At 60.4% G+C, this 230686-nt stretch carries 202 protein-coding genes, 1 tRNA gene and 1 pseudogene (1 of these 204 running past the window's edge); 87 read left to right on the forward strand and 117 right to left on the reverse strand.

All coding sequences use genetic code 11. The annotated features are described in order from the left end of the window. Window positions 1–38 precede the first annotated feature (38 nt). Entirely contained in the window at window positions 39–1283 is a 1245-nt protein-coding gene (locus BM399_RS12005; protein WP_092867918.1) for an alpha/beta fold hydrolase, read from the reverse strand. 707 nt (window positions 1284–1990) lie between these two features. After that, on the reverse strand, window positions 1991–2455 hold the full coding sequence (locus tag BM399_RS12010; RefSeq protein ID WP_092867919.1) for a cupin domain-containing protein: 465 nt from the start codon (window positions 2453–2455) through the stop codon (window positions 1991–1993). A gap of 347 nt (window positions 2456–2802) precedes the next feature. On the opposite strand from BM399_RS12010, the gene BM399_RS12015 reads away from it, so the two are divergent. The 4 genes from BM399_RS12015 to BM399_RS12030 are packed head-to-tail and all read left to right on the forward strand — an operon-like array spanning window position 2803 to window position 4994. Continuing rightward, window positions 2803–3153, forward strand: a complete 351-nt coding sequence (locus BM399_RS12015) for an ArsR/SmtB family transcription factor (protein ID WP_092868204.1) — start codon at window positions 2803–2805, stop codon at window positions 3151–3153. Next, window positions 3150–3635 carry an SRPBCC family protein gene (locus tag BM399_RS12020; protein ID WP_092867920.1) on the forward strand — a complete coding sequence of 162 codons (486 nt, stop codon included), beginning with the start codon at window positions 3150–3152 and terminating at the stop codon, window positions 3633–3635. Before BM399_RS12015 ends, BM399_RS12020 begins: the two co-directional genes overlap by 4 nt. Window positions 3636–3683: 48 nt before the next feature. Next, window positions 3684–4346, forward strand: a complete 663-nt coding sequence (locus BM399_RS12025) for a DUF998 domain-containing protein (protein WP_092867921.1) — start codon at window positions 3684–3686, stop codon at window positions 4344–4346. A 30-nt stretch (window positions 4347–4376) separates the two neighbouring features. Beyond that, window positions 4377–4994, forward strand: coding sequence for a DNA-3-methyladenine glycosylase (locus tag BM399_RS12030; protein ID WP_177228141.1), 618 nt, complete (start codon window positions 4377–4379; stop codon window positions 4992–4994). Window positions 4995–5018: 24 nt separating this feature from the next. Here the strand turns inward: BM399_RS12030 and guaA are convergent, their stop codons facing one another. From guaA to BM399_RS12045, 3 genes are all read right to left on the reverse strand, one after another. After that, window positions 5019–6566: a glutamine-hydrolyzing GMP synthase gene (guaA, locus tag BM399_RS12035; RefSeq protein ID WP_092867922.1), complete on the reverse strand. Its 1548-nt coding sequence runs from the start codon at window positions 6564–6566 to the stop codon at window positions 5019–5021. Window positions 6567–6698: 132 nt separating this feature from the next. Continuing rightward, window positions 6699–7148: a TspO/MBR family protein gene (locus tag BM399_RS12040; RefSeq protein WP_092868206.1), complete on the reverse strand. Its 450-nt coding sequence runs from the start codon at window positions 7146–7148 to the stop codon at window positions 6699–6701. Window positions 7149–7255: 107 nt separating this feature from the next. Then, on the reverse strand, window positions 7256–9283 hold the full coding sequence (locus tag BM399_RS12045) for an acyltransferase family protein (RefSeq protein ID WP_092867923.1): 2028 nt from the start codon (window positions 9281–9283) through the stop codon (window positions 7256–7258). Between the two features lie 144 nt (window positions 9284–9427). Between BM399_RS12045 and BM399_RS12050 the strand changes: the two genes are divergently transcribed. Beyond that, the gene (locus tag BM399_RS12050) at window positions 9428–9823 is read left to right on the forward strand and encodes an SET domain-containing protein (RefSeq protein WP_092867924.1); all 396 of its coding nucleotides are present in this window, start codon (window positions 9428–9430) and stop codon (window positions 9821–9823) included. A gap of 15 nt (window positions 9824–9838) precedes the next feature. Here BM399_RS12050 and BM399_RS12055 read toward each other — a convergent pair whose 3' ends face one another. From BM399_RS12055 to BM399_RS12085, 6 genes are all read right to left on the reverse strand, one after another. Then, window positions 9839–10423, reverse strand: coding sequence for an SET domain-containing protein (locus BM399_RS12055; RefSeq protein ID WP_092867925.1), 585 nt, complete (start codon window positions 10421–10423; stop codon window positions 9839–9841). A 300-nt stretch (window positions 10424–10723) separates the two neighbouring features. After that, complete coding sequence (locus tag BM399_RS12065) at window positions 10724–12013, reverse strand: RsmB/NOP family class I SAM-dependent RNA methyltransferase (protein ID WP_092867927.1); 1290 nt, start codon at window positions 12011–12013, stop codon at window positions 10724–10726. 38 nt (window positions 12014–12051) lie between these two features. Continuing rightward, on the reverse strand, window positions 12052–12474 hold the full coding sequence (locus BM399_RS12070; protein ID WP_092867928.1) for an MAPEG family protein: 423 nt from the start codon (window positions 12472–12474) through the stop codon (window positions 12052–12054). 45 nt (window positions 12475–12519) lie between these two features. Next, on the reverse strand, window positions 12520–14034 hold the full coding sequence (gene guaB / locus BM399_RS12075; protein WP_092867929.1) for an IMP dehydrogenase: 1515 nt from the start codon (window positions 14032–14034) through the stop codon (window positions 12520–12522). Between the two features lie 301 nt (window positions 14035–14335). Further along, entirely contained in the window at window positions 14336–15010 is a 675-nt protein-coding gene (locus tag BM399_RS12080; protein ID WP_244531237.1) for an RlmE family RNA methyltransferase, read from the reverse strand. A 74-nt stretch (window positions 15011–15084) separates the two neighbouring features. Then, the gene (locus tag BM399_RS12085) at window positions 15085–16407 is read right to left on the reverse strand and encodes a Ppx/GppA phosphatase family protein (protein WP_244531203.1); all 1323 of its coding nucleotides are present in this window, start codon (window positions 16405–16407) and stop codon (window positions 15085–15087) included. A 262-nt stretch (window positions 16408–16669) separates the two neighbouring features. Between BM399_RS12085 and BM399_RS12090 the strand changes: the two genes are divergently transcribed. The 3 genes from BM399_RS12090 (at window position 16670) to BM399_RS20950 (ending at window position 18084) form a co-directional block, all read left to right on the forward strand. Beyond that, window positions 16670–17392 (forward strand): M15 family metallopeptidase, encoded by a 723-nt coding sequence (locus BM399_RS12090; RefSeq protein ID WP_244531204.1) that lies wholly within the window; start codon window positions 16670–16672, stop codon window positions 17390–17392. A 242-nt stretch (window positions 17393–17634) separates the two neighbouring features. After that, window positions 17635–17708, forward strand: a tRNA-Gln gene (locus BM399_RS12095). Between the two features lie 61 nt (window positions 17709–17769). Next, a complete protein-coding gene (locus BM399_RS20950; protein WP_143117817.1) occupies window positions 17770–18084 on the forward strand; it encodes a c-type cytochrome in 315 nt (104 codons plus the stop codon). Between the two features lie 55 nt (window positions 18085–18139). Here BM399_RS20950 and BM399_RS12105 read toward each other — a convergent pair whose 3' ends face one another. The 4 genes from BM399_RS12105 to BM399_RS12120 all read right to left on the reverse strand — a co-directional run bounded on the left by BM399_RS12105 (window position 18140) and on the right by BM399_RS12120 (window position 23634). After that, a complete protein-coding gene (locus BM399_RS12105) occupies window positions 18140–21301 on the reverse strand; it encodes an efflux RND transporter permease subunit (RefSeq protein ID WP_092867933.1) in 3162 nt (1053 codons plus the stop codon). After that, a complete protein-coding gene (locus BM399_RS12110) occupies window positions 21298–22758 on the reverse strand; it encodes an efflux RND transporter periplasmic adaptor subunit (RefSeq protein ID WP_092867934.1) in 1461 nt (486 codons plus the stop codon). Before BM399_RS12110 ends, BM399_RS12105 begins: the two co-directional genes overlap by 4 nt. Beyond that, window positions 22755–23150 (reverse strand): FixH family protein, encoded by a 396-nt coding sequence (locus BM399_RS12115; protein ID WP_092867935.1) that lies wholly within the window; start codon window positions 23148–23150, stop codon window positions 22755–22757. The genes BM399_RS12110 and BM399_RS12115 overlap by 4 nt, the downstream gene beginning before the upstream one ends. 106 nt (window positions 23151–23256) lie before the next feature. Continuing rightward, the gene (locus tag BM399_RS12120) at window positions 23257–23634 is read right to left on the reverse strand and encodes a hypothetical protein (RefSeq protein ID WP_092867936.1); all 378 of its coding nucleotides are present in this window, start codon (window positions 23632–23634) and stop codon (window positions 23257–23259) included. A gap of 298 nt (window positions 23635–23932) precedes the next feature. On the opposite strand from BM399_RS12120, the gene BM399_RS12125 reads away from it, so the two are divergent. The 4 genes from BM399_RS12125 to BM399_RS12140 all read left to right on the forward strand — a co-directional run bounded on the left by BM399_RS12125 (window position 23933) and on the right by BM399_RS12140 (window position 29985). Beyond that, window positions 23933–24259, forward strand: coding sequence for a hypothetical protein (locus BM399_RS12125; protein ID WP_143117818.1), 327 nt, complete (start codon window positions 23933–23935; stop codon window positions 24257–24259). A gap of 155 nt (window positions 24260–24414) precedes the next feature. Further along, entirely contained in the window at window positions 24415–25692 is a 1278-nt protein-coding gene (locus BM399_RS12130) for an alpha/beta hydrolase family protein (protein ID WP_092867938.1), read from the forward strand. A gap of 772 nt (window positions 25693–26464) precedes the next feature. Next, the gene (locus tag BM399_RS12135; RefSeq protein WP_092867939.1) at window positions 26465–27148 is read left to right on the forward strand and encodes a hypothetical protein; all 684 of its coding nucleotides are present in this window, start codon (window positions 26465–26467) and stop codon (window positions 27146–27148) included. A 257-nt stretch (window positions 27149–27405) separates the two neighbouring features. Continuing rightward, window positions 27406–29985, forward strand: coding sequence for a TonB-dependent receptor domain-containing protein (locus BM399_RS12140; protein WP_177228142.1), 2580 nt, complete (start codon window positions 27406–27408; stop codon window positions 29983–29985). Between the two features lie 656 nt (window positions 29986–30641). Here the strand turns inward: BM399_RS12140 and BM399_RS12145 are convergent. From BM399_RS12145 to tkt, 8 genes are all read right to left on the reverse strand, one after another. Continuing rightward, window positions 30642–31451 carry a helix-turn-helix transcriptional regulator gene (locus tag BM399_RS12145; protein ID WP_092867941.1) on the reverse strand — a complete coding sequence of 270 codons (810 nt, stop codon included), beginning with the start codon at window positions 31449–31451 and terminating at the stop codon, window positions 30642–30644. 262 nt (window positions 31452–31713) lie between these two features. Beyond that, window positions 31714–32481 (reverse strand): ROK family protein, encoded by a 768-nt coding sequence (locus tag BM399_RS12150; RefSeq protein ID WP_092867942.1) that lies wholly within the window; start codon window positions 32479–32481, stop codon window positions 31714–31716. Next, entirely contained in the window at window positions 32462–33217 is a 756-nt protein-coding gene (pgl, locus tag BM399_RS12155) for a 6-phosphogluconolactonase (RefSeq protein ID WP_092867943.1), read from the reverse strand. The genes BM399_RS12150 and pgl overlap by 20 nt, the downstream gene beginning before the upstream one ends. Further along, window positions 33189–34046, reverse strand: coding sequence for a Cof-type HAD-IIB family hydrolase (locus BM399_RS12160; RefSeq protein WP_092868208.1), 858 nt, complete (start codon window positions 34044–34046; stop codon window positions 33189–33191). Before BM399_RS12160 ends, pgl begins: the two co-directional genes overlap by 29 nt. Then, entirely contained in the window at window positions 34043–35659 is a 1617-nt protein-coding gene (zwf, locus tag BM399_RS12165) for a glucose-6-phosphate dehydrogenase (RefSeq protein WP_092867944.1), read from the reverse strand. Before zwf ends, BM399_RS12160 begins: the two co-directional genes overlap by 4 nt. Before the next feature lie 15 nt (window positions 35660–35674). Next, window positions 35675–36703 carry a phosphogluconate dehydrogenase (NAD(+)-dependent, decarboxylating) gene (gnd, locus tag BM399_RS12170; RefSeq protein WP_092868209.1) on the reverse strand — a complete coding sequence of 343 codons (1029 nt, stop codon included), beginning with the start codon at window positions 36701–36703 and terminating at the stop codon, window positions 35675–35677. A gap of 28 nt (window positions 36704–36731) precedes the next feature. Continuing rightward, window positions 36732–39560, reverse strand: coding sequence for a bifunctional transaldolase/phosoglucose isomerase (locus BM399_RS12175; RefSeq protein WP_092867945.1), 2829 nt, complete (start codon window positions 39558–39560; stop codon window positions 36732–36734). Then, entirely contained in the window at window positions 39557–41659 is a 2103-nt protein-coding gene (tkt, locus tag BM399_RS12180; protein WP_092867946.1) for a transketolase, read from the reverse strand. The genes BM399_RS12175 and tkt overlap by 4 nt, the downstream gene beginning before the upstream one ends. Before the next feature lie 192 nt (window positions 41660–41851). Here tkt and BM399_RS12185 point away from each other — a divergent pair, with 192 nt between their 5' ends. From BM399_RS12185 to BM399_RS12195, 3 genes are all read left to right on the forward strand, one after another. Then, window positions 41852–44032, forward strand: a complete 2181-nt coding sequence (locus BM399_RS12185) for an amylo-alpha-1,6-glucosidase (protein WP_092867947.1) — start codon at window positions 41852–41854, stop codon at window positions 44030–44032. Next, entirely contained in the window at window positions 44019–45869 is a 1851-nt protein-coding gene (locus BM399_RS12190; protein ID WP_092867948.1) for a glycoside hydrolase family 15 protein, read from the forward strand. Before BM399_RS12185 ends, BM399_RS12190 begins: the two co-directional genes overlap by 14 nt. Window positions 45870–46041: 172 nt before the next feature. Further along, window positions 46042–46944 (forward strand): polysaccharide deacetylase family protein, encoded by a 903-nt coding sequence (locus tag BM399_RS12195; RefSeq protein WP_092867949.1) that lies wholly within the window; start codon window positions 46042–46044, stop codon window positions 46942–46944. A 74-nt stretch (window positions 46945–47018) separates the two neighbouring features. Here BM399_RS12195 and BM399_RS12200 read toward each other — a convergent pair whose 3' ends face one another. The 7 genes from BM399_RS12200 to BM399_RS12230 form a co-directional block, all read right to left on the reverse strand. After that, window positions 47019–47798 (reverse strand): glucose 1-dehydrogenase, encoded by a 780-nt coding sequence (locus BM399_RS12200; RefSeq protein ID WP_092867950.1) that lies wholly within the window; start codon window positions 47796–47798, stop codon window positions 47019–47021. Between the two features lie 15 nt (window positions 47799–47813). Next, window positions 47814–48590: an SDR family NAD(P)-dependent oxidoreductase gene (locus tag BM399_RS12205; protein WP_092867951.1), complete on the reverse strand. Its 777-nt coding sequence runs from the start codon at window positions 48588–48590 to the stop codon at window positions 47814–47816. 3 nt (window positions 48591–48593) lie between these two features. After that, entirely contained in the window at window positions 48594–49367 is a 774-nt protein-coding gene (locus BM399_RS12210) for an ABC transporter permease (RefSeq protein WP_092867952.1), read from the reverse strand. After that, on the reverse strand, window positions 49364–50215 hold the full coding sequence (locus BM399_RS12215; RefSeq protein ID WP_177228143.1) for an ABC transporter permease: 852 nt from the start codon (window positions 50213–50215) through the stop codon (window positions 49364–49366). The genes BM399_RS12210 and BM399_RS12215 overlap by 4 nt, the downstream gene beginning before the upstream one ends. Next, window positions 50212–51279, reverse strand: coding sequence for an ABC transporter ATP-binding protein (locus BM399_RS12220; protein WP_177228144.1), 1068 nt, complete (start codon window positions 51277–51279; stop codon window positions 50212–50214). Before BM399_RS12220 ends, BM399_RS12215 begins: the two co-directional genes overlap by 4 nt. Then, window positions 51279–52424 carry an ABC transporter substrate-binding protein gene (locus BM399_RS12225; protein WP_092867955.1) on the reverse strand — a complete coding sequence of 382 codons (1146 nt, stop codon included), beginning with the start codon at window positions 52422–52424 and terminating at the stop codon, window positions 51279–51281. The genes BM399_RS12220 and BM399_RS12225 overlap by 1 nt, the downstream gene beginning before the upstream one ends. 68 nt (window positions 52425–52492) lie before the next feature. Beyond that, window positions 52493–53434, reverse strand: coding sequence for a dimethylarginine dimethylaminohydrolase family protein (locus BM399_RS12230; protein WP_244531205.1), 942 nt, complete (start codon window positions 53432–53434; stop codon window positions 52493–52495). Between the two features lie 157 nt (window positions 53435–53591). On the opposite strand from BM399_RS12230, the gene BM399_RS12235 reads away from it, so the two are divergent. Further along, complete coding sequence (locus BM399_RS12235) at window positions 53592–54494, forward strand: LysR substrate-binding domain-containing protein (RefSeq protein WP_177228145.1); 903 nt, start codon at window positions 53592–53594, stop codon at window positions 54492–54494. A gap of 32 nt (window positions 54495–54526) precedes the next feature. On the opposite strand, the gene BM399_RS12240 is transcribed toward BM399_RS12235, so the two are convergent. The 6 genes from BM399_RS12240 to BM399_RS12260 all read right to left on the reverse strand — a co-directional run bounded on the left by BM399_RS12240 (window position 54527) and on the right by BM399_RS12260 (window position 60545). Then, entirely contained in the window at window positions 54527–56827 is a 2301-nt protein-coding gene (locus BM399_RS12240) for a Tex family protein (protein ID WP_092867957.1), read from the reverse strand. 189 nt (window positions 56828–57016) lie between these two features. Next, entirely contained in the window at window positions 57017–58108 is a 1092-nt protein-coding gene (locus BM399_RS12245) for a glycosyltransferase (RefSeq protein WP_092867958.1), read from the reverse strand. Window positions 58109–58284: 176 nt separating this feature from the next. Further along, window positions 58285–58449 (reverse strand): hypothetical protein, encoded by a 165-nt coding sequence (locus BM399_RS21200; RefSeq protein WP_177228146.1) that lies wholly within the window; start codon window positions 58447–58449, stop codon window positions 58285–58287. A gap of 103 nt (window positions 58450–58552) precedes the next feature. Beyond that, window positions 58553–59599, reverse strand: coding sequence for a cupin domain-containing protein (locus BM399_RS12250; RefSeq protein ID WP_092868211.1), 1047 nt, complete (start codon window positions 59597–59599; stop codon window positions 58553–58555). 130 nt (window positions 59600–59729) lie between these two features. Further along, window positions 59730–60143: a response regulator gene (locus BM399_RS12255; protein ID WP_244531206.1), complete on the reverse strand. Its 414-nt coding sequence runs from the start codon at window positions 60141–60143 to the stop codon at window positions 59730–59732. A gap of 6 nt (window positions 60144–60149) precedes the next feature. Continuing rightward, the gene (locus BM399_RS12260; protein ID WP_092867959.1) at window positions 60150–60545 is read right to left on the reverse strand and encodes a response regulator; all 396 of its coding nucleotides are present in this window, start codon (window positions 60543–60545) and stop codon (window positions 60150–60152) included. A gap of 724 nt (window positions 60546–61269) precedes the next feature. Between BM399_RS12260 and BM399_RS12265 the strand changes: the two genes are divergently transcribed. Both BM399_RS12265 and BM399_RS12270 read left to right on the forward strand, forming a co-directional pair. Then, the gene (locus BM399_RS12265; protein WP_244531207.1) at window positions 61270–63603 is read left to right on the forward strand and encodes a hybrid sensor histidine kinase/response regulator; all 2334 of its coding nucleotides are present in this window, start codon (window positions 61270–61272) and stop codon (window positions 63601–63603) included. Window positions 63604–63668: 65 nt separating this feature from the next. Next, window positions 63669–64013, forward strand: a complete 345-nt coding sequence (locus BM399_RS12270; RefSeq protein WP_210186966.1) for a response regulator — start codon at window positions 63669–63671, stop codon at window positions 64011–64013. Window positions 64014–64035: 22 nt separating this feature from the next. Here BM399_RS12270 and BM399_RS12275 read toward each other — a convergent pair whose 3' ends face one another. The 3 genes from BM399_RS12275 to BM399_RS12285 are packed head-to-tail and all read right to left on the reverse strand — an operon-like array spanning window position 64036 to window position 66918. After that, window positions 64036–65061: a response regulator gene (locus tag BM399_RS12275; protein ID WP_092867962.1), complete on the reverse strand. Its 1026-nt coding sequence runs from the start codon at window positions 65059–65061 to the stop codon at window positions 64036–64038. Between the two features lie 2 nt (window positions 65062–65063). Continuing rightward, entirely contained in the window at window positions 65064–65510 is a 447-nt protein-coding gene (locus BM399_RS12280) for a response regulator (RefSeq protein ID WP_177228147.1), read from the reverse strand. Between the two features lie 7 nt (window positions 65511–65517). Then, window positions 65518–66918 carry a sensor histidine kinase gene (locus BM399_RS12285; RefSeq protein WP_177228148.1) on the reverse strand — a complete coding sequence of 467 codons (1401 nt, stop codon included), beginning with the start codon at window positions 66916–66918 and terminating at the stop codon, window positions 65518–65520. Window positions 66919–67540: 622 nt separating this feature from the next. Here BM399_RS12285 and BM399_RS12295 point away from each other — a divergent pair. Beyond that, window positions 67541–67807, forward strand: coding sequence for a hypothetical protein (locus BM399_RS12295; RefSeq protein WP_092867965.1), 267 nt, complete (start codon window positions 67541–67543; stop codon window positions 67805–67807). 240 nt (window positions 67808–68047) lie between these two features. Here BM399_RS12295 and BM399_RS12300 read toward each other — a convergent pair whose 3' ends face one another. From BM399_RS12300 to BM399_RS12340, 9 genes are all read right to left on the reverse strand, one after another. Beyond that, the gene (locus BM399_RS12300) at window positions 68048–68302 is read right to left on the reverse strand and encodes a GlsB/YeaQ/YmgE family stress response membrane protein (protein ID WP_092867966.1); all 255 of its coding nucleotides are present in this window, start codon (window positions 68300–68302) and stop codon (window positions 68048–68050) included. A gap of 198 nt (window positions 68303–68500) precedes the next feature. After that, window positions 68501–69466 carry an L-histidine N(alpha)-methyltransferase gene (gene egtD, locus BM399_RS12305; protein ID WP_092867967.1) on the reverse strand — a complete coding sequence of 322 codons (966 nt, stop codon included), beginning with the start codon at window positions 69464–69466 and terminating at the stop codon, window positions 68501–68503. Further along, window positions 69466–70800: an ergothioneine biosynthesis protein EgtB gene (egtB, locus tag BM399_RS12310; RefSeq protein ID WP_092867968.1), complete on the reverse strand. Its 1335-nt coding sequence runs from the start codon at window positions 70798–70800 to the stop codon at window positions 69466–69468. The genes egtD and egtB overlap by 1 nt, the downstream gene beginning before the upstream one ends. A gap of 123 nt (window positions 70801–70923) precedes the next feature. After that, window positions 70924–71370: a VOC family protein gene (locus BM399_RS12315; RefSeq protein WP_092867969.1), complete on the reverse strand. Its 447-nt coding sequence runs from the start codon at window positions 71368–71370 to the stop codon at window positions 70924–70926. Window positions 71371–71498: 128 nt separating this feature from the next. Further along, window positions 71499–72869, reverse strand: a complete 1371-nt coding sequence (locus BM399_RS12320; protein ID WP_143117819.1) for a glycosyltransferase — start codon at window positions 72867–72869, stop codon at window positions 71499–71501. Between the two features lie 22 nt (window positions 72870–72891). Beyond that, window positions 72892–73926: a glycosyltransferase gene (locus tag BM399_RS12325; RefSeq protein WP_092867971.1), complete on the reverse strand. Its 1035-nt coding sequence runs from the start codon at window positions 73924–73926 to the stop codon at window positions 72892–72894. Between the two features lie 35 nt (window positions 73927–73961). Continuing rightward, window positions 73962–74711: a class I SAM-dependent methyltransferase gene (locus BM399_RS12330; RefSeq protein WP_092867972.1), complete on the reverse strand. Its 750-nt coding sequence runs from the start codon at window positions 74709–74711 to the stop codon at window positions 73962–73964. Between the two features lie 98 nt (window positions 74712–74809). Further along, window positions 74810–76075, reverse strand: a complete 1266-nt coding sequence (locus BM399_RS12335; RefSeq protein WP_092867973.1) for an ABC transporter ATP-binding protein — start codon at window positions 76073–76075, stop codon at window positions 74810–74812. A 15-nt stretch (window positions 76076–76090) separates the two neighbouring features. Further along, the gene (locus BM399_RS12340; RefSeq protein ID WP_092867974.1) at window positions 76091–76942 is read right to left on the reverse strand and encodes an ABC transporter permease; all 852 of its coding nucleotides are present in this window, start codon (window positions 76940–76942) and stop codon (window positions 76091–76093) included. A gap of 507 nt (window positions 76943–77449) precedes the next feature. Between BM399_RS12340 and BM399_RS12345 the strand changes: the two genes are divergently transcribed. Beyond that, entirely contained in the window at window positions 77450–78526 is a 1077-nt protein-coding gene (locus BM399_RS12345; protein ID WP_092867975.1) for a hypothetical protein, read from the forward strand. Here BM399_RS12345 and BM399_RS12350 read toward each other — a convergent pair. Further along, window positions 78507–79550 (reverse strand): LLM class flavin-dependent oxidoreductase, encoded by a 1044-nt coding sequence (locus BM399_RS12350; RefSeq protein ID WP_092867976.1) that lies wholly within the window; start codon window positions 79548–79550, stop codon window positions 78507–78509. The genes BM399_RS12345 and BM399_RS12350 overlap by 20 nt on opposite strands. A 15-nt stretch (window positions 79551–79565) precedes the next feature. Further along, complete coding sequence (locus BM399_RS12355) at window positions 79566–80237, reverse strand: TetR/AcrR family transcriptional regulator (protein ID WP_092867977.1); 672 nt, start codon at window positions 80235–80237, stop codon at window positions 79566–79568. A 209-nt stretch (window positions 80238–80446) separates the two neighbouring features. Between BM399_RS12355 and BM399_RS12360 the strand changes: the two genes are divergently transcribed. The 5 genes from BM399_RS12360 (at window position 80447) to BM399_RS20955 (ending at window position 85098) form a co-directional block, all read left to right on the forward strand. Further along, the gene (locus BM399_RS12360; RefSeq protein ID WP_092867978.1) at window positions 80447–82480 is read left to right on the forward strand and encodes an FUSC family protein; all 2034 of its coding nucleotides are present in this window, start codon (window positions 80447–80449) and stop codon (window positions 82478–82480) included. Further along, entirely contained in the window at window positions 82477–82683 is a 207-nt protein-coding gene (locus BM399_RS12365) for a DUF1656 domain-containing protein (protein ID WP_092867979.1), read from the forward strand. The genes BM399_RS12360 and BM399_RS12365 overlap by 4 nt, the downstream gene beginning before the upstream one ends. Next, on the forward strand, window positions 82683–83549 hold the full coding sequence (locus BM399_RS12370; protein WP_092867980.1) for an efflux RND transporter periplasmic adaptor subunit: 867 nt from the start codon (window positions 82683–82685) through the stop codon (window positions 83547–83549). Before BM399_RS12365 ends, BM399_RS12370 begins: the two co-directional genes overlap by 1 nt. A 174-nt stretch (window positions 83550–83723) precedes the next feature. Further along, entirely contained in the window at window positions 83724–84614 is an 891-nt protein-coding gene (locus BM399_RS12375; protein WP_092867981.1) for a dienelactone hydrolase family protein, read from the forward strand. Window positions 84615–84846: 232 nt separating this feature from the next. Beyond that, on the forward strand, window positions 84847–85098 hold the full coding sequence (locus BM399_RS20955) for a hypothetical protein (RefSeq protein ID WP_143117820.1): 252 nt from the start codon (window positions 84847–84849) through the stop codon (window positions 85096–85098). A gap of 153 nt (window positions 85099–85251) precedes the next feature. On the opposite strand, the gene BM399_RS12385 is transcribed toward BM399_RS20955, so the two are convergent. Continuing rightward, window positions 85252–86343 carry a TonB family protein gene (locus tag BM399_RS12385; RefSeq protein WP_092867983.1) on the reverse strand — a complete coding sequence of 364 codons (1092 nt, stop codon included), beginning with the start codon at window positions 86341–86343 and terminating at the stop codon, window positions 85252–85254. Window positions 86344–86438: 95 nt separating this feature from the next. After that, on the reverse strand, window positions 86439–88727 hold the full coding sequence (locus BM399_RS12390) for a TonB-dependent receptor domain-containing protein (RefSeq protein WP_177228149.1): 2289 nt from the start codon (window positions 88725–88727) through the stop codon (window positions 86439–86441). A gap of 470 nt (window positions 88728–89197) precedes the next feature. Between BM399_RS12390 and BM399_RS12395 the strand changes: the two genes are divergently transcribed. The 9 genes from BM399_RS12395 to BM399_RS12435 all read left to right on the forward strand — a co-directional run bounded on the left by BM399_RS12395 (window position 89198) and on the right by BM399_RS12435 (window position 97265). Further along, the gene (locus BM399_RS12395) at window positions 89198–90664 is read left to right on the forward strand and encodes an HlyD family secretion protein (protein ID WP_092867985.1); all 1467 of its coding nucleotides are present in this window, start codon (window positions 89198–89200) and stop codon (window positions 90662–90664) included. Between the two features lie 12 nt (window positions 90665–90676). Further along, window positions 90677–92647 (forward strand): glycosyltransferase, encoded by a 1971-nt coding sequence (locus tag BM399_RS12400; RefSeq protein WP_092867986.1) that lies wholly within the window; start codon window positions 90677–90679, stop codon window positions 92645–92647. 360 nt (window positions 92648–93007) lie between these two features. Next, a complete protein-coding gene (locus BM399_RS12405) occupies window positions 93008–93298 on the forward strand; it encodes a hypothetical protein (RefSeq protein ID WP_092867987.1) in 291 nt (96 codons plus the stop codon). 16 nt (window positions 93299–93314) lie between these two features. Continuing rightward, window positions 93315–93701 carry a hypothetical protein gene (locus BM399_RS12410; RefSeq protein WP_092867988.1) on the forward strand — a complete coding sequence of 129 codons (387 nt, stop codon included), beginning with the start codon at window positions 93315–93317 and terminating at the stop codon, window positions 93699–93701. 9 nt (window positions 93702–93710) lie between these two features. Then, window positions 93711–93896, forward strand: a complete 186-nt coding sequence (locus tag BM399_RS12415; RefSeq protein ID WP_092867989.1) for a hypothetical protein — start codon at window positions 93711–93713, stop codon at window positions 93894–93896. After that, entirely contained in the window at window positions 93893–95278 is a 1386-nt protein-coding gene (locus BM399_RS12420) for an APC family permease (protein WP_092867990.1), read from the forward strand. The genes BM399_RS12415 and BM399_RS12420 overlap by 4 nt, the downstream gene beginning before the upstream one ends. Before the next feature lie 66 nt (window positions 95279–95344). Next, window positions 95345–96019 (forward strand): hypothetical protein, encoded by a 675-nt coding sequence (locus BM399_RS12425; RefSeq protein WP_092867991.1) that lies wholly within the window; start codon window positions 95345–95347, stop codon window positions 96017–96019. Next, window positions 96016–96306, forward strand: coding sequence for a hypothetical protein (locus tag BM399_RS12430; RefSeq protein WP_092867992.1), 291 nt, complete (start codon window positions 96016–96018; stop codon window positions 96304–96306). Before BM399_RS12425 ends, BM399_RS12430 begins: the two co-directional genes overlap by 4 nt. Window positions 96307–96335: 29 nt before the next feature. Next, the gene (locus BM399_RS12435; RefSeq protein ID WP_177228150.1) at window positions 96336–97265 is read left to right on the forward strand and encodes an ankyrin repeat domain-containing protein; all 930 of its coding nucleotides are present in this window, start codon (window positions 96336–96338) and stop codon (window positions 97263–97265) included. Between the two features lie 12 nt (window positions 97266–97277). Here BM399_RS12435 and BM399_RS12440 read toward each other — a convergent pair whose 3' ends face one another. The 3 genes from BM399_RS12440 to BM399_RS12450 form a co-directional block, all read right to left on the reverse strand. Then, complete coding sequence (locus tag BM399_RS12440) at window positions 97278–97886, reverse strand: c-type cytochrome (protein WP_244531208.1); 609 nt, start codon at window positions 97884–97886, stop codon at window positions 97278–97280. A 90-nt stretch (window positions 97887–97976) separates the two neighbouring features. Next, entirely contained in the window at window positions 97977–99689 is a 1713-nt protein-coding gene (locus BM399_RS12445; RefSeq protein WP_244531209.1) for a pyrroloquinoline quinone-dependent dehydrogenase, read from the reverse strand. Between the two features lie 287 nt (window positions 99690–99976). After that, on the reverse strand, window positions 99977–100537 hold the full coding sequence (locus BM399_RS12450) for a histidine phosphatase family protein (RefSeq protein WP_092867994.1): 561 nt from the start codon (window positions 100535–100537) through the stop codon (window positions 99977–99979). A gap of 203 nt (window positions 100538–100740) precedes the next feature. Between BM399_RS12450 and BM399_RS12455 the strand changes: the two genes are divergently transcribed. The 6 genes from BM399_RS12455 (at window position 100741) to BM399_RS12480 (ending at window position 104069) form a co-directional block, all read left to right on the forward strand. Beyond that, complete coding sequence (locus tag BM399_RS12455) at window positions 100741–100950, forward strand: CbtB domain-containing protein (RefSeq protein ID WP_092867995.1); 210 nt, start codon at window positions 100741–100743, stop codon at window positions 100948–100950. Window positions 100951–100971: 21 nt separating this feature from the next. Then, window positions 100972–101736, forward strand: a complete 765-nt coding sequence (locus BM399_RS12460; protein ID WP_092867996.1) for a CbtA family protein — start codon at window positions 100972–100974, stop codon at window positions 101734–101736. A gap of 107 nt (window positions 101737–101843) precedes the next feature. After that, the gene (locus tag BM399_RS12465; protein WP_244531210.1) at window positions 101844–102716 is read left to right on the forward strand and encodes a DUF1289 domain-containing protein; all 873 of its coding nucleotides are present in this window, start codon (window positions 101844–101846) and stop codon (window positions 102714–102716) included. A 141-nt stretch (window positions 102717–102857) separates the two neighbouring features. Next, window positions 102858–103322: a hypothetical protein gene (locus BM399_RS12470; RefSeq protein WP_092867998.1), complete on the forward strand. Its 465-nt coding sequence runs from the start codon at window positions 102858–102860 to the stop codon at window positions 103320–103322. Window positions 103323–103459: 137 nt separating this feature from the next. Continuing rightward, on the forward strand, window positions 103460–103738 hold the full coding sequence (locus BM399_RS12475; protein ID WP_244531211.1) for a hypothetical protein: 279 nt from the start codon (window positions 103460–103462) through the stop codon (window positions 103736–103738). Between the two features lie 43 nt (window positions 103739–103781). Next, the gene (locus tag BM399_RS12480) at window positions 103782–104069 is read left to right on the forward strand and encodes a hypothetical protein (protein ID WP_244531212.1); all 288 of its coding nucleotides are present in this window, start codon (window positions 103782–103784) and stop codon (window positions 104067–104069) included. Between the two features lie 59 nt (window positions 104070–104128). Here the strand turns inward: BM399_RS12480 and dxs are convergent, their stop codons facing one another. Beyond that, entirely contained in the window at window positions 104129–106063 is a 1935-nt protein-coding gene (gene dxs, locus BM399_RS12485) for a 1-deoxy-D-xylulose-5-phosphate synthase (RefSeq protein ID WP_092867999.1), read from the reverse strand. 253 nt (window positions 106064–106316) lie between these two features. Here dxs and BM399_RS12490 point away from each other — a divergent pair, with 253 nt between their 5' ends. Further along, entirely contained in the window at window positions 106317–106952 is a 636-nt protein-coding gene (locus BM399_RS12490; protein ID WP_092868000.1) for an ABC transporter substrate-binding protein, read from the forward strand. 226 nt (window positions 106953–107178) lie between these two features. On the opposite strand, the gene BM399_RS12495 is transcribed toward BM399_RS12490, so the two are convergent. After that, window positions 107179–108129 (reverse strand): MlaA family lipoprotein, encoded by a 951-nt coding sequence (locus BM399_RS12495; RefSeq protein ID WP_092868218.1) that lies wholly within the window; start codon window positions 108127–108129, stop codon window positions 107179–107181. 132 nt (window positions 108130–108261) lie between these two features. Here BM399_RS12495 and hpnI point away from each other — a divergent pair, with 132 nt between their 5' ends. Next, on the forward strand, window positions 108262–109395 hold the full coding sequence (gene hpnI, locus BM399_RS12500; RefSeq protein WP_092868001.1) for a bacteriohopanetetrol glucosamine biosynthesis glycosyltransferase HpnI: 1134 nt from the start codon (window positions 108262–108264) through the stop codon (window positions 109393–109395). A gap of 12 nt (window positions 109396–109407) precedes the next feature. Beyond that, window positions 109408–110832: a hopanoid biosynthesis associated radical SAM protein HpnJ gene (hpnJ, locus tag BM399_RS12505; protein WP_092868002.1), complete on the forward strand. Its 1425-nt coding sequence runs from the start codon at window positions 109408–109410 to the stop codon at window positions 110830–110832. Window positions 110833–110999: 167 nt separating this feature from the next. Here hpnJ and hpnN read toward each other — a convergent pair whose 3' ends face one another. Next, window positions 111000–113621, reverse strand: coding sequence for a hopanoid transporter HpnN (hpnN, locus tag BM399_RS12510; RefSeq protein WP_092868003.1), 2622 nt, complete (start codon window positions 113619–113621; stop codon window positions 111000–111002). Window positions 113622–113972: 351 nt separating this feature from the next. Here hpnN and ispH point away from each other — a divergent pair, with 351 nt between their 5' ends. Continuing rightward, on the forward strand, window positions 113973–114902 hold the full coding sequence (ispH, locus tag BM399_RS12515) for a 4-hydroxy-3-methylbut-2-enyl diphosphate reductase (protein WP_092868004.1): 930 nt from the start codon (window positions 113973–113975) through the stop codon (window positions 114900–114902). A 46-nt stretch (window positions 114903–114948) separates the two neighbouring features. Further along, on the forward strand, window positions 114949–116097 hold the full coding sequence (gene hpnH / locus BM399_RS12520) for an adenosyl-hopene transferase HpnH (RefSeq protein WP_092868005.1): 1149 nt from the start codon (window positions 114949–114951) through the stop codon (window positions 116095–116097). Here hpnH and BM399_RS12525 read toward each other — a convergent pair. The 9 genes from BM399_RS12525 to BM399_RS12565 all read right to left on the reverse strand — a co-directional run bounded on the left by BM399_RS12525 (window position 116041) and on the right by BM399_RS12565 (window position 126025). Next, a complete protein-coding gene (locus BM399_RS12525) occupies window positions 116041–116721 on the reverse strand; it encodes a phosphorylase family protein (RefSeq protein ID WP_092868006.1) in 681 nt (226 codons plus the stop codon). The two genes, hpnH and BM399_RS12525, sit on opposite strands and share 57 nt — an antisense overlap. Window positions 116722–116769: 48 nt before the next feature. Further along, window positions 116770–118719 (reverse strand): squalene--hopene cyclase, encoded by a 1950-nt coding sequence (shc, locus tag BM399_RS12530; RefSeq protein WP_425284077.1) that lies wholly within the window; start codon window positions 118717–118719, stop codon window positions 116770–116772. A gap of 81 nt (window positions 118720–118800) precedes the next feature. Next, window positions 118801–120054 (reverse strand): hydroxysqualene dehydroxylase HpnE, encoded by a 1254-nt coding sequence (gene hpnE / locus BM399_RS12535; RefSeq protein ID WP_092868008.1) that lies wholly within the window; start codon window positions 120052–120054, stop codon window positions 118801–118803. Continuing rightward, window positions 120055–120897 (reverse strand): presqualene diphosphate synthase HpnD, encoded by an 843-nt coding sequence (gene hpnD, locus BM399_RS12540; protein ID WP_092868009.1) that lies wholly within the window; start codon window positions 120895–120897, stop codon window positions 120055–120057. It abuts the gene before it with no gap. Continuing rightward, on the reverse strand, window positions 120887–121777 hold the full coding sequence (hpnC, locus tag BM399_RS12545) for a squalene synthase HpnC (RefSeq protein ID WP_092868010.1): 891 nt from the start codon (window positions 121775–121777) through the stop codon (window positions 120887–120889). Before hpnC ends, hpnD begins: the two co-directional genes overlap by 11 nt. After that, the gene (locus tag BM399_RS12550) at window positions 121774–122934 is read right to left on the reverse strand and encodes a glycosyltransferase (RefSeq protein ID WP_092868011.1); all 1161 of its coding nucleotides are present in this window, start codon (window positions 122932–122934) and stop codon (window positions 121774–121776) included. Before BM399_RS12550 ends, hpnC begins: the two co-directional genes overlap by 4 nt. Continuing rightward, window positions 122931–123932 (reverse strand): hopanoid-associated sugar epimerase, encoded by a 1002-nt coding sequence (hpnA, locus tag BM399_RS12555; RefSeq protein WP_092868012.1) that lies wholly within the window; start codon window positions 123930–123932, stop codon window positions 122931–122933. The genes BM399_RS12550 and hpnA overlap by 4 nt, the downstream gene beginning before the upstream one ends. 33 nt (window positions 123933–123965) lie before the next feature. After that, window positions 123966–125291, reverse strand: a complete 1326-nt coding sequence (locus tag BM399_RS12560) for a PQQ-dependent sugar dehydrogenase (protein WP_244531213.1) — start codon at window positions 125289–125291, stop codon at window positions 123966–123968. Window positions 125292–125425: 134 nt separating this feature from the next. Continuing rightward, window positions 125426–126025, reverse strand: coding sequence for a TetR/AcrR family transcriptional regulator (locus tag BM399_RS12565; protein WP_092868220.1), 600 nt, complete (start codon window positions 126023–126025; stop codon window positions 125426–125428). Window positions 126026–126588: 563 nt separating this feature from the next. Here BM399_RS12565 and BM399_RS12570 point away from each other — a divergent pair. From BM399_RS12570 to BM399_RS12590, 5 genes are all read left to right on the forward strand, one after another. Beyond that, window positions 126589–127728 (forward strand): efflux RND transporter periplasmic adaptor subunit, encoded by a 1140-nt coding sequence (locus BM399_RS12570; RefSeq protein ID WP_092868221.1) that lies wholly within the window; start codon window positions 126589–126591, stop codon window positions 127726–127728. A gap of 36 nt (window positions 127729–127764) precedes the next feature. Next, on the forward strand, window positions 127765–130980 hold the full coding sequence (locus BM399_RS12575) for an efflux RND transporter permease subunit (RefSeq protein WP_092868013.1): 3216 nt from the start codon (window positions 127765–127767) through the stop codon (window positions 130978–130980). 51 nt (window positions 130981–131031) lie between these two features. After that, window positions 131032–131781, forward strand: a complete 750-nt coding sequence (locus BM399_RS12580) for an SDR family NAD(P)-dependent oxidoreductase (protein ID WP_092868014.1) — start codon at window positions 131032–131034, stop codon at window positions 131779–131781. A 63-nt stretch (window positions 131782–131844) separates the two neighbouring features. Further along, window positions 131845–132771, forward strand: coding sequence for an ABC transporter ATP-binding protein (locus BM399_RS12585; protein WP_092868015.1), 927 nt, complete (start codon window positions 131845–131847; stop codon window positions 132769–132771). Beyond that, window positions 132768–133529 (forward strand): ABC transporter permease, encoded by a 762-nt coding sequence (locus BM399_RS12590; RefSeq protein ID WP_092868016.1) that lies wholly within the window; start codon window positions 132768–132770, stop codon window positions 133527–133529. The genes BM399_RS12585 and BM399_RS12590 overlap by 4 nt, the downstream gene beginning before the upstream one ends. 9 nt (window positions 133530–133538) lie before the next feature. On the opposite strand, the gene BM399_RS12595 is transcribed toward BM399_RS12590, so the two are convergent. Continuing rightward, a complete protein-coding gene (locus tag BM399_RS12595; RefSeq protein ID WP_092868222.1) occupies window positions 133539–135017 on the reverse strand; it encodes an aldehyde dehydrogenase family protein in 1479 nt (492 codons plus the stop codon). A 34-nt stretch (window positions 135018–135051) separates the two neighbouring features. Beyond that, window positions 135052–136389: an aspartate aminotransferase family protein gene (locus tag BM399_RS12600; RefSeq protein WP_092868017.1), complete on the reverse strand. Its 1338-nt coding sequence runs from the start codon at window positions 136387–136389 to the stop codon at window positions 135052–135054. A 239-nt stretch (window positions 136390–136628) separates the two neighbouring features. Between BM399_RS12600 and BM399_RS12605 the strand changes: the two genes are divergently transcribed. The 8 genes from BM399_RS12605 to fabG all read left to right on the forward strand — a co-directional run bounded on the left by BM399_RS12605 (window position 136629) and on the right by fabG (window position 145145). Beyond that, complete coding sequence (locus BM399_RS12605; RefSeq protein WP_092868018.1) at window positions 136629–138911, forward strand: propanediol/glycerol family dehydratase large subunit; 2283 nt, start codon at window positions 136629–136631, stop codon at window positions 138909–138911. Beyond that, on the forward strand, window positions 138908–139336 hold the full coding sequence (locus BM399_RS12610; RefSeq protein WP_092868019.1) for a diol dehydratase small subunit: 429 nt from the start codon (window positions 138908–138910) through the stop codon (window positions 139334–139336). Before BM399_RS12605 ends, BM399_RS12610 begins: the two co-directional genes overlap by 4 nt. Before the next feature lie 10 nt (window positions 139337–139346). Continuing rightward, window positions 139347–140042, forward strand: coding sequence for a cysteine hydrolase family protein (locus tag BM399_RS12615; RefSeq protein WP_092868020.1), 696 nt, complete (start codon window positions 139347–139349; stop codon window positions 140040–140042). A gap of 239 nt (window positions 140043–140281) precedes the next feature. Then, window positions 140282–141436, forward strand: a complete 1155-nt coding sequence (locus BM399_RS12620) for an ABC transporter substrate-binding protein (protein WP_092868021.1) — start codon at window positions 140282–140284, stop codon at window positions 141434–141436. Window positions 141437–141557: 121 nt separating this feature from the next. Then, window positions 141558–142631 (forward strand): ABC transporter ATP-binding protein, encoded by a 1074-nt coding sequence (locus tag BM399_RS12625; RefSeq protein WP_092868022.1) that lies wholly within the window; start codon window positions 141558–141560, stop codon window positions 142629–142631. Further along, complete coding sequence (locus BM399_RS12630) at window positions 142628–143488, forward strand: ABC transporter permease (protein WP_092868023.1); 861 nt, start codon at window positions 142628–142630, stop codon at window positions 143486–143488. Before BM399_RS12625 ends, BM399_RS12630 begins: the two co-directional genes overlap by 4 nt. Window positions 143489–143492: 4 nt before the next feature. Further along, entirely contained in the window at window positions 143493–144302 is an 810-nt protein-coding gene (locus BM399_RS12635) for an ABC transporter permease (RefSeq protein ID WP_092868024.1), read from the forward strand. Window positions 144303–144365: 63 nt separating this feature from the next. Beyond that, the gene (fabG, locus tag BM399_RS12640) at window positions 144366–145145 is read left to right on the forward strand and encodes a 3-oxoacyl-ACP reductase FabG (RefSeq protein ID WP_092868223.1); all 780 of its coding nucleotides are present in this window, start codon (window positions 144366–144368) and stop codon (window positions 145143–145145) included. A 27-nt stretch (window positions 145146–145172) separates the two neighbouring features. On the opposite strand, the gene qhpR is transcribed toward fabG, so the two are convergent. The 7 genes from qhpR to BM399_RS12675 form a co-directional block, all read right to left on the reverse strand. Then, complete coding sequence (gene qhpR, locus BM399_RS12645) at window positions 145173–146252, reverse strand: AraC-like transcriptional regulator QhpR (protein ID WP_092868025.1); 1080 nt, start codon at window positions 146250–146252, stop codon at window positions 145173–145175. A gap of 130 nt (window positions 146253–146382) precedes the next feature. Continuing rightward, window positions 146383–147447 carry a phosphotransferase enzyme family protein gene (locus BM399_RS12650; protein ID WP_092868224.1) on the reverse strand — a complete coding sequence of 355 codons (1065 nt, stop codon included), beginning with the start codon at window positions 147445–147447 and terminating at the stop codon, window positions 146383–146385. Between the two features lie 162 nt (window positions 147448–147609). Continuing rightward, a complete protein-coding gene (locus BM399_RS12655; RefSeq protein WP_092868225.1) occupies window positions 147610–149037 on the reverse strand; it encodes a gamma-aminobutyraldehyde dehydrogenase in 1428 nt (475 codons plus the stop codon). Between the two features lie 24 nt (window positions 149038–149061). Beyond that, window positions 149062–149880 carry an ABC transporter permease gene (locus BM399_RS12660; RefSeq protein ID WP_092868026.1) on the reverse strand — a complete coding sequence of 273 codons (819 nt, stop codon included), beginning with the start codon at window positions 149878–149880 and terminating at the stop codon, window positions 149062–149064. Then, window positions 149870–150808 carry an ABC transporter permease gene (locus BM399_RS12665; protein WP_092868027.1) on the reverse strand — a complete coding sequence of 313 codons (939 nt, stop codon included), beginning with the start codon at window positions 150806–150808 and terminating at the stop codon, window positions 149870–149872. Before BM399_RS12665 ends, BM399_RS12660 begins: the two co-directional genes overlap by 11 nt. Next, window positions 150805–151815 carry an ABC transporter ATP-binding protein gene (locus BM399_RS12670; RefSeq protein WP_092868226.1) on the reverse strand — a complete coding sequence of 337 codons (1011 nt, stop codon included), beginning with the start codon at window positions 151813–151815 and terminating at the stop codon, window positions 150805–150807. Before BM399_RS12670 ends, BM399_RS12665 begins: the two co-directional genes overlap by 4 nt. A gap of 56 nt (window positions 151816–151871) precedes the next feature. Beyond that, entirely contained in the window at window positions 151872–152978 is a 1107-nt protein-coding gene (locus BM399_RS12675; RefSeq protein WP_244531240.1) for an ABC transporter substrate-binding protein, read from the reverse strand. A 423-nt stretch (window positions 152979–153401) separates the two neighbouring features. Here BM399_RS12675 and BM399_RS12680 point away from each other — a divergent pair, with 423 nt between their 5' ends. Then, window positions 153402–153794, forward strand: coding sequence for a winged helix-turn-helix domain-containing protein (locus tag BM399_RS12680; RefSeq protein ID WP_092868029.1), 393 nt, complete (start codon window positions 153402–153404; stop codon window positions 153792–153794). 18 nt (window positions 153795–153812) lie between these two features. Here BM399_RS12680 and modC read toward each other — a convergent pair whose 3' ends face one another. The 4 genes from modC to BM399_RS12700 form a co-directional block, all read right to left on the reverse strand. Then, window positions 153813–154499 carry a molybdenum ABC transporter ATP-binding protein gene (gene modC, locus BM399_RS12685; protein WP_092868030.1) on the reverse strand — a complete coding sequence of 229 codons (687 nt, stop codon included), beginning with the start codon at window positions 154497–154499 and terminating at the stop codon, window positions 153813–153815. Continuing rightward, window positions 154496–155194, reverse strand: coding sequence for a molybdate ABC transporter permease subunit (modB, locus tag BM399_RS12690; RefSeq protein ID WP_092868031.1), 699 nt, complete (start codon window positions 155192–155194; stop codon window positions 154496–154498). Before modB ends, modC begins: the two co-directional genes overlap by 4 nt. A 43-nt stretch (window positions 155195–155237) precedes the next feature. After that, window positions 155238–156044 carry a molybdate ABC transporter substrate-binding protein gene (gene modA / locus BM399_RS12695; protein ID WP_092868032.1) on the reverse strand — a complete coding sequence of 269 codons (807 nt, stop codon included), beginning with the start codon at window positions 156042–156044 and terminating at the stop codon, window positions 155238–155240. A 207-nt stretch (window positions 156045–156251) separates the two neighbouring features. Further along, entirely contained in the window at window positions 156252–157640 is a 1389-nt protein-coding gene (locus BM399_RS12700) for an aminotransferase-like domain-containing protein (RefSeq protein ID WP_092868033.1), read from the reverse strand. 231 nt (window positions 157641–157871) lie between these two features. Between BM399_RS12700 and BM399_RS12705 the strand changes: the two genes are divergently transcribed. From BM399_RS12705 to recQ, 4 genes are all read left to right on the forward strand, one after another. Continuing rightward, window positions 157872–158288 (forward strand): DUF983 domain-containing protein, encoded by a 417-nt coding sequence (locus BM399_RS12705; protein WP_092868034.1) that lies wholly within the window; start codon window positions 157872–157874, stop codon window positions 158286–158288. A gap of 68 nt (window positions 158289–158356) precedes the next feature. Continuing rightward, window positions 158357–158989 carry a pyroglutamyl-peptidase I gene (locus BM399_RS12710; RefSeq protein WP_244531214.1) on the forward strand — a complete coding sequence of 211 codons (633 nt, stop codon included), beginning with the start codon at window positions 158357–158359 and terminating at the stop codon, window positions 158987–158989. Window positions 158990–159054: 65 nt separating this feature from the next. Next, entirely contained in the window at window positions 159055–160422 is a 1368-nt protein-coding gene (locus BM399_RS12715) for a TIGR03808 family TAT-translocated repetitive protein (RefSeq protein ID WP_092868227.1), read from the forward strand. A 352-nt stretch (window positions 160423–160774) separates the two neighbouring features. Further along, on the forward strand, window positions 160775–162961 hold the full coding sequence (gene recQ, locus BM399_RS12720) for a DNA helicase RecQ (RefSeq protein WP_092868036.1): 2187 nt from the start codon (window positions 160775–160777) through the stop codon (window positions 162959–162961). A gap of 222 nt (window positions 162962–163183) precedes the next feature. On the opposite strand, the pseudogene hisG reads toward recQ, so the two are convergent. The 11 genes and pseudogenes from hisG to BM399_RS12780 form a co-directional block, all read right to left on the reverse strand. Continuing rightward, a pseudogene (hisG, locus tag BM399_RS12725) lies at window positions 163184–163834 on the reverse strand (ATP phosphoribosyltransferase); the annotation flags it as partial. Further along, window positions 163831–165009 carry an ATP phosphoribosyltransferase regulatory subunit gene (locus BM399_RS12730; protein ID WP_092868038.1) on the reverse strand — a complete coding sequence of 393 codons (1179 nt, stop codon included), beginning with the start codon at window positions 165007–165009 and terminating at the stop codon, window positions 163831–163833. The gene BM399_RS12730 and the pseudogene hisG, both read right to left, overlap by 4 nt. 3 nt (window positions 165010–165012) lie before the next feature. Further along, complete coding sequence (gene hisS, locus BM399_RS12735) at window positions 165013–166467, reverse strand: histidine--tRNA ligase (protein WP_092868039.1); 1455 nt, start codon at window positions 166465–166467, stop codon at window positions 165013–165015. A 123-nt stretch (window positions 166468–166590) separates the two neighbouring features. Then, window positions 166591–167784: a GNAT family N-acetyltransferase gene (locus BM399_RS12740; RefSeq protein WP_092868040.1), complete on the reverse strand. Its 1194-nt coding sequence runs from the start codon at window positions 167782–167784 to the stop codon at window positions 166591–166593. Between the two features lie 41 nt (window positions 167785–167825). After that, the gene (cobS, locus tag BM399_RS12745; RefSeq protein ID WP_092868041.1) at window positions 167826–168593 is read right to left on the reverse strand and encodes an adenosylcobinamide-GDP ribazoletransferase; all 768 of its coding nucleotides are present in this window, start codon (window positions 168591–168593) and stop codon (window positions 167826–167828) included. Then, window positions 168590–169636, reverse strand: coding sequence for a nicotinate-nucleotide--dimethylbenzimidazole phosphoribosyltransferase (gene cobT, locus BM399_RS12750; protein WP_092868042.1), 1047 nt, complete (start codon window positions 169634–169636; stop codon window positions 168590–168592). Before cobT ends, cobS begins: the two co-directional genes overlap by 4 nt. Next, window positions 169633–170997: a glycolate oxidase subunit GlcF gene (gene glcF / locus BM399_RS12755; RefSeq protein ID WP_092868043.1), complete on the reverse strand. Its 1365-nt coding sequence runs from the start codon at window positions 170995–170997 to the stop codon at window positions 169633–169635. The genes cobT and glcF overlap by 4 nt, the downstream gene beginning before the upstream one ends. A gap of 25 nt (window positions 170998–171022) precedes the next feature. Further along, the gene (locus BM399_RS12760) at window positions 171023–172246 is read right to left on the reverse strand and encodes an FAD-binding protein (RefSeq protein ID WP_092868228.1); all 1224 of its coding nucleotides are present in this window, start codon (window positions 172244–172246) and stop codon (window positions 171023–171025) included. 14 nt (window positions 172247–172260) lie between these two features. Beyond that, complete coding sequence (locus tag BM399_RS12765; RefSeq protein WP_092868044.1) at window positions 172261–173733, reverse strand: FAD-binding oxidoreductase; 1473 nt, start codon at window positions 173731–173733, stop codon at window positions 172261–172263. A 746-nt stretch (window positions 173734–174479) separates the two neighbouring features. Next, the gene (locus BM399_RS12775) at window positions 174480–175862 is read right to left on the reverse strand and encodes a glutamate--cysteine ligase (protein ID WP_092868046.1); all 1383 of its coding nucleotides are present in this window, start codon (window positions 175860–175862) and stop codon (window positions 174480–174482) included. Window positions 175863–175965: 103 nt separating this feature from the next. Continuing rightward, window positions 175966–176712, reverse strand: coding sequence for a 16S rRNA (uracil(1498)-N(3))-methyltransferase (locus BM399_RS12780; RefSeq protein WP_092868047.1), 747 nt, complete (start codon window positions 176710–176712; stop codon window positions 175966–175968). A 132-nt stretch (window positions 176713–176844) separates the two neighbouring features. Between BM399_RS12780 and ubiA the strand changes: the two genes are divergently transcribed. From ubiA to BM399_RS12795, 3 genes are all read left to right on the forward strand, one after another. After that, on the forward strand, window positions 176845–177813 hold the full coding sequence (gene ubiA / locus BM399_RS12785) for a 4-hydroxybenzoate octaprenyltransferase (RefSeq protein WP_244531215.1): 969 nt from the start codon (window positions 176845–176847) through the stop codon (window positions 177811–177813). Window positions 177814–178087: 274 nt separating this feature from the next. Then, window positions 178088–178366 (forward strand): DUF4170 domain-containing protein, encoded by a 279-nt coding sequence (locus tag BM399_RS12790; RefSeq protein ID WP_092868048.1) that lies wholly within the window; start codon window positions 178088–178090, stop codon window positions 178364–178366. After that, entirely contained in the window at window positions 178363–180174 is a 1812-nt protein-coding gene (locus BM399_RS12795; protein ID WP_092868049.1) for an ABC transporter ATP-binding protein, read from the forward strand. Before BM399_RS12790 ends, BM399_RS12795 begins: the two co-directional genes overlap by 4 nt. Window positions 180175–180215: 41 nt before the next feature. On the opposite strand, the gene BM399_RS12800 is transcribed toward BM399_RS12795, so the two are convergent. Beyond that, on the reverse strand, window positions 180216–180953 hold the full coding sequence (locus BM399_RS12800) for a fused DSP-PTPase phosphatase/NAD kinase-like protein (RefSeq protein ID WP_092868050.1): 738 nt from the start codon (window positions 180951–180953) through the stop codon (window positions 180216–180218). A 205-nt stretch (window positions 180954–181158) separates the two neighbouring features. Between BM399_RS12800 and BM399_RS12805 the strand changes: the two genes are divergently transcribed. Next, window positions 181159–183162, forward strand: a complete 2004-nt coding sequence (locus tag BM399_RS12805; protein ID WP_092868051.1) for a glycosyltransferase N-terminal domain-containing protein — start codon at window positions 181159–181161, stop codon at window positions 183160–183162. A gap of 3 nt (window positions 183163–183165) precedes the next feature. Beyond that, window positions 183166–184197 carry a tetraacyldisaccharide 4'-kinase gene (gene lpxK, locus BM399_RS12810; protein ID WP_092868052.1) on the forward strand — a complete coding sequence of 344 codons (1032 nt, stop codon included), beginning with the start codon at window positions 183166–183168 and terminating at the stop codon, window positions 184195–184197. A 15-nt stretch (window positions 184198–184212) separates the two neighbouring features. On the opposite strand, the gene BM399_RS12815 is transcribed toward lpxK, so the two are convergent. Beyond that, window positions 184213–184458, reverse strand: a complete 246-nt coding sequence (locus BM399_RS12815) for a DUF2093 domain-containing protein (RefSeq protein WP_092868053.1) — start codon at window positions 184456–184458, stop codon at window positions 184213–184215. A gap of 108 nt (window positions 184459–184566) precedes the next feature. Continuing rightward, a complete protein-coding gene (gene xseA, locus BM399_RS12820; RefSeq protein ID WP_092868054.1) occupies window positions 184567–186033 on the reverse strand; it encodes an exodeoxyribonuclease VII large subunit in 1467 nt (488 codons plus the stop codon). 93 nt (window positions 186034–186126) lie between these two features. On the opposite strand from xseA, the gene purD reads away from it, so the two are divergent. Next, entirely contained in the window at window positions 186127–187404 is a 1278-nt protein-coding gene (gene purD, locus BM399_RS12825) for a phosphoribosylamine--glycine ligase (protein WP_092868055.1), read from the forward strand. A gap of 41 nt (window positions 187405–187445) precedes the next feature. After that, entirely contained in the window at window positions 187446–188438 is a 993-nt protein-coding gene (locus BM399_RS12830; RefSeq protein WP_092868056.1) for a patatin-like phospholipase family protein, read from the forward strand. A gap of 49 nt (window positions 188439–188487) precedes the next feature. Here the strand turns inward: BM399_RS12830 and BM399_RS12835 are convergent, their stop codons facing one another. After that, complete coding sequence (locus BM399_RS12835) at window positions 188488–188949, reverse strand: nucleoside deaminase (RefSeq protein ID WP_244531216.1); 462 nt, start codon at window positions 188947–188949, stop codon at window positions 188488–188490. Between the two features lie 116 nt (window positions 188950–189065). Between BM399_RS12835 and BM399_RS12840 the strand changes: the two genes are divergently transcribed. Together BM399_RS12840 and rsmD are read left to right on the forward strand one after the other, a co-directional pair. After that, complete coding sequence (locus BM399_RS12840; RefSeq protein WP_244531217.1) at window positions 189066–189860, forward strand: pseudouridine synthase; 795 nt, start codon at window positions 189066–189068, stop codon at window positions 189858–189860. Then, window positions 189860–190423: a 16S rRNA (guanine(966)-N(2))-methyltransferase RsmD gene (gene rsmD / locus BM399_RS12845; RefSeq protein WP_092868058.1), complete on the forward strand. Its 564-nt coding sequence runs from the start codon at window positions 189860–189862 to the stop codon at window positions 190421–190423. The genes BM399_RS12840 and rsmD overlap by 1 nt, the downstream gene beginning before the upstream one ends. On the opposite strand, the gene BM399_RS12850 is transcribed toward rsmD, so the two are convergent. Beyond that, the gene (locus tag BM399_RS12850; protein WP_092868059.1) at window positions 190420–191697 is read right to left on the reverse strand and encodes a sugar MFS transporter; all 1278 of its coding nucleotides are present in this window, start codon (window positions 191695–191697) and stop codon (window positions 190420–190422) included. The two genes, rsmD and BM399_RS12850, sit on opposite strands and share 4 nt — an antisense overlap. A 299-nt stretch (window positions 191698–191996) precedes the next feature. Between BM399_RS12850 and BM399_RS12855 the strand changes: the two genes are divergently transcribed. Together BM399_RS12855 and bfr are read left to right on the forward strand one after the other, a co-directional pair. Then, on the forward strand, window positions 191997–192332 hold the full coding sequence (locus BM399_RS12855) for a (2Fe-2S)-binding protein (RefSeq protein ID WP_092868231.1): 336 nt from the start codon (window positions 191997–191999) through the stop codon (window positions 192330–192332). A 145-nt stretch (window positions 192333–192477) separates the two neighbouring features. Continuing rightward, the gene (gene bfr / locus BM399_RS12860) at window positions 192478–192963 is read left to right on the forward strand and encodes a bacterioferritin (protein ID WP_092868060.1); all 486 of its coding nucleotides are present in this window, start codon (window positions 192478–192480) and stop codon (window positions 192961–192963) included. Window positions 192964–193114: 151 nt separating this feature from the next. Here bfr and mutL read toward each other — a convergent pair whose 3' ends face one another. The 9 genes from mutL to BM399_RS12905 form a co-directional block, all read right to left on the reverse strand. Further along, window positions 193115–194947 carry a DNA mismatch repair endonuclease MutL gene (gene mutL / locus BM399_RS12865; RefSeq protein WP_092868061.1) on the reverse strand — a complete coding sequence of 611 codons (1833 nt, stop codon included), beginning with the start codon at window positions 194945–194947 and terminating at the stop codon, window positions 193115–193117. 23 nt (window positions 194948–194970) lie between these two features. Beyond that, a complete protein-coding gene (locus BM399_RS12870) occupies window positions 194971–196326 on the reverse strand; it encodes a glucose-6-phosphate isomerase (RefSeq protein ID WP_092868062.1) in 1356 nt (451 codons plus the stop codon). 342 nt (window positions 196327–196668) lie between these two features. Beyond that, window positions 196669–198087 (reverse strand): M16 family metallopeptidase, encoded by a 1419-nt coding sequence (locus tag BM399_RS12875; protein ID WP_092868232.1) that lies wholly within the window; start codon window positions 198085–198087, stop codon window positions 196669–196671. A gap of 5 nt (window positions 198088–198092) precedes the next feature. After that, on the reverse strand, window positions 198093–199454 hold the full coding sequence (locus BM399_RS12880; RefSeq protein ID WP_244531218.1) for a M16 family metallopeptidase: 1362 nt from the start codon (window positions 199452–199454) through the stop codon (window positions 198093–198095). 305 nt (window positions 199455–199759) lie between these two features. Continuing rightward, window positions 199760–200236, reverse strand: coding sequence for a hypothetical protein (locus BM399_RS12885; RefSeq protein ID WP_092868064.1), 477 nt, complete (start codon window positions 200234–200236; stop codon window positions 199760–199762). Window positions 200237–200298: 62 nt separating this feature from the next. Continuing rightward, the gene (gene lspA / locus BM399_RS12890) at window positions 200299–200808 is read right to left on the reverse strand and encodes a signal peptidase II (RefSeq protein WP_092868065.1); all 510 of its coding nucleotides are present in this window, start codon (window positions 200806–200808) and stop codon (window positions 200299–200301) included. Next, the gene (gene ileS, locus BM399_RS12895; RefSeq protein WP_092868066.1) at window positions 200805–203951 is read right to left on the reverse strand and encodes an isoleucine--tRNA ligase; all 3147 of its coding nucleotides are present in this window, start codon (window positions 203949–203951) and stop codon (window positions 200805–200807) included. Before ileS ends, lspA begins: the two co-directional genes overlap by 4 nt. Window positions 203952–204120: 169 nt before the next feature. Next, window positions 204121–205047: a bifunctional riboflavin kinase/FAD synthetase gene (locus BM399_RS12900; protein ID WP_092868067.1), complete on the reverse strand. Its 927-nt coding sequence runs from the start codon at window positions 205045–205047 to the stop codon at window positions 204121–204123. Window positions 205048–205095: 48 nt separating this feature from the next. Further along, window positions 205096–205533, reverse strand: a complete 438-nt coding sequence (locus tag BM399_RS12905) for a MaoC family dehydratase (RefSeq protein ID WP_092868068.1) — start codon at window positions 205531–205533, stop codon at window positions 205096–205098. 239 nt (window positions 205534–205772) lie between these two features. On the opposite strand from BM399_RS12905, the gene BM399_RS12910 reads away from it, so the two are divergent. After that, window positions 205773–206507: a DUF1013 domain-containing protein gene (locus BM399_RS12910; protein ID WP_092868069.1), complete on the forward strand. Its 735-nt coding sequence runs from the start codon at window positions 205773–205775 to the stop codon at window positions 206505–206507. On the opposite strand, the gene BM399_RS12915 is transcribed toward BM399_RS12910, so the two are convergent. Beyond that, on the reverse strand, window positions 206492–208234 hold the full coding sequence (locus BM399_RS12915) for a SulP family inorganic anion transporter (protein ID WP_092868070.1): 1743 nt from the start codon (window positions 208232–208234) through the stop codon (window positions 206492–206494). The genes BM399_RS12910 and BM399_RS12915 overlap by 16 nt on opposite strands. A gap of 73 nt (window positions 208235–208307) precedes the next feature. Then, window positions 208308–208625, reverse strand: coding sequence for a helix-turn-helix domain-containing protein (locus tag BM399_RS12920; protein WP_092868071.1), 318 nt, complete (start codon window positions 208623–208625; stop codon window positions 208308–208310). Window positions 208626–208942: 317 nt separating this feature from the next. On the opposite strand from BM399_RS12920, the gene BM399_RS12925 reads away from it, so the two are divergent. Then, the gene (locus BM399_RS12925; protein WP_092868072.1) at window positions 208943–210568 is read left to right on the forward strand and encodes an acyl-CoA synthetase; all 1626 of its coding nucleotides are present in this window, start codon (window positions 208943–208945) and stop codon (window positions 210566–210568) included. A gap of 12 nt (window positions 210569–210580) precedes the next feature. On the opposite strand, the gene BM399_RS12930 is transcribed toward BM399_RS12925, so the two are convergent. Together BM399_RS12930 and BM399_RS12935 are read right to left on the reverse strand one after the other, a co-directional pair. After that, on the reverse strand, window positions 210581–212521 hold the full coding sequence (locus BM399_RS12930; RefSeq protein WP_092868073.1) for an acyltransferase family protein: 1941 nt from the start codon (window positions 212519–212521) through the stop codon (window positions 210581–210583). A gap of 180 nt (window positions 212522–212701) precedes the next feature. Continuing rightward, window positions 212702–213361: a glutathione S-transferase family protein gene (locus BM399_RS12935; RefSeq protein WP_092868233.1), complete on the reverse strand. Its 660-nt coding sequence runs from the start codon at window positions 213359–213361 to the stop codon at window positions 212702–212704. Window positions 213362–213487: 126 nt separating this feature from the next. On the opposite strand from BM399_RS12935, the gene BM399_RS12940 reads away from it, so the two are divergent. Next, window positions 213488–214702 carry a polyhydroxyalkanoate depolymerase gene (locus tag BM399_RS12940; RefSeq protein ID WP_092868074.1) on the forward strand — a complete coding sequence of 405 codons (1215 nt, stop codon included), beginning with the start codon at window positions 213488–213490 and terminating at the stop codon, window positions 214700–214702. 50 nt (window positions 214703–214752) lie between these two features. Here BM399_RS12940 and BM399_RS12945 read toward each other — a convergent pair whose 3' ends face one another. Next, a complete protein-coding gene (locus BM399_RS12945) occupies window positions 214753–215052 on the reverse strand; it encodes a hypothetical protein (protein WP_092868234.1) in 300 nt (99 codons plus the stop codon). A gap of 308 nt (window positions 215053–215360) precedes the next feature. Here BM399_RS12945 and BM399_RS12950 point away from each other — a divergent pair, with 308 nt between their 5' ends. Together BM399_RS12950 and BM399_RS12955 are read left to right on the forward strand one after the other, a co-directional pair. Beyond that, window positions 215361–216125, forward strand: a complete 765-nt coding sequence (locus tag BM399_RS12950) for a DUF1236 domain-containing protein (protein WP_092868235.1) — start codon at window positions 215361–215363, stop codon at window positions 216123–216125. A gap of 292 nt (window positions 216126–216417) precedes the next feature. Further along, window positions 216418–217404, forward strand: coding sequence for a catalase family peroxidase (locus tag BM399_RS12955; RefSeq protein WP_092868075.1), 987 nt, complete (start codon window positions 216418–216420; stop codon window positions 217402–217404). 66 nt (window positions 217405–217470) lie between these two features. Here the strand turns inward: BM399_RS12955 and BM399_RS12960 are convergent, their stop codons facing one another. The 5 genes from BM399_RS12960 to BM399_RS12980 form a co-directional block, all read right to left on the reverse strand. Beyond that, window positions 217471–217995, reverse strand: a complete 525-nt coding sequence (locus tag BM399_RS12960; RefSeq protein ID WP_092868076.1) for an SRPBCC family protein — start codon at window positions 217993–217995, stop codon at window positions 217471–217473. Between the two features lie 112 nt (window positions 217996–218107). Next, on the reverse strand, window positions 218108–218644 hold the full coding sequence (locus BM399_RS12965; RefSeq protein ID WP_092868077.1) for an SRPBCC family protein: 537 nt from the start codon (window positions 218642–218644) through the stop codon (window positions 218108–218110). Further along, entirely contained in the window at window positions 218641–219135 is a 495-nt protein-coding gene (locus BM399_RS12970; RefSeq protein ID WP_092868078.1) for an SRPBCC family protein, read from the reverse strand. The genes BM399_RS12965 and BM399_RS12970 overlap by 4 nt, the downstream gene beginning before the upstream one ends. After that, complete coding sequence (locus BM399_RS12975; protein WP_092868079.1) at window positions 219113–219469, reverse strand: ArsR/SmtB family transcription factor; 357 nt, start codon at window positions 219467–219469, stop codon at window positions 219113–219115. Before BM399_RS12975 ends, BM399_RS12970 begins: the two co-directional genes overlap by 23 nt. Window positions 219470–219804: 335 nt before the next feature. After that, complete coding sequence (locus tag BM399_RS12980) at window positions 219805–219981, reverse strand: YdcH family protein (RefSeq protein WP_092868236.1); 177 nt, start codon at window positions 219979–219981, stop codon at window positions 219805–219807. Window positions 219982–220230: 249 nt separating this feature from the next. On the opposite strand from BM399_RS12980, the gene BM399_RS12985 reads away from it, so the two are divergent. The 3 genes from BM399_RS12985 to BM399_RS12995 are packed head-to-tail and all read left to right on the forward strand — an operon-like array spanning window position 220231 to window position 223500. Then, window positions 220231–220437, forward strand: coding sequence for a DUF465 domain-containing protein (locus tag BM399_RS12985; RefSeq protein WP_092868080.1), 207 nt, complete (start codon window positions 220231–220233; stop codon window positions 220435–220437). A gap of 49 nt (window positions 220438–220486) precedes the next feature. After that, window positions 220487–221506: a ligase-associated DNA damage response exonuclease gene (locus BM399_RS12990; RefSeq protein ID WP_092868081.1), complete on the forward strand. Its 1020-nt coding sequence runs from the start codon at window positions 220487–220489 to the stop codon at window positions 221504–221506. Between the two features lie 2 nt (window positions 221507–221508). Further along, on the forward strand, window positions 221509–223500 hold the full coding sequence (locus BM399_RS12995) for a cisplatin damage response ATP-dependent DNA ligase (RefSeq protein WP_092868082.1): 1992 nt from the start codon (window positions 221509–221511) through the stop codon (window positions 223498–223500). A gap of 10 nt (window positions 223501–223510) precedes the next feature. Here BM399_RS12995 and BM399_RS13000 read toward each other — a convergent pair whose 3' ends face one another. Next, window positions 223511–224713: a pyridoxal-phosphate-dependent aminotransferase family protein gene (locus BM399_RS13000; RefSeq protein ID WP_092868083.1), complete on the reverse strand. Its 1203-nt coding sequence runs from the start codon at window positions 224711–224713 to the stop codon at window positions 223511–223513. Window positions 224714–224947: 234 nt separating this feature from the next. Here BM399_RS13000 and BM399_RS13005 point away from each other — a divergent pair, with 234 nt between their 5' ends. Continuing rightward, window positions 224948–226288, forward strand: a complete 1341-nt coding sequence (locus BM399_RS13005) for an amidase (RefSeq protein WP_244531219.1) — start codon at window positions 224948–224950, stop codon at window positions 226286–226288. A gap of 203 nt (window positions 226289–226491) precedes the next feature. Here BM399_RS13005 and BM399_RS13010 read toward each other — a convergent pair whose 3' ends face one another. Further along, on the reverse strand, window positions 226492–227460 hold the full coding sequence (locus tag BM399_RS13010; RefSeq protein WP_092868085.1) for a 2-hydroxyacid dehydrogenase: 969 nt from the start codon (window positions 227458–227460) through the stop codon (window positions 226492–226494). A gap of 210 nt (window positions 227461–227670) precedes the next feature. Between BM399_RS13010 and BM399_RS13015 the strand changes: the two genes are divergently transcribed. From BM399_RS13015 to BM399_RS13030, 4 genes are all read left to right on the forward strand, one after another. Continuing rightward, on the forward strand, window positions 227671–228048 hold the full coding sequence (locus BM399_RS13015) for a hypothetical protein (RefSeq protein ID WP_092868237.1): 378 nt from the start codon (window positions 227671–227673) through the stop codon (window positions 228046–228048). Window positions 228049–228219: 171 nt separating this feature from the next. Further along, complete coding sequence (locus BM399_RS13020) at window positions 228220–229845, forward strand: tyrosine-protein kinase domain-containing protein (RefSeq protein WP_092868086.1); 1626 nt, start codon at window positions 228220–228222, stop codon at window positions 229843–229845. Window positions 229846–230203: 358 nt separating this feature from the next. Further along, window positions 230204–230662, forward strand: coding sequence for a hypothetical protein (locus tag BM399_RS13025; protein WP_092868238.1), 459 nt, complete (start codon window positions 230204–230206; stop codon window positions 230660–230662). 15 nt (window positions 230663–230677) lie between these two features. Further along, window positions 230678–230686, forward strand: partial view of a MotA/TolQ/ExbB proton channel family protein gene (locus tag BM399_RS13030; protein ID WP_092868087.1) — the 5' portion only. It continues 657 nt past the right edge of the window; only the first 9 of its 666 coding nucleotides appear in the window; its start codon is at window positions 230678–230680; its stop codon lies off the right edge, out of view.

Consider the following 230686-nt stretch of genomic DNA (forward strand, 5'->3'; position numbering starts at 1 on the left):
CGCCCTTTCGAGCCGAGGCTTTAGGTGAGAACAGCGGCTTATTCGGCGGCTGACTTGATCAAGGTCGCGCAGTCGTTGCCGGCGGGCTTACCTGCGAAGCGAGCCTTGATCCATTCTTCGGCCGTCGCGCCACCCATTACCATCGATCCGTTGTGATCGGCTCCGGCGAAGATTTTGTATTCGACGACATTACCCCCAGCGCACATCTGACGAACCAGTGCGTTCGTCGTCTCAGGGAACACCGTCACGTCGTCCGTCCCCTGGATCACGAGAGTGGGCGCGGAAATTTCCAAGGCGCCGGGTTCATTCTTGGCACCGAATTTCAGGAGCGGTTCGAGATCGGGGTTCGCGACGAACTGGTCCTTCGCGATTGCCGTCGACCAGTAGCCGGTTGTCAACGCGTGGCTCATGCATTGCTCTTGCAGGTCGGGCAAATGCGCGATCGCCTCCGGGCTGAGAATGCGTTTCAGATCGATCGCCGGATCGGTCGTCGCGTAGGACTGCAGGGTATAGAGCACATAAGGCAGCGACAGCTCGGTCTTTGCCGATTTCATAACGGCAGCGAGGCGTTCGGCGATCTGCGATCCGGGCGCGAAGGCGACATTGCCCTGAAGTTCCAGCCCGGGGACATAAGAGGGTCCTTCGGCGGCCGCGAAGAGATCGACCTGTCCGCCCTGAGAGTGGCCCATCACAACGTAGCGCTTGCCGATGTCCGGCTCCAGGATGCGTCCGGCACGCAGCATGTCGAGCGCGTTACGGCCCGTGGGTACGCCCTGCAAGAATGGATGGAAGCCCGCAATGCCCAAACCTTGATAGTCGGTCGCGACGACCGCAAATCCGTTTTTCACGAAGCCGTCGAGAAGGTGCGAGATCGTCTCGATGTAGGAATGCTCGGGGCCTTGGGCGTTATCGCGAGAGGGCGCACAGATCGCGTTGAGGCCCGTCGTGCCGTGGGTCCACGTGATCACCGGCCAGCCGCCTTCGGGTGGTTCGCCCTTCGGGATCGAGACCGTTCCGGAAACGGCCGTGCTCTTTCCATTCTGGTCGAGCGAGCGATAGAGCACCAAGCTGTTCCGCGCCGCACTGGGAAGCGCCATCGTACCATCGAGCGCACGCGCATAGATCAGCGAGCCGCGCTCGCCGTCCGGCAAATTCGACGGCGGTGTGTAGAACGCGTCGCCTGCGGGGCCTTGAGGAATTTCGCCGGCCGTTACAGCGAGTGCGGCGATCGCCGAGGCGAGTGCACATGCGCTCGCCATCACAAAGTTCCGCACGATGGTCATGGCTCTAGCCCCCCGATATCAGCAGGGCGGTCTTAGGAGGGGCGGCCTAATAGCGCGTAAACTTTTTGATTTGTAGCTGACGACTCCGCTGCGCGGAGCCGGCCGCTAGGCACGTAGGACTTCAACTGTCAGCGCGCATCGCGCAGCAGACCGGTCGCCAACTGCCGGAATGCGCAGACAGCCTTGTCCAATACGCTTGAGGGATCATCGGCTGCAGCGACCCAGAGTGCGGAAACAGCTCGACCATGCAATCGAGGCGGTGTTGACATCGCTGATCGCGTAGTTTCAATCGACATCGATGGCAAGTGTTGGGCGTCAAGCCGAAAACTTGCCAACGTCAGGAGAATGGGCTGGACCGTCGGCAGGTGCGCTTTGCGTATCAACGTGTCCAGCGCAACCAGAATCCTGACTGGAACCTGTAGAAGGAACGATCCTGCCCTCGCTGCGTCGTGCTCGCCCTGCAGGTTCCAATTTGTCGGTAGATGGGGCTGCGACTGCACCGGGCTCGTTCACAGCCGTGGCGTGACCATCTATCGAAAGAGCGGCGGCAGAATGGGCGTCCCCGGTGGAAGTCAACGGCTACACCCCGCCGCCGCTCGCTCTCACTAGGCTCACTCCCACTGGTCTCGCTCGACACGACGGGCGTGTTCGCTCGCAGCGTCGAGGATTGCCCTCTCGTGGATCACAGGCGGTGACCGGTGAACAGGTCAGGAATACGGGTTCGAGGCAGGAGCCCCGGTGCTGTTGGTCCATATGTCGTCGGGAAGAGAGCGGTCCCGATGACAGACTCGATCGTGGTCGGGATAGGTGATCGTATCGACAGGCGCGCGCGTGCCGACGATAAGACACCGAGTGGGGCGCGTACTGCGATTGTGCAGGTGATGGCCCACCGCCACACCCGCTTTGAAGGCGGCGGCATCGCCAGCCCGTAGTATCCTTTCGCTTTCGCCCTCGATCAGCGTTACTTCACCTTCCAACACATAGACCAGCTCATCCTCTGCGCTGTGCCAATGCGTGAGGGAAGACCGAGAACCTGGTTCGAGAACCTCTATGAGTGCGCCGAACTGCGTCAGTCCCGCGGCTTCGCTGATCCAGAATGTGCGCGCCGGGCCGCAAACATTATCCGGCTCGCGATCCTCATGGACAAACTCCTTAGGCGTCATTGCGGGCATCGGCAGTCTCCTGGACATTCCAATATGACATCGAAGGTATCTAACGGCATGACGTCTCGGAAGTAGAACTCCTCTGCTTCGTGCCGCTGTCGTTCCCAAGGATCGATTGCCCCCTCGCGCGCCAGCAGGCTTCGATGATTGCTGCGCCCAGCTGGCCCGCGCCAGAGTCGATTTGCCCGCGCCGCTTCGGCCTCCCCTCTCTCTTGCGACAATGCCCGACGCCCCAGGAGGGCAACACAAGACGCGGGCTTGCCAAGCGCGGCGGCCGCCTGTATTGCTATACTTAGGATTCTACCTAAGTATAGGAATTGATGTGGGGCGGGTCTCGCTCCGCTCGGATCGAAGACATGATGCATTCCGCCAGTACCCAACCGGAAATCGACCAGATCTTCCGCGCGCTGTCCGATCCCACGCGCCGTGACGTCGTCGAGCGACTGAGCGCCGGGCAGGCCTCGGTCAGCGAGCTGGCCGCGCCCTATGCGATGGCGCTGCCCTCGTTCGTCGAACACCTGCGCGTGCTCGAGGGCTGCGGGCTGGTCACGTCACGCAAGAAGGGTCGGGTGCGCACCTACAGCCTGGCCCCGCAGCAACTGAAATTCGCCGAAGACTGGCTTGGCCGGCAGCGCAGGCTCTGGGAAGGCCGCCTCGATCGTCTCGACGCCTACTTGCTCAAATTGAAAAAGGAGAAGCCCCAGTGAGCGTGATCAAGATCAATCCCAAGCTCGACCTCGTGCTCGAGCGCGAGATCGACGTCCCAGTCGAGTTGGTCTGGATCGCCTGGACGACACCTCGCCACCTCAAGGAATGGTTCGTACCGAAGCCCTGGACGATCAGCCGCTGCGAGATCGACCTGCGCCCCGGCGGCGCCTTCAACACGACGATGCGCTCGCCCGAGGGCGAGGAGTTCCCCAACGACGGCTGCTTTCTGGAAATCGTCGAGCACCGGCGCCTCGTCTTCACCGACGCGCTGCTGCCGGGATTCCGTCCGTCCGAAAAGCCGTTCTTCACCGGTGCCCTGCTGCTCGAGCCGCACGGCCAGGGCACCAAGTACACCGCCATCGCCCTCCACGGCACCGAGGAAGTCCGCAAAAATCACGAGGGGATGGGCTTCCACGATGGCTGGGGCACGGTCGCCGGCCAGATGGTCGACTATATCAAGGGCGGGAAGATCTCGCACTGATCGGGCCTGCTGGGGTCAGCATTTTCAGCATTTCATGGAAGGACTGTCATGCCTGTGGACCTGACCATCGATCGCCTTCTTCTCGCCGGCGTGGCTGCCGCGCTCCTGTTTTTCGCCGTTCCGACGGTCGCGATTTTCCGGCGTCCGGGATTCGACATCGAGCGCCATGCGATCAGCATGCTGAGCCTTGGTGAGGGCGGCTGGGTGATGAAGGCGGTCTTCCTGGTGTCCGGCCTGCTCACGTTCCTCTGCGCGCTCGGCCTCTACCGCGTTTTGGCGCAGGGATGGCCCGGCTTCACCGCTGCGATCCTGATCGGCCTCTTTGGCGTGGGTCTCGTCCTCGCGGGGCTGTTCGATGCACCTGCGGGATTGGGTTTTCCCCCAGCAGCCGGTGATGACCCCCGGCGCCGTCGTTCACAGCATGGCATTCATGATCGCGTTCGGCGGTCTGATCGCATCGTGTTTCGCCTTCGCGCTGCACTTCTTCCTGGCGGAGCAGTGGCTGCCGGCCTCGATCAGCGCCGCCGTCGGCATCGCCCTGCCGGCACTGATCGCCCTAAGCATCTCGCTCACGATATCGCCGGGCATCGCCTTCTACTGGGCGTCGATGCTGGGCTGGGCGTGGCTCGCCGCGATCGTGCTTACGCTCACTCGGGCCGCCTGAGCCGCCAAGGCCCGAACGGGCTAGCTGCGCAAGCCGCTCAAGCTTAAGCCGACAGCGTATATGACCGAGCGACTGCCTTGAAATCTAACCGACACACAGATGGCCACCCGCTGCTCGCACGCGCGGATCTGCCGAGCGATACGGCATCTCTCGCCCGCTATCTCATCGGTAAGATCGTGGTGCGCGAGCTTTCTGATGGCGTCGTCAGCGGCCGTATTGTCGAGACCGAGGCTTATATCGTCGGCGACGCCGCGGGGCATGCCTACCGGGGAATGACCGCGCGTAATGCTTCGCTGTTTCTCGAGCGTGGGCACGCCTATATTTATTTCGCGTACGGCAGCTCATACATGCTGAATGTCTCGAGCGAGACGCGCGGGATCGGAGCCGGCGTTCTGATCAGGGCGCTCGAACCGCTCGAAGGAATCCCGATCATGCGAGTCAATCGCGGTATCGAGCGCCTACGCGACTTGGCGCGCGGACCTGGAAGGCTGGCTGCAGCTCTGCGCATTGACCGTCGGCTCGACGGCCTCGATCTTTGCCGAAAGGGTGCTTTATGGCTCGGACGTGGTGACCCCGAGCCCGGCGAAATCGGGCAGAGCATTCGGATCGGCATTACGCGGGATGCGGACCGCCCCCTGCGATTTTATCTTCGCGACAGTCCGTTTGTCAGCGGTTCAAGGTCTCTCAATAAATAAGAGCCCCACGGGCGCTCCAACCCTCTATTCCCACTCAATCGTGCCGGGGGGCTTTGAGGTTACGTCGTAGACGACGCGATTGACGCCGCGGACTTCGTTGATGATCCGCGTTGCGACGCGGCCGAGGAACGCCATGTCGAAGTGGTAGAAGTCCGCCGTCATGCCGTCGACGGAGGTGACGGCGCGAAGTCCCAGCACGTGATCGTAGGTTCTGCCGTCGCCCATGACGCCGACGGTGCGCACGGGCAGAAGAACGGCGAAGGCCTGCCAGATGGCATCGTAAAGACCGGCGCGGCGGATCTCGTCGAGATAGACGGCATCGGCCTTGCGCAAGATCTCGAGCTTCTCGCGCGTGATCTCTCCGGGGATGCGGATCGCGAGGCCCGGTCCTGGGAACGGGTGGCGGCCGACGAAGGCTTCTGGCAATCCCAGTTCACGGCCGAGCGCGCGGACCTCGTCCTTGAAGAGTTCGCGCAGCGGCTCGACGAGCTTCATGTTCATGCGCTCGGGCAAGCCGCCGACGTTATGGTGCGACTTGATCGTGACGGAGGGGCCGCCCGTGAAAGAGACGCTTTCGATGACGTCGGGGTATAGCGTTCCTTGAGCCAAGAATTCGGCGCCGCCGATCTTCTTCGCTTCCGCTTCGAAGACGTCGATGAAGTGCTTGCCGATTGTCTTGCGCTTCGTCTCCGGATCAGAAACGCCCTCGAGTGCTTTCAGGAACTGCTCGGAAGCGTCCACGTGGACGAGCGGAATGTTGTAGTGATCGCGGAATAGGCCGACGACCTCGTCCGCCTCGCCGAGCCGCATCAAGCCATGATCGACGAACACGCACGTCAATTGCTCGCCGATCGCCTCGTGGATGAGGACGGCCGCGACGGCGCTATCGACGCCGCCCGACAAACCGCAGATGACACGGCCTTTGCCGACCTGGCGGCGGATCTTGGCGATCATCTCGCGGCGGTAGGCCGACATCGTCCAGTCGGACTTCAGGCCCGCGATCTTGTGCACGAAGTTGGCGATGAGCTTGGCGCCATCGGGCGTGTGCACGACTTCCGGGTGAAACTGCACGGCGTAGAAGTGCCGCTTCTCATCGGCGACGGCCGCGAACGGAGCGTTTTGGCTGGTCGCGATGACTTTGAAGCCTTCGGGCAAGCGCGTGACGCGGTCGCCATGGCTCATCCAAACCTGATGGCGTTCGCCAGGCGCCCACGCGCCGTCGAACAGCGGGCTTGAAGTCTCGATTGAAAGGAAGGCGCGACCGAATTCCCGGTCGTGGCCGGTCTCGACCTTGCCGCCGAGTTGCTCGGCCATCGTCTGCTGGCCGTAACAGATGCCGAAGACCGGGACGCCCGAGGCGAAAACGGCGTCGGGTGCGCGCGGGGAATTTTCCTCGGTTACGGACGCGGGTCCGCCCGACAGGATCACAGCCTTGGGCTTCAGCTTCGCGAACGCCTCAGCGGCGTTCTGAAACGGGTGGATTTCGGAATAGACACCGGCCTCGCGCACGCGTCGCGCGATGAGCTGGGTCACCTGGCTTCCAAAATCGATGATGAGAACGGCGTCGGTCAAAGTCGGGGCGAGCCTCTGTTCAGGGCCATCCCCTACGCGAAGACGGCGGCTGCCGCAACGCCTGCCTCACGCCTCACGCTGCGACAGTGAGGCCCGCGGGTGCGGACGGTGCCATCAACGCCGAAAGCCGTTTCAATTCAATTGCCAAACAGCGAAGTTAAGATATGCGGCGAACGAGACCCAGGCGAGATACGGCAGGAAGAGGTAGCTCGCCCGGCGATCGATCGGCCACGCCAGGGCTATGAAGGCCGCGATCGCGAGCCAGAGCGCGGCGATATCGACGAGTGCCAGCAAAATGTCGTGGCGGCCGAACATCACGTACGACCAGAGCGCGTTGAGGATCAGGCCGGAGCCCCAAACGACGAGAGCCGGGGTGATGCCGGCGGCTCTCCACGTCAGCCATCCCGCGAGGGCTATCGCGATGTAGAGGATGGTCCATGCCACCGGGAAAGCCCAGTTGGGCGGGGTCAACGCTGGCTTCGCGAGCGCCGCATACCATTCGCCCGGCATGAATGACGCGCCGGACGATGCCGCGACCATCACGATCAGCGCAAAAATTACCAGTGACCCAATGTCCCGCAACAGCTCGGCTCCCAATTTCTTCTGATCTCTCGTGACGGCAGGCGGCGAAATTCTTTCGCCTCAGCGATTGAACGCATAACTCCACTGTCTGGATGCGCTGAGAAACATCAAGACGGAGGGACTGGCGGCGCCTCTTCGAGTTCAGGGAATTTGATGAACCGCCCCAAAAGCTCGGCGCCGAACTTATTGACGTGGGCGCCATTCTTATAGAGCAGGACGCCGTCCATCACTGGGGAGCATCGTTGCTCCTGACACATAAAATCGGATGGCACGGAAACGCTTACGAGAGGGTTGGCGGCTGCGACCCGGAGCAATGCTGCGTTGGATCTCTTCAGTTCTTTGAGTGCCTCCGCCTTCGGCTTGCCGCATGTTGCAGCGTCCCGGCGATCTTCAATCGCTCCAACGATGCAGCGAACGGGCAGCGGATCGTATATCGGGATTTGACCGATCATCACAACCTTGATGCCGCGATCGGTGAATGTCCGCACGGTCCTCTCCAATGCGGTATCGAAATTGAGTTTGGAGCTTCCGGCGGGATCGGCCGAATTCGCATCCCGGGCAGCCGCGGCGTTCACGAGCCGCAGCCACTTTTCCCAGTAGCCCGAGATGACCACGATCTTCAGCTTTGGATTCAGCTCGACGAATTTTTTGGCCTCGGTCTGATAGGAGGCGCATTCGGCGGTCTTGTCCTCGGTTTCGGCAGGGATTGGAACGTCGAACAGCAACGCGCAGCCGCCGTTCGTTACTTGCCGTCCGGCGAGATTGCGATCTTCGGCGTACTTGGTGACGAGCGGCGCCCAATGATCTCCCATGGAGTCGCCGAAAAGGGCGAGTTCATAGGAGCCGCCGGGGTCGCGCTTTTTTCCAAAATTGCAGACGTCGTCATTGGCGAACACGTTCTCGAAGCCATCGCATTGCATTCGAACCGGGTTGCCGGCAACGAGCTGGCTCAATACGTGCCGGGAGTCCGCCGTGTATCGATTGGGGAAACCCTTCATGCCTTTGATGGCGCCGGCGAGCGTCGCCATGATCGCGACGCACGACAGCGCCGCGACGACGAACTTCCCGTCGGACAAGCTCCATGTTGCCACGTTTTTTGAAGTCGCATCCGCGGGCCGGCGCGATTTGCGAAACGGCTGCTCGACCCAACGCCACGAAAAAACGGCCATGGCCACGCTGATTGCGACGATGAGAGAGGCCTCGCCAGCATCCAGCGGCCGCTCGAGCCGATAGCTCGCGAGTGCGATGAGCGGCCAATGCCACAAATAAAGCGAGTAGGAAATCAGTCCCACTAACACCAAGGGCCGGTAGCTGAGCAGGCGCGTCAACAGCACATTCTGCGACATGCAGCCGGCGATGATGGCAACGGTGCCGAAGCAGGCCGGTGCGGCGGACAGCCCCGGGAAATTCGAATGCGGACTGAGCAGGAGAAAGCTCGCAAGAACGGCGACGATGCCGGCGATGCTCAAGGCTTCGCTTGCGGCTCGTCCAAGCTTCATTTCAGAGGCGACGAGTGCCAGAGCCGCGCCGGTGAGCAGCTCCCAGGCGCGGGAGGGCAGCATGAAGAATGCGAATTCCCGGTCGACCGAAACCTTCGCTTCAGCGAACCACAGCGATGCGCCAAGCGACAACAGCACTAAGCCGAGGATGGTGCGTTTCGACAGAAACGGCGAAGCCAGCATCAAGATGAGCGGCCACGTCAGATAGAACTGGTCTTCGACGGCGAGCGACCAGGTGTGCAGGAGCGGCTTCTCAAGTGCGGGGGCCGAGAAATATCCGCCTGTCAGGTAGAAAAAGACATTCGAGAAAAGACCAACAAACGCCAGAAGACTGCGCCCGTAGTACCAGAACGCATCCGGCAGCAGAATGAATGCCGAGAGCAATGTCACGACGACGATGCAGGCAAATGCCGCTGGCAGTAGCCGCCGGGCGCGCCGGACGAAAAAGCGATAAAGGGAAAATGTGCCGTCCGATATTTCGGTGACGACGAGCGATGTGATCAGGAATCCCGAGATAACGAAAAAAACATCGACGCCGGCGAAGCCGCCCGTGATGACACCCGGAAAAGCGTGGTACGCGACGACGGCGATTATCGCCAGGGCCCGCAACCCATCGACAAACGGCAGATAGATCATCCCCCGGTCCCGCTCCGATGGCTGCCTCTCGGGCTTTTCGGGCGATAAGAATGGGCGGGCCGGCGGCAGTCAACTGGTTCCCACGAGAAACGGGACACTGGTGATGTTTTTGCGAGGGGCGATGCGAGTTGGAGACGCTTGTGCATGCTAATGGTGAAAACACGGCTGGGCGTCAGCGCTATTGCAGGGATTGGCTTATTCGCGGATCAAGATATCCCCAAGGGGACTGAAACGTGGCGGTTCATGCGCCATTTCGACAGGCTGCTGACGGAGCGCGAGATCGACAGCCTGCCGGAGCCTGCGCGCTCGAGCATTCTCGATCATACCTACCTTGATGCGGCGAGCGGCTTATTCGTGCTCTGTGCCGACAATGCGCGCTTCATGAACCATGCGGACGAGCCCAACACGGCGGGCGTCCACGAGAAGGGTGCGATCGAGGGGTACGACATCGCCATTCGCGATATTCGCGCGGGTGAAGAGATGACCTGTGACTACCGCACGTTTGATGCGCACGTGGGAGTGAAGCTCGGCGGCAAATAGCGGGTTCTAGCCCGCTTACTCGCCCGGGATGACGGCGGGCTCGATGGATTTCCGCGCGGAACGCCGGCGCTTGGCGGCGAGAGCCCGCATCGCTTCGGCAGCCAAAATGCGACGCTGCAGGTAAGGCGAGAAATAGCCCGCGTAGCGGCGCCAAAGATCCGACCGCATCCAGTCGTCTCCCGACACGTTGCCGCGGCAGTGGGGCGAGCCGCAGGAGCACGCGAACTCGTCGTAGGGAGATCCGTCGCTCGTCGCGTAGTCGTAGGTGATTTCCTCGCCTGGCCCGATATCGCGCATGGCGACGAGCGTAATCTGGCCGGAGAGACCGGAATTCGGATCACAGCTGTGATTGACGTAATCCGGCGGCTCACAGTCAGAAAGCGAGACGAGGTACTGGTTTTCCTCGACTTGCAGTGAATAGCGCCGAACCGTCTGAGGCATCTCGTTCAATTCCTCGCCGGTGACGAGCGTGCCGCTCCAGACGACGATCAGTTCGCCCTTGGCGATGGCGTCCCGCGCGACGACGGTGTGGCCGCCGCGATCGGGTGTCGGATGAACTTCGCATTTGGGAGTGAGGAAAGAGTGGGGCCTGCCGCTCATTCAATGACCTCAATTGGCCTCACGAGCGTGGGCACGGCGTGATCGCGGAAAGCGAACCATGACACCTGTCCCTCGATTTGCTGGTAGCCGTCAGCAAACGTCGCATCAGATAGTTTCGTCGCGCGCGATGTCAACGGCGAAAAGTAGGCATTTGCATGATGAAAGCGCGCCGACAATTATGTCTTGGTCGCGCGGGCGGAAAAAATGTTCCGAGAAGAGCTGAATACTGACGATATTCGGCATTCGCCGGCGGGAGGGCGCGGCAGCGTCCCTCCACTGATCAATCCACAGAAACTTCGCTCACGCCTTGCGCGAGAGGACGGCGATGAAGAAGCCGTCGGTCCCGTGCCGGCCCGGCGTCAGCAGAATCGAATCGGACCGGCCATCGGCCGACGGCGGAAGTTCGCCAGAGGCCGCGTCCCAAAGTCCGGCGGCGGGGACGGGTGTCAAAGCGGGATTCTCCTCGAGAAAACGCGCGATTTGCTCGGTGTTCTCCTCGGGAAGCAGTGTGCACGTGACATAAACCAGCCGGCCGCCGGGCTTCACCAGTGCTGCCGCGCGCTTCAGAACAGTCCGCTGTTCATCCGTTCGCGCCTTCAGCGCTTCAGGCTTCACGCGCCACTTGGCGTCCGGACGCCGCCGCCACGTGCCCGTTCCCGTGCACGGCGCATCCGCGAGGACGACGTCGAAGCGGGGACCGAGGCCATCGACCGCGGCTTCGTCTCCGGCTCTCAGCACCTGCAGATTGCGAACGCCCGCGCGCTTTACCCGTTCGAAGATGGGCTTCAGCTGGTTGCGATCGTGGTCGTAGGCATAGAGCTGACCGGTATTCTGCATCAGCGCCGCAAGCGCCATCGTCTTGCCGCCGGCACCGGCGCAAAGATCGAGCACCTGCTTCCTCGGTCCGGCGCCGGAGAGGAGAGCAGCGATCTGCGAACCCTCGTCCTGAATTTCGAACCAGCCCGCCTGGAACGCCGCTTCGGCTTGCAGGTTTGGCGTGCGCTGCGCGCCGACGGGCGGCGGCACTCGGACGCCGATCGGAGAAATGGGGCACGGCTCGGCGCCGAAGCTTGCGAGCGCTTTCAGGACCTTTTCGCGCGTGGACTTCAGGGTGTTCACTCGCAGGTCGGCCGGCGCGCGGCGAGCCATCGCCTGGCCTTCGGCGACGGCGCGATCTCCGAACTGGGCGGAAAATGCCGGCCACAGCCATTCGGGAATGTCGGCTTTGACGTAGTCGGGCGCCTCGTCCAGCGGACGTGTCAGGCCGAGCCGCTCGGCCTCGGTCAAGGGCTCGGGCGAATGATCCGAGCCGTCGCAAGCGGCGATGACAGCCTCCGGCGTCAGATCCAACGCCGAGGAGGCAGCGCCGATGGCGAGCGCGCGCGGCGTGTCTGATCCCAGCGCCCAGGCGATCGACGCGCGGCGGCGCAGGGCGTCATAGACCATCCCGCCGATGGCGTTGCGGTCGCCGGAACCGGCGAAGCGGTGCGCCTTACCCCAATCGGTCAAGGCCATGGAAACGGGTTGATAGCGATTGAGGATCTGTTCGAGAACCTCGATCGCGGCCGCGATACGTGCGCCGGGCTTCATGCAGTGATCATTTCAAGTGCCAGTTTCGGATGCCGGTCTCAGGTACCGGTCAGGATTTTTATCGCGAAGACGATCCACATCGCGATCAGCGCCGCCGCTCCGAGGCCGTAAATGCCTCCGCGATGGCTGACGTTGTTGTACGTCACGTGGATGTAGGCGTGGACGATGCGCATGATGACGAAAAGCCACGCCAGCGTGAGCAGCAGCACGTCGCCGGTCTTGGTGATCAAGATGAAGGCGACGACTGCGTAAAAGAGGACCGGGAGCTCGAACTGGTTTCTGAAGGCGTTGGCATACTGCGTCACCTTCTTCGGCCACCCCGGCTCACCGAGCGCGATGTCGCCGGATCGGACTTCGCCGCTGCTGAGGCATCTGGTACGCGTGACCGCCATCATGATGAGGACCACGAAAGTCAGCCCCACTTGGACGAATACCGGCAGCAGGAAATCAGTGACTGTCATCCTTGTCCCCCTCGCCGGCTTTGCGCGAACGTCCTTCTCATTACCTCAGCTGCCGACGCCCGGATAGTTCGGACTTTCGCGGGTGATCATGACGCCATGGGCATGGCTTTCACGAATTGCGGCTGGAGAAATGCGAACGAACTTCGCGCGCTTCTGCAGCTCGGGGATCGTCTTGGCGCCGAGGTAGCCCATGCCGGCGCGCAGTCCGCCGACGAGCTGGTGAACGACGGCCTCCATCGGCCCCTTGTAAGGAACCTGACCCTCGATGCCTTCCGGGACGAGCTTCAGCGTGTCGCGCACTTCGGCCTGGAAGTAGCGGTCTGCCGAGCCGCGCGCCATCGCGCCGACCGAGCCCATGCCCCGGTAGGATTTGTAGGTTCGTCCTTGATAAAGGTACGTCTCGCCCGGCGCCTCGTCGGTGCCGCCGAGAAGCGATCCGATCATGACGCAGGACGCGCCCGCTGCGATCGCCTTCGCGATATCGCCGGAAAAGCGAATGCCGCCGTCCGCGATGACGGGAACGCCCGAGCGCGAGGCTTCCTTCGCGCAATCCATAACGGCCGTGAGCTGCGGAACGCCGACACCCGCCACGATGCGCGTCGTGCAGATCGAGCCCGGGCCAATACCGACCTTGATTGCGTCGGCTCCCGCGGCGATCAAGGCTTTGGTTGCATCGGCGGTTGCGACGTTGCCGGCGATGACCTGGACGCTGTTCGACTGGTGCTTGATGCGCGCGACGGCCTCGATGACCTTCGCGGAGTGGCCGTGCGCGGTATCGACGACGATCACGTCGCAACCGGCGGCGATAAGGCGCTCGGTCCGCTCGAAGCCATCTTCGCCGACCGTCGTTGCGGCAGCGACGCGCAAGCGTCCCTGAGCATCCTTCGACGCGTTCGGGTGCTTTGCCGCCTTCTCAATGTCCTTGACGGTGATGAGGCCGATGCAATTGCCGGCGTCATCGACGACGATCAGCTTTTCAATGCGGTTCTGATGGAGCAGGCGCTTCGCTTCTTCCTGGGAAACGCTGCGCTTGACGGTGACCAGATTTTGCTGGGTCATCAACTCGGAGACCGGCTGATCCAGTCTCGTTGCAAATCGGACGTCGCGGTTCGTCAGGATACCGACGAGCTTGCCCTTTCCGGCGCTGCCGTCGGCTGCTTCGGTTCCGCCAGAAACGACCGGAACACCCGTGACACCCTTATCGGCCATCAGCTTCAGGGCTTGGCGCAACGTTTTTTGGGGTGCGATCGTCACCGGGTCGAGGACGATGCCGCTTTCGTAGCGCTTCACCAGACCGACGTGGCGCGCCTGCTCTTCGATGGTGAGGTTGCGGTGGATGACGCCGATGCCACCCTCCTGGGCCATCGCGATCGCCAGCCTCGCCTCGGTAACGGTGTCCATCGCCGACGACAGAAGGGGAATGTTCAGGCGGATGGACTTGGTCAATTGCGTCGAGACGTCCGCCTGTCCCGGCATCACGTCGGACGGCCCGGGGACGAGCAGCACGTCATCAAAAGTAAGCGCGATCCCCGAATCGAGCGCCGATAGGCTCGAAGTCATGCGGACTTCTCCAAATTTGGGGGGGCGACACGTTCGGGCCCCCTGGGGCGGAACATTGTCGCGGGGTCTATAGCACCAAGGTTCCGCGCTTGGAAGCGTCCCTAGCCGCGTCAAATGGGGATTGCGCTAACCAATTAACAGAGAGCGTAAACGCCAACCGTCATTGCGGTGTCGCAGGACGCTGCCAGATTGCTCCCACGGGGTTCAAAGCCCCCATGAGATTCGCTTCGAATTCGGGCTGTTGGCGGCGCTCAAAGCGTAATCCCCTCCGGCCTGAGGTAAGCAAGCCAGCGTGAAGCCGTCAGCCGGCCTCTGGCTCCGTCCGTCCTCGAAAGCCCGTTGCCAGCACGTAAAGTTCCGAGCTTTCAGCGCGGCTTGCCGGTGGCTTGACGTGGCGCACCGTCTTGAAGTCGCGCTTCAAGGCGTCGAGCAGGTCGCGCTCAGTGCCTCCTTGAAAAACCTTGCAGAGGAAGACGCCGCCGGGCTCCAGCACGTCGGCCGCAAAGGCGGCGGCGGCTTCAGCGAGCCCCATGATGCGCATGTGATCGGTCTTGGCGTGGCCGACGGTCGGCGCGGCCATATCCGACAGGACGACATCGGCCCGCCCACCCCGCAGGTGCGATTTCAGAAGGTCTTCGGCGTTCGGATCGGTGAAATCCATTTCGATGATCTCGACGCCGGTGATGGGCTCGAAATTCAAGTAGTCGATGGCGACGACCTGGCCTTTGCCCTCCGCAGCCTTGACGCGCTCGGCTGCCTCCTGCGACCAGCCGCCGGGTGCCGCCCCAAGGTCGATGATCCGCTGACCGGATTTCAGGAAATGATATCGCGCATCGATCTCACGCAACTTGTAGGCCGCACGCGAGCGCAGCCCTTCCCGCTTCGACGCCGACACGTAGGGATCGTTCAACTGGCGTTCGAGCCAGCGCGCAGACGAAACGGAGCGCTTGCGCGCCGTCTTGACGGTCGTGCGCATCTGGCGCTGACCGCCGCTCAGGCTGCTCGCGCGATTGCCGCTGCCGCCCTTTTTGTTGCCCTTGTCTGCCACGATTATTTAACGCCGTTTGACTGCTTCGAACGTCCACGCCGGCGACGTCCGGCACGCCAGACACCGTCTTCCATCATCAATCGCATCAAAATGCCTTCTCTAAGTCCGCGGTCGGCTACCCTCAGGCGCTCCGCGGGCCACTGCTTCAGTATCGCGTCGAGGATCGCGCATCCGGCAAGAACGAGATCGGCCCGTTCCCGTCCGATGCAGGGCTGCATAACGCGCTCTTCGTAGGTTTGTCCGAGAAGCGTCGACGTTACGTCGTCGATGTCGGAGTTGTCCAACCAGATTCCATCGACGCGCTTGCGATCGTAGCGTTCGAGCCCGAGCTTCACGCCTGCTATCGTCGTAACCGTTCCGGATGTGCCGAGGAAGTGGACGGACTTGCCAGCCATCTGCTCGGAAAATCGATGCTTCGCTTCGAACGGCACGAGCAGTTCGGTCACTGCACGCGACATTGACTTGAACGTTGCCGGGGTGACGTCACGGCCGCCGTAGTGCTCCGCCAATGTCACGACACCCACGGGCAAAGATTCCCATGCGACGATCGCATCGTTGACGTCGGAGCGTCCGGTTAGCACATCGCGGCGGGTACCGAGCCGCGTCATATCAAGCCAAATGATCTCCGACGAGCCGCCGCCGATGTCGAACACCAGAACGTAATCCGCGGCGGCATCGATCAGCGTCGCGCAACCCGCCACAGCCAAGTGCGCTTCGAGTTCCGGCGTCAGTATCTCGATGTCGAGATCGAAGATGTTTTTGACCTTATTGACGAAGGCGGGTCCGTTGTCGGCGACCCGGCAGGCTTGCGTCGCGACGAGACGTGTCCGCGCAACATGATGACGTTGCAATTTGCCGGCACAGATCTTCAGAGCATCCAGCGTGCGGTTCATCGCCAGCTCGGAAAGACGGCCCGTCTGGCTGACACCTTCACCGAGGCGAATAATGCGTGAGAATGCGTCCACGACGCGAAAGCCGCGCCGCGACGGGCGCGCCACAAGCAGGCGGCAATTATTGGTGCCGAGGTCGAGCGCGCCGTAGATCTGTTCGCCGGGATGATCCGGTCCGACGGCGAAAGCCCGCTCATCGAAGCTCTGGCGCTGCCACTCGTTCGGGCTGTCGCGCCACGGCGACGACGCCAACCGGTTCGACAACACGCCGGGCGCCGCACGGTTTCTTTGGCGAAACTGGCGCTCGCCGCCGTTGATGCCGCTAGTCACCGGCGCTAATTTTTCTCGCCCCGGGGCAATGCCGACGTCGTCGTCAGAGCTGTCTGGGGGTCCTGCGCCGTCAGACCGGTCAGGACCTGAGTGTTCAGGCTTCAACGTCGTTCTCCAGGACCTGGTATAGCATCAGCTTGCCGCGGTGCAGCCGAGCTCGTCAGGCCGTTTAATCTGGACCTCTGTTGGGTCGAGTGTAGCAGGTCGCGTCCCGCCGTAAAGCTCTGGCGGGGCATCGCTTAACGATGCGAAGCAAGCGGAGCGTTATTTTGTCTGAACCGGCCGCGTTTTATCGATGCTGAGGCGAAATAGAATTTTACTCGCTCTATTTGCCGCGACGGGACTTTTCCGAGTTGCCTCGCCGACCTTGGCGGACAGCCTCGGCAATGGTGAAATCGCGTCTCGTCTGCAATCGGCGTATCCCGCATTCGTCTCGGGCGTCGAAGGGAACGAGGTCGTCTTTAAAGACGGCTCGAGACTTCCACTTTCTGACGGCCGGGACAAACCGTTCGACGCGTGGCTTGCCGATCCCGATATCAGAGACATGTTTCGATTTAAGTATCCGCGCGGCGCACCAGCTCTTCCTCCAGCCCGCGACTTCGATCCCGGCCGCGCGCGCAACGCCCAGTTCTTTTCGAAGATCTATGGCGACTGCCGAAAGCCCGGATTCGGTTCGTCGCTGACGACGATCACCTGGCTCCCTTCGAAGGCCGCACAACATATCCAGATTTCGCGGTTGAACGGCGTTGCGGAACATCTCAGCGCGGTTAGCCGCGAGCTCGATGCGCTTCCGGCGAAATTCGATGTGTTTCTCGTTCCCGCCGCCGGAGGTTATGTGTGCCGACCGATCGCGGGGACCGCCCAGCGCTCGGGTCACGGCTATGGCATCGCGATCGATGTCGCGACGAGACGCTCTCACTACTGGCGGTGGGCAAGTGGCGGTCCGGGCGGTGGCCACTACCGGAACGACATTCCGATGGAGATCGTCGACATCTTCGAGAAGCACGGGTTCATCTGGGGCGGGCGGTGGTACCATTACGATACGATGCACTTCGAATACCGGCCTGAACTGCTGCCCCCACAAAAGTAGCTTCAGCTGCGCCGGCACCACTCCCCGCGAGCCGCGCTTTTCCACCGCCGAAAAGTTGGCGCTCAAACCCTGCGTCCGCCACGCTCGCCCACCAAATTGCGGGCTTTGACGCCGATTGGTCGCTCTCAATCTTCAAAAGACTGCCCCGCGACGGGAAGACCATGGATGGCGAGCTTGCAGACATCGGAGGCTGCTGCTATGACCCGCGCTCCGGCGGCCAACGGTCCGTCCGATCCCGGCTTTGGGGGATCGTCTAATGGTAGGACTGCAGACTCTGACTCTGCCTGTCTAGGTTCGAATCCTAGTCCCCCAGCCACCTAGTCTTGCCCCAGATTCCGTCTATACCCGCTGCCGCCCTTGTACCTACGGAGGAGAGCATGCGACGATCCTGGCACGCGGCAACCTTAGGATTGCTATTCCTTATTAATCCGGAACCGGGCGGCGCAGCCGAGAGTGAAGCCGGCAGGGCGTTGCTGGAAAAAAACTGTGGCCGTTGCCATGCGTTGGCTCCGGGGACGCCAAGTCCGCTCAGCCAAGCGCCGAACCTCTGGATCGTCTTGCGTTCCTATCCATCCGAGCGGCTTGAGTTTGAACTATCCGAAGGGATCGGCTCAAGACACAAAGACATGCCGCAGATTCAGTTCTCATCAGAGGAAATCCAAAAGATTGAAGATTACCTCGCTAAGGAATAGTCGATTATTCCGCGACGCTTCCTATGCAGACTTCGCCCCGCCCTACCGACGTCGATCATCGCCGTTCCTCCGCCTTTTCCTGCCGATGGACGCGGTCCGGCGCCTTGGCCGGCAGCCGCCAGCCTTTCACCAAGCCGTAGATCGCCGGGATGACGATCAGAGTCAGGAGCGTTGATGAGATCATGCCGCCGATCATCGGCACGGCAATGCGCTGCATCACTTCCGAGCCAGCGCCTGTGCTCCACATGATTGGCAGCAGACCGGCCATGATCGCCACAACCGTCATCATTTTCGGCCTTACGCGCTCCACGGCGCCCACCATGATGGCGTGGTGAAGGTCCTCGCGGGTAAATGGCCTGCGCTCACGCAAGCATTCGGCTTGGATCTCGCGCTTGGCGTTGTCGAGATAGATCAGCATCACCACACCGGTCTCGGCGGCGACGCCGGCCAACGCGATGAATCCCACCGCCACCGCGACGGAGAGGTTGAAGCCCAGCCACCACATCAGCCAGAAGCCGCCGACCAGTGCGAACGGCAGTGACAGCATGACGATAAGGGTTTCGGTGAGGCGCTGAAAGTTGAGGTAGAGCAGCAGGAAGATGATCATCAGCGTCACCGGCACGACCAGCTGCAGGCGAGCCTCCGCGCGTTCCATGTACTCGAACTGGCCGCTCCACACGAGGTAGGTCCCCGTGGCCAGCTTCACTTGCGTCTCCACGGCCTTCTTCGCGTCGGCGATGTAGCCGCCGAGGTCGCGGTCGCGGATGTCGACGTAGACATAGGTAGCGAGCTTGGCATTCTCGGTGCGGATGCTGGTGGCGCCCTTCGTGAGCCGGATGTCGGCGACCTCGCCCAACGGCACCGTGCCGCCGCCCGGAAGCGACACCAGGACGTCCTTGGCGATGGCTTGCGGATCGGAGCGCAAGTCGCGCGGGTAGCGAATAGCGACCGTATAGCGTTCGCGGCCTTCGACGGTGGTCGTGACGGGCTCAGCGCCGAGTGCCGTCGATACCACGTCCTGCACGTTGGAGACCATCAGTCCGTAGCGGGCCAGCCGCTCGCGGTTGGGGACGATCTCGAGGTAATAGCCGCCCAATATTCGTTCGGCGTAGGCGCTGGATGTGCCTGGGACCGATTTGAGAACGGCTTCGACTTGGCGGGCGACGCCATCCATCTCTGCCAGGTCTTTGCCGATGACCTTGATGCCCACCGGCGTCCTGATGCCGGTCGATAGCATGTCGATGCGGGCCTTGATCGGCATCGTCCAGGCATTGGAGACGCCGGGGAACTGCAGCGCCTTGTCCATCTCGGCGATGAGGCTGTCGGTAGTGACGCCGGGGCGCCATTCCTCCTTCGGCTTCAGATTGACGATGGTCTCGAACATCTCGGTCGGCGCCGGGTCAGTTGCCGTTTGAGCGCGACCCGCCTTGCCGTAGACAGACGCGACCTCCGGAAACGACTTGATGATGCGGTCCTGCATCTGCAGCAGCTCGGCTGATTTGGTAATCGAGAGCCCCGGTAGCGTCGTCGGCATGAACAGGAGCGTGCCCTCGTTGAGGTTGGGCATGAACTCACTGCCGACCTTAGTCACCGGCCATACCGACGTCGCGAGCACCGCGCCGGCTATGACGATGGTCAGCGTCTTAGCCTTCAGCACGCCCTTGATCACCGGCCGATAGATGGCGATGAGAGCGCGATTGATGGGGTTCTTGGCCTCGGAAATGATCCTCCCGCGCACAAAGACGACCATCAACGCCGGAACCAGGGTCACCGAGAGCACAGCAGCCGCAGCCATGGCGAAGGTTTTGGTGAAAGCGAGGGGCCCGAACAACCTGCCCTCCTGCGCCTCGAGGCTGAAGATCGGAAGGAACGACACCATGATGATCAGCAGCGAGAAGAACAGCGCCGGCCCGACCTCAGTCGCGGCTTCGACCAGGATCTCGAGTCGCGGCTTGCCCTTGGGCGCGCGCTCCATATGCTTATGGGCGTTCTCGATCATGACGATCGCCGCGTCGATCATCGCGCCGATGGCGATGGCGATGCCGCCAAGGCTCATGATGTTGGAGCCTATTCCGAGCGACCGCATGGCGAAAAAGGCCATGAGGATGCCGACCGGCAGCATCAGGATGGCAACCAGCGCGCTGCGCAAGTGCAGTAGGAAGATAATGCACACCGCCGCGACCACGAGACTCTCCTCGAGCAGCGTTTTCTTCAGGGTCTCAATGGCGTGGTGGATGAGTTCGGAGCGGTCGTAGACCGGCACCACCTGCGTTCCGGACGGCAATGACGGCGCGATCTCCTTCAGCCGTTCCTTGACGTTGTCGATGACGGTGAGCGCATTAGCGCCCGAGCGCTGCAGCGCGATGCCGCTCGCCACCTCGCCCTCGCCGTTGAGCTCGCCAATGCCGCGCCGTTCGTCGCCGACGATTTCCACGCTCGCGACGTTTTTCAACAAGACCGGCGTTCCTCCATCGGCCTTGACCACGATGTTCTCGAGGTCTTGCACGCCCTTGAGGTAGCCTCGGCCGCGCACCATGAACTCGTGCTCGGCCAGCTCCAACGTCCGCCCGCCGACGTCAATGTTGTTGCTGCGGATGGCGTCGCGGATCTTATCGAGCGGGATGTTGAAGCTTCTGAGGCGGCTCGGGTCCACCGTCACGCTGTATTGCTTGACGAAGCCGCCGATGCTCGCGACCTCGGCCACGCCTTCGGCCTTGGAAAGCCCGAAGCGTACCTCCCAATCCTGCATCGACCGCAGCTCGGCGAGCGACTTGTCCTTGGATTGCAATGCGTACTGATAAACCCAGCCCACGCCGCTGGCGTCGGGGCCGAGCGTAGGCGTGACGCCAGCAGGCAAGCGCTTGGCAGCGGCGTTGAGGTATTCGAGCACGCGCGAACGCGCCCAATAGATGTCGGTGCCGTCCGCAAAGATCACGTAGACGAACGAGACGCCGAAGAACGAGAACCCCCGTACGACTTTGGAGCGCGGCACAGTCAGCATCGAGGTGGTGAGGGGATAGGTGACCTGGTCCTCGACCACCTGCGGCGCTTGCCCCGGATACTCGGTATACACAATGACCTGCGTGTCCGAGAGGTCGGGGATGGCGTCGAGCGGCAGCGTCCTGACCGCCCAGATGCCCGCCACAACGGCGAACGCCGTGGCAATGAACACCAGCATCAGGTTCCGGGCCGACCAGCCGATCAGACGCGCGATCATCGGTTGGCCTCCGGGGTTGACCCAGTCTGGAAGCCTTTCAGTGCGGATTGGAGATTGCTTTCCGAGTCGATCAGGAAGTTGCCGTTGACGACGACATGGTCGCCCTCGGACACCCCGCTCGTGAGTTCGACGACACCGTCGCCCCGGTGCCCCACCTTCACGTCCCGCGGCTCGTAGCGGCCTTCGCCCAGATCGCGGAGCACGACCTGGCGGTTGCCGCTGTCGATGACGGCGCTGGACGGCACGATAAGCGCTGGCTCCTTGCCGCCGGTGGCGATCTGGACTTCGCCGTACATGTCGGGAAGCAGGGCGCGGTCGGCGTTCGGCATCTCGATGCGGACCTGAACGGTCCGGGTTTCCTTCATCAGGTGCGGATAGATGACTCTTACCGTGCCTTTGAAGGTGCGGCCGGGGTGGGCGCGCGTGGTAACCGTCACCGCTTGGCCCGGTTCGACTGCGCCGATGTCGCTTTCGGCGACGTTCGCCATCATCCAAACCATCGAGTGGTCGGCGATGCGGAAACCGACGTCGCCCGCCTTAAAGCCCTGGCCATCGCTCCAATTGCGTTCGAGCACGTCGCCGCTGATGGGCGCGCGGATGGTGAAGGTGTCCGGCACGCGGCGCTCGCTCTTCACCTGGTCCATGAATTCCTCGGGCACACCGAGATTTTGCAGGCGGCGTGTAGCGCCGACGACGCCCGCAGGGCCCTTGAGGCCCGGAGGAGACGCGGCCTCGTCGCTGCGGGTCCAGCCCGAGTTCTCCTCGACGAGCAATCGCGCGGCCTGGTCAAGCACGGCTTGACCGAACACCGTCGCCAGCACGTCGCCGGCCTTCACATGGGTACCCGTCGTGACGTCGCCGACCTTGACGACATAGCCGTCGAACTTCGGCGCCACCACCGCGATGCGGCGCTCGTCGAGCGCGGCGACGCCCGGTGCCTGGATGGTGCGCGTTAGTCGCCGCTTGATGACGGCAACGGTCTCGACGCCGGTGCGCTGGATCTTGCCGGGAGAGACTTTCACCGATCCATCGTCGCTGTCCTCGCCCTCGTAGACGGGGATGTAATCCATACCCATGGAGTCTTTCTTCGGTACCGGCGAGGTGTCCGGCAGCCCCATCGGGTTGCGATAGAATTTGATCTTCCGTTCGGCGCCGGGAACGGAGGCGTGCGCTTTCTGCGTCTTGGGCTTCGGTTCGAACGACACGTCCTCGCTGGCGTGGACCGCGACGTAGGGTGCACCGCCGTCGGTGTTGCGCGGCGCCAGCGAATAGAACGGCTTCCCGTCGGGGTCGCGGTAATAGATCACCGGGCCGGTTGGTTCCGCACGTGGTGCGTTTATGGCCGCCGTGGGATGTGGCGGCAGGTGGAGCATGCCGTTCTGGCCCACCCAAACTCCGGCTCCCGCCGCAGCGATGATTGCTGCGACGGAAACCAACCCCTTGCTCAGGGCGCTCATTGGAGGGCCTTGATGATGAGCTTGTTCTCGACCGTCCCGGTTTCACCTTGCACCTTGGCGCCGAGCGACAGGGCCCAGTCGCCCGCCATGCCGAGATACGTCTTGAATCGGTAGACGCCGGGCGCGGTCGAATCTTCTGGGTCCAGGGGAGCGGTCATCTCCTCCATACCGTCTGGACCCATGTCGATGCGTTTGGCGAAGATCACAGCGTCGCCTACGGCACGGCCCGATGGTTTGTGCACGAGCTTGACTGAGATTACCGCCGCGCCCTGCTTCACTTCCTTGTCAAGCAGCTGGAACTCGTAGTCCTTGGAATCGGCCAGAGCCGAACCGGCCATGCCCATGAAAAGCGCGAAGCCGACGGCAAGCGCGCGCAATGAATGACGTTGCATATCGAATGTCTCCTGATGTCTCGAACCTGCGCACAGCCACTATGGCGCGCGCGCATGCAGGCCGCGGCGCAAGCCGCAGCGACTGCTCACGCCCGATGGGCGCGGGTCAGAGACTCGGAGGTCGAAGGAGAGGCGGGATCAGCGAGCTCGGCGGCACTGCATAGATCGCGGGCGCCACGCGATCGGCGATGACATCGCCATGCAGTCCGGCTTCTGATACCGGGGCCGGCAAAGGCTGGAAGCACTTAACCAGACAGTTGCCCATCTCGGGGCAGACTTTCTGAGGACAGTTCGGGCAAACCTTCTTCATCTTCTTGTGGCAGGGCATCTCGTCGCCCTGTGCAGGCATCGCCTCGGAGGCCGACGCGGCCTTGCCCGGCATCGCGTACGCGTAGGTTGCGGCGAGCGGCATCGAAAGCAACGCGCCGAACATGGCGAGCAGCCCCAAGAAAACGAACCAGCGATGGTAAAAACTGTGCCTCATCGCAGATTAGGCTGCCATAGGATGGCCGTCGCGGCAATGAGGTTGCGGCGATTTAGATAACTTCGGGTTCCGTCTCGCTTTTCATGTAGCTGCCGCAGAACAGATACTCGACATTTATCGGGGTGAACATGCAGTCTTCGACGGCACCTCAGCGAGCCGTCAGCGCAAATTTGTGCAGTGCGTTTGACGCACAAGGTCGCCCGACTGTTCCTCCTCCCCCAGTTTGAGTTCGCCGTGCGCAAAGTCAGTACCGCGCGTGTGTGCTTTCATTCGATCACTTAGAATGGAGGAAAATATCATGGGCATCATTCTGGTGGTTGCCATCGCGTCGTCCCAGCTTCTTTATAAAGCGGAAGTCCCGACCTTCGGCTGCAATACGACGGGAACGATAACCGAGCTCCAATACCTTCGGGTCGACGAGAAGGCGTTTCAGACTCTTCTTGCACAGAAGGTGGCACTCGGCGATTGCGTGGAATTCATGAAGGGATCCGAAGTCCAAGCGTCCCCCGTTGAAGTCGATCCAACGGTCCTACGGGTGCAGACCGAGATTGATCCGCCTGGCTATCTAGCACCCTCGTCGGATTTTAAGCCCAAGGACCCTAATGAGGGAGCGGAAGCCAAATAAGCTGCTGCTGGGCAAGACCGCATAAATAACACGTAGCGCGACCCCGCTGTTCACTGTGCGCCAATACTGGTTCTCCTGATACAGCGCGGCGCTCTCGACAATGCGGCAGACTGGTCGTTGTTCTGACGTGTCATCTTTCGAATGTGGAGACGACCATGTTTTCAAAAAAAATAAGATCGACCAAGAACATGATCCTTAAGGGTGTCGTGTGTGTAAGCGTTGCACTGCTCCCGACTCTCGTCGGCGCTCAGGAATTCGAGGACGTGAAGCCGTCGGTGGGGGCGCTCAGTCTTAAAGCGCAGGGCAGTTTCTTCATCGGCGGCAATACTCACAACGTTCCCGCTCCACTTGCAGCGTCACCCGGTGGATCGATGATCAACCAGATGTACGTGCAGTATCAGCTTCCAGCTAAAAATAATAATCTTCCGCCGATCGTGTTCGTGCATGGCTGCTGTCTGAGTTCGAAAACATGGGAAACGACGCCTGACGGTCGGATGGGCTGGTACGAATATTTCACGAGGAAGGGCTTCGCTACCTACATGGCGGATCAGGTCGGGCGCGCTCGGTCGGGATTCGATGCATTGCAGTACCAGAAAGTGCGGTTTGACGCGGCCGCGCCGCCCTTCACCGATGACGGCAATGGCGCGGGCTGCAATGGGGCTGCGGGATGCGTGGCGCCTTCAGGCGGCACGGCCAATCCCAATATCAACATAGCGACCGACATGTTTGCGTGGAACGTATTTCGCTATGGTCCTCCCTGCACCGCGCCTTGTGGTGCATTCACTTCTCCGCCAACCATCCAGCCGTGGCCGGACCAGCAGTTCCCGATGCAGACGGTGCTCCCTGGCGGCAGCCAAACGTTCTTCAAGCAAGTGATACCGGATCTCACCACCAGCCTTGGCACTTTCGGTCCCAACGCCGGCGACATCCGGCCGACACCGCAAAGAATGGCGGTGCTGGCGAAGAAGCTGAACGGAGCGATCCTCGTTGGCCATTCTCAATCGAGCTCATTCCCGACAAAGGCGGCACTTCAGGATCCGACCGGCGTTCGGGGCATCATTCAGCTCGAAACAGGATGTTTCCTGCCGGGTCCGGGCGGTACTTTGACCGATGCCAATATTGCGACGCTTGCTAAGATTCCGATGCTCATCATCGAAGGCGACCATTACGTGACGGGTTCGCCGCCCCAGCCGCAGGCGCGTCCGGTGACGCCCTGCCCGGAGATGATCGCCGCTATCAAGAATGCGGGTGGCGATATCACCTACGTTCATCTGCCGGAAACTCCTGGCATCGGCACCGGCAACAGCCACATGTTCATGCAGGACAAAAACAATCTGAAAATCGCGGACCTGATCATCAAGTGGATCAATACCCACGTGAAGAAAAACGCTCCCGGGAAGAACAACGATCGGGTGATGGCCGACCGCCGTTAAGGTCACAATAGTGATGACAATCGTCGGTTATCCTTAGGCTTGGCTGAGGCGCTCGCGCTCGCCGCTTCTTCTTCGGCGGGCGCGGTCGCGGAGAATTCTAGTGCCTTCCCGACTTCGGGGGGTATGACAACGGATGAGCGCAAAGGGAGTGTGCGTGCTTAATGCGCAAGCACATCCCTGGTTCATTCAGAGAACCACTTGAAACAGTGATTTCCGCAACGACTTCCCTTCAGGATCATGGGGGGCGCAGCGCTTCCTGCGTTTTGGGCTTCGGTTCGAACGACACGTCCTCGCTGGCGTGGACCCCGACTAGGCCGCACCGCCGTCGGTGTTGCGCGGCGCCACCGAATAAACCGGCTTCCCGTCGGCGTCGCGGTAAATAGATCAGTGGGCCGGTCGCTTCCGCGCGTGGCGCGTTTATGGCCGTCGCGGCAATGAGGTTGCGGCGATTTAAATAACTTCGGCTTCCGCCTCGCTCGTGCAGTGCTTGGCGCACAGAGAGCATTGGGGCAATTCATTTACCAGGGCTGCCGGCAGCCGCGCTCGGATTGATCCGCCGTGACAGCTCCTCCGCACTTTCCTTGCACTCGTTGCATCGGTCAATAAGGTGCGACCGCGGGTCGGCAGCGTGAACTTCACCTCGACAGCTTCATGCGAGGACGCAAAGACGAATAGGACGTATTGAAACTAAACTGCACCGGGAGCATTTCGGCCAACATTTGGTTTCATGTAGTTGGCGCAGAGCAGAGACTCGACATTTATCGGGGGGAACATGCAGTCTTCGAACGCACCGTCTATCGTCAACGAAGCCACCGAAATCGCGGGTGAAGCGGCAACGCACGGAACGGGCAATTGGCTGGCAGTTCTGATATCGGGATTGGCGCTGACCGGATCTGCCGTATCTTTGTGGGAGACCACGCTGAGACAGCCGGAAATCAAGCTCTACGTTTCGGAAAACATTCAGTATACGCGCGATCCTTACGGGCCTTTCGAGGTCCTGGCCGTGCCGGTCACCATAACCAACAGCGGAGCACGCGATGGCGCGGTTCTCTCGCTTCATCTTGAAGCGAAGAACCCGGCGACGGGCCAAATAGAAAAATTCAAGAGCAGCTATGTGGCTGACGCCCCGTATTTCGGGAGCCGAGATGACGTTGCGGAGCGCCTGAAGCGTCCGAAAGTTCCGTTTGCCCCGATCTCCGTGTCGGGCCGCAGCGCCTTCACCGGCACGATATTATTTTATCGTTCGGGCTCGAGCGGGAAAAATCTCATCGAACCCGCCTCGAAACTCGACATGACGATTTCGGTCACGCTACCCGCCCAGAGCGGATGGCTGGACAAAGCCCTGGCGACTGATCCACCAGCCGTCACCATCAAAGCCGACGTGCCAACGTTCTTCCCCGGCGCCCTGCTGAGCGGAGACAACGCGCCTCTGCAAGTAACATCAGGCGCGTTCTGAGGATTGATGCGGCCGGTGTCCTGGACAGCGTCATCACGCCTTGTTCGGTCAGTTCAAAGTCCGATTCGTATCCCGGATCGGCCTGAAAGTATCAATTCTACAACACTTTGAATCGGAACGAGTTATACGGATCATCGGGAATGTTGACCTGATATACTCAAGAACTTTTCCTGCTATTGGACAAAAGAGTCGCGATTGCCGGGTCACTGCTGAGGCAATGCCCCGAGTGATACGTGTCCGGGAGCAGGGGGTTGTTGATGTCAACGCGCATGGTCACCATGGCGCCAGCAGTGGCGCTTGCATGCGTCATGTTCGGAGCGTCCGCTGTTCTGGCTCAAGACACCGGCGGGGCGACGACAACCACTAATCCTCCAAGCGGCCAGACGCCTCCCCCACAAGCGCCATCGACCGAAGCACCGGCTTCGCAATCAACACCGCCGGGACAAGCCGCCGCTCCGGGTACGACGTTGCCGGATGTGGAAGTGATTCAGCAACAACCGAAAGCGCAACCCAAGCCAGTCAAGCAGGCCGCCAAACCAAAGAAAGAGCCGGCGACGCCAGCGCCTCCGCCAAGCCCAGCCGCTATCGAAGCGGCTGAGCCATCTCAGATAAAGATGTCGCCTGTTGCGGGAAGCGAAATTCCGCTCGAAAAAGTTCCGAACGGGGTCGCCAGCACGACGGCAGCAGATATTCAACGCACTGGCGCTGTGACCGCGCAGGACGTTTTGCAATCACGCGTGCCTGGCGTGATCGTCAGCGATCTGCAGGGCAATGAGTTTCAAACCGATGTGCAGTATCGAGGATTTTCGTCCTCGCCTGTCAACGGTGTGCCGCAAGGCTTAGCCGTCTATCAAAATGGCGTCCGCATCAACGAAGCGTTCGGCGACATCGTCAATTGGGATTTCCTGCCATCGAACGCCGTTTCCAGCATGACAGTGATGGGCAGCAACCCGGTGTTCGGATTGAACGCCATCGGCGGTGCGATCAGTGTCGACATGCGAGATGGCTTCAATTTCCAGGGCGCGGAATTTGACGTTCGCGGCGGTTCGTTCGGGCGCATCCAAGGTTCGGGAGCTGCCGGCGCGCAAAGCGGCAACTGGGCCATGTTCATTGCGGCCGAGGACATCAATGACAACGGGTGGCGCCAATTTTCGCCCGCCGAAGTTCACCGCATGTATGCCGACCTTGGGTTCAAGAATCGCGAGGCCGAGTTCCACGTTAATTTCACGGGCGCGGATAACTTCGTCGGCGCCGTGACGGCTGCGCCCGTTCAATTGCTCGATGAGGGCTGGAATCGCGTCTATACCAATCCGCAGACGACCCAGAACGACATGAAGATGGTCTCGATCAATGGGTCCGTGAAGGCATCGAATACGCTCACGTTCTCCGGCGTTACGTATTACCGCCATTTCCAGCAAGCCCACCTCGACGCCAATATTTTGGAAGTGGAGGCGTGCGGCGGCTTTCTTTGTCTTGATGGCGACCCGTTGACCTCGGCAAACGGTCCGGTTTCTTCGTCCGTTGGCGGCGGCGCTCCGATAGGATCGCTAGATCGGACATCTCAAAATGCCGACAGTTTCGGCGGTTCGCTGCAGGCCGTCGAGAAAGCCAAGCTTTTCGACCATAACAACCAGTTCCTGATTGGCGGCAGCATCGATCACGGTCACGTCGCCTATGGAGCAAGGAGCGCCCTCGGCACATTCGGACCGGATTTCGTCGTCTCGCCGCTCGGCATCGGCCTGACTGGGCCGGATGATATTTCGCCACGCAGCCTCACGACCACCAACGATTATTACGGCGTCTATTTCACCGATACCTTTGACGTCACTGACCGGCTCAGCCTGACTGTCGGCGGACGCTATAACTTCGCAAGAGTGACGTTGGAAGACAAAACCGGCGACGATCCGTTCTTGAACGGGTCGCATACGTATCAGCGCTTCAATCCGATGGGCGGCCTAACCTATCAGCTGGCCAAAGGGCTGACCTTTTATACCAGCTACGCCGAGGCCAACCGCGCACCGACGCCGGCGGAACTTGCATGTGCGGACCCGGACAATCCCTGCCTCATCGAGAGCTTCCTCACCGGCGATCCTCCGCTGAAACAGGTGGTGTCGCGTACGGGTGAAGTCGGATTCCGCGGCGAAACGTCAAACGCGCTGAAGAGTGACAAGATCGACTGGAGCTTCGGATTCTTCAGAACGCTCAATCAGGACGATATCATTAGCGTTGCCTCCCCGACATCCGGGCGTGGCTTCTTCCAAAATGCCGGCGACACGTTGCGTCAGGGCATTGAAGCTTCGATCAGCTACCAGACGCAGCGTCTGTTCCTCTATGCAAACTACGCTTTCATCGATCCGACATTCCAGTCGTCGCTGGAACTCGCGTCGCCGAACAACCCATCACCGGACGTGGTCCCCTGTTCAGGCGATCCGGCCGAGAACTGCATCAATGTGCGTCCGGGCGACAGGCTCCCGGGCATCCCTCGCCACCGCTTCAAGGCAGGGTTTGATTATTGGCTGACGCCAAAATGGAAATTCGGATCGGATCTCGTCGCGGCAAGCGATCAGGTATTCTTCGGTGACGAGTCAAACCTGAACAAACCTCTCGCAGGATATGGGCAGGTCAACCTTCACACGTCATATGACATCACCAACCACATCCAGATTTATGGGTTGATCAACAATCTCTTCGACCACCACTACGGGACTTTCGGAAATTACTTCAACACGGAAGAAGGCTCCGAAGCCTCTCTCGGTACGATCGATTTCACCGACGCACGGACCATCGTCCCCGCCATGCCATTCGCGGCTTACGGAGGCATGAAGTTCAAGTTTTAGGGTCGCGTCCCCGAAACTCCGATGAAGTGGACGCTCGCTTGAAGAAGACAGTCTCGCTTACGCGATGAGCCAGGTCGAGACCCGCGCGAATTGGTCAGCAGGTGGATCCGTCGTCATCGACTGAACTGCACCGCAACGGGAGCCGTGTAAGTAGGTCGTTCCATTTGACCGCCGAGAAGTGGACCGCGATTTATCCCTAACCGGGTACGCGGACGGCGCAACCATTATCCAGATCTCCCCAAAAATGGGGATGGTCTGTTGACGCCGCATCGGAGACAAAAATGCGGGTGAGCCCGATCAGGGGTGGGGAACGCGATGCGGGCTCAAAGGCCGAGAGGTACGGAAAGGAGATTTTCTCCCATTGTCCCTCTCGGCTCTTCAATTGGTCGATTTCCGATGCAGGTGAGCGGCACCGAATGATAACTGACCTGAGCGTTTACCATCGAGCACTCCTATACGAGATGCGTTGGCAGGGCGGCGTGCTTTTGGTATCGAAAGACGTTGATGCCCATATATTTAGAGAACTTGTTAAGGCTCGCTACGTTTTCAGAGAATCAGCAGGCTCTGGAAAATATCGCTACGAACTTACTCTTCGGGCTCGCAACGAACTGCATGGGATCTGATCGAAACGGCACGTACTACGCGCACTACAAGCATCAGGGAATAAGCCGTAGGCGCACTGCCTGAGCCACAGCATGGATCGGGGTTCGGACGCCTAATTTCGTCTGGGCTTTCTTAATATGGCTGCGCACGGTTTCCTCACCAAGTGCCAAATCTCTTCCGATATCTGCCGCACGCCTGCCGAGCGATAATGCGCGCAGGACGGCCAGTTCCCGCGGGGTGAGGAATGCCCCGTTCCCAAGACGATCGGCAAATGGTGGCGAAAGTTGCTGCAAACGCTTCGTTGCGAATGCCGCGCCCAGATACAAAAGCGATTTTTCGGATGCCTCAAGGTGCGTTAGTTTTGGAGACCAATAAGCGAAAATCCAGCGTCCTCCGATTGGGCATCCGAAGCTATCTCGAATACCGTATTTCAAATTCAACTCCATGGCCCAGCGGTCGATGCCGATAGGTTCAAGTGATTTCATCAGGTCTGAAAATGTAAAGGGAGCCATCGCGAGACGAGCTGCGATATCTGCGGGTGCCGGTGATTGCTTTGATAGCTCTACACGCTCCTCCCACCATTCCTTCGGCACGCTTTTGTGAAGGAATACGGTCTTTCCTACGGAGAAGGATTCAGTCGTTCCGAACTTGAGTGGCAACAATCCGCCGCCGAGGACATGCATCCGCGCAAGGGACCAGGTAATTTCATCGAGGGAATTCAAAACCGCCGCCGGGTCTGGAAGGGCGTCGGCTTGCTCCGTGTAGCGGAGCATTTGGGTTGCAAGCGGCGTCGGCATTGGCTGCACCTTTTGCAAATATTGCCGGAAACGCAATTTCGCTCGATAGCCGGCGCTGACGATCACATCCGATGCTGAGTCTTAGCCGAGGGAAAAAGTTGAACCTTCACCACCGGAGGCGGAATTCATCTCGATTCCCAGCCTGGAACCTCCATGGTCGTCCGTCTTGATTGACCAAAACGGCTTCGGAGCGTCAACTGCATGTCGACGCAATAACCCAACTTCCCTTTATTGCATTATACCAATTTGCCCGAAATTACGGATCCAAGCAGGCTATATTTGCCTTCCATTTTATTAACTTTATTGCGCCTTGCAAGATGAACCGGCATCAGGTTTGTTGGGAAGCCCAATCCCAGATGCGCTCCTGCCAGAGCTGCACCCCGCCGGTAATGCCGGCATCGTTCGACGCGATGTGGACGTTCGGAGGCAAATCGCGGCCTTCGACGTGAACCGAGTTCCCGCCACCGAGATACAGAACATCGAAGTGAATGAGTGAAGAGACGACATCTACCATGTGGCGAACGCGGCTATTCCATTTCTCGCGGCCGTGAGCTTTCCGCGCGGCATCGCCGACATACTCGTTGTACGTTTCGTCCTTGTGTATCGGGTGATGAGCAAGTTCAAGATGTGGCGCGAGCCGTCCGTTGGAGAATATTGCACTCCCAATGCCGGTCCCCAATGTCAGCACGACTTCCAAACCCTTTCCGGTGACGATGCCAAGTCCCTGCACTTCGGCGTCGTTGAGAACCCGTGCGGGCTTGCCGAAGCGCTCCGACAGCGCTTGCGCAAGAGCGTAGTTTGACCAGCCCGGTCCGTCGAAATGCGGCGCCGTCAGCACATGTCCGTCGCGAACGACGCCTGGAAAGCCTGCAGAAATCCTGTCGCTTGGAGGCAGCGGTGCGACCAGCTTCTCGAGTGCCGCCAAAAGAGTTTCAGGTTGACACGGGTGAGGCGTGTCAACGCGAACTCTGGGCACGATCATTCGACCGGCGCTGTCCAGAACCGATGCCTTGAGTCCGGTTCCCCCGATATCGATTGCAAGCGTGAGGGGACCGCTCGCCTCGGCGCGGCTCCGATCAATTTTGGGTGCGTTCATGCAAATCGCGTGCTCCGGCGGCGCTCTCGTCTGCTACGACCCGCAGTTCTCCGAGAGGCTTGAATCGCACCGCGGGTAGCGTTTCATCGTGGCGGCGAAACCGGTCGAGCACCTTATTTTTTCCCTCGCCCGCGACGAGGAACGCGGTGTTTGAACTGTTTTCGAGCGCAGGATAGGTCAGCGTGATGCGTGTCTCCGCCTTAACGCCCAAGACAGCGACGACCCATCGCTCCCGCTCCTGTAGTGCATCTGTTCCGGGAAAGAGCGACGCCAAGTGCCCGTCCTCTCCCAAACCGAGGAGCGTTGCATTAAACAGCCGTCGCATCGTCTCGCCGCGGGTCGCCTCATAGAAGGACTTCAGTTCCTGTTCGTATCGCCGCGCGGCTTCTTCCGGAGTGAGACCTTCGGTCGGGATCGGATGAATGTTTGCTGCCGGGATCGGCACGCGTGAGAGCAAGGCGTTATTCGCCATGCGATAATTACTCAGCGGATCGTCGCGAGGTACGAAGCGCTCATCGCCCCAGAAAACGTGTGTTCGCGACCATGGAAACCGGTCACGGTAGGGCGCAGCGGCGAGGCGCTCATAAAGCCTTCTCGGTGTATTCCCACCGGACAAGCAGATGGCAACCGTGCCCGAAGTTCCGGACGCTATGTCGAGCAGCCAGTCGGCAACCTGCTTCGAGAGTGCGTCGGCATCCGCGAGAATCTCATATTTTATCTTCGGAAGCTCGGTCACGAACCTGCATTCCTGTTTGAGCCAAGACGTATCGGCTTACAGCTTTAGCGAACCCGTCGTTTTCGTTGCTGTCGGTGACGGCATCCGCCTTGATCTTGACGTCATCGCTCGCCTGGCCCATCGCGATCGAATAGCCACTTTCGTTGAACATCGGGATGTCGTTCGGCATGTCGCCAATCGTTGCGATCTCTGCCGCTGGAATCCCGAGAAGCCTCGATAACGTTTTGACCACGCTTCCCTTGTTGGCTTCAGAAGGCGTGATGTCGAGATAATAGGGTTGAGAATGCGCAACGCTGGCGTTTCGGCCCAAGTCATCCGCCAGAGCGCGTTCGCTGTCCGTGATGAGCTTCGAATTGTCGGATACACCAACTATTTTGGCGGCGTGCGAAAGATGATCGGCGGTAAAAGAGCTGACGACTTTCGGCCCGAATTTCACAGTGTTCGTCTCGCGTTCGACGTGCGGAGCGCGGCTGTTACGAATGAGCCATTCGTCCTCGGTGTAAACCCAGACGTCTGCTCCACGGTCAATGAGAAATTGAAGCGTATGCTCGGCCACCTTGGGCGGGAGAAAATGGGCCTCAATCACCGACAGATCCGGCTTCACTAATATGCCGCCGTTGAACGCGGCTATTGGCGTGCGAAGCGCGAGAGGTGTGACGAGCATGGCCATTCCGCGGGGCGGACGGCCACTCGTTATCGCGAAGGTGATGCCCGCATCATCGAGATCGCGAACGGCACGCTTGGCCGCTTCCGTCAAAACCTTCTCGGACGTCACGAGGGTGCCGTCAACATCGGCAAGCAGAAGACGTATGGCGCGCTTCCCGCTCATGTGTTGCATTTCGCTGGTTGATCGATCGCACGCCAAGCGCGATTGCCGTCGCGCGCCAACAACTCGTCGGCAGCAACGGGGCCATTGCTGCCTGATGGATAAGTGGGAATATCTGCTGGCTTCTTGCTCCACTCATCGAGCACAGGCTGGACGATGCGCCAGCTATCCTCGATCATGTCCGCGCGCATGAAGAGCGTCTGATCGCCGATCATCACGTCATAGAGCAGCGTCTCGTAGCCGACGTTCGGCTCCTTCGAAAACCAATCATTGTAACAGAAATCCATCTTGACCGCCGCGAGATCGACGACAGGCCCGCGACGCTTGACTTCAAATTGCAGAGAAATGCTTTCCTCCGGCGCGATGCTCAACACCAACCAATTTGGGCGCAGAGCCTCGACAGGCGTATTCAGAAAAGCCGTATAAGGCGCCGGTTTGAAGCAAATGGCGATCTCCGTCATGCGCGCGACCAGATGCTTTCCCGTGCGAATGAAGAATGGAACGCCCGCCCACCGCCAATTGTCGATTTCGACCTTTAGGGCGGCATACGTTTCGACATTCGACTGCGGCGCAACGTTCGACTCCTGACGATATCCTTGCACCTGCCTGCCGAGGACTTTGCCGGCTGTGTATTGGCCGCGCACCGGAACTTTGGGATCGATCGCGGGTATGGCGGCGAGAACGTCGGCCTTCATATTGCGAATAGCGGCCGCGTCGAAGCCAACCGGCGGCTCCATTGCGACCATCGACAAGAGCGAGAATGCGTGGTTCGGAATCATATCGCGAAGCGCGCCAGTCGCTTCATAAAAGGCGCCACGTTTCTCCACGCCCAACGTCTCGGCCGCCGTGATCTGCACGTGATCGATGCGGTCGCGGTTCCAGATGGGCTCGAAGATCCCATTGCCGAAGCGGAAGGCCATGATGCTTTGAACGGTATCTTTTCCGAGGAAATGATCGATCCGGTAGATCTGGTCCTCCTGCAGAGTTCTGCGGATGCGCGTGTTGAGACGGCGCGCCGAGTCGAGGCTATGGCCGAAGGGCTTTTCGATGACGACCCGGCGCCAAGGGCTTCGCTTGCCGTCACGATCCTCGGACTGCTCCGCGACGAGTCCCGCCTTGCCGAGCTGATCCACCGTCGGACCGAATAGTTGGTCCGCCACGGCGAGGTAGAAGATCGCGTTCCCGTGGGTATGGTGGGTTTTTTCGACCTTATCGAGTTCGCGACGAAGGCCGGCGTACATCTCGGGATCGTTCAGATCTCCCTGCAAGTAGGAGATTGACTGAGAGAGGCGCTTCCATGCCGCCTTGTCGATACGATCGATTTCAAACTCTCCGGCGGGATCGCCGACAAAATGTTTGAGCATGTCGTAGAGTTCGTTGCGCCAGCTTTCCGCGGTAATGTCCTTTCGGGCCACGCCTATCAAGGCGAATTGCGCCGGGAGCAGTCCGGTCCGAGCCAAATTATACAGCGCGGGAACGATCAACCGCTTCGTCAGGTCACCCGAGGCGCCGAAAATCACCATCGCGCACGGATCAGCCGGTTTCGGCTTACGATACGGCGGGCACTTGATGAGTGCGGACGTTTGAGAAGGCCGGACGAGCGTGTCGACTGTCATTTTCAACTCTGCCTTCTACTCTGCTGCGTTCTGTGCCGTCGCGCGGTCTGATGTCTGGGCGCCAGGCTCGCCACCTTCGATGTGTCCGCCAAATCCGAGACGCATGGCCGACAGCATTTTTTCGGCAAAGGTGTGCTCCTGCCGCGACCGGAAACGCGTGTAGAGCGCGCTCGAAAGAACTTCGGCGGGCACCGCCTGTTCGATTGCCGCCTCTATGGTCCAGCGGCCTTCGCCGGAGTCCTCGACGAATCCCGAAAAGCTTTTGAGTTGCGGATCCTTCGCCAATGCGGCTGCGCTGAGGTCCAAAAGCCAGGAGGATATGACGCTGCCACGACGCCAAACTTCCGCGATGTCCGGAATGTTGAGCGTGAACCGTTCCTCTTCGGGTAACTCGGCCGATTCCTTGGTGCGGAGGATATCGAAGCCTTCGGCGTAGGCCTGCATCAGCCCATATTCGATGCCATTGTGGATCATCTTGACGAAATGCCCGGCGCCCGCGGGCCCAGCGTGGATGTAGCCGCGCTCGGCGCGTTGATCGTATTTGGCTCGGCCAGGCGTCTTCGCGATGCTGCCCAATCCAGGAGCGAGCGCCGCAAAAATTGGATCGAGATGCCCGACGGCTTCCTTCGGACCGCCGATCATCAGGCAATAGCCACGATCCAAGCCCCAGACGCCGCCGGACGTCCCGCAATCCACATAATGGATGCCGCGCTCGGCCAATCGCTTCGCGCGCCTGATATCGTCCTTATAAAATGAATTGCCGCCATCGATGATGATATCGCCGGACGCGAGAATCCGCGCGAAATGCTCGACCGTCTCTTCCGTGATCCGCCCGGCAGGCAACATGATCCAGACAGCGCGCGGCTTGCCGGTCAGCGCGGCGGCGACGCCCTCCAGCGACGCTGCTTCCTTGGCGCCTTCGCGTGCAAGCGTGTCTCGCGCTTTGGAGTCGACATCGAATACGACGCAGCGGTGGCCGGCCTTCATCAGCCTGCGTGCGATATTGCCGCCCATGCGGCCGAGGCCAATAACGCCGATCTCCATGACCACAAACTCCATTTGAATTACCGGGTCAGGCTAGCGCCTCAGCGACCGCTCGCTCCAACTCGGCCAGACCAGCATCGACATCTTTCAGATGAATTCGCAAGGCGCGCCGACCGCGCTCGACGAGAACGTCCAGATCGCCTTGCGCCTGTGCGGCCTTCACGACGCCGAAACTCAAACGGTGACCCGGTATCTCGATATCTTCGGGGTCATCGCTCGTGATCTGCATGAAGACGCCGGTATTTGGTCCACCCTTGTAGGCTTGGCCTGTCGAATGCTGAAAGCGCGGACCAAAGCCGAGGCAGGTTGCAGCATGAGTTTTGTCGCGAATGCTTTCACGCATCGCACTCATCGCTTCCGTGTGCGCCTTGTTACGCTCGATATAGGCAAGAAGGGCCACGTAGTCGTTCGGTTCAATGCGATCGAAATAGCTCTTCAATATGCCTTGAAGGGTATTGTGGCGGCCGAGCGCCGAAGCATTGTTTGGATCCGCATAGACGGCGATTCCGTTCTCGCGAAAAAGAGGATGCTCGACCGGCAGTTCCCGCGTTTTCTCGTACGCGCTGGTCAACGCAGCCGTCTTGACCTTGCTTGCCTCGACGTCCGGCTGATCGAATGGATTTATTCCGATAACCGCGCCGGCCACCGCGGTCGCGATCTCCCAGCGGAAGAATTCCTGCCCGAGATGCCAGATGTCTTTCACCGTGATCCGCGCAACGGGATGGCTGGCCTTTTCCAACGCCGATATCGCTTCGCGCTGATACGTATCGGCCATTCCCTCGAGCTCGACGTAAACGAAAAACCGATCGGCGCTGTACTTGTCCGGCGTGCCCAGCGGCTCGTCCGTGAGCGGAATAAGTCCTCGTCCGTCTTTGCCGGTGCTCTCGGCGAGGAGCTGTTCGAGCCATGCGCCAAGATCATCAATCTTGGGCGACGCGACAATCGTCACCTTGTTGCAGCCGAATGATGCGGCGGCAACGCCGAGTGCAATGCCAAGTTCGACGCCGGGATTCTCGGAAGGCGGGACATCAGGACCGCACGATCGCTCCATGACCGATGCCGTCTCAAGCAGGCGCTTGATGTCTATGCCCATGAGAGCGGCAGGAACGAGCCCAAAATTCGATAGTACCGAATAGCGGCCGCCGATGCCCGGCAAGCCATAAAAGATGTGACGGAATCCCGATCGCTTCGCGCGCTTCTCCAGCGAGGAGCCCGGATCCGTCACGGCGACGAAATGGTCTCCGGCGCGATCTCTGCCAACCGCCGCGCTGACGCGCGCGAAGAAATAATCGAGGAGAATATTGGGCTCGACTGTGCTTCCCGACTTCGACGAAACGATAAAGATCGTCTTGTCCAACTGCACCGCCTCTTCAATCGTGTGGATTTGCGCCGGATCCGTGCTGTCCAAAACATGAAGAAGCGGCCATCCCGATTGGTGGCCGAACGTCTCGGCGATCACCTCGGGTCCGAGACTGGAACCACCCATTCCTAGAAGAACAGCATCGCCGAAGCCGTCTCGTCTCACATTGTTTGCGAAGGCCTCCAGTGCGCCGACGTCTCGCAGCTCGCGATCGACGATCTGCAGCCAGCCGACCCATTTTTCTTCGCCTTTATTGGTCCAAAGCGCGGCATCTCCGGACCAAAGAGACCTTACAAGTCCCTTCTTCCGCCAATCGTTGCATTCCCGGTCAATGGCAGCCTGCATCTCGGGGAAGCCCGCCGAGATTTTTTGGCCGATGCGATCGCCATCGATCAAAGCTAGGCGCCTTCGCGCGATGGCTCCGCAAAGCTTGTCGAAGGCGTCGGCAAACTGCTGCACTCCATCGACAACGAGCTGATCCGTAATGTCCTTGAGTGAAATCCCTTGTTTGCCGAGCGTCTCAAAAACCGAACGGGCATGGGCGAGACGATCCTCGATGGCGTCCGCCTTCGCCTCACCATGATCGCGGAATGCATCCATCGTCGCGGGCGGCATCGTGTCGACCGTATCGCGTCCGATCAAAGCCTCGACGTAGAGAGTATCTTTGTAGGCGGGATTTTTTGTGCTCGTCGAAGCCCACAACAAACGCTGGGTTTTTGCTCCGGCGCCTGCGAGCCGGTGCCATCGCTCGCTAGCGAAAATCGACTTGTATCGTTCGAACGCGAGCTTCGCATTGGCGATCGCCACTTTGCCGCGCAATGCATCCGCGATGTTTTTGTCCGGGAGCGCGTCCAATTTCTTGTCCGCGGCGGTGTCGATGCGGCTCACGAAAAAGCTTGCAACACTCGCGATGCGCGATACGTCACCGCCGGCCTTCAAAAAGTCTTCGAGGCCCGCGATATATGCGTCGGCCACCTTCTCGTAGACGGTGATCGAGAAAAGCAACGTGATGTTGATATTGAGACCAGCGCCGACCAGCTTGCGAATGGCAGGGATTCCAGCCGGTGTGCCAGGGACCTTCACCATCAGATTCGCGCGATCGACCGCGGCCCAAAGCCTCTTCGCTTCAGCAATTGTCGCCTCGGTATCGTTAGCGATATAGGGCGAGCATTCGAGGCTTACATAGCCGTCGCGCCCGCCGGTCTGATCGTAGACGGGGCGCAAAATATCCGCCGCATCTCGAATGTCGGCCAGTGCCAAATGCTCGTAAATCTCCATAACGTGATGGTCGCCGCGCGACTGGAATTGCTTCAGCGCATCGGCGTACTCATCGCTCTCGGCAATGGCCTTTTCGAAGATCGATGGATTCGACGTCACGCCTTTCAGGCCGTCGCGTTCGACGAGCGAGCGGAGTTTTCCGCTCGTAATGAGGTCACGCTTCAAATCATCCAGCCAAATCGACTGGCCGAAGCTTTCGAGTTGTTTCAGCCGGTTCACTTCGCGCTCCCTTCAATCAGGGCCAGCTGTTGTTCGGCTGCGGCGACAACGTTTTCTGCGGTGAAACCAAACTTTCGCATCGCATCTTTCACCGGAGCCGACGCTCCGAACGTATGCATGCCGATCCGCGCACCATCAGCGCCTACATACCGGTCCCAGCCGATCACCGAGCCTGCTTCGAGAGACACGCGTGCCTTGACGCTTTTCGGCAAGACGCTCTCGCGATACGCAGCGTCCTGCTCTTCGAACAGCTCCCACGACGGCATGCTCACGAGCCGTGCTGCAACGCCCTTCCGCTTCAACTCTTCGAACGCTTCTGCGCAAATCGATACCTCGCTTCCGGTACCAATCAGGATCACGGCAGGGGTACCCTGCTTGGCATCCGCCATCACATAGGCGCCGCGCGCAACACCAGTCGCGGGAGCATACTTCTTGCGATCGAAGGTCGGCAGAGGTTGGCGGCTAAGAGCGATGCACGCGGGGTGTTTCTTCAGTTGCATCGTCACGCGCCAAGCCTCGACCGTTTCATTCGCGTCGGCGGGTCGCAATGTGACGAGCCCTGGAGTGCCACGCAATGCCAGGAGCTGTTCGATGGGCTGATGCGTCGGGCCATCTTCGCCGAGCCCGATCGAGTCGTGCGTGAAGACGAATATCGCCGGGATCTCCATCAACGCGCTCAGGCGAATGGATGCTTTCATGTAGTCTGAGAAGTTGAGGAAGGTGGCCCCGTACGCTCGCACGCCGCTGAGCACGAGCCCGTTGACGATGGCGCCCATCGCATGTTCGCGAATACCAAAATGCAAATTGCGGGCGCCGTAGTTGTTTGCCTCGACGTCGCCGCCCCCCTCGATGTGTGTTTTCGTCGAGGGAGCAAGATCGGCAGCGCCGCCGATAAAGAGAGGATCATGCGAGGCGATCGCGTTCAGGGCCTTGCCTCCGGAGGCGCGCGTCGCAATGCCTTTGGCGTCCGCAGGAAAGCTCGGCAGAGCCGCATCCCATCCTTGCGGCAAGCCCTTGGATTCGAGCAGGTCGAATTCCGCCGAGAGACCGGAATACTTGGATCTGAAGTCTTTGAGAAATTTGTTCCAAGCCTGCCAAGCTTGTTTGCCGCGCGCCCCGATGCCTTCTCGGAAATGTTTCGTGACGCCATCCGGGACAAGAAACGTCGCATCCTCTGGCCAACCGTAATTGCGTTTTGCCAGACGAACTTCTTCCTCGCCCAGCGGCTCGCCATGCGCTGCGCTAGTGTCGTGCTTGTGCGGAGCGCCATAGCCGATGTGACTGTCGACGATAATCAACGACGGAACATCTGGCGTATTGCGGAATTTCGTCAGCGCCTCGGCAAGTCTTTCGGTGTCGTTGACATCGCCGACGCGGTCGACGTTCCAACCATAGCTGAGAAACCGGGCGCCGACGTTTTCACTAAAAGCGAGATCCGTATGGCCTTCGATGGTCACGCGATTGTTGTCGTAGATCCAGCAGAGATTGCCGAGCATCAGATGACCGGCAAGCGAGGCTGCTTCGCTCGCCACGCCTTCCATCATATCGCCATCGCTGCAGACGGTGAAAACGTCGTAGTCGAATAAGGTGAGGCCGGGCTTGTTGAACTTCTTTGCCAGCCATTTCCCAGCGAGGGACATGCCCACGCTCATGCCGCAGCCCTGCCCGAGCGGGCCCGTCGTCGCCTCCACTCCGGTCGTGCGGCCATACTCGGGATGTCCCGGGCATTTGCTGTCGAGCTGGCGGAACGCCTTTATATCTTCGAGCGTGACGGCTAAGCCGTTTGGTCTACCTCCTTTAGCGTCCCGCTCTTTGACTCCGGCAAGATGCAGAATGGAGTAGAGAAGCATCGAGGCATGGCCGTTCGATAAAACGAAACGATCGCGATTGGGCCAACCCGGATTGTCGGGATCGAAGCGCAGAAAGCGTTGCCAAAGAGTATAAACGAGGGGCGCCAGCGCCATGGGCGTGCCGGGATGGCCGGAGTTCGCCTTTTGCACGGCGTCCATGGATAACGTGCGGATCGTATTGATGCACACATCATCGATATTCAGTTCAAATGGCGAAACTTGCGGTTTTGTTGCGGTGCCGCGGCTCATCGGGGAGATCCAGAAGACTATTCGTCGAATGGCGGCAGTTGGAGCGGGCTGAAAAAACACCTTACGGAGAGGGCCGGCACGACAGCCGCCACAATGATCGACGTCGAGGGGGAAACGGATCGGCGCTCAACTCGTTCCGCAACAGATGTGGCGACTTTCCAAAAGCCACAACCTCTCTCGCTGGCTTCGTCGATGTCGTTCAAAGTACAGGTCGGTCCGGCCCAAATTGCCATTCATCAGGGGCAGACGGTTTTCGTCACGCGTCCCGATGGCCAAGTGAAATCTCCCGGTAACCACGGGCTCTATTTTCGCGACACCCGGCTCATCAGCACGTGGGCGATTTATGTAAACGGCGAGAAGTGGGATCTGCTGAACGGCGTCGCCGTGGCGGCGCACGCGGCACGCATCCACGCGACGAACCCCAGTTTCATGACCGAAGACGGACCCATCGCGGCCCGAACCTTGGGTTTACTCATCGGCCGTCATATCGAAGGAGGAATGCACGAAGACATCTACGTTTCCAACAATGGGCTCGGGCCCGTCCGTTTCAATTTGGAAATCGCCATTCGCGCGGATTTCGCCGACATATTCGAAGTGAAAGCCAACGCTGTCGTCCGTCGCGGCTCTATAGCGACGTCGTGGTCGCCGCAGAGACAGATGGTTCACAACAGTTACCGGAATAGAGATTTCCATCGCGAAATTATCGTGCGAGCGGACGCCGGCGACGGCGAACATGCCGTCTACGCCAATGGCCGGCTGACTTTCGAGATCGCCCTAAAGCCGGGCGATGTGTGGCATCGCTGTCTGTACTACGAATTCATAGACGGGAAAGAACGCGTTCTGGCCCCGCGCGGGTGCATCGACGCAAGCAGCGAGGCGCGGCACTCCCAGAAAATTTCGGAATGGCAAACCACGGTTCTCAAAATCGTGACCAGCAACGAGGAATTCTACCGCAACTTCAATCAAGGCGTACTCGATATGGCCGCCCTGCGGTTGCCGCTCAAGGGAACGAGCGGAATGGTATTTGTTCCCGCGGCGGGCCTGCCTTGGTTCTTGGCTCTGTTCGGCCGCGATACGTTGATCGCTTCGTTGCAGACCATGATCGTCTATCCCGAATTCGCAGAAGGGACGCTCGACGTCTTGGCGCAATACCAAGCGCATGAACGCGATGATTACCGCGACGCGGAGCCGGGAAAAATTCTGCACGAGCTTCGCTACGGAGAGCTCGCCCATTTCCGCCAAATTCCGCATACGCCGTATTATGGAACGGCCGACGCCACATCATTATATCTCGTCGCATTGCACGCCGCCTGGCGGGCGACCGGCGACACGGATCTTATCGAGCGGCTTCTGCCGACCGCAGAAGCCTGCCTCGACTGGATCGATAAATACGGCGATCGCGACGGCGATGGATTTCAGGAGTACCAGACGCGCTCGACCGCCGGTTACGAAAACATGAGCTGGAAGGACGCCGGAAATTCGATCGTCTATCCCGACGGGACGCTCGTCGACGGACCAAAAGCACTGTGCGAATTGCAGGGCTACGTTTACGACGCGTGGCTTCGGATGGCCGAGATCTACGAAGCATTCGATAATGGCCGGCGGGCTGGCGTCTTGCGCCGGAAAGCGCAGCGCCTGTTTGAAAAGTTCAACGAAGATTTCTGGGATGAGGAGTTGGGCTTCTATGCCCTGGCGCTCGACGGCGCGAAGAAAAAGGTCCTGACGGTCGCTTCCAACGTGGGGCACTGTCTCTGGTCCGGCATCATCGCGCCGGAGCGAGCAGAGCAGGTCGTGAAGCGTTTGATGCGTAAGGATATGCGTTCGGGTTGGGGCATCCGCACGCTATCGGCGGATCACCCATCGTTCAATCCATACGATTACCAGACAGGCGCCGTCTGGCCGCACGACAATTCCCTCATCGCGCTCGGCATGAAGCGGTATGGCTTTCCGCGCGAAGCCGCCCTCGTCGCCCGGGAACTGAGCGGCGCGGCGAGCCATTTCCTTCTGAACCAACTTCCGGAGCTCTACGGTGGATTGCAGCGCGAGGAGGATGGCTTCCCGGTTCAATATCTCGGCGCCAATGTCCCGCAGGCCTGGGCGGCAGGCACGCCGTTTCTGCTGCTTCAAGCACTTTTGGGACTGCAGCAGGATGCTCCTCGCGGCAAAATCTACGTCGATCCCGTATTGCCCGATTGGTTGCCCGATATCACGCTGATGGACCTCCGGCTTGGCCGAGCGCGGTTCGATATCCACTTCTGGCGAGATGGAAGAGAAACCCAGTTCGAGGTTCTCGAGGGCGACGCCGCAGCCGTTGAAAAGGCCGCGCTCGCCACACTCGCGTCCGTTGGAGGCGTGGAACATGTCCCAACCTGATGACCTGTGGATAGAAGATTACGCGCTGATCAGCGATTGCGAATCTGCTGCTCTGGTCGGACGCAACGGTTCGATCGATTGGCTTTGCTGGCCGCGTTTCGACTCCAGCGCGTGCTTTGCCGCTCTTTTGGGAAATCCGGAGCACGGACGATGGCTCATCGCGCCGAAAGCGCCGGCCAAACGGATCTCACGCCGGTACATCGACAGCTCTCTGGTTCTCGTCACGACATTCGAAACGGCGAGCGGGACTGCGGAACTCATCGATTTCATGCCGCCGCACGACGAGAGCGCTGATCTGGTCCGCATCGTCCGCGGTGTCGAAGGCCATGTCCCGCTGCATATGGAGCTCATCGTTCGCTTCGAATACGGCGCGTTTGTCCCGTGGGTCGAACGTTTCGACGAGAGTCTCCGCGCGATCGCCGGCCCCGACATGGTCATTTTGCGCACGCCAGTAGATTTGCGTGGTGAGGATCTGACGACGGTCGCAGACTTTCACGTTTCAGCCGGTGAAAATGTGCCATTCGTTTTGAGCTACGGGCCCTCACAGCGAAAGCCGCCCGAGGGCGTGGACCCGGAAGTCGCGCTCAAAAGCACGGAAGCATATTGGCGCGGCTGGTCAGGCCACTGCGTTTCGGCGGGACGTTGGACGCCCCTCGTCAAACGCTCGCTATCCGTATTGAAGGGCCTGACCTACGCTCCAACCGGCGGCATCGTCGCTGCCGCCACGACGTCACTGCCGGAGCAAGAGGGCGGCGTCCGGAACTGGGACTATCGATACTGCTGGTTGCGCGACGCGACGTTGACTCTGCTCGCTCTCGGAAGCGCCGGCTACTACGAAGAAGCGCGCGACTGGCGGGATTGGCTCGTTCGTGCCATCGCAGGCAGCCCGGATCAACTGCAGATCATGTACGGGATCAATGGCAAGCGCCGTCTGCAGGAATGGGAGGTCGAATGGCTGCCTGGCTTCCGGGGAGCACGCCCGGTCCGGGTCGGGAACGCCGCCGCCACTCAACTCCAGCTCGACGTTTACGGCGAGATCGCCGACGCCATCTTCCAAGCGCGCGCGCACGGATTACCCCCTGCGGATCGTTGGCACGCAATCTCTCTCGCACTTCTAGATCACCTCGAAACGGCGTGGCGACAGCCCGACGAAGGGATTTGGGAAGTGCGCGGGCCGCCACAGCATTTCGTACATTCGAAAGTCCTGGCATGGGTCGCGTTCGATCGTATGGTGAGGTCGGCCGAGGAGCACGGCGAAGAGGGACCGCTGGACCGATGGCGCGCGTTGCGCGATGAAATTCACAACGACGTCTGTTGCAACGGCTTCGACACCGAGCTGAACAGTTTCGTGCAGGCCTATGGCTCGAAGTTTCTCGATGCGAGCCTGTTGTTACTTTCAATCGTCGGCTTCTTGCCCCCGTCCGACCCGCGAATACAGGGCACTGTCAAAGCGATCGAGCGCCGTCTTCTGCGAAATGGATTGATCTACCGCTACGCGACGACCGAGACTGAAGATGGTTTGCCGCCCGGCGAAGGAGCGTTCCTTGCGTGCAGTTTCTGGTTCGTAGACAACCTTGTCCTGCAGGGTCGCATCGACGAGGGCGAAGCAATGTTCGAACGTCTCGTCGCGCTCTGCAATGATGTCGGACTTCTCGCCGAGGAATATGATCCCGTCTCGAAGCATCAGATGGGCAATTTTCCGCAAGCCTTCAGCCACGTCTCCCTCATCAATTCCGCCTACAATCTCACGCTCTACAAGGGCATGTCCGAAGAATGTGCGGATTGGAACTCACGACGAGCGACAATGCGGCGTGGCTGCACATCGACCGGGCGTTGAAAGTTTCACTCACAATACACTTGGAACTTTCTCAATTGCGATGGGGCCGCATCGAGTTAGGATAGACGCTCACATCGCGGGGACGTTCGGGTCACAGACCTTGGCACGAGTTCACGACACCTGGGGGATTTAGTTTGATAGACAGCGGCAAATTGACGGGCGACCCATCACCATGATCGAGAACCCGGTTCCCTGGCCGAATGGTGCTCGATGCGCGGTCGCCCTGACGTTCGATATCGATTCCGAAAGCCCGCTGCACCTCGAACATCGCAATCGCGTTCCCGATCTCGTCGCCACGACGTCCTGGATGCGTTACGATGAAATTGCCGTGCCTCGTATCCTGCGCCTTTATCGCGATCTCGGATTGAAGCAGACCTTCTTCTATCCGGCGTGGTGCATGAAGACCTATCCGCATCTCGTCGAGCAGATCCTCGCGGACGGTCACGAAATCGGCCATCACGGCTATATCCACGAGAACTACAATCAGCTGCCGCGCGACGAGCAGGAGGCGTTCTTCGTGCGCGCGCTAGAGACCATGGTCAGCATTACGGGGCAGAAGCCTCGCGGGTTTCGCGCACCCATTTATAATTTCTCACGCTACACGGCGGAGATGCTCGTCCGGCACGGCTTCGAATATGACGCCTCGCTGATGACCGATGACGTGCCTCATCTCGTCGACGCTGCCGGCGGCTCGTTCGTGGAGATTCCGTCTCATTGGACGCTCGACGATTGGCCTCAATACGTCCACGCGACGGACTTCGGCTATCAGATGACGATACGGTCGCCGGACGAAGCTTGTGCGGTCTACATGGCCGATTTCGAAGCGGCGTATCGCTACGGCGGACTTTGGGTTGGCGTATGGCATCCGTGGGTCAGCGGTCGTCCTGCGCGTCTCGATGGCATTGCGCGGATGGTGGAGACGATGCAGGCGCGCGGCAACGTCTGGTTTGCACGGCTGGACGAGATTGCGGCCCATGTCAGAAAAGTGACTGAAGAGGGCAGCTATCAGCCCCGCCGTATTCGGCTTCCCTACTACGAGGAAGGTTTGCCGGAGAGCGAGTTTCCACGCCTGTAGAGACGTGTTTTGCGTGAAGCGGCGCGAAGCCTTAGGCGCCTAACGCCGGATGGGCGGTGAACATCGCGCGTCCGCTAGCGGATGATGTGGCCGCCGTCGATCACGAGATCGCTGCCCGTCACGTACTTCGATTCATCTGATGCGAGATAGAGAATGCCATCCGCAATGTCGCTGGCTTCGCCGATACCCAGCGGGCAAATGCGGCCCCATTCGCTTTCGACAACGCTCGTATCGGGCAAGCCGCGATCTGTCGTCACTGCAGCGATCTCACGCTCCAGCATCGGAGTCATCACGACGCCCGGATGCACGGCGTTGACACGAATGTTGTATTTCCTATCGGCACAGTAGAGCGCAGCCGCCTTCGTGAAATGCCGCGATGCAGCTTTGGACGCGCAATAGGCGGCGTTCAATCCGTCCGCCACCATCGAGTACGTCGAGGACACGTTCACGATCGAGCCGCCGCGATCCTTCATGCTCTCGATAGCAACGCGGGTTCCGATGAAGGTGCCCTCGGCGTTGACGCTGAACACCCGGCGCCAGTCGTCGAGCGTCGTCTCCTCCAATCCTCGCGTGAGCTGGATGCCGGCATTGTTCACCAGAATATCGGGCGGTCCGAAACGCTGCATGGTCGCGTTGATGATCAGGCGCCAATTGGCTTCGCTCGCGACGTCGTGTTGTTCAAAATGGACGGTGCCGAAACGCGACAGCTCCTTCGCGGCAGTGTTTCCCGAGACCGTGTCGCAATCGGTCATCACCACCGAGGCGCCCTCGCGCACGAAGACTTTCGCCGTCGCGAGGCCTATTCCGGCCGCCGCACCCGTGACGATTGCGACCTTACCACTCAACCGGTCCAAAGCGTCTCTCCCCCTTCAACCAATGAAACTGCCACGATCGACGCCGAAGCATTGGCCCGTGATATCCGCGGCCGCCTCAGAAGCGAGAAAAAGGTACATTGGCGCTATTGCCGTTGCCGGCATGACGCCCGGTATCGGCTGACCGCGCAGGTGACTTTCGACCACCGCTTCTACCGAGGCGCCGGTTGCGGCCGCCTCGTCTCGTATGGTCCACATTGCGCCTTCCGTCTCAACCAAGCCCGGGCAAACGGCGTTGACGGTGATGCCATCGCGGCCGAGCTCCATGGCGAGTGATCGCATGAAACCCACAACTGCGTGCTTCGAGGCGGCATAGCCGGAATATCCCGCAGCCCCTGTGCGGCCCCATATCGAAGCGGTTATGATGATGGAGCCGCCGCGGGGAATACGCGGAAGCGCTTCGCGCGTGACGTAGTAGGTGCCCATGACGTTCACATCGATGACCTTGCGGAATTCGGCATCGACTTTGTCATTGGCCGCTAAAATTGGCGTCGCCGGCTGATATCCGGCGTTATTGATGACGACGTCAAAGCGTTCGATGCCGGCGAGCGACGCTCGCACCTGCTCCTGATCGGAGATATCGCATTGGAGTGCCCGGACCGGCCGCCCGAAGCGCTTCTCGAGATCTGCGCCGGCTTTGTGGATGCCGTCATTTTCAGCGAGTATGGAAATGTCCGCGCCAGCGTCTGCGAATGCTTCAGCGATTGCCAAACCAATCCCTTGGCTTGCTCCGGTGATCAGGACCGACTTTCCTTCGAAGGCGAATTTGACCATTCGTCAGCCCTTGTAGCGCGTGAGTTTGAACGCGATGACGCTGAGCCCGAGCGTCAGGACGAGCACCAGCGTGCCGAGCGCGTTGATCGTCGGGTCCAGGTGCGTTCGCAGCATTCCCCAGATCAAGGTGGGCAACGTCATCCCGCCGCCGATCGTGAAGAACGTGATGACGAAATCGTCGAGCGAGATTGCCATCGAGAGAAGCGTCGCGCCAATGAGGCTCGGCGCGATCAGCGGCAGCGTTATCGTGAAGAAGATCTGCAGCGAGGAAGCGCCAAGATCGCGGGCGCTGTCGATGAGGGAACGGTCGAACGCGGTCAAGCGCGCGTAGATGATCAGGATAACGAACGGCTGGGTGAAAATGAGATGGCTCGGGATAACGGTGCCAAGTCCCAACGGGATGCGGGTCGCCGAAAATGCCGTGGCGAGCGCCAACGCGAGCACGAGCGGCGGCAGCATCACGGGAAGCGAGATCAATTGGGCGCCCAATCGCGACAACTTCCGATCGAGGGCGGTAAAGCCGAAGGCGGCGGCTGTTCCGAGGACCGCCGACAGCAGGCCGACGCAGGATGTTACGATCGCGCTGTTTTGGAGCGCGGCCAGGAAGTCGTCTCCGGCGAAGAGCTCGCGATACCACTGCAGCGTGGGATTGCCGAACGGCAGCGTCGCGTGCGGGTTCTCACCGAACGAGAATGCGACGACCAACGCGAGCGGAGCGACGAGAAACGCCGCCGATAAGATCCCAAATGTCAACCAACAGGCGGCGCGCAGCGTCATGTTGCGCACGCCTTCAATATGCGCCGGTAAAGCAGCGAGAGCAGCGCCACCACGAGCAGCGTCATCAGAAGCGTGGCAAACGCGAGGGCTGCGCCGACCGGCGCGTTCATGCGGTTGACGAACTGGCTCTGAATGAAGTTTCCGATCATGAACGTATCCGTTCCGCCGACCAGTTGCGGCGTGACGTAATCCCCAGCGCTGACGAAAAACGCGAGCGCAAACGCTGTGAGAATGCCCCGCTCGCACTGGGGCAGGATCACGTCGATCAAAATTCTTGAAGGGGGCGCGCCGAGATCGCGCGCGGCTTCGATGGGCGCATCGTCGACGCCGCGGAGCGCGGCATTGATCGGCAGGAGCGCGTAGGGCAGCAGGAAGTGCACCAGCGTTATGACGACCGCGAAAGGGCTATAGAGAAGCCACGAGATCGGCTCGGATATTAATCCTGCGGCCAGCAGCGCCTGGTTGATGATGCCCGTCGAACCGAGCAGTCCCTTCCACGCGTAGATTTTGACGAGGTACCCGCCAAACAGGGTGGTCAATGCGATAAACAGCAGGACATTTCCGAAGCGGCCGGCATAAAAGCGGATCATGTAGGCCATCGCGAACGCGAATACCGTCGTCACGACACCGACGAGTGCGGCGAGAGCCAAGGTGAAAACGATTGCGTGACGATATTCGCCGGCTGCGAGAAGATAATTGTCGAAACTCGCGTCTGTGACGAGTTTGTACTGGCGAACGCTCCAGAAGCTGACGACGAAGAGATAGAGGATCGGCGCGAAGAAAAATCCTGTCCAGACGAGGAAGGAGGGTGCAACGGCTGCCACATCTCGCGACCGTACGCTGCTCATGACTGTTCCAGAATATGGCAGGCGTCGCGCGACCAGGACGCAAACACTCGCTTGCCACTTTCGAGCGGGTCGCTCTGCCATTCCTGACGAGACCGATGCACCGTCAGCGTATCGCCCGTCTCCGCCGCAACGATCAGCTTCACATGGTCACCCATGAAGACGGCGTCGGTGAGTTGTCCGTATAGCGAGATCTCGGCCGCCGGCTTGACCTCAACCAAGCTTATGTCGTCGGGTCTGATCATCATCGCGACCGTGCCATCAGGCCCGGACGATGGAATGATATTGTCCGCCAATCGGCAGCTTCCGGATTGCCGCGTCAGTGAAAGAATATTGCTTTCGCCGACGAAGCCCGCAACGAAGGCGTTCGACGGGCGCTGATAAATATCTTCCGGTGTTCCCTCCTGGACAATCCGCCCCGCGTTCATCACGGCAACGCGGTTGGCCAGCCCAATCGCTTCACCCTGGTCGTGGGTCACGCAGATGAAGGTGCCGCCGATCTCGCGATGAAGATTGCGCAATTCGATTTGCATCGACTTGCGGAGTTGCAGATCGAGTGCGGCCAGCGGCTCGTCCAGCAGAAGAACGCTCGGCTTCATGACGAGTGCGCGCGCCAGCGCGACGCGCTGTTGCTGGCCGCCGGAAAGCGCGCGCGGCAGTCGGTCGGACAGCCCGGAAATGTGCATCATTTCGAGTATCTCGCCGACGGCCTGGTTCCGCTTCTCCGCCGGAACGCGCGCGATCTTCAAGCCATAGGCAACATTCTCCCGCACGGTCATGTGGGGAAAGAGCCCGTATCCTTGAAACACCATGTTCGTCGGCCGTTGCTCGGGACCGAGATCCGTCACATCCGCGCCGTTGATCTCTACCCTTCCCTGGTCGGACCTAAGAAAGCCTCCGATGACACGAAGAAGTGTGGTCTTGCCGCAACCTGAAGGCCCAAGCAGCGCCACGAAATCTCCGCGAGCGACCGACAGATCGAGCGGATGAAGCGCCACTTGGGTACCGAAGGACTTGGAAATTCCGGTTAGTCGCAATAGCGGCGTGTGCTCACTTGCAGACAACATCAACTCTTGAGCACCTTCTCCCATGCTTCCTGATAATTGTCCCAGATTGCCAAGTCGCCGTTGCTCTCGAGCGGATACATCGGAACAATCATCGTCTTTTGGGCTAGATAGTCGTCAAGATGGTCGTAGTCGTAAATGGCTTTGTTCGCTGCGTCCGTCGCCTGCATAGCTTCATCGGTTACAACCGGCATCGAGTTCGCGGTCGCACCGGCGAGCTGTCCTTCCTTCGATAGGGCATTGTTGATGAAGCGGTGCGCCTCATCGACGTGCGCAGCGCCCTTGCCGATGGCATATCCCTCGATGAAGCCCATGCTCTTTTCCTTGGGATAGGCGACCTTGATGTTCGCGGCCTCACCTACCCAGGTCGGTACGGGCTCCCAACCCTGACTGATGACCACTTCCTTGCTCGACAGAAGCTGGACCAGATCACCGTAGCTTGGCGCAATTGTGCGCAAGTGATTGCGTTTGAGATCGATCAGAAGATCGGTGACCTTCGTCAGCTCGGCCTTCGTCATCCTGTTCGGCTGCTCGATGCCCGCTACGCGTGCCCAAGCAAAGATGTTGCCGACATAGTCAGCGGTGATCGCGCACTTCCCTTTGTATTCGGGCTTGAGCATATCCGTCCACGACGTCGGCGTGGCCGCGAGATCTGCGTTGTAGAGCATGCAGATCGAGCCATAGGTCATCGGCACCGCGTACCAATGATCTTTCACCTTCATGTTCGGTTCGCAATAGCGGAGGATCGTGGCGTTGATCTTCGAAAAGTTCGGGATCTTGGCGAGATCGATCGGCTCCAGCATTCCCTGTTCGGCGAGAAAGCCATCGTGAATGAAGTAGGGCGTGCAGATGTCGAGCTGGGATGATCCGAGCCGCAGCTTTGCGATGACCTCGTCGGCACTCGATATGAACGTCTTTTGCAAGGTCAAACCGTCGGACTTGCCGAAATCGCCCGCGGCCAGAAATGAATCATATCCCTCCCAACCGAGGTACTTGAGCGCGGTGGCGGCAGATGCCGTGCCGCTGCGCAATCCTGCCGCCCCCACAGCCCCGAGACCAGCGGCGCCTTTCAGCAACTGACGGCGATCGAGAGAGGCGTATTGCAGAACGCGCGTTACACCATCAGGCTTTGCAGTATCCGACTTCATCTGTCCCCCTCGTCACCAAGATTTTCGAAGACCCTTGCGTTAGACTTGCGTGCTAGCTCGCGCCGGCCTCATTCCGGCAGTCGTCTCAGCTCATGACACGAGCAGTGGACACCGCCGCCGCCGAGCGCAAACATATCGTAGTCAACAGCGAACACCTCGAAACCTTCGTCCTTCAGGCGCGCGTTGACGTTGAGATTATGTGCCATCGAGAGCACCCGCTTGTTGCCCAAGCTGACGAGATTGCCGCCAAGCTGGACGCAGTCAGCGTATTCGACGCGAATGGATTTGATCCCGTGCTTCGTTTTGATGAACTCGAGGGCGTATGCCGGTAGTGCGTCTTCGCAGATCAACGCGAGACCTTTCTCGAGCATCACGACAACGGCATCCATATGCACGAACTGGTGCGGTATGGGCACGACGAAGACTTCCCATCCTTTATCTCTTATCCAGCCCGCGACCTGCTCAGCGCCTTCCTTAGTGGAGCGGCTGCCGGAGTAGCCAAGAAGAGCGACGCCCGGCTTCAGGATGACGAAATCGCCGCCTTCGAAATGTCCGGCCGTCACCCATTTCCAAATTGGAATGCCGGCGTTGCGGTAGAATTCGGAGACGACGGCATAGTCGCGGCGACGCGGCGGCGTCTGGATGCTTGCGACGACGGCGCCCCATGGCGTCATGAAGCTCGAATCGCGGGTGAATACGCTCGCCTTCAGGCCCTCGTCGGCTTCAACGAAGTGACAGCGGACGCCATTCGCCTCGTAGATGTCGACCATCTGACGGTGCTGACGCATAGCCTTCTGCTTGTCGAAGACGTAGCCCATGCGCTCCTGGTTTTCCTGAGCGACATCAGAAATTGCGTTGAGCTTGGTCCATTCGAAAAAGTCGGGCTTTCCGAGCAGGACATCTGTGAGAACGCCGGTTTGCGCCGTGATGCCCCACTGGGGTTGCGCGTCGCCGCTCTTGGCCCCCTGCTCCTTCGTCAACGTCTCATTCAAATGACCGTCTGCTGGCATTGTCCCGTCCCATCGGCGTTTCTTCATGGGCAGGCTAAATGCAAATGAACTTGCTGCAATTGAGAAAAATATCCGTCTTGTGTAAGCTGAACTTACAATGTGCGTTCTGCAGGGAAACTATGCAGGCACATTTCGTCGATGCCCGGAGATTAGGCAGATGAAGAGATCGCGACTGCCCCTTCACGCTTTCCGAGCTTTCGAGGCCGCCGCGCAATTCAAGAGCCTCACTTTGGCCGCCGACGAACTTGGCGTAACGCACGCAGCGATCAGCCATCACATCAGAGGCCTTGAAGACCAGCTCGGCGTCGTTCTCTTCGATCGCACGACGCGCCCGATGAAGCTCACCGACGCAGGCGACCGGCTTCTAGAGGCGGTTCAAACCGGATTTGATCGCATTTCCGGAGCCATCGCAGAGTTCAGGGGGCAAGAATTCGAGGGCAATCTCGTCATCGTCAGCGTGCCGGGCCTCGGTGCGAATTGGCTGGCGGAGCTCATCGGCGAGTTCATCCTGATGTTTCCGCGGGTCAAGATAAGGATGATGACCAGCCCCTGGCATCAACCGAGCCCAATCGAGCATCCGGATATCACGATCTCATACGGCAGCGCGGAGCAGGCGGGACGGCGCGTGACGCTGCTCGGGCAGTCCGATTTTTTTCCGGTCTGCAGTCCGCGGCTCTCCATCGCGCATCAGAAGAATGTGCGGCCGAAGGATCTGCTCGAATACACCATCATCCACGAGCACAACACCGATACGTGGACTCGCTGGTTCATCAGCTGCGGTGTCGCCATCCCAAGCCTGATGAGAGGCATCTATTTCGATGGCGCACACCTGACGATCCAGGCCGCCCGCGCCGGAGCCGGGATCGCCATGGGCGACATGCTGACGGTCGGCACCGATCTCAGAGAAGGCCGTTTGGTTCGATTGACGAACCAAACCGTTCCAATGGCGCATCCCTATTACGTCACGACACCGCCGATCGAGCGGCTCAAACCGGCGGCCAAGGCCTTCGAGGCATTCATTCTCGAGCACTACAGGAAGTTCGAGTTAGGCCAGGGCTGAAGACCTCAACCGCGGAATGTCGCGCGATCTCCTCAGCTCTTTCCGGATTCGCGCGCGCGGCGGAGAGCTGCGGCGAGTGCCGATTCTCCCTCGGGAGCTTTCGTGCTCGCCGCCGGAGTGTTTGAGCGACGAACATCAGAACGGGGATCGCGCGCAGGCGCGTGGCTCTCGATGGCTCCTGACTTCATCGTCAGCGCCACGCGCTTGCGGTCGACATCGACGTCCTTCACCCGCACCTTGACGACGTCGCCTGCTTTGACCACCTCGCGCGGATCCTTCACGAACTTGTCGGCGAGTTCCGAGATGTGGACCAGCCCATCTTGATGCACGCCGACATCGACGAAGGCGCCGAACGCCGTCACATTCGTCACCACACCCTCGAGCATCATGCCTGGCCGCAAATCGGCAATTTTTTCGACGCCCTCCTTGAATTCGGCGGTCTTGAACTCGGGACGCGGATCACGGCCAGGCTTTTCGAGCTCGGCGAGAATGTCCACCACAGTCGGAGTACCGAAGCGTTCGTCGGCGAACTGTTTGGGGTTCAGAGATTTCAGAAAAGCGCTGTCGCCAATCATGGCCTTGATCGGCCGCTTCATTTCTTTGGCGATGCGCTCGACGACCTCGTAAGCCTCCGGGTGAACTGCGGAAGCATCGAGCGGGTTGGCGCCATTCGCGATGCGCAAGAAGCCGGCGGCCTGCTCGTAGGCTTTCGGGCCCAGGCGCGCGACCTTTTTGATTTCCGTACGTCTCTTGAAGGCGCCGTTCTCGTTCCGGTGCAAGACGATATTGCTTGCAATCGTTGCATTCAGACCGGCAACCCGCGCCAGCAGCGGCGCTGACGCCATGTTGACATCGACACCGACGGAATTGACGCAATCCTCGACCACAGCATCGAGCGAACGCGCAAGCTCGGTCTGGTTGACGTCGTGCTGATATTGGCCAACGCCGATGGCTTTCGGTTCAATCTTGACGAGTTCCGCCAACGGGTCCTGCAAACGGCGTGCGATCGAGACGGCACCGCGCAGAGAAACATCGAGGTTCGGAAACTCTTGTGCACCGATCTCGGATGCGGAATAGACCGACGCGCCCGCTTCCGAGACCATCACTTTCGTGAGCTTGAGATCGGGCATTTTCTTCATGAGGTCGCCAGCAAGCTTGTCCGTTTCACGGCTCGCGGTTCCATTGCCGATGGCGATGATATCGACCTTATGTTTCATGCTGAGCGCGGCGAGAGTAGCCAGCGCGCCGTTCCAGTCGTTGCGCGGCTCGTGCGGATAGACGGTCGCGGTATCGAGAACCTTGCCGGTCTGATCGACGACGGCGACCTTGACCCCGGTGCGAATGCCCGGATCAAGCCCCATCGTCACGCGCGCTCCTCCCGGGGCCGCCAGCAAGAGATCCTTGAGGTTCGTCTTGAAGACGCCGATGGCGGCGGTGTCGGAGTCTTCCTTCATGCGCGCCAGAAGATCGGCTGCAAGCGAGCCATGCAATCTCGTTTTCCAGGCGAGCTTGGCCGTTTCGATCAGCCATTTGTCGGCGGCGCGATTACGCTCGGCAATGTTGAACGCCGTCATGATTTTTGCTTCGGCGGGATGCGCCTGCCCCGGCGCCAATTCGACGTCGAGATCGAGGTCGAGAAATCCTTCGTTGCGGCCACGCAAAAGAGCCAAGGCGCGATGCGACGGGATCTGGCGGGCAGCCTGACGAAAATCGAAATAATCGGAAAATTTGGCCCCTTCGGTCTCTTTGCCTTTCAGCACTTTCGACGTGACGAGCCCTGTCGACCAAAGCCACTGGCGCAGATCGCCGACGAGCTTGGCGTTCTCGGTCATTCGCTCAATCAGAATGGACCGCGCGCCCTCCAGCGCCGTCTTGGCGTCGCTCACGCCCTTATCGGCAGCGACGAACTTCTCAGCCTCTTTCGATGGATCGAGCGACGGATTGGCGATCAGCGCGTCAGCCAGCGGTTCAAGTCCGGCTTCGCGCGCGATCTGCGCTTTGGTTCGCCGCTTCGGCTTGAACGGTGCGTAGAGATCTTCCAGTTCAACCTTGGTATCGGCGGCGCGGAGTGCGCGTTCGAGCTCCGGCGTGAGCTTTCCTTGCTCGGTGATGCTCTTGAGCACAGCCGTGCGCCGGCCTTCCAGTTCGGTCAGGTATCCAAGGCGCTCTTCGAGCTTGCGTAACTGCGTGTCATCGAGGCCGCCGGTCTTCTCTTTGCGGTAGCGTGCGATGAACGGCACAGTCGCGCCATCGCCGAGGAGTTCGACGGCTGCCGTTACTTGGGCAACCTGAACGTTAAGCTCTTTGGCGATGCGGGTGTTGATCGAGTCCAAGCGATATCCTCTAGCGCAGTTTAACTTTGACGATACTCGGCCAGAGGGCGGAACAACAAAGCGCTCGCCCCAGAGGTGGCCGATGGAAAAAAGTTATAGCACCCGATCGCTCACATCAAAGCGGGCAAGAGACTTCTTGTCGCTTTGGCGCGTCATCTTGCCAGCCAAACGTGGGCGGCCTTCAGCGCTTCATCTCCAAGCAAAAACCTGGAAGAGCTTGTTGCGGACGCGTGGGCTTTGAGCGTCAACGCGAGCGCCCCGAAAGGACAGAAGGACGTTCCGCGCGACCAAAGCAATTTTCTTACGTAACGGCATTTCTTTCCAAAGCACTTTGTTTTGGAGCAAAAGGCCCATGCTCGGTTTCGAGGTCCCGACCTTTTTGACGATCTTATAAAGTTCCTTTGGATCGATACATGAAGTTATAATTGCGGGTTCGCGCGCCAACACCTTCGCGAATTCCTCATTCATAGCGTCGATTTGATGGGCGGGATTCTTGGCGCCTTTGATCTGATCGCCCAGGATTTCAAACCGCGAAAAGTTGTTGTTGGGGTGCAACCGGTAGAATCCGAGAACAGTCGGGATAACCAACGACCCCCCCACGACGTGCGCAAAGCGCGCGAAATAGTTGTCGGCCGATATTCTGATCGCCTCGGGCCGCTCGGGACGGATGAGCTTTATCACTGACGTTCGGAACATCATGCCCGACGTCGCCGACCAAGCCCAATTCCGATATGCCTTTGGAAGCAGAACCGCAGTCTGCTCCTCATCGCGCTCGGAGAGGGGAGAAATTTCGATATCTCTGCCTTTCGGTCTGAAAACGAAGCTGTTCGACAGAAAGGGAACTACGCCAGAAATCATTTGGCCGCGAAAATCTATCACCGCCATATTCGAACTCGTAAAGGCGCATCCAGCCGTGGCATTCAAATGATACCGGATGTGCGTTTTGACGAAATCGGGCTTCAGCAGATCGTCGCCATCGACCCAAACGATAAACGGAGCGGTCGATGCCTCCAAGGCGTCGAGCATTGCAGCCATCTGGCCGCCGTTACTTTTGCGCCCGATGAATTTCACATTCATTTCCGTCGCGTCGAGAAACTCTTGGATTTTGTCCGATGTTCCGTCCGAAGAGTGGTCGTCGACGACGACAAATTCGATATTTTCGTAAGATTGGTTGAAGGCAGAATTCAGGGCTGCCTCGACGTACGCCGCTTGATTGTGCGCACACACCGCGACGGTCACGCGCGGCATCGTGTAAAGGCTTCGGTCGACGATGTTCGGCATGCGCTCTGTCTCGAAGGTGCCCGGCCCGCACGGCCTTTAACATTCTTTCGATGCAGCTCCTCGAAATATTCGATCGCCGTCAAAAGGCTTTGTCGAGTTGCATCTTCGAGCAAGCAAAGTCCAGATCTCAGCTCGCCGCACTGCGATCCTTCCACTGATTTCGTAGATAAGGCCGTTTAGACGATGTGGAGGACTCTGGTCACGGCCCATAAGATAACGACAACGGCGAGGATGCCCAGCCAAATATTCTCGCGCCGGACAAACGCCGCAAGGACCAGCGCAACGCACGCGATAATCGCGATGATGTCGATTGCTTCGAAATAGTCGGTAAAAAATGTCATGTGAGATTCGCCGCGTTAGCCCATTGATAATTGCATTTACAGCGCGTGCAGGATCGTTCGCAAGGCGCGATGATACAGTCATCCACCGTTGTGAAGCGATTGATCAAGCTGTGCCACGCACAAAGAAGTGCTCGGCCGTGGGTAGCTTTCTGACGTCATCCATCGGAAGACCGAGATTCGTCGATATGACGTCGGGCGGGTTCGAGCTAATCCACGCGGACAGGTCATTGGCCTGATAGCGACCATTGTTGAATCCGACGAGGACCCTCAGCAGCCCGCCTCCCGTATTCTTGATGTAATGGCCGGTCCCCATCGGGGCGTACCCGACATCGCCTTGCTCGAACTCGTTCATGACGACGCTCCCTTCAGCCAGGAACACCGCCATTTCTGCCGATCCTTCGAGATAGTATTGCCATTCGTCGGCGCCCGGATGCCAGTGAAGGTCACGCATACCACCCGGTTCGATTTCGAGGACGGAGCCGGCCATCGTGGCGGAGATGGGGAACTCGTCGACGGTCACCGTGCGCTGCGTGCCGCCGCCGGGAGAACGCCGCGGCTGCTGCGCCATGAGCGGATAGCGATGCGTGCTCAATAGCGCCGGATCATGACGAGGGGCTGCATACGGCGAAACATCATTTGGTATGGGGCCAGGGCCTGCGAAATAGACTTCGCCTTTTGGGAGCTTAGCGACGACGTCGGCACCGACACCGAGGCTCTGCGCGGCGATCCCGGCCGGGGTTCGCGATAACCAGTCAGTTATGCTGAATGTGTGATCTTCAGAGAAATATCCGTTATCGAAGATGAGAATGAAATGGCATTCGCCTGGGCCGAGACATTGGATCGAATGGCCATATCCACGTGGAAAATACCACACATCGCCCGGATTGAATGTATCGATGTACGACGAGCCATCCGGATGCAGGCACGTGGTGCGGACGCAGCCTTTGACGACAAATCCCCATTCGGCGGCATTGGCGTGCCAATGTAATTCCCGCATACCGCCCGGGGCGAGCCGCATCGAGACTCCGGCAATTCCCTGGCTGACTGGAAATTGCTTCGCGGACGCTTCGCGCGTGCTTCCGCCCGGCTTGACGTGGGTGGCCGGCTCTTTTTCCAAGCGATAGCGGTATAGATTTTTCGGTGTGTCCACGTCCCTTTCCTCCACGCTGTCAAAGATCCAGCGCTTAGAAATACCGCGTCGGGTTAGTGGATGCTTTAGTTTCGCTGAAAAAGTCGAAGCTTCAAACAATCGTTCGTTCGGCGGATACTCATGCGTGCCGCTAGCTGGACGACTCGCCGATGGTTTGAAGGGCTAACAACCGGCGAATATAGTCTTCAACGGCTTCGGGTTCGTAGGGCTTTGTAAGATTGGGGCCCTCTTCGCAGAGCTTGCCCGCCGCTTTCGCGGCGGTCTTCGGAGAACCCGCCAAAACGACTTTTATCTCCGGACGGTTTTTCCGTGCCCATTGAGAAAGACCAAATGCGTCGACGGCGCCAGCCACCTCAACGTCGCTGAACAGAACATCGACTTTCGTATGGTGCTGCAGAACGAGCAAAGCCTCGTCGCTGCTCGCGGCTTCGATTACCCGGTATCCGCAATCGCGCAGGTAAGTCGCGATCGGCATCCGGATCAGCACGGAATCCTCAACGATCAACACCGTTGCGGGGCCGGGGGTTTTGGCTTCAGGTTTCACCCGCGTTTAACGACCGCGCGAACCGCCGTGTTCCGCCTGGGGTAGCAATTGCCGCACGCGACGCAACAGATCGTCGATGCGAACCGGCTTCGTGAAACCGCCGTCGAACTCTTTGAAATTCCCGGAATAGAACTCTGCAGAGACGAGCACGATTTTGATCTCCGGGAATCTTGTGCGTATCCAACGGCCAAGGGCCACGCCATCGATGCTGCCCGGCATGCGTATATCCGTCAGCACGAGCCCAATATCATCGCGGCTCGTCAACACGGTCATCGCTTCACGACTGTCGGCTGCTTCTACGACCGCATATCCGGCGGCCCGCAATTCCTCTGCCAAGTGCAGCCGAATAAGGATCTCATCCTCCACAACGAGTATCGAACTCTGTGTGAGGCCCTCACCCATTCCTGCAGGCGCCAGTTCGATTGCCGTTCTCCCACGCGCGTAACGCTAAACGGCGTGGCGCCAAATCAGTTCCAGCAAAAGGCGTGCTCCACGGATTAAACTCAAACGATCCGTCGGCGCAATATTGCTGCTCGATGCGCCGCGGCCGTCAAAGTCCTGAGATTGAAAGATAGCGACCGACGCTTCTTATCCTCTATCAATGGGTTGGAGCGTTCCATCGGGATAGCACGGCATCATTGTGCCTGAGGACGATATAGCGGTCTGGAAATTCGACCGTTGCCGCGTGATACGCAGCATATCCGATACTGCCACTAACCGTCATGGCCAGAACAAGCTCGACGGTCGCTTTTGCCGGATCCCATAGCTCGACCCGATAAGGAAGGTCTCGCAAACGGGACGCAGCCGGTGATGGATATAAAGACCCGTCCGGTCCGTCATCGGGATCACCGGCGGCCGAGAGACGATAGCAGGCTCGTATACCCATCAAAGGTGGTCCGCGACAAAACATGGGAGGGAGATCATGAGATTTAACCGGTACTTACTATAAACCCGCTCAGAGTTCGACGCAGCAAAAAGTATTCCCGGCTCGCGGTAGCCTATGGTACGGTTCAAAGTTACATTCCTCTTCAGGAAATCCCAGTCGTATATCGGAGCAGTCTAGTCCCAGATGTCGTCATCCGATATTGCCATACGTCGTCATTTTGACCATGGCCGGCAATTCGAATTGCTGGTTAAGTCGCTCAGCGATTATGCAATTTACATGATCGATCCGGATGGCTTCGTCTCCACCTGGAACGCAGGTGCCCGGCTGATCAAGGGCTACGAAGAGCCGGAAATCATCGGGCAGCACTTCTCGCGCTTCTTTTCCGAGGAAGATCAACGGCGGGGTCTCCCGCAGAATATCCTTTCCATTGCGCGCGACGCCGGGCGCTACGAGGCCGAGGGCTGGCGGGTTCGCAAGGACGGAAACCGGTTCTGGGCCCTCTCCGTCATTCAAGCGATCAGGGATGACACGGGAACGCTCATCGGCTTTGGCCAAGTAACCAGCGATATCACCGACAAGTATGAGAGCAATAAAGCTCTCATCGAGAGCGAGCAGCGCTTCCATTTGCTCGTCGATAGCGTCGTCGATTACGCCATCTACATGCTGGATCCGAGCGGGGTGATTACCAACTGGAATGCAGGCGCCGCTCGCATCAAGGGCTTTCCCGCAAAGGAAGTCGTGGGCACCCACTTCAGCAGGTTTTACACGAAAGAGGATCGCGCGCGCGGCCTTCCCGCAATCGCGCTCGAGACCGCCCGGTCCGAAGGCAAATTTGAAACCGAAGGCTGGCGTCTGCGCAAAGACGGCGGCCGTTTCTGGGCTTCGGTCGTCATCGAACCCATTCGCAATGAAGCCGGCGATCTCGTCGGATTTGCCAAAGTCACGCGTGACATCACGGAGCGCCGAAGCGCGCAGGAAGCGCTGCGCGAGAGCGAGCGGCAGTTTCGCATGCTGGTCTCGGCCGTTATCGATTACGCCATTTTCATGCTCGACCCGAACGGCGTCGTCGTTAGCTGGAATGCGGGCGCCGAAAAGATCAAGGGTTATAGCCCCAAGGAAATTATCGGCAGTCACTTCTCCCGATTTTATACCGAGGAAGATCGCTTGGCCGGGGGGCCGGCCCGCGCGATCCATACGGCCACCCACGAGGGCCGGTTCGAGGGCGAAGGCTGGCGCGTTCGCAAAGACGGCACGAGGTTCTGGGCGAACGTTGTTCTCGATGCCATTCGCGACGAAACCGGCCATCTCATCGGGTTCGCCAAGATCACGCGCGACATCACCGAACGCCGCGATGCGCAAATCGCCCTCCAGCTCGCCCAGGAGCAACTGGCTCATGCGCAAAAGATGGAAGCGTTAGGACAGTTGACGGGTGGCATCGCGCACGACTTCAACAATCTGCTGACGATCGTCGGCGGGCAAGCCCGCATCCTCAAGTCGCAAGTGACAGAGCCCCGGGGCAGCAAGGCGATCGAGAGCATCGAGGCGACCGTCCAACGCGGTGCTTCCCTCACGCGACAGTTGCTAGGCTTTTCACGCATGCAGCGGCTGGAGCCTCAGCCCGTTTCGTTCGCGGAGCGCCTGCCCGGTCTACAGTCCATGCTCGCCACCTCGCTGCCCGCCAACACGCGCCTCATCGGTGCGGTGCCGCCCAACACCTGGAGTGTGATGGCGGACCCGAACGAGCTTGAGCTCGCAATCATGAACCTCGTGCTGAATGCGCGAGATGCGCTGAGCCCGGGTGGCTGCATCACTATTTCGGCTGAAAACGTCACGCTCCCAGCGAAGGGAAGTCCGGAAGACCCGCAAGGCGAATTCGTTGCGCTCAGCGTTTCCGACACGGGCACGGGCATCCCCAAGGACGTCATCAAAAAAGTGTTCGATCCGTTCTTCACGACCAAGGCGTCCGGCAAAGGGACGGGCCTCGGCCTCTCGCAGGTTTACGGCTTCGCGCACCAATCCGGCGGTAGGGTTGCAATCGACAGCGAAGTTGGAGTCGGGACGCGGGTGACGATGTACCTGCCGCGCGCGTTCCCGGAAGCTCAGAAGGCTGAGGCCACAAAGGATCAGCCCGGCCCGCGCGGAAAGGCACGTATTCTCGTCATTGAAGACAATCCCGACGTTACCGAGGTTACGGCCGCACTCATCATGCAACTCGGTCATACGGTTCAGCTGGCCAGCAATACAGAAGACGCGTTGCGCTTCCTCGAGGAAGAAGCGTTCGATCTCGTTTTCAGCGACATCATGATGCCCGGCGCCATGGATGGATTGGAATTCGCAAAATACATCCGCCGGACTTGGCCGGGCCTTCCCGTCATACTCGCAAGCGGTTCCAACAAGCGCGTGGAAGAAGCGCAAGGCCAGTTCATCACCTTGCAAAAGCCGTATCAGATGGCGGAACTCGATCGGGCGATGCAGAGCTTGTTACAGGCGCGTAGCGAGCAGTTGCAAAACCGGAATTTGGTCGACCTCCAAGACGCCAAGCGGCTCCGCGCCGCCAAGACGGACAAATCATAAATGAACTCGCCTTCGGCACTCTCTTCCGAGATGGCCCGGGGCCGACCGAGCGAGAGCGGAACAGTTTGGCGCGAATTCTGATCGTCGAGGACGAGGCTCTGATTGCAGAGATTCTCGGGATGTATGTCGAAGAGCTGGGGCACGAGATCGTCGGGCCTGCGGCGACCGTCGAGCACGCGCTCTCGCTGTTGAATGACGGCCGCCCGGATTGCGCAATTCTCGACTGCGCGCTCGGACGGCAGGAGAGTACGCCGGTTGCGGAAGAACTTGCGAAAGCGGCGGTTCCATTCGCATTCGCGACGGGGCGCGGCACTGACTCCTTGCCGAAGGACTTCAAGCAACGTCCGATGATCGCCAAGCCCTACATCTTCGAAGATGTAGAGCGCGTATTGGCGGCTATGATTTCATAACCGGCATTCGATGACCGGGATTTCATAAGGGAAAGGAAAGCGTGGCGCGAGTGCCCTGCGTTCCGGCTGTAAATTGCAGCTCTCCACCAAGGTTCGTTGCCATCGAGGCAATAACTTTCGAACCGAGGCCAGTGCCGCTCGGCGCCTGCGCATTCAGCCCCACGCCATCGTCTTCGACCGCGAGCGAGCCCCGGCCACCTTCCGCGGTGACAATGATGCGGATTTCGCCCATGCGGTTTTCCGGGTACGCATATTTATAGGCGTTCGTGACAAGCTCGGTTGTTATGATCCCGAGCGAAACGGCCTTGTCGGTCGGAAGAAGCAGTTTGGTGCAATCAAGCCGAATGGAATGGTTCCGCCCCTCATCGGCCATCGCGGCTTTGAGATCCTCGACCAAGCCGTCCAGGTAATCGCATACATCGACGCTACGAACGTCCGGCGACGTGTAAAGGCGGCGGTGGACACTGGCGATGGCGATTATTCTTGCCTGCACGCGGGCGAGAAGATCGCGCGCGGATGCGTCCTTGATCTGGTTGCGTTGAAGCCCGACGAGGCCAGCCACGATCGCAAGCGAATTAGCGACCCGGTGATTGACCTCTTTCAGCAATAGTTCGGCCCGGTCACGCGCGAGGCGGACCTCCTGATCGGCGGCCTCCTTTTCGCGGCGCAGCTTTTCCTGATCGAGCGCCGTTGCTATGGCCTTCGCTAGCAGTTCGCGAAAGTGGCCCTGCACGTCTTTCCAGACGTAGTCCACGGCTCCCGATTTCAAGGCCGTGACGGCGATGTGGCTGTCTTCCGATCCCGTAACATAGATCACGGGTGGAGCGCCGGGGAGCGTGCGGATGTCTTTCAGAACCTCGAGGCCCGTATGCCCCGGCATATGATGGTCCAGCGCAACAATGTCGAAGAGCTGGTTCGTCATAAGCTCCAACCCCTCGGGGCCGGACGCTGCTGTCACGACGTCGTAACCACGCGTTTCAAGCGTTTTTTGGATCAGCCTCGAAATGCCAGGATCGTCATCGATGTACAGGACCTTCGAGCGTGACATTGTCACTGGGTTTCCGGAACCTGTATTACAGAAAAGAACAATCCGAGCTGCCGAATGGCATTGGAGAAGTTGTCGTAGTCGACCGGCTTCGTAATGTAAACGTTCGCCCCCAGATCGTAGCAGCGCTTGATTTCGCGCTCGTCGTCAGTCGTCGTAAGGACGACCACCGGAATGCGGCGGGTATGCTCATTCGCTTTGATTTTTTCGAGGATACCGACGCCCGTCATGTCCGGTAGATTGAGGTCCAACAGCACCAATAAATGCCTCTTGGAGCTGACTTCGCCACTGCCGTCACTCCCAAACACATAAGCCAGGGCGTCTGTTCCTGTCGTGAACGGAATAATTTCGTTGTTAACGCCCGCGCGGCGGATATTCCGTTCGATGAGCCGGGCGTGCCCAGCATCGTCTTCGATCATTACGATCCGTACTGCGTCGCCGCTGTTGGTCATTGGATCATTATCCCCGGATGTTCAACTTGCTCGGCAGCGTCACGCGGAATGTGGTGCCACGACCTAATTGCGATGACATCGTTATCTCACCGCCTAGCCTTCTGACCAGCGTCCTGACGTGGGCAAGGCCTATACCCTCCCCCTGCTGATCCTGGGGTCCGGCCCGACGGAACAGGTCGAATACCCTCTCCCGGTCCTCCTCGCCAATTCCGCGGCCGTTATCTTCGACCTCTATGTCAACGGCGCCCCAGCGGTTCGAGACCTGGCTGATCTTAATTACGGGCGGGCGATCCTTGGCGCGGTATTTGAGGGCATTGTCCACGAGGTTTCCGAAGATCTGTTCTAGGGCGAGGCGGTCTCCCTCGATGGACGCGAGAGGCTTCACAATGCGAATTTCTCCGCCGGCAGACGAGACACGGTGCTGCACGCTGTCGGCGACGGAATCGAAGAAATCGGCGAGGTTTATCCGCTCCGGCGCCAGCACCCGCTGCCCTTCACGTGAAAGCTTTAAAATAGCTTTTATGAGGCCATCCATTTTCTGGGTCGAGGTACGGATGAATCCGATGGATTCAGGCAGATCCGTCGTCACCGCAGCTTTCGCCGCTTCAGCAGTCGCCAGGACATGGAACTGAGGATCGTTGGTCAACGCCTGCAGCGTCTCCAGGCTGGCTTCCAGCTCACTCGTATAACCCATGACGTTCACGAGCGGCGCACGCAGGTCATGACTTACGATATAGGCGAAACGTTGGATCTCTTCATTGGCGCGTTTCAGATCGGCCGTTCGTTCCGCTACCCGATTTTCCAAGCCAGTGTTGAGTTCCTGGAGTTCGTTGCGGGCCGAAACGAGCTGGCGCGTATACCTGACGATGGTCGCGATGGCACCCAAGGCCGTGAGCAGAATGAAGGTACCCGCCAAAAGCGAGAACTGCCGAGCCGCCGCAGCGTCGATCCGCTGCTGCTCGACCCCTTGGCTCAGTTTCTTATCGACGTGCTGGAACGCTTCTCCGATCAAGACTCGGATCTGATCCATCAGGTCCTTGCCGTGATCGCTTTTGACGATTTCCAGTGCTTCAGACGACTTGCCCGCATTGAACGCGCTAATGGTCTTCGCTAATTCCGCGAGCTTTTGGTCAATCGTCTCGTCGATTTTCTCGATCGCCGGGCCTTCTTCCGGATTTTCCTTGAAGGCCGCGCGAACATCTCTGAGACGGGGCTCGATATCCGAGATGGCGGTCTCGTAGGGCTTGAGATAGCGATCTTCGCCGGTCAGCAAATATCCCCGCTGTCCCGTTTCAGCGTCCTGCACCGTCGAGAGCAGCCGCACGAGAACCGTACGCTGTGCGCGGGCCTTCAAGACATTCTCGGTCGTCGACTGGGTGCGCTGAGCAAGCCAGAAAGAGGCTATCATTAAAAGGAGGAGGGCCGCGAAACCCGCGGCGCCAAAGGCATATGTTGTACGAAGAAGTCTTTGGGGGTCCGGGGGCATCTCGCTCTTGGCGATACTTCAGAGGGAAGCCTTCTTACCAAGCGCATTTCCGGGTGGCTAGCCGCCAAGCATCGTGCGGCCGAACAAGATTAATTACGGCACGGTCACGTTGCGAGGGCGGTCTCGCAGTCGCAGTGTCCGTGCGGAACCAATTCCGTCGATCCTTTGTTTCCTCTCAACGTTGGGGGCGGGCCGCGAGGCCGCAGCCTATGTCGCGTGGTTCCGGTCAGAGGCGCCGATGCGACACCCAGAGGATCAAACCGGCATGAGTGAGTGCGAACAGGACGACGCCCGGAAGGCGTTTTTATTCGTCAATTCGGCTCGCACGCTGAGCGCTGTTACGCTCGATCGCGAGGGGCGCAACTTACCGCATCCCGGAATTTGCCGATGGAATTTCAGAGGTGAATTCCCGTTGGGCGTGCAGGAAGTGACGCCCTTCGGTGTGGACCCGGAACCGATCCTTCGCGGAGTTGCCGCGAATGGTTATTTCGTTTGGCCCGTTGAAAATTTGCAGCCGTTTGGAACATCGCAGTGAGTTTGCCCAGTGATTTTGAGTAACTTGAGTAACCGGCGTCTTCCGCCACCGGAGTTCGCGCTCGCTGACGAGCGTCAGAAGCACTGGGTCGAGATCTTCAAAGATCGCGTGACCGAACCTCTGAAGGAAGTCTTGCAAGAAGATATGGATTGGATGACGTCTCGCCCGATCCTCGAGCGGCTCAACCGCTTGCACGATGTCGAACAGGCGCACAGAGGCAATACCCGTCCGGATATCATCCATCCTTCGACCCGAAGACCAGGATCCAGCAAATAATTGCGCCGGCTATCGACTGCAGGGCGAGGATGATTTCAAGCGGCAAGAGGTTCGGCGTCATGGCGTTTTTCCTTTCCCGTTCCTGAAAAAACGGCGCGGCGCTATGTCAGTTCCAGCTCTGCCAAAAGGCCGTTGTGGATAAGCGCTGAATGTCTCGGAGGCCTCGAGGATCTGCCTGAATAAAAAAGCGTGCGGCCGATCTTTCGTCCGCACGCTTTTCATTTCACAAGTCGATCGTTCTTAAGCGCGTCGCACCAGGCCCACGACAAAGAGAAGGATGAGCGATCCGACTACGGCGGCCACGATGTTTCCGGCTGTCGATTCCGTATAAAGCCCCATGCTTTGCGCGAGAATGCCGGCGATACCGGCGCCGAGAATGCCGATGATGATGTTGCCGATCAATCCGAAGCCATACCCCTTGACGAGAAGACCCGCGAGCCACCCCGCTATTGCACCGATAACTATCCAGGCAAGAATCGATTCTGGCGCAAGCATATGATCCTCCGTGTTGTGAGCTGCTGCCGATAAGCCTCCATCAATGCCTAGACGCGTCATTAAGTTCCACGACGCACGGAACCGGCCGCTCAGTGCAGCGTATGCGACACCATTTTTAGGCGTTCGCCTGACGGCACTGGGCGCGTACGAATTCAGTAAAACAGGGAATTCGGTTTCGCGCAGCGCGCTGAACGACCCTCAAATCAGCTCGTGAACGCTGAACTGCTTGTTGGCGTCGGTCCAAACGCGGCTGGCTTTCCAACCGGCCTTCTCGGCAAGATCGCGGAACTCCGGAACCGTATATTTATATGAATTCTCGGTGTGGATGCTTTCGCCGGGCGAGAAATGAAACGGACGGCCGCAAGCCATGATGTCCTGCGCGCGATCCGTCACGAGATGCATTTCGATGCGGCCTGCGCGCGGATTATAGAGTGCCTTATGGTGGAATGCTTCCGGATCGAAAGTGCCGCCGAGTTCGCGATTGATGCGCACGAGCAGGTTCAAATTGAAGTCGGCGGTGACACCGGCCGCGTCATTGTAGGCGCGGATAAGGACGCGCGGATCTTTCTTCAAATCGACGCCGATAATCAGTCGTCCGCCCTGTCCCAGAACTTTCCTGAAGTTCGACAGCAGTCCAACCGCTTCCTTTGGCGCGAGGTTTCCGATGGTCGATCCCGGAAAAAATCCTGTTATGCGCGAATTCGAAAATTCGTCTGGAAGCGCCACCAGCTTTGAAAAATCGGCAACGATCGGCCGGATCTCGAGCGCGGGATAGCGCTCGACCAAGCGTGCTGCGGCGTCAGCCAATGCCGCTTCGGAAACATCCAACGGAACATAGACGACGCGATCAGAGACGCGGTCGAGAAGGATCTCGGTCTTGACGCTCGAGCCTGAACCAAATTCGAGAAGTACGTCGCCGCCGGAAAATCCCTCAACGATCTCCGAAGCACATGTTTGGAGGATTCCGATCTCTGTCCGCGTCGGGTAATATTCAGGAAGGTGCGTAATTTCTTCGAACAGGCTGCTACCGCGTGCATCGTAAAAATAGCGGCATGGAAGTGTCTTCTGCGTTTGCGACAATCCTTCGATGACGCTCAGCCCGAAGTCGTCGGAAATCGTCGTATCGCTTGCCGGCAACCTTTCAAGCGTTGGCATGTGACGCATTACTCGACCTCCGCCGCGAGGCGCAAGCCGAGGAACTGCCAGCGCTGATGGGGATAAAAGAAGTTGCGATACGTCGCGCGCGAATGGCCGGACGGCGTTGCGCACGACGACCCGCGCAGGACGTGCTGTCCGACCATGAATTTTCCGTTGTATTCGCCTATCGCACCCGCCGGCGGCCGATACCCCGGATAGGGAAGATACGCGCTTGCCGTCCATTGCCAGACCTGGCCGAAAAGCTGCTTCGGCCCGGCACCTTGCGAGGCATCGCTTCTTTGTGGCCGCAGCACGCCCTGCGACTTCTCCATCTGTTTGGAAGTCGAGTTGGCTGCGACTTCCCATTCGAATTCCGTCGGCAAACGCTTGCCTGCCCACCGCGCGAAGGCATCAGCCTCGTAATAGGAGACGTGCGTAACGGGCTCGGCGTGCGCGACGGGAAGCAATCCCTGGAGCGACATCTGCGACCAGCCACCGTCTGACCTCTCCCAGTAGAGCGGGCTCTCCCAGCCCTCTCTATTGACTGCCGACCAGCCGTCCGCCAGCCACAACGTTGGCGTCGCGTAGCCGCCGTCCTCCATGAATGCGAGCCATTCAGCGTTGGTCACTAACCTATTCGCGAGCTTGAACGGCTGCACCAGCGCGTCGTGCGACGGGAGCTCGTTGTCCCACGAATAGCCTTCGCCGGAATGACCTATGCGCACAATGCCGCCCGGGAATTCCGTCCAGTTCAGCGGCGTCGGCTCGGCGGTGTCTAGCCCGACGGGTTGCCCCTGATAGGCGGGACGCAGCGGATTAGATGCAAAGAGCGCGAGAATATCTGTGAGCAGCAGCTCTTGATGTTGCTGCTCGTGATTGATGCCGATTTCGATGAGCCGGGTGACTTCGTCACGATCGATATCATTTCGCGCGAGAAGACGACGAAGAGCATCATCGACGTGCTTACGATACGCGAAGACTTTCTCCGACGTTGGCCGGGTCAGCAGACCTCGCTTCGGACGAGGATGACGCGGCCCCAGCGTTTCGTAATAAGAGTTAAAGCAGTAATTGAAATTGTCGTCGAAGATCCGGTAATCGGCCAAGTGGGGCCTTAAAGCGAAATTCTCGAAAAACCAAGTTACATGCGCCAGATGCCATTTGGTGGGACTGGCATCATCGGACGCTTGCACCACCATGTCTTCAGCCGACAGCGGTTCGGCGAGGTCAAGAGAGTGTTGCCGCGTTTCGAACAGACGAGCTTCCAGCGCTTCGCTGACACGTACGCTCGCTCCGCCGTCAGCTTGCGAAGACGAAACGTTGCTTTGGTTTGGGGTAGCCTTTTCGGCCGCAGGATGTTCCAAACGCAATTCTCTGGAGTTCTAACCCGCGCCGCCGCGCGCAGACCGCTGAGACCAAACCGTCAAACGCCTTCCCATCCTGGATGGTTCCCTGGCCCGCTGCAATAGCGAACAAGCATAGCGGCTTCATTTCTTGGCCGCTGCATTACTCCCATGTTTCATCTCGGCTTTTTCGTGCTTTTCGCCGTATTTCATGCCCTCGAGCTTGATGCCATCGGGGTCGAGAAAGAAAACCGCATAGTAATCGTCGTAATACTCATCGGCAGGATCCACGATCGTGACGTGGTGTTTCTTCAAGTATGTCTGGAGTTCATCGACGTCTTTTCTGTTGCGTAACTGGAACGCGTAGTGGTGCAGTCCTACGTCGCCCGTTCTATGCTTGTGCTTTCGCCCTACGGCGTCGGCTTGGGAAATCCAATATCGCGTTTTCCCGTTCGTCCAGCCAATCGAGTCTTCGTATTCGTCCAACACCTCGAATTCCAGAAATTCAAAGAGCCCGCTGTAGAAGGCCTTCGATTTCGGGAAATCGCTTACTCGGACGGAAATATGGTCGATGCCGACGACACGCGACATGGGTGCTTCAGATCCTTTTCGAGTGCGCGGATCCGCCCTAACGAATCCGGGCCGCCTCAATCGATCTGCAAACCCTTCTGCCACGGTGGAGTTCCGCGGGAGTGCCGGGAATATGCCCGGCTTTTTACTCAGCGATCCCGATAGATCGCATCGAGTTCCCGCGCCATATCATCGAAGGTACGTTGCGGGAGAATATTCCGGCGGAGCCTACGGAGCTCGCTCGGGGCGGCGAGAACGTACTCAATTATCGTCGCTAGCTCCGTCGCGTTTCCGGGTGAGAATAACAACCCATCGACGTTGTCGCGAATTCGCTCCGCTATCCCGCCCAGGCGACTGCCTATCACCGGAACCCCCGCGGCCATAGCTTCATAGACGGCGAGCGGCCCCGTCTCGAGGCACACCGACGGCACCAGGCAGGCATCATGCGTGACGAGTTCGGGGAGCATTTGCTCCGAGCCAACGACCCGCGGCGCGAGCAGTCTTTTGTCTCCTGCAAACGGCTCGAGCAGGCGCTTGCCGTAATCAGAGTCCCAGCCCGATCCAAGCAGTGAGATCGATACCGGCGCCCGTTGATCGATTTGTTTCAGGGCCGCGAGGATCGCCTCTATTCCCTTGACGTCGCTACATCGCCCCGCGAACACCAGCCGCAATGGCCGCGCCGCATTGAACGCCTCGCATGTTCGATCGCCGTACGCGACAGGATCTTGCGAGACGCCCATTTCGACGAAAGCCATTTTTCTTTCGGGCACACCGTTCCGGCGAAGGACGTCAGCGATCCACCGAGACTGGATGTGGAAGACATCTATCAACTCGATCGCCGATTGAAACGAAGCGATGAAGGCTTTGGTCATCGAACGCGACGAGATGAGGCGGCCGATGAGGGACCCGTCGCCACCGCCGCCGTCTCCGACTTCGATCCGCGCGAGAAGATCTGCAAGTCTCACGGGCATGCCGCGATTTGCTAACCGGCAGCGCGTGCAGCGCGCAATTTCAAGACGTCCGTCGCAGGGCGAAGAGCCGTTCTCGAGCAACGCGGTTTGGGGGCATGAAATGCCTCCGGTGTGGTAGGTTACGACTGTGCGAGCGCCAATCGCTTTCGCGGCCTCTAGGTGCAACATGCCCGCTGCAAGACCGAGCGTATGAAAGTGCACGACGGCTGGCATCGTCTCGGCAAATAATTCGCGAACGCCCGGCGCGGCATCCGGACGACGCGCATAATAAGCTTTTCGGCCCGTCCCCAGAACGGGCGGCAGCACGCGCACGTCCAGCGTGGCACTATTTCGCTGAGGTGGCGCGATAGGAGGAGATGGCGCCTCACACTCTCCGTTCGCTTGATTGAGGACAACGATCGGCTTCCAACCGAGATTGGCCTGTCGCCTCGCCAGCGCGCGCACGAACGTATTCGAGCCGCCGCCGCCCATGACGCTCGAAGCACCGACCAAGTGAAGGCAGGCCGGTGCTAAAGTGCCGGATGGCTGTTCGACGTCGTGGACGTTCAACGCCGCGGGTATCAACGTGGCACTAAGCCGGGTTTTCGGACACTACGTTTCGCAGTGCCGGCCGCACCGGCTTATGCGGTACTGACCTATGCGCACGAACGCTCTGCACCGTTCGATAAATTTGCCTCTGATCGCTCGTCATCAATCCGGGCAGGCGCAGCGCTGCGAGCAGCGACAGGAAAGATTCCCGTGTCAATCGCCGAAGCAGGATGTGCTTGGCGATGCGAGCGCAGCCAACAGCCGCCGCCCGCAACGGAGCATCGAAAGCTGTGATGATCTTCGTGTATTGACCGGTGACCGCAAACCCCTCTTCGAAGCTTGCGAATAGGCGTTTCGCATAAGCTGTTGTCAGCCGCGACGGCGCGATGGCGTGCCTGAACTGTAGTCTTTCGTTGAAAATCAATTTGTATCCGGCGCAGGCCACACAAGCGGAGATCTCGATATCCTCGCCGGAAAGGAGCTTCTCTCCTTTCCGCCCGCTCAGCACGGGAAACCCCGGCAACGTGTATAGAAATGCGATCAGGTCTCTCCGCGTGACGAGGCCGGCACCCCAAAGGGCATCAACCTGCCTTTCCGTCTCCGGCGCGTCGGGCAAATACACAATTCTCGATATCGGAACGCCAACCGCGAAACCCCAGGAGAAGGTATAAAACCAGGGCGGCAGGCTTTCCGGGTTCGCCGGAGTCGAGCAGCCGCCTGCCGCCCCGATTGTGGGATCCTGCATGATCCTCACGGCGTTTATCAGGTAGTCTTCGGCGAGCCAATTATCGTCGTCACAGAACAGAATGACGTCGAATGATGCGGCGCGCGTTCCGGCGCGGCGCGCATACGATAAGCCGGCCTGCGGTTCCCTGATGATCGTGAAAGCGAAGCGGACGTTGCCGCAATCGTTCCAGGCGGCCTGCGCCCGCTCCGCCGTGTCGTCGCTCGAATTATTGTCGACTATAATGATCTCGACGGGAAATTCGGCTTTGCATCGCGCCAGCGCCTCGATCGTTGGCGGAAGACGCTCGGCGCTATTGTGCGCGCAAATGACGACAGAGATGCCGTTCGACACTTCGTGTTCCTATCCGGCGCGGCGGCACTCGTACGTCAGCGAATGGGCAAGCGCATTCCGAAGTGTTTGCCTACGGATCGGTTGAGCAGGCGCAAATAATGCGACGGGTGATATTTGCCCTGAGAGAGGTCCAGATGCCGCTTCGCGATGGGCGAGTCGGGAAAATCCATATGTGAGGTCATTTCGGGATGAATGAGGTGTTGGATGCGCGGCTCATTGCCTGCGTTTTCGGGATCGAAGCGCGCAGAAAAGATGTTCTGCCGGTACCAAGGTTCGATCATGCTGTCGTTCCAGATCATCGGACGCACATCGTCCCGGCAGGCGAAGCCACGATCGTTGAACAGGGCTTGCCAGTATGTCGGCCAACGGCAATTCACGTGATGCTCGCCGTGCTGGCCGGGTGCTGCAGCGGAGAAGAATATACACTCTCCGTGCGTGCAGAGCGTCCGCACCAGGGTAGCCGCCCAGTCCTCGTGAAGATGTTCCGCAACCTCCAGACAAAGTACGACGTCGAAGCGTCTGCCGAGCCACACAGGTTCGCGCAGGTCAAAGATCTTGATGCGGCTGGTTTCAACATGAAGATCTGCCAAATCAGCCGCAACGCCGTCGATGCCGAGCACGTCGTCGATGCCCATCTCGCGTGCCGCACGCAGCCAGTTTCCGACCCCTGCTCCAACATCCAGAAGGCTCGAGAATTCGTTCCCGGATAGGAGATAGGCCAGCGCGTGCCTCGCGCCTGAAAGCGAATGCAGGTTGTGATGGTGGTCATAGGGAATGTTTGTCATGGGAAGATCTCGACCAAAATATGGTGGTGGGAGAATTCTCGATTGATGAACTTCGGGTGGTCACACAGCGCGCTTAGAGATTTGTGGCCACGCACGGCTCAAGCTGCGGGAAGCGCGGATGCTGCGTCGGCAGTGCCCCATTCCGCGGGCCAATCGAGGTGGCCCACTGCTGATACCGGCGGGCGTAGGACGTGCGCGTCATCTTCTCCGATGACGAAACTCAAAACATCGATCCTGGCGTCGTGGTCTTCGTGCCAGTCGCCGAGCCATGCCGACAGGGAATATCGGCCGGGGCGGATCGGTAATTGGCGCGCCTCGCATCGCAGGACTCCATGCGTGAGGCCCTTGACGAGCTTTAAGCTTGGATGAAACCGGCTATTGGAGCCCCAGACCGGCTCGCCGGTATCGGCTCGCAGCACAATGCCGCCGACTGCGGTGTGCAGAGGCCGGGGCGACGCAAAATGGATGTCGACGATCAAGTCGCGTTCGATGAGCGCCTCGCTATTTACCTCGATCGCCGAGATCGCGGGCCGGGTTTTATTCTCGTCAAACGAAATCGAATGGGCGGCGTCGCTCGCACTGACGTATTGCTTGATGACGGCGTCGACTGAACCGTCGCAGGCGACACGGCCGGCCCTGAGGAGAATGCTTCGGGTACACAGGGCTTTGACTGCCGCGAGGTTGTGGCTGACGAAGATCACTGTTCTCCCTTGTCCCGCGACATCCTTCATCTTGCCGAGACATTTCCTCTGAAATTCCGCGTCGCCAACCGCCAACACTTCATCAACGACGAGAATTTCCGGCTCCAAGTGGGCCGCGACTGCGAAAGCCAAGCGCACATACATGCCGCTGGAGTAGCGCTTCACCGGCGTGTCGAGGAATTTCTCGACTTCCGCGAACGCTACGATTTCATCGAACTTTCGTTCGATCTCAGCGCGCCTCATGCCGAGGATGGCGCCATTGAGGAAGATGTTTTCTCGCCCGGTCAGTTCGGGATGAAAGCCGGTGCCGACTTCCAGAAGGCTCGCGATGCGACCCTTGATTTCGACCCTGCCGCTCGTCGGTTCGGTGATGCGTGACAGAACTTTCAGAAGCGTCGATTTTCCCGCGCCGTTACGGCCGATGACGCCGACGACATCGCCGCGCTTGAGCTCGAACGAGACATCCTTCAGCGCCCAGAATTCCTCAATTTCATCGCCTGAAATTAGCTGATGGCCCCGCGCAACGTCGAAGGCGGTGCGCAAAAATCGCGTCGTCGTGCGCGCCACCACATCACGCAGCGAGGTGTAGCGCTCGCGCGGGGCGTTATGTCCGATGATGTAGCGCTTGCCGAGATGTTCGGCGCGAATGACGACGTCCCTCATCAACGGAACGAAGCCTTACACGAGATCCGCGAACGCACGTTCGGCGCCACGAAAGTATCTGATGCCGTACCACATCATAAAAGCCGTAACGCCGAGGCCCGCCAAAAGCCCCGGGATGTAGAGCTGGCTCTCGCCGCCGAGAAGGCTCCAACGAAATCCATCGATAACGCCGACGACCGGGTTGAGGCTGTACCAGAACCGCATGTCCGCGGGGATGATCTCGCTCGAAAAGCCGACGGGCGAAACATAGAGGCCGAATTGAATCGCAAAGGGGATCGCATAGCGGACGTCGCGGTATTTGACGTTCAGCGCGGTGATGAAAAGGGCCGGCCCAAGGCTCGCCGCGACGGCAAATGCAATGAATGCGGGAAGAAACACGATCTGCCAGCCCGGCACGAATTCATACCATGCCATCAAGCCAAAGAGGATTGCGAGATTGATCATGAAATCGACGAGCGCGACGACGCCTGCGGACGCTGGCACGATCAGGCGCGGGAAATAGACCTTACTGATCAGGCTGGCGTTGCCGATGAGGCTGTTCGAAGCTTCGCTGAGAATGCTCGAAAACAGGAACCACGGAAGCATGCCGGCGAACACCAGGATGGGATACGGCACATCCCCGTCGCTCGGCAGTTTCGCGAGCTTGCCGAACACGACCGTGAAGATGATCATCGTCACCAGCGGACGGACGATTGCCCAGGCGACACCCATGACGGTCTGCTTGTAGCGCACCGCGACGTCGCGCCAAGCAAGGATGGCAAACAGCTCGCGGTAATGCCAAAGGTCGGACCAGTAATTCCGCTCACTCCGCGATGCTTCGAGGACAAGAACGCGCGTTTGCTCAGATTGTGAAATAGGACAATCCACTCGCTATCGGCTTGCTATGTCTGGTTGGCACAGATCGCGGGTTTTCGGCCTACCCGGCCGGCAGGCGATTCCGCAATGTTCATATTTGGCTAGGAAGGAAATCTTCCGAACAACGGGTGAAGCATGTTCACCCGCTTTCAGGTCAGCGGCGATTCAACCGCAGATACGAATAGTTCTTCATTCGCTGACAGCGCTTGTCGCAGATAACAACCTATGCGGTCAACCATATTTTCATGCCACCTGTGGACACTCAATCGGCCCGCCGGAGACCGGGTTCAACTTGTGATTTGCAAAAGTGGGCTTCGCTGAACAGCCGTGAGATGGCCGATATTGGCCATTAAAAATAAATTATACGCCGTACACTGAACGTCAGCAAGAATCCGTCAACCCTGCTGAGTAATACATCTGCAACGATTTATTCCCCGGTCTATTGCTTTCAGAAGCGCATCGTATTTTTCGCTAATTTACAGCCCAATCGAGCATTTCTTTAATCAGGAACCTCACCACGTGGCGGCCGACGGTCAGAAAGGCAATGGCAGCGACACCGTGCGGCGGCTTCGCAAGCTGCGCTTTGCGCGACCGGCGGAAGCAAACGAATTCCATCCGGAGCAGCGCGACCTTCCTGTGTTTCTCAGCGCCTCTACTGACGAGCCACAAGCTGATCCACGAGCTGATGTTGCTCCGGCGCCCGTCGCCGCCGGCTTTGCCGAGACCTTCGCAAAAATCTTCGACGGCTGGAGCACCGACGCTTGGAGAGATCATCTCAGCCGACGCTTCGCCGGTCTTTCGTTCGAGCGGTTGCGCCCCAAAGATGCGGAGCTTACCGCGCGGATTGCGCTCATCTTGCTATTGGTTCCGCTTGCCTTCGCTTTCGCGCCAAGCCGATTGCCTCGCGCGGCGAAAATCGAGGCACCCAATTTCATATTGGAAGATCGCCTGAGTTTTGCTGAGGGCTTGCGGCGACAATTGGCCTCGCAGACTGTCTCCTTTCACCCGGACCGCGAAGACTTCCCTGCGGTAACGGCTGAGGCAGCGACGACCGAAGAACCGTCCGCCGCTTACGAAGGTTCAGCGGAAACTCTTTCGCCGGAGGAGACCCAGACCGCGGCTGAGACTGCGACTGAAACAAACAGCGCCGCGTTGCCAGCGATTGTGATGGACGAAAGACGCTGGAGCCTCCCGTTCAACAGTCAGGATTACGCGATCGCCGATTTGCCGACCAGCCCGCAGGCATCATTCAAGACGGAGGTCGAATTTTCGAGCTTTGCGGGAGGGTTCGACACCGTTGCTGCTCAGAACGATGATACGGCCGTCGGTCCTCTCGTCCAGACCAAGCGTCCCGCCGAAAGGCGGAAAAGCAGGGTTCTTGCCTATTCCCAGCGTGCTCCCCGGATCAATCGGCCGGCGCCGGTCGTTGTCGAAACAGTGATCGTCCAGCAAGAGAAGCCTGCACTTCCTCCGCTGCTTTTTTTCCTGGGCAATCCGCCGCCGCCGGAGGAGCCTGTTGTTCAACCGGAGAAGCCGCCCAAAAGCGAACCGTGGTTGCCACAATCGCTTCAGGATATCATCGGGAACCAGTACTGAGGCCTTCGCGCGCGATGGGAGCAGCCTCGGTTCCGAGAAGCTCTATCGATTTCATCATCGCTTGGTGTTCCGTTGATGCGGAGCTCATCTGGAACGTGAAACGCGACACGCCGCCGAGATCGGCGCTCGCTTCGATCATCTTCCGCGCAACTGTTTCGGGATCGCCAATCAGGAATGCGCCGCCGGGACCGCACATGGCATCAAACTGAGCGCGCGTGACGGGCGGCCAACCTCGCTCGCGTCCGATTTGGGTGAACATGTGTGACCACCCGGGAAAGAATGTGTCTCTTGCTTCGGCCGAACTCTCGGCGACGAAGCCGAGAGCATGAACGCCCACTCTTTGGCGTTCCACTGGATGGCCGGCGCGGCGCCACGCCTCGCGATAGAGATCGACAAGCGGGCGGAAACGGCGAAATTCGCCGCCGATGATTGCAACCATCAAGGGCAACCCGAGGAGACCGGCACGAACGAAGGATTGCCTCGTGCCGCCGACACCCAGCCACACGGGGAGTTCGGATTGATATGGCCGCGGATAGATGCCCTGTCCGGTAAGTTCGGGGCGAAATTTCCCCGACCAATGAACTTGCGTGTTGGCGCGTATTTGCAGCAGCAGTTCAAGCTTCTCGACGAACAAAGCATCGTAATCGTCGAAGCGCAACCCGAACAAGGGATAGGCCTCGCCGAACGAACCCCGGCCGACGACGAGCTCGGCCCGGCCTTTTGAAATCAGATCGAGCGTTGCGAACTCTTGAAAAACCCGAACCGGGTCTGCCGCGCTTAGAACCGTGACGGCGCTCGTCAGCCGGATCGTTTTGGTTCGCGCTGCGGCGGCGCTGAGAATAACGGCTGGCGCTGAATCAAGAAACTCGGGGCGATGGTGCTCACCTATTCCGAATACATCGAGCCCACACCTGTCGGCGGTTTCGATTTCTTCAATGAGATTGGCGATCCGGCCGGCAGGCGACAGTGTCTCATCTGCGGCGCCCGGCATGATTGCCGCAAAACTGTCAATGCCAACTTCCAATCAGGTCGTCTCCTGTCATTTGCCTTTGCCGGAAAATATCATGTCGAGTTGTCTTTCAAACATCTCGCCGATATCGACCGGATTGGATTTATCCAAAAATTTGTTGATCACGATGCCCGCCCAAATCGGGGCCAGCAGAAAATGCGGATTCTTTATCAGGTGATCGTCGACGATCTCTCCTGATTTTTTCGCGGAAAGCGCGAGACGCTTGATCTTCTGCGCGAGTGGATCGATCACATCGCGGCGATAAATTTCGACGAGCGCGGGAAATCTCGCGCCCTCCGCAATCACGACGCTGGCGATGTCGGCCCGGCTCTTCTTTTCGATGTTGCGAATGGATGGGACTAGCGTCCGCCGCAAAAACGCTTCGACACTCTCGCCGGCCGCCTTCTTCGAATCATCCACGTCGATGTGAGCGTGCACGATCTCCTGCTGAACCACAGCGGAGAAAAGCGCCTCCTTGGCTTCGAAGTAGCGATAGATCAGGCCTTTCGCGACGCCCGCGCGTTTCGCAACGCTTTCTATCGTGGCGTCGGCAAAGCCTTTTTCGAGGAACTCAGCGAGCGCCGCGTCTGCAATCGTCTGTCGCGTTTGGGCCGTCTTCTCGGGGCTCGTGCCGCGGCGGCGAACGACCGGCGCGCGGCGGCGGCCTGCCGGACGCGTCTCCTGTTGTGCAGCCTTCTGCATGTGACCTCATGTTCTGACCGATTCTGGCCGAGCGAGCCTTGGCCGGCGAGCCCTTCGGTTTGCGATTACGACCCATGCATTGGTTGCATGCTGAGCGTCATTGCGCGCCTTGACAAAAGTGACTGCGCAGTCATTTATACGCGACAGACTAAGTATTCAAGATCTAACTTTGAGCCGCGAGGCATGCCTTTCGGTTTCTAGGAAATTCGATGGGCCTGCCCACGACACAACAATGGCTGTTCTCCATCAAGACGTTTGCGGCCGCCGTTCTGGCGCTGCTGATTAGTCTTTGGATTGCGCTCCCGAACCCGTACTGGGCTGTTGCGACGGTCTATATCGCGTCCAATCCGTTATCGGGCGCGACGCGATCGAAGGCCATTTTTCGCGTTCTCGGAACAGTGATTGGCGCGGCTGCGGCCGTCGTCATGGTTCCCAACCTCGCAAATGCACCGGTCTTGCTCGTGCTCGGCATGGCAATCTGGATAACGGTTTGTCTTTATATTTCGCTGCTCGATCGTACACCGAGAAGCTACGTGTTCATGCTCGCCGGCTATACCGCCGCGCTGATCGGGTTTCCGACAGTCGATGCTCCAGACACTATTTTTGACGTGGCGCTATCGCGTGCAGAGGAAATCATTCTCGGCATCGTCTGCGCGGCCGTGGTCTCGAGCGTCGTGTTTCCCCGGCCTGTCGTTACGGCCGTCGCTCAAAGACTGAAGTCATGGCTGATGAGCGCTGATGCCAGTACGCGCGACGCCCTCGAAGCGAAGTCCGGACCCGAAGCCGATGCGCATCGCCTGCGTCTCGCAGCCGATACGGGGGAAATCGAAAATCTCGCGAGCCATCTCAACTACGATGCGGGCGGACATCCGGAACTGCCGCGTCTCATCCAAGAAATTCGGCCGCGAATGCTGATGCTACTTCCAATTTTATCGTCCATTTCCGACGGGCTGCGCGAGCTTGCTTCGCTCGGCGGGGCGTCACGTGCGGTACATGCTCTTCTCGAGCGCACGGAGCATTGGCTGACACCGGAGCATTCGGCCAAGCCGCAGGATGTCGACGTTCTGCGCAAAGATATCGATGCGCGCATTGAGGGCCAGCCGGCTTCACGGACGTGGCGAGATCTTATCGAGCTCACGCTTCTGATGAGGCTGCGCGATCTCGTTGCGATCCGCGGCGATTGTCAGCACGTGGTGACAGCTATGGAAGGAAACACCGAGCCTCGTCCGGACGATTTCGCTTACCGGATTGCAGATCTTGCCAATCCGGTGCGCCATCGCGACCGCGGCCTAGCGCTCGCTTCCGCCATCGTCAGCTTCGCGACAATCATCGTGTGCTGCACCTTCTGGATTTTGCTTGCATGGCCGGAAGGCGGAGTGGCAGCCATGATGGCTGCAGTCGCCGGAGCGCTGTTTGCGGCTCAGGATAATCCGGTGCCGTCCATTGTGGCCTTCGCCAAGTGGGCCGTGATCGCCGCGATCTCAGCCGGTGTTTACGTGTTCGGCATTCTTCCGCACGTGCACAACTTTGAAACTCTTGTTCTGGCGCTGGCTCCGGCGCTTTTGATGACGGGCTTGTTCATATCAAAGCCCGAAACGTTGCTGATCGGTCTTTCGCTGGGCATCAACTTCATGGCGACGCTCGGTCTCCAAGTTACCTTTAACGTCGATGCCGCCGCATTCATTAATTTGAGCATCGCGACGACTTTCGGTGTCGGTCTTGCGGCTGTCATGACTTCACTGTTGCGCCCAGTCGGCGCCGAATGGAGCATCCGACGCCTCGCGAAGGCGAACAGGGCGACGCTCTCGGAGATCGCAAATTCGAATGACTCTTCCCATGATGGGCGTTTGACGGGACTGATGCTCGACCGGCTCGTACTGCTGGCGCCGCGCGCGAAGGCCGCCGGTCACATGCTCCCCGATGCGATCGGTCAATTGCGGCAAGGCTTCAATATCGTCGACCTTCGGCGCGCGCGTGCGGATGTCACAACGTATTCACGACGAAGAGTCGATGCCGTTCTCATCAGGTTGAAGCGGCACTATCGCGCCGGCCAAGACGCTCACCGGTCGGATCTTCTTCTGACCGCGATCAACAGCGCCATCGATGCCGTGCGCGACGAACAGGGCGTTTCGGCGCGCAAGGCTCTCCTTGGACTTGTCGGGTTGAGGCGCAGTCTCTTCCCCGGCGCGTCGCCGCCGCCAGATTTGCCGCATACACCGGAACTTTTGGAGGCTGCCGAATGAACGCAGAAATCAGCATCTTCGGTGTCCTCGTGCCATCCGTTCTCGTTTGCGCCATCGTTGCCTATTTGGGCATGTCCGTCGTTGCACGCTGCCTGCGCTACGCCGGCGTCTACCGCTTCGTCTGGCATAAATCGCTTTTCAATCTCTCCGTTTTTGTTTGCCTGCTCGGCCTGAGCGTCCTGCTTCTTACGAAGGTTTACTAATGACTTCTCTATTGGCCAAACTCGGCCGCTTGATCGCAACACTCATGGTTGTTGGGTTCGCCATATTCATTGGATGGCGGCTGTGGGTCCATTATGAACTCGAGCCCTGGACGCGCGATGGACGCGTCCGTGCCGATATCATTGAGATCGCCCCTGACGTCTCCGGCCTCGTCACCGAGGTTCTCGTGCGTGACAACCAAGTCGTGAAAAAGGGAGACATTCTCTTCCGCATTGACCGCGATCGGTTCGAGCTGGCGCTGCGACAGTCCCAAGCCAATGTCGAGGGGCAGAAGGCGACGCTCGACGCTGCCCAAAAGGACCTCGTGCGTTATCACAACATGACAAACATCGCGGTCACCCAGCAAAAGATCGAGCAGGTGACCGCAATCGAGGCCAAAGCCGAAGCTGACTTACATCGCGCTGAGGCTGACAGAGACATGGCGATGCTCAATCTCGAGCGATCCGAGGTACGCGCGTCGGTCAACGGTCCGATTACGAACTTCGATTTGAAGCCCGGCAACTACGTTACCGCCGGCAAGGGCGTCGCTGCGCTCATCGATCAGGATTCTCTGCACGTCGACGGCTATTTCGAAGAGACGAAATTGCCGCTCATCCACGTGGGGAACCGAGCGACGGTGCATATGATGGGTGAAGATCGGGACATCATCGGCCACGTCGAAAGCATCGCCGGCGGTATCGAAGATCGCGACAGAACCGATGGCACGAACCTGCTCGCCAACGTCAATCCAACATTCAGCTGGGTGCGCCTCGCGCAGCGTATTCCTGTGCGGATCGCACTGGACCATGTCCCGGAAGGGCTGCGGCTCGTGGCGGGCCGCACGTCGACAGTGGTTATCAATCCCTAACCAATCCGCTGAAGAGTTTGGCGCGACGACGCATTATCGTTGCGCAACTTTCGTCAGAGCAACTTTCCTCAGGACTGGCCGTCGTCATTCCGCCGCCTCGCCGTCCAATATATCGTGAAAAGCCGAAGGGCTGATAACGATGTAGACTGACCGTGTGTCGAAAGGGATGTTGATATGGCCGCTCACCCGCAAATCGCCTCGGATTTCATCGGACTCATTCGGCGCGCGTACCTTTCGAGGCGGCGCTTTATGACGGCGTCTGCGGCTGCCGCCGCGGGCTATACGCTTACGGCCGGCCCCGTGCGCGCGAACCCCATCGCGACCAGCTCTGCCGGGCTCGATACCGGAATTGCAAAAATCGACACGGCGGACGGCGTTATGCCGGCCTATTATGCGAAACCCGCGGGCGCGCATAATCCGCCCATTATTCTGGTCGCGATGGAGGTCTTCGGTCTTCACGAGTACATCAAGGACGTAACGCGACGGCTCGCCAAGCTCGGCGCATTTGCCGTCGCTCCGGACTATTACTTCAGGCTCGGAGACTTGACGAAGATCAGCGACACCAAAGATCTGATGCCGCTCGTCAATTCGAAGCCCGACGCACAGCTTATCGCCGACTTGGATGCAACCGTCCGCTGGGCCAAATCCCAAGGCGGGGACGCAGAGAAGCTCGGCATTTTAGGCTTTTGCCGTGGCGGCCGCACCGTGTGGGTCTATTCCGCCGCCAATCCGGACGTGAAGGCCGGGGTCGCGTTCTACGGTTCCCTCGTCGACCCTGCCGCGCAAAAAGGGCTGTGGCCCAAGAGTCCGATCGAGCTTGCTTCCGAGATGAAGGCGCCGGTCTTGGGCCTCTACGGGGGCGACGACCAGGGAATCCCCCCGGAGCAAGTGGATATGATGAAGGCAGCCTTAGCGGCCGCGGGCAAAACTGCCGAATTCAAAATCTATCCCGGCGCACCTCATGGTTTCCACGCTGATTACCGTCCCAGTTACCATGAGGCGGCCGCCAAGGATGCCTGGATACAGGCTGAAAATTGGTTCAAGCGATGGAAGGTTCTGCCCTGAACCGTTTCATCTGAAATGGTGGTGCACTGCCGGAACTTCGAAGTCAGGTCCCGGTTTTTCGAGATAGAGGCACTAACTGATGAGGTCAGACATGTGCGACTATTCTCTAGAGATGTTTCAGAGCAGGCCGGCGCGACGGGGCGAAGAGTACATCAGCAATAAGTTCCCGAGTGGTACCGTGGGTTTTGTGGCCCGCGGTGATCAGTCGGTCGCTATTTGCATGGCGTGCGACATGGAACTCCAACTTTCCGGCATTTCTTCGTTCATTCAAGAGCATGCAGACGTATCGGACCGGGAACTGACGACGTTCACGCAGGTGGACGGTCCATTCCACCGGGACGCCGTCCGCTTCAGTAATGGCCGAGTGATAACGCTTCAGGCCCTCGGACCAGGCGTCGTGGCGCGTGTCTGCGATACGCAGATCGAGCGTCCGCTGACATTGCCCACGAGCGAAAAAGCCGAGAAGGAGGAAGCCCTCGTCTAGAAATAGGCCCAGGCTTCAACAAAAATTACCGGGAGCACCCGAGCCATTCGGGTGCTCTCGTCGTTTCTGGTTTAGGTTCGGTGTACGGAGATGACCGTATTTGCTTAACGCGGCCGGCCCCGTTTCAGGGCCTTTTGGCCAGCAGTCCCGACGTCAGCGGAAAAAGAACGGAATGACGTACGCGAGTTGCGATGGCGAGAGGCCGGAAGGCGGTTCGCCGAATGGGGCTGCGCGGCGCACGGCAGCCAGCGCAACTTCATCGAGCTTGGCGCTGCCCGACGATTCCGAAAGTCTCACATATCTCAATTCACCGGACGCATCGATGCCGAACGACACGCGGACCGTCCCACGCAAACCGTTCCCCGAGGGTTTGTTGCGCTCTACTTGCGCGCGGACGCCAGCGGCGTAACTTAGAGCATTACCAGCGCTGGCGGAAACGCGCCCGTCGACTGCGGCATGAGCCGTGCTCGACCGTGACGCCGAGCTGCCCGCGACCTGCTGATGCGATTGAGCCTGCTCGATCTTGCGCTCTTTCTCGACCTTCTCTTCCTGCTTGGCCTTTGCGGCGGCGTCCTCTTTGGTCTCGATCTCTTCGGGTGCTTCTTCGACCGGGTTTGCAGAGACCTCTTCGGCCTTGATGGCGCTGGCCGCGTCCGGCTCGCCGCCGCCGCGCAGAACCGGCAACGGCTCTTCTGTCGGCGCGAGTGCCGACGGCGTCACGTCGGCGACCTTGATCGGCTTCGGCGGGGGCTGATCGGTGAGAGGCGTTTCCTTAACTTCTGTCAGTTCCTGAGGCGCGGATTCCGCCGCTTGCACGCTTCCGGCCTGAGAGTCCGCAGAAGCTGCAGACGCCATGTCGACCTCATGGGAAGAGATCGACTCGAGAACGATCGATTGGGTCGTGGAGAGACTGAACGTATCGGACTTGCTCGATAGCGTACCGAACTGTTGGCCTGCGTCGCCTGACATGACCGACGCGATCGCCGCCGCGTGAACGGCTGCGGAAACGATGATCGTGGCCATCAGGATCTTGCGCGGCTCGCGTTGCGCGGGCTTCGGCTCAACCGGCGCCTTTGCCAATGCTACCGGTGCACGATCCTGTGCCCTTCGGTCGTTGCCTGCGGCCTTGTCGAAAGCAAACGGAACGACGTTGCCTTGTATGGGCCAAGGCTCGAACGCGCGGGATTGGAAGTCCGACGAGCGCGTTTCGCGCGGCCGACGATCATGCCGTTCAAGGAACGTCAATTTCGCTCGTCTCCCTGTTGAACCTGCTTCGTTCGAAACACCGGCAGAGCGGAACCCCGCCGGTGGATAGTTTCTCGATGTCGTTCAACGGCAGATCAGAACTGCGCCTTTGCCGTCAGGAAGTAGGTTCGGCCCATTCCTGTGTCATTGCAGCCCGGAAGGTTCGAGCCGTAGCAGTTCGGGCCATCGAAGAATGGGGTGGTCAGCGCCTCCGTGTATTCTTTGTCGAAGACGTTGTTGATGTTGAACCCAACCTCTAAGTTCTCGGTGACTTTGTAGCTCGAGAAGAAATCTACGAGCGTGTACCCAGGCATGAATTGGGCGGCGTAATATCCGCCGACATTCTGAGCGCCGACGTCGCTTTCAGAGAAGTGCGAGATGCGACCGCCGAGCGTCAGCCTGCGGTCGAGCAGCCGTACGCCACCCGAAGCGACGACCGTGTGCTCGGGAAGGTAGCTATGAGCGCCGAGGCCATCCGTTTGCGCCGGCAGATCGGTATGTGTGTAGGTATAGCTGAGGCCCGCGAAGACATAGCCAGCATCGTATGTTCCCTGCAGTTCGACACCCTGAACCGTCGAGTTGCCGGGCGTATTGCAGAAATACATTTGGCCGCCAGTCGTGGCGCATGCTGCGATGTAGTCTTCGACATCCATGTGATAATAATCGGCCTTCAGGCGGAAGGCGTCGGTCGGCGTGAAAATTCCGTCCTGCTTGATGTTGGCGCCAATTTCGATGCCCCGCTGGCTTTCCGGACCAAGAAACGGATTTGGCACGAAGGAAATTCTTCCGGCGCCCGGATGGTTGCCGCCGATGAATAACTCCGCAGCGGTTGGCGACCGCATGGTTTCGGAATAGGTGATGTAAGGCTGCAGCCAATCGGTGACCTGCGCAGCAAGCGTCACCTTCGGGTCGAAGGCGCCTCCGTCTTTGTCCACTTTATACGGGCCAGGGTCGACGCCGGGCGGCAATGGGACCGCAGGTGCGGTGCCGCTGCCATTGATACCGTACATGTCGTACTTCAATCCGACGATCAGATCGAAGATGCCCTTCGAAAATGTCGTCTCGGAGAAGACGGCGCTTTTCGATTTGTAGCCCGACGGGTTGACGCCGCCAGCCGCTGCAGGCTGAAAGCGATTGTAGGCTTCCACGTTGTCGCCGAAGAATTCGTAGCCGTACTCCGACTTCACGCGAATGCCGCCAAGATAGAAGCGCGAGATATTCGAGATGTCCATACCAAGACCCGTATCTTCAATGACACGGCCCCAGGCTGATCCCTTCGGCGGCGTTCCGACGGTCGGCGTCGAATCCGTTCCGTATTTCATCGCGACGTCGTTGTAGTAGCCGTTGAGCCTGAAATCGATCAGGTCATTGCCGATCGGATTGTAGGCGTACTTGGCCGTGTAAGTTTGCTGGCGAACATTCTGGTTATACGAGTTGGAGAAGAAGTCGTTGTCGTAAATCACGCCGCCAAAACGCAACGTCTGGTCTTCGGTGGGCCGCAGGTTGACCTTGAACAGACCTGACGTGAGGTCCTGAGAGGTTTCCGGAATTTTTACTCCGGCGCCATTTTCGTAATTACCGGGATCACGATGGCTGATTGCAGCAGCGATGCCTATGCCGCGCGTCTGAACCGCGGCTGCGGCCGTTTCCGAGAAGCCGACGTTGTTGCTTCCCCAGGTCGTCGTTACAAAGCCGCCAACATTCTGGCCCGGCCGAAGGATGTCTTCGACGTCGAGCGTGCGGAGGTTTGCAACGCCTGCAAGCGCGCCGGTACCGCCAGCTGTCGTCACGGCGCCGCGCGCGACGTCTATGCCCGCGACAAGACCCGGATCGATATATGTGAAGCCCTGTGCTTCGTGGCCGGTGAACCCGAAATTCTGTTGCACGCCGTCAATCAACGTATTCACGCGGCCCGATCCTTCGAAGCCGCGAATGTTGACAGCAAGACCCGCGTTCTGAGGGTTCATTCGCGTGTAGGTGCCAGGCTGTGAGCGGAGCGCGTTATTGAGATCCGTTCCGCCGTATGTGCTCAGGTCGCTTGCCGTTACGACGCTGATTCCAGCCGGTGTGTTATAGGGAACGTCTGACGGCGCTACGCCTTCTCCCTGACTGGCGGTCGGCGGCGGAGCAACAGGCTCCGACTGAGCAGCCTGCGCGGTCTTCGGCTTTGGCTTGCTTTTCGGCGCGCTGGCTTTCTTCGCTTGAGCGCCCTGGACGTCGATGCCGGGCAGCTGCGTTTCCTGCGCGAATGCCGTGCCGGCTAGCGTCAGCGCTGCGGCCGATGCCGTTAGCGCGAGAGCGGCTTTACTGAATGATCCGCGCGGCCCGGAAGCCCCGGCACATATTGATCTCGAACTGAATACATCAAACCCACGCACAGCCATCACCATAGTCCCCCGTGTTTCCAAATTGTTACGGGCTGGCTGGCTCAGCGCTGTTTGCGCTCAGTGGCGGGCTTGCCTCCTCCCTTGCGGAGCCTCCCCCGGAGACGCACGCAATGAAGACCCGCCGTGAGGCCGGGATAAGCCACATTATTAAAGTGTACGCCGTTAGTCAACAAACGACAAAAAGGCGGTTTTCTATAGGAAATTTCCGCATTCGGCGTACGGCGAAGCCAGTCTTGGTGGCGCTCATGCAGATTCGGAAGCCGGAGGGGCGACGAAGATTGGCTAGTCCTCATGGCCTTCGGTCAGGAGAGATAGAAGCCGCGGGCGCCGGTGCTTCGACTCGTTGCAGGGCTCTGAACGTCTCTCTTTTGGCCACTTGTAAGAAGTAATTAAATCAAATCCTCAGCATAACTTTATCCATTGCATTTACCGTATCGGTCGCAACATCCAAATGGATCGCGTGGCCCATGTCGTTGAATCCCTCCCCTGGCAAAATCGTTACCTCCCGCTCTCCAAGGCTGCTCGCGTCAGCTTTGCCCGGGTCGCCGGACGTCGCTGAGCTTGAAGCGGCGCGGGAGAGCGAGTTCACGACGGACGTCCAAATCGCGTATCTCGAATCCGTCGCAAAAAACTGGCGGAACGGCAGCCCGAACGAAATTCCGGAACCTAGCGTCACACCGGTTGCCGAACCCGCCGAGGAGCCCGCGAAAGCCTCCAGAGCCGTTTCGTTGCCGGCCAATTTCCGGCCCGCGACAATCATCAAATCTCTCGTGGCGATAGCTCTCGCGTTGGGACTTGGCTGGCTGCCGGTTCAGCGCCTACTCGCAACGACAAGCGCCGAAGCGGTCGTCAATGCACGGGTGATAACGCTCAGGGCCCCGATCGAGGGTGAGGTCAGCATGGCGGACGCCGACACCGATGTCGGCAGCATGTTCCGTGTCAATCAAAGCATTCTCGTCGTCCGCAATCCGCGGGCCGACTCCTCGCATCTCGCGAACCTGATGAGAGATCGCAACCAACTCAGAACGACGATCGGCGCGCTCGAAGGAAAGAAGCAGCTTCTCCTTGCCAGCCTCGATGAACTCTCGGTGCAGCAGGAGCGCTTTCGCATCGGGCGCATCGAGCAGCTCGAGCAGCGGTTACGTCAGGCGGACACGGATATGGCGGCCGCAGAGGCGCAATATTCCGTTGCGTCGGATGCGCTGAAAAGAGCCGAGACTCTGCGCAAGACAGATGCCGTCAGTCAGGCATTTCTCGATAAGGCCGCAGGCGACGCCCGTGTCGCGGAACAGACGGTGAAGGGACACGCCGAGCGCCTCAAGGGCATGCTCGTCGAACTCGACGCCGCAAAGAAGGGAACGTACATCGGCGACAGCTATAACGATACGCCTCAGTCCGCGCAGCGGAAGATGGAAGTTTCGCTCGAGCTGTCCGACGTGCAGGCACGTCTTGTCGGCACAAGGGCCGAGCTCGAAAGCCTCGACGCTGAACTCGTGAAGGAACAAGGGCGTCACGACGGACTTGCGAAAGTCGAGATCCGCTCGACCGTAAACGGGCGCGTGTGGGAAATGCTGACTGCGCCGGGTGAGCACGTCAACGCCGGTCAGGATCTCGTGAAGCTTCTCGATTGCGGAAGCGCACTGGTGACGGCGAGCGTCAGCGAAACCGCCTATCAAAGACTGGCTGTTGGACAGACGGCGACATTCAAACCGCGAGACGGCGGAGAAGAACTGACGGGCACGGTCGTCAGTTTGAACGGCCTCGCGGCCGTCGCATCCAACAGCGCGATCCAGCAAAATGCGCTCACTCGCGAACCCTATCACGTCACTCTGCGCTTCCCGGATCTCTTGAAGCACGCTGACTGCCGCATCGGGCGATCGGGTCTCGTGCAATTCGACACCGCCAGCGCGGCGCCCTTTTCTAGCATGCATTGAGCGGGCGCCGGCATGACCTCCGCTTCAGGAATGAGCTATATCGATGCCTTGATGCCGGCATTGATCATCGGCTTGCTCGCGACGGCGATACTTCCGTGGGTCAACCGAAACAATACGGTGGTCAGAACTGTCGCCATCGTCGTCTGCGTCGGCCTCGGCTGGCGGTACATGACGTGGCGGATGTTCAGCACCATCCCTTCGGTGGACAATCCGGTCAACTTCATGGTCGGCTTCATCTTCACGGCCGTCGAAGCCATCACCATGGTCGGCGCCACGGCATCGCAAATCTTCCTGACACGCACGCGCAACCGCACCGCAGAAGCGAATCGGAACGTTCCGAAGTTGCTCTCCCTGCCGAAGTTGCCGAAAGTCGACGTTCTCATCTGCACCTATAACGAAGACGAGAACATTCTCGAGCGCACGATCATCGGCGCGCTGGCGATCAACTATCCGAACTTCAGGGTGTGGGTGTGCGACGACGGACGGCGCCCGTGGCTAAAGGCACTTTGCGAGCGGCATCATGTCGGCTATCTGACGCGCAGCGACAACGCGCACGCGAAGGCCGGCAACATCAACGCCGCATTGAAGAAGCTTGCCGCGCTCGATGAGAAGCCGGATTTCATCTCGATCCTCGACGCCGATTTCGTGCCGCTCCCCGAATTTCTGACGCGGGGGCTGTCTCTCGCGCTCAGCCCTGACGTGGGTGTCGTGCAGACGCCGCAGCACTTCTTCAATCCAGATCCCATCCAAAGCAATCTGGCATTGACCCGCGTGTGGCCGGACGAGCAACGTTTCTTCTTCGATATCGTCATGGCGTCGAAGGACGCCTGGGGCGGCGCATTCTGCTGCGGAACGTCATCGATCATCAGGTTCGACGCGCTGCAAAGCATCGGCGGTTTCCCGACCGATTCCGTAACCGAGGATTATCTCGTGTCGCTGCGCCTGCGCGAAAAAGGTTTCGGCACGGTCTATTTGAACGAGGTGCTTTCGCTCGGTCTCGCGCCAGAAGGGCTTGCGGAGTACACCGGTCAGCGCGCACGCTGGTGCCTCGGCTTCGTGCAGATCTGCCGTGGCCCAAGCGGTCCTTTGAAAATCGGGAATGGGCTTCCTTTTGTCGATCGCATCATGCTTTGCGAGACGTTCCTGCACTGGTCGGCAACCCATCTCTTTCGCGTGCTCGGCGTCATCGTACCGGCGCTTTACCTGCTGTTCGGAATCGAAGCGGTCCACGCCAACGTCATCGATGCGATCTGGTATCTCGCACCGTTTCTTGCTGCCCAAATCGGTATCTTCCTATGGCTGACCGACGGGCGCGTGATTCCGCTGATGTCAGATCTCTATCAAATGCTGTGCTCGACCGAAGTCCTGAAGGGCGTCGTTTCCGGGCTTCTGAGACCGAAGGGTCAGAAGTTCAAAGTGACAGCCAAGGGGGGCGATCGGAGCAAGCAATTCATTCAATGGCCGCTTCTTCGCATATTCGGTGTTTTGCTCGCCTTGACAGCGATCGGAATTGCCAACGCCTTTCTTATCGATCCAACTCGGCCGCTCGCTGAATCCAGCGCCATCGCGCTGTTCTGGAGCTGGTACAATATCATTGTCCTCACTTTGTGCTGCTACGTTTGCAGCGAGCAGCAGCAGCGACGCAAGGGCGAGCGGTTCGATGTTCGCGTGCCGGTGACGATAAGCGCCGGCGGGGCTTCGTACGAATTTTACGCTTCGGACGTTTCAGTCAGCGGCATCCATCTTCTCGGAGAACCGCCCTTACATATCGGAAGTCCGGTTCGCGCACGCTTCGCTGACGTTTCGATCGACGCCTACATCCGACGGAAGACCGAGCATGGATTCGGTCTCGAGTTTGAGAATTCCGGACAGTCGAAAGCGCATCTGCTCAGGTTCATTTTTTCCGGCAGAACCTCCACGTCGGTCGGCAAGATCAAACCTCATCTCGTGGCGACAGCATTAGCCGCACGCATATTTCGATGAGTGTCTCCGGCCTCAGCGCTTTGAATTAAAAAGCTCAAATGCGAGGCATGCTGCCCGTCAATGAAAATCAAATTGCTTAAACTCTCACCGTGTGTTTGCGGTGCACGCTCGCTAAGTATCTGATTTTATTCATACAGCATACTGCTGTGCAGCACGTTTTTTCGCGCTGCATCATCGAATTCATGTTTCGTAGGACGAAAAAATGTTGACGGCGCGCCGCCTCCCTGCGTCACTAAATGTCGCAGCACGTAACCCACTCTAAGGGGCGAGCGGACCTGGGGCCGATCTCAGCATTGATCGGATCAATGCTTCGATGCGGAAACTCGATCAACAAGAGCCCCAACTCTAAAAGGAGGGAAAATGCAAAAGTTGAATACCGATCCTCGGATCGCTGGAAAATTTTCCGGTGATCGAACTTGGTCGCTGACTGCTGTCGCGACTCTCTGGCTTCTCTACGCGTTCGTCTTTTACGAGATCAAAAACTATCTCGGTTCAACGGAAGTATTCTGGGCTCTGGCTGTGGCCGGCGGCTTAGTTCTCTTGTTCAACACGGCCGCTATCTTCGCGATGGTCGCGCATCTCAGCGAAGAGCGCGAAGAGATCTACGGTCTCGATTTGCATTATCTCGATTTATCCAAACGAAAATCCTGAAACCAACGGTGGCATCGTGGACAAACCTCACTATGAACCCCCGAAGCAATCCGCATTCGGGCAACTATTCGACAGCCTATTCTTGCTGGTCCTCGTCTTTGCGGCGCTATTCACGCCGCTTTATCTGAAGCTCGCCGGTGGCGGCAAAACCGACCTCGCTCTTGCCGACACAAAGACTTGGGAAGGGCTCGGCCAAAATGCCGTGCAGCAGGCCCAATGGGTGAAATTGGGACTGACGCCCGAGACCGCGGCGCCAATGATCACTTCGCGTTTTGATTACAGCTTCAGCATGGTCGAACTCGTCATCACGGCGGTCGTCGTGATCGGCTATTTCGCGTTGCTGTTCGCGTTTTCGAAACGTGAGTATCGCGAAGTCCTCGAAGAACGCTTCGGCAGAAAGTGAGATCCAGCAATGAACAACTTTGAAATCATCGAATACGCAGCCTGGGCCCTGTCTGCCGCCCTCGGCCTGTGGATGCTCTTCGACATGATCAAAACCAACCTCGCATATAATGAGGACCTGCTGACGTCCTCAAAAGAAGGCGAAATCGACGACGCACTCGTCATCGACCCGACACATCAAGGGGGACACAGGTGAGCCAAACTACAGTTGTTCATGGCGAGAAAATCTCGCTTCTTCGCGTGCTTGGTCCCGCGCATGTCTGGGCCCTCGGCGTCGGCATCGTTCTCGTCGGCGAATACATGGGTTGGAACTTTGCCGTCGGCAAGGGCGGCGCCATCGCGGCGTTGATTGCATGCTGGGTGGCGGGCTTGCTCTACACCTGCGTCGCAATGATCGACTCGGAGGTGACGTCGACGGTTGCGGCCGCCGGCGGTCAGTACGCACAGGCAAAGCACATCGTCGGACCGCTGATGGCGTTCAACGTCGGCCTCTACCTCGTGTTCGCGTACACGATGCTCGAAGCGGCGAATGCCATCACGCTCGGCTATCTCGTCCAAACGGTCGGCCAGATGGCAGGCTTTGCGGAGGCGCACGACAAGCCGTTCATCGTTTTGTCGATCATGTTCCTGGCATGGCTAAACTACCGCGGTGTCTACGCGACGCTTACGGTCAACCTCGTGCTTACAGCAACCGCATTCATCGCGGTCGTTGTTCTCTTCGCCTGCGTCAAGCCGTGGTCGAATGAACTTCTGAACCATCGGGAACTGCTCACCGGTCTGCCTTATGGGTGGCTCGGAGTCATTGCCTCGCTGCACTTCGGCCTTTGGTACTATCTCGGCATCGAGGGAACGTGCCAAGCGGCGGAAGAGGTGCGTTCGCCTGCCCGATCGCTGCCGCTCGGTACGATGACAGGCATCATCACGCTGCTAATCGCTGCGACGATGACTTGGTACCTCTGCACCGGCTTGATGCCGTGGGAATACCTCGGCCAGGCAACCACGCCTCTGTTTGACGCCGCCCGTCTGACGGACTCGATGTCGCTGATGGTGCTGCTGTTCGTTGGAACGATGTTCTCGACGCTTGCTTCGGCAAACGGCTGCATCAACGACGCATCGCGGGCATGGTTCTCAATGGGTCGCGACCGGTACCTGCCAACGTGGTTCGGCGCCGTGCATCCCAAGAATAGAACACCCTTCCGGTCGATCGTGTTTCTTGTTCCCGTGGCACTCGTTTTTGCGTATTTCGCGCCACTCGATCAGGTGATCACGTTCTCGATCCTGTCGGGACTTCTTGGCTACACGTACATGTCGATCCAGGTGATCATGTTCCGGAAGAAGTGGCCGCTCGATACGATCAAACGCGGCTACATTCATCCCTTCCATCCGTTGCCTGCAATCGTTCTCTTGGCGATCTGCTCCACGACGTATTTTGCGGTGTTCCTTGGTTACGGCACGCAGCTCGTCGCGATGATGATCTTCTTCGTCGTCGCTTCGCTCTGGTTCCATTTCCATCGCTATAAATACGTGCGGCGCGGCGATCAGTTCACGATGCAGTGGCCGCGGCCGGTAGGCTATTAAACCCCTGTGAAGAATGGCCGGCGATGCGTCGCTGGCCATTCTCTTTTCTCCTGCCGAAGGAAGACGATGTACTTATCCTTGACATTTGCCGTCATCGGAGTGGTGACGATCGTGATAGTCGCAATGCGCGAACACGCGAAGGTCTTGGCTTCACGGCGGATATTGCTCGACCGTTGCACTGGCCTGCTTTCGGAAGCGGTCATCAAGCACGGGGGCGATGGATTTCCGACCCTCGAAGGATATCACCGCGACTGCTTCGTCCGCGTCGAACTCCTTCCCGATACAATGACGATCCGCAGGCTTCCTCAGCTCTGGCTCAAGATGACGCGAATTGAAAATCGCCCGGGGCTGCCGGAATTCTCGATGCTCACCCGGCCGACCGGAAGCGAGTTCTATTCACTGACGCACAATCACACGCGGGTTCTCGAACCACCTTCAGGGGTCCCGCAGGAAATCCTCGTAAAAGGCGGCGGTCCGGCATCGCAGCAACTGCTCAATAGCCTCGCGCCGGTTATGCGACGCATCTTTGCCGAGCCGCGCATGAAGGAAGTTGCCGTCACGGGCAAAGGCCTTCGCCTCATTTGGCAAGCCGGCGAAGGGGACAGAGGTCAACATTTGATCTTGCGGCAATGCCGCTTCGACAATGCTGCCGTCAGCCCAGAGGCGCTCGCGGTGAGACTGAAGGATTTCGATGATTTGAGCACTGCAATCGACAACACACGGAACGCCAGGGCAGCATGAGCACCATCGTCCAACGCCCGCCATTAAACCCTTATCTGGTTCTGGCCATCGCCGTGGCATTTCCGGGTGCCGGACACGTTGTGACCGGCTATCCGGAAAGAGGCTTAAGATTTGCTTTCTTTACGTTGCTGTTCGTTGTCTTCACTTGGCACTTCTCGACACCTGAACAGTCGTTCGTCGGACGTTCCGCGGGCGGCCTATTCGTCTGGGCGCTTTCGATACCGGACGCCTACAAGCTCGCGCGTGTCCAATACGAACAGTGGAAATCGAAGAGGCTCCGGGGCTAAATATCAGGCTCCGGCAAAGGAGCCTCCCCGTGCCCCATGGTCTTCGCACTTCGGCAACCACCGCCCTCGTCGCTGCTTCCTGCTGCATTGCCTCAACCAATGCTGTGCTCGCAAAAGTGCGCGTCTGTCAGGAACAAGAGCAACATTACGCTCAGACAAAGCAGGCAGCCGGGCCGCTGGAAATCAACGCAGCACTCGCCGCTGCGGCCGACAAAGGTTGTATCGATCTCGCTCGCAGACTGCTCGACGATGGCGCTTCACTCGCGTCGCGCGATCGCTTTGGTGCGATGCCGCTCACGCACGCAGCCAGGACCGGACATACGGATATTGTCGAACTCTTCCTCGCACACGGCGCGGATGCCAACGCACGCGACCTCGATGGAGGAACGGCACTCTTCGCGGCTTCCGAGCATGACAATCCTTCCGCCGTGCGGGCTCTCGTCGCGCATGGCGCGGACGTGAACATTCCGGGCCGGACTGGTTTGACGCCAATCGCAGCAGCATCGTTTGCGGGTAACGAGCGTGTCATCCGGCTGCTTCTCGACAAGGGCGCCGATCCCAAAAAAGCCGACGCGACCGGCAAGGCGCCAATTTGCTACGCTGTCGCCCGCGGCTTCCCTCCCGTCGTGAACTTGCTTCTTGATCACGCCGTCGACGTCAATGCCCGATACGGCAACGATTTGACCGCTCTCATGTGGGCGGCGGGGCATGAAGATGCGGCCGGCTCGAACGACGTGGCGGACGTGCTCACGCTTCTGATCGATCACGGCGCGCGCATCGACGAGAAGGACAATCGCGGGCGCACGGCGTTGATGATCGCGGCGTCGCTCGGACACGACAAGGCCGTCGACGTTCTGCTCGCTCGCGGCGCGGACAAGACGTTGCGCGACTCCACCGGAAAGACTGCAGCTGACCTCGCCGCCAGCGACGCTCTGCGCAGGAAACTCGCGGTCAGCTAGCGGTATCGCTCACTATTGCCCGCCGCCAACGACCTGAAGGCTCGCAAGATATTCAGCGATGGATTTGAGGTCGGCCGGCTGCACTGCCTTCATGAGATCCGACATGCCGGGATTATTGGCGCGTGATCCGTCGCGAAATGCGGTCATGGTATCGAACAGATATTCAGGCTGCTGGCCCGCAAGCCGTGCCGTCGTGCCGTCACCTTGAAATTGATCGAGATGGCATGAGGTGCAGCCAACCGAGCCGATGGCGGTCAGAGCCACCTTCGTCACATCCTTCGGCGGCGAAGGAAAGTTCATGCTAGGCCACTTCAGGCCAGCGAAGTGAGAGGCCAAAGCCTTGAAGTCTGCCTTCTCGAGCCCCGCGACGACTGAGGACATCTGCTCGTTTTTCCGCGCGCCGCTCTTATAGTCGCGCAGCTGAAGATAGAGGTAGCCCTCATTCTGTCCCCAGATGATCGGCGTGGTTTTCGCTTGTGGGACGCCGTTCTCGCCGTGGCAACCCGCGCAGATCTGAGCGTTTTCCTCAACGCTCGCGGCAGATACTGCCGTTGGCATAAGCGGGAATGCCGCAACGATGCCAGCAATCGCGATTTGGGCCGATCGCTTCGCACTCATCATTTCTAATCTCCGGTTGACCGATCCGGTCATGCATTTGAACGGATGTTCGGCAAGGACCCTATGCGGTCCTTCCGAGCCATCCTCGTTCGATCAGTCAAGCGTGAAGGCGATAATATTGTTGCCGCGCTTGAAATCGATCTGCGTGTTACCGCCGGCGCCAACGACGATGTATTCCTTGCCGTCGATCGCATAGGCCGACGGCGGAGCGTTGACGCCGGCACCTGCCTGGAACGACCACAGGATCTTGCCGCTGTCGGCGTTGTAGGCGCGGAACCAACCATCCGCCTCGCCTGTGAATACGAGGTCACCAGCAGTTGCGAGCACGCCTCCCATCATCGGCTGTGGAGTCGTCACCTTCCACTTGATCTTGCCGGTGTTGTAGTTCACCGCCGAGACATTGCCGAATTGCTCTTCACCCGGGATCACTTTGAAGGCGCCGCCAAGCCAGAGCTTGCCGTCTGGATAAGGGCTCGACTGGACTTGATAGGTCATCGGCTGATGAAGGTTCACGGCGTAAGCAAGATTGAGCCTCTGATTGACCGCCATCGGGGACCATTCGACGCCGCCGTTTGCTCCCGGCAGCATCCGCGCGCCTTCCGGAGTCGGAAGCGTCCAGAAGTTTTCTTGAGCCACCATCGGTTCCGAGAAGCGGATCATGCTGCAATCGTCGCGCTTGTTGACGTAGACGTATCCCGTCTTTCCGGCGTGGACGACGCCCGGCACGGTCTTGCCATCCTTGTCTTTCACGTCGATCAGGATCGGCGGACTAACGGAATCGAGATCCCATACGTCGTGCGGAATGTACTGGAAGTGGCAAATGTAATTGCCGGTATTGAGGTCGAGCGCGACGAGCGAGTCCGTATAGAGATTGTCGCCAGGCCGCGGCGCGCCGTCGAGATCAGGTGATGGGTTGCCGACAACAAAGTAGATCCGGTTCAGCTTGAGATCGACAGCCGCGTTCTGCCAGACACCGCCTCCGAGCGTTTTGTATGGATCGCCCGTCTTCGCGAGTTGCGCTTTTTCCGCTGCGATGTCGCGATGCATGTCATGGCCGGTCGCATCCTTTGTCTCCCAGACGCCAACCGAGTTCTCCGGGATCGTATCGAAATTCCAGACCAGTTTGCCGTTGTTGGCGTCATACGCGCGGAAAAAGCCGCGGATACCGTATTCACCGCCGTTCGTGCCGATCAGTATCTTGCCGTTGACGGCCGTCGGCGCCATCGTTTCGCTGTAGCCCAATTCGGGATCCGCAATCTCCGTCTCCCAGACGAGGCTGCCCGTTTTCGCATCGAGGGCAACGAGCTTGGCGTCGAGCGTTGCGAAATAAACTTTGTCGCCTAGCACCGCGACGCCGCGATTGTTGGGGCCGCAGCAGTACGTCGTGATCGGACCCATCTTGTGCTTGTAGTGCCAGTGTTCCTCGCCAGTCTTGGCGTTCAGCGCGTATACGTGATCGAACGACGTCGTGACGTACATGACATTGCCAACGATGATCGGCGATGTCTCGAGCGACTCTCTCACGTCCATCTGGAAGATCCATGCCGGACGAAGCTTCGAGACGTTCGAGGCATTGATCTGTTTGCCCGGATAGAAGCGGGTCTGCTCGTAATTCAAGTTCGTATGCAGGAACTGTTTTGCGTCGCTTCCAGCATTCGTCAGCATTTCCTGAGTGACGGTTGGAGCGGGTGCTGGTGGTTTGACCTTCTCGTTCTTGTGGTGTTCGATTTCCTGGGCGGATGCAGGCAGCACAGAAAATGCAAGCAACGCCGTCAGTGCCGCCGCATATGCGTGGCTACTTTTCATCCCGACCATATTGTCCTCGCTTAACTGGGGGCTCAGTTCGCGCGTCGACACCAGGCGCCAGGGGAGACGAGAACGGTGCCGGCCATTTTGATCAGTTCACGCTCCGATTAGTGCACTTGCCATTTTTTCTCGGCAATCGGGCATGAAATTCTAGAGTATCAGGAATGTTATCGAGGACCACATTCCGGCACACATAGTGCCTACTGACTGTCCGTCAGGGGATATACCAAGGTTAAAATAGACGCCTGCATGCTTGCCGAGCGAGCAAGTCCCAAAGTCGCGAGACCTCAGTTTTTGATTGCTCTGACCGTCCAACGCAATCCGTTGGAACTCAGCTCCACGACGCTCAATGGCCCGATATCTATATGCCAAAACGACCGCGGCCCTGCCTTGATCGCTGCGAGGATTGCAGCTCGAATGACTGCCGGATGCGTAATTGCGATAACATTTTCCTGTCGCGGCAACACCTCGTTCAGCCAATTCGCAGAACGCGCGATGAGGCTGTCGACTGTTTCGCCGCCGTGTGGGGCAGATCCCGGCTCGGAGAGCCAGCTTTCGAGTGCCTCCGGCTCGGAGTCTGCAATACTCTTCAGCGTGCGACCGGCCCAGCGACCAAGATCCAGATCCCGCAGCCCTTTGTCGATCGCGGCATCGAATCCGAGCGCAGTTGCCGTTTCGATCGCGCGCGCGGCCGGGCTCGTCAGGACGATCCGCGAACGGGGCATCTCCTTCGCGAGCGCCGCGGCATCTCGCCTTCCGAATTCGTCAATGCCCTCATCAAGGGGAAAAGCGGCTGCCCTGACCGCCGGGGTCGAGGCGTTGGCGATGAATGTTAGGCGAGACTGCATGCTGGCTGGGTGCTTACATTGACAAAATTGCGGCCGGGCTTAATGTGACCGGCGCATCGTCATAGGCAGGAAGCTGGTGAGATTCCGGCACGGTCGCGCCACTGTAATTTGGGGACGCTCGTTGCGTCCATCGAAAGTCAGACCCTCCTATGATTACCGCAGAGCTTGAAACGGGACGCGTAATCCCAAGGAGGCACTTTCTCATGTCACAGTCTGCAGTCATTTCGGGCACCTCGGCAGCGCCCATTCCTCTCAAAGAAATTTTGCCCTGGGCCGTTTTCGCCGGGTTGCTGTTCATTCTCGCCATGTACTTCGTGGGAATCGAAGAAGGCGCCATGTCGATCTTCAATAGCATGTATGTGCACGAGTTCGTGCACGACGGACGCCATCTGCTCGGCTTCCCCTGCCATTAAGATCGCCGGAGATTTGCAGCTATGGGACAATTGCTACTGCGCGGCATGCTGGCCGGGCTGATCGCCAGCCTATTGGCATTCGGGTTCGCCAAGATCATCGGAGAGCCGCAGGTCGAACGCGCCATCGCGCTCGAGGGACAAGCGCATTCTCACTCGCATACCGGGGCGGCGGAGACGCAGGCAGAGCACTCGCACGACGGGAACGCCGAGGCTGCCGATGAGCCCGAGCTCGTCAGCCGCGAGGTGCAGGCAGGCGCCGGACTTCTAACCGGCGTCGCCGTATACGGGACGGCGCTTGGCGGCCTTTTCGCCCTTGCTTACGCATTCATCAGCGGCCGTCTTCTTCATCTGCCGCCGCGTGGCACGGCGCTCGTGCTCGCAGCGATCGGGTTTCTGGTGCTGTACTTCGTGCCCTACCTCAAATACCCGGCGAACCCGCCTGCGGTTGGGCAAGGCGAGACGATCGGCTATCGCACGCAGCTTTATTTCGCGATGCTTGTCTTTTCGCTCATGGCGCTGGCGATTGCAGTGAGCTTCGGACGGCAGGCGTTCGAGAAGCTCGGCGGTTGGAATGCATCGATCCTCGGGGCTGGCGTTTATCTGGTGTTGGTTGCTGTTGCGGCCTACGCGTTGCCAGCGATCAACGAGGTACCTGAGAAGTATCCTGCAGATCTGCTTTGGAACTTCCGCATCGCTGCCTTGGGTACGCAGGCTATCCTCTGGGCTGCAATAGGATTGCTGTTCGGCTGGCTCGTTGTCGGCAGCCGCGAAAGATTTGCGCGCTGACTTTCGTGCCGATATTCAGAACGCAAAGCGGAGGCGCGCAGAGTTTGCCGCCTCCGTTGCGATTTGATTTTCATCCCCCTCTTCCGATCGAAAGCCATTAATTCCTGATGCGTCATTCGCCATGCATTGGCATCTGCAAGCTCGACGATGCCTCGGGTCACTGTCTCGGATGCGGCCGCACCGCCACTGAGATCGGTAATTGGATCTCGATGAGCGAAGGCCAGCGGGATGCGGTTTGGTCGACGCTGCCGAGCCGGCTTTCGGCTCTCTCCGTTCGCGTGCGCTTGCTGCCGTGGACGCGCGACGAACTCATCAATTGGGTGCGCGATACGATCGAGGCGCGGCGTGGGACCTGGTGTACCGGTGCGCCGGGTGCCGTCGCGGAATTTCCTTGCACGACGGAGCGCGCAATTCGCGTCGATCTCGAGCAAGATTCGCTCATCGCACGCGCGCCGGATGCTTCGTTCCGTCTGCGCGTCAGCGACAAAGTCAGAGCTTTCGCATTTTCGGAAGGCGGACCGATCGTTCTCGGTCTGCCCAAGGCGCGCGCCGCGATCCGCTCATCGTCGGTGCTTACGTCGCTTGGTTCCGACTCTGATGCGATCGATGCCGCGCACAAAACGGAGCAGCTTTTCGATTATGGCATCGGCCGCAAGAACAGCCGGTTCTGCGTTCGCACGAGCGACGATGCTCTTCAGTCCGCACTGTCCGATAACGCCGGCCGCCATTGGGCGGACGTGATGAAAGCAATCGGCATGCAGGTTCTTTCCGCCAGTCCGACACGTGTCGTCGAGAGTGCGGCGGCGCGCATCGAAGTGTTCGCGAAAATTCCTTTGCCGGGCGAGCAATCTCCGCCCGGAGCACACACGCACTTCCTTCCCGATTTTCTCAAAGGCGGCGAAGAAATTGCCTCGAGCCTTGCGCCGCCCGACTACGCCGCGCCGGTCGCTGTATTTTATCCCGACGAAATGCGCCGTTAGAACGAAGCGAAGCTGCTGCCCCGGCCATTCTTGTCCCCAAGTCTAAGGCCGCGCCGCGCGTTGTGTTATTGAGGGGGGTGCGGCGCCGTAGTAGTGACTTTTTTACGGACTACGGATGCCCCAAAGACCAGTGAGGATCTCATGCGCAACATTGGCCCCGGACTCGCAATCGCCGCCATCACGTTTGCCGCCATTGGGGGATCGATTTCTACCCGGGCTTCGGCAGACGAGCGCATGCAGTCGTCGTTCACTGCGCTCCTCAGCGAAGGCTTCGAGGTGAAATCCGTTACACTCATACCTCTCGAAGTCGCCAAGCGGGTGACCGAAAAGGTCAAGACGGACAACGTGGTCGTCACACTCCAGAACAAAGACGCGGTCGCCGTGTGCTACGTCGCATTTGCGAATTGGGCCTTCATGAACAAGGCCTCACTCGATTCGGCGACACTCTGTGAAGTCCGTTCGGCCGCGGTCGCGGAGAGTGCTGCTCCTCCGTCTGCCCCATCAGGCCCGTCATCGAGCTCGGAACCTCCGGCAACCCCACCGCCGGCCGCTGAGCCGCCGGCCGCAACGACGCCAAACGCGCCGCCGCCCGGAACTACGCCTTAAGGCGTGGGTGGAAGCCCGCCAGCCGAAAAATGTTCCTCGTGCGACTTTTCCGGGTCGTTTATGGGCTTGTTTGCCTTAGTCCGACCACGCCCGATGGGCATATGCCGAAAGCACTTCCCTTTCATCAGTGAGAGATCATGAGAAAAGCGAAGACTTCGGGATTGCTCAACGCATCGCTGGCTCTGGCGGGTGTCGCGCTGATATTCGCGGTTGCGAGCCAGGGCTTCGCCCACAGCGGCACGCAGGAGGAGCAGGATGCGTGCACGCCGGACGTGTTCCGCTTCTGCTCGGCGCAAATTCCCAACGAAGACCGTATCGTCGCGTGTTTGAACCGGCATCTTGCGAAGCTCAGCCCGGCCTGCCGCTCGGTAATGTCGGGAGAGCCGGCTTCGCGAAAATCGCGCGAGGCACGGTGAGCCCCGCTATTTGAAAAACGACAGTTCTTGCGAGGACGGAACCGTGCGAAGCAAAATTCTAATTCCGAACTTGCTCGTCGTCTGCATTGCGGGAGCGCTGATCACATTCGCTCATACTCGCGCGGCCTTTGCTCACAGCGGAACAGCCGAAGAGCAATCTGCCTGCACTCCTGACGTGCTCAGTCTTTGCTTCTGGGACATCCCGAGCGAAGACCGCATCGTCGCGTGCCTCAATCGCAACATCAAGAAATTGAGCCCGGCTTGCCGCAAGGTCATCGACGGACCGCCGGACACCGCTGCTGACAAGAAAACCGATAAAACGAAGCGCTGAGCCGTTCGGACTGGCGCCGCTGCATTCCTTACAGCGATCGCCCGCCTGTTCCGACAGACCTAGGCGCGGCCGCGGACGGCCTTCGCCTTGTTCATTTGGAGCGCGTCGCGGACCGTCTCGACGATGCCCTGGGCCGAGAGCCCCGCACGCTGATACATGACCTCGGGCTTGTCTTGATCAACGAAGACATCCGGCATGACCTTCGAGCGCACCTTGAGCCCGCGATCGAGCAGTCCGTTCTCCGCCAGATAATGCAGGACATGGCTACCGAAGCCACCGACCGAGCCCTCTTCGATCGTCACGAGGACATCGTGATTTTCGGCGAGTTGCCGGATGAGTTCGGTATCGAGCGGCTTCATGAAGCGCGCATCGGCAACGGTTGCGGAGAGGCCCAGCGCCGCCAGTTGATCGGCGGCCTTCAAGGTCTCTTGCAGGCGCGTGCCGAACGAGAGAAGCGCAATCGTCGTTCCCTCACGCAAAATGCGGCCCTTGCCGATTTCGAGCGGGATGCCGACTTCGGGCATGGCGACGCCGGTTCCCTCACCGCGCGGATAACGGAACGCGCTCGGGCGATCATCGATCGACGCGGCGGTGGCGACCATGTGTTTCAGCTCGGCCTCGTCAGCCGCCGCCATGATCACGAAATTCGGCAAGCAACCGAGGTAGGCCAGATCGAACGTTCCGGCGTGGGTCGCACCATCGGCGCCGACGAAGCCTGCGCGGTCGATTGCAAATCTCACGGGCAAGCTCTGAAGCGCGACGTCGTGGACGACCTGATCATAGCCACGCTGCAAAAACGTCGAGTAGATCGCGGCAAACGGCTTCATGCCTTCGGTGGCGAGCCCAGCTGCAAAAGTTACGGCATGCTGCTCGGCGATGCCGACGTCGAATGTCCGATCCGGAAACTCGCGGCCGAAGACGTCAAGACCCGTGCCATCGGGCATTGCCGCGGTGATGGCGACGATCTTCTCGTCTTTCTTGGCTTCGGCGATCAAGCTATCGGCAAAGACGCGCGTATAGGACGGCGCCGACGCTGCGGGCTTCGCCTGCACGCCGGTCACGACGTTGAATTTTGCGACGCCGTGATATTTGTCCGCCGATGCTTCGGCAGGCGCGTAGCCTTTGCCCTTCTGCGTCACGACGTGAACGAGGATCGGGCCCTCGCCGGCATCGCGAACGTTTTTCAAGACCGGCAATAGCTGGTTCAGATCGTGGCCATCAATGGGCCCGACGTAATGGAGTCCAAGCTCCTCGAACCACGCGCCACCCTGCCAGAGACTACGCGTATATTCCTCGACGCGTGCGGCGCGACGTTCCCAGCTTTTGGGCAGTCTCTTCGCCAGCTGCTTGGCGATATCGCGAACGTAAAAGTACGAGTCGCTCGAGGTAATCCGGGCAAGATATGACGACAGCGCACCCGTCGGCGGGGCGATCGACATATCGTTGTCGTTCAGGATGACGATGAGCCGTTCGTTGCGGGCCCCCGCGTTGTTCATCGCTTCGTAGGCCATGCCGGCGCTCATGGCGCCGTCGCCTATCACGCAGACGACGTTGTTCGTTCCGCCCGACAATTCGCGCGCCACAGCCATGCCGAGGCCGGCGGAAATCGATGTCGACGAGTGAGCTGCGCCGAAAGGATCGTAATCGCTCTCGGTGCGCTTCGTGAATCCGGAAAGGCCGCCGGGCTGACGCAACGTCCTTATCCGGCTGCGACGGCCGGTCAGGATCTTATGCGGATACGATTGGTGGCTGACGTCCCAGATCAGGCGATCGTTCGGCGTATCGAAAAGATAGTGCAACGCGACCGTCAGCTCGACGACGCCCAATCCCGCGCCGAGGTGGCCGCCCGTTTGCGATACGGCATCAATGAGTTCCGCGCGGAGTTCCGCGGCGAGCTGCGGAAGTTCCTGTTCGGACAGTTGCCGAAGATCGGCAGGCGTATCCACCTGGTCCAAAAGCGGTGTTTTGGATACCCGAGGCACTGCTGCATCCATAGACCGAACTCCCCCAAACCGTCTCACCGAGTCCACAACCATTCTAAATATGAACCCATGACACGGCGCAAAAAATGGAACATGCGAAACGGATCGGACTCTGCGGGGAAGTGTTGCAGCCAAGCCTCACAAATGGCAAACACCTGCGAGTGTAACGGCTAAATGCCGCCACCGTGTCAACCTAGGGAGATTTTCCCGTCGCGGGAGACTCGCCGATGGCGAACTGTATTTGAAATCAATCAGGGGAGGGGCAATGGTCCCGGCCAGAAAATTACGTGTTTTGGGGGCGTCGATCGCCGCTTTGATGACGGCGCTTCTCGCCACACCTCAGTTTGCACACGCGCAAGCGGCCGACGCGCCGGAGAAGACGATCAACGGACTGAACGCCAAGCTTCTCGATACGATGAAGCAGGCGCAGGCCCTTGGCGTGCAGGGGCGCTATGATGCGCTCGCGCCGGTTCTGGCCGCAACATACGACATCGGATCGATGTCCCGCGTGGCCGTCGGGCGAAGCTGGGAGACGTTTCGACCCGAGCAACAGGCTGCCGTTACCGAAGCATTCGCGCGCATGATGATCGCGACTTACGCGAAGCGGTTTGACGGTTTTTCGGGCGAAACGTTCGAGATCGCCGAGATCACCGACCGGCCGCCGACCGACAAAATGGTGAAAACCCGGATCGTGCAGAGCAATGGCAAGCCTGTCGCGATCAATTACTTGATGCGCAAGACCGGGCCGCAATGGAAGATCGTCGACGTCTATCTCGACGGCACGATCAGCGAGCTCGCAAGCCGCCGCGCGGAGTTCACGTCGATACTGAATGCGGGCGGACCCGATGCCCTCATCGCCTCGCTCAAGAAGCAAGGCGACAAGCTGTTATCCGGAAGCTGATTTCGCGAATTCGTGGCCGGCCCGATTGCGATCGGGCCGGTCGCACAACATGCTCTCGTTTGCTGCCTGTCTTCGTGCGCAGGCTTTCTCGTCCGCCGCCCTACCCAAAGCTTCGACGGTTCGGCGAGTGGACTCTCCGAAACGGATCAGGCCCTCTTCACGTTATGAAAGCTGCGGACCGAATCCTCCGCGCGGCAAACCTTAAGAGGTAAAGCCCTTGGTCGACTTAGTGCGCCTCGATTGGCGTCGGCGGGCCAACGACAACGATCGAACCGCCATGCTCGGAAGCACTCGACAACTTCGGTACGTCGGTCATCCGTCTCTTTTCAAGCATCGTCGGCGAGGAGACGATCGTCATAACCGGCTCGATCGCGTTGGGATCGGGCGGCTTGGGCGTGCCCGTTAACGCACTCGTTTCCAGCGCTTCCTGCAGCTCAGCCTGACGCTTCTGATCCGTTACACTGCGCAGCATCGAATAGAAGTCGATCGAGCTATCCTCGAGCGTCTGCATATCTTCGACTTTGCTCAGGTTCGAGAGCGGACTGGTCACGCTTCCCGCGAGATTCACGCGGCTGGCAAGCGTTGCGGCCTTTGTCGGAATCAAAGCGGCGGCCGGTATTTGCGCGGCAAATTCAACGCCGGTGCCGATTGCGTCTCTGACGTTTGTCGGGCCAATGATCGGCAGCACCAGATAGGCGCTATCCCTGTAGCCCCAGACATACATCGTTTGTCCGAAGTCACCGGACTGGTGAGTCATGCCTTGGGTTACCGCAACGTCGAACAGGCCGCCGAGGCCCACCGTCGAATTGAGGGCGAAACGGCCAAATGTCGTTGCGGCAGCCTCGAGCCGGAGCTGCAAGATGTTATTCGCAAACACCATCGGCTCGGAGAGGTTCGTCGTGAACGCGTCGATACGATCGCGGACGGGCTCAGGCACGTTCTCGTTATAGGACTTCGCGGCGGGATACAGGACGTCGTGATTGAAATCCTGGTTGGCCTCGAACACCGAGCGATTGAACTTCTCGTTGGGGTCGGCAATGGCTTTCGGCTCAGAGTCGTATTCGGCCGATGCCAGATGTTGCGCGGAAATTGAAGGCGTAGAGGTGCTCGCGCAGGCCGACAGGCCCACACCGACTAAAATACAGCCGACCCAGTTGAGGATGGCAGTGACTTTCAATTCCCGATATTCCCCCATGCTTGGCCCCACAGCCGAGCAACCTCAGATCTATCGCAGCCGCATGCAAAACGCTAGCTTACCAACTGATGCCAGTCGGCTTTCCCCCAGGTCAAACCAGAAAGTAACGTCAGAATGACGTCCTGTCTGTGGCTTGTATGCACCCTCGTTGCCATTATCGGCAGCGTGTACGCCCTATTGGCTGCTTTCTTGGTGGCACGATTTGCTCATCGGCCCAAGTCGATTTTAGAACGACCGGAAAATGTCGCGCTGATCAAGCCGCTTTACGGCGCTGAACCAGGCCTGCACGCCAATCTCGGGTCGTTCCTCCAGCAGAACTACCCGGGCGAAGTTAAAATACTATTCGGCGTTCAGAATGCCGCCGACCCGGCGATAGCCGTCGTGCGCAACCTTGAAGAGCAGTTTCCTGCCGCGGATATCGAACTCGTTGCATCCTCCCGCAGCGCTGGCGGCAATCCGAAAATTTCTAACGTCCTCAACATTTTTCCGCGCGCGCCGCACGACGTTCTGATCCTCAGCGACAGCGATATGCGCGTCGACGATACCTACGTCCGGGATGTGGTCGCCACATTGCAGCAACCCGAAGTTGGGCTCGTCACCTGCCTCTATCGCGGATGCGCGATCGGAGGGTTCTGGTCGCGACTCGCCGCCGCAGCCGTCGATCAGCATTTTCTTCCGAGCGTGCTTGTCGGCATTCGGTTCGGCCTCGCGAAGCCATGCTTCGGATCGACGATTGCGATGCGCCGGAGCACGCTCGCCGAGATCGGGGGATTCGAAGCCTTCGCCAACACGTTGGCCGACGACTACGCCATGGGCGACGCCGTCCGTCGAACGGGCCAGAAAGTGGCGATAGCGCCCTTCACCGTCGGGCATACGTTTTCGGAAGACTCATTTGCTGCACTTCTCGCGCATGAGCTTCGATGGGCGCGGACGATAAGACTCGTCGACCCAATTGGTTATGCCGGTTCCGTCATTACTCATCCGCTGCCATTTGCGCTGGCTGCGTTGCCTTTGAGTGGCTTCAACGTCATAGCGTGGATGATCGTTTTGGGGACGCTTGCGTGCCGCCTTTTGGTTCCGTTACAAGTTGAGCGACTGCCCGGCGGGGGAAAGAGTTCGATTTGGCTCACGCCTTTGCGCGACTTGTTGAGCTTTGCGGTGTTCGTCGCAAGCTACGTGCCGGGAGCTGTCAGTTGGAGGGGCCGCCGCTACAGCGTCGGCGCCGATGGGACTGTTAAGCCGATATGAAAGGCGCCCACGATGCGCACACTATTTTTGCAGGCTCCTTCATTCGACGGCTTCGACGGCGGAGCAGGATCTCGATATCAGGCGCGGCGCGAAATACAGTCGTTCTGGTACCCAACCTGGCTGGCGCAGCCCGCCGCGCTGGTCGAGAATTCCAAGCTCATCGACGCGCCGCCGCACCGTACCAGTCTCCAGGATGTTCTCGCCGAAGTGCGCGATTACGACCTCGCGGTGCTGCACACCTCGACGCCGTCGTTTGATTCGGACGTCAAAGTCATCGAGGCGATGAAGGCGACCAACCCGAACCTCAAGGTCGGACTGATCGGCGCCAAGGTCGCGGTGCAGTCCAACGAAAGCCTGGTGGACGCGCCGATTGTCGACTTCGTGGCCCGCAATGAGTTCGATTTCACGATCAAGGACGTCGCCGACGGCGTGCCGTGGAGTGACATCAAGGGTCTTTCCTACCGCAACGCGCAGGGCGTCATCGTGCACAACGAGGACCGCGCTGTGATGCATGACATGGACACGCTGCCCTTCGTTACGCCGGTCTACAAGCGCGACCTCGTGATGGAGAATTACTTCATCGGCTATCTGAAGCACCCGTACATCTCGTTCTACACGGGGCGCGGCTGCAAGAGCCGCTGCACGTTCTGCCTGTGGCCTCAGACTGTTGGCGGCCATCGCTATCGGACCCGCTCCGTCGGGCACGTCATCGAGGAGGTGCGATACATCCTCAAGGCGTTCCCGCAGATGAAAGAGCTGATGTTCGACGACGATACCTTCACCGACGACCTGCCGCGCGCGGAAGCAATTGCCAAGGAGCTCGGCAAGCTCGGTGTCACGTGGTCGTGCAATGCCAAGGCGAACGTACCGCGCGAGACGCTGAAGGTGCTCAAGGACAACGGCCTGCGCCTGCTGCTCGTCGGCTACGAGAGCGGCAACCAGCAGATCCTGCATAACATCAAGAAGGGCATGCGGGTCGAGGTCGCGGAGAAGTTCACGAAGGACTGCCACGAACTTGGCATCAAGATCCACGGCACCTTCATCCTCGGCCTTCCGGGAGAATCGAAGGAGACGATCGAGGAGACCATCAAGTTTGCGACGAGGATCAACCCGCACACGATCCAGGTCTCGCTCGCCGCGCCGTATCCGGGCACGTTCCTCTACAAGCAGGCTTCCGAGAACGGCTGGCTCGACGTCGATAATGCCGAGCTCATCAACGCTAACGGCATCCAGATCGCGCCGCTACACTATCCGGGTCTGTCGCACACCGAGATCTTCTCTTCGGTCGAGGACTTCTATCGCAAGTTCTACTTCCGGGTGCCGAAGATTGCTTCGATCGTCGGCGAGATGATAACGCAGCCCGACATGATGAAGCGCCGCCTCCGCGAGGGCGTCGAATTCTTCCAGTTCCTGCGTGAACGCCGCAACGCCGCGTAGTTTTTGGGCTGCCGCCGGCTTGTATGGATCCCGGCCTTCGCCGGGATGACGGGGTGTGGGTGACCTTCTTCCAATAACGTCATCCCCGCGCAGGCGGGGATCCGCCCAAGTAGATAGTTCATCGCAAAGTCTTGGCTTGGCTTGAATGACTAGCTTGGGCGGGTCGGCTACGGCTCGGTTTGTAGTGCCTTTTCGTTTTCGTGCTTGGCCGCGTTCCGCGGCGGGCCCATCAGGATCGGCTGGAAGAGAACGGCGGCCGCAAGCGTCGTCACGAGCGAGAGCGCCAGCAGCTCACCCATGCTCGACGTTCCGGGATGGCTTGAGAAGAACAAGCTGCCGAACGCGACTGCCGTCGTCATGGCGCTGAACATGACAGCGCGCGTCAGCGGCGACGCCAGCAAGCTCGTTTCGCCTTCGCGCCAAGCGAGCACGTAATAGATCTTGAACGCGACGCCGACGCCCAGCAGCACGGGCAGCGCGATGATGTTCGCGAAATTCAACGGCAGCTTCAGCAGCACGCACAGTTCGAGCGTCACGACGCCGGCGAGCAATAGCGGCACGAGCGTCAGCAGCACGTCCGAGATGCGGCGCAGCGCAACGAACAGGATGATCGTTATCGAAACGAGTGCCAGCAAGCCCGCCTGGATGAACGAGCGCACAACCGTCTTCGCCGATTCCTGAATGAGGATCGGCACGCCGGTTGCTTCGGGAGCAACGGCGAGCACGGCGGACGCAAAGCGACGGAGGTTTGCGTTGTCGTTCCCGTCGCCCTTCGGCCCGATTTCGACCCGGGCGCGGCCATCGGCCGTTATCCAGTCGGCAATGATCTCTGGCGGCAGATTCTCAAGCGTTACCGGCTCAGCCTTGAGGGCTGAACGAATTTGCGCGAGGCGCAGTTTGAGGCCGTCGAGCAGCGCTTTTTCAACCTTTGCCCGCGCGTCAACCGGCGCCTCCGCGAGTTTGCGAAGCGTCGCCGCCATGTGGGTGGCGAGCGGCGGTGCGCCCGGCAATTTGCTTACGTCCTCAAACGCCTTGGCGGTATCTCGCAGTGTCGTCTGCGTTTCGGCGTCCGTCGGCGTTGCCGCAATTTCGTCGGGCTCGATGGTCGGGCCGAGCAGGTCCGCCGCGTCTCTTATGATGGCCAGCTTTTCGTCCTGATGGTCGGGCACGAAGCTCGCCAGCGTTACTGTGTGTCCGACTTCCGGCAGCTTATCGAGCTTTGCTGCCAGCGCCTTCGCGTCGGTGAGGTTCGGCGCCAGGATCTCGATCGTGTTCGGAGCGGTCAATGGATCGCGCATCAGATCGTTGAAGGTCGAGACCGATTCGACCTTGTCGCTGCGCAAGTTGATCGGATTGAAATCGAACTCGAGCTTGGTGAGAAGCGGCAGACCGGCGACGACGCCAATCGCCGTCAGCGCAAGAATGCCGTGGCGGTGGCGCGCCATGAAGCGATCTACCGGCGCGAGAGACTGGTAGCCGACGTCGTGCGGCTCGCCCGGAGGATTAAGAACGGAAAGCATCGCCGGCAAGAAAGTGATGCTCGTCAGGAACGCGATAATCATGCCGCTGCCGGCAATGAGGCCAAGCTCGGATACACCGCGGTAATCGGTCGGCAGAAATGCATAGAAACCCGCTGTCGTCGCCGCAGCAGCGAGCGCCAGAGGTTTCCCGGCGTTCTTTCCGGCCGCGATCAACGCGTCGCGGAGACCATGTTTGTTGAAGCGCTCGTGGCGGTATCTGACCGAGAACTGGATACCGAAATCGACGCCGATGCCGACGAACAGTACCGCGAACGCGACCGAGATAAGGTTGAGTGCGCCGACGAGGTAGAGCCCCAGCGCGCCTGTCATCGCAAGTCCGGAGAAGAGGCTGACGAGAACGGCGAAGATAATGCGACCCGACCTCAGCGCCAGCCAAAGAATGAAAAGAACGGCTGCGATCGTGACGGCGGTATTGATGGCTGCGCCTTCGGCAACGGTCCCGAATTCCTCATCCGCCATCGGGACGGATCCCGTCAGCCGGACCCGCACGCCGTTCTCGGGTGTCAATCCGAGCCGCTTTGCGGTTTCGCGGATCAACGCCGTTGCATCGGCGCCGGGTTGCAAATCTGAATAATCGAGAACGGGCTTCACCTCGAGGAAGCGGCGAAGCTCGGAGGGGTTCGGGCTTCCGCCCGTTAGCAGCTGACCCCAGGGAAACGCCGTTTCCCTTCCCGCCATGATGTCATCGATGGCAATGGCCAGCGCGCCCAGCGGCTTGTCGAAATCCGACCACTTGGCGCGATCGTCCTTCACACCCAGAGGGACGAATGAGAGCGCCTTCGCCAACCCGTTGAGCGTCGGATCGGCGGCGAGCGTCCCGAGCACGGGCTGCGCCTTAATCAGGCCCTCGGTTGTCTCCTTGAGTTCCGGCAGCGACAGATAAAGGAGGCCGTTCTTTTCGAAGAAGGGGCCGCCGTCACGCCGCCGGACGATCTGGAAAGGATCGGGTTTTGATTCGCTCAGGGCTGCCGCGAGACTGGCTGCTGCGGCTTCGGTCAGCTCCGGCGTTTTACCGTCAATGACTATATCTATGGTGTCGGTGTGCTGGGGAAACGCGGCGTCGAATTGGCGCTCGCGCTGGCGCCAATCGAGGTCCGAGGAGATCAGCTGACTTGTATCGGTCGTGATGGCGAAATTGTTGGCGACGTAGAAAATAGAGCCTGCCGTCAACGCCAGGCCCAGCAAAATGCTGGCCCAGCGCAGTCGCACCGAGATGTCGACGATAAAGGAAACGACGCGCTCGATCATGTGCGCGCCGCCGGTCGTGTTGGACGGCGTTGGATATTGAGATCGTAATTGGACATTCTAGAACGGACTCATGGTACCCCGGGGGAGGGATCGTTTTTCTCAACAGGCACCTACGATGTCGAACCTGTCGAGCACATGAACAGATGACATCTTTCAGTGTGTTGCTTTTGAGACACGACACTTCAACAGCATGTACGGCGCGACGTTGCCTCGGCTGCCTATCGATTGAACTAGCGCATAAAGTCGTGGACGACCATGACCGATACGCCGAACGTCATTATCGGGAAGCGTTGATCCATTAGGTCTTTGACTGCGCGGGATATTGCGCGATCGCAGAACGGGGGTTTCTGCATGAAAGTGATTTTGGCTCAGCCCCGGGGTTTTTGCGCAGGCGTGGTTCGAGCAATCGACATCGTCGAACGCTCGCTCGCCCAGCGTAGCGAACCTGTGTATGTGCGCCACGAAATCGTTCACAACCGTCATGTCGTCAACGATCTCAAGGCCAAGGGCGCCCGCTTCGTCGAAGATCTCGCCGAGGTGCCCAATGGCGCGCTCACGATTTTCAGCGCTCACGGCGTGTCGCGCGCCGTCGAAGCCGACGCGCAAACGCGCCGCCTCACCGTCGTCGACGCGACGTGCCCTCTCGTGTCCAAGGTTCACAAGCAAGGCCAGCGGTATTCGTCGCTCGGGCGGACCGTGATCCTGATCGGACATGCGGGCCACCCGGAGATCGAAGGGACGCTCGGGCGCATTTCCGGGCCTGTTTACCTTGTAGAAAATCGCGACGACGTGGCGAAACTCGATATTCCGGATGATACGCCCGTCGCCTACATCACCCAGACGACATTGAGTGTGGATGACACCCGGGCAACCATCGAGGCAGTGAAAGAACGTTTCACTGACGTAATTGGGCCGGAAACACGCGACATCTGTTATGCGACGCAAAACCGGCAAACGGCCGTTCGCGACCTCTGCCGCTTCGTCGAGGTTCTTCTGGTCGTTGGCGCGAGCAATAGCTCGAACTCGAACAGACTACGTGAAATCGGCGCCGAATGCGGAATACCAAGCTATCTCGTCGCAGACGGGAGCGAGGTCGATCCGGCATGGCTTGCCGGAGTGAACCTAGTTGGCGTAACAGCAGGTGCTTCGGCGCCTGATGTGCTTGTCGAAGACGTCATCGCCGCCATCGGAAGGGTCTCACCGATCGAGATCGAAATCCTCGATGGCGTCGAAGAGAAAATTACATTCCGCCTGCCGCCTGAATTGCTCGAGGCATCATGATCGGGAATAATGCTGGTTCGAGCGCCGCAAGAAGGAGCCCTGTCGGGTGGGAATTCCATTAAACCAAGCTTTGTCGGTAGGTGCCTACGTCATCGGACAGCACCTCAGGGGGCGCAAACGCTATCCGCTCGTGCTGATGCTCGAGCCGCTCTTCCGCTGCAACCTCGCCTGCGCGGGCTGCGGAAAGATCGACTATCCCGATAAGATCCTCAACCAGCGCATCTCGGTCGCTGACGCGCTGCATTCGATGGACGAATGCGGAGCGCCGGTCGTCGTGCTCGCAGGCGGCGAGCCGCTGCTCCACAAGGAGCTGCCGGAGATCGTCGAAGGCGCGCTCAAAAAGGGCAAGTTCGTCACCGTCTGCACGAACGCGCTGCTGCTCGAGAAGAAAATCCATCTCTACAAGCCGCACAAGAATTTCAACTGGTCGATCCATCTCGACGGCGACAAGGAGATGCACGACAGGTCGGTTTGCCAGAAGGGCGTGTACGATCGCGCGGTCGAGGCGATCAAGGTTGCGAAGGCGAAGGGCTTCCGCGTCAACATCAACACGACCTTGTTCAGCGACGCAAAGGCCGAGCAGGTTGCGAAGTTCCTCGATGAGATGAAGAAGCTCGACATCGGCGGCGTTACTATTTCGCCCGGCTACGCCTACGAGCGCGCACCCGATCAGCAGCACTTCCTCAATCGCACAAAGACGAAGCAGCTCTTTCGCGATATCTTCAAGCTCGGAAAGGGCGGCCGCGCGTGGCCGTTCTTCCAGTCGGCGCTGTTCCTCGATTTCCTCGCGGGCAACCAGACCTACCAGTGCACGCCGTGGGGCAACCCGACGCGCACCGTGTTCGGCTGGCAGAAGCCCTGCTATCTGCTCGGCGAAGGTTATACGAAGACCTTCAAGGAGCTGATGGAAAGCACCGACTGGGACAAGTACGGCACCGGCAATTACGAGAAGTGCGCGGATTGCATGGTGCACTCGGGCTTCGAGGCCTCGGCCGTCATGGATGCGGTAAAGAAGCCTTGGAAGATCGCGGCCGTCGCGCTTAGAGGCGTGAAGACGGACGGTCCGATGGCGCCTGAAATCCCGCTCGACAAGCAGCGTCCGGCCGAGTTCGTGTTCTCACGTCACGTCGAGAACAAGCTAGCGGAGATCAGCGAAGCCGAGGCCCGGGCCAAGAAGCCGGTAGCAGCGGAATAACCCGCGCATTGCCCGGCGCGTTGCGTTGGCGGTCAGCAGCAGGCTCGGAAGCTGGCCCGGACGAACCATCAATGACTTGAGGACGGCGGCAATGTCCGGCGTCCCATCCGGCTTCAGGCCGTTGACGGCTGCCGGCGGAAGCCGCTGCTTCGATGTGTCGGCGATCACCCGGAGTACCGCGAACGGCAATTGATGCTCGGCGGCGAGGCGCGCAACGATGTGGCTTTCCATATCGGCCGCGAAGGCGCCGGTCGCCATGTAGAGTTTCTGCTTGTCGCCCGGTTCGGAGATGACCGCTTTCGCTCCGACGATTGCTCCGGACTCGGCGTTCGGCACCGCTTCGAAGAGACGATCGCTCCAGCGTTCGTCCGCCATGTAGGGTGTCCCGCCGCTGACGACGGACGTGCCGACGACAATCGTTCCGGACGCCAGGCCCGGCCTCAGCCCGCCTGCGATCCCGAAGCTGATGAGACCGCGGATGCCGCCATTGGCGATGGACCGCTCTATCAGCGATGCGAGGCGCTGCTCATCGCCGCCACCGGCCAAAGCCTTCACGAACCCGGATCGTTGCGCGACCCGAGCTTCGGCCCTCAGCCCCGTTGCGGCGACTACGACCCCCCTCATCCCCTCACATCATCCCCCCGGATTGTCCCCTCAGCTTAGCTTATCTTCTCACATTCCGACCATAACTGATCGGGTATTTGAGGCTTTTAGATTGCGGTAGCGCGCCAAAGCCCACATCGGGAAGAATTTCGGGTACCCGTGGTAGCGAAGATAGAAGACGCGCGGAAAGCCGGTCGCCGTGAAGCGCTTCTCGGCCCAGAAGCCATCTGAGCCCTGCGTTGCGGCGAGGTAGGCGATGCCTTTCTGGACAGCGGGGTTGTCGACCTCACCGGCCGCCATCAGCGCCAAGAGCGCCCATGATGTTTGCGAGGCGGTGCTCGGTGCCGGGGTGTAACCCTTGTAATCGAGGCTATAGCTTTCGCCGTCCTCGCCCCAGCCGCCGTCGCTGTTCTGGATTGAAAGAAGCCAGGCGACGGCCTTGCGGACGACGCTCGATGCCGGGTCGACGCCCGCTGCGTTGAGAGCGCACAACACCGACCACGTGCCGTAGATGTAATTCATTCCCCAGCGGCCGTACCAGCTGCCGTCTTTCTCCTGCGTCCGTTCGAGATAGGCGACCGCGTTATCGAGAACGTAGCTCTGGCCGCGGCGTTCTCCGAGTTGTGCCAGCATTGAAACGCAACGCGCAGCGACGTCGGCGGTCGGCGGATCGAGCAACGCGCCATGATCGGAAAACGGTATCTGATTGAGGTATTCGTACGTGTTGTCGGCGTCGAAGGCGCCCCAGCCGCCGTTCTTGCTTTGCATGCCTTCGATCCACTCGCGACCGCGCGCGATCGACTCGCGATAAGCTTCCCCGTTTGGTTCCACTCGACCTTGTGCGCGGTCCATCGCCATCACGACCACGGCCGTGTCGTCGGTATCGGGATAGTGGGGATTTGCGTACTGGAACGCCCAGCCGCCGGGACGAATGCCGGGACGGCTCGCCGCCCAATCGCCGACAGTGTCGAGCACCTGCAACGGCTTCAGCCATTGGAGCGCGCGCGCGGCTGCTGCCTCGGCCTGCGGGTCACCGACTTCCATAAGTGCGTGAGACGAAAGCGCCGTGTCCCAGACAGGCGACAGGCACGGCTGACAGTACGCCTCGTCATCCTTGACCATCAGCAGCTTTTCGATCGAGCCGCGCGCGGTGACGTAATTGGGATGATCGTGGGAATATCCCAGCGCATCATAGACCAGCAAGGAATTGACCATCGCCGGGAAGATCGCGCCCAAGCCATCTTCGCCGTTCAGCCGCTCGTCGACGAACGCCACAGCCTTGTCGATGGAGCGCTTGCGTAGCGACTTCGGGAAATACGGCTCGAAGAACCGCAGCACGCGATCTATTGCGCCGAATATTTCCGACCACGGCGATTTCTGATGCGGGCCTTTCGGCCAGACTTTGACGTTCTCCGGCGGGATCGTGAACAGCTCGGGGATGCCGACGGCTTTCGGATTCCGCGCCCTCGGCTTCAAGGCGTTCAGCACCGTCAGCGGCACCACCACAGTGCGCGCCCAGTAGGAAATCTTATCGAGATGGAACGGAAACCATCGCGGCAGCACCATGATCTCGACGGGCATCACGGGAACGCCGGTCCAAGGTATGGCGCCGAAAAGTGCCAGCAGGTTGCGCGTGAAAACGTTGGCGTGAGAGGCGCCACCCTGCGAGAGGATCCAACCTCGCGCCTTCTTCATGTAAGGCTCTTCGGTACCGACGCCGATCATCTTCAGCGCATAATACGCTTTCACGCTCGCGCTGATGTTCGAGGCGCCATCATGGAATAGTGGCCAGCCGCCATTCTCGGACTGGATGCGGCGGAGATAGTTGGCGATCTTGGCTTCGAGAGCGGCGTCCACCGGCTCGGCAAGATAGTGGCGCATCAGAACGTATTCTGCGGGGATCGTCGCGTCCGCCTCGAGTTCGAAAACGAAATGACCGTCGTCCCGCTGCAGCGCCAGCAGGGCCTTTTTGGCGGCGGTGATCGCGTTTTCAATGTCGGGCGTCGCAATTTCGCGCATCGCGCTATCGGACGGCAGGCGAGCGGAATGCGTCGCAGAGTCGAAGTTCATAGAGGCTCTCCCAGAAGTTCGAGCGTCCTATCAGAAGTGTGCTGACGCCGCCAGTTTCGCGGCCGCTTCCCCCGACCTTATCGCGCCTTCAATCGTGGCCGGAAGACCGGTGTCTGTCCAATCACCCGCCAGAAGCACGTTTTTCCAACGTGTTTGCGCTTTCGGCCGCAGGGCATTCTGTCCTGGAGTTGCGGCGAAAGTCGCACGCCGCTCCTTCACGATCTGCCAGCGCGGAAGTTCGACGTCGAGGCGCGCGATTTTCGCAACCTCAGTCCAAATCTGGCGTGCAAGAGGTTCTCTCTCGGCCTCATTGTAACGATCGGCGGCGCTGACGGTGACGGACAGCCGGTTTTCAAATGCGAACAGCCATTCCGTCGTCGCGTTGACGACGCCGGTGATCTTCGGAAGTCCGGCCGGCGGCGCGACCGCAAAATGAGCGTTCAAGATCGAACGGTATTCGGTCGGCGCGACCAAATCCGGTATCAGGGTGCGCGCAACCCACCCAGGCACGGCGAGGATGAGATCGTCGGTTCTGTTCAGTTCGACGGCGCCATCCGCGAATTGCAGCGTGCGTGCGCGCCCGTCGGAAAATTCAATCGCCCGTAGCGGATGGTCGAACCGGACTTCGGCCCCGCGCTTGCCCAGAAACTGAAGGGCGGGATCGACCAGAGCCGGTCCCAGTCCGTTGGCTGCAAACAACGGGCGGCAGGCTTTGCCGCCACGCCCGAGCGTTTCGCGGATGATGGTGCCGGCGAGCTTTGCCGAGCCTTCGGACGCATCGCAGTTCAGAGCCGCGACCAACACCGGATTCATGAGGCGAGCGAAGACCAACGAACCGGTATCTACTCGCTGGGCGATCGTATCGCTGCTTTTTGCCTGGAGAAGACTTCCAAGGCGAACGTAGTCGAGGGCGTGCGTACCGGGTACACGACGGCCTTTCGAGAAAATCCACCACGGCAGCGGCCCGTCGTTCGGCCTCAGTGTCCAACGCTCGCCGGACGTGAAATCGCAAAATGCGAACTCGGCGTGCTGCGGATCATCGAGCAGATGCCTGCCACCGATCGTATTCAGATAGCCGAGCGCGCTCGCGTTGCCCGACAGGAGGAGATGGTTGCCATTGTCGATCGTCAGTCCGAGCGCGGTCTCGAAATACGAGCGGCAGCGTCCGCCGGCGTGGCGTGCAAGCTCGTGGACGACGACCTTGCGTCCCCGTCCGACAAGCGTGACCGCCGCCGAAAGACCGGCAAGGCCGGCCCCGACAATGTGAACAGTGCCGTCGCTCATTTAAAAAATGCCGTCGCGCAGAACCGCCCAGAGGACTGTGCGCTTCGAACGGCGCACGTCGACGCGCGGCGCGTCCCATCCTCTTGCGATCAGCTTCTCGAGAATGCCCCGATAGACCGTTGCCATCATGCGTGGCGATCTCACGGTGCGCCGCGATGCGCGCGCCATGATAGCTTCCGACCTGTCGTAGTATTTCCGCGCCTTCTCGGCGACGCCGCGGCACACGCGATCGAGGCGCGGATCGACGAGAATTTCGGCGATCGAAAGGTCTCCGAGCCCGCACTCACGCAAAGCTTCCTTGGGGAGATAGAGGCGGCCCATGCTCGCGTCTTCATCGATGTCGCGCAGGATGTTCGTCAGCTGGAGCGCGCGGCCAAGGTTGTGGGAAAGCTCGATACCCGGCGTTTCTTCCATGCCGAAAATCCGCACTGACAATCTGCCGACTGCGGAGGCGGCGCGGTCGCAATAGAGGTCGAGAACCTTCCATTCCGGGGCGCGCAGATCGCGGACGATATCCATCTCCATGCCGTCGATGACGGCAATGAAGTCTTCCTTCAGGAGCCCGTATTGCGCAATCGGGCCCGCGAGGTCGCGCGTGCGCGATGTCCGGTGACCCGATGCGTAGAGTTGTTCGATGTCGTCCCGATATTGCACGAGGTCGGCGAGGCGCACATCACTCGAGCCCCCGTTATCGGCGACGTCGTCGACGGCCCTGCAGAATGCATAGACGTGATACATCGCCTCGCGCTGCGGGCGCGGTAGAACGCGCATCGCTGCGTAAAACGAGCTGCTTGCCGCGGCCGGCGCTTCTTCTGCAATTAGGGTGTCGACTTCAGCGCTCATGCGGCATCATCCTTGACGACTTCGTAAACGCCGAGCGTGAAAAAGCGCGACCCGCAACAGTGGCGGCAGCCGTGCGTGCAGCAATCACGGCGGCGTATGGCTTCGAAAGGTGGACGGACTCGGAGAGCGGATCGCGCGTTTTCAGCAGCCCTATCAGCTTGCGCGCGAGCGCGACGATCACCGACGTTTCGACCGCAAGGCGCAAGTCCGTTACGCTCGACGGCAACAGCGCCGCTTCGGGAAGCATCGCCTCGGTCTTCGCGGCCAGCGACTGCAAGCAAGCCCGCAGCTCCGGAGACGCCTTGGGCTCGCCCAGACCGCGAACGCCGAGCCCGCGGGAAGAAAGATCGTCGAGCGGAATGTAGACCCGGTCGATCTTGCGATAGTCCTTACCGCAATCCTGGAGATGATTGATTATCTGCAAGGCCGTGCACAATGCATCCGACTGCTGCCATGTGGACTTCGGTTCGCCGTGAACATCGAGGACGAACCGGCCGACCGGCATTGCCGAATAGCGGCAATAGTCGAGAAGCTCGTCCCACGTGCCGTACCGGTTCTTCGTGACATCCTGGCGAAAGGCTTTGAGAAGATCGAGAGCGTGTTGCGCGCTGAGATTTCTCAAGCGCAGCTGTTCGCGAAGCGCGAGCGCGTCTACTGCAGCGTCGGACCGGCCGAGCAGCGTCGCTTCCAGCGCATCGAGGATCGAAAGTTTCGATTGTGCATCGAGGGTCGGATGATCAGCAGCATCATCTGCCGCCCGGGCAAAACGATAGAACGCTAGGATCGGCGCACGGTGACGCGAGGCAATGACGCGGGACGCGACAGGAAAGTTCTCGTCACGCTCAGACTTGCCGGATTTGTACTTTCCGTCGACCGTCATTGTCTTCCTACTTCGGCCTGAACCCGGCCCTTCCAGAGACCTCCACGACCGCGCATATGCTGATACGCCGAATCTAGCGTGAAACCCACATAGGCTGTCGCGATAACTGGTAGCGCAAGGCCCCAAAGTGGAGAACGGTTGTAAAAGCGCAACGTCGGTTGAAAGGCGATAACCATCAACGCGTATGTTGCGGCCGCGATCGCGTTCGCCGGATAGTTCGAAAACATGGCAAATGCGAGCGGCGCCAAGTAAATAAGCCCCATTCCGACGACAGTTCCGAGCAGTAGCGCGGGCGAATAGTACAGTTGGGCATACGCCGACCGCGCAACCATTCGGCGAATATCATCAAACGCAGGATAAACGCGAAGACTGATCACGCCGTTTGAAAGCCCGAGCCAAATCGGGCCCTGCTTTTTCAACAGTTTTCCGAGAGCACAATCGTCGATGAGCGCGCCGCGGATGGCGGCGATCCCGCCAGCGCGTTCCAGCGCAGCTCGTTCGACCAGCATGCAGCCGCCCGCAGCGGCCGCGGTCGCCGCTGTTTTGCTGTTCACCCAACGAAACGGATAGAGCATCTGAAAGAAGAAAATGAAGGCCGGGACAAGTGCTCGTTCGGCCCAGCTTTCGCATTTGAGCTTGGCCATCACCGATGTCATGGCGCGGCCGTTCGCGCGCGAACTCGTCACCAGCGACCTTAGCATTTCCGGCGCGTATCCGATGTCGGCGTCCGTCAGGAGAAGATAATCGGGCGCCTTCGATGACGTTGCCGCGGCTATCCCCTGATGCATGGCCCACACCTTGCCCGTCCACGCAGCAGGAAGCGGTGCGCCGTCGATGATGGTTACTTCTTTCGTCGAACTCGCGGCGATCTTTCGCGCAATTTCGGCAGTGCCGTCGGTGCTTTGATCATCGACAAGCACGATTGAGAATTCGCCGGGATAGTCCTGAGCGACGAGCGATGTGAGAGACAAGGGAAGCATGTCGGCTTCGTTGCGCGCGGGAATAACGGCCGTCACGCGCGGCCAAGTGCCGGGGTCTGAGAATTTTCCGCGCTCGAACTCCTCGCGCTCGCTGGTGAGCCAAAACCCGCCGTTGAGCAGCAGCAGGTAAATCCACGCAACAAGGCCGATCGCGGCTATGAGATCGACCGCGGTCACTTCAGATACCCCGCGTCGCGAAACCAGCGATATGCTTCCGCCAGAGCGTCAGCGGCGGGACGCGCGCGGTAGCCAAGCTCGCGCTCGGCTTTGGCTGACGAAAAAAACATTTTGTATTTGGCCATGCGCAGGCCGTCGACTGTCGCGAAGGGCTCGCGTCCCGTGATGCGGGCCATGGCTTCCGCGCCATAGGCAATGGGGTAGATCAGCTGGCGCGGGAGTTTGACCGACGGCGGCCTTCGGCCTGCCAGACGCGCGATCTCGGCGAGCATTTCTCCGAGCGTCATGTCCTGTCCCCCCAGAATATAACGCTCACCAATTCGCCCGTGCTTCAAGGCAGCAACGTGGCCGTTCGCGACGTCGTCGACATGTACGAGATTTAGGCCCGTATCGACGTAGGCGGGCATTCGGCCCGACGCTGCCTCGACGACGATCCGTCCGGTCGGCGTCGGGCGGACGTCGCGCGGACCGATCGGTGTCGAAGGGTTAACGATGACGGCCGGCAACGCCTCTTCCGCGATCATCCGTTCGACCAGCCGCTCGGCAAGGACCTTGCTTTTCTTGTAGGCGCCGATCGCATGCGCTTCATCGAGCGGCATGGTCTCATCCGAAGGCGAGCCATCGCCGGTCAATCTCAGCGTCGCGACGCTGGATGTGTAGACGACGCGTTCGGCGCCGGCCTTCAGCGCGGCCGCCATGACGGCACGCGTGCCGTTCGTATTGGTTGCGATGATCTCTTGCGGGTCCGGCGCCCAGAGGCGGTAGTCCGCCGCGACGTGAAAAACGTAACGCGCTCCGCTCACCGCTTTGTCCAGCAGGCCGGCGTCGCGAATGTCACCCTCAACGATTTCGAGGTCGAGGCCTGAGAGGTTCGCGCGATTGCTGGTTCGGCGAACGAGCGCACGGACCGACAATCCTTCCTCGATGAGGCGACGCGCGACCGCGGTGCCTACGAAGCCCGAGGCGCCGGTTAGAAACGCGATGTCTTTTGCCGCCAATGTTCTCGCGCCCCCGATGCGTCGAAAATATCGTCACCCGTTGTAAGCGATCCGCCAGATACGGCCAGCCGCGTCGTCGCTGACGTAAAGCGCGCCATCGGGTCCGACCGCAAGTCCCGTCGGACGATGCTCGACCCCTTTCGGGTCTCCGTCGCGAAATCCATCGGCAAAGATGCTGTAAGGGCCCGATGCTTTGCCGGCCTCAAGCGGTTGAAACACGACGTTGTAGCCTTGCTGGGGACCTGAGGAGCGATTCCAGGAACCGTGAAAGGCGATGAAAGCCCCACCGCGATAGGTTTCCGGAAACGCCTTCCCTTTGTAGATCGCGAGATCGTTCGGCGCCCAATGTCCGGGAAATGCAGCGACTGGCGGAAGCTTTTCGGCGCATCGGCCTACGGCCTTGCCACCGTCGCCGCCGTATTCGGGCGCGAGAACGTTTTTCTGCTGAATGCCGTCGTAATAGCAGTAGGGCCAGCCGTAGTCGCCGCCCTCTTGAAGCGCGACGAGGACTTCAGCCGGCTGATCCGTACCTTGTTGCGAGGAATACAGCTTCGGCCAGTTCTCGTAGAGCTGATCGCGGCCGTGTTGGGTCGCGAAGACCCGGCCGGCATCGTCGAAGTCGATGCCTGCGGCGTTGCGGAGTCCGGTCGCGTACCGCTCGGCGGGTGAGAAGACCTGTCCCGTTTTGTTTGCGTCGAAGCGCCAGATTCCGGCGTGCGTCTTCAGTTCTTCGCAGGGATCGATGCCCGGCGATTCTTCCGCGCGATTGTCTTGCTGGCAGGAATTCGTTGCCGAGCCGAGATCGACGAAGAGGTTGCCTTTCGGATCGATCGAAAATGGCCGCGATTTATGATCTCCGTTGACCGGGATATCTGACACGACCGTTTCAGGTTTGCCCTTCGGTGCAATGTCGCCGGGCGTGAGATCGTAGCGAACGATTTTATCGCCCAGGTCTACGAAGAGGCCGTTTTTATAGATGGCGATGCCGGTTCCGCCGCCGTCCGCCGGTCCGAACCGTTCGATGATGTCGGCGTTGCCGTCGCCGTTGCTGTCTTTCAAGGCGAGTAGCGAGCCGCCCGGGGACGGTTTGCGGTTGCGATTGTTCACGTAGACGGTGCCGTCGGGCGCGACGGCCATGTGACGAGGAGCGCCGACGTGGTCCGCAAAGATCGTGGCGCAGAAGCCTTTCGGCAAAGTGAGGCCCGCATTGCCGTCACAGGACTTCGCATCGGCCGCGTGAGCGCGACTTTCGATCGGCAGATGCATGAGGGCGAAGAAAGCGAACGGGAGGACGAGAGCTCTTGCGATCAAGCCGCTGCCTAGTTTCCTGGCGATGCCAGCTCTTTGCAAGTAAGCCATCGAAGAATTCCGCACAATGTAATCTCCACCAGATGTTCGCGAGACACGGGAACGACTTGAGCATGCTCGGGTGCCGAGCGTTCGCGGACGCCAGCTACAGGACCGCACGCGTGTCGACAACCCCGTGCCGCGGATTAGCTCTCCGCGGCCGCCAGACCTCTCAGCGCCATGTCGGCGACAGCGTGGAGATCGGCGCGCGACGCTCCGCCGGCCGCTTGCACGGACATGCCCTGCATTACGGTCATCACGTAGCGCGCGAGACTCTCGGGGTCGGACTCTCGCCCCAGGTCACCTTCGGCCTTGGCGCGTTCGAAACGCAGGCGAAGCTCCTGTTCTACCCGCGCCCGGCGCTGGCAGAGTTCCTGCTTGATCGATTCCGCAGCGTCGCCACACGACAGTGCGCCCTGCACAGCCAGGCAACCCGGCGGGTTGGCCGGGTCAGTCAAACAGTCTGCCGAGGATTTCAACAGGCGCTCGACCACGGCTTTCGCGGTCGGCTCGGCGAGCGCCTCGCGATAAACAGCGCCCGGACCCTTTTCGGCGTAGCGATCGAGGGCCTGACGAAAGAGCTCCTCTTTGTTCCCGAACGCCGCGTAAAGGCTCGGACGGTTAATGCCCATCGCCTCCGTCAAATCCGAGAGCGACGTTCCTTCGTAACCCCGTTCCCAAAAGACGTGGAGGGCCTTGTCCAGCACTTGCTCCTTGTCGAATTCCCGTGGGCGGCCTTTTTGCACCGCTTCTCTCCCAGTTTCTGCTTTTTCGGTTTTACACCTATACATTTTCATACTCATCGATACAGATAGCAGTTGACAGCCCCGATCACCACCCTATATCGGTACCAATCAGTACATATATAGGGAAACAGCGCATGATGAAAAGCTCCTTCAGTAGCGCGACCGCGGTCCTCAGGGGATTTGCGGGATGGGTTTCGAGCCGAACCTCCGACGATGTGGACGACGAGCGTCATGTTCCGTTTGTTGTATCTGCTTGTGGATACCAATCGCGGCGTGAAGGAGACACTGCGGAAAATCCCGGTCAGTTCGACACGTTGCGCGACCGATGGCCGCCAGGGCTCAGTCTCGACAACTTCTCCTAACGACAAGTAGCTCGGCCATTGCCGCGTAACGGCTCGCCGCTCTCTCACTTCCACGACACGCTTTACACGCCCCGCCGGCGACATCGCTGGCGAAACGACGCGCGTCAGGCGCGAACATCCGAGGGGTTGACCATGAGATTTCACGCACCATCCCAGTCTTCAAGAGGTTTGCTGGCTTCGGCAGCAATCGCGTCGCTTCTTATGACGGCGCACGCTGGCGCGGCCCTTGCCCAGGAACATGCGGGGGTCCCCGTCTCCGTCGCGACCGTCGAGGCGCATGAGGTCGATACCTGGGACGAGTTCTCCGGCCGGCTCGAAGCGATCGAGCGTGTCGACCTTCGTCCTCGTGTTGCGGGCCAGATCGTTGGCATTCATTTCCGCGAAGGCGCACTGGTGAAGGCGGGCGACTCGCTGGTGACGATCGATCCGGCACCCTACGCTGCAGAAGTCGAACGTTTGGAGGGCCTCGTCGGTGCTGCGCAGGCTCAGGTCGTATTCACGAAGGCGGACGTCGCTCGCGCGCGCCAGATCATCGGCAATGCGCTTTCAGAGCGAGAGCTCGATACCCGCGCAAACGCTTATGACGCGGCGGTCGCCAACCTGAAGAGTGCCCAGGCCGCACTTCAAACCGCCAAGCTCAATCTCGCGTGGACTGAAGTACGTGCGCCGGTATCGGGGCGCGTCGGCCGGCACGAGATCACCGTCGGCAACCTAGTCGAAGGCGGCTCCAGCGCACCGGTGCTGACGACGATCGTATCGGTCAATCCCATTTACGCGAGCTTCAATGCGGACGAGAACGTCGTTTCCCGCGCATTGGCCACGCTTTCGCCTGAGGCGAACGCAACGGCTCGTATCGAGCAAATCCCCGTGTCGATGTCGACCGCGGCGAACGAGGGCCAGTGGCGGCGCGGCACGCTCCAGCTGATCGACAACAAGGTCGATGTGGCGAGCGGCACTGTGCGGCTTCGCGCGACCTTCGAAAACACCGACGGGCTTCTCATCGCCGGTCAATTCGTCCGCGTGCGGATGGCAAAGCCGCGTACGGCCCCGATCATTGCGATCTCCGAGCGCGCCATCGGGACCGATCAGGACAAAAAGTACGTGATCGTCGTCGGCAAGGACAACAAGTCCGCTTATCGCGAGGTCAAACTCGGCGGGATGGCCGATGATCTGCGCGTCGTCACGAGCGGGCTCGCGGCTGGCGACCGCATCATCGTCGCCGGCTTACAGCATGTGAGGCCGGGCGATGAAGTCACGCCGGAACCGGTCGCGATGAATGGGCGTCCGCTGCCGGAGGAACATGCCGCCGCCGACAAGCCGTCGCCCGCAACGCCGCAATAGACTTTCACGCGAGAAGCCAACAGGGCGAGCCCGCACATGAACATCTCGAAATTCTTCATCGATCGTCCGATTTTCGCGGGCGTGCTCTCCACCCTGATTTTCCTGGGCGGCCTGTTGGCGTTGCCTGCGATGCCGATTTCGGAATACCCGGAAGTGGTGCCGCCGCAGGTCGTCGTGCGGGCTAACTATCCGGGCGCCAACCCGAAAGTTATCGCCGAAACGGTTGCGACGCCGATCGAGGAGCAGATCAACGGCGTCGAGGGCATGCTCTACATGAGCAGCCAGGCGACGACCGATGGTTTGATGACGCTCACCGTCACGTTCCGGCTCGGCACCGATCCCGACAAGGCCCAGCAGCTCGTTCAAAATCGCGTCTCTCAGGCCGAGCCGCGTTTGCCCGAAGACGTGCGCGCACTCGGCATCACGACAGTCAAAAGTTCGCCCGACCTGACGATGGTCGTGCACTTGCTGTCGCCGAACGACCGCTATGACATGACGTATCTGCGCAATTACGCGGTGATCAACGTCAAGGACCGGCTTGCGCGCATCAACGGCGTCGGCGACGTGCAGATCTTCGGATCAGGCGACTATTCGATGCGGGTCTGGGTCGATCCGGCGAAGGCGGCCGAACTCGGACTTTCGGCAAGCGATATCGTCAACGCTGTTCGCGCTGAGAACGTGCAAGCCGCCGTCGGCGTCGTCGGGTCGTCTCCCTCGCTTCCGAATCTCGATTTCCAGCTTTCCGTCAACGCGCAGGGCCGCCTCGCGAGCGAAGAAGAATTCGGCGACATCGTCGTCAAGGCCGGCGCGAACAATCAGGTCACGCGTTTGCGCGATGTTGCGCGCATTGAACTCGGCGCGGCCGACTATTCGCTGCGTTCGCTGCTCAACAACAAGCAGGCGGTCGCGATCCCGATCTTCCAGGCTCCCGGATCGAACGCAATTGAGATCTCCGACAACGTCCGCGCGACGATGGCAGAGCTCAAGCAGTACATGCCGGAAGGCGTCGATTACAGCATCGTCTACGATCCGACGCAGTTCGTCCGTGCTTCGATCGAGGCGGTCATTCACACGCTTCTCGAAGCCGTGGCGCTGGTCGTGCTCGTCGTCATCGTCTTCCTGCAGACGTGGCGCGCGTCGATCATTCCGCTGATTGCGGTTCCCGTTTCGATCATCGGCACGTTCGCGGTGATGCATGTGTTCGGATTCTCGATCAACGCGCTGACGCTATTCGGTCTCGTGCTTGCGATCGGCATCGTGGTCGACGACGCGATCGTCGTCGTCGAAAACGTCGAGCGCAATATCGAGAACGGTTTGTCTCCGCGCGAGGCGACCATTCAGGCCATGCGCGAGGTTTCCGGCCCGATCATCGCCATCGCGCTCGTGCTGGTCGCGGTCTTCGTGCCACTCGCACTCATCACCGGCCTGACCGGCCAGTTCTACAAGCAGTTCGCGCTGACCATCGCGATTTCGACCGTGATATCGGCGATCAACTCGCTGACGCTATCGCCCGCGCTGGCCGCGGTACTCTTGAAAGGTCATGATGCGCCCAAGGATTGGCTGACGCGGGCAATGGACTTCGCCTTCGGCTGGTTCTTCCGCGGCTTCAACCGCGCGTTCACCAGGGGATCGAATGCCTACAGCGGCGGCGTCAAACGCATCCTATCGCACAAGGCAGCGGCGTTTCTCATTTATCTCGTCCTGATCGGAGCGGCCGGTGCGATGTTCAAGGCTGTTCCCGGCGGCTTCGTGCCGGGCCAAGACAAGCAATACCTCGTCGGTTTTGCGCAGCTTCCAGACGGCGCCACGCTCGACCGCACCGAAGAGGTCATTCGGCAAATGGGCGACATCATGCTCAAGACGCCGGGCGTCAAGGATGCGGTGCAGTTTCCGGGCTTGTCGATCAACGGCTTCACCAACAGCTCCAATTCCGGAATCGTTTTCGCCGGCTTGAAGTCGTTCGAAGAGCGGCGCTCACCGGAACTCAGCGGTCCGGCGATCGCAATGAGCCTCAATCAACAATTCGCGGGCATCAAAGACGCATTCATCGTGATGTTTCCGCCGCCGCCCGTTCAGGGTCTCGGCACGATCGGCGGCTTCAAATTGCAAGTCGAGGATCGGGCCGGCCTTGGCTACGACGCATTGAGCGATGCAATGAACGCTTTCACAGGCGCGCTCAGCAAGGCGCCGGAGCTAGCCGGTATTTTCACGTCATATCAGGTGAACGTGCCGCAGCTTTTTGCTGCGATCGACCGGACGAAGGCGCGTCAGCTCGGCGTGGCGGTGACCGACGTTTTCGCGACGATGCAAATCTATCTCGGATCGCTCTACGTCAACGACTTCAATAAATTCGGCCGGACGTACTCAGTCCGCGTTCAAGCCGATGCCAAGTATCGTGCGCGTCCCGAGGACATCGGATTGTTGAAGGTTCGCTCCAACACCGGCGCCATGATCCAGCTTTCGGCGCTGCTCAACGTGAAGCAGGTCTCGGGGCCCGAGCGCGCCATGCGCTACAACGGCTTCCTGACGGCCGACGTCAACGGCGGCGCAGCGCCCGGATACTCGTCAGGACAAGCGAAGGCGGCGGTTGAACGCATAGCTGCGCAAGTCTTGCCGAAGGGCATAGGCTTCGAGTGGACCGAGCTAACGTACCAGGAGATCCTTGCGGGCAATTCCGGCGTTTGGGTGTTCCCGCTGTCGATCTTCCTCGTGTTCCTCGTGCTCGCAGCACAGTACGAAAGTCTCGTTCTGCCGCTCTCGATCATCATGATCGTGCCGATGGGTCTGCTTGCCGCCATTACGGGCGTTTATCTCTCGCATGGCGACAACAACGTCTTCACGCAGATCGGTTTGATCGTTCTCGTCGGGTTGTCGGCGAAGAATGCCATTCTGATCGTCGAGTTTGCGCGCGAGCTCGAACTCGCGGGCCGTAATCCGGTGCAGGCGGCAATCGAAGCGAGCCGCTTGCGTCTCCGGCCTATCCTGATGACGTCGATGGCGTTCATCATGGGCGTCGTTCCGCTCGTCACCTCGATCGGAGCCGGCGCCGAGATGCGGCAAGCTATGGGCATCGCCGTGTTCTCGGGAATGATCGGTGTAACGATCTTCGGCATTTTCCTGACGCCGGTCTTCTACGTCATCTTGCGAAAACTCAGCGGCAACAAACCTCTCAAGCATACTGGCGAGGTCATCTCGCCAGTCGTCGCGGCGGCCGGATCACATGGCCGCTTGGCACCGACAGCCGCGGAATAACACGACTGAACTTGGCGCTTCCCCCCTGAAGTCCAAATATGGAGAGAAAGAATGTCTGATCTCAAAGGTAAAGTCGCAATCGTAACGGGCGCCTCCAAAGGCATCGGTGCCGAAATCGCAAGAGCCCTCGCGGCAGCCGGCGCGGCCGTCGCCGTGAACTATGCCTCGAGCAAAGAAGGGGCTGAAAAGGTCGTCGCCGATATCAAGAGCAACGGCGGCAAAGCGATTGCCGTCAAAGGCAGCGTCGCAAATGCTGACGATATCAAGAATATATTTGCAGAGACGAAGAAGGCTTTCGGCTCGCTCGACATCCTCGTCAACAATGCCGGCGTGTACGCGTTTCAGCCACTCGAAGGCGTGACCGACGGCGAGTTTCAACGGCAATTCAACACGAATGTTCTCGGCACGATCCTGGCGGCGCAGGAAGCCGCAAAGTATTTCGGTCCTGAAGGCGGCAGCATCATCAACGTCAGTTCGGTCGTCAGCCTAGCTGCGTTTCCCAACACCGTGGTCTACTCCGCGACCAAGGGCGCGGTCGATGCCGTAACGCGGGTGCTGGCTGCAGAGCTTGGGCCGAAGAAAATTCGCGTGAACACAATTGCTCCGGGTCTCGTCGAAACTGAAGGCGTTCACACGATGGGCGTTTTGGGAACTGATTTTGAAAAATCTGCAGTCGCGCAAACGCCGCTGGGACGTGTTGGCCAGCCGGACGACATCGCGAAGGTCGCCGTTTTTCTCGCGTCCGACGAGTCCGGCTGGATTACCGGCGATAGACTGACAGTTTCCGGCGGAGCCCGTTGACAACGATAGCAGACGCTGCGATGCGTGCCGAATTGATGCCCGTCATCAGACAGAGTCTTATCGATGCCAGCAGTTATTCGTGTCGAAGGTCTATCGAAAACTTATGCCTCGGGATTTACGGCCCTCAAGGACATAAATCTCGAGATAAGTCAGGGCGAGATCTTCGCGCTGCTCGGCCCTAACGGGGCGGGCAAGACGACGCTGATCGGCTGCATCTGCGGGATCGTCAATCCCACGGCAGGGAAAATCACCGTCGACGGGAAGGATATCGTCGCCGATTATCGCGCCGTGCGCGCGATGATCGGCCTCGTGCCGCAGGAACTCGCGACGGACATGTTCGAGACGCCGTGGGCGACGGTCAACTTCAGCCGCGGGCTGTTCGGCAAACCGCAGAACCACGCGTACGTCGAGAAGGTGCTGCGCGCGCTTACGCTTTGGGAAAAGAAAGACAGCCGGATCATGACGCTTTCGGGCGGCATGAAGCGCCGGCTGTTGATCGCGAAAGCTCTGGCGCACGAACCGCGCATTTTGTTTCTCGACGAGCCGACCGCGGGCGTCGATGTGGAGCTTCGGCGCGAGATGTGGGAGATCGTGCGGAAACTTCGCGCAGAAGGCGTGACGATCATCCTGACGACGCATTACATCGAAGAAGCCGAGGAGATGGCAGACCGCGTCGGCGTCATCGCCAAGGGCGAGATCATTCTCGTCGAAGAAAAGAATGAGCTGATGCGCAAGCTCGGCAAGAAGCAGCTCGTGCTCCAGTTGTCGGCCCCGCTGACGGAAATACCAGCAGGGCTCGGCGCCTACGATCTGCACCTCGGCGCCGACGGCAACGAACTGACCTACACCTACGACACGCGAGCCGAGCGGACGGGCATCACCGCGCTCCTGAACGACATGCGAGCGGCAGGCGTAACATTCAAAGATCTCTCGACCATGCAAAGCTCGCTCGAAGACATTTTCGTCGATCTCGTGAGGGAAAAGCGATGAATATCGAAGCTGTCCGCGCAATATACGGTTTCGAGATGTCCCGCTGGGGGCGCACGCTGATGCAGAGCATCGTTTCGCCCGTGCTCTCGACGTGCCTCTATTTTATCGTCTTCGGCTCAGCGATCGGTTCGCGCATCTCGCAGGTCGATGGAATAGACTACGGAGCGTTCATCGTTCCCGGCCTCGTGATGATGCTGCTCTTGACGCAGAGCACTCTCAACGCCTCGTTCGGCATCTACTTCCCCCGCTTCACCGGGACCATATACGAGCATCTTTCCGCTCCGGTTTCCGCTTTCGAGATCGTTCTCGGATATGTCGGCGCTGCGGCGACGAAATCGGTCATCCTTGGGCTGCTCGTGTTGGTCACAGCAAGCCTCTTCGTGCCGCTTCGCATCGCGCATCCCTTCTGGATGATCGTATTCCTGCTGCTTACAGCGATAACCTTCAGCATGCTCGGTTTCATCATCGGGATCTGGGCCGACGGGTTCGAGAAGCTTCAGATCATCCCGCTTCTCGTCATCACGCCGCTGACGTTTCTCGGCGGCACCTTCTATTCGGTAAAGATGCTGCCGCCTTTTTGGCAAACCGTGACGCTCTTCAATCCCGTCGTCTATTTGATCAGCGGCTTTCGCTGGAGCTTCTTTGAGATCTCCGACGTCAATGTCGGCGTGAGCCTTCTGATGACCTCGTTGTTCCTTGCGGTCTGCATGGCTGTCGCCTGGTGGATCTTCAGGACGGGATACCGTCTCAAAGCGTGACCTAGCGCGTCAGCCGCCGCCCTTCAGATACCAGCCCCACGGCTCACGGGTTGTGTAGGCGGTGATCTGCTTCGGCTCGAGGAAGTTGTTCAAGCCCCACGTTCCAAGCTCGCGACCGACACCGCTTTTTTTCACGCCGCCCCACGGTGGCTCGAGAAAATTCGGTTGCGAGCAATTGATCCAGACGACGCCTGCTTCGAAAGCGTCGGCGACGCGTTCCGCCCTCTTCAAGTCGCCCGACATGACGGCTGCGGCCAAGCCGAACTCGCTATCATTGGCCAAGGTCAGGGCTTCGTCTTCCGTATCGAAAGTCGTGACGGCGAGGACGGGGCCGAAAATCTCCTCGCGCCAAATTCGCGCGGTGGGCGCCACATCCGCGAAGATCGTCGGCTCCAGGAAGTAGCCTTCGTTGAGATGAGAAGGCCGGCCGCCGCCGGTTACGAGCGTTGCCTCCCTCTTTCCGTCATCGATATATCCTAGCACCTTGTCGTATTGGGTTTTGCTGACGAGCGGTCCCAGCAGTGTGCCCGGCGCCATGCCGTCGCCGATCGTGATCTTCTTGGCTTCCACTGAGAGCCGGTCGATGAGCTTCGGCGCGATGCGCTTCTCGACGATCATCCGCGATGTGGCGCTGCAGACTTGTCCCTGGTTCCAGAAGATTCCGAACATTACCCATTCGACGGCCTGCTCGATGTCGGCGTCGTCGAAGATGATGATCGGCGATTTGCCTCCAAGCTCAAGGCTGATGCTTTTGACGTCACGCGCCGCAGCGGAGGCGACCGCAATGCCCGTCGGGACGGAACCAGTGAAAGCGAGCTTGCGGACATCGGGATGCGACGCGAGGCGCGCGCCGGCGTCGGCTCCATATCCCGTGACGACGTTCAAGACGCCGTTCGGCAGGCCCGCTTCCGCTGCGATGCGCGCGAGTTCGAGCGCAGACAGCGGCGTATACTCGGACGGCTTCAGCACGACCGCGCAACCTGCCGCGATTGCGGGCGCGACCTTCCAGGCTGCCATCAACAGGGGATAGTTCCACGGCACGATAAGACCGGCGACGCCTGCGGGCATGTATTTGACGCGCGACTGAAAACGCGCGTCGGGCACGCCGATGATCTCGCCTTGGCGCGCGTCCAGTTCCTCGGCGTATGTTGCGTAGAGATTGAAGCAATAGGCGGCGTCACCGATATCCCATAGGGCCTCGGGCAGCGGCTTGCCGTTGTCTCTCACCTCGATCTCGGCGAGCGTCTGCTTCTGCTCTTCGATCGCTGCGCCGATCGCGCGAAGGAAGGCGGCGCGATCACGGCCGGTCGTGCGCGACCATGGGCCGGCCATTGCGGCCTTCGCAGCTGCTACCGCCGCGTCGATGTCGGCTGCTGATCCGGCAGCGCAGCGGTGGAAGGTTCGTTCGTTCGCGGGGTTGACGACGTCGAGCGTGCGAGCACCCAGCGCGTCACACCACTTTCCGTCGATGAAAAGTTTCGATTGCATCATAGTTCCAGAAAAACGATTGCTCGATCGGGCTTCAGATGACCTTCGCCAATGTGCTTCTGAAGCCATCGATGAAGATATCGGCATGCTCCCGAGTAAAGCAGAGCGGCGGACGGATCTTCAAGACGTTGCCGTGACCGCCTGCTATCCCGATAAGGATATTGCGCTCGCGCATGCCGTTGACGATTCTCTCGGCGAGGGCGCGATCGGGCTCGGCTGACGCCTTATCTTTCACGAGTTCGAGGCCGATGTAGAGGCCGGAGCCGCGCACGTCTCCGACGCGATCGCCGTTGCCGCCGGCAATGCGAAGCTCCGAGCGCAGATAGGCGCCGGTATCGAAGGCGTTTTCCTGCAGGCCTTCTTCGTTCAAGACATCCAAGACTGCCAATCCCGCGGCAGCCGCGACCGGATTGCCGCCGAATGTGTTGAAGTAGCCCGACTTCGATCCGAATGCCTCGAGCATCTCGGGCTTGACCGCGACGCCTCCCATCGGGAAGCCGTTGCCCATTGGCTTCCCCATCACGACCATATCGGGCACCACACCGTGGCGGGCGAAACCCCACATTTTCTCGCCGGTGCGGCCGAAGCCCGGCTGCACCTCGTCGGCGATGTAGACGCCGCCCGCGTCGCGCACCGCCGAGACCGCTTCGGCCAGAAATCCCGGCTCGCCGGGGTAGACGCCGTCGCTCGAGAAGATGCTGTCGGCGATGAACCCGGCGAGTTGAATGCCGGCTGCCTTCATTCCCGCGATGGCTTTCCGAATATCCTCGGCGAATTTGGGTCCGATGGCTTCGCTACCGTGACGATACGTGTCCGGCGCGGGCACGAGGAACACGTACGGCGGCCGCGGCTCGGCGCTCGCGGACGATGGCGATATCTCCGTCACGGCCGTGGTGTTACCGTGATAGGCGTTCTCGGTCACGATGAAGCCCGTGCCGCCTGTCACCGCGCGGGCGATGCGCAGTGCGAGATCGCCGCTTTCGCTGCCTGTGCACGTGAACACGATATTCGAGACCGGCTCCGGCATCGTGGCCAGAAGGCGTTCGGCATACGTGTAGATGTTGTCGTAGAGGTAACGCGTGTGGGTGTTCAGCGTGCCGAGCTGCCGCGATATGGCCTCGACGACGCGGGGATGGCAGTGCCCGACGGACGGCACGTTGTTGTAAGCGTCGAGATAGCGCGTGCCATCGGCATCGTGGAGCCAGACGCCCTCGGCCCTGACGAGGTTCAACGGCCTTTCATAAAACAGCATCGAGGTCGGCCCGAATGTCTGCTTCCGGCGCTTGACGAGGCTCGTGACCGCGGGCGGCAGCTTGTCGGCTGCGTTCATGTCGAAGGCGTTGAGATCGAGAATTTTTCGCGTAGCTTCCATTGGGCCCCTTGGGCAAGCTCCCTGACAAATGCGCTGCGTCTCCGCATCGGTTTCGCTTAATATAGGGTACGCCGCCGGCAACAGCTTGACCCTTGAGAGCGGGGTCTGTTCAGTTTGACACGAGCCCCGGCCGGAGAACCCCGTCAACTTCGGGGCCGCTCTGGTCAAATCCCGTGGCGGCGCTCAGAGTAACGTCAGTTCCGATTGCAATCGGGCACTCCATCGTCGAGAAAACAAGCATGACCGATGAAACGCAGGCACGGCCAAATCGCTGGAAGCGATTTTCCGATTGGGACGAGCGCCCGCTCCGGCTCGACAAGTTCGCCGCCGAAGATGCCGCGAGCGGTTTTTCGGCGTTCAAAAGTCCTTTCGATCCCAAACCCGGACTGTCCCTCGGCGACGGCGTCGTCGAGTCCATGGACGGCATCGCCGTCCGCGACTTCGATATGATCGATGTGTTCATAGCCCGGTATCATCTCGATCCCGAAATTGCGCCGGAAGCGATGGCGATGCCATCTCTCGAAGTGGCGCGCATGCTCGTCGACATGAACGTGCCGCGAAAGACGCTGGTTCGGCTCGCGCACGGCATGACGCCCGCCAAGCTCGCCGATGTCGTCAGTCATCTTTCATCGCTCGAGATCGCTTTCGCCTACAGCAAGATGCGGGCACGGCAGACGCCCGGCAATCAAGCGCACGTCACGAACGCGAAAGACGACCCGCTGCAGATGGCGGCCGATGCCGCAACGGCCGTGGCGTTCGGCTTCGACGAAATCGAGACGACGATGCGGGTTGCACGCAACTCCTGGTCGAACGCCGTTGCCTGCGCCGTCGGGGCTGCCGTCGGACGGTGGGGCGCGCTCTTTCAGTGCTCCAGCGAAGAAGCGGAAGAACTCAAAATCGGCATGGCGGGCTTCACCTCCTACGCCGAGACCGTGTCGGTTTACGGCACCGAGAAGAGCTTCATCGACGGCGACGATACGCCCTGGTCGAAAGCATTTCTCGCGGCGGCCTATGCTTCGCGGGGCATCAAGATGCGGTGCACCTCAGGCGCAGGGTCCGAGTTGCTGATGGGCTTTCACGACCGCAAATCGCTGCTTTATCTCGAGGCGCGATGCCTTTGCCTGCAGCGCGCGATGGGCGTGCAAGGCACGCAGAACGGCGGCATCGACGGAGCCCCCGTCACGTGCACCGTTCCCGGCGGCATGCGCGAATTGATGGCCGAGAACCTGATCGCCGTCTGGCTCGATCTCGAATGCGCATCCGGCAACGACGCTCGCGCGACGGAATCGGAAATTCGCGTCGGCGCGAAGATCCTGCCGTATCTGATCGCAGGGTCCGATCTCATCTGTTCCGGCTTCGGCTCGATCCTCAAGTACGACAATTCGTTCAACGCCTCGCTGCTCAACGGCGAGGAACTCGAGGATTATCTGGTTCTGCAGCGCGACTTCGAGGCCGACGGCGGGCTTACGCCGGTCGGCGAGACGCGCGTCATGGAACTCAGGTCGCGGGCCGTCGATGCGATCAGCGCGGTGCTGGAAGAACTCGGGCTCGCGAAACCGACTGCCGACATGAAGCTCTCGGTCGTTGCCGCGTCCGGCTCGGATGAAACGCGGACGTTTTCGGGCCGCGACGTGGCGATGATCAGCGAAGCGATCTACGAGCGGTCGATCACGGTCATCGACGTCATCAAGGCGCTTGCTGCGCGGGGCTTCACCGAAGAAGCGGAAAACCTGCTGAAGCTCGTAAGGCTCCGCGTTTCCGGCGATTATCTGCAGACATCGGCTGTCGTTCGCGACGGGCGCATCGTCAGCGCAGTAAACAATCCCAACGATTATCAGGGTCCCGGCACCGGCTACCGTCTCACGGACGAACGCCGCGAGGAAATCGTCGCCATTCGCGATGTGCTGACGCGCCAAGAGGTGCTGAGGGTCGAGGCGGCCTTCAGGCCTGGGGAAGTCACGCGGGTCGCCTACCGGCCGACAGGTCCCGCCGCCGCCACGCATAATCCGAAGGAAGTCGTCATCGGCATCAGTCCGGCCTTCGGCTTGAAGCTCTTTCAAACCGTCGCCGGCCATCCTCTCTCCGCGATCTTGCGGGTGCTGATTGGCGGCATCACGGAAGGCGGCTGTACGGCCCGCGTCGTCCGGATGCGCCATACGGCAGATACCTCGTTCCTCGGGCTCAGCGCGGCGCGGCTCGCCGGCTCCGGCATCGGGATCGGCATTCAGGCAAAGGGCACCGCCGTCATTCATCAGAAAGACAGGCTGCCGCACAATAATCTCGAGCTCTTCTCGAACTCGCCGATTACCAAGATCGAGCATTACAAGCGGATGGGGCTCAACGCGGCCGCCTATGCGCTCGGCGAAATGCCCGAGCCCGTCATCGTGCCAACACGTGGCGAGGCCATGGGCTCACGTTACCATGCCAGGGTTTCGCTCATCTACGCGATCGAGACGGAGATGACGTCCGAAGGCGCCGAACCAGAAGAGATCGATGTGATGTTCCTCGGAGCTGCCGCATGACCGGGAAGCCTCTCACTGTCGCCGATTATCCGCTTGCCGAGAACCGGCCCGACGTGGTCGAGACGAAAGCCGGCAAGAAGCTCGATGACATCACGCTCGATGGCGTGCTGTCCGACCGCGTGTCGCTCGAAGATCTTCGCATCACGGACCGCGCGCTTCGCCAGCAGGCTGAAATCTCGACGGCGGCGGGGCGGCCGACGCTCGCTGCAAATTTCGAGCGCGGGGCCGAGCTGGTGGACGTTCCGCAAGACGTGATCATGCGGATCTACGAGCTGCTGCGTCCGGGCCGGGCAGGCTCCAGGCAAGAACTGCTCGCGGCTGCGAGAGAACTCCGCGAAACCTACGGCGCCGAGGGCGTCGCGGCCTTTATCGAGGAGGCGGCGGATGTCTATGAGCGCCGCTCTCTTTACAAAAAGCGTTTCTGAAAGGACGGGCATGAGCTGGAAGACGGGTTATCGATCCATCTATTACGACGGCGCTCCGGAGCCAGACGACCCGGATCTCTCCAAGTCCCACACCGCCCTCCTCATCATCGACGTCCAGAACACCTACCTCTCCCGGCCGGATCGCGCGTCGCTGTCGCCGGAGGATCAACGGCGGTACGACGCTTGGACGCCCTTTCACAAGCGTATGCATGAAATCGTTCTGCCGAGAACGAAGGACCTTCTCGAGAGGTTTCGGCGGAACGGAATTGAATGCCTCTTCGCGCGCATCGCCTGCCATACCAAGGAGGGCCGGGACCGCTCGCTGTCGCAGAAGATGCCGGGCTGGAACAACCTTCTCTTGCCAAAAGACGAGTTGCCGTCCCAGATTGTCCCGGAGCTTCAGCCCATCGGGGATGAGATCGTCGTTACCAAGACGACAGACAGTGCACTGACGGGTACCAACCTGCGGCTGATCCTGACTAACCTCGGCATCAAAACCGTCGTCTGCTGCGGGATTTTCACGGACCAGTGCGTCTCGTCGACTGTCCGAAGCCTCGCCGACGAGAGCTTCGCCGTCGTCGTGGTCGAAGATTGCTGCGCAGCCGGGTCCGACGAGCTGCACCATAAGGAGCTCGAGATCATGAACATGATCTATGGGCACGTCATGTCGAGCGCTGAACTCAACGCCCTGATGAAGCTGGCCTAAACCGCCTTGACGGCGTCCAGAAGGTCAAGTTTCCATAGAGGAGGGTCAAATCGACTTGGCCACCGCAGCATAGAGTGATGCCATCACAGAGGGGGGATCTTCCGTTACCGTGGACAACTGGCTGCATCGCTCTTCCTTACTCGTCCTCCTTCCGTGGACGAGCCCCATCGATCGCTTCCGCTTCGCCCTGATGGTTTACGGGCAAAAACCTCATCATCCGCTCACCAGGAGTGACAGGCATGTTCAATAGCAAATTCTCACGCCGCGACTTCTTGAAAACTTCGGCGTCCGCGGCGGCGACGCTGGCCGCCACCCAGATGGGCCCGTTCGCAGGCCCCGCCCGCGCGGCCCGTGACAAGGAACTGAATATCCTCTGTTGGGAAGGTTACAATTCGGCCCAGGTGCTCGACCCGTTCCGTTCGAGCAAGAGCGCGACGGTCAAGGCCGAAAGCCTGACCAACGATCCGACAATGATCAACCGTCTGCGCGCAGGCGAGATCAACGTTTGGGACCTGATCAACGTCAACAATCCTTGGGCACGCAAAATCATGATGCCCGAGAAGCTGATCAAGCCGCTCGATCGTGCGAAGTTCGAGCCATACTTCGAGAAGATGATGCCGCAGTTCAAGCCGCCCTACAAATGGGCGATGGACGACTCGGGCAAAGATCTGCTCGGCATGGCGCAGCGGTTCGGGCCCTACTCGTTCGTCGTCAACACCGACAAGATCAGCCGCAAAACTGCAGAAGACCAGGGCTGGGATCTCTTCAACGATCCGAAGCTCGCCGGCCGCTTCGGCATTCTGGAGTCCGACGACTGGAACGTGTTCGGCGTCTGCTGCATCGCCGGCTTCGATCCGTATAAGGCGCACACCGCCGAAGAAGTCGCCAAGTTCGAGGAAACCGCAAAGCGCATTCTGAAGAACAAGAAGGTCGTGGGCGACATCGCCACCATGAACCAAGCCATGATTTCCGGCGAAATCGATTGCCATCTCACGGGCGGAACGTATTCGGCGTCTCCCGCGCGCGCAGACGGCCATTTGAATTTGCGTGGCATCACGCCAAACAAGGGACCTCTTGCCGGCGGCAAGGGCGGCATCGCCTGGATCGAAATCACCTCGGTCGTCAACAACCCGCAGGGCTCTCCGCTCGCCGAGCAGTTCCTGGAATACGTGCAGGCTCCAGAGGTCGCTCACACAGTGGCGTTCGCCGAAGGCACGTTCAATCCGGTCGCTCAGATGGGCAACCCCGAATGCTTCAAGCTCTTCAGCAAAGACCAGCTCGAAGCCATTCAGTGGGACAGCCTCGAAGAAGAGATGGCGCGTTCGGCCGAGTACGACATCGTTCCCGACTACGACAAGCTGCTCGATATCTGGAACGCCGCGAAGAAATCCTGAGCTGCATGACGTTTGCGTCGTGACCTCAGTAAACGGCATGTAATGCTTCGGCCTTCCGCCGCTCGATAGGCGGAAGGCCCGACGCGTTTCTCATTAGCTTCAAAGAAGTTGGAACTCCTACGTGACCGGAACTTCCGAACCTATCCTCAGATTGAAGAACGTTCGTAAGGCGTTCGGCAATCTAGCCGCCGTCGACGATATCAACCTTTCCATCGGCGAAGGCGAGTTCTTCACGATTGTCGGACCTTCCGGTAGCGGTAAGACGACCTTGATCCGCATGCTCGCCGGAATGGAGCGGCCGACATCGGGCGACATTCTGCTGCGCGACAAGCGCATCAACGACACTCCGGCCAACGAACGGCCGACATGCATGGTGTTTCAGTCGCTCGCACTCTTTCCGCATCGGACAGTCGGGCAGAACATCGAGTTCGCCCTCAAGATCCGAAACGTCGATCCGGCGACCCGCGAGAAGCGGGCACGCGAGCTGATGCAGCAATTGCATCTCCCCGCCGACTACTATTCGAAGAACGTCACGCTGTGTTCGGGCGGTGAGCGCCAGCGCGTTGCTCTTGCGCGCGCACTCGCATTCGATCCGCAGATCCTGTTTTTCGACGAACCGCTTTCGGCGATCGACTACAAGCTCCGCAAGACGCTCGAGAAAGAGCTGAAGGATATTCACCGGGAAACCGGCAAGACGTTCGTCTACATCACGCACAGCCTTGAAGAGGCAATGGTGATGAGCGACCGGATCGGCGTCATGCGGCGTGGCAAGCTCATTCAGGTGGGCTCGCCCAACGAAATCTACTCGACGCCGCGCTCTCGCTTCGTCTCCGAGTTCATGGGCGACGTCAACGTGATACCGGTCGAGAGCAACGGCGCAGGTTCCGTGCGTTCGCAGTCCCTCGGCGCAAGCTTCAAGGTTCCGCCGGCCTCGATCGAAGGCAAAGCGCAGTGCCTCGTCGTCCGGCCGGAGTTCCTTCGCTTCCTCAGCTCTCCGAGCGACGCGCAGAACAGCCTCAAAGGCGTTCTCTATAACGAGTACGCACTCGGGTCGCGCATCCAATATCAAGTCCGCGTCGGCGAAAAAGTGTTCCTCGTCGAAAAGCTGCGCCAGCAGCCCTTCAAGGGCTCGCTCGATGACGAAGTGCTCATTGGCTGGGACCCGGAAAATTCAATTCTGGTGGCCGACGAATGATCGAAAAGACCTCCTTCTTCGCTGAACCAGGAAGGCGTGCGGCGCTACCGATTTTGGTATTGCTGTCGCTCGGGTTCATTGCGCCTCTGCTCGCAGTCGTGGGCTTCAGCTTCATGCCGGCCCGAACCTTCGGGCTGTGGCACGAGCCCACTCTCGAAAATTACGAAACGGTCTTCAGCGACAACACCTACATCTCGTTGTTTTGGTCGCTGGGGCTGGCGTCGGCCACCGTCGTACTTCTCGCACTCATCTGCTATCCGGTCGCGTACGGTCTCGTTCGCGTCTTCGGCCGCTGGTCGACGGTTTTGACGCTGCTCTTCACGATCCCGCTGGTGGTTTCGGAGAACATCCGCCTCTACGGCTGGGTGTTGTTCTTCATCAAGGGCGGCGTCCTCCCGGGGACCTTGAGAACGCTCTTTGGCGTGGAGATGGGGGATTTCCTCTTCACCCCTGCGGCTGTCTTGTTCGGCATGGTCTACGTCTATCTTCCGTTCATGCTGTTTCCGATGACGCTCGGAATCGCGATGGTTCCGAACCAGATGCGCGAAGCGGCAAGGGACCTGGGCGCTTCGCGCTGGCAGGTTTTCCGCGAAGTCGAACTGCCGCTATCGACGCCCGGTTTGATGATCGGTTCGCTGTTGACGTTCGTGCTCGCCATCGGCGCCATTGCCGAGGCCAAGGTTCTTGGCGGCCAGCGCATCATCCCCATCACTCACGATATCGAAATTGCCTTCACGTACGCGCAGAACTGGCCTCTCGGGGCGGCTCTCGCGGTGCTGCTGATGCTGGTTGTCAGCGTGCTCGTTCTCATCGTGCTCAGGCGCTTCGATCTCGATCAAATACTTGGAAAGCGGTGACGTAATGTCTGAAAATAATGGCAGCATTCGCCACATCCTTATCGGCGTCTGGACAGCCGCGGTCTTGCTCTTCGTGTTCCTTCCGAGCGCGACGATCTTCCTCGCGTCGATGACCTCCAGCCGCTACTTCACCTTCCCGATTTCGTCCTTCGGACTCGATTGGTGGTCCAAGATCTTGAACTCGCTCGAGGTCAGGTCGTTGGCCTACACCTCTCTGTCGATCGCGCTGTCGGTAACCATCATCGCAGTCGTGCTCGGCTTTTTCGGTGCGCTGGCCTTCGCCCGTTACGATTGGAAGGGCCGTAAGCTCTACCAAAAGTTCATTCTGCTCCCGATCTTCTTTCCTCAGTCGGTTCTTGGTCTTGCCCTGCTGCTTTGGTTCAACGCCTTGGGCTTCACCCTATCCTGGAAGACGGCTGTCCTCGCGCATCTCGTCTGGATTGCTCCGGTCGTAACGCTGGTCATGGCCATTCAGGTCTATTCCTTCGATCCGTCTCTCGAGGAAGCGGCGACGGATCTCGGCGCGTCGCGATGGCAGACTTTCCGCGAGGTGACGCTGCCTGTCCTCATGCCGGGGATCTTTTCGGGAAGCCTGTTCGCCTTCCTGCTGTCGTGGGGCAACTTCCCGCTGTCGCTCTACACAACGGGCGCGGACAACACCTTGCCCAAGTATCTCTACGCAAAGATGGTCGCGGGCTACACACCGGGCGTGCCCGTGCTTGGCACTATTTCGACAGCGGCCGCCGCAGTCCTCCTCTTTGGCGGATACACCGCAATGCTCTTTCTCACCCGGAAGCGGAACGCGGCAGCCTAGAACAAACTCTCAACTCTCGATCTCAACAAGACCAACAACGCGGCCCCTAAGGAGGTTATGTCCATGTTCACGTCTATCGCAGGCCGGTCCGTCATCGTCACCGGCGGAAGCAAGGGCATCGGCAAGGGTATTGCGCGCGTCTTTGCAAAGAGCGGCGCAAAGGTCGTCGTCGTCTCGCGGCATCTGAAAGAGGCGGAGTCAACCGCTGAAGAGTTGCGCCGGGACGGTGGCACCGCAATGGGTTTCGCCGCCGACGTCACGAGCATGGGCGACTTGCAGGTTCTCGCAGAAGCGACTGCCACGGCTTACGGCGGCATCGATATCCTGTGCGCCAACGCCGGCATTTTTCCTCAGACCAAGATCGAGGAACTGTCGCCGGAAGATTGGGACTTCGTTTCCGATACGAACCTCAAGGGAACGTTCCTGTCGGTCAAAGCCTGCCTGCCGTATCTGAAGAAATCGGATCAGGGGCGCATCGTCATCACCTCGTCGATTACAGGCCCGATCACGGCCTTCCCGGGCTGGTCGCACTACGGTGCGACGAAAGCAGGACAGCTCGGCTTCATGCGCACGGCCTGCATGGAGTTCGCGAAGTACGGCATTACGGTCAACGCGGTTCTGCCGGGCAATATCGCGACTGAGGGTCTTGCGGCTCTCGGACCGGAGTACGAGAAGTCCGCTGCGGCTTGCATCCCGCTTCAGAAGCTCGGCAAGGTCGAGGATATCGGTTACGCGGCGCTGTTTTTCGCGTCCAAGGAAGCCGCCTACGTTACCGGACAGACGATCATCGTTGACGGCGGTCAGATCCTGCCCGAAAGCACCGATGCGCTGGCGCAGGCCTGACGCATCGCCAGGTGAGGCGAATTCTGATCAGCTTTGCTTGTCCAGTACCTCCGCGCGCAGCGCGCGCGGAGAAAGGCCGGTCCATCGCCGGACAGCGCGGCTGAAAGCGGAGAGTTCGGAATAGCCGACGAGGAAGGCTATTTCAGAGAACGACAGCTGGCGCTGGCGCACATAGGACAGCGCCAAGTCGCGGCGCGTGCTTTCGACGAGGGTGCTGTAGCTCAGTCCGTCGTAATGAAGCTCGCGCTGAATGGTGCTGAGCGGAAGCCGCAGCTCGGCGGCCACGCATTCGATTTGCGGAAAGCCTTCAGGCAGTCTCGCGCGCACGGCGCTGCGAACGCGATCGGTAATGCTGAAGCGCACATCGCTACGCTCGGAGAGCCTATCGAGGCAAAGTTTCATGGCGCACATGAGCCGCGGATCGGCAGCCGGCATTACCTGCTTCAGGATTTGCGGCCGGAACACGATCGCATTGGTCGGCTGCGAGAAGAAGGCCGGTGCCGCGAATGCGCGCTCATGCTCGCGCCAACCTTCGGGCTTCGGATGCTCGAAATGAACTTCCTCCGGGGCCCAGCTCTGGCCCATCGCTTCGCGAATGAAATTGAGGAACATGCCGAGCGACAGTTCCGCGTCTTGCCGGCGTTCGACGATTTGCGGCGCGTCGATGCGATATTCGAGTCGGGCCAGGCCATCGGGCGTCGTCTTCAGCGCCATCGACGAAGACTGCTGGTGCAGCGGAAAGAGTTCCACGAGCGTTTCGAGAGCGACGCAGAGCGAGGGAGCGGAGAGCGAGGCATATCCCCAAAGACCGAGGTCTCGCGGATCGAACGCATTGCCGAACCACAAGCCGAAATTATCGTTTCGGGTTATTCGCGCGCTTTCCTCGAACAGGCGGCAGTATGAGCTGAGGCTCAACTGCAGAGTCGGAGAGCCGGCCATTTCAGGCGAGATACCGACGCTGCCGAAAATGCGATCGACGTCGCCGCGCTGGCGCTCGATGAATTTCACTATCCCGGTGGCGGCGGAGGCTAGAACAGAAGGGTCGGTCCCTCGGCCCATAGAGGTACCAGCGCCGCTCGTTCCGAAGTCGCTAATGCCGAGTGCCATCGTTTCCTGGTGAGCAGATGCCAATATTCCAGAGAAAAAAGGCTAGCAGAAGCGGCCCGCGGGTCAACCGTCATGCGCGGTGAAATATTCGGCACTCGTCAAAAACAACTGCACAATTGCGGTGCAGCATTCAGCCCAAAAGTCGTTTCAGGAAACCTTTCTTCGGCGGTGCAGCAAGGTTCTTACCCGCGGCACTGCCGTACTGTGAGATGTACCGCTCGCAAAGCGCGATCGATCCTTGAGTGTATTCCACGCCCATCGATTTCGCGAGTTCGGTTTCCGAATGCGATCCGATCCACGCCACGAGGAGAAGCCTCCGCAGCATGACGAACGTCGCGATCTCGCTTTCCTCTGCCTCGCTCAAATTGCCTATGCGGCGATAGCCGCGAACCCACGCATTGAGCAGATCCGGCACCTCCGGCATATGCTCGAAGAACGAGACCGTCGTCGCGCAATCGTAAAGGAGCCAGGAAAAGCCGCAGTCGTCGAAATCGATGACCTTCACGGTGCTGCCGTCCATCAGAAGATTGGCGAGACGCATATCGCCGTGCACGAGATTGAAGCGATCGGGCGATTTGCCGAAGTTCTCGAGACGCCGTCCGATCAGCGCGACGGCTTCGGTGATGGCCGCCGTCGCCTCCGGCGTCATGCCCATTCCGTCCTTCCAGTAGCCCCAATGAGGACGACTGCCGAGGCTGGTATCGAAATCCCAGGTGAAGCGTTCGAACCAGACCGGCCGCCGCCACTTGCGAACATGGGCGTGCATGCGGGCCGCCGTTTCGCCGAGCATCTCGAAGCCAGCGACGTCGGTGCTCGACGGCTCAGAGCCATTCTCCCATTGAAACAGCACGACGTTGCGCGGGTTTGGCAGCCCGTCAGCCGCAACCGTCTGGATATATTCGCCGTCGAGGCCCCTGAGCGCCGTCGGCGTGGCGACGCCGGCATTTTCGCGGAGAGCCGAAAGCCATGCGAGCTCGGAAGCTATCGCAGTGCGCGAATGATATTTTTCGCGATGGACACGCAGCGCCCACTTTTGCCCCGTGCTGCTATCGACGCGATACGTTGCATTCTCGGAGACGTTTATGAGCTTGATCGTGCAGTCGCCCGGAAGGCCGTAGCGCCTTACCGCGCGCTCGGCCAGGATCTGCAATCGCTGCAACAGCTCTTCGTGTGTCGCCTCATCAGTACCCGTCATGCCTACTGCCTTGACTCCCGTGCGCTTCATTGAGAGGCGGCCTTTCGACCGCTTCTCTTTTTTGCAAACACTACGGGGCGACGGGAAAGCGAACTTGACCTCGCCGCCGTGTCAGTTGACAGGGCGGGCCGCGTGCCTCGGTGGCGCTCTGCGCAACCGCGACTAGAGCTTCACCATCACGTGACGCGGTACGGTGTAATCCTCGAGCGCATACATCGAGAGATCCTTGCCGTAGCCCGACATTTTCAGGCCGCCGTGCGGCATCTCGCTGACGAGCATGAAATGGGTGTTGACCCATGTGCAGCCGTATTGCAGCCGCGACGCCACCTTCATGCCCTTGGCGATGTCCGACGTCCAAACCGAAGACGCGAGCCCATAATCGCTGTCGTTCGCCCAGGCGATCGCTTCGTCGGCATCGTCGAACGGCGTGATCGAGACGACGGGGCCGAACACTTCCTTGCGAACGATCTCATCGTTCTGCGTGGCGCCCGCGACGACCGTCGGTTCGAAGAAGAAGCCTTTTCCTGCTGCGGGCTTACCGCCGGTGGCCATAACGATATGGTTTTGCAGACTTGCCCGGTCGACGAACGACTTCACGCGTTCCTTGTGAGCCGACGAGATCAACGGCCCGAGGTCGTTCTCGTCGTCGTTGGGCTGGTTGTACTTGAGTTCCTTCACCGCGCTCGAAAGATCGGCGACGAGGTTGTCGTAGACTTTTTTCCCGGCATAGATGCGGCACGCCGCGGTGCAATCCTGGCCGGCGTTGTAGAAGCCGAAGATCTTCACGCCCTCAACGACGGATGCTATGTCGGCATCGTCGAAAACGATGACGGGCGCCTTGCCGCCCAATTCCAAATGCGTGCGCTTGATGTTCGTGGCTGCCGCCTGCAGCACCTTCTGGCCGGTGCCGATGCTGCCCGTGAGCGACACCATCGCGACCTTCGGATGGTTGATCAGCGCGGAGCCTGTTGTCGAACCTTTGCCGACGACGATGTTCACCACGCCTTCGGGGAAAATATCGGCGATGATCTTGCCGAGCTTCAGAAGCGTCAGAGGCGTCTGCTCGGACGGCTTCAACACGATCGTGTTGCCGCCCGCGAGCGCCGGGGCAAGCTTCCACGCCGCCATCATCAGCGGATAGTTCCACGGTGCGATGGAGCCGACGACGCCGACCGGATCACGGCGGATCATGGACGTATGGCCGGCCATGTATTCGCCGGCGACGGGGCCGTGCATGTTGCGAACGGCGCCTGCGAAGAAGCGGAAGCAATCGACGATCGCCGGCATTTCATCCTGCAGAACGCGAATGCGGGGCTTGCCGGTATTCAAGGCCTCGAGCGTGGCGAAGCCTTCAGCGTCACGCTCGATGGCATCGGCGAGCTTCAAGAGCAACGTCGAGCGTTCGCCGACGGTCGTTTGCGACCAAGCTTTAAACGCCTTGTCCGCAGCATTGACTGCCGCATCGACCTGGGCGGCAGACGCGTCCGGCAGATTGGTGATGATCTCTTCCGTCTTCGGATTGACAACGGGTTCCGGCGCGTCCGTACCGGCAACGAAGTCAGAGCCGATCAGCATGTTGGTGTCGAGCATCTTATCCTCCAGCATTTAAGTCCGTTACTTTGAAGAGCCGCCGGTGTGTTCGCCTTCTCGCGTCAGATAATAGGCTGCGAGGATCGGCAATAGCGTTACGATGAACACGAATACGGCGACGACGTTCGTCACCGGCCTTTGACGTGGCCGGATAAGTTCGGAAAGCATCCAGATCGGCAGAGTCGTTTGCTGACCGGCGGTGAATGTGGTGACGATCACCTCATCGAATGAGAGCGCAAACGCGAGCATGCCGCCGGCGAGCAACGCCGTCCCGATTTGTGGAAGGATGATGTGGCGGAAGGTCTGGAACGAGTTGGCGCCAAGGTCCATCGAGGCCTCGACGAGATTTCCATTCAGCCTGCGAAATCGCGCGACCGCATTGTTGTAGACGACGACGATGCAGAACGTCGCGTGGCCGAGAATGATCGTCCAGACCGAGAACGGTATGCTCATGATGTCGAAGGCGGAGCGAAGCGCGATACCCGTGATGATGCCGGGCAGCGCTATCGGCAGCACGAAGAGAAGCGAGATCGTCTCGCGGCCGAAGAAGCGGGCCCGCGAGAGGGCGGCTGCGGCAAGCGTCCCGAAAATAAGGGCGAGCACCGTCGCGATCGCCGCGACCTGCAGCGATAAGTAGAGTGGCTGCCAGATATCCGGCCGCGATGACCAGGCGACCCCGAACCATTTGGTGGTGAGGCCGGGCGGCGGGAACTCGAAGCTCTTTTCCTCGGTCGTGAAGGCGTAGAGGAAGATCAACGCCAGCGGCAGATGGAGGAACAGCAGCCCCGCAATTGCCGAGATCCGCAAGCCGAGCGGCGTTGAGCGGTTGGCTTTAGAGGACATTGAACGCCCCCATGCGTTTCGCCATCCAGAGATAGATGGCCATGATCAGCATCGGCACGACAGTGAAGGCCGCGGCGAGCGGGATGTTTCCGGCGGTTCCCTGAAGCGTGTAGACGGCCTGCCCGATCATCAGGCGCGAATTGCCGACGATCTGCGGGATGATGTAGTCGCCGAGCGTCAGGGAAAACGTGAAGATCGATCCGGCGACGATGCCGGGAAGCGCCAACGGAAAGATCACTGTCCGGAAGGTCTGGCGGGGATCGGCTCCGAGGTCGGCGGACGCCTCGATGAAGTTCGCGGGAACGCGCTCGAGCGCTGCTTGCGTCGGCAGGATCATGTACGGCAGCCAGATATAGACGAAGACAAGAAACGTGCCGATATAGCTAAACGAAAGCGACGGGCCGCCCACTACGGGCAACGCGAGAATGCCGTCAAGCAGCCACCTGAGATGCAGTTCGTTCGCGAACCAGGTTATGATCCCTTCCTTGGCGAGGATCAGCTTCCAGGCATAGACCTTGACCAGATAGCTCGACCAGAGCGGCATCATGACCGCGAGATAGAAGAGAGCCTTCGTCCAGCCGCGCGCGTATCGCGCTGCATAGTACGCAATCGGGAAAGCGATGATCGCGCTCGCGACCGTCACGAGGGCCGCCATGGTGACGGTGCGCAGAATGATCTGGGCGTTGGACGCTTCGAAAAGTTGTTCGTAGGTCGCGAGCGTGAACTCGTGAACGACGAGGCCCGAGAAATCGTCGAGCGAATAGAAGCTCTGGAGCAGAAGCGCGAACAGCGAGCCGATATAGACGACGCCGATCCAGAGCAGCGGCGGCGTCAGCAACAGGAACGTAACGAGCTGCGGGCGCGCGAAGAACAGGTCCGAGATCGCGCCGCCGATCCCTCTCTGCCTTTCTGCTACGGCCGCGGTCACGCGCCCTCTCCCATCGCCACCATCGCGGACTTCGGCCAGATCAGAGAGACGCTGTCGCCTTTGCGCACATCCGTTCCTGCAGGCGTCGTCGCGATGAGCGCCAGTTTTTCCGTCGCGACCGTGATGCGCGTAACCGCACCTTGATAGCTGATTGCTGTGACTATTCCTTTGGCGTGCGCGCAGGCGGCGGGCACCAGGGCATTTTGAGGCGCGATCTGGATTTTTTCGGGCCTCAGGCTCGTCCACGCGGCGCGGCCGCCGTGTGTGGCTGCAAATTCAGGTGACAGCACGTTCGAAGAGCCGACGAAATCGGCGACGAAGCGCGAGGTCGGCCGTTCGTAGACGTCGGACGGCGTGCCGACCTGGACGATCTTGCCTTCGTTGAAGATTGCGACCCTGTTGGCCATCGACAGCGCCTCGCCCTGATCGTGCGTCACAAACACGAACGTTATGCCGAGGCTCGTCTGCAGCGATTTCAATTCTTCCTGCATCTGCTCGCGGAGCTTCAGGTCGAGCGCGCCGAGCGGCTCGTCGAGCAGCAGCACTTTGGGTCCGTTGACCAGGGCCCGGGCGAGCGCAACGCGCTGGCGCTGACCGCCCGAAAGCTGCGCCGTGCGGCGGCTCTCGTAGCCCGCGAGCTTGACCATCGCGAGCGCGCTTTTTGCTTTCTCTTCTCGCTCGGCTTTGCCAACGCCCTTGATCATCAGACCGTAGGCGACGTTTTCGCCGACCGTCATGTGCGGGAACAGAGCGTAGTCCTGAAACACGGTGTTGACGTTGCGACGGTAGGGCGGCACGCCGTCGGCGGTCTCGCCGAATATTTCAATGTGGCCCTCGTCCGGCTGCTCGAAGCCGGCGATCAGGCGGAGGCACGTCGTCTTTCCGGAGCCCGATGGACCGAGAAGGGCGAAGAATTCTCCCGGCTCAATGTCGAGAGACACGTTGTCGACGGCGCGCACTGAGCCGAAGCGACGCGATACATTCTGAAAGCGAACTGCTGGAGACATGAAACTCATCGGATGCCTGCGGCCGGCCATGAGCGGCCGACCGCAGGGAGTGTCGATTACTTGCCGAGAATGGCGATGTAGTCTTTCGCCCATTGCGAATAGGGCACGCAAGAGCTTTCCTTCTCGCACTTTGCCGTCGGCGTGCGCCAGAACCAGATTTTGTCGAAGTTTCCGAAGCCGTTCGTCTCGCAGCCCGTATCCGTCAACAGTGCGTTGCCCTTGCAGGCGGACGGAACCGTCGGTACCGAACCAAACCACGAGGCTAGATCGCCCTGGAGCTTCGGGTTCAAGGAGTGCTCGAGCCACTTGTACGCGCAGTTCGGATGCTTGGCGTCGACGTGCATCATCGTCGTGTCGGCCCAACCGGTCGCACCCTCCTCAGGAATGGTCGAGGCGATGGGCTTTTTGTCAGCCTGCAGCAGGTTCACCTGATAGGGCCACGAAGACGATGCGACGACACCCTCGTTCTTGAAGTCATCGACCTGCACGGTCGCATCGTGCCAATAGCGGCCGATGAGCGCGCGTTGCGCCTGCAGCAAGGCGATGGCGGCGGCGTACTGTTCCTTATTCAGCTCGTAAGGATTCTTGATGCCGAGCTCCGGCTTCTTCTTGCTGAGGTAGAGCGCGGCGTCAGCGATGTAGATCGGGCCGTCATAAGCCTGCACGCGGCCTTTGTTGCTCTTGCCGTCGGGAAGGTTCTGTTCCTCGAACACCACCGACCAACTCTTCGGGGCTTCCTTGAAGACGTTCGTATTATAGGCGAGCACGTTCGGTCCCCACTGATAGGGAACGCCGTAGTGAACATCATCGACCGTATGCCACGGCGCAGTCTGCAGCCGGGGATCGATCTTCATCCAGCTCGGGATCAGCTGAATGTTGATCGGCTGGACCTTCTTGCCGGCGACGAGTCGCAGCGATGCGTCGCCCGATGCGGTGACGAGGTCGAAGCCGCCCTGGTTCATCAGCGTGACCATCTCATCGGAGGTCGCTGCTGTCTTGACGTTGACCTTGCAGCCGGTTTCTTTTTCGAAATCCGTCACCCAGTCGTAATTCTTGTCGGACTCTCCCCGCTCGATGTAGCCGGGCCACGCTACGATATCGACCTGTCCTTCTCCTTCGCCTACGGATTTGAGCGGATCGCCCGAGACGGCGAAGCTGCCCATAAAAAGTAGCGCTCCGGCCGCAACAAGTGTCTTCCGACTGGGCATCATGTGTGCTTACTCCTCCGATTGCCACCCCACGGCGAAGGCTCGGAGATGCACCCCTCGCGCCCCGTCACGGATACCTTGTTGATGTTAGTTCAGGAATGGGCGACACGCTAGGGAAGCATGATCGGTTCGTCAAATGGCGCGGGAGCAAGCGGCGTGCCGGACCAGATGCACAGAGTTTGATCAGCACAGGGTCTAGGCGATTGCATTTCCGGTCGCAATTCGTAAAGGGGAACAGCAGATTGGTCACCGGTCGCGATTGGTTTGAACCGCAGGTTTTACCAATGCCGGCCGGCAGACAGGCGGAAACATCCCTGAAAGAGCACCCGGCGCAAGGGACCGCCAATACTGGTTTTTGAAAAAGCGGAGCGGGAACGAATGACGGCTATCAAGATCCGCATCGACTTTGAAGGCGAGCGCTACATCGGTCACGGACGCATTCAACTTCTCGAATTGATCGGGGAGCATGGATCCATCGCTCAGGCCGCGAAGGCCATGGGCATGTCCTACAAGCGCGCCTGGTATTTGATGGACGAGTTCGGCGCGATGTTCGCCGACCCGCTGATCGAACGCCAGCATGGCGGCCGTGGCGGCGGCGCCGCGAAGCTGACGCCGTTCGGCGCCGACCTCGTTCGACAGTATCGCCACATGGAGGCTCAGGCACTCAGCGTTTTCGCCAAGCCGCTGGCGTCGATCGAGAAGCATCTTGCGCGCCCCAGCAAGAGCGATCCCAAACCGGCTAAGAAACCGCCTCAATCCGCACGCGCATGATCGCGCACCAATTCCGGATTATGAGCCCAGCACCTCGGCGGCGGTTCCGGTGGAGACGACACGCCCGGCGTTGATCCGCACAACGCGCAATGCGAGGCGGCGCACTTCTTCGACATTGTGGGTGACGTAAACGATCGGCACTGCGAGCTCGTCACGGATCCGCTCTATCAGGCTCATGATCTCACTGCGGCGCGCATCGTCGAGTGCGGCCAGCGGTTCGTCCATCAGCAGGATGCGCGGCGAGGATAACAGGGCCCGCGCCAACGCAACGCGATGCCTTTCGCCGCCCGAGAGCGTCGCCGGGCGCCGCTTCATCAGTGATCCGATGCCGAGAACTTCGACGATCACTTCAAGCGGAAGGCCTTGATCGTGCGTGCGGGTGAACCATTGTCCGAACTTGATGTTCTGCTGGACCGTCAAATGCGGAAAGAGTTGCGCGTCCTGAAAAACCACTCCGACGCGGCGCCGGTGCATCGGGATGAAGATCCCGGCCTCAGTATCCGTCAACACGTTACCCGCAACGACGATACGCCCGCGAGCGGGGCGCTGGACGCCGGCAATCAAATTGAGAATGCTTGTCTTACCCGAGCCCGAGGGGCCGAACAGCGCGGTCAGCGCGCTGTTGCTTTCGAAGTCAACATCGAGGGTGAAATCCGGCCGCCTTTGCAAAGCCCGGACGCTGAGCAGTGATTGCTTTTCCTTCATTCGAATACGGCAATGCGCCTTTGAATGCGGCGGTTCAACACTTCCGACAGGATGAGCGCCACCATGGCGATGACGATCGAAACGCACGATAGCCGAAGTGCTTCCGACTCGCCCCCTGGAACTTGCGTAAAGGTGTAGATCGCCGACGGGATCGTCTGCGTCTCGCCGGGGATGTTCGAGACGAACGTGATCGTCGCGCCGAATTCGCCCAACGCCTTTGCAAAACACAGAATTGCGCCGACCAAAACGCCGGGAAGAGCCAGCGGCAACGTCACGAGAAGGAAGGTCCAGTATGGGTTGGCGCCGAGCGTACCGGCGGCCGTCTCGAGCCGCCGGTCAATCGCTTCGAATGAAAGCCGTATCGCTCGCAGCATCAAGGGGAAACCCATGACGCCGCAAGCGAGTGCTGCGCCTGTCCACCGAAACGAAAACGTGATGCCGAAGAGGTCGTAAATTCCCTTTCCGAGCACACCTTGCTTGCCGAATGCCAGCAACAAAAAGTATCCCGTTACGACGGGCGGCAAGACGAGTGGCAGGTGCAGAAAACCGTCAAGGATGATCTTGCCTGGAAAGCGCCAGCGCGCCAGCGCGTAGGCGGCGAGAAGCGCAACCGGAAGACCGACCAGCGTTCCGACGGTGGCGACGCGTAGACTGAGCTCGATCGCCATCCACGCATCGGGAGAAAATCCAAACACTGACCCGCCTTTCGGTTTCTGCGCTTTCCGTGGTTCGACAGCGCTATTTGGCGATCGTGAACCCTTGCTTCGTGAAGAATGCCTGCGCTTCGGGAGACTTCAGATAGTCAATGAAAGCCTTGGCCGCATCGCCGTTCTTCGTCGCGCCGACAACGGCAACCGGATAGATGATCGGCGGGTGCGTGTCTTCGGGGAAGATGTCGACAATCTTAACTTTGGGTTCGGCGGTTGCATCGGTCTCGTAAACAATGCCGAGCGGCGCCTCACCCAGCGCTACGAGCGCAAGCGCTGCACGCACGTTGTCGGCCTGGGCGACTTTCGGTTCGACTGCGCTCCATACACCGAGCTTTTCGAGAGCGGCCGAGCCATACTTGCCGGCCGGAACCGACTTCACGTTCGCCATGGCGAGATGATTGTTGCCGAGTGCTTCGGCGAGCCGGAAATCCTTGCCGATCTTCAGGGAAACCGTGCTCGACTGCGGCGCGATCAAAACGAGCCGATTGCCCAGGAGGTTGCTGCGCGTATCGTCCTTGATGAGCTTCGCCTTTTGAACGTAGTCCATCCAATCGAGGTCGGCAGAAACGAAGATGTCGGCTGGCGCGCCCTGCTCGATCTGTTTCGCAAGCGCGGACGATGCGGCGTAGGAGATTACGGCTTTATTGCCCGTGCTCTTTTCATATGCCGCGGCCGCGCCGTCCAAAGCGTTCTTGAGGCTGGCCGCCGCAAAGATCGTGACCGTGGTCGTGTCTGTCTTCTGGGCCTGAGCCTCGACGAAAAGCGCCGAGACCAGCATCATTCCAGCTAGAGCAATCTTGAGCGATAGACGCGAAAAATTCAACGCTGCCTGCATTGCGGACAGTTCCCCGTATTGATTTCGATATAGCCGACAGGATATCTAGCTCCCGAGCGTTTGCAACGGGCTGTTTGAAGGTCTGCGGCCTGCCGCGCGTGACACATTGCCGGGAAATGACAGCCGGCACCCGGCGCACCCGATCCGGCGTCCGTTAGAAGCGTTCTTTATGACTATTAAAGCGGCGACGGCCCGGCGTTGCCGTCGCTAGACGATTGCCTTCGCCGCGCCTGGGGGCTGAGACAGGAGGACTGCAAGCTGCTTCAAGGCATGAAGAAGCGCGTCACGATCGGGTGCGACGCCGAGCGACAGCCGCAGCGCTTCTGGCTCCTTCGGGCCGATGGCGAAGGCGGCTCCCGGAACAACCGAGATTCCCAGGCGACCTGCATGTTCGACAAAATTGGTGGCACGCCATTGAGGCGGCATGCGCATCCAGATGTGTGAGGCGCATTTATCCGAAGCAACCTGCGCGCCGCCGAGCGCCGTCTTTGCGAGCTTTTGACGGGCGATGTTTTCTTCGCGGATTGCGAGGGCGACATCATCCAGGATGCCGGTCGCGATCCAACGCGATGCAAGCGCCGCATTCAACGGCGGCACCATGAGGTTGACGGCCCTGATGACAGCTGCAAGCCGCGTCGCCTCAGCCGCGCTTGGCGCAACCACATAGGCAATGCGCAAAGCAGGACTTGCGCATTTCGATAACGTCGCGATGTGCCAAGTGATGTCCGGCGCCAAAGCCGCAATTGGCGTCAACGGATCGCTTTGCAGCGACGAATAGGGATCATCTTCGATGATCGTCACGTTGTACCTGCGTGCGATCGCGACGATTTCGTGCCGCCGCTCTTCCGATAACGTCGCCGTCGTCGGATTGTCTATCGCGGGTATGACGTAGAGAAGTTTTGGCGGCGCAGTCGCGCAGCACGCTTCGAACGACTGCGGATCGATGCCCTGCTCGTCCATCTCCAATGGCCTGAGCCTGAACCCGCGCTGCTGGGCGATGGCTTTCAGGCCGGGATAGGTTACAAAACCTGCAGCAATGGAATCTCCCGGCGACGCGAGACATTCGCAGATTGCAAAAAGCGCGTTTTGAGCGCCATTGGTCAGAACGATCGACGCCGGCTTCACGTCGGGAATACGCTGTCTCAGCCACACTGCGGCTGCGGCCCGATCGGACTCGCTGCCCGTGCTCTCCTGATAATGAAGGTTCAGCATCCCGCCCTCCTCAGAGAGGAGATTGGCGATGGTTTCGGGAATGAGGCGCTTGAGGTTGGCGGCCGCCGGCTGGGGCGGGATATTCATGCTGAGGTCGACGGCCGGCGTTGAGGCGGCGCCCAGCATACGGCCGTCGTCTATGCGCCGTCGAATGAAGGTGCCACGTCCGGCATTTGCCTCGACGAGGCCCCGGCGCCGCGCCTCGTTGAATGCGCGCGTGACGGTCGTCAGATCGACACCGAGGATTTCCGCAATCATTCGCTGCGGCGGCAGCCGGTCACCGGGCTGAATGCGTCCCGACTTCAGGTCGATCTCGATGGCTTCGACGATGCCTCGATATTTGAGCTGTCCGCCCGCCGCTAACCAGGGCTCCCAAGATGACATAGCTGGAGGGTTCTCCTTCGATGATCCATACATTAAATAACATGTATGGCCATGCAGGGATAGGGATATTCTACCGGTCCGATTGTGAAGCGGAATATTTTATCGTAAGCCTCTGATATCGCCTTATAATGTCGCGAAAATCGCCATTATGGCGCAGGACGCATACAATGCTTTTCCCGCCTGCAAAGTTGCCATACAATACCCAGACATCAGTTAACGAAAGGAAACATCATGTGCGGGGAACATAAGTGGCCGAAACTATCTCCGCTGAAGACGGGGATACGCGGCCTCTGCCCCCGATGCGGCAAGGGCAAAATCTTCGACGGCTTTCTGACGCTCAAGAAGGAATGCCCAGCCTGCGGACTAAGCTTGTCATTCGCCGATCCGGCGGATGGTCCTGCGTTTTTCGTGATCTGCTTTGCGTGCATCCCCAGTGCGGCGTTTGCCTGCTGGTTCGAGGTCGCCTACGGGCCTCCATTCTGGATGCACTTGCTGACCAGCTTCCCCATCATCCTGCTGACGTGCATTCCGCCGCTCAGGCCATTGAAGGGCTGGCTCGTCAATAGCCAATATTTCCACAAGGCCGAGGAAGGCCGTCTCGTCTTCGACAAACGAGAACAGCTGCGTCAACGCCAGGCCAGCACCTAGCTGCGGTCGCTCTCTTCCCGTTGGGTCAATGGCATCGGCCGCCTATATTACGGCCGATGCCGAGACGAGTGGATCCACGTCCGACCATACTGCTGACCGGGTTCGGTCCTTTTCCCGGCGTTCCGATGAACGCTTCGGGCGAACTCGCCCATAAGCTCGCGCGGACTGCGCGCAGAGTTCTTCCAGACTTTTGCTTCACCGTCGCAGTCCTTCCGACGGAGTGGAACAGAGCGCCCCGACTCATCGCCAACTTGCATGAGCGCCACCGGCCCCTTCTTGCCTTGCACTTCGGCGTCGCCGGAGCGGCAAAGACCATTCGGCTCGAGACTGAAGCGGCGAACTTTTGCCGAGCGGCTCCCGACGCAGCAGGCACGCTCCCCGCCGCGGCGCAATTGGCGGAGGATGGTCCTGCGGTACGCCGATCGTCGATCGCCGCTCCGACGATCGCTGCGGCGTTGAACGCGAAAGGCTACCCCTCGTCCATTTCGAACGACGCCGGCGGCTATCTCTGCAATGCCGTCCTCTATCACTCACTGGCGGCGGCGGAGGCGCGAGGAGATCACCGCGTGGGATTCGTACATATCCCTCAGGATCTTTCCGAGCCACCGCTCGACATGACGGCCGTGTCGGCGGCGGCGCTCGAGATCATCAAAATCGCGCTCGATACGGCTACAGAGAAGACTTTGTTAACCCTGGTTTAACGACTCTCGCGGCTCGCTCATTTCGTTGCTTTTGCGCGATGCAAAGCGGGGAACGGGAAGCCGCCATGACCTTCGATCGTCGTTCCGTCTTGGGAGCCGGGCTTGGACTGGGCGCTGCGGCGACAGTCGTTCACGCCGCAGACAAGCGCCCGGTTACGTCTCCCGGCACCCCACCTGCTGCCGCGAGCGATCTTGCGCCTCGCCTCGTACCCAACGACGTCCAGGACCAGACAGCGGCGCTGCAGGCTATCATCGACGCTGCGGCCAAAGCGGACACGCCGGTCATCCTGCCGTCCGGGACTTTCATCGTCAGCGACCTCAAACTTCGCATGGGAACGCGGCTCATCGGCAGCGCCCGGGCGACGATCCTCGCCTACGGCGGCGGCGACGCCTTCGTGACGGCAGACAACACCGACGGTCTCGCTATCAAGGGCATCGTGTTCGACTGCGCCTATAAGACGTTCGACAGGACGCGCGCGGATGGCGCCGTCACGATCTCGCGTTCCAAGGATCTCCGCCTGAGCGAACTCGAAATCCGCAACAGTGCCGCCAACGGGCTTTCGCTCTTCGCGTGCGGCGGACATATCAACGACGTCACGATAACGGGCGCCCTCGACGCCGGGTTGAAGAGCCTCGACGCCGTTGGGATCGACATCAAAGGCAACACGATCTCGGACTGCGGGAACAACGGCATTCTCGTCTGGCGATCTGCACCGGGCGAAGACGGCTCCATCGTTTCCGGCAATCGCATCTCGAAAATTCGCAGCGCTTCGGGCGGCACGGGCGAATACGGGAACGGCATCAACGTGTTTCGCGCCGGCAGCGTACTCGTCAGCGGCAACCGCATTTCGGACTGCGCGTACACGGCCGTCCGAGGCAATTCCGCCTCGAATATCCAGATCATCGCCAACAGTTGCGAGCGGCTCGGCGAGGTTGCTCTCTACGCCGAATTCGGGTTCCAGGGCGCCATCATTGCAAACAATGTCGTCGATACCGCGGCGACGGGCATTTCGGTGACGAATTTCAATGAGGGCGGCCGCCTTGCCGTCATTCAAGGCAACCTCATTCGCAACCTCTTCCGGCGCGAACAGGAACCGCAAGACAAGCGCGGCGAGGGCATCGGCGTCGAGGCCGATGCGGTGGTCTCCGGTAATACCATTGAGAACGCGCCGACCGTCGGCATTCAGATCGGCTGGGGGTCGTTCATGCGAGACGTTGCGGCGACCGGGAACGTCATTCGCCATGCGCGCGTCGGCATATCGGTTACCGGCGCGGGCGACGCTGGGAAATGCCTCATCGCGAACAATCTGATTTCGAACGCCCAGGACGGCGCCATCCGTGAAATGGAATTCGGCAAGATGACGGGGCCGGATCTCATCGATCGGCAGGGCGCCAGCAATCGCGTGCAGCTCGCGGGCAACATCGCCGTTTAACGGCAACGGGCGGCGGAAAAGCGCGCCGCGTAGTTCGATCGATTTTTTGACTGGGTTTCTTCTTAGGGCTGGCCCGGCCAAGGGGAAGACGGGGGGATGTCTTGGGGCTTGGCCGGGCTCAGCAGGTTCTGGTGTTGCACGGGGGGAAGTGTCATCACCAGCTTGAGGACACACTAGCCCGACAAAGATGAACTCATTCTGAACGTGGGATTAAAAAGTCGCAACGTTCAGTTGTCTGAAACCTCCCAATTGAATCAACGGGTTTTTCGTGTTGCAGCGGCGGAAGCTGCAAAAGCCACGGTCGAATCAGGCTAGCGTCCCGGCATCGACGTTCTGAGCACAGGTTTTCCCGATGCCGGCCACTGCCGAGCCGCTTTCCCTGCCCTTTTCGCCAGTTGCAGATAACGACATGGCGAAGGCGCGCGCGACGCTCGAAGAGGTGTTCGGATACAAGGGCTTTCGGTCGCTTCAGAGCGACATTATCGCGACGCTGCTTTCCGGCCGCGATTGCCTGGCACTGATGCCGACCGGCGGCGGTAAATCGCTCTGCTATCAGATTCCGGCTCTCATTCGGGGCGGCACCGGCATCGTCGTCTCGCCACTCATCGCGTTGATGCAGGATCAGGTCGATGCGCTGCTCGACCTCGGCGTCAAGGCAGCCTTTCTCAACTCGACGCAGGATCGGGCGACGCAGGACAAGATCGAGCGTCAATTCGCAGCCGGTGCGCTCGATCTTCTGTACGTCGCGCCGGAACGGCTGGTGCAGGATCGCACGCTCAATCTCTTCGAGCGCAGCGATATTGCGATTTTCGCGATCGACGAGGCGCACTGCGTTTCGCAATGGGGACATGACTTCCGGCCGGAGTATCGCCAGCTCAAGGTTCTCGCGAAGCGGTTCCCGAACGTGCCGCGCGTCGCGCTGACGGCTACCGCCGACGAACGCACGCGCCAGGATATCATCTCGGAGCTGTCGCTTGAAAATGCGGCTTGCTTCATTGCGAGCTTCGACCGGCCGAACATTCGCTACACCATCGCGGAACTCGGCAGCTTGAGCGCGAAAGAGAAGCTTTGGCAGTTCATCGAAACCGAACATCCAACGGACGCGGGGATCGTCTATTGTCTCTCGCGCAAGTCGGTCGAAGAAACGGCCGCTTGGCTATCGTCGAAGGGGCGTAAAGCGCTCGCCTATCACGCGGGTCTCGATGCGCCGATCCGTGCTGCCGCGCAGACGAAATTTCTGTCCGAAGACGGCCTCATCATCGTTGCGACGATTGCCTTCGGCATGGGCATCGACAAGCCGGACGTGCGCTTCGTCGCGCATCTCAATCTGCCGAAGTCGATCGAGTCCTACTATCAGGAGACGGGCCGCGCGGGGCGCGACGGCGAAGCCGCCAACGCCTGGATGGCGTACGGTTTTCAGGACATCGTGCAGCTTCGGCAATGGATTTCACAATCCGAAGGCGCGGATGCGTTCAAGAAGGTTCAGCGTCAAAAGCTCGATGCGCTGATCGGGCTTGCCGAGATGCCCGGTTGCCGACGGCAAGCGCTGCTCGCGTATTTCGGCGAAACGCGGCCCGAGCCTTGCGGCAACTGCGATAACTGCCTCAACCCGCCACATACGGAAGACGGCTCGGTCCTCGCGCAGAAAGCGCTCTCGGCGGTTTATCGCACGGGCCAGCGGTTCGGCGTCACGTATCTTGCCGACGTCTTGGGCGGCAGCGCCGACGAACGGATCATCCGCAACGGTCACGACCGGCTCACCGTCTACGGCATCGGCAAAGATGTTCCGCAGGCGACGTGGAAGGGGCTTTTCCGTCAGCTCACCGCGCAAGGGTATCTCAGCATCGATGACGAGGGCATGGGCTCGCTCGTTCTGACGGAACGGGCGCGGCCGCTGCTCCGCGGCGAAGAGCGTTTCCTTTTGCGCGTGACGCGGCAAGTTTCGAAGGGCTCGAAGCGCGCTGCGTCCGCGGCGGCATCGCGGGTGGCGCGCGAGAACCAGCCGCTGTTCGACGCGCTTCGGGCTCTCCGGCAGAAGCTCGCGGCATCGGCGAAGCTTCCTCCTTACGTTGTCGCTCAGGACAAGACGCTGATCGAGCTTGCTGAAAAGCAGCCGACGACGGAAAGCGCGCTCCACGACATTCTCGGCCTCGGCGCCAGCAAGATCGCGCGTTATGGCGTGGCTTTCCTCGACGTCATCGGGCAATTCAAGAAGCATCCGGCGCTCAACAACAGGCTGTCCGCGACCGTGAACGCGACGCTCGCTGCGCACTTACGCGGTCTCGATGCAGAGGCGATCGCCGCTGAGCGAAGCCTCGAGATATCGACCGTCTATGGCCATCTGGCGGAGGCGATCGAAGCCGGACTGATCACGGCTGAGGACGCGTTGAAGCTCGACGCCGCGGATTACGACGAGATCGAAGAGGCATTCGAACGATGCCAAACGCGTGAGACGGGCAAGCTTGGCCCCGCTTTTTCGGCGCTCGGCGGACGCTACGATTACGGCATCCTGAAATGCCACCTCGCCGATAGCGTGTGAGGCTTGCTGAGGACCGTACCGCAAACCGCGTCATCCCGGCGAAGGCCGGGATCTGTTCAAGCCTGAAATTTGCGATCAGCGTTAGTTTGGGCGGATCCCCGCCTGCGCGGGGATGACGTTGAGGAGGCGGCAGCAGCGCGCCTTCAGCTACGCGCGCGACGCAGCTTTCGCCGGAACGGATGCCGATAGTTTCGCCGTGAGCTCGGCGCAGATCTTCTCGAACTCCGGCGTCCAAGCGGCGGCGTTCGAGGCGCACAGGTTCGCCTGCGATTTCAGAATGACACCGTCGTCGAGTATTTTTAGGCCGTTGGCGCGCAGCGTTTCGCCAGTCGTGGTTATGTCGACGATCAGCTCGGCCATGCCTGCCGCCGGTGCGCCTTCCGTTGCGCCCGCACTCTCGATGATGCGGTAGTCGCCGAAACCTTTGGAGCCGAAAAACCGCCGCGTCAGGTTCACGTATTTCGTGGCGACGCGCGGCCACCGTCCATGCAGACGGCGGAACGGCAGCGCGATGTCCTCGAGGTCGTGCACCGTCGCAACGTCAACCCAGCACGCCGGCACCGCCACGATCACGTCGGCGAAGCCGAAGCCGAGCGCCTGCAAGAACCGTATGCGGGTCGCTGCGTCAGAAATGTTCTCGCGGATCAGATCTTCGCCCGTGATGCCGAGGTGCACGCTTCCCGCCTTCAGGGCGGCCGCGATCTCGCCCGACGAAACGTAGGCGACGTCGATATCCGGAAGCCCGTCGATTTCGCCGCGATAGCCGCGCACGTGACCGACCTTGCGCACGACCAATCCGGCGCGCGCAAACATATCGGTCGTCTGCTCCATCAAGCGGCCCTTCGAGGGTATCGCGAGTGTGAGCTTGCTCATTGCGCCCCCTTGACGGTCGCTGCGAGCAGACGCTCGGAATGGATGGCGGCACCGACGGCCGGAACTTCGACTTGCGCTCCGGCGACGCGCATCAGCCCGTCGTACCGGCCGCCGTTGGCGATGGGGCTTTTCGCGTCAAGGCACGACGAATTCACTTCGAAAACCAACCCTGAGTAATAGGCGAGCGTGCGACCGAATTCGGCCGAAAACGTTACGCGACTGAGATCGATGCCCGCGTTGGCAAGGAGGGCGAGACGCCGGTCGTAAGTTTCCAAAGCCGCGCCCGCACCGTTCTTCGCGCCTTTAAGGAGAGCTGCGATTTTTTCGCCGGCCGTGGTCGCCGGACCCGTGACGCCGACATAGCGTTCGATCAACTCGATGGCGCTCGCGTCGAGAGGCTTTTCCTGGCGATCCTCAGCGATCACCATCAGGTGTTCCGTGATGTCTGCGAGCGAGCGCGTGCCGAGCAGCTCGATTGCATTTTCTTCGAGATAGACGGCGACTGCGGCTTCGCTCTTTTCCCATTCGTCGCGCCGCACGGCAGAAAGCAATTCTTCCGGGACGCCGGGAGACTCAACGCGCGCGGCCGACGCGAAGTCTTTCAGGGCATTGCGAAACGAGAGCGGCTTCAGGAACGCATCGTCGAGTCGCTTTTTCCAATTCGGAGAGACGTCGGCCGCGTCGAGAACGCTCGAGAACAATCCGAGGTCGCCGAGCTTCAGCGTCCAGTCCTTGAGGCCGACTTTTTCGATTGCCTTGACGACGATGGCGACCGTTTCCGCTTCGGCTGCTTCGCGCGCCTTGTCGCCGAAACGCTCGATGCCGGCCTGGCGAAATTCGCGCGGGTGCGAAGCCGTCGCGCCTTGCGGCTGAAAGCGGAATGCGGGGCCGTTATAGCAATAGCGTGCCGTCGTCGCCGGATCGGCGTGGCGTTCCAAGTGGAGGCGGCACGTCGGCACCGTGATGTCCGGCCGGAGGCACAGCTCCGCGCCGTCCTGGTCGGTGAAGACATACGTCCGCGCGCGCAAGCTTTCGCCGATGACGTCGAGGAAGACGTCAGCCGGTTGAATGATGGAGGGCGCAACGGCCTCGTAGCCGGCTTTGGTGAAAACCGACATCAACGTCTGCGCTTGCGCTGCCAGCGCCTCGAGATTCCGCGTCGTCTCCACGGTCATGATCTAGGCCTCATGCCGCTTGATGAGCTTGTGAACTTCCTGGATGAGGTTTGCCTCGGAGACGGAGAACTGCGCCGGGCGCGCCTCCTTCCATTCTTTATTGTCCTTGATCGCGGCGGCGGCTTTCGCGCCTTCGATCAGGTCCTTGATCGTCACCTCGCCTTTGGCGCGCTCGTCCGAACCTTGGATGATGACGCACGGGCTGTTGCGCTTATCTGCATATTTCATCTGCGCCTTCATGCCGGACGAGCCGAGGTACATCTCCGCGCGGACGCCGGCGTTGCGGAGCGCTTGCGTCATTTTCTGGTAGGTTGCGATCTCGCCCTTATCCATGACGAGGACCACGACGGGGCCGAGAGCTTTCGCTTTCTTGTCGCCGATCAGAGACAGCGCCGCCTGCAGGCGCGATACGCCGATCGAGAAGCCAGTTGCCGGGACTTTTTCGCCCGTGAAGCGCGCGACGAGATCGTCATAACGGCCGCCGCCGCCGACGGAACCGAAGCGCACGGGCCTGCCGTCATCGTCTTTGACCTCGAAGGTCAGCTCCGCTTCAAAGACGGGGCCGGTGTAGTATTCGAGGCCGCGGACGACCGTCTGATCGAGGCGGATGCGATTTTCGTCGTATCCGGCGGCGGCGCAGATCTCCTTGAGCTTCAAGAGATCTTCGACTCCGGACTTGAATGCAGGGTTATCGGTGTTCGAGGCGATGGGCCGTTCGAGGAAGCCAATGACTTCCATCGTCTGCGCGGGTGTCAGATCGGCCCCTTTCGTGAAGTCGCCGCTTTCATCCTTGCGGCCCTTTCCGAGCAACTGGGAAACGCCCTCGATACCAAGGCGATCGAGCTTGTCGACGGCGCGCAGAACGGTCAGACGGCGCCCGGCATTTTCTTCGCCGTCGAGACCGGCGGCACTCAACAGTCCGTCGAGAAGCTTGCGGCTTGAGACCTTGATCACGTAGTCGCCGCGCTTCACGCCGAGGGCTTCGAGCGTATCGGCGGCGAGCATGCACATCTCGGCATCGGCTGCGACGCCTTCTGCTCCGACCGTATCGGCGTCGAACTGCATGAACTGGCGGAAGCGGCCCGGGCCCGGCTTTTCGTTGCGGTAGACGTTGCCGAACGCATAACGGCGGAACGGCTTCGGCAGGAATTGGAAATTCTGAGCGACGTAGCGGGCGAGCGGCGCGGTCAGGTCGTAGCGCAGGCTCATCCATTGCTCGTCCTCGTCCTGGAACGAGAAGACGCCGGCGTTGGGGCGGTCCTGGTCGGGGAGGAATTTGCCGAGCGCGTCGGTGTACTCGATCGCGGGCGTCTCGAGCGCTTCGAAGCCGTAGCGCTCGTAGACCTCACGGATCTTACCCGTCATGTCGTTGAGGCCCCGGAGTTCCGCCGCCTCGATATCGCGGAAGCCTTTGGCGAGGCGCGCCTCGGGGCGCGTGCTTGTATTCACTTTGGACATGAGGATGTTGGGGACCAGACCGCAAATAGAAAAGTTGCCGTGACACCTTACGGCGCCCGGCGTGCGAGCCCGCCTTATATCGGATGGACCGGCATCAGGAAAGTCGCCCTAAAATCCCTAAAATCAACGCAGCTCAGCCACTTGGTCTATATCGGCTGCGCCCCGGCGCACCCGTTTGCCTTGGAAGTGTCCCCTGAGGAGGTGCAGGAGAGCCGCCGGGAGGGCAATCCCGTCCGTCGGCACGACCAGATCGTAGAGCGGCACCTCTCGTGCACCAAAGCCGCGCGCGAGCGGGTGCTCCCCGATGCCCATATCGAAGCGGCGCACGCCCCGGGTGGCGAAATATTTCATGGCTTCGATTACGACGAGCCGGCCCGGCGAGAGGTGGCTCCACTCTTCTCCGCCCGTCGAAATGGCGAGGCGCGTGAAGGCGCCGTCATGGACGATGCCGAAAAGGGTGGCGACGATCTCGCCGTTTGCTTCGAGCGCGAAGAGGGCGCTCAAGCCTGCGTCGGAGCCGTCGATCGCCAAGCGTTCGTAGAAGGAGCCGTAAGCCGGTTCATCGAGGACGCTTTTGCCATGGAGCGCCGCGTGCCGGCGCGCCCGCTGTTCTTCCAGCGCCAGATAGACATGGGCGATTTCCTCCGCGGTCGTCGCCCGATAAAAGCGCGGCGAGGGCTCCTTCTGCCACAGCCGATAGCAGCGTTCGACTTCCTTGCGATATTTCTTGCCGATGCCGCGCGGGTGAGCGTCCGCGGTGTCCGTCAGGAACAGCTCGGTTCCTGATCGCAACGCGGGCGAGCGGCCTAAACACGTGAGGAGCGGATTCGGGCGGCCGCCGATTTCGGCTGGCATGCGTTCGAAGCGGATAAGATCGATATCGCGCATCGCGCTGCGCACCGAACGCCAGACGCGGCGGATGGCTCTTCGATCCGTGAGGCGTACCGGTCCCAAAATCGGGCCGCCGTAATCGGAAACGCCGAGGTCGGCGAAGCTCGCGACGCGCAACATCCTTTCTTTCGCGACAACGAGCGGGAGAACGAGCGCGACGTCGCCGCTCGATTGTTCGGTCACGACCACGAGACGCGGCATCGCTTTCCGCGCGGGCGCCAATTCTTCGTAGAGGACCGTCAGCCAATCGAGCGTTTGAAAACCGTTGGAGACGAGGCCGGTCTCGACGGCTTCGAATGCCGCGAGCGCTTCGTCGGCGCCATCGAAGACTTCGGTAATGAAGCGGCCACCGCGCGAGTTGAGCACTCGCGACCAGCCACCCCCGGCGCGCAATATCGCGCCGCCCCCTGTTTCCACCGTCGCCATACGCAATACACTCTGCGGCGAGCTTCTTGTTTTCGGGAATATTATCCCGGACCGGCGATTATGGCCACGGCGATTATAAAGAACGCCGTTTCGTAAATCTGTTCGACCGCGCCCAGGACGTCGCCCGTGTAGCCACCGATTTTCTGGTGGGCAATCAACGCGACAATGGTTGCTGCTACGCCTGCGAACAGGGCCGACGCCAAGAAGACGACGGGGCTCAAACAAAGAAATCCGAAAATCAGAGCGGTCACGACTGTCACCGCGATCTCGCTTCCGGTCATTTCCGACGTGGTTCGGCTGACCTTTGCCGCTTCGCCGCCCGCATAGGAAAGGCTCGCCAGCGCCAGCACGGCCGCCGCCCTCGCGCCCGCAAACCCGGCGATGACGACCTTCGCGGAAGAGAGCGGATCGACCGCAGCGAGTGCCGTTGCCTTGAGCGCCAGAGTGACGATCAGGGCGAGAACGCCGTATGTGCCAATGCGGCTATCTTTCATGATTTCGAGGCAGCGTTCGCGGGTGTGTCCGCCGCCGAATGCGTCGGCGGTGTCGGCCAATCCATCCTCGTGCAGCCCACCGGTCAGCAGAATAGCGAACGCTAAGCCCAGTATGACGGGTAGCGGCTCGGGGAAGACGAACGACGTCAGCAGGATGACACCGCCCGTGAAGACGCCGACCAGACCGCCGACCAGCGGCAAATATTTCGCTGCCCGCACAAGCCAATCGCCCGGCAAGGGATCGATGTGCTTGAGCGGAATGCGCGTCAGGAATTGCAACGCAACGAAGAAACGCATCCGTTCAAGCGAGATCATTCGGGATGTTCACCCGGCAAGTCCGCCATTTCGCGGAGCATGAGTTCGGCGGCTCGAATGATGGGGATTGCGAGCGCGGCACCGCTGCCTTCGCCGAGCCGCATTTCCAATTCGAGCAGCGGCTTGACGCTCAGATGCTTCAGCAGAGCCGCATGTCCGGGTTCGGCTGAGCAATGAGCGAAAACGCAGTTATCGATCGTTCCCGGAACGAGGGCTTCCGCGGCGATGGCTCCGGCGGTCGAGATGAAACCATCGACGACGATAACGCGTCCAGCGGCGGCGGCCGCCGTCATCGCGCCTGCCATCATCACGATTTCGAAGCCGCCGAACTGGCGAAGCACTTCGAACGTGCGCTTCTCCGAAGTGGATGGCGCAATCGCGGCGCGGTCAATCGTGTCGCTGAGCACCTGATATTTGTGATCGAGACCGAGTGCCGGAGTGCCTGCTCCCGGACCGACGAGCGATTTGAGACCGAGACCGGTCAACGCGTGGGCGACCAGGCCGGCGGCGCTCGTATTGCCGATGCCGATTTCGCCGTAGCCGACGATACCGACGTTCTCAGCGCCCAGGTGCGCATCGATGGCGCGACCGGCTTCCAGGGCCGCTGCGCATTCCTCGATGGACATCGCTGGCTCGCGCCGGGCGTTCTTCGTGCCGCTTGCTATGCGGCGGTCGAGAAGGAGATCGTGCGGCGGCAACGGCTCGAGCATTCCGGCGTCAACGAGTTCGACGCCGACGCCTGCGGCGCGCGCCAATACGTTGACGCCCGCGGTGCCCGCCAAAACGAACTTGGCGATCTCGCGCGTCACAACGGAGGGGTAGGCCGTCACGCCTTCGGCGGTGATGCCGTGATCGCCCGCGAAGACCAGAATTTTCGCAATGCCGAGGTCGGGGCTCGTCGAGCCTCCGATCAAGCCGATTTGGACTGCGAGATCCTCGAGCCGCCCGAGCGAGCCGACCGGCTTCGCCTTGCCGCGAAGGCGGGCGCGAAGCTCATCGGCGAGCAAAGTCTGGGATTGTTTGACGCCGGATTGGACTGTCATGCGCCTATGTAGTCCTCAACGCTGTGTTTGGGTTGCGGCACGTTTGTCGAATACTGGGCGAGATTTTCTAATCCCGGCGGAATTGGACCACCATGCGCCCAATCGAGCAACTCGACCGTATGGACGACCGGCACATCGAGCGCCCGTTGAAGCTGATTGATGCAGCCGATGTTGCCTGCCGCCACGATATCCGGCCGCAATGATTTGATGTTTGCGGCCTTGCGATCGCGCAACGCGCCCGAGATTTCGGGCTGAAGAATATTATAGACGCCCGCCGAGCCGCAGCAGAGATGGGCTTCCGGCACATCCATGACGGTGAAGCCAGCTTTCTTCAGCAACGACTTCGGCTGGCTCGTGACGCGCTGGCCGTGCTGCAGCGAGCACGCCGAATGATAGGCGACCTTGAGGCTCGACCAGCGTTTCGGCGCGCCGATATCGTACTGGTCGAGGAACTCGCTGACATCCTTCGTCATCGCCGCGATGTCTTTCGCGCGCTTGGCGTACTCGGTTTCGTGTTTCAGGAGATGCCCGTAGTCCTTTACCGTCGTGCCGCAGCCGGACGTGTTGATGATGATGGCGTCGACGCCGCCCTTGGCGATTTCCTTGCTCCAGGCATCGACGTTGACCTTGGCGGCCTTGATCGCTTCTTCCTCGCGGCCGATGTGCTGGTTCAAGGCTCCGCAGCAGGCGGCTCCGGCCGACACGATCACATCGATGCCGCCGCGCGCGAAAAGCCGGATCGTCGCGTCGTTGATTTCGGGTCTCAGCACTTGCTGCGCACAACCCGCAAGCATGATGACGCGGCCAGTTCTCACGCCCGTCGGAGATGCTCGGCCCGGTCCGCGGAAGCGGCCGGAGCGTGGCGCCTCGACCGGCGCCAAATCGACCATCGCGGCAAGCTCGGGAAGATTGAGCGCCTTGAATGCGCCAGCCATCCGCCGGCCGAGCGGTGCTGCCTTCATCGCCCACCGGAAGCGGCGCGGATGCGGCACGATCTCCGCCAACGCGCGGCGGATGAGCCGATCCTTCAGACTGCGGCTTCCCGTTTTCTCGATGTGCTTCCGCGCAATCTCGACGAGATGCATATAGTCGACGCCCGAAGGGCAGGTCGTCATGCACGAGAAGCACGACAGGCAACGGTCGATGTGAACCGAAACCTCGGGCTTCGCATCGAGCCCTTTCTCGAGCATGTCCTTTATTGCGTAGATGCGGCCGCGCGGACTATCGCGCTCGTCGCCGAGGACGACGTATGTCGGGCACGTCGCGGTGCAGAACCCGCAGTGTACGCAGCGTCGAAGGATGCGCTCGGCTTCCCTGACCTCCGGATCGTCAAGCTGCGATTTCGAAAAATTGGTTTGCATTGCGCCTTATGTCGAACTGACGTGTCTAGAAATTGGCGTACATGCGCCCGCGATTAAGCAGGCCGCTCGGATCGAAGGCCGACTTGATCCCGCGTGTCAATCTTTCGATCTCCGGCTTCAGGGGTTCGAAGACTTCGACGGAGTTGCGGATTTCCGGCTCTGCACGGATCAACGTCGCGTGGCCGCCACGAACGGCAACGGCGCGGCGCACATCGGCTGCACCGGCATCGGCAGCGGCCGGGACTTCCAGCCAGACGAGCGCGCCGGACCAATCGTAGAACGCCACCACATCCATGAACTTTTGGATCGCGGCGACGATTTCAGGCGCCTTCGTCGGAAGTGTTGAAATCCGCCACAGGCTCGTCTCGGTCGAGAACGGCATCATAGAAAGCGTGCGGAATTCGCTCCAAAGACTGAAGGTGTCTTCCGCATCGAGTTCGATCGGCTTGCCGTAAACCTTGAGCGCCGCCTTGAGCTTCTCCCTGCGCTCGTCGATCGACGTCGCAAACGTCTCGAGACGCAGAAGCGTCAGCGATTGTCCGACACCTTTGAGCTTCGGCACTTTGAGCCTGTCGACGCAATTCTTCGGGAGATGGACCGCGCCCGAAATTTCGAGCGGAGTCGCCATCGCGATGTTGAGCGCTTCGATCGCCAAATCGTCCGGCAGGCCGACGAAGGCCAGCGTTTGCATGGTCTGTGGGAGCGGCGCGACCTTGAATGTCACTTCGGTCATGACGGCGAGCGTTCCCCAGCTGCCGGTCAATCCGCGGGCGACGTCGAGGCCGGCGACATTCTTCATCACGCGGCCGCCGGATTTGAAAAGCTCGCCGCGGCCGTTGACGGCGCGGACACCGAGCAGGTTATCGCGGGCGCTTCCGGCGGAAATGCGCCGGGAGCCCGAAAAATTCGTCGCGAAGACGCCGCCGATGGAGAGCGCGCCGCCCGGCGCTCCGGTCGCTGGTCCGAGATCTACAGGTTCGAAGCTGAGCATCTGACCGCGCGCCGCGAGGATCGCCTCGATTTCATAAACCGGCGTGCCGGACCTTGCCGACATGACGAGTTCCGTCGGCTCATAGAGCGTCACGCCCTTGAGGCCGGAGGTCGTCAACACGACGTCCGCCTTCGCGACCCGGCCGGTGTTGCGAAGAGCGCCATGCCCCACGACTTCGATGCCACGCTTCTCGCGCGCAAGCCTCGCAATCATGGACTGCAATTCCCACTCGGCGGCGGGGCGAAAAAGCTCAGTCACGATCGCACCATCTGCTAGGCAGCCTCCGGTGTGCTGGCGGCGTCGCCAGCGCGCATGACGTTGGTGATGGCGAGCGGAAATACCTTCGCCGGGTTCAATCGCCACGTCGGATCGAAAACGGTTTTTATCCGCATCTGAACGGCCAGATCGGTGGGCGAGAACTGGGTCGTCATCAGTTCGCGTTTTTCGATGCCGACACCGTGCTCGCCCGTGAGACAGCCGCCAAGCTCGACGCACAGCTTCAGAATAGTTTCGCCCGCAAGCTCGGCGCGTTCCGCCTCCTCGGGACTGTTCGCATCATAGAGGATGAGCGGATGCAGATTGCCGTCGCCGGCGTGGAAGATGTTGGCGACCTTGAGACCGTACTCGGCGCAGATCTGGCTGATCCGGGTCAACGCGTGAGGCAACTGCGCGAGCGGGATGGTGCCGTCCATGCATAGGTAATCGGAAATGCGCCCGATCGCGCCGAACGCCGCCTTACGGCCGGCCCAGATCCGCGCGCTCTGTTCGGCATCGGCGCTGATCTGAACGGTTTTTGGATCGAAGCGAGCGGCGATTTCGGCGATGCGGCCGAGCAGGATGCCGATTTCCGCCTCCGAGCCTTCGACCTCGACGATCAGCAATGCTTCCGCATCGAGCGGATAGCCTGCGCCGGCGAAGGCTTCGCATACTTCGATCGCCGCGTGATCCATGTATTCGATCGCTACAGGGATGATACCGGCCGCTATGATCGCCGAGACGCAACTGCCCGCTGCCTCCGGCGAACGAAAGCCAATCATCATCGGCCGTGCGCCTTCCGGCGCCGGAACGAGCTTCACGGTTGCTTCAGTGATGACGCCGAGCTGGCCCTCGGACCCGATGACCAGGCTCAAGAGGTCGTAGCCGTTGCGTTCCAGCGCCGAGCCGCCGATCTCGACGACGGTGCCGTCGATCAGCACCATTTTGACGCCCAAGACGTTGTGCGTCGTCACTCCGTACTTGAGACAGTGCGCGCCGCCGGAATTCATCGCGAGATTGCCTGCAAGCGTACACGCAAGTTGCGATGAGGGATCGGGCGCATAGAAAAAGCCGCCCGCCGCGACCTCCGCCGTGATCTGGAGATTTGTTATTCCGGCTTCGAGACGCGCCAAGCGGTTGGCATAATCGATCTCGATGACGCGGTTCATCTTCGAGATGCAGAGGACGATGGCATCCTCGGTCGGCAACGACCCGCCGCACAGAGATGTGCCTGCGCCGCGGGGAATGACTTTGACGTCGTTCTCGTGGCAATACTTCAAGATCTTGGAGACTTCTTCGGTCGTGCGCGGCAGGACGACGAGCATGGGCACGCGGCGATAAGCCGTGAACGCATCCGTCTCGTAGGCCCGGCGTCCATCTTCGTCGACGATCAGAAGATCCTGACCGACGCGGCTTTTCAGGCCTTCGATCAGAATGGGCAGCCGCCGCAAGACGCCAACATCGGGCTCAGGCAGCTCGATATGCGGCATCGTCTTCTGTCTCCAAGCCAATAGTCATGTCGGCTGTTTCGCTCTTGGGCCGTCAGCTTACGTCAGCCAGAGACGCGGCGGCCCAAATTCGATCGCGCCTGCGGCAACCTCGGCGCGTAGCCACGGGCATTAATCATCCTCGCACGTGCGCCGGTGACCGGCAATATAGGCTTGGCCGTTGCGCCTGTGTAGAAAGCGCGCCCCATCAGCGGCGGTCGCCCGCGCCGGGCCAGCGCTGGCCGCCCGGATCGCGAGGCTCGCGAAACTCGCGGGGCGGGGGTCCGCGCATATCGCGGGGGTCGCCCATGCCAGCGCCTGCGCCTCGCGGCTCGCTCATGCCTCGGGGGTCGGGTCGCACATCGCGCGGAGCGCGGTCGCGGTCGCGGGAACGAGCTCCCGAGAAGCATTGGGTGATGCAGCTCTGCAACTGAGCGTCGCAATGTGCGGAATACAGGAGTTTTGCGGCCATCCGGCAGGAATTGTGCTGGGACCGGCAGGAATCGGCACAGGGATCGGCGCTCGCGTCACCGGCTGCAAAAGCCAACACCGCCAGAACAGCCAGCGCGGCCATTCCAAACGATTTTATCGACACTGATGCAGCCTGAAACACCTACCGCCTCCTCATCCCCGGGCCGTGCTGGGCGGCTGAGCCTAGGCAAGCGGCGGAAGCTACTCGCGCGACCATGAACATGGCCTGAACCGGTGGTTGAACCTGAGGCAACAGGCTCGCCTGGCAACGGGCGCCATCAGAAAGCAAACTCCTCGAAGATCCGATCAACGTTGCCCTGCCACTCCCCGGAATAACGCCGCAGCAATTCGTCCGCCACGGTCTGGCCGTTGCCTGCGATCTTCTCGAGCGGGGCCAGAAATACCGTCTCGTCCTGGTTTTTGGCGTTGATGCGGGCGCGGTTCTTGAGACCGTGCCGCGAAATACGCAAGGCTTGGCGGGCGATGCTGGCGACCGTCGTCGTCCGGAAAGGCGTCGCGAGTGCCGTTTTCGGAACGGCTGCCCGCAGATTTTCCCGCTCTTCGCTGGTCCAGTCGCGGACCAGTGTCCAAGCCTGATCCAGCGCGGCCTCGTCGTAAAGAATGCCGGTCCAGAAAGCCGAGAGCGCCGTGATCGTTCCCCAGCGCCCAGCATCGGCGCCGCGCATCTCCAGAAAACGTTTGAGGCGGACTTCGGGGAAGAGCGTGGTGAGGTGGTCCGACCAATCATCGGCGGTCGGCAGCTCGCCTTCCAGCCCCTTGAGGCGGCCTGCCAGAAAATCGCGAAACGACGAACCGGCGACATCGATGTAATTGCCGTCGCGGTAGACGAAATACATCGGCACATCGAGCGCGTAATCGACGTAGCGCTCATAGCCCATGCCGTCTTCGAACGCGAACGGGAGCATGCCGGTCCGGCGCTTATCGGTGTCGAGCCAGACTTCGCTCCGCATCGACTGGAAGCCGTTGGGGCGACCCTCGGCGAACGGCGACGACGCGAACAGCGCTGTCGCGATCGGCTGCAGCGCGAGCGATACGCGGAGCTTTTTCACCATGTCGGCTTCGCTCGAAAAATCGAGGTTCACCTGGATCGTCGCGGTCCGGTACATCATGTCGAGACCGCGACTGCCGACTGTCGGCATATAGCGGGTCATCACCTGATAGCGCTTCTTCGGCATGTGCGGGATCTGGTCGAGCCGCCACTTCGGCGAAAATCCGACGCCCAGAAAACCGATGGCAAGATCCTCGCCGACGTCGATGACTTCGCGCAGATGCTCGTCGGTTTCGACTGCCGTTTCGTGCAGCGTTTCGAGAGGCGCGCCAGAGAGCTCGAACTGGCCGCCCGGCTCGAGGCTGATCGTGCCGCCCTTCTCGCCGTCCGGGCGCTTCAGGGCGATGACGTTTTCACCTTCCTTGATGGCGACCCAGCCGTAGCGGCGGATCAACTCTTCCATCAGGGCGCGAATGCCATCGGTGCCGCCGTAGGGCACGGGATCCAACGTCACGGTGCGAAATACGAACTTCTCGTGCTCGGTGCCGATACGCCAATCCGCTTTCGGCTTCTCGCCAGCCGCAATCCAGCGCACGAGATCGTCTCGTGTCTCGATCGTCGCGCTCGCAGCACCTTGTTCTCGCGTGGACATATTACCGAGCGACCCAGCCTTGCCAAACCGACGCGGGTGCGCCCCGCGGCTTGAGCCTTATGGCGAGGACCGACGGGAACGGCAAGCGTCCCCGACAATGGAGTTAGCGGCGGCGCCAATCGCCAAGAACGGCATTGACGATCGCAAGCGCGGCAACGGCTGCGGTATCGGCGCGCATGATTCGCGGGCCGAGCGACAGCGGCACGACATAGGGCTTGCCGACGAGGCGCTGTCGCTCGCGCGGGGAAAAGCCACCTTCGGGTCCGATAAGGACTGCCAGGGGCCCAGCCGAGAGCTTCTCCAAAGCCCCGATCGGGTCAGACAGTTGCTCGTGCTCGTCGCAGTAGATCAGGCGGCGCGCTTCGTCCCAATCGTCAAGGACGTCATCGAGTTTTGCGGGCGGCTCGACGGCCGGCACTTGCAAAATCCCGCACTGCTCCGCCGCCTCGATCACGTTGGCGCGCATCCGCTCGCTGTTAACTCTTTCCGCGACCGTTCTTTCGGTAATGACAGGCCTGAGGCGCGCGGCGCCCATTTCGGTCGCCTTCTGCACCATGTAATCGAGCCGCGACCGTTTGAGCGGCGCGAACAAATAGTCGATGTCGGGGCCACTTTCCTGGGGGCGCGTCTGTTCCTCGACTTGGAGCGTGACGCGCCGCTTGTGCGTCTCGGCGAGGGTCGCAACCCACTCGCCGTCGCGGCCGTTGAATACCAACAGCTTTGCTCCCGGCCGCAGGCGCAGGACGCCGGTCAGGTAGTGCGCCTGCGGCGGCTCAAGCTCCAAGAGCTTGGCAGCGGCGAGATCGTTGTCGACAAATAGTCGCTCTGAAGTCAGGTCGCGGATAGCCATGATGCGGTCTTATCGAAGCCGCGCTTGCAGTCAAACGTATGTCGCATCCATGACCCGGTATTGCGCCTCCCTATATTGCGTCGGGGCGACGGGCCGGATAGGTCTTTGCCAAAGTTGCCGGAGAAACATCATTTGACGACGGGTGCCGAGATTTCGCCCAAGCCGACATTGCGTGTTGCGGATGCACCGCCGTCGAACTGGGTCGATCGATGGGCGCCGGCATCGTGGCAGCCGTACCTTCGGCTCGGGCGATTGGACCGGCCGATCGGCACGTGGCTGTTGCTGTTTCCCTGCTGGTGGGCGCAGACCCTCGCCCAGGTCAATTCCGGCGATCACCTGCCGAATATCGGCTATCTCGTGCTCTTCGCCATCGGCGCTCTCGCGATGCGCGCCTGCGGTTGCGCCTATAACGACTGGGTCGACCGCGACATCGACGGCCGCGTCGAGCGGACGGTCAATCGTCCTCTGCCATCAGGGCAAGTTTCGCCGGAAGCCGCGCTTGGCTTCGTCGTCGCGACGGCGCTCATCGGGCTGGTCGTCCTGTTGAACTTCAACAGCTTCACGATCTGGCTGGCTATCGCCTCGCTTTTCATCGTTGCGGCTTACCCATTTGCGAAGCGCTTCACATCGTATCCGCAGCTGGTGCTGGGCCTTGCTTTCAACTGGGGCGCCCTCGTCGGCTGGGCCGCAATCAAGGGATCGATCGGCCTTCCGGCGCTCGCCCTTTACGCGGGCTGCGTGTTCTGGACGGTCGGCTACGACACGATCTACGCGCATCAGGACAAAGAGGACGATGCGCTTCTGGGGCTCGGCTCGACGGCGCTGCATTTCGGCGAAGACACGGTTTCGTTCGTCGGCGCGATGTATGGGCTCGCCGGAATTCTGTGGCTCGTGGCCGGCGCGCTTGCCGGTGCCCACCTCGTCTATTTCCTGGCCGTCGTCCTGGTGTTCCTGCAGATGTCGTGGCAGGTCGCGACGCTCGATATTCACAATTCCAGCAACTGTCTCTGGCGATTCAAGTCGAACCGGGACGTCGGCCTCGCCGTCTTCGTGGGCCTTGTTGCCGATATGGCGCTGTCGTGGTTTGCCGGGCTCGGCTGAGGCGCCGGGCACATACGAGAACGCGGCCCGAGAGGTCCCGTGCCGCGCTGTTCCGTCTCACTGTCGAACTTCCGAGCCGCTTTCCGTGGCTTTGTATGGGATCTTGGCAGAATTCTCTTCCGATGAGCTTAAGAAATAGCGTAAACAAATGCTTACGCAGAAGTTATGCGATTCCTGATTGGCCAGAGGACGCTTTGCGCCGTTGACGGCTGTCACACGCGCGGCTTTTTAAAAAGTCGCCCGGAGCATTTGTTCAGGAGACGAACAGTCGTCCATGTCCCAGACCTCATCTTCATCCGATTCAAAACCGCAGCTCCTGCATCTCGTTTTCGGGGGTGAACTCGAAACGCTCGAGGGCCACGAATTTCGCAATCTCGAGGGCCTTGATATCGTCGGCATCTATCCGGACTATCAGTCCGCTTACGCCGCTTGGAAGAACGCAGCCCAGCGCTCGGTCGACAACGCGATGATGCGCTATTTCATCGTGCATCTGCACCGGCTGCTCGAGCCGAATGGCATGAAGCCATCTCAGCCGGCAACATCCGCCACGTGACGGGCAATCTTCTCAAACCCGAAAAGAAGGCCCGGCCGCGTCTGCGGCTCGATGCGGCTTCGCGCGCGCTCCTTCGCCGTTTCGTCGTCGACTGGGTTTGGCCGCGTCGATGGGAACTCGGCTGGACGCTCTTTCTGACGGCGTGCCTCGCCGCGGTGACCGGCGGCTATCCGGCCGTCATCAAGAAATCATTCGACATGCTGATGGGCAATCAGCAAGGCGCGCTACCGTTCGTGCTGACGGCGATCGTCGGCATTACGATCGCGCGCGCGACACTGCTTTTTGCGCAAGCGATCGCGACGAACCGTTTCATTCTTCGCCTCACCTCGGACATGCAGAAGCTCGCGTTCCGGCATCTCATCAGTGCCGATTTCGCGCGGCTGTCGCGGGAGACGCCCGGCCGGCTGATGTCGCGGCTGACGAACGACATCGGCTTCGTGCAAGGCGCGATGATGGCGGCGCTGAACTCGATTTTCCGCGACACCTTCTCGGTCATCGCGCTCGTGATCGCGATGCTTTATCTCGACTGGGCAATGACGCTCGTGGTCTTGAGCGTCTATCCGCTCGCCGCTTTGCCCGTCGCCGCGATCAGTCAACGGCTCCGCCGTGTCGCCAAGCAAACGCAGAGCGGCCTCGGCGATATGACCTCGCTCCTCGCGGAAAAGCTCGCGGGCGCGCGCTTGATCAAGTCGTTTCAGCTCGAGAATTACGCGGCCGACCGCCTCGACAACAGCTTCGAGCAAATCTACGGGCTGAAGATGAAGTCCGTGCGGACGCGCGCGCGGATGGATCCGATCCTCGAAGTGCTCGGCGGCATTGCGATCGCGGGCGTCGTCGGCTTTGCCTACCTGCGCATTTCCACCGGCATCTCGACCGTCGGCGATTTCATGGGGTTCATCACCGCGTTGCTCATGGCGGCGCAGCCCATTCGCGCGCTTGGAAACCTCGCCGGCCGGCTTCAAGAGGGCCTTGCCGCCGCTGAAAGTTTCTACGGCTTGATCGACGAGATGCCGACGATCGGCGACAAGCCGGACGCGAAGCGTCTCAGTGTTTCTAAAGGCCAGATCTCTTTCCGCGGGGTCGGGTTCGCTTACGATGCGGCGTCGGAAGAACGCGCCGTGCACGACGTCACGCTCGACGTTCCGGGCGGATCGACCGTCGCCCTCGTCGGCCGCTCGGGCGCGGGCAAATCGACGATCATCAATCTCGTGCCCCGGCTTTTCGATGTTACCGAAGGCCAGATCCTGATCGATGGCCAGGATGTTCGCGATGTAACGCTCTCGTCGCTGCGCGACCAGATCGCGATCGTCAGCCAGGACATCACGCTGTTCGACGACACGATCGAAGCGAATATCGCGCTTGGGCGCCTTGGGGCGAGTTCAGAAGATATCATCGAGGCTGCGAAAGCGGCGGCGGCTCACGACTTCATCATGGGGTTGCCTCAGGGCTATCAGACGATGATCGGCGATCGCGGCAGCCGCCTTTCGGGCGGGCAGCGCCAGCGCGTCGCGCTCGCGCGGGCCATCCTGAAGGACGCGCCGATCCTTCTTCTCGACGAGGCGACGAGCGCGCTCGACAATGAAAGCGAGCAACTCGTTCAGGAGGCGCTTGCAAAGTTCACGCGCACCCGCACGACGCTCGTCATCGCGCACCGGCTTTCGACGATCCAGAACGCGGACATGATTTGCGTGATGGACGGCGGCCGCATCGTTGAGCTCGGGAAACATTTCGAGCTGATCGACCGCAACGGCCCTTATGCTCGGCTGAACCGTTCTGCGCACGGGCCTCAGACGATGATCGTTAATTGAGGAAGCTGACCGAATAGCCGAGAGCCACTCACGGGGCTTGGCTATTCGCGGTTAAGAATGTTGTTCACGAGCCTGTTGGCCCAGCCGCGCGCCTTGAACGTCGAGTTCACTTCGCGGGCATCGTAAACCGTTTCGATCCAATCCCAGAACGCGATGCCGGTGCGGGCCTCATCAGCGAGATAGCGGTGGAAGACGGCATCCAGCACGCCCGTATCGGCGCTGCGGACATGGCCGTAACGCAACGAAAGCTGGCTCAGCGCATCTTTTATCGGCTGCCCATCGTGCAGATGACTGATCATCACGCTCATCAAACCGGCGCGGTCGGCGCCCGATTTGCAGTGAACGAGGATGGGATATTCGGCTTTTTCCAGCACATCTTTAATTGCCTGGAATTCGGCTCGCGAGGGCGCAGCGCGCGATCGCAAGGTCAGATCGATGAGCGTAAGCCCATGGCGAGCGCATGCCTGCTGCTCGAGCCAGCGCGTGCCGTAAGACTGCTCGCCGCGCAGATTGATAACCGTCTTTACGCCCCGCCTGCCGGCCCAGGCAATGTGATGGGGCGCGGGCTGCGCCGAGCGCCAGGCATCCCTGCCCACGCGATGGCGATTATTGTAAACAGTCCGCACGAGACCATAATCGATCAGCAGCATTTCGGCGTAGCAAAGGGCCGATGCGAATCGCGTCCCAAGCCAGGACGGCGGGGAATGCACAGCGCTGTGCAAAAGTGCGCCACTTGTACGGCGCAATCCACGCTTTGCTTCTTTGAGAGGGCTTGCCATCAGGAGTTGTCTCGATGCTCCCGATTCGCGGGCAGCCTTGTGGATAGCGCCAGCTTTAATCCTACTCGTTGTTCACAAGAAGCCGCGGTCCATCGTGATTGAACTTGCTAGTTATTAGCTATAGCAACGACCCGCAAGGGGCTAAACACAATCAAGCTTCATCCTGCACTTTCTCGCGTTACAACGATAAGGCAGCCATTGCCGCATGGCAGAAATTAAGAAGAGGCTTGTGCGACTTGGCGGCTTGACGCTGGCGCGTCTTATCCGCCACGTGGCCAATTCGTCTCAGGTTATCCACGAACCGCCGGACCTGATGGACCGGCTCAGCGATGCCCACCCCTGTATCGTGGCGTGCTGGCACGGCCAGTTCATGATGATCGCGACGCTTCGTCCTGAAGACGTCAGGATCTCCGCCATGGTCGCGCGGCACGGCGATGCCGAGATCATCAGCGAAACATTACAAGCCATCGACGTCCAGCTCATTCGCGGCGCGGGCGCCGGCTGGCGCAAGAAGGATCGCGGCGGCGCGGCGGCTCTCCGGGCATCGCTGCAGGCGCTGTCCGAAGGCTCCTCGCTCGTGATGACTGCCGACGTCCCGCCGGGACCGGCGCGTGTGGCAGGGGCCGGCATTATCACGATCGCGCGCATGTCGGGGCGGCCGATCGTTCCCGTCGCGCTCGCAACCAAACGGTTCGCGTCGTTCGATACCTGGAGCCGGCTGACGATCAATCTGCCGTACTCGAAACTTGCAGCCGTCGTCGGGGAACCAATTCATGTTCCGAGCACGGCGGACGACGAACTGCTCGAATCAAAACGCGTAGAGCTCGAGACCGCACTCAACACCGCGACGCTCAGGGCATACGAACTTGCCGGCGCCGATATCAAGCGAGCGACACCGCTCGATGTGCTTGCGGCGGCCTCGGCGCCGTCGCCCGGCCTCGTGCTCAAGACTTATCGCGCGGGAACGGCGGCGCTTAGGCCAGCGGTGCCCCTGCTCCTCAACATGCGCGGGCAGCAGGGGAAAGAAGATCCGAACCGCCGCGGCGAACGATTGGGCTTTGCGGGCCGGCCGCGCCCCGCGGGACAGGTGGTGTGGGTTCATGCGGCAAGCGTCGGCGAGACGAACGCGATCCTTCCGCTCATCGACAGCCTGCTCGACGCCAATCCGCATATTCACATTCTGCTGACGACGGGCACGAAGACATCAGCCGAGATTGCGGCGCATCGCTTGCCGCCACGGGCGTTGCATCAGTACGTGCCTCTCGACGTTCCTCACTATGTTGCCCGCTTTCTCGATCACTGGAAGCCGTCGATATCGATCTTTACGGAATCCGACATCTGGCCGAATCTCATTCTCGGAACGGCGGAGCGCGGAATTCCTCTCGTGCTCGTCAACGCGCGGATGTCACCACGCAGCATCAGCCGCTGGCGCAAATATGCGGCCGTCGGCCGGCCGCTGTTTTCGCGCTTCGCGGCCGTGCTATCGCAGAATTCGCAGATAACGCGGGCCATGAAGCGTCTCGGTGCTCCGAACGTCATTACGGCCGGTAACTTGAAAATCGATTCACCGCCGCCTCCGGTCAACGCGGATCTGCTGGCGGCACTCAAGAACGCCGTTGGCCAGCGTCCGCTGTTCCTCGCGGCCAGCACCCATCCCGGCGAAGACACGGTTATCGCCGCGGCGCATTCGCTGATGAGGCGCGAAATCGAGGGACTGCTGACGATCATCGTTCCGCGTCATCCCGAACGCGGCGGCGGGCTTGCCGCGTCGCTCGGCGGGCTCGGGCTCAGAACGCAGCTGCGCTCGCGCTCCTCCACACCCGAGACCGATACCGAGATCTACGTCGCCGATACGATTGGCGAGCTTGGAACGTTCTATTCGATGTCGCCGGTTTCGCTCGTCGGCGGGTCTCTGGTCGAGCATGGCGGTCAAAATCCAATCGAAGCCGTTCGTCTCGGCTCGTGCGTCTTGACTGGTCCGTTCACGCACAATTTCCGCGATGCGTATGCTGCACTCTTCCGCGAGGGCGGCGCCGTCGAAGTCAGGTCGTCCGACGACATCGCGCGGCAGGTCACGCTTCTGCTTGCCGATCAAGCCGCGGCCAAGCGCATGCGACAGGGAGCAGACGTGGCGCTTCAGTCGATGGGCGGCGCGCTCGCCAAGACGCTCGGCGCCATCCAGCCATTGCTTGAAAAACAGCGAGCGTGATGCGTGCCCATCTCTGAACCGAGCTGGTGGTACGGGCCGGGCAGCGGATGGCAGACGACGCTTCTCTCTCCAATCGGCACGCTCGTCGGCCGGATCGCAAGCCGCCGCATTCAGAACGCAAATCCCTATCGCTCGGCAGTTCCCGTCATTTGCGTTGGAAACTTCACGGCCGGCGGCTCGGGCAAGACTCCGCTTGCTTTGTTCCTTGCCAGGCTCGTCGCCGAGGAAGATCGCGAGCCATGGTTTCTCTCGCGCGGTTATGGTGGAAGCCTTGAAGGGCCGGCGCGCGTCATTGCCGATCTCCATACGGCGCGCGACGTCGGGGACGAGCCGCTGCTTCTTGCCCGCGCTGCGCCGACGGTCGTCTCGCGCGATCGCCGCAAAGGCGCGGAAGCGATCGAGCGCATGGCTTCGAAACGCGCCGTCATCATCATGGACGACGGCTTGCAAAATCCGGCGCTAGCCAAGGATCTTGCTATTGCACTCGTCGATGCGAAGCGCGGCGTCGGCAACGGGCTCGTCATTCCTGCGGGCCCCTTGCGCGCGCCGCTCCACGTTCAAACGGCGCTTGCAAACCTGATCGTGCTCACCGGAGGCGATGATGCGGATCGCGCCGGTTCCGTCGCTGGCCAGCTCAAAGCATTGTCGCGTGCGCCGATCATTTCCGCTCAGACGCGCGCCGAAGACGACAACGCGAAGTTTCGCGGCCGTCGTGTGTATGCGTTTGCGGGCATTGCCAATCCCGGGCGATTTTTTGCGACGCTCAGTTCACTCGGAGCCGACATCATCGCGCGAAGGGCATTCGCTGATCACCACATGTTCAGCGAGGCGGAAGCGCGCGAGCTGATGGAAGCAGCCGAACGCAGCAATGCTCTCCTGGTGACTACGGAAAAAGACATCGCGCGGCTCTCCGGAATTGTGGGTGCTCGCGGGGCACTCAAAGAGCGTGCGGAAACGGTCTCGATCAGAACGTCTCTTGAAGGCGGGGATCTCGACGTGCTGCGCCGGCTTATTCGAGAAGCAATCGCTCGCTAGCGCGAGCTGCCTCGCTCAACGAGCGGGCGCGTTCGATCGTTCGATGGCGTTAAGCTCAAGGTAACGCTGCGCGGAGATTTCCGCCGAGGCATATGCCTCCTGCGCGTCGACGCTCCAATAACGAAGATCGGGAAGCGCGATGGGCTGGCCCGTTACCGCGCAGCGCACGAAATCTCCCGGAGACATCACTTCGAACTCGCCATCCAGGTAGCGAATCTTCGCCTCGTTGCGCAGGCCAAAAAATTTCTCGATTCGATTCATCAGCTTCCAAGCCGTACTGTTCTTTTACTGCCGGGCATCATCCGACATCAGATGATATGAATGCCGCATTTCCGGCGGCGCGCCAATTTCCAATTTAGCCTAAGCGTATCAAAATAGAGAGCCTTGTCCGCCGCGTCCGCCCGGCTTTTGGCGCGGCGTTTTACCCACTCCCTGGTCGGCTTTAGGACGGTCGGATTTTAGCGGTCCTTCGGCTCTCGCTGCAATCTGCCCGTCGGACAACTCAATGTTCAGCATCGACCCGGCAACGACGGAGGCCGCCTGCCGGATTGTCTGTCCGGCCTCGTTCCTGACGAGCGCAAAGCCGCGAGACAGGATGCTGTGATAGCCCAACGAGTTGAGCAGCGCCGCTTTACCATCGAGAACCCTGCGACTGACCGCCACGCGGTTAAGAAGTGCGCGGCCGGCGCGCCGTTCGAGTGTCTGAAGGCGCTCGGCGCAGCGCGAATGTTTCTGAAGTATCGGGCTCGGGGACAAACGTCCGCTGACGCGCGCCAGCCGTGTTGCATGTGCGCGCGTATTGGCGAGAAGCGCACGCGAGAGGCGGCGATCGGCCTCGTCGAAGCGCTGGCGCGGCAGCGCAACGAGATCCTGCAGCTTCGGCAGGCCGCGCGACGATGCCTTCAAGTGCGTTTTCGCGCCTTCCAGCGAGCGGCGGACCGCAGTGCGCTTGCGCAGCATGAGCTTTTCGAGCCCGTCGATCAGCTCGGAATACTTCGGCACGGCCCATTCGGCGGCTTTGGTCGGCGTCGGCGCGCGGGCGTCCGCGACGAGATCGATGAGCGTCCAATCCGTCTCGTGGCCGACGGCGGAAATCAGCGGAATGCGGCTCTCAGCTGCCGCCCTAACCACGATCTCTTCGTTGAAACTCCAGAGGTCTTCGAGGCTGCCGCCGCCGCGCGCGACGATCAGAACGTCCGGCCGCGGAATTTTGCCGCCCTCTTCGAGCGCGTTGAAGCCGCGGATCGCGGCGGCCACTTCAGCCGCGCTTCCGTCGCCTTGCACACGCACGGGCCAGAGAAGAACGCGTGCCGGATAGCGCTCGTTGAAGCCGTGCAGCATGTCGCGAATAACGGCGCCCGTCGGCGACGTGACGATGCCGACGACTTTGGGCAGGAAAGGACGCGGCTTCTTGCGGGCTTCGTCGAACAGGCCTTCGGCCGCGAACTTGCGCTTGCGCTCTTCGAGCAGCGCCATCAGCGCGCCGGCGCCCGCGGGCTCCAAAGCCTCGATGACGATTTGATATTTCGACGAGCCTGGGAACGTCGTGATCTTTCCCTGGGCGATGACTTCCATGCCCTCTTCGGGCTTGAAGCGGAGCCGGCCGAACGATCCTTTCCAGATCACGGCCTCTATCTTCGCCTTGTCGTCCTTCAGCGCGAAGTAGCAGTGCCCCGATGCGTGGGGCCCGCGATAACCCGAGATCTCGCCCTTGAGGCGCACATAGCCGAAGCCGTCCTCGAGGGCGCGCTTTATCGCGCCCGAAAGTTCGGACACCGAAAACTCCGGGGCATTGGCGCCGGGGCGGGCTTCGCTGGTGTTGGGAATTGAATTCAATAGCTTACTGTTCTGTTTCGCGGTCTTGCTTGTTTCACGTTCGATGCTACACCCGGATGCTACACCAAGGCACGGAATGCAACAGGCGACCTGATGAACGTCTTACTCCTCGGCTCGGGCGGCCGCGAGCATGCTCTCGCCTGGGCCCTGAGCGCGAGCCCACTTCTGACAAAACTCTTCTGCGCTCCCGGCAACGCCGGGATCGCGGACGTGGCGCAATGTATCCCCATCGATCCGACCAACCAAGACAGCATCATTCAATTCTGCCGCGATGAGCGCATCCAACTCGTCGTTATCGGCCCCGAAGCGCCGCTCGTCGCCGGTCTTGGAGATGCGCTCGGCGCAGCCGGCATTCGTTATTTCGGACCGACGAAGAGTGCGGCGCAGCTCGAAGGCTCCAAAGGCTTCACCAAGGACCTTTGCCGGACCGCCGGCATTCCGACAGCTGCCTATGGCCGTTTCATGGACGCCCAGGCGGCAAAGACATATCTCGCCGCCCAGAGCCTTCCTATCGTCGTCAAGGCGGACGGCTTGGCGGCGGGCAAAGGCGTCATCATCGCCACGACGCGTGAAGAAGCGGAGGCCGCCGTCGATGCGTGTCTTTCCGGCGCGTTCGGCTCGGCGGGAGCCGAAGTCGTCATCGAGGAATTCCTGCACGGCGAAGAAGCGAGCTTCTTTGCGCTGTGCGACGGCGTCCACGCATTGGCGCTCGCGTCGGCTCAGGATCACAAGCGCGTCGGCGACGGCGATACGGGACCGAACACCGGCGGCATGGGCGCCTATTCACCTGCTCCTATCGTCACCCAGGAGATGAGCGACCGCGTGATGCGGGAGATCATCGAGCCGACGATCAAGGAAATGGCAGCGCGCGGCGCGCCGTTCAAGGGCGTGCTGTTCGCCGGACTGATGATCACGGCGACGGGCCCGAAGCTGATCGAATACAACGTTCGCTTCGGCGATCCCGAGACGCAGGTTTTGATGATGCGGCTCAAATCGGATCTGCTCGCGGCCCTCATCGCGACGACCGACGGCGTGCTTTCGAACTTCGATCTCCGCTGGAGCGACGACGCGGCGCTGACAGTCGTGATGGCCGCCAACGGATATCCCGGCACACCGCAAAAAGGCACGGAGATCAAGGGCCTGGAACTTGCGCAGGCGACCCCGAATGTCGAGATCTTCCACGCCGGTACGCGCCGCGAGGACCAACGTCTTATTGCGGACGGCGGCCGCGTGCTAAACGTCACCGGCCGCGGCAAGACGATCGCGGAGGCGCGCGACGCCGCCTACGCGGCGATTGCAAAGATCGATTGGCCGGGCGGCTTCTACCGCAAGGACATCGGCTGGCGCGCGTTGCAGCGAAACGGGACGTGAGCATCCTTATGCTCTAGCGAACAACGGGATACCGGCAACGCATGACCGTCGAGACGCCCAAAGCATCGCCGTTGAATGGGTCCCGTCCGGCCAAAAGGCCAACGATCGGGCTCGCACTTGGCGGCGGCGGGGCGCGGGGTCTCGCCCATGTCGCGATGATCGAGGCCTTCGATGAACTCGGCATCAAGCCTGACGCCATCGCTGGAACTTCCATAGGTGCGGTGTATGCCGCGGGCTATGCGTCCGGATTATCAGGCCGCGAATTGCGCGATCACACGCGGTTCATCCTATCGCAGCGTTTCGGTCTGATCCGCGATCTCTTCATCAACACGGCACAACCCTTTCAACGGTTGCTCAGCGTCTTCGGCGCGCGAAACGCCATTCTCGATCCGTTCGTCGTCCTCGACGTCATCCTGCCGAAGCAGGTCAAGGAGACTTTCGCCGATTGCGAAATTCCGCTGAAGATCGTCGCGTCGGACTTCTACGATCAGGAACCGAAAGTGTTCACCGAGGGGCCGCTCAGACGTGCGGTCGCTGCGAGCATGGCACTCCCCGTGCTCTTTCAACCCGTTGTGCTCGACGGCCGGGCTTTCATCGACGGCGGCCTGACAAACCCATTGCCCTTCGACCTCTTGCTGCCTGAAACGGATATCGTCGTTGCCATCGACGTTTCCGGGTCGCCCGTTCCCGATCCGCGACGCGTGGCGCCGACAGCGTTTGCAGCGCTCTTTTCGAGCGCGTTCCTGTTCGAGCGCTCCATCGTCAAGGAGAAGCTGAAGATCAGTCAGCCGGACATTCTGATCAGCGCCGGAACGAGCCAATTTCAAGTTCTCGACTTCCTGAAATGCGACGACATTCTCGCGGCCGCGCAACCTGCGAAAGAGCGGCTGAAGCAGCAGCTATCGCGCGTCCTATCGGTCGAGACTTTGCCCGTGCTCGACAGTGCAGATCATGACCAGCAGGTCGTTGCGATCGCCAAGCGGCCGAAGCGAAGGCTGCTTCCACGTCCCCGCAAACGCCGCGAGGTTGATTAGCTTTTGTTTGCGCTCGGCGACTCCCCTGCGGGGAGCCGGCCGCCGAGCGTTACGAGCGTCGCTGTTCGAAGAAGTCTTTCAGCAAGAAGCTCGCCTCGGCTTCGCCGATGCCCGGATATATTTCGGGGGCGTGGTGACAGGTCGGTTGATTGAACACCCGTGCGCCCTGCTCGACGCCACCGCCTTTGGGGTCGCTGGCGGCATAGTAAAGGCGCTTCAGGCGGGCGAAGGAGACCGCGGCCGCGCACATCGGGCACGGTTCGAGCGTGACATATAGACTGCAGCCGACGAGGCGCTCGTCCGAGACCTCAGAGCAGGCCGCCCGTATCGCCAGTATTTCCGCGTGGGCGGTCGGATCTTGAAGCTCTCGCGTCCGGTTTCCCGCCGCCGCCAGGACCTTGCCATCGGCCGAGACGATGACGGCTCCGACAGGCACTTCCCCGCGCTCTGCCGCCGCTTTCGCCTCTTCGAGCGCAAGGGACATATGGCTTACGGCGTCCTTCGATGTCATAAGCTCGCTTCGCTCCCGAAAGCTCAGTGTTACCGATGGCCAGACCACCAAGAACTAAAGTCGCCGAACCCGCCGCTCGCGGACCCGCTCCCGCGCCCGAAAAGCGGGACGGGCCGATGCGTATCGCCAAAGCCATGGCGCGCGCCGGGCTGTGCTCTCGCCGCGAAGCCGAGCGCTGGATTGCCGATGGCCGCGTCAGCGTCAACGGCAAGTTGCTCAGAACACCCGCCGTCGAAGTCAGTCCGAGCGACAAGGTTTTCGTCGACGGCAAACCGCTGCCTTCGGCCGAGCCGCCGCAGCTCTGGCGTTATCATAAGCCGAAAGGCATCGTCACTACGCATTCCGATCCCGAAGGGCGCCCGACCGTATTCGACAAGATGCCCCCTGAGATGCCGCGCGTCATCTCCGTCGGACGGCTCGATTACAATACCGAAGGGTTGCTGCTGCTGACCAACGACGGCGCGCTTGCCCGGCATCTGGAGCTGCCCGCGAATGGCTGGGTGCGCCGGTACCGGGTGCGTGCCAAGGGCCGCGTTACGCCGGCCGACCTTGCCAAGCTCAAGGACGGCATCACGATCGACGGCATCGTCTACGGGCCCGTCGAGGTCATCATCGACAGCGTACAGGGCGCCAACACCTGGCTGACGATTGCGATCCGCGAAGGGAAAAACCGCGAAGTCAGAAATGTGCTCGCGCACCTCGGGCTGGTCGTGAACCGCCTCATCCGTATTTCGTTCGGGCCGTTCCAACTTCTCGACCTCGCTCCCGGCGGGGTCGAAGCCGTGCGGCGGCGCATTCTCGTTCAGCAGCTCGGACCCAGGGCTTCCGAAGCGCTCGGGTTTTCCGAAAGCCAGGCTGACCGCAAGGCGCGGCACGCGCGCGGTAAGGCCGCGAGCGAGGCGGACGATTGATGAGGGTCGTTGCCGGACGGTTCCGCGGCCGCGCTCTGCAAGCGCCCGAGGACATGAAAATTCGCCCGACGTCGGATCGTGTGCGGGAGAGCCTGTTCAATATTCTCGCGCATGGCATCGAGAATTTCTCACTCAACGGCGCGCGCGTCATCGATCTTTTCGCCGGCACAGGCGCGCTCGGCATCGAAGCCGTATCGCGCGGCGGCGCCTATTGTCTCTTCGTTGAAGAGGCGCCTGAGGCCCGGGCGCTCATTCGCACGAATGTTGAAGCGCTCGGGCTGACGGGCGAGACGCGCATCTTCCGCCGCGACGCGACAGACCTTGGCCCTGCCGGGAACATGGAGCCGTACGATCTGGCGTTTCTCGATCCGCCCTATGGCAAAGGCTTGGGCGAAAAAGCGCTCGACGCGCTTGCGCAGGGCAACTGGCTGAAGCCCGGTGCGATCGCGGTGCTCGAAGAACGCGCGGGCGTGCCGCTGACGTTCTCTGACGGCTTCACGGTTCTCGACGCCCGCACGTACGGCGACACCGAGATTACGATCCTGAGGTTCGGCAAAGCTTAAGATGGGGCGGACGGCCGCCAGCCGCTCGCGCCGAAATACAAAATGTACAGATAGCTCGGGACGACAAGCAGCGCATACGCGAGCTGGAAGTCGACGTGCTCTTTCAATAGCCCGAACGCATACGGCATCAGCGCGCCGCCGCAGATGGCCATGATCAAGAGCGCCGACCCCGTTTCGGTTTGCGCGCCGAGCCCCCGTATCGCGAGTGGAAAGATCGCGGGCCACATCATCGCATTGGCGAAGCCGAGAGCGGCGATGAATGCGACCGAGGCGTATCCCGTCGTGAGGTAAGCGCCAATCGTCAGCACGACGCCCAGCGCCGCCGAGACGGCGAGATACGTTTGCTGCGAGAAGACGCGCGGAATGACGAGCAGACCGGCGACATAGCCGACAAGCATCGCGAAGAGCGTGCACGAGGTGAACAGTCGCGTTGCGTCGAGCGGCAGTCCGAAGCCCGCTCCATAGAGACCGATCGCGTCGGCTGCCATCACCTCGACGCCGACGTAGAGGAAGAGGCAGAGCACGCCGAGCCAGAGGTGCGGAAACGCGAATATGCCCGATGCCGGATGCTCGTCGATGTGATCACGGCCGTCGGCGGGCGTGGTTCTGAGATCGGGCAACCCTGAGCTTACGATCCATATGCCGAGCATCGCGAGCAATGCCGCCATCAGCATGTAGGGCGCGTGCACGCGGGCGGCGAAAGCATCGAGCATTGCTTCGCGGGCCTCAGCGGTTGGTGTGGTCGCCACGTCAGCCTCGAAGCTATCGACGCCCTTCAGCACCAGCGCCGCGAACACGAAGGGTGCGAGAAAGCCCGCGAACTTGTGACAGATGCCCATGAGAGCGACGCGGCGCGCGGCTGTCTCATGCGGGCCGAGGATGCACACGTAGGGGTTGGACGCCGTCTGCAGAAGCGACAGCCCGGCTCCTATGACGAAGAGGCCCGCGAGCGCGCCGGAATATTGGCGCATCGTCGTGAACTCGCCGAATAGGACCGAGCCGATGGCCATCACGAAGAGACCGATCGCCATGCCTTGCTTCATGCCCGTTCGACGCAAAATTGCGGACGCGGGCAGCGCCAGGAAGAAATACGAGAGATAGAACGCCATCGGCACGAGGAAGGCGTTCACGTCGTCGAGGTTGAACGCGAGCTTGACAAAGGTGATCAACGGCCCGTTGAGCCACGTCACAAAGCCGAAGATGAAGAAAAGCACGCCGATGGCGATGACGCCGCCCGTTTCGTCCGCTGGGGTCCGAAGGCTCTGTGAGCTCAACGCAGGCTCTGGCAACGGCTTAATCCTAAGTCGGACCAATCTGGAAACCACGAGTACTGTCGAATTCCCCCGGAAATCGTCGCCCGGACGACATGGCGGCGACGCCCGGTCGCAGGCAAAGCCTACCTGCACACCGCGAATTTACTCAGATTATTTTGATTCCTCTCGCCCCGCGTACTATGTCCAAGGTGCAAAAAGGGTGCTTGACGAAAGTATACTTTTTTGACCAACTAACGCCAGATAACACCTACTGGGTGTCCGATGCCGGGGCCTTGAACCCCGTTTGATTGGAGCCGAAATTGATCGTCTGCTCGTGCGCCGTAATATCTGACCGCGATATCGATATCGCCGTCTCCGAAATCATGAGCGCGGGCCCCGGCCTTTTGCCGACGCCAGGCGTTGTATTCCGGCACCTCAACAAAAAGATGAACTGCTGCACGTGTGCGCCTGTAACGGTCGCGGTCATTTATGAGGCCATGGACCGCTTAGAGAAGACGACACGCGTTTGTCCGTTCGTTCTCGCTGAAGCACGCGCGAAACTCATCCGCATCGAAGAACGCCGGATGCAGCGCCAGAACCGCATCAATGCGGAAATCGCTCGGCGGGGCCGGCAGCCACGTCGCGCCATCGCGTAGGACTCTGAAAAACTTTATCTATTCATCTTCCGCCTAACTTGGCGGAAAGCCTCTAGTTAAGCCCGCTCTAATCCGCTACTTGTCTACTTTAGAATGCTTCTGGACTTCGAGGCCAGGAGTGTGAGGCAGATTTTTGGAGCGGCACATGAAGGGCAACGACGAAGTCATCACCCGGTTGAACGAGGCACTGAAACTCGAACTGGGTGCTGTAAACCAATATTGGTTGCACTTCCGGCTTCTCGATAACTGGGGCTACAAAAAGCTCGCCAAGAAAGAGCGCAAAGAATCCATCGAGGAAATGCACCATGCCGATCGGCTGATCGATCGCATCATCTTCCTCGAAGGTCATCCGAACCTGCAGTACGTCGCGCCGCTGATGATCGGCGAGAACATCAAGGAAGTTCTCGAGTGCGATCTCAAAGGTGAGAACATCGCCCGCGACTACTATAAGACGTCGCGCGAGATTTGCTTCAACCTTGGCGATTACGTGTCGATGATGTTGTTCGACGAACTGCTGAAGGACGAGGAGAGCCACATCGATTTCCTCGAGACGCAGCTCGAGCTTCTGAATTCGATCGGCGTCGCGCTTTACAGCCAGCTCAATGCCGAGAGCGGCGACGAGTCGGAGTGATTGGATTGTATTTGATGTCATCCTCGGGCTTGTCCCGAGGATCCATCGATCCACCAGTCCCGTAGCGAAATGGATCCTCGGCCTAAAGCCGAGGATGACAAATATCCCTTAGGCCGAGGATGAAAAACATCCTACGCGGGGCCTAGGGGCTTTACCTCCGCCCGAACAGGCGCTCGATGTCGGTAAGCTTCAGCGCCACGTATGTCGGGCGGCCGTGGTTGCACTGGCCCGAATAGGGCGTCGCCTCCATCTGGCGCAGCAGCGCGTTCATCTCTTCCACCGTCAGCCTGCGTCCCGAGCGGACGCTCCCGTGGCAAGCCATGCGTGACGCCACGCTGTCGAGGCGGTCCTTCAGCGCCCGCGCCGTGCCGTCGCTGCGAAGCTCCGCTGCGAGATCCTTGACGAGACCTTCGACGTCCGTTTCGCCGAGGAGTGCCGGAACCTCGCGAACTGCGACCGCACCTTCCCCAAAGCTTTCGATCACGAGGCCAAGCTCCGTCAGCTCGTCGCTGCGCGCGACGAGCGTGACCGCGTCATCATCGTCGAGTTCGACAATGGCCGGGATCAGAAGTCCTTGCCGCGCGACGCCGCCATCGGCGAGCGCCGCCTTGAGCTTCTCGTAGACGAGGCGTTCGTGCGCCGCGTGCTGATCGACGATAACAAGGCCGTCACGCGTCTGGGCAACGATATAGTTTTCGTGGACTTGTGCTCTGACGGCGCCGAGCGGCTTGTCGACGGTCTCGCCCGCCGCCGGCTCGGCAAACGTTCGCGCGTCCGCGCTCGGTGCATCGAACACGGCAAACGGCGTCTGCGCACCTTCCGCAAAGCCCGTTCCTGACAAGGCTGGCGCGGGGCGCGGCGGCGCCCATTGGTAAGCGGCGTCCGATGAAGGTGGCGGAGACATTGCCGCGCTCGGCAAGATGCCTGCTGCAAAGCTTTCGACCGTCAGCACACCGCCTTGCGCGGACGCTCTATGACCGGCTGTCGCGAGGGCATCGGAAAGCGCCCGCACCATCAGCGCGCGTACGCGCCCGGCGTCGCGAAACCGAACCTCCGCCTTGGCGGGATGGACGTTCACGTCGACGTCTGACGGCGCGACATCGAGAAACAGCGCGAGAAGCGGTGAGCGGCCACGCGGGATGAGATCGCCGTAAGCGGCGCGGACGGCGCCTATCAGTAGCTTGTCCTTCACCGGACGGCCATTGACGAAAAGGAACTGCTGCGTGCTGTCCTGCCGGTGAAGCGTCGGCAGCCCGGCGAAGCCGAACACGCGCATCGGCGCGGACGCTCCGCTTCCTGCACCCGATACTTCGAGCGCATCATCCATGAACTCGCGCCCCATAATGGCGCCGATGCGTTCGAGCCACGCGGCGGAGGAGCGATCGCCGCGCGCGAATACCGCCGGCTTCTTTTCGCCCGTCTGCAACGTAAAGCCGATATCGGGGTGGGCCATCGCGAGGCGGCGCACGACGTCTGTCACCGCCATGGCTTCGGCGCGTTCAGACTTCAGGAATTTGAGGCGGGCGGGGGTCGCGGAAAAAAGATCGCGCACTTCGACGACCGTGCCGCGATTGACGGCGGCCGGGCCGACCGGTGCTTTCGATCCGCGTGTGACGGTGACGGCCGCGCCCTGGTTCGCATCCGCAGGCCGCGACCGGATTTCGAGGCGGGCGATGGAGCCGATGGACGGCAGGGCTTCGCCGCGGAAGCCGAGACAGCGAATGTCGAAGAGATCTTCTTCATCGAGCTTCGAGGTTGCGTGACGCTCGACGGCGAGGACGAGATCGTCCGGCGTCATGCCGGAGCCGTCGTCCGTCACGCGGATGAGCGACAGGCCACCGCCCGAGATAACGATCTCGATCTGCGTCGCGCCGGCGTCTATCGCGTTTTCGACGAGTTCCTTGACGACGCTCGCCGGACGTTCAACGACTTCGCCCGCCGCGATGCGGTTGACCGTCTCTGGCGAAAGCTGCCGGATCGCCACCCCGTCCCCCCCACGATAAGCGCTTAGGCGCCTTTCGCGAGGCGCTCCTTCGTCAAGATTTTCGCAAGCTCGACGGCCGGCTGATCGAATGGATCGACGCCCAGCAGGCGGCCCGCGAGAATCGTTTCGATCATAAAGTGCATCGCCAGCGCGCCGATGGTTTTTTCGTCGAGTTTTGCAATGTCTATTGTTCGCACCGGCCGCCCGGCGCGGGCCAGCGCCTCAGGAACGGCATGCGATTGGGCGGAGACGATATCGCCGACGGTGTGGCCGCCGAGCATATCGGCGCCAGCGATGCGCGCGAGGTCGGGATCGATTCGCGGGCCAACGCCCTGGCTCGCAACGCGAACGACCGTCAGATAATGGTCGCGCGGGCCGTCCATGAAGAGCTGCAGCTGGCTGTGCTGATCGAGCGGACCGAGTGCGCCCAACGGCGTCGTGCCTTCCCCGCCCTTGCCCAGGCTTTCCGCCCAAAGTTGTACGAACCAAGCGGCGAGGCGTCCGAGCCTGTCGGCATACGGCATCATGACGAGCGTCGAGATGCCCTTCTCTTTCGAAAGCGCAACTGCGGTCGCGGCTCCAACGGCGGGTGCGAAGTCTTGCGGCCCACTGGATTCGAGCAGCGCATCGACGACGCCCTTGGCGCCCGCACGAATGGCGCGGGGATCGAGGCCGCGCGCGATGGCTGGCATCAGGCCGACGTTGGTCAAGCATGAGAAGCGGCCGCCGATGCCGGTGTGATGCTCGAGCATCGGAATGGAGAACTTCGAGAACAGCGTTCTGAGGCCGTTCGCTTTGCCGGGTTTGTCGGGCTCGGTGATGCCGAGGAAGAGTTTCGGGATCTCGGCTTCGAGACCTGCCGCTTTGACGGCTGTCAGCGCCGCGATGGCCTGCGCCAGCGTCTCCGCAGTGCCGCCGGACTTCGACGTCACGACGAAACGCGTGGTTGGAAGATCGAGCGACTGGAGGACGCTCTGCAGCGTGCCGCCGTCGAGGTTGGCGTAGAAGCGGGTGCGGGGCCTGTTGCGCTGGCCGGGCAAAGCGACGCCAGCGATATTCCATCCCGCGAATTGGGCGAACAATTCGCCGCCGAGACTCGATCCGCCGGTTCCGAAGAACACGATCGTCTTCGCGCCCTGGCTCAGCCGCGCGTATGCCGCCTCGGCGTCCGCGATATCCTGATCTTCGTCGGCGATCCGAAGAAGCGGGAGCTTGCCGGTGCGATAGTCATCTTTCAGGGTTTCGACGTGGGGGCCGATGCGATCGAGCCATGCCGAATGCACTGAAGGCGCGAGGCCGTATTCGCCTATCGCGCCTTCGAGGCATCCTGCGATGCTCTGCTGAAACGTACGTCCGTCGTGCCGCTGCCCGTCTTGCATCGCCGCTCAACGCTCCTTGGTTCAAATCCGTTCCGGCCTAGCCGATTTCAGATGGGCGGCCAAGGGCGCATCATTCCGTCCCACAGGCGTCATCCCCGCGCAGGCGGGGATCTATCGAAGCAGGCGTTCATAGCGAATGGTGGGCTTGGACGGATCCCGGCCTTCGGCCCAGATGACGTTGGAGCACAGCAAACAAAATTGTCATCCCGGGCGAGCCCACTTGCGAGACCCGGGACCCACCTTCGTTGCCTGGGTCCCGGCTCTGCGCTCCGCTCCGGCCGGGATGACAGGGGATGGGGATGCGACGCCATCCCAGCAGTCGCCGGGATGACGTTCATCGCTTCAGCCGCGATCGGGTGCGGCCAGGACCGGTTGGAGTGCTGCGGGCGACGCCGACTTCATGCCGGTCGGCTTGCCGACGATCGTGACGACGAGATCATCCGGCTTCAGCAGCCTCGCGGAGACCCGCTTGGCGTCCTCGACGGTCACCGCGTTGATCAGCTTGTTGCGGTTTTCGACGTAGTCCGGGCCGAAGCCTTCCTGCATCAGCCCCAAGAGTTGAGAGGCGATCTTCGAGTTCGTGTCGAAGCGCAACGCGTACGAGCCGGTGAGATAATCCTTGGCCGCCTGGAGATCCTCCTTGCTCGGACCATTCTCGGCCATCTTCTTCAACTCGTTGCGGATGATGGTGAGGCTCTCGCCCATCGACGCGTTCTTCGTCGCGACACTGCCGACGAGAATGGACGTCTGCTGGTAGGGCTGGACGTAGGTGTAGACGGAATAAGCAAGTCCGCGTTTCTCGCGCACCTCTTCCATCAGCTTGGCGGAGAAGCCGCCGCCGCCGAGGATGTGATTGACGACGAATGCCGTGATGAAGTCCGGATCCTTGCGCGGCATGGCGCCGAGCCCGAACACTGCGACCGACTGCGGCACGCCCATCTCGACGATCTTCTGGTTTCCGCCCTTCACAGGCTCCGTCTGTGCGACGGGGAAGAGATCGGCTTTCGCCGGCAGGGGCCCGAAGACATCGTCAATGAGCTTGCCGAGTTCGGCGGCCGTGATGTCGCCAACGGCGACGATCTTCAGGTTGTCGCGCGCAAATGTCCGCTTGTGATAATCGAGGAGATCGTCACGCGTGATTTTCGCGACGGAGTCTACCGTGCCGTTCGACGGGCGCGCGTAGGGATGTCCGGCGAAGGCTTGCGCGTACCATTCGCGCATCGCGACCTTCTCGGGGTCCTTGTCGGCGTAGATCAGGTTGGCTGTCAGCTGCTGGCGGATGCGCTCAATAGCGTCGGTGTCGAAGCGCGGCTTCTGGACCGAAAGCTTCAGGAGCTCGACAGCCTTGTCGCGGTTCGCCGATAGCGTCTCGAACGATCCGTAGAGCGAGTCCTTGCTGTCGTCGTAGCTCATGCGCATGGCGATATCTTCCATGCGCTCCTGATATTCCTGGGATTTGATGTCGCCAGCGCCCTCATCCATCATCGCGGTGAGGAAGTTGGCGAGGCCGGGCTTGCCCGGCGGGTCCTGGCTGTTGCCGCCGTCGAAGGCATACCGCAGAGAAATCAGCGGAACGCTGTGCTCTTCGACGAGCCAGGCTTCGATTCCACCGGGGGATTTTATCTGCTGTATGTTCATTGCGGCTGCTTGGTGACTGACGGATGCGGTGAACAACAAAGCCAGAGCGGGAAGAGCCAAGGCTATGTTGGGGCGGACTGCCTTGCGAACAAGCGCAGCCGCCGCACGATAAGAACCTATCATCAATGTCACCTCAATTCGCCGGACGGTGATGGGGCGGAAAGATCTTCGACTTGCGCTACACCCGACTGATCGGGAACGAGATAACCAGTAACGGAATCATTGGGATCGAGATATTTGGCGGCGACCTTCTTGACGTCGTTCGCCGTCACCTTCGAGATATTGGCGGGCCAAGCCTCGACGTCCGCTACAGTGCGGCCGACGGCGAGATTCCAACCGTAGCGGCGCGCCAGCGTCGCCTGGTTGTCGCTATCGTAGACGTAGTCGGCCAGATAGCTGTTCTTGGCGCGGGTCAATTCCTGTTCCGTCACGCCGTTCTTCACGATGTCGGCCAGAACCTCGTCGGAGGCAGCCTCGACCTTCTCGAGCGGCACGCCGTCGGCTGCGACCGCGTAGAGCGAGATCGTTCCGCCATCGAGGCCGTAGCCGGAGAAGTCGCCACCGGCGCTCGAGGCGAGCTTCGATTCGACGACGAGCTTCTTGTAGAGGCGGCTCGTCGATCCGGAACCGGCGATCTTCATCAGGATATCGAGCGCTTCGGCTTCGCCGGGCTTGGCCGTGACGTAGCTCGGCGCCTGATAGTAGCGCTGGAACGAATAGTTGCCGGCGCGGGGATCCTTCAGCGTCAACCGGCGCGCCACGAGCTGCGGCGGGTCGGCCGGACGGTTACGAGTGGTGGTAACGGTCGGGTTCGAAGGAATCTTGCCGTACGTTTCGTCGGCGAGCTTCTTCACTTCATCGACTGTCACATCGCCCGATACGACGAGAATGGCGTTATTCGGCGCATAGTAGTGCTTGTAGAAATCGAGCGCGTTCTGGCGCGAGAGCTTTGCCATCTCGTGGTACCAGCCGATCACCGGCTTGCCGTACGGATGGTTCAGGTAGAGCGCCGCATTCATCTGCTCATCGAGGATTGATGACGGGTTGTTCTCGATGCGCGAACGGCGTTCCTCGAGAATGACGTCGCGCTCGGTCAGAACTTCCTTCTCGTCGAGACGAAGATTGACCATGCGGTCGGCTTCCATCTCCATCATCTTGCCGAGGCGGTCCTTGGCGACGCGCTGAAAGTACGCCGTCGCATCGTTGCCGGTGAAGGCGTTGTCCTGGCCACCGAGCCGGCCGACGATCTTGGAGAACTCGCCGACGGGAATCTTGTCGGTCGACTTGAACATCAGATGCTCAAGGAAATGCGCGATGCCGGAGGTTCCGCGCACCTCGTCGGCCGCGCCAACCCTGTACCAGACCATGTGGGTCACGACGGGCGACCGGTGATCGGGAATGACGACGACATCCATGCCGTTCGACAGTTTGAACTCGGCGGCGCGGGTGGCGCCGTCGGCGGCGTGAGCTTGTGGATTCACTGCGAGCATGAGCACTGCCAATGAGGTTAAGAGGCTAGACCGGAAGCACGTCGCGAGACGCATTATGGCGTTCCTTCGAACCGTAAACGATAAAGCGCAGCGTGGCGTTTTTCATCCTAAACCGAACCCGATTGCCGGGGGATTACTTTAGCTAAATGGAATAGGACGCCCGCGTGCGAAATGTCCCGCCAATGAGCGGCAGTTAGTGAATGAAAGTCAAATGACAAGGCGTTCATCTGCGGCCGTTAACATGCGGCGCAATCAGCACTTTTGTGCGACGGAAAAGATTTCGTTATGGGGCCGTTGAGCCGAATTCACTGAGCTTGGGAATCGTCGTCGGAGTCGTCGGCATTGGTCGAGCCGGTCGTCCATTTCTTGACGGCGTTGAAGACCGACGGTTTGCAAGAGCCGAGCGGGCCCGAGGCAGAATCGGCTGTGCCATCGCCGCGGAACTGCGCTTCTTCATAGTTTTTCTTGCAGTACTCAGCCTGCTGTCTCTCGAGATCAGCCTGCGACACCTTCAGCTTTTTGTCTGGATCTTGAATCTCGGCGAGCGAGGGCTGCTCAACCTTGCCGCTGCCGGGCGGCGGTAATGCTTCGAGACCGGGGGGCACCACCAGCGGCTGGCGGGCCGCCATCTTGGGATCGCCCTTGGGGCCGCTGTCGCCATTCAAGCCCATGGCGTCGAAGACTTTGCCATTCAGCTGAACGCCATCAAAACCGCCGCAGCCTGCCAAGAACAGCGAGGCCATGACGCAAAGACCGATTTTTCGACCCAATTTCAACGACATGCTTATTTGCTCGTGCCTTGAACCGACACGCCCCCGAGCCCGGATAAGCCGACTTTACGGCGCTAATGCGACTCGCCCCTGAAGGATTCATACAACAGGCCAATGACGCCAGCAACGATGGCCACATCGGCAATGTTGAAGACGTACCAATGGAAGCCGTAGGCGTGGAGCGAAAAGAAATCGGCGACGCCCCCAATGCGCAGCCGGTCGATAGCGTTGCCGATGGCGCCGCCGATGATCAAGCCGAGGCTGATCGCCATGAGCCGGCTTCCCTGCGACCAGTTGAGCCACAGCCAGAGGCCGGCGCTCGCCACGATCGCGAAGGCAACCAACAGATATTGGCCCTCGCGGCTTTCCTGATTGAACAGCGAATAGCTGACGCCGATGTTCTTCACGAAGACGAGGTCGAGAAAGGGCGTGACGACGACGCGTCCCTTCGCCTCGATGCCGTAGACGTCCAGCATCCAGAACTTGTGCGCCTGGTCGACGGCGATCGTCGCGAGCGCGATGGTGAGTGCGAGCGCTGCCCATCTGCTCCAGATGAGGCGTCGCGTTTCGGCCAGCTCGCTCATGCCGTTACCCCGGAATCGATTTCGCGCATTGCGGCCGCATCGCGCGCCGACAGGTCGGGATAATCGGCGTCCGAGCCGACGTCCTTGGTGATGCGCCACGACCGCGCGCACTTCCTGCCTTCCGCGCGTTTGACGACGACGCCGACGCCCGGCTCGTTCGGAACCGTAAACGCACCTTCCGGCGCTGGTTTGTCGGAGATCGCAATATCCGACGTGATGCAGACTTCCGCCATGTCGACACCGTCGAGGCCCGCCATCAGATCGGGATCGGTGACGTAGACCTCGGGCGCTGCTTCGAGCGAGGAACCGATCTTCTTTTCGGCGCGGGCGATTTCGAGAGCGCCCGTTACGACGCTTCTGACTTCGCGCACGCGATCCCACTTGGCAGCGAGATTATCGTCTCTCCATTCGCGCGGGATCTTCGGGAAGGGGGCGAGATGCACGCTTTCCGCTTCATCCGGCCGGTAGAGCAACCAAGCTTCTTCCGCCGTGAACGACAGGATCGGCGCGAGCCAGCGGATCAGCGTATCGCAAAGCTTATCGATGACGGTGAGCGCCGCCTTTCGCTTCATGCTCGACGGCGCTTCGCAATAGAGCGCGTCCTTCCGGATGTCGAAATAGAACGCCGACAGCTCGGTGTTCATGAACTGCGACAGCAGGCCGACGATCTTGCGATAGTCGTAATGCTCGTAGGCTTTGCGGATTTCGTGATCGAGCTCGGCGAGACGATGCAGCATCAGCCGCTCGAGTTCGAACGGCTTCATATCCTTCAGGCTAACGGCATCCTCGGGCTTGAAATGCGCGAGCGCGCCGAGCATCCAGCGCAGCGTATTCCTCAGCTTGCGGTAGGTCTCGGAGAACGTCTTCAGGATTTCGCCGCCGATGCGGAGATCATCCGAATAATCCGATGCCGCAACCCAGAGCCGCAGTATGTCGGCGCCGGACTTCGCCATCACGTCTTGCGGCGCGACGACGTTGCCGAGCGACTTCGACATCTTCTGTCCCTTCTCGTCGAGGACGAAGCCGTGAGTCACCACGATGTCGTAGGGCGCTTCTCCGCGCGTGCCGCAGCTTTCGAGAAGCGACGAGTGGAACCAGCCGCGATGCTGATCCGAACCTTCGAGGTACATGACCCGGTCCTGGCCGCCGTCGCGTTTGCGCTTCAAGCCTTTGAAGCCGGGGAAGGCCGTCGGGTCTTCCAGCGTGAAGGCGTGCGTCGAACCTGAATCGAACCAGACGTCGAGCACGTCTTTGACCTGCTCCCACTTCTTGAGGTCTTTCGCGGGGACGAAGCTTTTGAGGAAGCGTTCCTTCGCGCCCTCCTCGAACCAGACGTCGGCTCCCTTTTCGGCGAATGCCTTCTCGATGCGGGCGGACAGCTCTTCCGATTTCTCGAAGTCCGGTCCAGGGATGACCTGATCGGTTTCGATATTGCGGAAGACGGTGATCGGCACGCCCCAGGCGCGCTGCCGGGACACGACCCAATCGGGCCGGTTCTCGATCATGCCGTTGATGCGGTTCTCACCCGCTTCAGGCACCCACTTGACGCGCTTGATTTCATCCAGCGAGATCTGGCGAAGGGTGGGGGCGTTATGGCCCCTTTTGATTGCGTCAGGCGACTCTCCTTCGGAGAGCCGGCCGCCCGACGCGAGGGGTTTATCCATCGCGATGAACCACTGCGGCGTGTTGCGGAAGATGACCGGCTTCTTCGAACGCCACGAGTGCGGATACTGATGCTTCAGGCGGCCGCGCGCGATGATGTTGCCGTTTTCGGCAAGCGCCTTGATGACGGCGTCGTTGGCGTCGCCTTTGTCGCCGTTCTCCTTCAGCACGCGCTTGCCTTCGAAGCCGGGCGCTGCCTTCGTCATGACGCCGTCGGCGTCGACGGTGAACGGCACGGTCGTGTCGATGTCCTGATCGCGCAGCGCTTTCTGGTTCTTCATCCAGATGATGTAGTCGTCGGCGCCGTGGCCGGGCGCGGTGTGGACGAAGCCCGTACCCGTATCGTCAGTCACGTGATCGCCGTCGAGCAGCGGAACGTCGAATGCGTATCCGAGATCGCGCAGCGGATGCTCGCAGACGAGATGACGAAGCTCGAAATTGGAGACAGTCTCGCGCTTTTCGTAAGCTTCGACCTTCGCCGCCTTCATGACGTCGGCGGCGAGCTTGTCGGCGAGGATGTAGCGATCGCCCTTCTTCGCCCAATTGTTTTCCGGCGCTTCCGTGACCTCGTAGAGGCCATACTCGATGCGCGACGAGAAGCTGATCGCGCGGTTGCCCGGGATCGTCCAGGGAGTCGTCGTCCAGATGACGACTGAGGCTCCGAGCAAATTCTCCGGCGTCACCTCGGGATGGATCTCGGGCGGCGTTTCGGCCGCGGCATAGTCCTCGGCCTGCGACAGCGGCTTTGCCGGGAACTTCACCCAGATCATGTCGGACTGATAGTCCTGGTATTCGACCTCGGCTTCGGCGAGCGCGGTCTTTTCGACGACGCTCCACATCACGGGCTTCGAACCGCGATAAAGCTGGCCCGACGCTGCAAACTTCATCAGCTCGCGGGCGATGATGCTTTCGGCGCGGTAGTCCATCGTCGAGTACGGCCGCTCCCAGTCGCCGACGACGCCCAGGCGCTTGAACTCATCGCGTTGGATGTTCAGCCAGTGAGCGGCAAACTTCCGGCATTCGTCGCGGAAGGCGTTGATGGCGACGGGATCGGAGAAGTTCGGCTTTTCCTTGCCCTTGGCGCGATACTGCTCCTCGATTTTCCATTCGATCGGCAGGCCGTGGCAATCCCAGCCCGGCACGTAGTTGGAATCGTGGCCGAGCATCTGCTGGGATTTGACGACCAAGTCCTTCAGGATCTTGTTCAGCGCGTGGCCGATGTGGATGTTGCCGTTGGCGTAGGGCGGCCCATCGTGCAGCGTGAACTTCACACGGCCTTTGGATTGTGAGCGGAGCTTTTCATAGAGGCCGATCTCGTCCCAGCGCTTAAGGAGCTTCGGCTCCAATTCCGGCAAACCGGCGCGCATCGGGAATTCGGTTGCGGGCAGGAACAGCGTCTTGCTCCAGTCGCGGCCGCCCTCGGCTGCCGGGGCTTCAGTTGCAGCGCCTGCCTTGCCGGCAGCCTTTGCGTCTTTCGACATCGGGTAAACTTTCAATTCCAAAAGAAAATCAGCGCGGGTTCTAGCAACTGCGCTGCGGCTTAGCAAAGGCGGCGGGATACCGGCCTCTTTCGTATGGGTAATCCGGCGCAAGTTGGCACGGTGACTGATTATTCAGTTCCGGTCGGTCGCCCATCCGAAGATGACGAATTCAGGCCTTCGCCAGAACCGCCTGCACCTTGGCGATATCTTCGTCCATCTGCGCGACGAGTTCCTCGACCGAGCGGAATTTGCGGTCGCCGCGAATGAAGTCGATGAATTCGACCTCCATTTCGCGGCCGTAGAGGTCGCCGCTGAAATCGAACAGGTAAACTTCGAGGACGGGCATTCCGTCATCGAACGTCGGGCGGGTGCCGAGATAGGCTGCCGCGTCGTGGGGAATGCCGTCGAAATACGCCCGGACCGCATATATGCCGTGGCCGAGCGTCGTGCCTTTCGGCATCGGCAGGTTGGCGGTCGGATAGCCCATGTCCGTTCCACGCTTGGCGCCGCCGACCACCCGGCCCGCGACGCGCCAGGGGGAGCCGAGCACGTGGGCTGCGCCCTTCACATCGCCCTGGGCGAGATAGAGCCTTACGGCGGACGATGAAAACGGTTCGCCTGCTTCCGCGATCGGGGGCATGACGGTCACTCCAAAACCAAGTTCTTCGCCGGCGCGCACCATCAGCTCGGGATTGCCGCCGCGGTTATGGCCGAAATAGAAATCGTAGCCGATGACGACGTGAACGACGCCAAGCCCCGCGACGAGAACACGCTCGATGAAATGTTCGGCGGTGAGCGCTGCGAGTTCGGCGTTGAAGGGTTCGACGACGGCAATGTCGACGCCGAGCGCCTCGAGCAGGACGAGCTTCCGTTTCAACGGGGTCAGACGGAAGTGCGCCTCGTTCGGCTGGAAGAACTCGCGCGGATGGGGTTCGAACACCATCACGGATGATGGCGCCTTGACTTTCCGCGCTTGCGCCTTCGCCTCAGCGATCAGCGCGCGATGCCCACGATGAACGCCATCGAAATTTCCGATGGCGATGGCGGAGCCGCGAAACTCCGGCGAAACATGCTTGTGACCATGAATGACGTGCATGTCTGGCGCGGCTTCGCCGGTCTCCGAGATCTGCGAACGTACCTACGATTATCGCGGCCGGGGGGGAACCATCAGCACCGCTTCGCCCGTCAAGACCGGTTTGCCGGCGACAGTGCAGAGGCACTCGAACCGGGCCCGCTTCTTGTCGGGTATCAGCTCAACGAGCTTGACGAGGGTTTCAACGCGATCGTCGATCTTGACCGGGCCTTTGAAGAACAGCGACTGAGACACGTAAATAGCGCCGGGGCCAGGAAGTTTCATTCCGAAGATGGCCGAGATGTAGCCAGCGGAAAGAATGCCGTGAGCGATACGCTCCTTGAAGATCGTTTTGGCAGCGTACTCGGCATCGAGATGTACGGGGTTGTAGTCACCCGACAGGGCTGCGTAGGCGACGATATCCGCCTCGCCCACGATCCTCGACATCGAGGCTTCCTGCCCGACCTCTAAATCCTCGAAATATTTTGTCCGGCCGGCGGTTGCGAGCATTAAGCGTCCCTGCACGTTATGGCCCGATCCACGAACGGGCTTTTTTTGGGGGGACATTAACCCGTCATAAACACAGGCCGCAACCGCGGCGCTGCCGATCTGGCTGCGGCCTTGTTGCAGCTGCCGTGGCTTTGAGCCTTGCGTGACGGCCTGCTGAAGCGTTATAAAGGGGTATTCCCTTTATTTACCGTTTTACTGGCTTTCGCTGACCCCCGGCGAAAGACCGAAAGAGGACACCCATGAGCGACCGCCGCCCCCTTATGCCGAAAGCCACCGCCGTTTGGCTGGTGGAAAACACGGCGCTCTCATTTGACCAGATTGCCGAGTTCTGCGGTCTCCATCCGCTCGAGGTCAAGGGTATTGCCGATGGCGAGGTTGCACAGGGCATCAAAGGCATGGACCCCGTCACGAACGGGCAGCTGACGCGCGAAGAGATTGCGCGGGCCGAGAAGGACGGGAAGTACAAACTCCACCTCGCGGAAAGCAAGGTGCAGCTGCCGCCGCTTCCGCAGACGCGCAAGGGTCCGCGCTACACGCCCGTCTCTCGCCGTCACGACCGGCCGAACGCGGTGCTGTGGATTCTTCGCAACCATCCGGAACTCAAGGACAGCCAAATCATGCGCCTCGTCGGCACGACCAAGCCGACGATCGCTCAAATCCGTGACAGGACGCATTGGAACTCGGCGCAGCTGACGCCTCAGGACCCGGTGACGCTCGGGCTCTGCTCGCAGGTCGACCTCGATGCCGAGGTGAAGAAGGCTGCCCGCCGCACGGGCGGCGACCGCAAGGAGGCAGGCGACGAGGAGAAGGCCGGAACGCTGCTCCCGACGTCGGAGACCACCGCGCGTGCCGAGATCCTGACGCCGAAGGGCCCGGCAGAGGCTGCCGAGGAAACACCGGAGCAAGAGCAGGCGCGCGTTCTCGCGAAGCTCAAGGGCATGACGCCCAAGGAAGAGGCTCAGGAGGACGAGTAACTCCCGACGTTGCGACGGTCCGGTCTATCTCCGCGGCTCATCGCGACGGCGTCCTCGATGCGAGCCGCGTATTGCACGAGCGGCTTTCTCAATCCCGCGGCAAGGAGCGTCCGGCGAACACTCCTAGTCGCGGAGGTGAAGTATAGTTTTGTGCCGCCCCGATTGAGTTTGTTAGCGAAAGTCCCGAGGGTGCGGGCGGCGGTGCTATCAACGATCGGCACGTCGGTAAAATCGAGAATGAACGTCTTAGGATGAGCGCCGATCCGGTCGAGAACGGCACTGACTGATGCTGTCGCGCCGAAGAAGAATGCCCCTGAAATCCTGTAGACCATGACGTCACTCCCGGCACCTGCGGGCTGACTCGAAGGCTGTTCCGATTCCGGCGTATCCGCCACGTCGCCGGCGACGAGCGTGCGCCCGGTCTCGACTTCAACCGCTTCTGCCATCCGATGCAGAAAGAGGAATGCCCCGAGCGTAACTCCGACCAAGATGGCTGTTGTCAGGTCGACGAAGATCGTCAGCAGGAACGTTGCCAGCAGAACGGCCGCATCTCCCCAGGACGATCTCAGAAGCGTTGCGAATTCTTCCTTCTCGGCCATGTTCCAGGCGACCACGGCGAGAACACCGCCGAGGCTCGCAAGCGGGATGTATGCGGCGAGTGGCGCCGCCACCAGCATGAAGAGCAGGATGAACAGCGCATGCAGGATACCTGAGACGGGTCCATGCGCGCCGGCGCGGACGTTCGTCGCCGTGCGGGCGATCGTTCCTGTTACGCACATACCGCCGAATGTGACAGCGGCGACGTTGGCGACACCTTGAGCCACCAGCTCACAATTCGAACGATGCTTGCGTCCGGTCATGCCGTCGGCGACGACGGCAGAAAGCAGGCTCTCGATGGAGCCAAGCAAAGCAATTGATATCGCGTCAGGCAATGCGGCCTGCAACTTGGCTAGATCGAAGGCCGGCAGATGCGGCGCGGGCAGCATCCGCGGCACCTCGCCGAACCGCGAGCCGATCGTCGTCACGTCGAAACCCAACGCCCAGGCGAGGGTCGTCGTGACGCCGACTGCGATGAGCATTCCCGGCCATTTGGGCCTGATGCGGCGAAGCCCGACAATAATCGCTATCGAGAGCAGAGAGATCGTGATCGTTGCCGGCTTGAATGTGCTGAGGTTCGAAGCGATCGCGGCAAGCTTCGGGAAAAGCTGCGCCGGCTCATGCGCCATGTCGAGGCCGAGCAGGTCTTTGATCTGACTTGCAAAGATAATAACGGCGATACCGGCAGTGAATCCGACCGTCACCGGGAACGGGATGTATTTGATGTAGGTCCCGAGGCGCAGGGACCCTGCAACGATCATTATCAAGCCGGCCATCATCGTCGCGAGGACCAAGCCGTCGTAGCCTCGTTGCTCGACGATCGTCGCGATCAGAACGATAAAAGCTCCCGCCGGGCCGCCGATCTGGTATCGGCTGCCTCCGAGCGCCGAGATCAGGAAGCCGCCAACGATTGCGGTAAACAGACCCTTTTCGGGCGATAGACCGGAGCCGATGGCAATTGCCATCGACAACGGAAGCGCCACGATCGCGACCGTCAAGCCGGCGATCGTATCGGCGCGCAAATCGCTTAAGCGATAGCCCTCTCGCAGGATCGTAACGAGCTTTGGCGTAAACAGCTCAACAAGGCTCGGACGTGGCCGAGTTGCTTCGCGTCTTGCCGACGTATCCATTCTCCGTCCCCATTATGGAGCGGCGAGATCGTCGGCCAAATCGTCGGCGGTCATCGTCGCAGTGTTCAAAGCGTTAAGAGCGCGCGAACAGACCCTTCTTCCTGCGCCCTTGCGCCAAGGCGGGTGCCGAAGTCCTGAGCGGAAGGCGTTCCTTGAAGCGAACGCCACGTCCTTGACCCGCGCTCGGCATGCTCTCGCCGATCAGCTCAATGCCGGCCGCGTCGAAGGCGGCAACGACCTTCGTCAACGTATCGACGACGCCGCGAACGTTGCCTTCGCTTGCCTCCATGCGCTGGATCGTCGGCAACGAAACACCGGCGCGATCCGCCAGCGTCTGCTGGTCGATACCGAGGAGCGCACGCGCAGCGCGCATCTGCGCGGCGGTAATCAAGCGCTGTCCTTCCCATGAAACATCATGCGAAAAGTCTAAACTATGATGTTTTTCCCATCAACTTAAACTTTTGAAACATGAGAATGGATCGAAGGCGCCCGGCTCCGCCCGATCTCTCGCTGGACGCGCCGCGGATCCAGTTATTCGGGCCCGGGCGGCGGAGATGGCCCGCCCCAAACTTGACCGGCGAGGATCGTCGCGGTCTCAAATCCGGCATTGTCGGCCGTGGCTGGTTTCGCTAGCGTCGCCCGCATCAAAAAAAAAATGCTTTCGCTCGTCGAGAGTTAAGAACTAGGCAGGAACCCGGGGCACTGAACGTGACGAACCCTTTTGAGCAACATCTCGATAAAAACGCAGCAAACTATCAGCCGCTGACTCCCCTTTCATTTCTTTCCCGTTCGGCGCTTGCCGCTCCAAACCACACGGCCATCATTCACGGCAACGCGCGTGTGACGTACGCGGAGTTCTACGCCCGCTGCCGTCAGCTCGCCTCGGCTCTCGCCACGCGCTCCATCGGGACCGGCGATACCGTATCCGTGATGTTGGCGAATACGCCGCCCATGCTGGAAGCCCATTACGGCGTGCCAATGACTGGCGCCGTGCTTCACACGATCAACACGCGGCTCGACCCGGCGATCATCGCGTTCCAGCTCGATCACGCCGGAACGAAGGTGCTGATCACCGACCGTGAGTTCTCGTCTGTGGTGAAGGCCGCTCTCCAGCTTGCAACCGTGAAGCCGCTCGTCATCGACTACAACGATCCGGAATTTCCGCAGACGGGCGAAGCGCTGTCGACGGAGGACTACGAAGCGTTCGTTGCCAAGGGCGATCCGAATTTCGAATGGCGTTGGCCGAAAGACGAGTGGGAAGCGATCTCGCTCAATTACACGTCGGGGACGACGGGCAACCCGAAAGGCGTTGTCTATCATCACCGCGGCGCGGCGCTGATGTGCTACGCGAATACCATTTCAACCGGCATGACACGCTTTCCCGTGTACCTCTGGACGCTGCCGATGTTCCATTGCAACGGCTGGTGCTTCCCGTGGACCGTGACGATGGTTCAAGGCACGCATGTGTGCCTACGGTGGGTACGCGCCAAGGCTATGTACGATTCCATCGTCAAGCATAACGTTTCGCACCTGTCGGGTGCGCCAATCGTCATGTCGACCCTCCTCAACGCGACGGACGACGAGAAGCAGGAGATCGGGCAAGTCGTTGCATTCAACCATGCCGCTGCACCGCCGCCCGCGTCGGTCATGGCCGCGATGGCGGATGCCGGTTTCCAGCTGACGCATCTTTACGGGCTGACCGAGACGTATGGCCCTGCGACGATCAACGAGTGGGATGAGTCGTGGGACGACCTGCCACCACTTGAACGTGGCGCCAAGCGTATCCGCCAGGGCATCCGCTACGTCGCGCTCGAAGACCTCACCGTGCTCGATGCAGAGACGATGAAGAAGGTTCCGGCCGACGGCGAGACGCTGGGCGAGGTCATGTTCCGCGGCAACATCGTGATGAAGGGATACCTGAAGAATCCGAAGGCGACAGACGAAGCGTTCGCGGGCGGATGGTTCCACTCCGGCGACATCGGCGTCTTGCATCCCGACGGCTACATTCAGCTGAAGGACCGCTCGAAGGACATCATCATCTCGGGCGGCGAGAACATCTCTTCGATCGAGGTCGAGGAGGTGCTCTACAAGCATCCCGCCGTCGCATTCTGCGCGGTCGTCGCGAAGCCTGACGACAAGTGGGGCGAGACGCCCTGCGCTTTCGTCGAACTTCGGCCGGGAGCGACGGCGACGGCCGATGAAATCATCGAATGGTGCAGAGCGGGTCTCGCGCGCTACAAGGTTCCCCGTCATATCGTCTTCGCTGAAGTTCCGAAGACGTCGACCGGCAAGATCCAGAAATTCAAACTGCGCGAGTTGGCGAAGGAAGCTTAACGAGCGCCTCTCTTACGGCGAAGGCTGAGTGCCGGCGAGGATCGGAGTGTTTGCTTCCGGCCATAGAACCGGCACCAGCAATTTTTCCGCGAGGATGCCGGCGCCGCGCACCGACGGGTGGTTGTCGTCGAAATAGAGCACGGCTTCCTCGATGTACGCGCTGCACTGCTGGTCCTTGCACAGCCCGGAGGCGACCGGCACGTACGTGGCGTTCACATCCGCGGCGATGCTTCGCAAGTTCGCGTCCACGTCGCGGAAGCGCTTTTCCAGCGAAAATTTGAAGTCGGCTGGATCATTCCCCCAGCTGGTCCACCGAGCGAGCGTCGACGGCGCGGGCATGTTATTGGTAAGACGCGGGACTTGGCCGAGCACAATCAGACGGTGTCCGGCGTGGCTCAACGCTGTCAGTGACTTGCGCAGCCCCCGCCAATACTGCTCCGGGTTTTCATCCGACCAGGCGATGGAATTGGCGGCGATGATGATCGTCGCCGGGTTGATCGTGGCGAGTTTCGCCAACATTGCGGCGTTATACCGGCCGCAATCCTTGCGGATAGGCATTGAAAAATCCGCGACTGGCGGACACGCGGACGCCGTGATCTCCCGAATGCTTTCGTTTCTCGACTTCGCTAGCGAGCCGAGCACGGCGCTGAACTCGGCGCCATGGCTATCGCCGTAGACGATTATCTTCGGCGGAACGACCTCACCGAGAACGCAAGTATCTTCGTAGCTGACTTTCGCCGTCTGGTCGAAATGGCATTTCTTACGAAACGGGCTGATGTCGTGTTTGGCATCGGTGAGATTGACAACCTGCTGCGAATAGCGACTCGGCGCGCCTTGCGATGAATAGAGAACAAGCGCGACGGCAACGAGGCCACCGAGGCTCAAGCCGCCGCTCCAAAAAATGGCCGGACGCTTGAAGCCGACCGCGCCTCGCCGCCTGAATGGCTGCTCGATGAAGCGCCATGTGAGCGCCGCCAGTGCTAACGAGGTCGCGGCGACGGCAATTTTCTGAATGCTGGTAAGCGCCTCGATGTTCAGCATGTTCGCGAACACGATCAGCGGCCAATGCCATAGGTAGAGGCTATAGGAAATGAGCCCGAGAAAGACGAGCGGGCGAACGGTGAGGAAGCGCGCGGGCGTATTTTCCGTTCCCCCTTGGCCTCCCCAAATGACGAGCGCGGCTCCGGCGCACGGCAGCAGCGCTGCCAATCCGGGGAATGGTGTTTTCGACGTGTAGCTGACAACAGCAATCGCGATGGCCAACAGTCCGAGCGCAACGGCCGCATCACTCCCAAAGCGGGTCGCCGGTTTCGGGACAAGACCCAGCGCGACGATGCTTCCGGCAAGCAGTTCCCAGGCGCGCGTCGGCAACAAGTAAAACGTGCTTTGGGGATGCTCCTCGAGTCGAACCACGCTCAACGCCAGCGAGCCCGCGAACAACAGCCAGATGAAGGTGCCGAGCCCGGCTCTCCGCCATTTGAAGACGGCCATCAGTAACAGCGGAAATATTATGTAGAACTGCTCTTCGACACCGAGGCTCCATGTGTGCAAGAGGGGGTGAACTTCGGCATAGGGATCGAAGTACCCGGAATTGAAGAGACACCAGAAATTGCTGACCGAGAGCGCCGTCGCGAGCAGGCTCGATGCGTACAGCTCCAATTCGCTCGGCAGCAAAAACGCGAGCGCCAAGACGGTCGTCGCGGCGCAGACGAAAACGAGGGCCGGCACGATCCTGCGAATTCGCCGGTCGTAGAAGTTCGCGATGCTGAAGGCGCCGGCTTCCATATCGGCGGCGATGATGGACGTGATCAGAAATCCGGACAGCACGAAGAAAACGTCGACGCCGACGAAGCCGCCCGGCGCAAATGGCGCGCCCAAGTGATAAGCAACGACAATGGAGATGGCGATGCCCCTCAGGCCGTCCAAATCGCGACGATAAGCGAGATTAGCCAAGCGCGTTCACCGCGCGCAGAAGAGACGACATTTCGTATTTTCCCGTCGAAGAAAGCGAACGACGTTATCCGCTCCCGCGAAAAACCCGTGGACACGATATCTACGCCCGCGGAGATTTCAATTCATGCGCCGACTGCAACTGTGGATAGCACCGGAGCCCGATTTCAACTCGATCGGAATTCAGAATTCAACTTCGAGCTCGACGATCTCGTCCGGTTCGATGAGGGCGCCTTGCGTCCACTCCTGCATCAGCGACCAGTGGAAGATGGTTTCGCAATACGCCGACAGGGCCGGATCGAGAGGCACCGCGTAGGTGCGAAAGCGGGTGCAGACCGGCGCGTACATCGCGTCGGCGACCGTCGGCTTCGGTCCGAAGAGATAAGGCCCGCCGTACTTCTCCAAGCACTCCGTCCAGATGGTTTTGATGCGCTCGACATCCGGGCGCGCGCCCGAAAAAATCTTGAAGGAGGCGTGGCGCGCCTTGAGGTTCATCGGCAGAGCAGAACGGAGGTTGTAGAAGCCGGAGTGCATTTCGCCCGACACGGCGCGGCAATGAGCGCGGGCGGCCTGATCGGCGGGAAGCAGCCCCGCATTCGGCGCGATCTCCGCCATGTATTCCGCGATGGCGAGGGTGTCCCACACGGTCACGTTGCCGTTCGTCAGCCGTGGCACGCTGCGAACCGACGGCGAGAGCAGCAACAGCTCCTGCCGGGCCTCGACATCGTCCGTCGCAACCGTCTCTTCATCGAAGTCGAGCCCTGCCATGCGGCAAAGCAACCAGCCGCGCAGTGACCAGGACGAGTAATTCTTCGACGAGATCGTCAGCGTTGCATTCGACATCGACGAAGCCACTCCTTTTGCGCTGTTAACCTGCGGCCACAATCCTCTCGCAGCGCAGCGGAATATGCACTAAGTTTTTCAGTCGCATCGGTTTTTCACGCCGGCGCGAGGGGGAATTTTCACGCGATGCTTTACCAAGCCTACCAGTTTCAGGATGACCTTTGGGCGCCCTTCCGGGAGGCGGCCCGGCATTCGAAGGCTGCGATGGAGCACCGGCTTTCGCCGACCGTCGATACCCTGAAGCTGCATCTCTCGGCCGGATTCGAGATGATTTCGCGGTTCCAGCTGACCCATTCGCGTCCTGACTTCGGCATTTCAACCGTGCGCGTCGGCAACCGCGACGTTCCGGTCGTCGAGGAGGTGGCGCTCAGCCTGCCGTTCGGTAACCTTTTGCATTTCCGGAAAGACGTCGACACCGCGCAGCCCAAAGTCCTCGTCGTCGCACCGCTCTCAGGGCATTTCGCGACGCTGCTCGCCAAGACCTGCGCGACGCTGCTCCGCGATCACGATGTCTACATCACCGACTGGGCCAACGCCCGTGACGTGCCTCTCGAAGCCGGCCGGTTCGGCGTCGACGAGTACGTCGACTACATCATCCGCTTCGTCGAAGAGATCGGTCCTGGCGCGCACCTCCTCGCCGTTTGTCAGCCGTGCGTGCAGGCACTCGTCGCCGTCTCGATCATGTCCGAAGACAAGCATCCGGCGACGCCGCGCTCGATGACGCTGATGGCCGGTCCCATCGACACGCGCGAAAGCCCGACCGCAGTCAACAAGCTGGCGATGGAGAAATCGATCTCCTGGTTCAAGGCGCACGTCACGGCGCGCGTTCCGAGCCGCTACGAGGGCGCTGGCCGACGAGTCTATCCCGGGTTCATTCAGCTGTTCAGCTTTCTGGCGATGAACATCGACCGTCACCGCGCGCAGCATCAGAAGCTTTACGAGCATCTCGTGAACGGCGAGATTGCCGAAGCCGAGAAGATCAAGACATTTTACGACGAATATTTCGCCGTGCTGGATCTCACCGAAGAATTCTACCTCGAGACGATCGACCGGATTTTTCAGCGGGCGGATCTGGCGACGGGGAATTTCACCTACCACGGCCGGAAGGTTGATCCCGCCAAGATACATAAGACGGCGTTGCTGACGGTCGAAGGCGGGCGGGACGATATTTGCGCGCTCGGACAAACGGCGGCGGCGCATGATCTCTGTCAATCGCTTCGGCCGCATCTGAAGCGCCACCACTTGCAGGCCAACGTCGGGCACTACGGCACGTTCAACGGCAAGCGGTGGGAGACTGAAATCTATCCCGCGGTGCGGAACTTCATTTTATCCATGGAATAGCGCGTAGCCGCGCGCCCCGAGGCCGACGCGGATCGCGAAGGCGGCTTCCTCTATTTCACCCAGACCTTGTGCTGGCAATCGAGCCAGTGGGCGATGACCGAGCGGTCGTGGAATTGTATCGCTCCGCAGTTCTGGCAGACGATCATCAGCACGTTGACCGGAGCGGTGCTTGACGACGACTTGCGCTCGCAGGTCAGCATGTGGATGTCGACGTCGCAATTGGAGCGGAAGCGGCCACAGCTTGGACAGGACGTGATGTGTTTTCCGAACAGAAAACGGTCGACTTCCGCTTTGGTGAGGTCGCGGGTCGGCGTTTCCGTTTCGCGAGTGGCGGTTGCAGTGTCCGTCATTGCAGTCACCATGTTGAAAAACCTCGAACACAAGAATCGTATGATGAGGGGCCGCGTCGCACAAGAAGAGTTCGAAGCAACGCTCCAATATTTGATGCCCGTTTTTCAAGCATATTTCTTGTGCAGCGCAGTATTCGCGTCGCAATAATTTCGTTCCGGGCAAACGGCTTGGCGGATGACGTTATTTCTTGTCGGCTACGTCTCTCCGCATCGTGGCCGAATGATCCGGAACAGCACGCCTCTCAACACGTTGATCACCCAATCGCGGGGCAGTCGCGACCTGTCATCAACGTAGGAGAGACATGACAATGCTGAAGTATTCGATCACTGCCTTAGCACTCGTTGCGGGGTCGACGTTCGCCTTGGCGGATCCGAACAACGGCGCGGGTGCGTCGCCGGGCGCCGGAGGTGGCGCGGCGATGGAGCGTTCCGGCGGTTCTTCTATGCCGGGCGGCTCGATGAAAGAAAGCGGCGGATCGTCGAAGGAAGTCGGCGGCCAAATGAAGGAAGACCGCGGTTCGCGGGATCTCGAGCCGGGATCCGCGAAGAAGAATTCCGCATCCGAAGAGCGATCGCGCGACAGCACCAAATCCGATCGTCAGCACGCCTCCGACCGCGACTTGCAAGACAAGGACCGGCAGGCAAAGGATGAGGATCGCAACGCGAAGGGCAAGGCGAGCGACCGGGCAGACCGCGAAGACCGCAACGACCGCGGCGATAAGTACGGTGCGGCTGACAAGTCAAAGAACGACAGGTCTTCCACGGGTGCGAGTGAGGGTGCGGAAGGCAAAGCGGGCCCGAAGGGCTCGATCGCGAGCGTCAGCCCCGAACAGAAAACGCGCGTCAGATCTGCTTTCGCAACCCATCGCGTGTCGCCCGCGCGGAACATCGGGGTCTCCGTGAATGTCGGCGTCGTGATACCGCGCACGGTTCACATTTATGCGGTGCCTGCGGACATTGTGACGATCGTCCCGGAATATCGCGAGTATCGGTATTTCATGATCGATGAGGATCACGTCGCGATCGTCGATCCGGACACACTCGAAGTCGTCGACATCATCGTCGTGGCGTAATCTTCCGCGTAAGGCATAAAAGAAACAAATCCGCCGCCGGGGGACCCCTCGGCGGCTTTTCTTGCGGGAAACCGTTAAGCAGCTTGTGCTTGAGCCGACGGTCACCTCGGCTCACTTGTGATATTGTCGGACCGCAGGAATAGGAAAAATGCCTAGAAACCCCTGGGCAATCGCCACCTCGACATTCGCTTTGCCAATTCCGGCTTTCAAAATTCATAAGACTTTGTAACACGATAATTTCCTTCGACGTATGTCCCCCGCCTACGACAAACTTGCAATGGAGTGTCCCTTGATGGTTTCCAACCGGCTCGTCACCGCCATATTCGCCGCGGCGGTCATCAGTATTCCCACAGCTCGTGCTCATGCCGAAGCTGACGCCGAAACTCTCGTGAATGCGCTCAATGCCGTTTTCGGCAAGCATCCAGGCGTTCGCGCCGCGCACACGCACGGCATCTGCGTCAAGGGCAACTTCGTGCCGTCAACCGAGGCTCCGAGCCTAACCAAAGCACCGCATTTCAATTCGAAGACGCCGGTCGGCGTCATCGGGCGCTTCTCGATGGGCGGCGGAGATCCCGATGCACCCAATGGGCAGAAAGACAATGTACGCGGGATTGCGATGCACTTCGATCTCGGCAAGGGCAACAACACGGATCTGCTGTTGATCTCGGCGCCCGTATTCGTCGCGAAAGATCCGGATCAGTTCCTGAAGCTGCTGACGGCAGTCGCGACGAAGGACAAGGACAAGATCGGCGCGTACTTCAAGGAAAACCCGAACTCGACGCGGCAGGCGGAGTTTCTCAACGCGCGGCCGGTGCCGGCGAGCTACGGGACCGTCGATTATTGGGGCGTTCACGCTTTCACATTCACGAACGCGGACGGCAAGAAGCAGAACTTCAAGTACAAGGCGCTGCCGGTCGGCGGCGAGGTCGGCATCTCGGATGACGAAGCAAAGAAGAAGGATCCCGACTTCTACCGGCCTGAACTCAAGGACCGTCTCGCCAAGGGGCCGGTGCAGTACACGTTGACGGCGATCCTCGGCGAGGACGGCGATCCGCTTGACGATCCGACTGCGCTTTGGCCGGAAGACAAGCGCAAGTCGGTCAATCTCGGCACGATCTCGATCACCGACTTCGAAGATCCGAAGACGTGCGATGAGGCCATCTTCGATCCGACCAACGTCGTCGATGGCGTCGAAGGACCGGCGAACGATACGATCTTCCCGATGCGCTCGCAGGCTTACGCCGTATCGTTTTCGCGCCGGCAAGCGCCCCAGCAATAATTGCAAGGAAAGCCATCATCCTCGGCGTGAAGCCGAGGATGACATTCAGTTCTGTTCCATGGGCGATTAGCGCTTCTGAATGCTGGCCAGATAAGCTTCCAGCTGCTCGAGTGTGCCGCCCCAGCCCTGCGTCATGCTTGGGCGACCCTTATCGAAGGTTTCACTCTCGACGCTGGTCGCGTTGTACGGCGTCCAGGAAACAGTAAGCTTCGTGCGGTCGCCGTCGAGTTCTTCCAACGTGATGACTGACAGCAACTCCAAAGGCCAATCCGGGTTCATCGGGTGACGCGTGATGCCGCCCCCCGCATCCGAGAACGAGTTTATGAAAACGATACGTTCGGGCGCGGCGATCTCGCGATAGTCGAAGCGTCCCCACATCGTCGAGCCATCGGGGGCCTGCATTCCGTAAAGAAACCTACCGCCGGGACGCAGATCCATCTTGGCGTCGATGACCTTGAAGCCTTTCGGTCCCCACCAATGCTTCATGTGCTCGGGATCGGAGAAGGCTTTGTAGACGAGTTCGCGCGGAGCATCGAAGATGCGCGAGATGACGAACGGCGCCACACTCGGATTGTCGGCAAGCTTGTTCATAGCATCGTCCCTCCCTGTTCTGTTAGGTAATCCGCCAACAGATCGAAACAGCTGTTCCAACCGGAGGCGTTTCCGTCGCGAGAAGCCGCGGGTGATATCGGTGCAGAGATCTTCACATGAGCGATTGGCTCTTCTGAATCGTCGCTAGGTAAACTTCCAGCTTCTCGAAGGACCCGCCGAAGCCTTGCGTCATGCTCGGGTGGTTCTTATCGAAGACCGCGATTTCATCGTCGCTTGCGTTCAACGGTGTGAAGGTAACGCCGAGCTTCGTCCGGCCGTCGTCGAGTTCTTCGAACGTGAAGACCGACAGCATCTCCATCGGCCAATCGAGGCTCATTGGGTGACGCGTGACGCCGCCATCCGCATCCGAAAACGAATTGACGAAGACGATGCGTTCGGGTGCTGATATTTCGCGGTAGACGAACCGTCCCCACATCGTCGAGCCGTCGGGCGTCTGCATGCCGTAGTGGAAAATGCCGCCGGGGCGCAGATCCATCTTGGGGCTTACGATCTTAACGCCTTTCGGTCCCCACCAGTGCTTCATGTGCTCGGGATCGGTGAAGGTTTTATAGACGAGTTCGCGCGGTGCATCGAAGATGCGCGAGATGATGAACGGTTTCACCTTTGGATTTTCGGCAAGCTTGCTCATAGCGTCTTTCCTCCCGATTGAAGCAGATATGCATCAAGGCGGGCGAGCGTCTGGTGTGCGCCCTCGACAGCGCCGAACTTCGCCATCCAATCACGCCGTTCACGCGTCGCCGCGAGAAGGCGCAGCGTGACGCGGGTCTTGCGGTTTTCCGCTTCGAACGTGATCCAGACCTTGAACATCTCGAAGTCTGGCCTCTCCGCGCCGGCATCGTGATCGTAGGCGAGAAGTTCCGGAGCCTTCACTTCGGTGTAACGAACACGGTTCGGGTGATCCGTGCCGTCCGGTCCGTGCATCGTGAACAGCCATTCGCCGCCGGGCCGAACGTCCATTTTGTATGTCGTCGTGGTAAAGCCGTTCGGCCCCCACCAATTGCTGATGTGAAGAGGATCCTTGAATGCCTCGAACACGAGTTCGCGTGGCGCATCGAAGACGCGCGTGGCGACAATTTCTCTATCGGCTTCGTCCACATCACTTCGGTTTCTTGCGGCCACCTTTTTTCTCCTTCGCCTGCAACACACGTAGATACTCGTCCAGCCGATCGAAGCTCTGCTCCCAGAACTTCCGGTAGTGCTCGACCCAGTCGTCGACTTCCTTCAACGGCCCCGGTTCCAGCCGGCAGGGCCGCCATTGCGCTTCGCGCCCGCGTGCGATGAGCCCCGCCCGCTCAAGAACCTTGAGATGCTTCGAAACGGCCGGAAGGCTCATCTCGAAGGGTTCGGCGAGATCAGTGACAGACGTTTCCCCCAGCGCCAGCCGCGCCAGGATCGCCCGCCGCGTGGGATCGGCGAGCGCTGCGAACGTTTCACTCAGTCTGTCGGAAGCCATATGTTTAGCCATCGGGTTAAATAACTTATCGGTTAAATACAGGCGATGGGACAGCGCGTCAAGCGGCTCGGTCGAAGTCGGAGATCGGGAATTTCAAAAGCACCGTCATCCCCGCGTAGGCGGGGATCCGTCCAAATAAATAGACGTCCATTGCACGTTTCGGACTTGGACAGATCCCGGCCTTCGCCGGGATGACGACCTAGGCACTCCGTTCGAGGATGACGGGAGGTTTGGCGACTGAAAATCGACCAGAAATATAAAAGCCCCGCCCGGAGACTGATGCGTCCGCTCCGGTGGCAGGGCCTGGGATAGAAGATTTTGCGGGCGAGTTCGCGCTAGTGGCGCGTTTCTCGTCTTATCCGCTCCATCTCGTCCTTGAGCTTCAGTTTCTCTTGTTTCAATCTACGGATTTCGATGTCGTCAGATCCGGGGCTCGCAGCCGCTTGGTGGATTTTTTGTTCGAGAGCCCGATGCTTCTCCGCGAGTTCAGCCAGATGAGCCGTAATCGTCATCAGTTGCCTCCTAAAGAGATTGCAGACGTTGAAATCGTGCCACACGTTTTTGGCGTTGTCCAACGTCTCTCGCGGCTAAGCTTGGATGTTCGATATTTGTTGCCGAGCCCCAAACTGGCCTTAGAAAATCGTGAAATAAATTCATAGGATTAGAAAGATCGGCCTGGATCGCGCTTTTGCCCTGTTGCCATATCATGGGCAATCACCCAAAAGGCTGCGATTGGACTGGGCAGTGGGCAGGGAATCGTTATGGAGCGGCGCGACGAACGCGAGCTCAGAGAAGAGCTGGTAACTTTGCGGGGCGAGCACCGGAAGCTCGACTGCGAAATCGCCGCTCTTGAAGGTGACGCTTCGGCTGACCAACTTCTGATCAAGCGGCTGAAAAAGAAGAAGCTTGTTCTGAAGGACCGGATCACGCAGATCGAGGATAAGCTGCTTCCCGATATCATCGCGTGAACGTCATTCTGTACGTGGCTGCTTCGCAGTTACGTGCGTTTAATGGTTCATGATCTCGCTCGCACCTCCCGTCGACAGTTGGCTGTACCCTGTCGGGTCCGGCATCTATTGCGAGCCCGGCGATTTTTATATCGATCCGGGCCGCGTGGTTGATCGCGCTGTTATTACGCACGGGCACAGCGACCATGCGCGCGCGGGCCACCGGGCGGTGCTCGCAACGTCTGAAACCATCGAAATCATGAAGGTGCGCTACGGCGAGGATTGTGCCGGCGTATTCCAGCCGCTCGCGATCGGCGAAACGATCGACATCAACGGCGTCAGGGTGCGGTTGGTGCCGGCCGGGCATATCCTGGGGTCCGCTCAAGTCGTCATCGAGTGGGCCGGGCGGCGCGCCGTCATTTCCGGCGACTACAAGCGTGCGAGCGATCCGACCTGCGCGCCCTTCGAACTCGTCACTTGCGACGTGTTCGTGACCGAAGCGACATTTGCGCTGCCGGTTTTCCGCCACGAGAAGGCCCGGCACGAAGCCGACAAGCTACTCTCCTCTCTCCGCGCTGAGCCGGACCGGACACACCTCATCGGCGCCTACAATCTCGGCAAGTGCCAGCGGATGATCCGCGTCGTTCGCGATGCGGGCTACGACAAGCCGATCTACCTGCATGGCGCGGTGGTCGCGCTGACCGAGCTTTATCAGAAGCTCGGCGTGGATCTCGGCGAGCTGCTGCCGGTTGCGGGCACCGATCCGAAGTCGATGCGCGGCGGTATCGTGATGTGTCCTCCTTCCGCACTCGGCGATCGCTGGTCGCGCCGGTTCGGCGATCCGGTCAACGCTTTTGCGAGCGGTTGGATGCGCGTACGCGGCCGCGCCCGTCAGCTTGGCGTCGAGTTGCCGCTCGTCGTCTCCGATCACGTCGACTGGCCGGAGCTCATTCAGACGGTCATCGAAACGGAGGCGCAAGAGATCTGGGTGACGCACGGCCGCGAGGATGCGCTCGTCCATTATCTCGGCACGCTCGGCCGGAAGGCTCGCGCGCTCGCGCTCGTCGGATATGGCGAGGAGGCCGAATAGCGATGCGCGCGTTCGCCCGTCTCCTCGACTGCCTCGTCTACACGCAGAGCCGCAATCGCAAGGTGGCGCTGCTCGGCGACTATTTCCGAACGGCGCCCGATCCCGACCGCGGCTGGGCGCTTGCGGCTTTGACGGACGGCGTGCCGATCCGCTTGCCGCTCAGGCGGATGCTCTCCGATCTCGTCACCCGCTTCATCGATCCGACGCTCTACCGGCTGTCGCGCGATTACGTCGGCGACACGGCCGAAACGGTGGCTCTGCTCTGGCCGGATGATCGATCTGTTCTTCCCCCGACCCCTGGCCCCTCCCCGCAAGGGGGCACTTCTCCCCTCCCCTTGAGGGGGAGGGGTCGGGGGCGGGGCGATGATCGGAGTGAGAAGCCGAAGCAGCTCGTGTTGGATCTTACCCCCACCCCTAACCCCTCCCCGCAAGGGGGAGGGGAACAAGAGGATGTTTCTCCCCTCGACGCGAGAGGGAAACAGAACACTTCTCCCTTCGACATGGGCGGTGAACGACACACTTCTCCCCTCGACGCGGCAGGTGGACAACACACTTCTCCTCTCGACGCGGAAGGTGGACAGCACACTTCTCCCCTCCCCTCGACGGGGAGGGGTCAGGGGTGGGGTGATCTGGGGCACAATTCCGGAGAGCCGCCTGAACTGTCGCTCGGCGCGGTTATCGACGCGATGGCGGACGGCACGACGGCAGAGCGTACGGAACGTCTCGGCCGTCTTCTCGATCAGCTCGATGCGACCGGGAGATGGGCGCTTCTGAAGCTCATCGGCGGAGCGCCGCGTGTGGGCGTTTCGGCGCGCCTTGCGCGTACCGCGCTCGCCGAAAGCTACGGCCGCGACGTTTCCGAGATCGAGGAGGTGTGGCATGCGCTCGAGCCGCCGTATCTCGAACTTTTCCAATGGCTCGACGGCAAGGCCGAGCGTCCCGATCCCGGTGCGAAGCCTGTTTTTCGACCGGTCATGCTCGCGCATCCGATCGAAGAGGAAGACTGGCCGCGCCTTTCTCCAGAAGACTTCTCCGCGGAATGGAAATGGGACGGCATCCGCGTCCAGGTCGCAGCGCGGGGCGGCGATGTCCGCATGTTCTCGCGGCAGGGCGACGATATTTCCGGCGCCTTCCCGGAAATCCGATCGGCGTTCCACGGGCACGACTGCGTCGTGGATGGCGAGTTGCTCATCGTGCGCGATGATAAAATCGCGCCGTTCAACGACTTGCAGCAGCGCCTCAATCGCAAGTCGGTCACGGCGAAGATGATGGCGTCGTATCCTCCGCACGTGCGGCTCTACGATCTGCTGTTCGAGGGGCAAGAAGATCTTCGCGGGCTTTCGTTCGGCGAGCGGCGCTCTCGCCTCGAGGCCTGGCACGCGAAGCATCATCCGCGGCTGACGGATGTCTCGCCGCTCGTTCCATTCAAATCGTTCGACGAACTCGGCGTGCTGTGGTCGTCGGCGCGGGCGGAAGGCATCGAAGGGCTGATGCTGAAGCGGCGCGCGAGCCCCTATCAGGCCGGCCGCGTCAAGGGCGAATGGTTCAAGTGGAAACGCGCCGCGCTAACGCTCGACTGCGTGCTGATGTACGCCCAACGCGGCTCGGGCAAGCGCTCGTCCTACTATTCCGATTACACGTTCGGGGTCTGGCGCACGGACGAGAACGGCGAACGGCAACTAGTGCCTGTCGGCAAAGCGTATTCGGGATTTACGGACGAAGAGCTGTTGGAGATCGACAAGTGGATCAGGGGGCATACGACCGAGACGTTCGGGCCGGTCCGCGCTGTCGAGCCGGAACTCGTTTTCGAGGTCGCATTCGACGCGGTGCAAGAATCGACGCGGCATAAATCGGGCGTCGCGATGCGGTTTCCGCGCATTCATCGCATCCGCTGGGATAAGCCCGCGGCCGAAGCGGATACTCTCGACACCGTGCTGCGGATCGTCGGGGGCGGTGCCGCCGCGAGGGCAGCGGCACCTTCCGATCTTGTTTGATTAGGCTCGCTTAGGCAGCGGCCGCCTTCACAGCGTTTGCCGTTTCGGCGATGTAGCTCATCGCAGCGGCAACGCCGCCCTTCTTGTGCGGAATGCCTGCGAGTTCGAAGCCCATCTCGACGCCGGTCAACGCGCCCAGGACCGTCAGCTCGTTCGTATCTCCGAGATGGGCGATGCGGAACGCCTTGCCAGCGATCTTGTTCAAGCCAGTTCCGAGCGACATGTTGAAGTTGTCGAGCACGATCTTGCGATAGGCATCGGCGTTGTGGCCTTCCGGCACGACGACCGTCGTCACAGCGGGTGAATAATATTTCGGATCGCGGCACTGGATCTCCAAGCCCCAGGCTTGAACCGCGCGCCGCGTCGCTTCCGCCAGACGTTGATGACGCGCGAAGACGTTCTCCAGGCCTTCGTCGTTGATCAAGTCGATCGCCTCGGCGAGACCATAGAGCAAGCCCGTCGCCGGGGTGTAGGGGAAGTAGCCCGTCGCGTTCAACGCCAGCATTTCGTCCCAGGCGAAGTAAGACTTCCTGAGCTGAGCCGCCTTCGAAGCTTCGATCGCCTTGGCGCTGATTGCCGTGAACGACAATCCCGGCGGCATCATCATGCCCTTCTGCGAACCGGCAACGGTGACGTCGATGCCCCACTCGTCGTGGCGGAGATCGGCGGCGCCGAGCGAAGAGATCGCGTCGACCATGAGCAGTGCCGGATGCTTCGCGGCGTCAAGCGCTTTGCGAACTTCATCGAGCCGCGTGAGGCAGCCCGTCGACGTTTCGTTGTGGACGACGCAAACAGCCTTGATCTTGTGGCCCGTATCCGCCTTGAGTTTCTTCTCGATCAGATTGGCGTCGGCGGCGATGCGCCAGTCGGTCGGGATGACCTCGGTCTCAAGACCGAGGCGGCGCGCCATGGCTTCCCACAGTACAGCGAACTGGCCCGTTTCGCACATCAGCACTTTGTCGCCCGGCGACAGCGTGTTGGTGAGGCTCGCTTCCCAAGCACCCGATCCCGATGCCGGATAGATAATGACGTGGCTCTGGGTCTTGAACAGACCCTTGATGCCACTCAGAACGCGTCTGCCGAGCACGCCGAACTCGAGGCCGCGATGATCGAGAATCTGACGCGACATTGCCGCCAAAATGCGCTCCGGCACGGGCGTCGGCCCCGGGATCTGCAAAAAGTGGCGGCCAGGGCGGCGATTTTCTCTCGTCATTATAATAGTCCTCAAGGATCTTTTTATTCGTCCTGGGGCTGTCCTAGTACCGAACCGCGTCAGATACAATTGTCTGGATGCGCCGCGGATCGACCGAACCGCGGCGCTTTTTGTCTCGGCAGGGCTGCAACTGAGAAAAAATGCTTCTTTCCTGTAAAGGCCGCGATATTTGACACGCGCGCCAGCTTGCCAGCCACGATGGCCGCGCCACCGACCGAGACGGAGAGCGACCAAGTGACCAAAGCAGACTTTAGCACGAACCTCGAACATCTTACGGCTTCTGAAGCGCGCGAGGCGTTGGTCGCGGGCGATATTACGTCGGCGGATCTTGTGGGCACATACATCGCACGGATCGCAGAACGCGACAAAGATGTTGGCGCCTGGGCGCACTTCGACGCGGGCAAGGCGCTCGAAGCTGCTCGCGCCAGCGATGCGCGGCGAGCACGCGGAGAAGCGATGCCGCCGCTCGCGGGAATTCCGGTCGGCGTGAAGGATGTCATCGATACCAAGGACTATCCGACGGAACTCGGCTCGGAGGTCTTCGCCGGGCGGCAACCATCAAGTGACGCGTTCGTCGTTTCCCAGCTCAAAGCCGCAGGCGCGATCGTGCTCGGCAAAACGGTGACGACGGAACTTGCGTTCTTCGGTCCCGGAAAAACGCGCAATCCGCACGATCCTGCGCGGACACCGGGCGGCTCTTCGTCGGGATCGGCGGCGGCCGTCGCGGACGGGCAAGCGCCTCTTGCGCTTGGAACGCAGACGGCCGGTTCCGTCATCCGGCCCGCATCCTATTGCGGCGTCATCGGCTTCAAACCGACGTTCGGATATACGTCCCGCACCGGCGTTCTGGCGCAATCGCCGCCGCTCGACACACTCGGCGGCTACGCGCGATCGGTCGAAGACATCGCACTCTTGTTCGATTGCATGAGCGACTTCGATGCGGCCGACGGCGATATGACGGCGGGGGCGAAGCCTTCGCTTTTGGCGGCTCTCAAGTCGCCCGGCTCACGCGCTCCGCGGCTGGCGTTCGTCAAAACGACTGCGTGGCCGCAGGGCGACGAGGCGATGCGCGTGGCATTCGAACGGTTTGCTTCGCGCTTCGGAATTGTCGAGACGCCGTTGCCGCCGGAGTTCGACGAGATCCTGCGTCTGCAACAGATCGTGCAGTTTTCCGACATCGCGCGGAATTACGGCCCGATCGCCGACGCCAATCCCGATCGCGTGTCGGCGAAGCTCAAGGAGATCATTGCGGAGGGGCGGACGTTTTCGCAAGCGGACTATGACGCTGCGCGGAAGAAGCAGGATGTTCTCTACGCGGCGCTGCGGCCGATCCTCGATACCTACGACGCTATCGTCACGCCTGCGGCGGCGGGCGTTGCGCCGGTGGGGCTCGGCGGCACGGGCAGTCCGATGTTCAACGGGCTTTGGACTTACCTCGAGATGCCCTGCATCTCGCTGCCGCTGCTCGAAATCGATGGGCTTCCGCTCGGCGTGCAGCTTGTCGGCGCGCGGGGCGATGATGCCCGGCTGCTCAGTGCCGCGGCGTGGCTGATGCAGCAAGGTCGCGCACCGTAGCTTTCGCTCGACGCGCGGGGATCCCGACGAAGGCCGGATCCATCCAAGCCGAAGGTTTATCACAAACTGATGTTTGGACGGATCCCCGCCTACGCGGGGATGACGGTGGTTATGGGAACCGCCTCAGAACATCCTCGAAAAGGGCCAAAAAAGAAAATGGCCGGGGCTAGCCCCGGCCATTTTGAATGTCGCGATGAAGGGACTTAAGCCAGCTTGAAGGGCATGTCCTTGCCGGCGAAGAAGGCGTCGATGTTGTCGAGCGCTTCGAAGCCCATCTGGTTGCGCGCTTCGATCGCCGCCGATCCCAGATGCGGGAACAGGAACGTGTTCGGCAGATCGTAATAGCCTTCGTTGATCTTCGGCTCGCCCGCGAATACGTCGAGGCCGGCGTAGCCCAAGCGACCCGACTTCAGCGCCGCGATCATGTCCTCGTCCTTGACGAGGTCGCCGCGCGCCGTGTTCACGACGATGGCGCCTTGCGGCAGCTTCTCGATCACGTCCTTGTTGAAGAAGTAGCGCGTCTCCGGTGTCGAAGGCGCGTTGATCGAGAAGAACTGCGAGACCTTCAAGAGACTGTCGAGGCTGTCGTGATAGGTGGCGTTGTACTTCGCCTCGACCTCGGGCTTCGCGCGATAAATATCGTAGTAGTGGATGTTCATATCGAAGCCGCGCGCACGCTGCGCCAGCGCCTGGCCGATCTTGCCGAAGCCATAGATGCCGAGGTTCTTGTTGTCGAGGCGCTGACCAACGAGCTGCAGCGGCTGCCAGCCGGGCCAGGAGCGCGTGCGGATCATCTTCTCGCCTTCGGACGCGCGGCGTGCCGAACCGAGCAACAACAGCATGGCGATTTCCGCCGTCGCGACGGTCACGCCGTGCGGCGCGTTGCCAACCTTGATGCCGCGCTTCTTGCAAGCTTCGAGATCGATGTGATCGAAGCCGATCGAGAACGTCGAGATGCACTTGATGTTCTCGGGGATCTTCTCGATCACCGGCGCCGGGCATTTCTCGTTGAGGGTCAACAGAATCGCGTCGACCGACTTGGCCGTCTCGAGCATCTCATCGACGGTGATCTTCGGGTTATCACCATGCGCGATAACATCATAAGTCTCTCGGGCGCGGGCCATGGCGGCTTCAGGCAGAGGCCAGGTAATCAGGATCTTCTTTTTCGACATGAGGTGAGGGTTCTCCGGGAGATCGGACGGTTGATCGCAGGCACCGCTTGTGCCCCACGAAACGGGGTCTGACAAGCCCGCTACGCCGCTGCGCTGCACCGCAACCGGCCGAAGCGAAACGCTTTTTTCACCAAGACGGGCCCAGAATGCGGGCCGGATATTATGGGCCGGCCAATCGATTGGCGCGCCTTCGGGCCTCGGACAAACGTCATGCGTACAATCTTGCTTGGTTTGGTGGTGCTTGCGGGCGCGAAGGTCTGGTTTCAGGACCGCGCCTATCGGGCCGCCATGAGCGACGCGGTTGTCGAAGCCTATCGCGAGCGCGCTATCGAGGTCTGCCGCCGAAATGCTCCGAAGCGTGCTACGGGGGCTCGTGACGAGGCGCCGGCTCAATGGGCGGCCCCTTCGCAAATCGAGGCCGTGATCGGCAATCCCGATATCGACGTCGCGATTTGGGATACGCAGAACCCCCTGTGGAACCAGCGCTACCGCGATCCGCATCTCATTCTGACGTCGTCGGCCGGTGGCCGCAGCGCCCGGTGCGCCTACGACGTCCACGAAGGCGGCGCGAAACTCTCACTGCGCTAGTCGGCTCTCGCTGCGCTATCGCAATTTCGGTGCAGATGCCGCGGCGGGCCGTAAAAACTTAACCAATAAAGCCCTGTTCATAATTGATCCTGACAATAGCGAGTGATTCGGCATTGCCGGGCACGCGGGCGAACATACACGGCGCCCGGACTTCACGGGCACTACGGGACGATGAGCCAGGAAACGGCATTACCAGCGCGGCGCGGCATGGGGCTTGGCTTCCCGGGCGCCCGATCGGCCATCGTCAAGCGCGCCAAGGCCGTCGTGGTTTTGCCGGTCATTACCGCGTTGCTCGCCGCGGCCATCGTCGCCCTCATTCCCGACCGGTACACAGCTTCGACTCTCATTCAGACGGACCCGCAGCAGAGACCTGCGAGCAAGTCCGCCAATGTGCCTGCCCGGGCCGATACGCTCGCTTCCGAAGCCGAGCGCCGGGAGATCGAGAAGCAAATGGACTTCATGCGGTCGGCGCAGATCATCGACCGCGTTATCGCCGAGCTTCAGCTGTCGGACGATCCTGAACTCAACAAGCGTTCGCTATGGTCGTACCTCACCGGATTTCTGACGCGTCCGGCGCCGGGCGAAGCTCTGCGCCAGGCGATAAACGACAGGCTGAGCATCAGCCGCGTCCGCAGCACATTCCTCGTCACCGTGCTGGTCACGACGAGAAATGCGGAAAAGTCCGCTCGCATCGCGAATGCGATCGCAAACCAATACCTCGCGCAACAGCGATCACCCATCGCCCAGGATCGCACACCTGCGACGAAGTCCGGCGAACTCACCGCTTCCGAGCGCATGTTTGCATCCCTTATCGACAAGTATGGACTTAGCAGTCCGCTCGCCGGACCGCGCATTGTGGCGGCTGCCGGTGCACCGAACCGCGCGGCAGGACCGAGGCGCGTGCGCATCGTTGCGATTACCGCCGGATCGACATTGTTGATGGCGCTGCTGCTCGCGCTCTGGCTCGAGCGGGAATCGTTGCGGCAGACGCGAAAAGTCGAACAAACGCTCGCCTGCCCGCACATGATCTCCATTCCGGCGGTGACTGCGCATTCCGATCCGAAAGCGAATGCGCGGGGCGCGCGGATGATCGTCGCCGAGCCGCAATGCGTCTACGCGGAGGCCGTGCGAAAGGTCTGCCGCGAGCTTGGACAGCGCAAAAGCGATGAAGCCTCACGCGTGATCTTGGTTGCATCCGCCCTGCCCGACGAAGGCTCGGAGAGTTTCGCGTCGAACATCGCTCATTACTTCGCGGTCTCCGCGCAAGAGACCCTCCTCGTCGACTGCGATTTTCGAGGCAAGAGCCTGACGCGCGAACTGACGCCGCGGAATTCCAGCGGGCTTCTCGATCAGATCGCCGCGCGCGCGCCGATCGAGGACGTAATCTTGCGCGATAATCTCACGGGCTTGCATTTCCTGCCGGCGTCGGGCCCCACGCCGATCCCTCTCGCGGTGGCGACAGCCATCCGGTCGCTGGAATTTTCGAGGTCGATCGCCGGTCTCAAGTCGCGGTTTCCGATCATCGTGTTGTCTGCGCCGCCTTTGGTGCCGATCTCGGACGCACGCGTGCTCGCGGAACTCGCCGACGAAATCGTATTTCTGACCGCCTGGCACCGGACACCGAGATCGCTCGCTAAAAAAGCGCTGACGTTGCTCGAGGCCAACCAGAAGAAAGTCGTCGGCGCGGTACTGACGGACGTCGCCGAGGATCAATCGGTCGGCGTCATGAGCTTCGCTGCGATTTTCGATGAAATCCGCCGAGCCGCACGCATGACGTCGATGCCCCGCGCCGCCTGACAATCCGGCAGCCGCTCGCGACGCGCAAAACAACCTCCCGCTGTGGTTTTCTTTTCTTGCGTATCGATAGTCGGCTGTTGCTCGGCATCGTCGCGGATGTTTCGTCCGACGAACTCTGTTCGAGGCCAGCGCGGGAATTCTTGCTCATGCATCTCGGGAATAATTCTCGATGCAGTGCGGCCGCAAAAAACAGTTCTTGCCGCTTGCCATCTCGCGACCTGAAAATGGTTCTAAATCAGGTCCTCATGGGCGTCTCAATCAACGAATACTTACGAATTTCACACTGGTAACCGAACAGCAAAATCGCTACACGCGTTTGCGGAAATCCGACATTCGTTCGCTAAGAGAAGGTCATCGCGTGATCAGAGCTTTCAAGCGTCACTGCCTTGCGTATGCGTTCGTTCTGCCGATCGGTGCTTTGGCGACACACGCTGTTGCCGATCCGGCCGCTACCCCGGCTTCGACAGCGCCCGCGACCCACGTAGAGTTGAACAAACTCGAGAGTTCCGAGAAGGGTTGCCGCGCCTATATGGTCGTCAACAACCCGGGCGAGACGACCTATCAGTCGTTCAAGATCGATCTCGTGCTGTTTCAAACCGATGGCGTCATCGGGCGGCGGTTTTCGATCGATCTGGCGCCGCTCAGGCCCAAAAAGAAATCCGTGAAGCTTTTCGAGATCGATGGAATCCAGTGCGATAAGATCGGCTCGCTTCTCATCAACGATGTCATGGATTGCAAGGCCGAAGCCGGGCCCGTTTCGGGATGTCTCGAAAGCCTCAAGACCTCGACCCTGACGAACGTCCAACTTTCCAAGTAACCCGGTGACCACCTGATGACCGAA

It is taken from the genome of Hyphomicrobium facile (genome assembly GCF_900116175.1).
GTDB classification, from domain to species: domain Bacteria; phylum Pseudomonadota; class Alphaproteobacteria; order Rhizobiales; family Hyphomicrobiaceae; genus Hyphomicrobium_B; species Hyphomicrobium_B facile.

Excerpts from the sequence above, each read along its gene's own strand:
- BM399_RS12005 (WP_092867918.1), bottom strand. The coding sequence starts at position 1,283 with ATGACCATCGTGCGGAACTTTGTGATGGCGAGCGCATGTGCACTCGCC.
- BM399_RS12010 (WP_092867919.1), bottom strand. The coding sequence starts at position 2,455 with ATGCCCGCAATGACGCCTAAGGAGTTTGTCCATGAGGATCGCGAGCCG.
- BM399_RS12015 (WP_092868204.1), top strand. The coding sequence starts at position 2,803 with ATGATGCATTCCGCCAGTACCCAACCGGAAATCGACCAGATCTTCCGC.
- BM399_RS12025 (WP_092867921.1), top strand. The coding sequence starts at position 3,684 with ATGCCTGTGGACCTGACCATCGATCGCCTTCTTCTCGCCGGCGTGGCT.
- BM399_RS12045 (WP_092867923.1), bottom strand. The coding sequence starts at position 9,283 with ATGATCTATCTGCCGTTTGTCGATGGGTTGCGGGCCCTGGCGATAATC.
- BM399_RS12050 (WP_092867924.1), top strand. The coding sequence starts at position 9,428 with ATGCTAATGGTGAAAACACGGCTGGGCGTCAGCGCTATTGCAGGGATT.
- BM399_RS12055 (WP_092867925.1), bottom strand. The coding sequence starts at position 10,423 with ATGAGCGGCAGGCCCCACTCTTTCCTCACTCCCAAATGCGAAGTTCAT.
- BM399_RS12065 (WP_092867927.1), bottom strand. The coding sequence starts at position 12,013 with ATGAAGCCCGGCGCACGTATCGCGGCCGCGATCGAGGTTCTCGAACAG.
- BM399_RS12070 (WP_092867928.1), bottom strand. The coding sequence starts at position 12,474 with ATGACAGTCACTGATTTCCTGCTGCCGGTATTCGTCCAAGTGGGGCTG.
- guaB (WP_092867929.1), bottom strand. The coding sequence starts at position 14,034 with ATGACTTCGAGCCTATCGGCGCTCGATTCGGGGATCGCGCTTACTTTT.
- BM399_RS12080 (WP_244531237.1), bottom strand. The coding sequence starts at position 15,010 with ATGCGCACGACCGTCAAGACGGCGCGCAAGCGCTCCGTTTCGTCTGCG.
- BM399_RS20950 (WP_143117817.1), top strand. The coding sequence starts at position 17,770 with ATGCGACGATCCTGGCACGCGGCAACCTTAGGATTGCTATTCCTTATT.
- BM399_RS12105 (WP_092867933.1), bottom strand. The coding sequence starts at position 21,301 with ATGATCGCGCGTCTGATCGGCTGGTCGGCCCGGAACCTGATGCTGGTG.
- BM399_RS12110 (WP_092867934.1), bottom strand. The coding sequence starts at position 22,758 with ATGAGCGCCCTGAGCAAGGGGTTGGTTTCCGTCGCAGCAATCATCGCT.
- BM399_RS12115 (WP_092867935.1), bottom strand. The coding sequence starts at position 23,150 with ATGCAACGTCATTCATTGCGCGCGCTTGCCGTCGGCTTCGCGCTTTTC.
- BM399_RS12120 (WP_092867936.1), bottom strand. The coding sequence starts at position 23,634 with ATGAGGCACAGTTTTTACCATCGCTGGTTCGTTTTCTTGGGGCTGCTC.
- BM399_RS12125 (WP_143117818.1), top strand. The coding sequence starts at position 23,933 with ATGGGCATCATTCTGGTGGTTGCCATCGCGTCGTCCCAGCTTCTTTAT.
- BM399_RS12130 (WP_092867938.1), top strand. The coding sequence starts at position 24,415 with ATGTTTTCAAAAAAAATAAGATCGACCAAGAACATGATCCTTAAGGGT.
- BM399_RS12135 (WP_092867939.1), top strand. The coding sequence starts at position 26,465 with ATGCAGTCTTCGAACGCACCGTCTATCGTCAACGAAGCCACCGAAATC.
- BM399_RS12140 (WP_177228142.1), top strand. The coding sequence starts at position 27,406 with ATGTCAACGCGCATGGTCACCATGGCGCCAGCAGTGGCGCTTGCATGC.
- BM399_RS12150 (WP_092867942.1), bottom strand. The coding sequence starts at position 32,481 with ATGAACGCACCCAAAATTGATCGGAGCCGCGCCGAGGCGAGCGGTCCC.
- BM399_RS12160 (WP_092868208.1), bottom strand. The coding sequence starts at position 34,046 with ATGAGCGGGAAGCGCGCCATACGTCTTCTGCTTGCCGATGTTGACGGC.
- zwf (WP_092867944.1), bottom strand. The coding sequence starts at position 35,659 with ATGACAGTCGACACGCTCGTCCGGCCTTCTCAAACGTCCGCACTCATC.
- gnd (WP_092868209.1), bottom strand. The coding sequence starts at position 36,703 with ATGGAGATCGGCGTTATTGGCCTCGGCCGCATGGGCGGCAATATCGCA.
- tkt (WP_092867946.1), bottom strand. The coding sequence starts at position 41,659 with ATGAGCCGCGGCACCGCAACAAAACCGCAAGTTTCGCCATTTGAACTG.
- BM399_RS12185 (WP_092867947.1), top strand. The coding sequence starts at position 41,852 with ATGTCGTTCAAAGTACAGGTCGGTCCGGCCCAAATTGCCATTCATCAG.
- BM399_RS12190 (WP_092867948.1), top strand. The coding sequence starts at position 44,019 with ATGTCCCAACCTGATGACCTGTGGATAGAAGATTACGCGCTGATCAGC.
- BM399_RS12195 (WP_092867949.1), top strand. The coding sequence starts at position 46,042 with ATGATCGAGAACCCGGTTCCCTGGCCGAATGGTGCTCGATGCGCGGTC.
- BM399_RS12205 (WP_092867951.1), bottom strand. The coding sequence starts at position 48,590 with ATGGTCAAATTCGCCTTCGAAGGAAAGTCGGTCCTGATCACCGGAGCA.
- BM399_RS12210 (WP_092867952.1), bottom strand. The coding sequence starts at position 49,367 with ATGACGCTGCGCGCCGCCTGTTGGTTGACATTTGGGATCTTATCGGCG.
- BM399_RS12215 (WP_177228143.1), bottom strand. The coding sequence starts at position 50,215 with ATGAGCAGCGTACGGTCGCGAGATGTGGCAGCCGTTGCACCCTCCTTC.
- BM399_RS12220 (WP_177228144.1), bottom strand. The coding sequence starts at position 51,279 with ATGTTGTCTGCAAGTGAGCACACGCCGCTATTGCGACTAACCGGAATT.
- BM399_RS12225 (WP_092867955.1), bottom strand. The coding sequence starts at position 52,424 with ATGAAGTCGGATACTGCAAAGCCTGATGGTGTAACGCGCGTTCTGCAA.
- BM399_RS12230 (WP_244531205.1), bottom strand. The coding sequence starts at position 53,434 with ATGCCAGCAGACGGTCATTTGAATGAGACGTTGACGAAGGAGCAGGGG.
- BM399_RS12235 (WP_177228145.1), top strand. The coding sequence starts at position 53,592 with ATGAAGAGATCGCGACTGCCCCTTCACGCTTTCCGAGCTTTCGAGGCC.
- BM399_RS12245 (WP_092867958.1), bottom strand. The coding sequence starts at position 58,108 with ATGCCGAACATCGTCGACCGAAGCCTTTACACGATGCCGCGCGTGACC.
- BM399_RS21200 (WP_177228146.1), bottom strand. The coding sequence starts at position 58,449 with ATGACATTTTTTACCGACTATTTCGAAGCAATCGACATCATCGCGATT.
- BM399_RS12260 (WP_092867959.1), bottom strand. The coding sequence starts at position 60,545 with ATGGGTGAGGGCCTCACACAGAGTTCGATACTCGTTGTGGAGGATGAG.
- BM399_RS12275 (WP_092867962.1), bottom strand. The coding sequence starts at position 65,061 with ATGTCACGCTCGAAGGTCCTGTACATCGATGACGATCCTGGCATTTCG.
- BM399_RS12280 (WP_177228147.1), bottom strand. The coding sequence starts at position 65,510 with ATGACCAACAGCGGCGACGCAGTACGGATCGTAATGATCGAAGACGAT.
- BM399_RS12285 (WP_177228148.1), bottom strand. The coding sequence starts at position 66,918 with ATGATAGCCTCTTTCTGGCTTGCTCAGCGCACCCAGTCGACGACCGAG.
- BM399_RS12300 (WP_092867966.1), bottom strand. The coding sequence starts at position 68,302 with ATGCTTGCGCCAGAATCGATTCTTGCCTGGATAGTTATCGGTGCAATA.
- egtD (WP_092867967.1), bottom strand. The coding sequence starts at position 69,466 with ATGCGTCACATGCCAACGCTTGAAAGGTTGCCGGCAAGCGATACGACG.
- BM399_RS12315 (WP_092867969.1), bottom strand. The coding sequence starts at position 71,370 with ATGTCGCGTGTCGTCGGCATCGACCATATTTCCGTCCGAGTAAGCGAT.
- BM399_RS12330 (WP_092867972.1), bottom strand. The coding sequence starts at position 74,711 with ATGACAAACATTCCCTATGACCACCATCACAACCTGCATTCGCTTTCA.
- BM399_RS12335 (WP_092867973.1), bottom strand. The coding sequence starts at position 76,075 with ATGAGGGACGTCGTCATTCGCGCCGAACATCTCGGCAAGCGCTACATC.
- BM399_RS12355 (WP_092867977.1), bottom strand. The coding sequence starts at position 80,237 with ATGCAGAAGGCTGCACAACAGGAGACGCGTCCGGCAGGCCGCCGCCGC.
- BM399_RS12360 (WP_092867978.1), top strand. The coding sequence starts at position 80,447 with ATGGGCCTGCCCACGACACAACAATGGCTGTTCTCCATCAAGACGTTT.
- BM399_RS12365 (WP_092867979.1), top strand. The coding sequence starts at position 82,477 with ATGAACGCAGAAATCAGCATCTTCGGTGTCCTCGTGCCATCCGTTCTC.
- BM399_RS12370 (WP_092867980.1), top strand. The coding sequence starts at position 82,683 with ATGACTTCTCTATTGGCCAAACTCGGCCGCTTGATCGCAACACTCATG.
- BM399_RS12375 (WP_092867981.1), top strand. The coding sequence starts at position 83,724 with ATGGCCGCTCACCCGCAAATCGCCTCGGATTTCATCGGACTCATTCGG.
- BM399_RS20955 (WP_143117820.1), top strand. The coding sequence starts at position 84,847 with ATGGAACTCCAACTTTCCGGCATTTCTTCGTTCATTCAAGAGCATGCA.
- BM399_RS12390 (WP_177228149.1), bottom strand. The coding sequence starts at position 88,727 with ATGGCTGTGCGTGGGTTTGATGTATTCAGTTCGAGATCAATATGTGCC.
- BM399_RS12395 (WP_092867985.1), top strand. The coding sequence starts at position 89,198 with ATGTCGTTGAATCCCTCCCCTGGCAAAATCGTTACCTCCCGCTCTCCA.
- BM399_RS12400 (WP_092867986.1), top strand. The coding sequence starts at position 90,677 with ATGACCTCCGCTTCAGGAATGAGCTATATCGATGCCTTGATGCCGGCA.
- BM399_RS12405 (WP_092867987.1), top strand. The coding sequence starts at position 93,008 with ATGCAAAAGTTGAATACCGATCCTCGGATCGCTGGAAAATTTTCCGGT.
- BM399_RS12415 (WP_092867989.1), top strand. The coding sequence starts at position 93,711 with ATGAACAACTTTGAAATCATCGAATACGCAGCCTGGGCCCTGTCTGCC.
- BM399_RS12425 (WP_092867991.1), top strand. The coding sequence starts at position 95,345 with ATGTACTTATCCTTGACATTTGCCGTCATCGGAGTGGTGACGATCGTG.
- BM399_RS12430 (WP_092867992.1), top strand. The coding sequence starts at position 96,016 with ATGAGCACCATCGTCCAACGCCCGCCATTAAACCCTTATCTGGTTCTG.
- BM399_RS12440 (WP_244531208.1), bottom strand. The coding sequence starts at position 97,886 with ATGATGAGTGCGAAGCGATCGGCCCAAATCGCGATTGCTGGCATCGTT.
- BM399_RS12445 (WP_244531209.1), bottom strand. The coding sequence starts at position 99,689 with ATGAAAAGTAGCCACGCATATGCGGCGGCACTGACGGCGTTGCTTGCA.
- BM399_RS12450 (WP_092867994.1), bottom strand. The coding sequence starts at position 100,537 with ATGCAGTCTCGCCTAACATTCATCGCCAACGCCTCGACCCCGGCGGTC.
- BM399_RS12455 (WP_092867995.1), top strand. The coding sequence starts at position 100,741 with ATGTCACAGTCTGCAGTCATTTCGGGCACCTCGGCAGCGCCCATTCCT.
- BM399_RS12460 (WP_092867996.1), top strand. The coding sequence starts at position 100,972 with ATGGGACAATTGCTACTGCGCGGCATGCTGGCCGGGCTGATCGCCAGC.
- BM399_RS12465 (WP_244531210.1), top strand. The coding sequence starts at position 101,844 with ATGCGTCATTCGCCATGCATTGGCATCTGCAAGCTCGACGATGCCTCG.
- BM399_RS12470 (WP_092867998.1), top strand. The coding sequence starts at position 102,858 with ATGCGCAACATTGGCCCCGGACTCGCAATCGCCGCCATCACGTTTGCC.
- BM399_RS12475 (WP_244531211.1), top strand. The coding sequence starts at position 103,460 with ATGAGAAAAGCGAAGACTTCGGGATTGCTCAACGCATCGCTGGCTCTG.
- dxs (WP_092867999.1), bottom strand. The coding sequence starts at position 106,063 with ATGGATGCAGCAGTGCCTCGGGTATCCAAAACACCGCTTTTGGACCAG.
- BM399_RS12490 (WP_092868000.1), top strand. The coding sequence starts at position 106,317 with ATGGTCCCGGCCAGAAAATTACGTGTTTTGGGGGCGTCGATCGCCGCT.
- hpnI (WP_092868001.1), top strand. The coding sequence starts at position 108,262 with ATGACGTCCTGTCTGTGGCTTGTATGCACCCTCGTTGCCATTATCGGC.
- hpnJ (WP_092868002.1), top strand. The coding sequence starts at position 109,408 with ATGCGCACACTATTTTTGCAGGCTCCTTCATTCGACGGCTTCGACGGC.
- hpnN (WP_092868003.1), bottom strand. The coding sequence starts at position 113,621 with ATGATCGAGCGCGTCGTTTCCTTTATCGTCGACATCTCGGTGCGACTG.
- ispH (WP_092868004.1), top strand. The coding sequence starts at position 113,973 with ATGAAAGTGATTTTGGCTCAGCCCCGGGGTTTTTGCGCAGGCGTGGTT.
- BM399_RS12525 (WP_092868006.1), bottom strand. The coding sequence starts at position 116,721 with ATGAGGGGGGTCGTAGTCGCCGCAACGGGGCTGAGGGCCGAAGCTCGG.
- shc (WP_425284077.1), bottom strand. The coding sequence starts at position 118,719 with ATGCGCGAAATTGCGACGCCCGACATTGAAAACGCGATCACCGCCGCC.
- hpnE (WP_092868008.1), bottom strand. The coding sequence starts at position 120,054 with ATGAGCGACGGCACTGTTCACATTGTCGGGGCCGGCCTTGCCGGTCTT.
- hpnD (WP_092868009.1), bottom strand. The coding sequence starts at position 120,897 with ATGAGCGCTGAAGTCGACACCCTAATTGCAGAAGAAGCGCCGGCCGCG.
- hpnC (WP_092868010.1), bottom strand. The coding sequence starts at position 121,777 with ATGACGGTCGACGGAAAGTACAAATCCGGCAAGTCTGAGCGTGACGAG.
- BM399_RS12560 (WP_244531213.1), bottom strand. The coding sequence starts at position 125,291 with ATGGCTTACTTGCAAAGAGCTGGCATCGCCAGGAAACTAGGCAGCGGC.
- BM399_RS12570 (WP_092868221.1), top strand. The coding sequence starts at position 126,589 with ATGACGGCGCACGCTGGCGCGGCCCTTGCCCAGGAACATGCGGGGGTC.
- BM399_RS12575 (WP_092868013.1), top strand. The coding sequence starts at position 127,765 with ATGAACATCTCGAAATTCTTCATCGATCGTCCGATTTTCGCGGGCGTG.
- BM399_RS12580 (WP_092868014.1), top strand. The coding sequence starts at position 131,032 with ATGTCTGATCTCAAAGGTAAAGTCGCAATCGTAACGGGCGCCTCCAAA.
- BM399_RS12585 (WP_092868015.1), top strand. The coding sequence starts at position 131,845 with ATGCCAGCAGTTATTCGTGTCGAAGGTCTATCGAAAACTTATGCCTCG.
- BM399_RS12590 (WP_092868016.1), top strand. The coding sequence starts at position 132,768 with ATGAATATCGAAGCTGTCCGCGCAATATACGGTTTCGAGATGTCCCGC.
- BM399_RS12595 (WP_092868222.1), bottom strand. The coding sequence starts at position 135,017 with ATGCAATCGAAACTTTTCATCGACGGAAAGTGGTGTGACGCGCTGGGT.
- BM399_RS12600 (WP_092868017.1), bottom strand. The coding sequence starts at position 136,389 with ATGGAAGCTACGCGAAAAATTCTCGATCTCAACGCCTTCGACATGAAC.
- BM399_RS12605 (WP_092868018.1), top strand. The coding sequence starts at position 136,629 with ATGACCGATGAAACGCAGGCACGGCCAAATCGCTGGAAGCGATTTTCC.
- BM399_RS12610 (WP_092868019.1), top strand. The coding sequence starts at position 138,908 with ATGACCGGGAAGCCTCTCACTGTCGCCGATTATCCGCTTGCCGAGAAC.
- BM399_RS12615 (WP_092868020.1), top strand. The coding sequence starts at position 139,347 with ATGAGCTGGAAGACGGGTTATCGATCCATCTATTACGACGGCGCTCCG.
- BM399_RS12620 (WP_092868021.1), top strand. The coding sequence starts at position 140,282 with ATGTTCAATAGCAAATTCTCACGCCGCGACTTCTTGAAAACTTCGGCG.
- BM399_RS12630 (WP_092868023.1), top strand. The coding sequence starts at position 142,628 with ATGATCGAAAAGACCTCCTTCTTCGCTGAACCAGGAAGGCGTGCGGCG.
- BM399_RS12635 (WP_092868024.1), top strand. The coding sequence starts at position 143,493 with ATGTCTGAAAATAATGGCAGCATTCGCCACATCCTTATCGGCGTCTGG.
- fabG (WP_092868223.1), top strand. The coding sequence starts at position 144,366 with ATGTTCACGTCTATCGCAGGCCGGTCCGTCATCGTCACCGGCGGAAGC.
- qhpR (WP_092868025.1), bottom strand. The coding sequence starts at position 146,252 with ATGGCACTCGGCATTAGCGACTTCGGAACGAGCGGCGCTGGTACCTCT.
- BM399_RS12650 (WP_092868224.1), bottom strand. The coding sequence starts at position 147,447 with ATGACGGGTACTGATGAGGCGACACACGAAGAGCTGTTGCAGCGATTG.
- BM399_RS12655 (WP_092868225.1), bottom strand. The coding sequence starts at position 149,037 with ATGCTCGACACCAACATGCTGATCGGCTCTGACTTCGTTGCCGGTACG.
- BM399_RS12660 (WP_092868026.1), bottom strand. The coding sequence starts at position 149,880 with ATGTCCTCTAAAGCCAACCGCTCAACGCCGCTCGGCTTGCGGATCTCG.
- BM399_RS12670 (WP_092868226.1), bottom strand. The coding sequence starts at position 151,815 with ATGTCTCCAGCAGTTCGCTTTCAGAATGTATCGCGTCGCTTCGGCTCA.
- BM399_RS12675 (WP_244531240.1), bottom strand. The coding sequence starts at position 152,978 with ATGGGCAGCTTCGCCGTCTCGGGCGATCCGCTCAAATCCGTAGGCGAA.
- BM399_RS12680 (WP_092868029.1), top strand. The coding sequence starts at position 153,402 with ATGACGGCTATCAAGATCCGCATCGACTTTGAAGGCGAGCGCTACATC.
- modC (WP_092868030.1), bottom strand. The coding sequence starts at position 154,499 with ATGAAGGAAAAGCAATCACTGCTCAGCGTCCGGGCTTTGCAAAGGCGG.
- modA (WP_092868032.1), bottom strand. The coding sequence starts at position 156,044 with ATGCAGGCAGCGTTGAATTTTTCGCGTCTATCGCTCAAGATTGCTCTA.
- BM399_RS12700 (WP_092868033.1), bottom strand. The coding sequence starts at position 157,640 with ATGTCATCTTGGGAGCCCTGGTTAGCGGCGGGCGGACAGCTCAAATAT.
- BM399_RS12705 (WP_092868034.1), top strand. The coding sequence starts at position 157,872 with ATGTGCGGGGAACATAAGTGGCCGAAACTATCTCCGCTGAAGACGGGG.
- BM399_RS12715 (WP_092868227.1), top strand. The coding sequence starts at position 159,055 with ATGACCTTCGATCGTCGTTCCGTCTTGGGAGCCGGGCTTGGACTGGGC.
- recQ (WP_092868036.1), top strand. The coding sequence starts at position 160,775 with ATGCCGGCCACTGCCGAGCCGCTTTCCCTGCCCTTTTCGCCAGTTGCA.
- BM399_RS12730 (WP_092868038.1), bottom strand. The coding sequence starts at position 165,009 with ATGACCGTGGAGACGACGCGGAATCTCGAGGCGCTGGCAGCGCAAGCG.
- hisS (WP_092868039.1), bottom strand. The coding sequence starts at position 166,467 with ATGTCCAAAGTGAATACAAGCACGCGCCCCGAGGCGCGCCTCGCCAAA.
- BM399_RS12740 (WP_092868040.1), bottom strand. The coding sequence starts at position 167,784 with ATGGCGACGGTGGAAACAGGGGGCGGCGCGATATTGCGCGCCGGGGGT.
- cobS (WP_092868041.1), bottom strand. The coding sequence starts at position 168,593 with ATGATCTCGCTTGAACGGATGCGTTTCTTCGTTGCGTTGCAATTCCTG.
- cobT (WP_092868042.1), bottom strand. The coding sequence starts at position 169,636 with ATGACAGTCCAATCCGGCGTCAAACAATCCCAGACTTTGCTCGCCGAT.
- glcF (WP_092868043.1), bottom strand. The coding sequence starts at position 170,997 with ATGCAAACCAATTTTTCGAAATCGCAGCTTGACGATCCGGAGGTCAGG.
- BM399_RS12765 (WP_092868044.1), bottom strand. The coding sequence starts at position 173,733 with ATGCCGCATATCGAGCTGCCTGAGCCCGATGTTGGCGTCTTGCGGCGG.
- BM399_RS12775 (WP_092868046.1), bottom strand. The coding sequence starts at position 175,862 with ATGTCCACGCGAGAACAAGGTGCTGCGAGCGCGACGATCGAGACACGA.
- BM399_RS12780 (WP_092868047.1), bottom strand. The coding sequence starts at position 176,712 with ATGGCTATCCGCGACCTGACTTCAGAGCGACTATTTGTCGACAACGAT.
- BM399_RS12790 (WP_092868048.1), top strand. The coding sequence starts at position 178,088 with ATGTCCCAGACCTCATCTTCATCCGATTCAAAACCGCAGCTCCTGCAT.
- BM399_RS12800 (WP_092868050.1), bottom strand. The coding sequence starts at position 180,953 with ATGGCAAGCCCTCTCAAAGAAGCAAAGCGTGGATTGCGCCGTACAAGT.
- BM399_RS12805 (WP_092868051.1), top strand. The coding sequence starts at position 181,159 with ATGGCAGAAATTAAGAAGAGGCTTGTGCGACTTGGCGGCTTGACGCTG.
- BM399_RS12815 (WP_092868053.1), bottom strand. The coding sequence starts at position 184,458 with ATGAATCGAATCGAGAAATTTTTTGGCCTGCGCAACGAGGCGAAGATT.
- purD (WP_092868055.1), top strand. The coding sequence starts at position 186,127 with ATGAACGTCTTACTCCTCGGCTCGGGCGGCCGCGAGCATGCTCTCGCC.
- BM399_RS12830 (WP_092868056.1), top strand. The coding sequence starts at position 187,446 with ATGACCGTCGAGACGCCCAAAGCATCGCCGTTGAATGGGTCCCGTCCG.
- BM399_RS12835 (WP_244531216.1), bottom strand. The coding sequence starts at position 188,949 with ATGACATCGAAGGACGCCGTAAGCCATATGTCCCTTGCGCTCGAAGAG.
- BM399_RS12840 (WP_244531217.1), top strand. The coding sequence starts at position 189,066 with ATGCGTATCGCCAAAGCCATGGCGCGCGCCGGGCTGTGCTCTCGCCGC.
- rsmD (WP_092868058.1), top strand. The coding sequence starts at position 189,860 with ATGAGGGTCGTTGCCGGACGGTTCCGCGGCCGCGCTCTGCAAGCGCCC.
- bfr (WP_092868060.1), top strand. The coding sequence starts at position 192,478 with ATGAAGGGCAACGACGAAGTCATCACCCGGTTGAACGAGGCACTGAAA.
- BM399_RS12870 (WP_092868062.1), bottom strand. The coding sequence starts at position 196,326 with ATGCAAGACGGGCAGCGGCACGACGGACGTACGTTTCAGCAGAGCATC.
- BM399_RS12875 (WP_092868232.1), bottom strand. The coding sequence starts at position 198,087 with ATGATAGGTTCTTATCGTGCGGCGGCTGCGCTTGTTCGCAAGGCAGTC.
- BM399_RS12880 (WP_244531218.1), bottom strand. The coding sequence starts at position 199,454 with ATGCTCGCAGTGAATCCACAAGCTCACGCCGCCGACGGCGCCACCCGC.
- BM399_RS12885 (WP_092868064.1), bottom strand. The coding sequence starts at position 200,236 with ATGTCGTTGAAATTGGGTCGAAAAATCGGTCTTTGCGTCATGGCCTCG.
- lspA (WP_092868065.1), bottom strand. The coding sequence starts at position 200,808 with ATGAGCGAGCTGGCCGAAACGCGACGCCTCATCTGGAGCAGATGGGCA.
- ileS (WP_092868066.1), bottom strand. The coding sequence starts at position 203,951 with ATGTCGAAAGACGCAAAGGCTGCCGGCAAGGCAGGCGCTGCAACTGAA.
- BM399_RS12900 (WP_092868067.1), bottom strand. The coding sequence starts at position 205,047 with ATGCACGTCATTCATGGTCACAAGCATGTTTCGCCGGAGTTTCGCGGC.
- BM399_RS12905 (WP_092868068.1), bottom strand. The coding sequence starts at position 205,533 with ATGCTCGCAACCGCCGGCCGGACAAAATATTTCGAGGATTTAGAGGTC.
- BM399_RS12910 (WP_092868069.1), top strand. The coding sequence starts at position 205,773 with ATGAGCGACCGCCGCCCCCTTATGCCGAAAGCCACCGCCGTTTGGCTG.
- BM399_RS12915 (WP_092868070.1), bottom strand. The coding sequence starts at position 208,234 with ATGGATACGTCGGCAAGACGCGAAGCAACTCGGCCACGTCCGAGCCTT.
- BM399_RS12935 (WP_092868233.1), bottom strand. The coding sequence starts at position 213,361 with ATGTCGAATGCAACGCTGACGATCTCGTCGAAGAATTACTCGTCCTGG.
- BM399_RS12940 (WP_092868074.1), top strand. The coding sequence starts at position 213,488 with ATGCTTTACCAAGCCTACCAGTTTCAGGATGACCTTTGGGCGCCCTTC.
- BM399_RS12945 (WP_092868234.1), bottom strand. The coding sequence starts at position 215,052 with ATGACGGACACTGCAACCGCCACTCGCGAAACGGAAACGCCGACCCGC.
- BM399_RS12950 (WP_092868235.1), top strand. The coding sequence starts at position 215,361 with ATGCTGAAGTATTCGATCACTGCCTTAGCACTCGTTGCGGGGTCGACG.
- BM399_RS12955 (WP_092868075.1), top strand. The coding sequence starts at position 216,418 with ATGGTTTCCAACCGGCTCGTCACCGCCATATTCGCCGCGGCGGTCATC.
- BM399_RS12960 (WP_092868076.1), bottom strand. The coding sequence starts at position 217,995 with ATGAACAAGCTTGCCGACAATCCGAGTGTGGCGCCGTTCGTCATCTCG.
- BM399_RS12965 (WP_092868077.1), bottom strand. The coding sequence starts at position 218,644 with ATGAGCAAGCTTGCCGAAAATCCAAAGGTGAAACCGTTCATCATCTCG.
- BM399_RS12975 (WP_092868079.1), bottom strand. The coding sequence starts at position 219,469 with ATGGCTTCCGACAGACTGAGTGAAACGTTCGCAGCGCTCGCCGATCCC.
- BM399_RS12980 (WP_092868236.1), bottom strand. The coding sequence starts at position 219,981 with ATGACGATTACGGCTCATCTGGCTGAACTCGCGGAGAAGCATCGGGCT.
- BM399_RS12985 (WP_092868080.1), top strand. The coding sequence starts at position 220,231 with ATGGAGCGGCGCGACGAACGCGAGCTCAGAGAAGAGCTGGTAACTTTG.
- BM399_RS12990 (WP_092868081.1), top strand. The coding sequence starts at position 220,487 with ATGATCTCGCTCGCACCTCCCGTCGACAGTTGGCTGTACCCTGTCGGG.
- BM399_RS12995 (WP_092868082.1), top strand. The coding sequence starts at position 221,509 with ATGCGCGCGTTCGCCCGTCTCCTCGACTGCCTCGTCTACACGCAGAGC.
- BM399_RS13000 (WP_092868083.1), bottom strand. The coding sequence starts at position 224,713 with ATGACGAGAGAAAATCGCCGCCCTGGCCGCCACTTTTTGCAGATCCCG.
- BM399_RS13010 (WP_092868085.1), bottom strand. The coding sequence starts at position 227,460 with ATGTCGAAAAAGAAGATCCTGATTACCTGGCCTCTGCCTGAAGCCGCC.
- BM399_RS13015 (WP_092868237.1), top strand. The coding sequence starts at position 227,671 with ATGCGTACAATCTTGCTTGGTTTGGTGGTGCTTGCGGGCGCGAAGGTC.
- BM399_RS13020 (WP_092868086.1), top strand. The coding sequence starts at position 228,220 with ATGAGCCAGGAAACGGCATTACCAGCGCGGCGCGGCATGGGGCTTGGC.